This window comes from Tessaracoccus sp. MC1865 (assembly GCF_017815535.1).
In the GTDB taxonomy this organism is placed as follows: domain Bacteria; phylum Actinomycetota; class Actinomycetes; order Propionibacteriales; family Propionibacteriaceae; genus Arachnia.
In genome coordinates this window covers 1,427,409-1,655,075 of the sequence record NZ_CP072596.1, presented here as the reverse complement: position 1 = coordinate 1,655,075, position 227,667 = coordinate 1,427,409, and the positions used below count along the sequence as shown (strand labels likewise).

Sequence of the window (227,667 nt, the reverse complement as noted above, 5' to 3'; positions counted from 1 at the left end):
GTGCAACAGGTAGAGCGAGGAACTGGCCGCCCAGTTCGCCGCCAGGTTCCCCAGCTTGTGGGGGTGGCCCTCGGCGTCGAGCGGGATCCGACGGTCGATCACCATGCCCAGCTTGCTGAAGAGCGGTTCGAGATCCGTCAGCGACGTGTGGTGCACGTTGGGTGTGTCGTACCACTTGAAGGGCAGGTCCTTCGACATCGGCATCCGGCCCCGCATGAGCCGGAGCCTGTTGCGCCAGTGCGCGAAGTTGGGCATGGTGACGATCGAATGCAGCGCGATGCGGCCCATCTCGGTGAGGACGGCGCGGGGCCTGTGCACCGTCTGGAGGGTGCGCGACAGCACCACGAAGTCGTAGGAGTCTGAGGCGAACTCCCCCAGTTGGGTGTCCAGGTCCAGTTCGATCACGTCGACGCCGCGGCGCAGGCAGTTGAGCACCCGGTCCGGGGCGACATCGACGCCGGTGCCGGTGCAACCCTTGGCGTGCAGCATGGCCAGCAGATCGCCGTTGCCGCAGCCGAGGTCCAACACCCGGCTCCCCTCCGGGATCAGGGACGTGATGATGGCCAGGTCAGGCCTGAAGAGGCTGGAGGTCACGAGGTCTCCTCTGCTGCCCTGTCCAGGAACGCCCGCACCGTCGCGTGGTAGTCGGGCAGTTCGAGCAGGAACGAGTCGTGGCCCCAGGTGGATTCGATCTCCCGGAACGAGGTGGGGATCCGCGCACCCTCGAGATGCCTCACGATGCGACGGGTGTGGGCGGTCGAGAACCGCCAGTCGCTGGTGAAGCTGATCAACAGGAACTTCACGGGATCCGCAACCAGCCGGTCGAGGGCCGAAGGGTCCGCGAAGGCGTCGAAGTAGTCCATCACCCGCGTGAGATACAGGTAGCTCAGCGCATCGAAGCGGCTGAGGAACCGCTCGCCCTGGTACTCCAGGTAGCTCTCGACGGCGAAGTCGATGCCGAAGTTCGGCGACAGTTCACCGCGTTGGGCGTTGCGCCCGAACTTCTCCTGGAACGCCTCCTCCGAGAGGTAGGTGATGTGTGCCAGCATGCGCGCCACGGACAGGCCGATGTCCGGCGCGCTGCCCCGCGAGAGGAACGCGCCGTCGTGGAAGTGCGGATCGCGCATGATCGCCTGCCGTCCCACTGCGGAGAAGGCGATGTTCTGCGCGGTGAGCCGCGAGGATGCGGCGAAGATCATGGCCCGTGAGAGGTCCTCGGGGTGGTCGAGGGCCCACTGCAACACCTGCATGCCGCCGAGGGAGCCGCCGACGACGGCCGCGAACTTCGCGATGCCCAGATGACGGGCGAGCCCCCGGTGCACCTCCACGAAGTCACCCATGTCGAGCAGCGGGAAGTCCAACCCGTACGGTTCGCCGGTGGCCGGGTTGATCGACGCGGGTCCGGTGGTGCCCTGGCAGCCGCCGAGCATGTTGGAGCACACCACGAACCACTGGTCCGTGTCGATCGCCCTGCCTGAGCCGATGAGGTTGTCCCACCAGCCCGGCCTGCTGTCGCCCTCGTGGAAGCCGGCGGCATGGGCATCGCCCGTCAACGCGTGGCAGATGTAGATGGCGTTGCTGCGCTGGGCGTTCAGCCTGCCGTAGGTCTCGTAGGCGACATCCACGAAGGGCAACGTGGTGCCGCTGCGGGTGGCGAAGCCGTCGTCGAAGAGGCGGGCCGAGTGGGTCTCGACCAGTCCGACGCTGCCAGGGGAAGTCACCGGCCCATTCTTACAGGAACCGGCGACCCACTGCGAGGTGTGGTCACTGCCTGGTGGTCGACCCTTCCCGGCGACACGGGGAGCCGCTAGCCTGACGAAGACCACCCAGTTGAGGAGGACCGATGTCTGAAGATCGCCGCCCTGACCCCGCTTCGGAGTCTGTGCCCCTGGTCGACCCCCAGGCCGACGAGGTCGAGGAGATGGACGAGGAACACGCCCATTCCGCCGACGGTGCGATCCCGGAGGACAGCGTCGAGGAGACGCGTGTCCACCAGGAGAACGCACCGCGCGAACAGGTGGGCAACGAAGGCGTCTAGATCTGGTCCAGCGCCTGCGTGAGGTCGGCGATGATGTCGTCGATGTGCTCGATCCCCACCGAGAGCCGCACCATCTCAGCCGGCACCCCGGCCGCGGCCAGTTCCTCGTCGCTCAACTGCGAGTGGGTGGTGGAGGCGTTGTGGATCACGAGCGACTTGGCGTCGCCGATGTTGGCCAGGTGACTGAACAACTCAAGTGATTCGACGAACTGCTGCCCTGCCGCCCGCCCGCCGGAGATGCCGAAGGAGACCAGGCCGCCGAAACCGCCCTTGAGGATGCGCAGCGCCACCTCGTGGGTGGGGCTCGACTCCAGACCCGGGTAGTTCACCCAATCCACCTGGGGGTGCTGCTCCAGGAAGCGCGCCACCTTGAGCGCGTTCTCGCTGTGGCGTTCCATCCGCAGGTGGAGCGTCTCGACTCCCTGCAGGACGAGGAACGAGTTGAACGGCGAGATGGTGGCGCCGGTGTTGCGCATGAGAACGGTGCGCGCCCGGATGATGTAGGCGAGGTTGCCCACGGCCTCCGTCCAGACCACCCCGTGGTAGGCGGCGTCCGGGCCGGTGAGCCCCGGAAAACGCTCCGCGTGCGCGTTCCAGTCGAAGTTCCCGGAGTCGATGAGGACCCCGCCCAGCGAGGTGCCGTGGCCTCCGAGGTACTTGGTGAGGGAATGCACGGCCACGTCGACGCCATGGTCGAACACGCGGGTCAGGTGCGGCGTCGGGACGGTGTTGTCGACGATGAACGGCAGGCCGAGCTCGTGGGCGGCGGCCGACCAGGCGTCGAGGTCGATGACGTTGAGGGCGGGGTTGCCCACGGTTTCGCCGAAGACCAGCTTGGTCTTCTCGTCGACGTGCTGGGCCAGTTCCTCCGGCTTGCTCGGGTCCACGAAGCGCGCCTCGATGCCGAACTGGGCCAGCGTGTGCGCGAAGAGGGCGAAGGTGCCGCCGTAGAGCGTGGAGAGGGCGACGATGTTGTCGCCCGAGTAGGTCAGGTTGAGCACCGCGTACGTCACTGCCGAGGCACCGGATGCTGTGACGAGTGAGCCGACGCCACCCTCGAGGGCCGTGAGTCGCTGCTCGAGTACGTCGCTGGTGGGGTTCATGAGCCGCGAGTAGATGTTGCCCGGCTTGCGGAGGGCGAACAGGTCTGCGGCATGCTCGGCGTCGTCGAAGACGAAGCTGGTGGTCTGGTAGATCGGGACGGCGCGGGAGTTGGTGGTGGGATCAGGCGTTTCCTGGCCGGCATGAACGGCCAAGGTTTCCGGGCGGTAGCTCATGGGTGTTCCTTCAGTCGAGGGTGTGAGCGCGAACTTACTGCCCCACTCCTTCGGCGGCGAGGGCATCCCAGTTCGCGGTCAGCGGACAGCAGGTTGTCCGGAGCGCATCGCTCGTCGGCGGCGCGCGGATCGGCCGTCACGCTGGGCCGCCACGGGCCCCGGCGCCAAATGAGCACTCTCTGTTGTCATATCCGCTCAGATTGGCCGGCTCCTTGCAGATGGACAGCCGGTGCCGTGACGATGGGTGAGCAGAACAGGTTTATCCGGCCGAAAGCATCGCCATCACGGACGCCACCCGAGGCTGTCTGTTCTACTCGGTCACACCACCGAGTGGACCGCCGCGTCCGACGGCCGCAAGTGGATGACCGAGTGCGACACCGCCGCCACCGGCCGCAACGGGTGCCGTTCGTACACCTGCGTGACGGTCTATAAGGCCACCCCGAGGAGCACTGGCGGGTACGCCTTCAGCCAGAGCAACGAATGGGTGTTCAATAACATCGTCATGCTGGGTTCGCCGTCGCTGCGGTGACCCCCTGAACGACCAGAGCCCCCGGCCGCGATCCTCTCGCGGCCGGGGGTTCTGCGTCGTTCTAACGTCCCCCGGAGGCCTCGGTGAGGATCACGTCGGCGAGCTTCTCCGGCTGGCTCGCCTGCGGCCAGTGGCCGGAATCCAGCTCCACGTACGAAAGGTGCCGGACCTTGGGCAACTCCGACACGGGCGCGAAACCCTGCGAGATCCAGTTGCGCACATCGGCCTCCGAGAACTCGGGGCACACCATGACGACCGGCACGTCGTAGCGCTTCGGGTTGCCCAGCGACTGCGTGCCGAGGGCGTAATCGGCAGGGGCTGGAGACATGTGGCCCTCGAGCCAGGCCCGGTCCCCCTCGCTGAGGTCTGCGATGTCCGGGCCGTCGAATGGTTGCCAGCCGGGGAAGGGCAGGACGCCGTCGTCGTTGGTCTCGAAGCCGTCCAACAGCATCATGCCGTCCGGGATGGGGAAACCTCCCAGCAACAGCACACTGGCCGTGCGGTCAGGCCGGCGATCAGCTGCGGCCCAAGCGGCGGCGCACGCGGCTGAGTGACCTACGAGCATGGCGGGACCGCTGGCGCTGTCGATCTCCGTGACGATGGCCGCGACGAGGTCGGCGTAGGTGACGTGGCGGGGGTCCGCGCCATCGTGGCCTGGCGGTGTGATGGCGGTCACGCGGTGACCGGCCTTCAGCAGGGCGGGGGTGACGCGCTCCCAAGAGGAGCCGTCCAGCCAGAGTCCGGGAATGAGAATGATGTCCATGGAGAGCTCCGTCGGGTTCGGTGACCTGCTAGCTCCAGCCTAAGGTGCTGGCACCATGGTCGACATGGTCAAGGTGAAGGTCATCCGGGGAGATATCACGCAACAGGACGTCGACGCGGTGGTCAATGCCGCCAACAACCGTATGCGGGGCGGTGGCGGGGTCGACGGTGCGATTCACCGCGCGGGGGGCCCGGCGGTCCTCGAGGAATGCATCACACGGTTTCCGCACGGCCTGGCCACGGGCGACGCCGGCTGGACCACCGCCGGCGACATGCCGGCCCACTGGGTGATCCACACCGTCGGTCCCAACTACGCCGCGGGCGAGCGCGACCGGGGGTTGTTGGTCTCCTGTTACCGGCGCTCGCTGGAGGTGGCCGATGAACTGGGCGCCCGGAGTGTCGCCTTTCCGTTGATCAGCGCGGGCATCTACGGCTGGCCCAAGGGTGATGCGATCGCGGCCGCCGTCGAGTCCGTCAACGGGGCTGACACCGCCGTCGGAGAGGTTCGGTTGGTGGCCTTCGACGAGGCCACCTTCGCGCAGCTCGAGCGGGCAGTCGCGGAGGCTCAGTAGCTCTCGGACTCGAGGATCCGCCAGACCTCGGCCTGGACGCCTGAGTACTCCAGGGTGGAGGAACTCGGGTCCCACAGCAGCTTCATCTGCGCCTCGTCCGGAGTCCGGTTGCCCTTCCGACCGTTGCAGAGCGAGCACGCCGCCACCAGGTTGCCCCACGTCCATCCGCCGCCGCGGGACGCAGGGTGCACGTGATCGACGGTGAGCGCATGCCCGCCGCAGTATGCGCACGTCCACCCGTCGCGGCGCAGGATCTCCAGCCGGGTGGCGCGCTGGTGCAGTTCAGGCCTCTTGCGCCACGGAATGTCGATCCAGTAATTGAGCCGCACGATGATGGGCCAGGACATGTCGACGGTCCCGCCTGCGGAACGGACGCGTTTGGTGGGATGCACCTTGAAGGGAGAGTAGGTGCCCTCCAGGATGCCGATCACGGCCGAGGTCCATTCCACCTCCCCCTTGACGTCGTAGTCGAGCCCCACGACGAAGGCCGTGCGGAAGTGTTCATCGAGCTGGCAGGCGGCGATGTAGCGGTGCGGCTGATGCCTCAGACGAAGTCCCATGCGACACGGTTCCTTTCATGTGGATTGCAGGTGGAATGAAAAGAGGCCCCAGGGACGGGAATCCCTCGGGGCCTCGGATGCACGGCGCGCACGCCTCGCACATCGCTCACGGTCGTATCGCCTCTCGGCCGGCCGCTATCCCCGGGTGCGCGCTGTGGCGCCGGTGACGGGCTTGCACGGTGTGGATCATTCGGGGCGACCTCTCCTGTGAGTGTGCAGCACAAAAATATCAGCCTCCACCCAATTCCCGGTCGTCCTCGGCGCAGGAATCATGCACCCGTAGCCACAAATTCACCTGACCCACACCTTCGAGGGTGGACGTCGAAAAGCCTTCCGGTTCTGGTCCGTCGGGGTGAGGTGCTCCCGAGTGGCAGCCGTTAGCGTCGGTCGGGAGGGGGAAGTCCCCCCTGAGTGAAAGGTGACCATCATGGCCGACAAGACCCTGGACAACCTGTTCTTCGACACGCTCCGCGACATGTACTACGCCGAGCGCCACATCGCCAAGACGCTGCCGAAGCTGGCCGACAGCGCCGTTTCGGACAAGTTGACCGAGGCCTTCCTGACCCACCAGAAGGAGACCGAGCAGCAGATCGCCCGGCTGGAAGAGGTCTTCAAGATGATCGACCGGCAGCCCACGTCCAAGCGCTGCGAGGCGATTGACGGTCTCATCGCCGAGGGCGACGGAATCATGGAGGATTTCAAGGAGAGCCCGGCCCTCGATGCTGGCCTCATCTCGTCGGCCCAGGCCGTCGAGCACTATGAGATCGCCCGCTACGGCACCCTCCGTCGCTGGGCCTCGATGCTCGGGCTGAGCGACGGCGCGTCGCTCCTCAGCGAGTCGCTCGACGAGGAGTCGCGCACCGACGAGCTCCTCACCAAGTTGGCTGAGGCTGAAGCAAACGCCCGCGCGAAGAGCGGGAAGAGCTGACCCACCGCTGATCGGCGGCCATGGGGCGCCCGCGAGCCGGGCGCTCCATGGCCGTTGTCTTTCAGCCCATCCGGTCAACGGATCATCACGTCCATGACCCGTCGTTGGAGGTCGAGTTCGAGTACGCCTCCGGCCACTAGATCACGGCGGATCGCCTGCCCTGACCGATCTGCGCTGTTAGCGTGGGGGCCAGAGCAACTCGGCGCGTCCACAGCCGGAGACTCCCGGCGCGCGCCGGAAGGAGGACGACATGTTGACCATCGAAGCCATGCTCGACACCTACCCCCAGGAACTCGCGAGCGTCGACGGGGAGAAGTTGGTTGAGTGCATCCGGGCCTGTCTTGAGTGCAGTCAAACGTGCGCGGCCTGCGCTGACGCCTGCCTGGCCGAGGACATGGTGGCCGAACTCAGGCAGTGCATCCGGACGAACCTGGACTGTGCCGACATCTGCGCGACGACAGCGGCGGTCCTGTCCCGCCAGACGGCCCGCAACACCGAAGTGATCCGAGCCCTGCTCGAAGCCTGTGAAGCGGTCTGCCGGGCCTGCGCTGACGAGTGCGAGAAGCACGCCTCGATGCACGAGCACTGCCGCGTCTGCGCGGAGTCGTGCCGTCGCTGCGAACAGGCCTGCGCGGACCTCCTCGCCACCCTCTGATCCCTCTCTGCAGCGCCCCCGGACAGCGTCTGCTGTTCGAGGGCGTGCGTGCGCTCTGGCTCTGGCGCGTTCATCCCGACGTCGACGGGCTGCCGCTGCGGCGGGCGATCCGGAAGAGCTTCACGCCCACCCAGGCGAACCAGATCGGCAACAGGAGGCCGTAGACGAGGTAGGCGGAGCCGATCATGGGGCGCAGGGCCTCGCTGAGGACACCGATCGCCCCGGCCGCCATGCCGACGACGGACAAGGCCCGGCCCCACTGCCCATGCCACATCACGACGGACAACACCAGGATCGCGCCGGCGGTCAGGATGCCCGCCCAGGACACGGCGTTCGTCGCGGCGATCAAGGCCTCTGCCGCCGCCACCAGCGCGGCCTGGTCGCCTTGACCCGCACCGGCGTAGGCGTCGCTCAGCACGACCATGCCCCCATGCAGGGACTGCGGGCTGCTGCCCAAGGCCAACGCGATGGTCTCCGACACGATCCCGAGGAGGCCGCCGATCAGAGCCAGGGTCTTGTTGACCGACGACAGCGCGACGCCCAATGCGGCGAACACCAGGAGCGCAGGCACCGCCAACCCGACGAAAGAGACCAGCTCAACCAGATAGACGGCCTTGTGCTCGGCGATGTACTCCAGAAGAGGCCGCCCCTGGCTGGGCGGCAGGGGCGCCACGAAGACGAGGACGACGGGGACCAGCACCAACACCACGAACAGCAGTGCGGCGTAACCGCCGATGCTGTACAGGGGGCGCCAGGACAGGTCGACGCGGGCTGTCCCGGAGGGTGGGGTCCGCTTCTCAATCGCCCCTGTCAGGAGGGCTTTTCCAAGCGCAGGTTCCGCTGGCGCGGACGACGGTCTGGGTCTTTCCATGGTGGACTCCCGTATGAGGGCGACATTGCCCTGCACTCCACATTCTAGAACTCGGGTGGGCCTCCGAAGCAAGGGGCGGCAGGTGCCAACTCCGCATCGACGCAGGGCCGTTGGCCCCCTCCGTCGCTAGCCTCTGGGGATGTCGAACGTCACGCACACGGCGCTCAACCGCTCCGTCACCACCCCCGCACTGTTCGCGTTCATCCTCGGGGACGTCCTCGGAGCAGGGGTCTACGTTCTCGTCGGCGTCATCGCGGCCGCTTCCGGCGGTGCGGTCTGGGTGCCGCTCCTGGTTGCGCTGGTCATGGCGTTGCTGACCGCCGGATCCTACGCCGAGCTGGCCACCAAGTACCCAAGGGCGGGCGGATCGTCCCACTACGCCAACCGTGCTTTCGGACCGTTCGCGGGCTTCCTCATCGGCTACTGCATGCTCGCGGCGGGGATCGTCTCGGTCGGTGCGCTGGCGCTGGGCTTCGCCGGAGACTATCTCGGGGAGTTCCTGACCCTGCCTGTGCCCTTGACCGTCATCGTGTTCCTCGCGCTGCTCGCCGCCCTGAACGCATTCGGCATCAAGCAGTCCCTCTTCGCGAATATCCTCGCCACCATCATCGAGGTGGGCGGCCTGGTGCTGGTGGTTGTCCTGGGATTCATGGTCATCGCCCGCGGTGATGCGGACCCGTCGAGACTCACTCAGCTCGGCACCACCGAGAACGGCCCGCTCGCTGCTGTTCTCGCAGGAACGGTGCTGGCGTACTACTCGTACGTGGGTTTCGAGACGTCCGTCAACGTCGCCGAGGAGACCAAGGATCCCGCCCGCTCCTACCCGCGCGCACTGTTCGGTGCGTTGCTGGTGGCGGGCCTCGTGTACGTGGGCGTCGGCGTCGCCGCCAGTGCGATCGTGCCCACCGACGAGCTCGCCGCGTCGACCGGCCCTCTGCTGGAGGTGGTGCGCGCTGCGGGCGGGGTTCCGCCGGTGCTGTTCTCGGTGATCGCCCTGATCGCCGTCGCGAACGGCGCGTTGTTGACCGGCATCATGGGCTCGCGGCTGGCATACGGCATGAGCCGCGACAGGTTGTTGCCGTCGTTCCTGTCGAAGGTGCTTCCCGGGCGGAAGACCCCGTGGCTGGCCATCGTCGTCACCACCGGCTTGTCGGTGGTGTTGGCGCTGCTCGGCTCCATCGAGGTGCTGGCCTCGACGCTGGTGTTGTTGTTGCTGGTGGTGTTCACCGCCGTCAACGCCGCCGTCCTGGTGTTGCGCAAGGACGCGGTGGCGCACAAGCACTACCGCGTGCCGCGCGTGCTGCCCGTCCTGGGCATCGCGAGCTGCGTGCTGCTCGCCACGCAGGTGGAGGGAGAGACGTGGCTATTCGGCCTCCCCATGCTGGCTGTGGGCGGTCTGCTGGCCCTCTTCGCGCGGAGGAACGTGCGTGCGACGGCTCGTGCCGAGGCCTGACTGCCCCTCACACATGGCTCCCCCACGGAGCTAAGCCTGCTGCCGCAACTTCCAGAAGCTGTCCTTACGGACGATGAGCCCCTCGTCGTCGAACGTCCACAGGTCACAACCCCGCACCTCAATGCGTTCACCCGACACGGTTGTGCCCGTGATCGTCCATTCGGAGGCGCCCCTCTGCTCGGCGACGAAATGGCTGCCGCCGGTGTACCGCACGTCAGGAATGCCTTGGAAGCGGGCTGCTAGGCCGCGCCGGACCTCGTCGCGTCCGACGAACCGACTCCCCCAGGGATCCTCTCCCCGGGGCGACTCGAAGACGCAGTCCTCAGCGAAGTAGCCCATGATGGCGTCGAGATCGTGCCGGTTGAACGCGTCGAGAACATCGTCCAACGCCGCCACCTGTGACTCGTGGGACACGGCGCCTCCTCTTTTCCACGTGATCGCTGACTCGCGGTCTGCTTCTTCAATGGTCCGCCGCCACCAGCCATTGCGCGAGACCCCGTGATTCGCGGCTCGCGCGAGCAATCCGACGGCGATGACGTCGCAGTAGCGTTGGACGGGCCCGCACGCAGCACGTTCTCCGCCGCCTCCAGCGAGACTGCATCCATTCACGCGGCGGCCGCTACCCGCTCGACAACGTGGTCCCGGCGTGCGGTTCGTGCAACACGAGCCAACACCACACTGAGGTGACGAGCTGGCTGAGGCGAAGGAAGTGCGACGAGCGCGCTTTCCTGTGTGGCGTCATTTTCACTCAGGCCCCAATGAGCTCGGACTCTCCGCGGTCTGTGTCAAAAAACCGTCCTGATTTGTCGAGTGTTCACTTTGCCGCCGCGCTCACCGAAGCCGAGTCGGGAGCGAGCCCCGCCCCGTCGATTCCCTACAACCGGTCGTAAACCGTCCATTCGTCATGCAGGGACTGGACACCCGAATCGGATCGCCCGTGTTCCTACCAATCGTCAACGGCCCCACCGAACAACCGGGCTGATCCCCTTCCTCGGCGGTCATCCTGTGAGTAGTGGTACGAGGTCACGACGGGTATCCACGCCGGCCTTGGTGAAGATGGACTTCAGGTGGTCCTGGACGGTGTAGGGCGCAAGGTGCAACTCATGGGCGATCGATGCCGTGTCGAAACCCCGGGCCACCCTTCGGACGACGTCGGCCTCTCGGGGGGTGAACCCAAACGCACGAACGCAGAGGTCGAGCCTCTCGGGGGTGGTCACAGGTTCGACTGAGACGCTGATCACGCCGGAGGGCATTAGCCGTCCGGCACGGACGGCGACCCACTGTCCCTCACCGATGTGGGTTCGGGCCTGCGGCTCATGCCGGTCGACGCCGTCCTCGATCGCGAGGAGTTGGGCCGCCGTGTTCATGGCCGCGGCCGGGACAGGCGGCAGACCGTCGGGGCGGGGCAGCAGGCGTCGCAACCGGTCGTCCATCCCCGAGGTGCTGGCCTGGATCCTCAGGTCCGCGTCCATGAGCAGGGTCGCGGGACCCGGCGGAACATCCGCACCCGACGGCGTACGGCGCAAGGTGTCCGCTTGGGCGGCGCGCAACGCCGTGGTGACCGCTGCGACGACCGATTTCAGCAACGCATCCTGGCCAGGCCGGAGACGCTCAGGGAGCCACAGGTCAAGGAACGCCCAGCAACCGTGGGCGTCCCTGAATACGGCCGAGGCAACGTCCACCACCCCCGCGGGCTGCTGCACCTCCCGCCAGAGCTGGCTGGTTGAGGCCAGGTCTCCCAGACTGGCGACTTGGGCGAGGGCGGTCCAGCGGTTGATCGGTGTGGCGTACTTGAGGCGAATCGTCCTGGCCAGGTCCGTGACCCCGGGAACGTCCGCGAGCGGGTCGACACCCACGCAGGTGTCGGGATCAGTCAGCACCCACACGTAGCCACCGAACTCGATGGCACGCCGCAGCTCCTCGATCACGGCGACGCGCAAGGACCGCGCATCAAGACCGGAGCGGCCGCAGTGATGAAGGATCGCACGGCGCACCCGCTCTACCGACACTCCCCTGGCCATGGCACGAGCCTAATAGCCCGCCGTCGAAGAACCCAGGAATCTGGGATGGGAAACCCACCATGCAGGGCGCATTGTGGTGGCATGTTCACACTCCACATCGAGCACCCGATCTCAGACTTCGGCACCTGGCGAAACGCCTTCGACGGCTTCGCCGACATGCGCCACCGATCCGGCGTCCGTTCCCACACCATCCGGCAACCGGTCGACGACCCCGGCTACGTCCTGATTGACCTCGACTTCGATACCACAACTCAGGCCGAGCAGTTCCTAGACCTACTCCGAACCCGCGTGTGGGCCAACCGGGACAACAGCCCCGCCCTCGTCGGCGCACCGATCACTCGCATCCTTGAAGTCCGCGACGCTAGCCAGCCGTGACGCTGCCACGGCTCTCACAAGGTGAGGAAGCCCCGGAGCCGACGCCGACGGTCGAGGCTATCGAAGAGGCTGGCCACCTCGGGATGGTGTGGCAATCCACCGATCCGGCACGCGTGAACCAGCCAGCCGCCGAACAGCCCACCTTCGAGGGTCGCGACGGCATCGAAGTGCGGATCAACAGGTTCTCTACATTGACGCGTCCAATGCCCACCCTCGACCCCACACGGACTATCAAACCCAGCGACCCGAAAAAGAAGAAGCCTGAACCCTCACACTGAGGGTTCAGGCTATTCCGATGTCCTGAGACATCACACGGTCGGGCTGACAGGATTTGAACCTGCGACCCCTTGACCCCCAGTCAAGTGCGCTACCAAGCTGCGCTACAGCCCGCCGCTGCCGTGAGGCAACTCGGATAGCTTAGCGCCTCTCGCTGAAGTGCGCACATCGAGGCCCTTGCAGGCTGGAGATGCATCGACCGGCTTGACGAGATTCCCCACAGGCATACGGGGCGGGGTATAGAATCGTGAGCATTCCTACTCATGGAGGTCTCAATGAAGAGACTGCTCATCCTCGGTGGGGGCACCGCAGGCACGATGGTGGCCAACAAGCTGCGCGCTGTCCATCCGCCAGAGGAGCTCGCCATCACGGTGATCGACCGCGACAACGACCACCACTACCAGCCCGGCTACCTGTTCCTGCCGTTCGGCATCTACACCCCGGACAAGATCGTGGAGCCGCGCCGCCGGTACCTGCCGCGCGATGTGGATCTCGTCCTCGGCGAAATCGACCGCATCGCTGTCGACAGCAAGAGTGTGCTGCTCGCCGACGGTCGCGAACTGCCGTGGGACACTCTCGTCATCGCCACGGGGGTTCAGCCGAGACCGGACCTGACGCCCGGGGCGGACAGCCCTGACGTCCACCACTTCTACGATCTGCCCGCCTCCATCGCCCTGCGCGACGCCATGCGGGACTTCAGGGGCGGCCGCCTCGTCATCCACCTCACCGACATGCCCATCAAGTGCCCGGTCGCGCCACTGGAGTTCACCTTCCTGGCCGACGGCTTCTTCCGGGACCGGAAGTCGCGACACAAGGTGGAGATCGTCTACGTGACCCCGCTCGACGGGGCTTTCACCAAGCCGGTCGCCTCCAGGGAGCTCGGGTCGATGTTCGCCGAGCGCGACATCGCGTTGGAGACGGACTTCGCCGTCGAACGCGTCGACACCGACGCGAAGGAACTGGTCTCCTACGACGACCGGCGGATCCCCTACGACCTGTTGGTGTCCATCCCCCTGAATCTCGGCCCGGAGTACATCTCGCGTTCAGGACTGGGGGACGAGCTCAACCTCGTGCCCTGCGACCAGCAGACCATGCGGGCGGATGCCCATCCGGACATCTTCGTGCTGGGCGACGGCGGCACCCTGCCGACATCGAAGGCCGGGTCGGTCGCGCATTTCTCGGTCGACGTGTTCTTGGACAACTGGCCGCACTACCTGAAGGGCGAGCCCCTCCCCCACTCGTTCGACGGACACGCGAACTGCTTCATCGAGACCGGCCACGGCAAGGGCATGTTGCTGGACTTCAACTACGAGACGCAGCCCTACACGGGCACCTTCCCCCTCCCGGTGGTCGGGCCGATGCGGCTGCTCGGCGAGTCGCGCTCGAACCACCTGGCGAAGCTCGCGTTCAGATGGGTCTACTGGCAGCTGCTCCTGAAGGGCCGCCCGCTGCCGTTCACCACGGACATGCTGCTGCTCGGCAAGCGCCTCGAAGGCGACTCCTCCGGGCTCACCCTCACCCAATGGGCACGCAAAAAGCTGCCCCTCGGCACCCGGAACTGAAGGAGACTCCCGTGCCACGCACACGCATCGACGGCGGCCGCGTCATTGACGTCAACGACGAGGGCTTTCTCACCGACTACGAACAGTGGGACGACGACCTCGCCCGCACCCTGGCCGGGTACGCCGGCCTCGACGAACTCACCGACGAGCACTGGAAGGTGCTGCGCTTCCTCCGCAGCGACTACCCGGAGCGCAAGGAGACGGCGACGCTGCGCCGCACGTCCGTGGTGGGCGGCTTCGACATGAAGGAGTTGTTCCGTCTCTTCCCCGGCAAGCCGGCCAAGAAGATGTCCTATATCGCCGGGCTCCCCAAGCCCAAGGGCTGCGTCTAGAAAGGCCGTGGCATGACCGAGATCCTCGACCACCCCATCATCCCCGACTTCGGCCCGGCGACCGCCCGGCCCCCGTCGTCCAACGATTCGACGGAGGGTAAGGCACGTCTGAAGCCGTCGGACTTTGCAGCCGCCGCCGTCGTGTCCGAGCCCGCGGGGCAGCCGCGGAAGATGTGCTTCATCGCCTCCAAGGGCAACCTGGACATGGCCTACCCGGCACTCATCATGGCCAATGCAGCGTTGGGCGAAGGCATCGAGACCCACATCTTCTTCACGTTCTGGGGCTTCGACCTGGTGACCGAACGCACGATGGACAACCTGAAGTTCACCATGCTCGGCAACACCGCCATGCACCTGCCGATGGCGCCGTCCATGCCGGTGTGGTCCGGCATGGGCGCCATCCCCGGCATGACGCGGATGGCGACCAAGATGATGACCAAACAACTCGATGACCTGGAGATTCCAGGGGTGCGCGAGTTCCTCGACATCATCGTGGCGGCCGGAGGTCACCTGTGGGGCTGCAAACTCAGCTTCGACATGAACGGCCTGGTCATGTCCGACCTCTATGAAGGGGTGGAGGACGTGATCTCCGCCTCCGACTTCGTCGAACTCAGCGCTGGAGGTCAGATCATCTTCGTCTGAACCACGCCGGTGCGCAGTTCGTCGTCAATCCAGGTCAGCGCCTCGGACAGTTCCTTGACGTGATGGCGCTGCTGGGTGGCGCCCATCAGCACCGAGGTGCGTCGCTGGCTGTTGTTCATGCCCTGGATGACGTAGATGACGTGACGTCGGCGCAATCGCCGCAGCGCGGTGTCGAGCGCCACGGCGCCGGACGCGTCGAGGATGCGCATCTGGTGACAGCGGATGATCACCGCCGCGGTGTGGTCCCCCAGGTCGTTGACCTCGTCGATGAACCGCTGCGCGTTGCCGTAGAACAGCGCGCCATCGACCCGGAAGATGGCGACGGCATCGCGCAGGTGCTCCTGCTCCACGTTCCAGTCCACGACGCCCTCCATCGTGGTGGTGGGCAGGTTCTGCCGGGCCACCACGGAGTAGGTGGCCATGTGCCGCAGGCTCATCACGGCAGCCATCAGGAGCCCCAGCAGCACGGCGGCCACCAGGTCCAGCAGGACGGTGGCGGCGAAGGTGAGCAGGAACGTGTTGCGATCCGCCCTGGTGACGGTGAGCATCGTGCGGCCCAGGCGCAGGTTGATCATGCGCCCGGCGGTCACCAGGAGCACGCCGCCCAGCGCGGCCATCGGCACGGTCGCCACGATGGGCGCCAACAGCAACATGACGGCCAGCAGCATCACGGCGTGCGTCACCGACGACAGCCGGGTACGGGCCCCGGATCGGACGTTGACGGCGGTCCGGGCGATGGCGCCCGTGGCGGGCAGGCCACCGAAGAGCCCCGACGCGATGTTGGCCAGGCCCTGGCCCATCAGCTCGCGGTCCGGGTTCGTCGGAGAGAGGTCCGGGCGCATCCCGTCGGCGACCCTGGCGGACAGCAGCGACTCGAGCGCGGCCAGCGCCGCGATGGCGAGCGCCGGCCCGGCCAGGTCCTGCAGCATCCCCAAGGTGAAGTCCGGCACGCGCGGTGAGGGCAGGCCGGTGGGCAGCGCCCCGATGGAGTCCACCGTGATGGGCAGCAGCACGACGGCGACCGTGGCGATGATGATCGAGATGAGCGCGAGTGGCCATTTCGGCACGTAACGCAGGCCCACCAGGTGCAGGGCGATGACCGCCACCGCCACCGCCAGAGGCTGCCAGGCGTGGCTCCAATCGGCCTGCTGGATGGTCTGCCAACCGGCGACCAGGGTGGATTCCGACGTGCCGCGTGGGGCGTCGAGGATGAGCGGCAGCTGCTGAAGGGCGATGATCACGCCGATGCCCATCGTGAACCCCTCCACCACAGGGAAGGGGATGAACTCCACGGATCTGCCGACCGCAGTGATGGCCATGGCCACCACGATGATGCCACCCATGATGGCGAGCAGGGGGATCACGCCGAGGCCGTACTTGGCGATGACCGGAAGCAGTACTACGGTCATGGCGCCGGTGGGGCCGGAGACCTGCAGGTGGGAACCGCCGAACACGGCAGCGACGATGCCCGCGACGATGGCGGTGACGAGGCCGGCCGCGGCACCCGCCCCCGAGGCGACACCGAAGCCCAGAGCGAGCGGAAGAGCCACGACACCGACGGTTATGCCGGCCACCAGGTCCTTCAGCCAGGAGTGCTTCAACCCCCCATAGTCCGCTGGCCCCGGCCAGAGGTTCCTCAGGTTGATGAAGTGTTCGCCCGCCAGCACTCGGTAGCGGCGTATCTGTTCCCTCGGCGTCAGGCGCTGAGTTTCAATCCGGAAATCCCGGTTTCCCATGTGGTAATCGCCTCCAGAGCGAAGCGTACTCCCCCCACCCCCCGGATCCGATCTCGCCTCCGCTTGGCGTCAGACGCGGTCCTTGCGCTTCTCACGAGCGCGGATCTGCACCTGGACGGGCGATCCCTCGAAGCCGAAGTCCTCGCGGAGGCGACGCTCGATGTAGCGCACGTAAGTCTCGTCCATCTTGCCGCTGGTAAACAGGGCGAAGGTGGGCGGGCAGTTCTGCGCCTGCGTGCCGAACAGGATCCGCGGCTGCTTGCCGCTGCGCACGGGGTGCGGGTGGGCGGCGGAGAGCCGGCCGAGGAAGGCGTTGAGCTTGCCGGTGGAGATGCGCGACTCCCAGCCCGCGGCGGCCGTTTCGATGGCCTTGCCGAGCTTGTCGACGTTGCGGCCGGTCAGCGCTGAGATGTTCACAGTGGGTGCCCACTTCCACGCCTGCAGGTCGCGGTCCACCTCGCGCTCCAGGTAGTAGCGACGCTCCTCGTCGGTGAGGTCCCACTTGTTGAAGGCGATCACCAGGGCGCGGCCGGACTCCTCGATGTTGCTGAGGATGCGCAGGTCCTGGTCCGACACCGGCTCCGAGGCGTCGACCACCATGATGCACACCTCGGCGCGTTCGATGGCGGCCTGGGTGCGGAGCGAGGCGTAATACTCGTGGCCGGAGGCCTCCTTGACCCGCTTGCGGATGCCGGCGGTGTCGATGAGGCGGTACACCTGGCCGCTGATCTCGACGAGTTCGTCGACAGGGTCCACGGTGGTGCCGGACACGTCCGACACGACGACCCTCTTCTCCCCCGCCATCTTGTTCAGCAGCGAGGACTTGCCCACGTTCGGCTTGCCCACGATGGCGATGCGACGCGGGCCACCGATCTCGTCGTAGGTCTCGCGCGGGGCCTCAGGGATGGCGTCCAGCAGCGCATCGAGCATGTCGCCCGAGCCGCGGCCGTGCAGCGCCGACACCGGGAACGGCTCGCCCAGGCCAAGGTTCCACATGCTGGCGGCCATGACCTCATGACGCTGGTCGTCGACCTTGTTCGCTGCGAGCACCACGGGCTTCTGGGAACGGCGCAGCACGCGGACCACGGCCTCGTCCTCATCCGTGGTGCCGACGGTGGCGTCGACGACGAACAGCACCGCGTCGGCCAGCGAGATGGCCATCTCCGCCTGCTCCGCGATGGCGGCGGCCATCCCCGTCGCGTCGGAGATCCAGCCGCCGGTGTCGACGAGCACGAATTCTCGGCCGTTCCAGTTCGCGTCGTACGAGACGCGGTCGCGCGTGACGCCCGGCTGGTCCTGCACCACGGCTTCCCGGCGACCGAGGATACGGTTGACCAGCGTCGACTTACCGACGTTGGGTCGGCCGACAACGGCCACGATGGGCTTGACGGTCTCGGTCACGGGAGCCTCCTGAAGAGAGTGGGCAGCGCCCCAGCCTAGTCGAATCAGCTGGGCGGTGTGAGCGCGACGATTGCGTCGACCACTTCCGAGGGTGTCAGGAAGGTCGAATCGATGACCGTCACGCCCGCTGCGGCCTCCGTGAAGTTCGACACCGTGGAGTCGTCGCGGTCACGGCGGAGCACCTGGTCGGTCACCTCGGCTGCGGTGGCCCTGCCCTCCACCTCGGCGGCGCGCCTGGCGACCCGGGCGGAGGGATCCGCCACCAGCAGCACCCGAACGTCCGCGTCAGGCGCCACGACCGTGGTGATGTCGCGGCCCTCGACGACGATGCGCCGGTCGTGCTGGGCGATGACGGTGCGCATCAGTTTCGTGAGCAACCGACGTACCTCGAGGTTGGTGGCGACTGTCGAGACGGCCGCGGAGATCCGCGGCTCGCGGATCTCGTCGGTGACGTCGTGCCCGTTGATGTGGAACGTCGGCGACTCCGGGGTGGTTCCGCACACCAGCGCGGCCTCGGCGACGAGCCGGGCCACCGCGTCGCCGTCGGCTCCCCCGGGATAGCGACGCAGGTACTCGGTGGTCGCCGCCCGGTACATGGCGCCTGTGTCGAGGTACCCCAGGCCCAGCCGTCGGGCCAGCAGTTTTGCGGTGGTGGACTTGCCGGAGCCGCTGGGCCCGTCGATGGCGATCAGCAGAGACATCAGACATTTCCTCCGTTGGATGACCACGCACCCCAGCCGCGCTCCAGCAGGGTGGCGCGGAGCTTCTCGGCGACCTCGCTCTCGACGGAGATCTGCAGGTAGCCGACCTCGCGGACCGGGTCGTGGGTGATTTCAAAGTCCTCGACGTTGAAGCCCAGCTCGCCGATGTCGGTGAACAGGCGGCCCAGGGCGCGCGGTTCATCGGGGATCTCGACGGTGACCTTGAGCAGATCGAGAGGGTTCTGGCCGTGCTTGCCGAGCAGTGAATGGGCGCCGGTGCGCCCGATGGACAGGAAGTGCTCGAGGTCCTCGGGGTGGTCCAGCACGCTGATGAGGTGCGCCAGGTCCGTGGCGACCTCCTCGAGTTCGTGGCGGACGGCGTCGGCGTTGGAGACGATGATCTGGCGCCACAGGGCCGGGTCCGAACCGGCGATGCGGGTGACGTCGCGGATCCCCTGGCCGGCGAGCCGCAGGTTGTCCGTGGGCACCTCACGGAGGTGGCTCGCGGTCAGGATGCTCATCAGATGCGGCACGTGACTGACCTGCGCCACCGCCTCGTCGTGCAGGTCCACCGGCATGGTGACGACGCGTGCCCCCACCTCCTGGGCGAGCTTCTCGATGCGGGCCACGTCCTCCGGCAGGTTCCCGTCCTGCGGGGTGACCACCCAGGTGCGGTCCTTGAAGAGGTCGCCTGATGCGGTGAGGGGGCCGGTGAACTGGGATCCGGCCATAGGGTGCGAGCCCACGTAGCGGCGATGCTCCGGAGCGAGCTTCACCACCGCCTCCAGGATGGGGGCCTTGACGGAGCCGACGTCGGTGATCACGGCGTGCGGGAACTTCTCGAGGGTCTCCGCCACGAGGCTGGGGATCACCTCTGGCGGGGTGGCGACCACCACAATGTCGGGGTTGTCGGTGGCCTCATCCGAGATGCGGCCGGCGCCGAGCCCCGCGGCCACCAGGGAATGGGCGGCCACGATGTCCCAGAGGATCACGTCGTAGCCGGCGCGCGTGAGGGCCAGCCCGAGCGAGGAGCCCACCAGGCCGGCGCCCAGGATCAGTACCGATTCAGCCACGGGCCACCTCGTCCCGGCTGAGGCGGCGGAAGGTGCGGCGCCGGGCCTCGCCGCGCTCCAGCACGGCGACCTCGAGCTGGTCCGAGTGCAGGGCGTTGCCGGCCAGCGCGACGGCGTCGCGCAGCGGTGCGTCGGGGGCGAAACCGGCCCGCACCACGTCGGCGACCCGTTCGGCGTCCCCGCCGATGACCGCGAGTTCCTGTTCGTCGGTGATCACGCCGTCGTAGCTGATCCGGTACAGCACGTCGCCGATGGGCTGCTCCCCCAGTTCAGCGACGATCAGCTCCACCTCATAGGGCTTCTCACCGCCGGAGGCGAACGCGCCGCCCAGCAGCTGCGAGTAGGCGCCGGCCAGGCTGCGGCCCGTCACGTCACGGCGGTCATAGGAGTAGCCCCGCAGATCCGCGTGCCGGATCCCGGCGATCCGCAGCGTCTCGAACTCGTTGTACCGGCCGACCGCTGCGAAACCGATGCGGTCGTAGATCTCGGCGACCTTGTTCAGCGTCGTGGAGTGGTTCTCCGCCACCATCGCGATCCCACCGGCATAGCGCAGGACGACGACGGCGCGCCCCCGTGCGATGCCCTTGCGGGCGAACTCCGCCCTGTCCAACATCTGCTGCTCGGGACTGACATAGAACGGCAGGCTCACAGCGCGTACCCCCTCGGGCCGTCGGGACGCGCGGTGCGTGCCGCGACGATGGTGTGGGCGAGCTCCCGCACGCCCTCTTCGGACCAGCGGGCGACACCGGCGGCAGAGGCCCGCAACACGAGCGGAAAGATGCCCCGGGTGAGGTCGAGGCCGGAGGTCGCGGAGTCGTCGTCGGCCGCGTCGTACAGCGACTGCAGCAGTGCCGCGACGGCCGAACGCTCATCGGCGTCCGGGTCGTGCAGCTTCTTCAACGCCCCGCGGGCGAAGGCTGCGCCTGATCCGACGGAGCAGTACTGGTGCTCCTCGTAGCGGCCCCCGGTGGCGTCGTAGGAGAACATCCGGCCGCGCAGCGCGCGCTCGTCCCAGCCGACGAACAGGGGCAGCACCACCATGCCCTGCATCGCCTGGGGCAGGTTGGCCCGCAGCATGGAGCTGAGCCGGTTAGCCTTGCCGTCGAAACTCAGTTGCGTGCCTTCGACCTTCTCGAAGTGCTCCAATTCCACCTGGAACAACCGCACCAGTTCGACGGCCAGCCCCGCCACGCCCGCCACCCCGATGATCGACAGGTCATCGGCACCGAAGACCTTCTCGATGTCGCGCATGGCGATGGCGGTGCCCATGGTGGCGCGCCTGTCGCCCGCCATCACCACGCCGTCGCGGTAGCGGGCCGCCACAATCGTGGTGCCATGCACGGCAGGCATGGCGGCACCACCGGCGGCGGGGAGGGTCTCCGGCGCCACCTGCCTCAGGTACTCCATGAAGGAGGGGCTGTCCATCATCACCCTTCTATAGTGGCTGGCATGAAGCGAGTAGTGCCAATCATTGTCGATCTGGTCTGCGTACTGGTCTTCGCCGTGATCGGGCGGGCATCCCACGGCTTGGACCTGCTCGGCGTCCTCGCCACGGCGTGGCCGTTCCTGCTGGCCTGCCTCATCGCCTGGGCTGCGGTGGCGATGACCAAGTTGCCCTTCGCCGGCTGGCGGGAGGGGCTCATCGTGTGGAGCGTGACGCTCGTCGTGGGCATGGTACTGCGCATCGTTGCCGGCGACACAGCGGCCTGGGCGTTCGTCGTGGTTGCCGCGCTATTCCTGGCCGTCACCCTCATGGGTTGGCGCTTCGTCTGGAGACTGAGCCGCCACCGGAGCGCCCGCACCGCCTAGGTCCGCCGGGATGTTCGCCGGGCGAGGACCGGTGTAGTCGGGGCCGTAGGCGCCGGGGGCAGGCCGACGGCTGCGCATCGGCGCCTGCTGGCCCGGGGCCAGTCGTCGGGAGATTGCGAGGAACCCGGTGTGGCTCGACGTGCCGTGCCCTGGCCGGATGGCCAGACCCTCGGCGTGCCAGTCACGCACGGTCGTCTCGGTGAGCTGCGGCTCGGTGAAACCTCCGTGGGCGCGCAGGGTGTCGGCCACGCGACCCAGTTGGGTGGCGGTGGCCACATAACACACCAGCACGCCGCCGGGGACGAGACGCTCCCCCACGGCCCCGATGCACTCCCAGGGGGCGAGCATGTCGAGGATGGCCCGGTCGATCTCGTCGTCCGTGATGGCCTCGACGAGGTCGCCGACGGTCACTCGCCAGCCGGGGTGGTCACCGCCGATGAAGTTGCGCACGTTGTTCTGGGCGACCTCGGCGAACTGCTCACGCCGCTCGTAGGAGTGCAGCGTGCCCTCGGGACCGATGGCCCGCAGCAGCGCCAGCGACAGCGCGCCGGAACCGACGCCGGCCTCCAGCACACGCGCGCCGGGGAAGATGTCGCCCCACATCACGATCTGCGCGGCTTCCTTGGGGTAGATGACCGCGGCGTCGCGCGGCATGGCCACCATGTAGTCGTGGAGCAGCGGCCGCAGCGCCAGGTACTGCATGCCGCCGGCCGACTTCACCACCACGCCCTCGGGCCCGCCGATCAGCTCGTCGTGGTGCACCGCCCCCTTGGTGGTGTGCCACGTCGCCCCCTCCTTGAGGAGGATCGACTTGCGGCGGCCCTTGCTGTCGGTGAGCGTCACGCGCTCGCCGGGCTGCAGGGGCCCTCTGTGCACTCCCGACAGGTTCATGCCAGTTCCTTCCGTGCCCGCCATACGTCGACGAGCGTCTCCCAGGTGATGCCGTCGAGCCCTTCGCCGATGTGCATGCGACGGTGCTGCTCGAGCGGCACAGAAGGCACAGCGTAGACGACGGCGCCCGAGGCGAGCCCGGACAGGGTGCCCGGCACGGAATCCTCGAGGATCACGACGTCCTTCGGGGAGACGCCCAGGCGCTCCATGGCAAGGAGGTATCCCTCCGGGTGCGGCTTGGTCTTCTTCACGTCGTCGGAGGTGACGATGAACGAGACATGCTGGGGCAACCGGTCTCGGGCAGCGTCCAGAACGGACCCGCTGCTGGCGGTGACGATCGCGCAGGGCACGCCCAACGCCGCCAACTCCACGAGGAGTTCGCGCGAGCCGGGCAGGTACGGGAGGTCGCGCTGACGGAGGTGGTCGGCCACCCGCTGCAGGAGCGTCTCCAGTAGGCCGTCGATGTCGTCTGAGCCGATGGCTTCGGCGATCATCGCGGCGGAGAGCCGCGCGTCCTGGCCGGTCATCGACTCCCACTGCTCGGTGGTGAACGTCACCCCGTGCTCGGCGAGCATCTGGCGCTCGATCTCCTGCCACACGGGCTCGGTGTTGACCAGCGTCCCGTCGAAGTCCCAGAGGACGGCCTTCGGCTCAGCCTGCATTGAAGTACTTCGCTTCCGGGTGGTGCACGACGATGGCATCGGTCGACTGCTCAGGGTGCAACTGCAGTTCCTCGCTCAGCTCGACGCCGATCCGCTCCGGCTCCAGGAGCTCCACGAGCTTGGCGCGGTCCTCCAGGTCCGGGCAGGCGGGGTAGCCGAAGGAGTAGCGCGAGCCGCGGTAGCCCTGCTTGCGGATGGCCTCCTCGATGTTGGAGGTGGCGCCGAAGCCCAGGTCCTGGCGGATCCGGTCGTGCCAGTGCTCGGCGAGGGCCTCTGTCAGTTGGACGGACAGGCCGTGGAGCTCCATGTACTCGCGGTAGGAGTTGGCCTCGAACAGCTTGGCGGTGCCCTTGGCGACCTCGGCACCCATGGTGACCAGTTGCATGGCCAGCACGTCTGGGCCGCGCTCGGCGGCCTCGTCTGCGTCGCGGAAGTAGTCCGCCAGGCACAGGCGGCGGTCACGGCGCTGCCTCGGGAACGTGAACCGGGTCAGCTCCTTCTGCGGGTCCTCAGGGCTGCCGACGACGAGCGACTCTCCCTCGGAGTACACGGGGAAGTAGCCGTAGACGACGCCGAAGTTGGCGAGGTTCTCCGTCTTGATGCGATCCATCCACATCCGCAGCCGGGGCATCGCCTCGGTCTCGACGATCTCCTCGAACGTCGGGCCTCCCCTGCTCCCCTTCAGGCCCCACTGGCCCATGAATGTGGCACGGTGGTCGAGCCACGCCGCGACGTCCGCCAGGGCGATGCCCTTGACCACGCGCGTGCCCCAGAACGGCGGGGTGGGGACGTCGATGTCGCGGGCGACGTCGGAGCGGGTGCCCGGTTCGATCGGCACCTCCTCCACCTCGACCTTGGCGTAGCGGCGCTTCTTGGGCTCCGGCAGCTTCGCGCCCGGAACGCCCTGCTTCACGGCCATGACGGCGTCCATGAGCGCGAGGCCCTCGAACGCGTCCTTGGCGTAGCGCACCTGGCCCTCGAAGATGTCGCCCAGGTCGTGCTCGACGAAGGTACGGGTGAGTGCGGCACCTCCGAGCAGCACCGGGTACTTCTCGGCGAGGCCAAGCCGGTTGAGCTCTCCCAGGTTGTCCTTCATCACGAGCGTCGACTTCACGAGGAGCCCGGACATGCCGATGGCGTCGGCGCTGTGCTGCTCGGCGGCGTCGATGATGGCCTGGATGGGCTGCTTGATGCCGATGTTGATGACGGTGTAGCCGTTGTTGCTGACGATGATGTCGACGAGGTTCTTACCGATGTCGTGTACGTCGCCACGGACGGTGGCCAGCACGAGGGTGCCCTTGCCGGTGTCGCTCTCCGACTTCTCCATGTGCGGCTCGAGGTGGGCCACGGCCAGCTTCATGGTCTCGGCGGACTGGAGAACGAACGGCAGCTGCATCTGGCCGGAGCCGAACAGTTCGCCCACGGTCTTCATGCCGGCGAGCAGGTCCTGGTTGATGATGTCGAGGGCCGGCTTGTCCCTGAGGGCCTCGTCGAGGTCTGCGGTGAGCCCCTTCGCCTCGCCGTCGATGATCCGGCGCTGGAGGCGCTCCTCGAGCGGCAGCGCAGCCAGTTCCGCGGCACGGGAGGCGCGTGCGGAGGCCGCGGTGACACCCTCGAACAGGTCCAGGTACTTCGAGAGCGGATCGTAGCCCTCGGAGCGGCGGTCGTAGACCATGTCGAGCGCAACCTGGCGCTGTTCCTCCGGGATGCGGTCCATCGGGAGGATCTTCGCGCTGTGCACGATGGCTGAGTCGAGGCCTGCCTGCACGCACTCGTGCAGGAACACGGAGTTCAGCACGATGCGGGCAGCCGGGTTCAGGCCGAACGAGACGTTCGACACGCCCAGCGTGGTGCGCACGCCCGGGTACAGGCGCTTGAGCTCACGGATGGCCTCGATGGTCTCGATCGCGTCGCGGCGCGTCTCCTCCTGGCCGGTGGCGATGGGGAACGTCAGGCAGTCGACGAGGATGTCGCCCACGTCCATGCCCCAGTTCTTCGTGAGGTCCTCGATGAGGCGTGACGCGACGCGCACCTTCCATTCGGCGGTGCGGGCCTGGCCCTCCTCGTCGATGGTCAGCGCGACGACGGCGGTGCCATGCTCCTTCACCAGCGGCATGATCCGCCCGAAGCGCGACGTGGGGCCGTCGCCGTCTTCGTAGTTGACCGAGTTGATGATCACTCGGCCGGCCAGGTGCTCGAGGCCTGCGAGCAGGACCTCCGGCTCCGTGGAGTCGAGCACGATCGGCAGCGTGACGGCCGTCGAGAGGCGGGAGGCCAACTGCTTCATGTCCGCGACCCCGTCGCGGCCGACGTAGTCGATGCAGAGGTCGAGCACGTGCGCACCGTCGCGGGCCTGGGCCTTGGCGATCTCCACGCACTCGTCCCAGTTCTCCGCCAACATGGCGTCGCGGAAGGCCTTGGAACCGTTGGCGTTGGTGCGCTCGCCGATGTTCAGGTAGCTGGCGTCCTGCTCGAACGGCACCTGGATGTAGAGCGAGCTAGCCGAGTTCTCCGGCTGGGGGTCGCGCGGGGCGACCTCACGGCCGCTGTAGCGCTCGGCGAGGAGGCGGATGTGCTCTGGCGTGGTGCCGCAGCAACCGCCGATGACCGCAAGCCCGAACTCGTCCAGGTAGGTGCCCAGGGCGTCGGCGAGGCCGTCGGGGCCCAGCGGGTAGCGGGCACCGTCGGCCGTCAGTTCCGGGAGACCGGCGTTGGGCATGGTGCCGACGGCGATCTTGGCGTTGCGGGCGAGGTGGCGCAGGTGCTCGCTCATCTCGGCGGGGCCGGTGGCGCAGTTGAGACCGATGCAGTCGACCCCCAGCGCCTCCAAGGCCGTGAGTGCGGCGCCGATCTCGGAGCCCAGCAGCATGGTGCCGGTGGTCTCGACGGTGACGTTGACGAGGATGGGCAGGTCGACGCCCGCCTCCGCCGCGGCCCGCTGTGAGCCGATGATGGCGGCCTTCGCTTGGAGGAGGTCCTGGCAGGTCTCGATCTGGACCGCGTCGATGCCGCCGCGGATCATGGCGGCCACCTGACGCTGGTAGGCGTCGCGGATGGCGGCGAACTGGACGTGCCCGAGCGTCGGCAGCTTGGTGCCGGGGCCCATGGAGCCCAGGACGAAGCGGGGCTTGTCCGTGAACTCGTCTGCCACGCTGCGGGCGATCCGTGCGGCGGCCTCAGCCAGTTCGTCGAGGCGATCGACGATGTCATACTCGGCCAGCGCGGCCAGGTTGGTGCCGAAGGAGTTGGTCTCGACGGCATCCGCACCGGCCTCGAAGTACGCGCGGTGGACGGAGGCCACGATCTCGGGCCTGGTCACGTTGAGGATCTCGTTGCAGCCCTCGAGCCCCTGGAAGTCGTCGTCGACACTGAGGTCGCCGAACGACTGCAGCATGGTGCCCATCGCCCCATCGGCAACAAGCACACGACGATTCAACAGGTCTCTCAGATTAATAGCCACCTGGCAAGGCTAGCCGTACCCGGTAGGCTGGACGAATGCAGTTCGCGCCTTTGGACGGTCTCCGAGACCCCGCAGTGGTGATCGGGTTCTCCGGTTGGAACGACGCCGGCAATGCGGCCAGTGATCTGCTGCGCCATCTGATGGACTCCTATCCCGGCACTGACGCGGGCATCATCGACGACGAGCGTTACTGGGATTACCAGCAGACGCGGCCCATGCTCCACCGCACCGCGGACGGCGCCTGGGTGGAGTGGCCGGCGCTGCGGTTGCGCGCCGTGCATCACCCGGATCGCGACATCATCGTCGTCCTGGGACCCGAACCGAACCTCCTGTGGCGGCAGTTCTCCATGGACCTGGTGGACCGGATCAAGAAGATCGACCCGGAGATCGTCGTGTTCGTCGGCGCCATGCTGAGCGACACGCCCCACACGCGTCCGCTACCTGTGGGCGTCTACACCAGTGATCCCGCCGTCGAGCGGAAGTACAACATGGACGCCAACGACTACACCGGGCCCACGGGCATGATCGGGGTGGCCGGGCAGCTGATGCTGCACGAGCGCATCCCTGCAGCTTCGCTGTGGGTGTCGGTCCCGCATTACGTGTCGTCGCCGCCCAACCCGAAGGCGCAGGACGCGCTGCTCACTGAGCTGGAGGGGATCCTGCACGTGAAGATCCAGCACGCGGAACTCCCCGCCGAGGCGGACAAGTGGACGCTCGCGGTGGACCAGTTGAGCGCACAGGACCCCGATATCGCCGAGTACATCGGCCAGCTCGAGGAGGCCCGCGACACCGAAGAGGTGGAGGGGGCCACGGGCGACACGATCGCGGCCGAGTTGGAGAAGTTCCTGCGCCGCCGTCAGGGCGACGACCAGCCGAACGGCAACTGACGGGATTTGCTGCCACATCGGGCCATATCCGGGCGATGTGGCAGGAATCTCCCGGCTAGTGCTGGCAGGCCGCGACGGCCAGGTCGCGCAACTGGTTGACCATCGCGTCGGGGTCGGCCGCGTTGTAGACCGCGGAGCCCGCCACGAAGGTGTCCGCGCCGGCCTCCGCGCAGCGCTCGATCGTCTCCGCGCTCACGCCACCGTCGACCTGGATCCAGATCGGGCGGTCCCCCAGCAGCTCGCGGGTGCGACGCACCTTCGGCAACACCAGGTCCAGGAACTTCTGGCCGCCGAAGCCCGGCTCGACGGTCATCAGGAGCACCATGTCGACCTCGTCGAGCATGTCGGCGTACGAGTCGATGGGGGTGGCCGGCTTCAGGCCGATCGAGGCGCGGGAGCCCAGCCGGCGCAGCTCGCGGGCCAGCCGGATGGGTGCGTGGGCGGCCTCCACGTGGAAGGTCACGGACTCCGCACCGGCCTCGGCGTAGGCCGGAGCCCAACGGTCCGGGTCCTGGATCATCAGGTGGATGTCGAGCATCTTGTCCGTGGTCCTGCGGATGGACTCCACCACGGGCAACCCGATGCTCAGGTTCGGCACGAAATGGTTGTCCATGACGTCGACATGGATGGCGTCGGCGCTGCCGATCCGCCCGATCTCCGTGGCGAGGTTGGCAAAATCGGCGTTGAGAATGCTCGGGGTGATACGCATGACAGCACCCTATCGAGTGGCGGAAGAGCGATCTCGGCGGGAGGTCGGCAGCGGACCGGTCAGGAACCCACGCGCAGCAGCGCGAGGTACATCGCGTCTGTGCCATGGCGCTGAGGCCACAACTGCACATCGTCTCCCAGCGCGCTCTCAGGCACGTCGGGCAGCGCGTCCGCAGCGTGCAGCCGGGCGACCTCGGGGTGCTCAGCAAGCACGTCGTCGACGACCTCGACCGTCTCCGCGCGGTGGGGCGAGCACGTCACGTAGGCCACCACTCCCCCGGGCACCGTCGACGCGATGGCCTGACGGAGCAGGTCGCGCTGCAGGCCGCCCAGCGACGTGACGTCCTCCGGACGCCGGCGCCACCGCGACTCCGGGCGACGACGCAACGCGCCCAATCCGCTGCACGGCACGTCCACCATGACCTTCGAGAACTGGCGACCCCAGGCCGGGAGGGTGCCGTCAGCCGTGATCGCCACTGCGCCGTCCGGGTAGGCGGACAGGGCCTGCTGCACCAGCCGAGCGCGGTGCTCCTGCGACTCCGATGCGACCAACCAGGTGCCCTCCTCGCGCGCCAGGCCGGTGAGCAGGGCCGCCTTGCCGCCCGGGCCGGCGCACATGTCCAGCCACGGGCCGGCCGGCGCCTCCGTGCGGGCCAGCGCCCATGCGACGAGCTGGGAACCCTCGTCCTGCACGCCGACGCGGCCCTCGCGCACCGCCGCCTGCTCGGCCGGGGCGCCGTCGGTGGTGGCGCCGAAGGGCGAGAACCGGGTGGGGGTGGCACCGGACAGGTCGCCGATGGTGGCCAGGCCCGGGCGCACGACGAGGGTGGGATGCGGCGGCTCGTTGTTCGCTGCGAGCGCACGCGGCAGCTCATCCGGAGTGAGCAGGTCCGCGTAGGCGTCGACGATCCAGCGCGGATGGTGGCCACGGATGGCGAGTTCGTCCAGTGGACCGGCTTTCTTGGACAGCTGGTCGAGCCACCCGTCCAGGTCCTTGGCCGAGATCTTGCGCATGATGGCATTCACGAGCCCCGTGACCCGCTGGCCGACGGTGGCGCGGGCCAGGTCGACCGTCGAGGTGACCGCCGCGTACTTCTTCATCTTCATGCCCAGCAACTGGTGAGCGCCGAGCCGCAGCACGTCGACGACGGCGGGCTGGAGCGTGTTCAGCGCCCGTCCTGCGGCGGCCTCGATGACACGGTCGTAGGTGCCCATCAACCGGCACGTGCCCGAGACGAGTTCCGTGACGAGACCGGCATCGCGGGTCTCCAGCCCGGCCGTGGCCAACCGCTTGGCCAGCGCCAGGTTGGCGTAGGCGTCTTCGCCGGTGATCTGCCGCAGCACGTCGAACGCCACCTTGCGGGGATTCATGTCAGAGCCTTCCCTGCCACGCCGGAGCGGGCCCAGTCGATGGCCGGCATCCGTCGCTTCCCGGGGGCCTGCACCTCGAGGAGTTCGAGCGTGCCCTCCCCTGTGCCGACGAAGACCTGCCGCTTGGTTGCGTCGAGTTCGCCCGGCGCCAGGGCATGGTCATCTGCGACCGACGCCCGGTAGATCTTGAACCGCTGCCCGTCGAGTTCGCACCAGGCCCCCGGGTCCGGCGAGCACCCCATGATGAGGTTCCTCAGTTCCTGCGCCGGCCGTGCCCAGTCGAGGCGGGACTCTTCGACGGTGATCTTGGCTGCGACGGTGAGACCCTCGGCCGGCTGCGGCGTGGGCCGCTCCCCCGCCGCCACCATGTCCATGGCCCGGACGAGCTGGTCCGCGCCGCTCTCCGCGAGCGCCGCCAGCAGCTCACCTGCGGTGGCGTCGGGCATGGGACGCGATTCCATCAGGTACACGTCGCCCGCATCCAGTTCCCGCACGATCTGGAAGCAGGCGGTGCCGATCTCCTCGTCGCCAGCCATGATCGCGCGCTGGACCGGCGCCGCCCCGCGCCACCTGGGCAACAGGGAGAAGTGCAGGTTGACCCAGCCGTGGGCCGGGATGTCGAGCGCCGACTGCGGCAGGAGCGCGCCGTAGGCGACCACCGGGCACACGTCGACGGCGAGTTCCCGCAGGCGGGCCTGGAAATCCGCATCGCGGGGATGCGCGGGCTTCAGCACCTCGATCCCCAGTTCCTCCGCCCGCACGGCCACCGGCGACGGCGTCAGTCTGCGGCCACGGCCGGCGGGCGCATCCGGCCGGGTGACCACCGCCACCACCTCATGCTGCGACGCCACCAGGGCGTCGAGCGAGGGAACGGCGACCTCGGGGGTGCCGGCGAACACGAGCCTCATCTGTCCTCCAGGGATTCGGGATCGACGTGAATACTGAGCTGGCCCTTTTCCTTGCGGGCGGAGCGGATGGCGGCGGCGCTCTTGACCCGCCGCGTCAGTTCGCGGGCGTCCTGGACGGGGGTACGCAGCAGCGCAGCCCAGCGGTCAGGGCCCACCTCTGTGGGGCCGAGGATATCCACACCGGCCCAATCGTCGTTGTCGAGGAACTCGCGCACCGCGTCGGCGTCGCCGACGATGCGCGCCATCTTGACCGCCGGGGTCAGCCCGGCCTCGGCCCGGTCTGCGAGTTCCCTGGTGGCGAAACCGGCGAGATCCGCCCGCAGCATGGCCTGCACCGTGGGATGGGTCGCTGAGCCGACCAGCAGGACGGAGCCCCCGTCGAGGGGACGGCGCGCCAGCGCCGCGGCGTTGGACCACCGGCGCATCGCCTCCTCCGCGGCCCGCAGGCTGACCCGGGAGAGTGTGACCTCGGTGTCGAGGATCAGCACGCCTGCGTAGCCTGACGGGGCGCTGGGCTCGGCGCCGGGCGTGGCCACCACGATGGCGGGTTCGTCGGGGATCTCGTCGCGGATGTTCTTGGCTGAGCTGTTGACGGCGAGGGCCCCTGGGAAGGCGCGCGCCAACTCCTCCGCGGTGCGGGCGGCACCGGCCAGCGGCGTGCGGAGGCGCGACGTGTGGCAGTGCGGGCAGGTCCAACGCGTGGGCTTGAACCCACAGAGCGAACATTCGGGCTCGTCCCGGCGACGGGCCCGCATGGGGCCGCTGCACTTGGCGCACACGGCACGGTTGCCGCACCGCTGGCACGCGAGGGAGGCCGAGTGGCCGGTCATCGGCACCTGCACGAGCACGGGGCCCTGCGGCAGGTGGTCGCGGAGGAAGCGGAAGGCCAGCGAAGGGATGCGCAGGCGGGCCGCGGTGGGATCGTGTTCGCGCTCGACCTCCCCGACGGCCCGCACCGGCGCTACGATCCGCCGTGCCTCGGTGGGGGTGAGGCTGAGTTCGGCCAGCCAGCCGCGCTCGACGAGCGCCTGGGCGTCCACGCTGCGCGAGTACCCCGCCAGCATGAGGGCCGCGTTCTGGCGCGCCGAGCGCAGGATCGCTACCGCGCGGGCATGGGGGTACGGGGCGCGGAGTTCCTCGTGGGCGTCATGGCCGTCGTCGACGACCACCACCAGGCCCAGATCCTGCAGCGGCGCGAAGACGGCGCTGCGAGTACCCAGCATGATGCGAGCCTGCCCACGCGCGGCGGCGAGATAGGCGCGGTACCGGGCCGAGCGGCCGGCCTCCGAGGCCAGCGCGCCCACGGCACCGTGCCCGAACACGGCCCGGAACCGGGCCACGGCAGGGGTGAGCTCGCGCACCGTGGGGAAGACGACGACGGCGGAGCGGCCGGAACGCAGCGTGGCGTCCACGGCCTCGATCACCCCGCCGAGCAGGTCGCCCGCTCCCCCATGCACAGCGGCCGCCTGCCACACCAGGCGGGGCGAGCGGCCCTCCCCCAGCGCGTCGAGCAACGACTGACCGGCAGGGTACGACGGCAGCACCGAGGCCTGCTCCAGGGGTTTGGGGTCCGGCCATTCGCGTTGTGGGGCCTTCTCGGTGGCAGCGTGCCGGGGCGCAATGGCCAGCCGGGCGACATCAGACCAGACCCCCGCGTAGTGGTCTGCCACTCCCCGGATCAGTTCGTACACCTCAGGGGTGGCGATGGGTTCCGAGGAGACGACCTTGCTGAGGCGCGCGAGCGAGGCGACCTCAGAGGTGTCGGCGATCTCGATGAGCCACCCGTCGCGCTGGGTTCCGGCGAACGGCACCTTCACCCGGGCGCCGATGGTGGCCACCTCGACCAGTTGGTCTGGAATCTCGTAATCGAACAGCCGGTCCAGGTGGGCCAGCGCCATGTCGACGGCGACCCGCGCCACCCGGCCCGTCACGTCATCCCTTGACAGCAGCCGCCAGTGCGTCGACCCGGTCTGTGCGCTCCCAGGTGGCCGACGGGATGTTGCGGCCGAAGTGGCCGTAGACCGTCACGTCGGAGTAGATGGGCCGCAGCAGGTCGAGGTCGCGGATGATGGCCCCGGGTCGTAGGTCGAACGTGGCCAGCACCGCAGTGCGGATCTGCTCCTCGGGCACCGCGTTGGTGCCGAAGGTGTCCAGGTAGAAGCCCACGGGGTGCGCCTTGCCGATGGCGTAGGCCACCTGCACCTCACAGCGCTCAGCCAGGCCGGCCGCAACCACGTTCTTGGCGACCCACCGTGTGGCGTACGCCGCGGAGCGGTCCACCTTCGAGGGGTCCTTGCCGGAGAACGCGCCGCCGCCGTGGCGGGCCATGCCGCCGTAGGTGTCGACGATGATCTTGCGGCCGGTGACACCCGCGTCGCCCATGGGGCCACCGATGACGAACTTGCCGGTGGGGTTGATGAACACCCGCTCAGGCATGCCGAAGCCGTATCGCTCCAGGACAGGGCCGATCACTTCGCGGCGCAGGTCCTTGTGGATGTGCGGCTGCGTGACCTCTGTGCTGTGCTGCGTGCTCACCACGACGGTGTCGATGCCCTCGGGACGCCCGTCGTCGCCGTAGCGGACGGTGACCTGCGTCTTGCCGTCCGGGCGGAGGTACTCGAGCGTGCCGTCCTTGCGGACCGCCGTCAGTTGCTCGGCCAACCGGTGCGCCAGGTCCACTGGCAGCGGCATGAGCGCCTCGGTCTCGTTGCAGGCGAATCCGAACATGAGCCCCTGGTCGCCGGCGCCCTGGGCGCTGGCGATGTCGCCGTCCGCGTCGACCCGACGCTCATAGGCGTCGTCGACGCCCTGGGCGATGTCCGGGGATTGGGCGCCGATGGCGACGGTCACGCCACAGGAGGCGCCGTCGAAGCCCTTGTTGGACGAGTCGTAGCCGATCTCGAGGATGCGCTTGCGGGCAAGGTTGGCGACATCGACGTAGCCGGAGGTGGAGACCTCACCGGCAACCACGACCAGACCGGTGGTCACAAGGGTCTCAACAGCGACCCGCGACTCCTTGTCCTGAGCGAGGAGGCCGTCGAGCACGGCGTCGGAGATGGAATCAGCGATCTTGTCCGGATGGCCTTCAGTGACCGATTCCGAGGTGAACAGACGGCTCACGGCAGAGCACTCCTAGCGCGGCAACAAGCCGCATAGTGGAAGAAGGGGTTGTTGTGGCGGCGATAAGCCGCCCCCTTGGGTGCGTCAGGAAGACGCGACTTCGGTGTCCGCGAAGGGATCAACGAAGGAGAACGCGGGATCCGCAGTGGCGGCGGCGGCAGCAGCTGCCTCTTCTGCCTCGGGATCGATCTGGGTGTACTGCAGGAGGCCTTCGCTCATCTCGCGCAGCGCGATGGACAGCGGCTTCTCCTCAGGAGCAGCGGAGACCAGCGGGCCGACGTTCTCGAGCAGGCCCTCGCCCAGCTGCGAGAAGTAGGCGTTGATCTGCCGAGCGCGCTTCGACGCGAACAGCACAAGCCGGTACTTCGAGTCGACGTTCTTCAGCAGGTCGTCGATCGGCGGGTTGGTGATGCCTTCGGGCACGGTGTTCAAGGTGATCCTTTCACGTTGTGATCACAGAGACAGGTCACAAGCTCATTAAGCTTACCAAAGCGGCGACCGTTTCATCGAGCGTGACATTGACGATCACGTGATCGGCCTCGTCGACCTGCGCCAGTTCGATCTTCGCCGTGTCCAGGCGGCGGGCCATCGTCTCCTCGTTCTCCGTGCCGCGGCCCCGGAGCCGGCTCACCAGCTCCTCCCACGACGGAGGGCTGAGGAAGATCAGCCGGGCTTCCGGCAGGTTCTGCTTCACCTGACGCGCACCCTGCAGGTCGATCTCCAGGATCACGGGGCGCCCGGCCGCGACGGAGGCGAGCACGGGCTGACGGGGGGTCCCGTAGTAGTTGCCGTGGACCTCGGCCCATTCCAGCAGCTCCCCCTGCGCGATCAGGTCCCTGAACTCGTCGATGCTGACGAAGTGATAGCTCTTGCCCTCCACCTCACCGGGACGCGCTGCGCGGGTGGTCATGGACACGGAATAGAAAGGTTCTGGGTGGAGCGACCGCAGCTTTGCACAGACGGTGCCCTTGCCAACGGCGCTCGGGCCGGAGATCACCCACACGGGAGAAGAAGTCACCCGCCCGAGCTTACCGCCGCCTCACTTGAAGAGTTCAGTGAGGCGGACCACCTGGTGGCGGCCCAGCCCACGGATGCGACGGTTGGGGGCGATCTGGAGGTTCTCCATGATCTCGCCGGCCCGGGTCACGCCCACGCGTGGCATGGAGCGCAACAGATCCACCACCTTGATCCGCGACAGCGTCTCGTCGTCGACCGCCTTGTTCAGTGCATCGGTGAAGGAGAGGTCGCCGTTCTTGACCTGCTCCTTGAGGTTCGCGCGGGCTCGGCGTGCCTCTGTGGCAGCCGCCCTGGCCGCTTCAAGCTGCGCGCTGCTCAACTGAGGAATTGCCATCGGAGTTCCCTTCAATCCTTCATAGACAGCACCGGCAACGGTGAACAGGTGCTCCCCAAAAGATACCGCCTCTGGGCCCAAAAGTTCAGCCTTAAGGGTGGTTTTTGCCAGCATTAGGTGAGCAGGGACGCAATCTCCGACTGCAGCGTGGTGGTCTTCTCCCGTAGCTTGTCGTGCCCCGAACCGATCACTGCCCGGCTCGTGGTGGGCAACACGTGCTTCAGGCTTTGCCCGAACAATTCCGCTATTCCCGCGACGGTACCGCCTTGGGCGCCGAGACCCGGCACGAGGATGGACGCGTTGAAGTCGCTCAGATCACACCCGGAGTCGCCGTGCGTGCCGCCCACCACGAGCCCCACAGCGTGATCCGCGGAGGGGTTGAGCGCCGCGATGGTATCCACGACGTGTTGGGCGACGGTGACGCCCCCGGTGGTGGCCAGCTGCACCGACGCACCCTCAGGGTTGGACGTGCGGGCCAGCACGTAGAGGCCCTGTCCACCGGCCACCGCCGCGTCGATCGCCGGCTGCAGCGAGCCGACCCCGAGGTACGGCGACAGCGTGATGGCGTCTGCGCGGGTGGGTGCGTCGTCGCCCAGGAACGCGGTGGCGTAACCGTCCATCGAGGACCCGATGTCACCGCGTTTCACGTCGAGGATGCTGAGCGCACCGGCCTGCCGGATGTCCTCAAGGACCCGCTCCAGGACGGCGACGCCCCTGGAACCGAAGGCCTCGAAGAAGGCGGACTGCGGCTTGAAGACGGCCACGATGTCGCCGATCCCCTCGACGATGCCCCGGGCGCAGCGCTCGAGCCCGTCGACGCTGTGGGGCAGGCCCCAGGCCGCTAGCACGGACGGCATCGGGTCGATGCCGACGCACAGGCGACCACGCGAAGCTGTGGCGGCGGTCAGTTTCTCGGCGTAGGTCATGACGCCTTCCTGTATTCCTGGATCCCGCGCACCAGCGCAGGGCCCTCGTAGATGAATCCGGTATAGAGCTGTAGCAGCGCCGCGCCCGCGTCGAACATCCGACTGCCGTCAGCGGGGCTCATGATGCCGCCCACCCCCATCAGGGGCAGGTGCGTGGACGCCGCCAGGTGCTCGACGAATGCCAGTGCCCTCACGGTCAACGGCCGGCCGCTCAGCCCACCCGTCTCGCGGGCCAGATGCTGGTCCGGAGGGGTGAGCCCGTGGCGCGACAGCGTGGTGTTGGTGGCGATGACGCCGGACACCGCCGAATGGTTGAGCACCGCGAGGGTCTCCGCCAGATCTGCGCCCTCGAGATCTGGGGCCAGCTTCACGAACACCGGCACGGGCCGGTGGCGGTTGAGACTCGCAGCCTCGGCTGTGAGCGCACCCAGCAGTTCTGCCAGCTGGTGCGCGGCCTGCAGGCTGCGCAGGCCGGGCGTGTTGGGGCTGGAGACGTTGACGGCGACATAGTCGGCGAAGGGCGCGAGCAGTCGCAGCGACGTGAGGTAGTCCGCCGTCGCGTCCTCCAGGGGTGTCACCTTGGACTTGCCGATGGAGATGCCCAGCGGGATGCCGACTGCGCAGTTGCCCCGTGCGATGCCCTTCGCGCGCAGGGTGGTGGCGAGGGCGGCCGCTCCCCTGTTGTTGAAGCCCATGCGGTTGACGATGCCCTCGGACCGGACGGCGCGGAACACCCGGGGCTTGGGATTGCCCGGCTGCGCCAGCGCGGTGACCGTGCCGAGTTCGGCGAAGCCGAAACCGAAACGTGCCCAGGCCTGGGCCGCGACCCCGTCCTTGTCGAGGCCGGCGGCCAGACCCACCCGGTTGGGGAAGCGGATGCCCGCCACCGTCACCGGGTCCGACACGCGGCCCCGGGCACCGCCCGGGACCTTGGCCAACACGTCGATCATGGCCTCGTGCACCCGCTCGGGATCTCCCCCGGCGGAGCGGAACAGGCCGGCCCGGAGGCCGTGGTATCCCGCCCGGAGCCCGCGGGTGACGAGGCCGACCATCAGGCCTGCGCCCATTCCTGCAGCGACCTCACGCCCACCTCGCCGCGCTGGAGCGCCTCGATCCCCTGCGTGGCCGCGGCCAGGCCGGGCACCGTCGTGATCGACGGCACGTCGGCCAGCACTGCGGCGGTGCGGATGAGGTAGCCGTCCTCGCGGGTGCTGGCGCCCGACGCGGAGCCCTCCGGCGTGTTGAAGATCAGGTCGATCTCGCCGGACTTGATCATCTCGACGATGGACTTGGACTCCTCGCCCTCCTTCAACTCGGAGAGCTTGAGCACCACTTCGGCGGCCACGCCGTTGCGGCGCAGCACCGAGGCGGTGCCGGCCGTGGCGAGGACGCGGAAGCCCAGGTCGACGAGGCGCTTGATGGGCCAGATGGCGTGGCGCTTGTCACGATCCGCGATGGAGACGAACAGCGTGCCCCCGGTGGGCAGCGGGCCGCCGCCGGCGTCCTGCGACTTGGCGAAGGCGGTGCCGAAGTTGTCCGACAGGCCCATCACCTCGCCGGTGGAGCGCATCTCCGGCCCGAGCAGCGTGTCGACGAAGGCACCGGCGGTGGTGCGGAACCGGTTGAACGGCATCACGGCCTCCTTGACCGCGACCGGCGCGTTCGGACGCGGCGTCGAGCCGTCGCCCTCGGCGCGCAGCATGCCGCTGGCGCGCAGGTCTGCGATGCTGCGGCCCATCATGATCAGCGCCGCGGCCTTGGCCAGTGAGGTGTTCGTGGCCTTGGACACGAACGGCACCGTGCGGGAGGCGCGCGGGTTGGCCTCGAGCACGTAGAGCGTGTCGCTGTGCACGGCGTACTGGATGTTGAGCAGGCCGAGCACGCCCACGCCCTGCGCGATGGCCAGCGTGGAGGTGCGGATCTCCTCGATGACGGCGTCGCCCAGGGTGATGGGTGGCAGTGCGCACGCGGAGTCGCCGGAGTGGATGCCGGCCTCCTCGATGTGCTCCATGACGCCGCCGATGTACAGCTCGTTGCCGTCGTACAGTGCGTCGACGTCGATCTCCACGGCGTCGTCCAGGAAGCGGTCGACGAGCACCGGCTGGTCCTCGCTCACCTCCGTGGCCTTGGCGATGTAGGTCTCGAGGGCCTCGTCGTTGTAGACGATCTGCATGCCGCGCCCACCCAGCACGTAGCTGGGGCGCACGAGCACCGGGTAGCCGATCTCCGCGGCGATGGCCTTGGCCTCATCCGCGGTGACGGCCATGCCGTGCTTCGGCGCGGGGAGGCCGGCGCGGGCGAGCACCCGCCCGAAGGCGCCGCGCTCCTCGGCCAGGTTGATGGCCTCCGGCGAGGTACCGACGATGGGCACGCCCGCGTCCTTGAGGATCTGGGCGAGCTTCAGCGGCGTCTGGCCGCCCAGCTGGCAGATGACGCCGGCGACGGGGCCGGCCTGCAGCTCGGCGTGGTAGATCTCGAGCACGTCCTCCGCGGTGAGCGGCTCGAAGTAGAGCCGGTCCGAGGTGTCGTAGTCGGTGGAGACGGTCTCGGGATTGCAGTTGACCATCACGGTCTCGTACCCGGCCTCGCGCAGCGCCATGGTGGCGTGCACGCAGGAGTAGTCGAACTCGATGCCCTGGCCGATGCGGTTGGGGCCGGAGCCCAGGATGAGCACGGCCTCCTTGGTGCGGGTGGGCACCTCCGTCTCCTGGTCATAGGTCGAGTAGAGGTACGGCGTGCTGGCCTCGAACTCCGCGGCGCAGGTGTCCACCGCCTTGTACACCGGGCGGATGCCCAGCGCGTGCCGGACGCCCCGCACCACGTCGGTGGTGAGGTTGCGCAGCTTGGCGATCTGGGCGTCGCTCAGCCCGTGGCGCTTGGCCTTCCGGAGCAGTTCCGGAGTGAGCTGGTCCCTGTCGCGCACCTGGCGGGCCACGTCGAGGAGGATCTCGAGCTGGTCGAGGAACCAGGGGTCGATCTTGGTGGCTTCGAAGACCTGTTCGACGCTCGCCCCCGCGCGCAGGGCCTTCATGACCACCTGGAGCCTGCCGTCGAACGGCCGCGACGCGGTCTCGAGAAGTTCCTCGACGCTCTCGTCGATGGGCATGTTGAACTCGAAGGGGGCCTTCGGGTCCTCCATGGAACGCAGGGCCTTGCCCAGCGCCTCGGTGAAGTTGCGGCCGATGCCCATCGCCTCGCCCACAGACTTCATGTGGGTGGTCAGGAACGGGTCCGCCGCGGGGAACTTCTCGAAGGCGAACCGCGGGATCTTGACGATCACGTAGTCCAGCGTGGGTTCGAAGCTCGCCGGGGTCACCTTCGTGATGTCGTTGGGGATCTCGTCGAGCGTGTAGCCCACGGCGACCTTGGCGGCGATCTTCGCGATCGGGAAGCCGGTGGCCTTGGAGGCCAGCGCCGACGAGCGCGACACCCGCGGGTTCATCTCGATGACGATCATGCGACCGTCGTCCGGGTTGACGGCGAACTGGATGTTGCAGCCTCCGGTGTCGACACCGACGGCGCGGATGACGCCGATGGCGACGTCGCGCATGCGCTGGAACTCGCGGTCCGTCAGCGTCATGGCGGGCGCCACCGTGATGGAGTCGCCGGTGTGCACGCCCATGGGGTCGAAGTTCTCGATGGAGCAGATGATGACGACGTTGTCCGCCTTGTCACGCATCACCTCCAGCTCGTACTCCTTCCAGCCGAGGATGGATTCCTCGATGAGGACCTCCGTGGAGGGCGAGGCTGCCAGGCCGGCGCCGGCGATGTTGCGCAGTTCTGCCTCATCGTGCGCGAAGCCGGAGCCTACGCCACCCATGGTGAACGACGGGCGCACGACGACCGGGTACCCCAGGTTCTCGGCGGCCGCGACGACCTCCGCCATGGTGTGGCAGATGTGCGACTTGGCCACCTCCGGCGGCCCGCCGGGGATGTCCAGGTCGAGGCAGATCTTCTTGAACTGCTCGCGGTCCTCACCGCGCTGGATGGCGTCGATGGACGCGCCGATCAGCTCCACGCCGTACTTCTCGAGCACACCGTTGTCGTGCAGGGCGACGGCGGCGTTGAGCGCCGTCTGGCCGCCGAGGGTGGCGAGCACCGCGTCGGGGCGTTCCTTCGCGATGACCCGCTCGACGAACTCAGGCGTGATGGGCTCGACGTAGGTGGCGTCGGCGAAGTCCGGGTCCGTCATGATCGTGGCCGGGTTCGAGTTGACCAGGACCACGCGGTAGCCCTCTTCGCGGAGGACACGGCAGGCCTGGGTGCCGGAGTAGTCGAATTCGCAGGCCTGACCGATCACGATGGGGCCCGAGCCGATCACCAGGATCGACGAGATGTCTGTGCGACGCGGCATCAGGCGTCCTTTCCGGCCGAGATGACCGACACGAACCGGTCGAAGAGGTAGTTGGCGTCGTGGGGGCCGGCAGCGGCCTCCGGGTGGAACTGCACGGAGAAGGCCACGAGGTCCCCGTCGCGGCGGAGTTCGAGACCCTCGACGACGTCGTCGTTGAGGCACTTGTGGCTGACGCTCACCTGGCCGAACTCGGTGTCGACGGTTCCCTCCAGGGGCGCGTCCACGGCGAAGCCGTGGTTGTGCGACGTGACCTCGATGCGGCCGGTCGTGCGGTCGACCACCGGTTGGTTGATGCCGCGGTGACCGAACTTGAGCTTGTAGGTGTCGAAGCCGAGCGCGCGGCCGAAGAGCTGGTTGCCGAAGCAGATGCCGAAGAACGGCACCTTGGCCTCCAGCACCTCGCGCAGCAGCGCCGTCGGGGCCTCAGCCGTGGACGGGTCGCCGGGTCCGTTGCTGAAGAACACGCCGTCCGGTGCGTAGCTCATCACCTCGTCGAAGGTGGCGTGGGCGGGCACCACGTGCACGTCCAGGCCGCGGGCGGCCAGCTGCGCGGGAGTCATCGACTTGATGCCGAGGTCCACCGCGACGATCGAGTACAACCTGTCGCCCTTGGCCTCCACCGTGTACGGCATCTGGGTGGTCACGTCCCCGACGAGGTCCTGACCCGCCATCATCGGCTGGTCCAGCACGCGCGCGAGCAGTTCGTCCACGTTGTCGGTCTCCGTGGAGATGCCCACGCGCATGGCGCCGCGGTCACGGATGTGGCGGGTGAGGGCACGGGTGTCGATATCGCAGATCCCGACGATCCCCTGCTCGCGCAGTTCGTCGTCGAGGCTCCTGGCGGAGCGCCAGTTGGAGGGACGGGGCGCGGGGTCGCGCACGATGTAACCGGCCACCCAGATGCGGCCGGATTCGCCATCCTCGTCGTTCCACCCGGTGTTGCCGATGTGGGGGGCGGTGGCCAGCACCACCTGCCCGCGGTAGCTGGGGTCTGTCAGGGTCTCCTGATATCCGGACATGCCGGTGGAGAACACCAGCTCGCCGAACGTCTCGCCATTGGCGCCGAAAGATCGGCCACGAAACACGCGCCCATCCTCCAAGACCAACAATGCGGGAACGGGACTCATGCGTTACCTCTTTCGGAGATCAGTTCGTGTTTGGCTTCGCGCCGGCGGCCTTGGCCAATAGGCCATTGAGGAACGCCGGTGATTCATCGGTGGACAGATCTCCCGCGAGGCGGACCGCCTCGGAGATGACTGCGCCTGGAGGGGTGTCGGTGTAGTCGAGCTCGAAGATCGCCATGCGGGCGAGGTTGCGGTCGACTGACGGCATGCGGTCCAGCGGCCACGCGGCGGAGGCGGCAGCGGAGATCCGGTCGTCGATCTCGTCGAGGTGCTCAGCCACACCGAAGACGATTTCGCGCGTCAGTTCGCGGACGACGCCGCCAGACAGCGTTCGCTGCTCGGTGAAGGTCTCGCTCAGAGAATCGCCGCGCTGCTCCGCCATGAACAGGATGTCGAGAGCAGCTTTGCGGGCCTTGGTCTGCGCGCTGTAGTGGGAGGGGCGCTCAGACATTTAGCTTGAAACGCGTCCGAGGTAGGAGCCGTCGCGGGTGTCGACCTTGACCTTCTCACCGTTGGTGATGAAGAGGGGCACCTGGATCTGCTTGCCGGTCTCCAGCGTGGCGGGCTTGGTGCCACCGGTGGAGCGGTCGCCCTGCAGGCCCGGCTCGGTGTAGGTGACGATGAGTTCCACGGAGGTGGGCAGTTCGATGAACAGTGGAGCGCCCTCGTGGGTGGCGACGAACGCGTTGGTGTTCTCGAGCAGGTAGTCCTTGGCGTCGCCGACGGTCTCCGCGGGGACGTGGAGCTGGTCGAAGGTGGCGATGTCCATGAACACGTAGTCGTCGCCGTCCATGTAGAGGTACTGCATCTCCGAGCGGTCCACCGTCGCGGTCTCGACCTTGGTGTCGGCGTTGAAGGTGCGATCGACGATCTTGCCGCTCAGCACGTGCTTCAGCTTGGACCGCACGACCGTGTTCCCCTTGCCGGGCTTGTGGTGCTGGAACCACTGCACCTGCCACAGCTGGCCATCGAGATCGAGGACCATTCCGTTCTTCAAATCGTTGGTCGAGACCATGTCTGTTCTCCTCAGTGGATCGGGGGCTGCGGCCAACGGAGCATTCTACGCCGATCGAGCCCCAACTCAGAAAAATCCGTCCACACTCCGTGTCGCGCGGGGCCCTCAGGCACCCGCCTCCTCGCGGAGAATGGCGACGACGGCGTCGCGCGTCAGGTCGAAATGGCTGCGGCCCTGCGCGTCGAGGGAACGCCGGCCGTAGTAGCCCGCGGGACCGTCGTGGCCCATGGGGCCGATCGTGTGGAAGCTGACGCGCCCCTCCCGCTTGGCCCGGTTCCACGTCGACAGGGGCGAGGTGGGCCAGCGTCCGGGGAAGGCGATGGTGCCCAGATGATGGGTGTGGTCGCGGGTGCCGGTGAGGTGCCAGAGGTGCCGCATCCTGTCCAGGCCAGGGTCGTCGCCGAAGATGCCTCCGATGCTGATCAGCGAGACGGGCACCTTGAGCGCGTGCAGGAACCACCCGGCGCCCAGTGCCATCTGCACACCGCCCGAGAGACCCATCAGGGTGACGGGCGTGCCGCTGCCGGGCCGGTATCCGTGACGCTGCAGGGCGCGCCACAGCTCCTGCGCCAGTCCGATGTTGAACGTGGGTCCGTACCGCGGGTCTGCGGAGACCAGCACCTGGGCGATGTTGCGGATGTTGATGAGGTTGTGGATGGGGTTCCAGTGCCAGTGCTCACGGGTCCAGCCGAGCACCTTCCACAGGCCCATCGTGGTCCGGTGCAGCAGCCCCCGGTTGTCGACGGCGTACGGGAACACCTCGGAGATGATGCAGGCGCCCGGCACCTCTTCGGCGACCGCGGCCAGCCAGGCGTCCTCGCGGTCCGAGAGGGTGTCGCCGCTCAGCACGGCCACCCCGGACAGGTAGACGACGAACGCCGTTGGCCCGGCGCCGGCGGCTTGGGGCGGTGGGCGCATGGGGTCGAAGGTGGCGGCGATCTCCGCCTGACCCTTGTCGGCCCACCAGCGCAGCGACTCCAGCGGCGACAGGAGAACGAACGCCGCCACCATGAGCGCCGCCCCGCCCAGGACCCAGCTGATCACGCCTGCGCCTCCCGCCGCGTCCGGTCCAGCACCGGCATGGCAGGCATCCCGGCGAGGATGTCACGGGAGGTCACGACGGTGGGCCGGCCGGTTGCGAGCGTCCAGACCCTGGAGCCCACCCAGGTGACCGGGCGCTGCAGGAGCCGCGACAGCAGTTGCATCACGAACCAGCCCGAGAGGGAGAACCCCAGCGCCCACCAGCGCCCGATGTCGAAGACCTCGGCCAGGCCGAACCAGAGGATGAGGAAACTCCAGCCCTGCAGGACGCGGCCGAAGAACATGCCGAAGTGCGGCATGGCCTGGATGAAGGCGAAAGCGAGCGGTGCCACCGATAGCAGGCCCACGAGGACCAGCGGCATCAGCGGCGCGGCGCGGCGCAGCCCCAGCGAGGTGACGCCCCAGGTAACGGCCGCCTGGACGATGTGGAGGGCGGCCAACGACACGATGTTCAGCAACAGCGTGCTGACCAGGCGCAGCCCGTGGATGCGGTTGAGCAGCAGGATGGCGGTGTGGCCGAGCATCGTGGAGGCGCCCGCGATCAGGGCCACTCCGAGGGCCGCCCAGAGGCCCACCTGTGCGAGGTGGCTGCTGTCCAGCCGCAGGGCCGCTCCCAGCGCTTCCCACACCTCCGACATGTGAAAGAGCCTACGGCAGCGGATCGGCGGCCTCCCAGGGCCGCCCGATAGGAGGGAGACGAACTTCCGGCCACCAACGGATGAACTTCGTCTAAACGATCCGCAGGGGTGAGCAAATCCTTGACAAGATCCCTTTATGGTGAGGGTCACTGTCGCCTCAATTCCGCGGCGACGTCATTTCTTCCAGTAGGAGTCCGATCCATGCGCAAGCACCTCACCGTGCTGGCTGCGACAGCGGCATTGCTCGCCGCATCATTCGTCGCTGCGCCGGCACAGGCGGTACCAGCAGATCACCTCGTCATCAACGAGGTCTACGCCCGCGGCGGTAGCGCCAACCAGCCGTTCAACAAGAAGTTCGTCGAGCTGTACAACCCGACCGCCCAGGCCATCGACCTGACGGGCTGGAAGCTCGGCTACAGCTCGGCCACCACTGCCGGCGTCGGCAGTACCTGTGGTCTCTCGGGCACAGTCGCCCCCGGCGGGTTCTTCGTCGTGGGCACGGGCACCAACAACGCCACCGTCGGCGCAGACGTCTCCGTGCAGCTCGACTGCGGCATCACCCCCAGCGGCACCAACGGTGCGATCACCCTCCTGAACGGCGACGTCGAGATCGACATCGTCGGTTACGGCACGGCGGTCCGCAACGAGACCGCCGCGGCCGTCTACACCGGTGGAAACTCCACCCCAGGCTCCATCACCCGCACCGGCGCATCCGACACGGACAACAACGCCGAGGACTTCGATTTCACCGAGACACCCACCCCGGGTTCGGACTCCTCCATCACAGGCGGCGGGACCCCCACCCCCACGCCGACGGAGACCACAACGGTCCCGACCGAGCCCACCGTGACCCCGATCGCTGAGATCCAGGGCCCGGGCGCGGCCACTCCCCTGTCCGGCCAGACCGTGACCACCACTGGCGTCGTCACGGCGGCGTATCCCACCGGCAACTTCCGCGGTGCCTACATCCAGACCCCGGGCTCCGGTGGCGTGCCCAAGGCACCCGGTGATGCTTCTGATGGCATCTTCGTCTTCGGCGACGCCGCAGCCAACGCGACGATCGGCGAGTGCTACACCGTGACCGGTACCGCCGGTGAGCACTTCACCCTGACCCAGCTCGCGAACCCCACGCTCACGCCCGCTGCCGACTGCGCCGCGGTCACCCCCACGGCGCTGACCACCTTCCCCGGCACCGACGCCGCGAAGGAAGCCTACGAAGGCATGCTCGTGCTGCCCACCGGCGGCTACACGATCACCAACAACTACGACCTGAACCGCTACGGCCAGATCGGCCTCGCCTACGGTGACGAGCCGCTGTTCACCGCCACCGACGTGGTCCGTCCCGGGCCTGAGGCCCTCGCCTACGAAGCCGAGAACCTCACCAGGCTGATCACGCTCGACGACGGCTCCAGCTGGGACTACACCAACAACGCCGCAGCCAAGAACTCGCCGTTGCCGTACCTGAGCGCGGCCACGCCGATGCGCACCGGTTCCCCGGTGACGTTCACGGAGCCGGTCATCCTCGACTACCGCTTCCAGTGGAACTTCCAGCCCACCAGCCAGGTCACGGGCGCAGAGGTCTCCTTCATCACCAGCGTGAACGACCGCCCGGCCGACGCGCCCGTGGTGGGAGGCGACATCCAGCTCGCCTCGTTCAACGTGCTGAACTACTTCGATGACCTGGGCGTCAACGAGGCCAACTGCACGTACTACAGCGACCGCGAGGGCAACCCCGTGGGCGCCAACAACTGCCAGGTGCGCGGTGCCTACTCCGAATCGGCGTTCGCCGACCAGGAGGCCAAGATCGTCACGGCCATCAACAAGCTGGACGCCGATGTCGTGGGCCTTCAGGAGATCGAGAACAGCGCCGCCATCACCTACCTGGCCGGCCAGCCCCGCGACAAGGCGCTCTCCACCCTGGTGGCCGCGCTCAACGCAGCCGGCGGCAACTGGGCGTTCGCACCCAGCCCCACAGTGGCAACCCCGAACGAGGATGTCATCCGCACGGCCTTCATCTACAACCCCGACACCGTCCAGCTCGTCGGCCCGTCCTACATCCTGCTCGACCCGGCGTTCGCTGACGCGCGCAACCCGCTGGCCCAGGAGTTCCAGGCCAAGGGCAGCACCACCACGTTCGTCGCGATCGTGAACCACTTCAAGTCGAAGGGTTCCGGTGAAGACGACGGCACCGGCCAGGGCAACGCCAACCCCTCCCGCGAGGCTCAGGCCAAGGCCCTCAGCACCTGGGCGAACACGTTCGAGGCTTTCGCCGACAAGCCCGTGTTCCTGATGGGCGACTTCAACGCGTACACGATGGAGACCCCGGTCCAGTTCATCGAGGACGCCGGCTTCACCAACCTGACCCAGGGTGGCGTGACCGAGGACGCGACCTACCAGTTCAGCGGCCGCCTCGGTTCGCTGGACCACGTGTTCGCCAATGACGCGGCCCTGGCCCTCGTCACCGATGCGGCGGTCTGGAACATCAACGGCGACGAGTCGATCGCGTTCCAGTACTCGCGCCGCAACTACAACATCACCGATTTCCACGCCGTCGACGAGTTCGCGTCGTCGGACCACGACCCTGTCCTGGTGGGCATCAAGGCACCACAGCCGGACGTCACCTCTCCGATGATCTCCGAGATTGCACACCAGAAGCTGACGGTGGGAAGGCACTTCTCACTGCAGGTACAGGCCACCGACGATTCGGCCGACCTGACCTACAGCGTGCTCGGCAACCCCGCCTGGCTGACGATCGACGCGGACGGAACCCTCAGCGGAACACCGACCGGCCCCCGGTCGTACAAGGTGACGATCCGCGTCTCGGATCCGGCCGGCAACACGAGCAGCGACACTGTCCTGCTACAGGTCAAGCCCAAGACAGCGGCCCAGCCGCCTGTCCGCAAGCGGTAACCACACATAAACATCGGGCCCCGGCAACGCTGTGCGTTGCCGGGGTCCTTGTGCATGTCGGCCTCGTCAGCAGAGTTCGCGGTAGGCGGCTTCCATGGCCCGCTCATCCGGCGCGTCGATGATGACGGGCTTGCCGAACTCCGTGATGCCGACGATCCGCAGGATGTTGCCGCGGGCCTTCTTGTCGAGGTTCATGATGGCGCGCAGGTCCTCCCACGCCGACTGCTCGTAGCGCAGCGGCAGGCCCAATCCGCCGAGGAGGTCGTCGTGCATGGCGACCGACTCGTGGTCGAGCCCCAGCAACTGCCGCGACACCCGCGAACACCAGGCCAGGCCGACGGCGATCGCATCGCCGTGGCGCCACGTGTAGCGCGCGTGCGCCTCGATTGCGTGCCCGAGCGTGTGGCCGTAGTTGAGCGACTCACGCCCAACGCTGGCGCCCTTCGACGTCGCCTCGCGGAAATCTGCGGCCACCACCGTCGCCTTCACCTGGACGGCGCGGGTGACGAGTTCGGCGAAACGGTCGCTGCGCACATCCGCGGCATCTGCCAGGTCCTCACGCGCCAGGTCGAGGATGCGGGTGTCCGCGATGAAGCCGCACTTCAGCACCTCGGCCATGCCGGAGCGCACGTCGCGGTCCGGGAGGCTGTCGAGCAGGGCCAGGTCGCAGATCACGCCCACCGGCTCGTAGAACGCGCCCACCAGGTTCTTGCCGGCATCGAGGTTGATGCCCGTCTTGCCGCCCACCGCCGCGTCGACCATCGCGAGCACCGAGGTGGGGATGCTGATGTAGGGCACTCCCCGCAACCAGGACGCGGCCACGAAGCCGGCCAGGTCTGTGGCGGTACCGCCGCCGATCCCGATCACCAGGTCACTGCGCGTGAAACCGGCCTCAGCGAGGGCGTTCCAGCAGCGGCTCAGCATCTCCACGGTCTTGGCCGCCTCGGCATCCGGCACCGGCAGCAACAGGACGCGTTGCTCTAGCATCCCGGCCACCTGCGCGGCGATCGCCGAGAGCGGTTCGGGATGGATGATGGCCACCCTCGTCGCGTCGCCCACCAAGCCGGGCAACTGGGCGAGCGCGCCCCTGTCGATGTGGACCTCGTAGGGGCCGAGGGCGGATTCCACGCGAACGCTCATTCTTCCGCTCCTCCCTGAGCACCACGTTCAGCGGCAAGGTCGTCGGCGACCTCGGAACTGCCGTGACCATCAGTCTCCACGATCTGGGTGGCCAGCGCTTCATAAACCGGATTCCGCTCCCGCAGCAGTTCGATGAGGCGGCCGCGCACATTGCCCAGCAGCATGGGGCGTGCCTTGTTCATGCCGACTCTGCGCGTGGCCTGCCCGATGGACACCTTCAGCCAGATCACCTCGTGGCCGCCGTCGCGCAGCGCCTGCTGGATGGCCTCGTTCATCACGGAGCCACCGCCGAGCGACACCACCTCATATGCCTCGAGCAACTCCAGGGTGGCCTCCTGCTCGAGGGCACGGAAGTACGCCTCGCCCTCGTCGGCGAAGATCTCCGCGACGGGCTTGCCCTCAACCTCTTCGATGCGCTGGTCCACGTCGACGAAGGTCTTGCCCAGCTTCCGGGCGAGCCTCTTGCCGACGGTGGACTTGCCTGCGCCGGGGGCGCCGACCAGAACGATGCTCATCGGCCGATCTCCAGGCCGCGGGCGGCCACGTCTGCCAGGTAGGACTCGTAGTTGCGGCGGGTCTCCCCCACGGAGTCGCCGCCGAACTTCTCCAGCGCGACCTCCGCCAGCACGAGCGCCACCATGGCCTCACCCACGACGCCGGCGGCGGGCACGGCACACACGTCTGAGCGCTGGTGGTGGGCCGCGGCGGCCTCACCGGTGGTGGTGTCGATGGTGCGCAGCGCGCGCGGGACGGTGGCGATGGGCTTCATCGCGGCGCGGACGCGCAGCACCTCCCCGGTGGACATGCCGCCCTCGGTGCCGCCCGAGCGGTGCGAGGCGCGGCGGATGCCGCCGTCGGCGGGCAGGATCTCGTCGTGGGCCAGCGAACCGCGGGTGCGGGCGAGGGTGAAGCCGTCACCCACCTCGACGCCCTTGATGGCCTGGATGCCCATCAGCGCGCCGGCCAGCTTCGCGTCGAGGCGCCGGTCTCCCTGCGAGTGTGAACCGAGGCCCGGGGGCAGTCCCCAGGCCAGCACCTCGACGACGCCGCCCATGGTGTCGCCCTCCTTCTGGCAGGCCTCCACCTCTGCCTGCATCGCGACGGAGGCCTCAGCGTCGAAGCACCGCACCGGGTCCTCGTCGATGGCGGCCAGGTCCGCGATGGTGGGGAGGTCTTCGCGGCCGGCCCGCACGGGGCCCAGTTCCACCACGTGGCTCAGCACGGTGATGCCGAAGGCCTGATCGAGGAACGCCTGCGCGATGGTGCCCAGCGCGACGCGGGCGGCGGTCTCCCGGGCGGAGGCGCGTTCGAGCAGCGGGCGGGCCTCGTCGAAGTCGTACTTCTGCATGCCGGCCAGGTCTGCGTGACCGGGGCGGGGACGCGTGAGCTTGGCGTTGCGGGCCAACTCAGCCAGCTCTGCCTCGTCCACGTGACCAGGCGCCATCACCCTCTGCCACTTGGGCCACTCGGTGTTGCCGATCATGACGGCGATGGGCGAACCGATCGTCTCCCCGTGGCGGAAACCGCCCAGCAGGGTGAGTTCATCGGCCTCGAACTTCATCCGTGCCCCGCGGCCGACGCCCAGCCGGCGACGGGCGAGGTTCCGGGCGATCTCCTCGACACCCACTCGTACATGGGCCGGGATGCCTTCCATGGTGGCGATGAGCGCTTGGCCATGGGATTCACCGGCAGTCAGGTATCGAAGCATGAGGGTTATTGTGTCAGAGAAGGGAGCGCCTCTTGAGTTCCCGACCGGCTGCCGAACGGCAGTCCTCGAACGTCACGCGGTGCCCGGTGAGCAGGAAGAACTGGTCCACCGCCTGACCGGCCAGGAGGTCAAGGCCGTTGAGCGAGAAACGGCCGGCTTCCCGGGCCGCGAGCCCGAGCGGCGTCGGCCAGGGGTCGTAGACCGCATCGAAGACGACCGTGGCCTCCGCGGCCAGTTTCGTCGCGTGCTCGGCCGTGGCCGGGGCGGGGATGGTGCTGGCCACGAGGTCGACGGGCCCGACGCCCTCCCCCAGCAGGCTGACCTCGGCGTGCAGCCCGAGGGTACGGGCCAGCTCCAGGATCGACGCCGCCCGCTCCGGGCGCCGGGCCAGCACGATGACCTCCCTGGTCTCGAGCCCCGCGAGGGCGAGCACCAGCGAACGCGCCGTGGCGCCGTTGCCGAGGATGGCCGCTGCGCGGGGCGTGCCGAGGCTGTGCGCCCGCCACGCCCGGACGAAGCCGGGCACGTCGGTGTTGTAGACCCTGGGCTGAGCCCCGAAGACGAGGGTGTTGCCGCTGCCCACCAGCCGGGTGGGTTCGTCGGCCTCCCCGTAGGCCAGCACGGCCTCCTTGTGCGGGGCGGTGACGCTGAGACCGGCCCAGGCCGGGTCGTTCAGGCGGGCCCGCACGAAGCCGTCGAGTTCCTCGGGCGTGACGGTGACGGCGTCATAGCGCCATACGAGGCCGTTGGCGTGGTAGCCGGCGCGGTGGATGGCCGGCGACAACGAATGTTCGGCCGGGTCGCCGATCACGGCGGCCCGGTAGCGACCTCCGGCGCTCATCCGCTGCAGCGGCCGGTGTTCGCCTGGCACCAGGCCTGGAACTCGGCCTGGTTGGCCTGGTGCTCCTCCAGGGTGGCGGCGAACTTCGTCTCGCCGGTGTCCAGGTTGACCGTCACGAAGAAGAGCGCGTCTGTGTCTGCCGGGTTGAGCGCGGCGAGGAGGGCCGATTCGCCGGGGTTGCTGATGGGGCCCGGCGGGTAGCCCTTGTGCACATAGGTGTTGTACGGCGACGGGTTCTGGCGTTCCTCGGCCGTGGTGGTGACCGTGTCCCACCTCTGCACTGCGTAGTGGACGGTGGAGTCCATCTGCAGCGGCATGCCGGCGTTGATGCGGTTGTAGATCACGCGCGCCACCATCGGCTGGTCCTTGGCGCTGCTGACCTCTGCGGCGATGATCGACGCGGTGGTGACGATGTTGCGAGGCGTGACGCCCAGCGCCTGCGCCCCCTCCTCCAGCTTGATCTTGTCCGCCACGCGGTTGAACTGCGACACCTGGGTGGCGATCAGGTGCGAGGCGACCGCCGGCTCCCCCACCTGGTAGGTGGACGGGAACAGGAAGCCCTCCAACTGGCCGTTGGCATAGCCGGGCAGCGGGTAGATGGTGGGATCTGCTGCCGCGGCCTCCATGTCGGCGTAGGTCAACCCGATCACGGAGTTGGCCGGCCGTTCCATGATCTGCCACTGCCTGACGGACACGGTGCCTTCGGGGAAGGTCACCATCAGGCGCTCCACGTTTTCCGGATCCAGCAGCATCGTGAACGCCGTCTCAGCCGGCAGTTCCTTCTTCAGGTTGAAGCGCCCTGCCTGGAGCTGGTCCGACTCGCCGCTGCGCGTGGCCACCTGGCGGAAGGTGCGGGTGGACTTGATGACACCCGCCTCGCGCAGGATCTCGCCGATCTGCGTGATGCTTGCACCCCGGGGGATGACGATCTGGACGTCGTCCGTGCCCTCCCCCATGTAGTCCTCGGCGGTGCGCCAGGACACGTAGGCGTCGTTGGCCTTCGAGTAGACGAACCAACCGCCGCCGATGAGCACCGCCAGCGACAGCAGCACCGCAAAGGCGCTGCGCGCCGTGTAACCCAGGCGGCGCCAGTTGAGACGACCATCGTTATCGGTGAACTTCGCGTTCACTCTGCCTCCAGCTCTACAGATTCTCCGACCGGGTGTCCCGTTCGCCCTTCGGCGTCGAGGGTCCGCTGCAGGATCTCCACGGCCGCAGCCTGGTCGATGACCCTGCGCTGCTGCTTGGCGCGACGACCTGCGTCGCCCAGACTACGGGATGCCGACGCGGTGCTCATTCTTTCGTCGACGAGCCGCACCGGTGTCGCCGTGATCACCCGGGCGAGCTGGGCCGCCTTCTCGACGACGAATTGCGCGGCGAAGCTGCGTTCACCGGCGAGGGTGAGCGGGAGCCCCACGTAGACAACCTCAGGCTCGTACTCCGCCACGATGGCCGCCAGTCGCTGCATCTCGCCGGGGCCCGCCGGCACGGTCTCGACCGGGTAGGCGAAGGAGACCCCGGCGTTGCACGCCGCGACCCCGATCCTCGCCTTGCCCCAGTCGATCCCGAGGCGCGCACCCTCAGGCACGCTCCTCCAGCGCGGTGCGGACAGCGGCGATGGCCTGCGGGCCGGCGGACGCATCGGTGCCGCCGCCCTGGGCCAGGTCGTCCTTGCCGCCGCCCTTGCCGCCCATTGCTGCGCACGCGACGGAGATCAGGCGTCCGGCTCCGAGCCCCAGACCGCGAGCGGCCTCGTTGGTGGCCACGATCGCCGTCGGCTTGTCTGCGCCACCGATCAGCGCGACGACGCCGGGCCCGCTCCCGAGCCGCTCGCGCAGGTCGAGCGCCAGGGTGCGCAGCTCGTTGCCACCCACCCCGGGCGTCTCCACGCCGAGGAAACGGACGCCGTTGACGTCCACCGCCTGCTCGACGAGCGAGGCGGCGCCGGCGAGCAACTTCTCGGACTGGAGCTTGGCGATCGCCTTCTCCGCATCCTTGAGCTGGGCCACCATCTTCTCGACCCGCTCCACGAGGTTGTCCGGGCGCACCCGCAGGGCGTCGGTCAGCTGGTTGACGAGCGCGCGCTCAGCCGCGAACTTGGCGAACGCATCCGTGCTGACCAGCGCCTCGACGCGGCGCACACCGGAGCCGATCGACGACTCGCTGAGCAGGTTGAGCACACCGATCTCCGCGGTGTTGGCGACGTGGGTGCCCCCACACAGTTCACGCGACCACGGCCCCGCGAGCTCGACCATGCGCACGACCGGCGGATACTTCTCGCCGAACATCGCCATGGCGCCGAGTGCCTTGGCGTCCTCCAGCTTCATCTCCTGGGCGCTCACGGCGTAGTTGGCGATGATCGCCTCGTTGGCCCGGGCCTCGACCTCCGCCTTGAGCTGGTCCGACAGGCCCTTCGGCGAGGAGAAGTCGAAGCGCATGTAGCCGGGCTTGTTGTACGAGCCCGCCTGCGTCGCGTTGGAGCCCACCAGTTCGCGCAGCGCGGCGTGCACGATGTGCGTGGCGGTGTGCGCCTGGCAGGCACCGTGGCGCGCTGCGGCGTCGACGCGGGCGTCAACCTGCGCACCGAGCGGCAGTTCGCCGAACACCTCCACCCGGTGCACGACAAGGCCGGGCACGGGGCGCTGCACATCGATCACGTCGAGCGAGAACCCGTCGCCGACGATGGTGCCGCGGTCTGCGTCCTGGCCGCCGGCCTCCGCGTAGAACGGGGTCTCCGTCAGCACGATCTCGACGGTGGTGCCGTCCGTTGCACGGTCGACGTTCACGCCGTCGGCGATGATCCCGCGCACGCTGGTGGCCACGGAGAGGTCCGTGTAGCCGAGGAAGGGTACCTCACCCTTCTCGCGCAGCTGACGGTAGGCCTCCACCGAGGCGGCCCCGCCCTTCTTCGCCTTGGAGTCCGCGCGGGCGCGCTCCTTCTGCTCCTTCATGAGCTCGTCGAACTTGGCGCGGTCCACTGAGAGGCCGGCCTCGCTGGCCATCTCCATGGTGAGGTCGATCGGGAACCCGTACGTGTCGTGCAGCTGGAAGGCCTTGTCACCGGGCAGCGTGGTGGTGGCCGACTTCTTCACCTCGCCGACGGCGGTGTCGAACATGACGGTGCCGGACTGCAGGGTGCGACGGAAGGACTCTTCCTCAGCGTAGGCGGACTGGGACACCCGGCCCCAGGCCTCTTCGATCTCCGGGAACGACCCCAGCATGGCGGCCTTGGACACGGGCAACAGTTCCTGCAGCACTGGGTCACCCACGCCGAGGAGGCGCATGGCGCGCACGACGCGGCGCAGGAGGCGACGCAGCACGTAGCCGCGCGCCTCGTTGCCGGGGGTCACGCCGTCGGTCATCAGCATGAGGCCGGAGCGCACGTGGTCTGCCACGACGCGGAACCGGACGTCGTCCACGTCCGAGGCGCCGTAGGCCTTGCCCGAGAGCTCGGCCGCCTTGGCGATGACGGGGTACACCTCGTCGATCTCGTACATGTTCGCCACCCCCTGCTTCAGGTAGGCGACGCGTTCGAGGCCGGAGCCGGTGTCGATGTTGCGGTGGGGCAAGGGGCGCAGGACGTCGAAGTCGTCCTTGCGGCGCACCGCGGAGAGCTCCTCCTGCTGGAACACGAGGTTCCAGATCTCGAGGAAGCGGTCCTCGTCTGCCTCCGGGCCGCCGTCGGGGCCGAACTCCGGCCCGCGGTCGATGTAGATCTCCGAGCAAGGCCCACCGGGGCCGGGAACGCCCATGTGCCAGTAGTTGTCCTTGAGCCCGCGCTCCTGGATGTGTTCGCGCGGGATGCCCATCGTGCGCCAGAGGTCCATGGTCTCCTGGTCACCGTGGAGCGCGGTGACCCACACCTTGTCGGCGTCGAAACCCCATCCACCGTCGGCCTCGGAACCCGTCACCAGGTCAAAGGCGTACTGGATGGCGCCTTCCTTGAAGTAGTCGCCGAACGCGAAGTTGCCCAGCATCTGGAAGAAGGTGCCGTGCCGGGTGGTCTTGCCCACCTCGTCGATGTCGAGGGTGCGGACGCACTTCTGCGAGCTCACGGCGCGCTTGTACGGTGCGGGCTCGTCGCCCAGGAAGTAGGGCTTGAACGGCACCATGCCCGCGTTCACGAACAGCAGCGTGGGGTCGTTGTACAACAGCGATGCGCTGGGGACCTTGGTGTGGTCCCGTGCCGCGAAGAAGTCGACGAACCTGCTCCGGATATCGGAGGTCTTCATAAGTGTGGTTCCTTGAAAGTGGAGATCAGTTGGAGGTTGGTTCGGGGAGGTCGAGCTCGCGACGGAGCTCGGCCTCGCGCTCGGCCATGGCGCGGCGGAAGGTGGCCATGAAGTCGCCGAAGCCGGCGGCTGTCTCGTGGCCCTTCTTCTCGACCTGCTCGGCCATCCCGCGCGGCGTGAGTTTGTGCAGCAGTTCCCGGCCCCGCAGCATCACGAAGATGGTCAGCCCGATGCCGACGAGCATCCAGAAGAAGCGGCTCACTTCCTGCGCCCCTTGAGTGCCTTCCGCACGCCATAGCTGAACGCGGCGGTCTTCACCAGCGGGCCACCCAGGGTGGCGGCGAACAGCGTGGACAACTGGGCGGCGTTCTCGCTCACGACGGTGGCGTGCCCGGTGACCTTGGCGGCGTCTTCCGTCACGACCCCGAGCTTCCCCAGCTCGGTGTTCGTGGTGGCCACGGTGCTCTTGAGTTCCTGCAGCACCGGCACTGAGTTGTGCCCGATGTCGCGGACGGCGAGACGCACCTCGTCGAGGGCGCGCCCGGCTTTGAGCAGCGGTACTGCGGCCAGGGCCACGAATACGCAGGCCGCGATCGCCGCGATCAGGCCTGCGACCTCTCCAACAGTCATGAGCGTCATGGGCGTAACTCTAGCCGACCATCATCCTTCGCCCAGCAGCGCGCGCAGCGCAGCGACGCGCTCGGCGATGGCGGCCTCCTGACCGTGGTCCGTGGGGCGGTAGTACTCAGTTCCGGCGAGGTCGTCCGGCAGGTAGACCTGCGGCGCCACGCCGTGCGGGTAGTCGTGGGCGTACTTGTAACCCTTGCCGTGGCCGAGCTTCTCGGCACCGGCGTAGTGGGCGTCGCGCAGATGGGGTGGCACCAGACCGCCCTTGCCCTGCCGGATGTCGGCGATCGCCGCGTTGATCGCCGCGTAGGCCGCGTTCGACTTCGGCGCCGTGGCGGCCGCGACGGTGGCGTGGGCCAGCGTGATGCGCGCCTCGGGCATACCGAGCAGCTGCACGGCCTGGGCCGCGGCCACGCACGTCTGCAGCACTCCGCTGGCGGCCATGCCGATGTCCTCGCTGGCCGAGATCATCAGGCGCCGCGCGATGAACCTGGGGTCCTCCCCCGCCTCGAGCATCCGCGCCAGATAGTGCAGGGCCGCGTCCACGTCGGAGCCGCGGACCGACTTGATGAACGCCGAGATGATGTCGTAGTGCTGGTCGCCGTCCTTGTCGTAGCGCACCGCGGCGCGGTCTGCCGACGACTCCACAGAGGCCACGTCGATCAGCGCCCCAGCCTTGGCGTCGGCTGCCGCTGCGGACTCCTCGAGGTAGGTGAGCGCGCGGCGGGCGTCGCCGCCGGCGAGACGCAGAATGAGGTCGCGGGCGTCGTCCGCCAGTTCGAACAGGTCGCCGTTGGCGCGCGCCAGGCCGCGCTCGTCCGTGAGTGCGCGGTCCACGAGGGCGGAGAGGTCCGCGTTGTCGAGCGGCTGCAGGCGCAGCAGGAGCGAGCGCGACAGCAGCGGCGAGATCACGGAGAAGCTGGGGTTCTCCGTGGTGGCCGCGATCAGCGTGACCAGCCGGTTCTCCACGGCCGGCAGCAGCACATCCTGCTGGGCCTTGGAGAACCGGTGCACCTCGTCGACGAACAGGACGGTGGCGTTGCCGCGTGCCAGTTCCCGCTTGGCCTCGGCCAGCTCCGCCCGCACCTCCTTGACCCCGGCCGTGACGGCCGAGAGCTCGACGAAGCGCCGGCGGGTGGCCTGCGAGACGACCGAGGCGATGGTGGTCTTGCCGACGCCGGGAGGCCCCCACAAGAACACCGACATGGGTTGGCCCTCAGCGAGCCGGCGGAGCGGTGAGCCGGGGGCGAGGAGGTGCTGCTGCCCGACGATCTCGTCGAGCGAACGCGGCCGCAGGCGCACCGCGAGGGGCGCCTGCGGGTTCATCGCGTCGCTCAGCGACCCGCCCCGGGCCGTGGGCTCGGGTTCAGGGTTGCCGAAAAGGTCGTAGCTCATGGCCGTGGCTCAGGAAGCGCCTTCTGCCGGCTTGGCGTCCTTGGCGTCCTTGGGTTCCGGCTTGTGGTCCACGCCGGCCTCCCTGCGCTGCTTCGGGTCGATCGCGGCCGGGGCCTCGGTCAACGGGTCGAATCCGCCGCCGCTCTTCGGGAAGGCGATGACGTCGCGGATGGTGTCGAAGCCGCCGAGCAGCATGACGAGGCGGTCCAGCCCGAACGCGATGCCGCCGTGCGGCGGGGCGCCGAAGCTGAAGGCGTCGAGCAGGAAGCCGAACTTCTCCTGGGCCTCCTCGTCGCCGATGCCCATGACCTTGAACACCCGCTCCTGCACGTCGCGGCGGTGGATACGGATGGATCCGCCGCCCACCTCGTTGCCGTTGCAGACGAAGTCGTAGCCGTAGCTGAGCGCCGAGCCGGGATCGGTGTCGAACGTGTCCAGGCACTCCGGCGTCGGCGAGGTGAAGGCGTGGTGGACCGCGGTCCACTTGCCCGCGCCCACCGCGACGTCACCGGCGGCCTGAGCGTCCTCCGTCGACTTGAACATGGGCGCGTCGACCACCCAGACGAAGCTCCACTCGTCCTCGTTGATCAGGCCGGTGCGGCGACCGATCTCGAGGCGGGCGGCGCCCAGGAGTTCCTGGGACTGCTCCCGGCGGCCGGCGGCGAAGAAGATGGCGTCGCCCGGCTGGGCGTCCATGATCCCGGCGATACCGTCGCGCTCCACGTCGGACAGGTTCTTGGCCACCGGGCCACCGAGCGTGCCGTCCTCACCGATGGTGATGTAGGCGAGCCCACGGGCACCGCGCTGCTTGGCCCATTCCTGCCAGGCGTCGAACTGACGACGCGGCAGCGAGGCGCCGCCGGGCATCACGACGCCGCCGACGTACTCGTTCTGGAAGACGCGGAAGGCGGTGTCCTTGAAGAACTCGGTGAGCTCGCGGATCTTGAGGTCGAAGCGGAGGTCCGGCTTGTCGGAGCCGTAGTTGTTCATGGCGTCGTGCCAGGTGATCCGCGGCAGCGGCAGCGGCATCTCGACACCGATCAGACGCCAGCAGGCGGCCATCACCTCTTCGGAGAGGGCGATGACGTCGTCCTGGTCCACGAAGCTCATCTCGATGTCGAGCTGGGTGAACTCCGGCTGACGGTCCGCGCGGAAGTCCTCGTCGCGGTAGCAGCGGGCGATCTGGTAGTACCGCTCCATGCCGCCCACCATGAGCAACTGCTTGAACAGCTGAGGGCTCTGGGGCAGGGCGTACCACTTGCCCGGGTGGAGGCGCGCAGGAACGATGAAGTCGCGGGCGCCTTCCGGCGTGGAGCGCGTCAGCGTGGGGGTCTCCACGTCGTAGAAGCGGTGCCTGGCCAGCACCTCACGGATGGTGTGGGTGACGTTGGAGCGCAGCACCATGGCCTCGTGCTGCCGCGGGCGGCGCAGGTCGAGGTAACGGTACTTGAGGCGCACGTCCTCACCGACGGTGGTGCGCTCGTCGATCTGGAACGGCAGCGGTGCGGCGGGGTTCAGCACCTCGAGCTCGCGGATGACCACCTCGACCTCGCCGGTGGGGATGTTGGGGTTGACGTTGCCGTCCTCCCGCTTGTCCACCAGCCCGGTGACCCGGATGCAGAATTCGTTGCGCAGGTCGTGGATCCCGGCGGATTCGAGGTATTCGTCGCGCACGACGATCTGGCAGATGCCCGACGCATCCCGCAGGTCGATGAAGGCGACGCCGCCGTGGTCGCGGCGCTTGGCCACCCATCCGGCGAGAACGACTTCCTGGCCCACGTGCTCGGCACGCAACGTGCCGGCCTCAAAGGTGCGAATCACTTCACTTGTCCTATCTTCGGCTGCATAGACGGTGCAGCTCGTCCGGCCATCGTAACGAGACTCTGGCGTGGGGCGACAATCAGAGGCCGAGGGCCTCACGGAGCTCCGGCGCGGATACGGGCTTCCCGAAGACCGGGGAATCCGGTTCCAGGCAGCGGGACGCGGCCGTGGGTGCCTCCACCGGATCGAAGCCCAGGGAGTCGACGACGGAGGCCACGACGGCGCGGGCCTCCTGGTCGTCGGAGATCACGGCGATCGCCCGGCGCAGCGGATGGCCGGCCTCCCGGGCATCTCCCGTCAGGTCCAGATAACCGAGGTGGTTGAGCGACTTCACGAGCCGCATCTCCGGGTTGCGCATCTTGATCAGCGACGACGTGGTGCCGCCGTGCTCCTCGTCGAGGTGACCGCCTGCTGCCTCCCAGGCGTTCATTGCGTCGACGACGATCTTGCCGCCCAGCGCGTCGAAATCCACGGAGTGCGCCTTGCCGAACGGGATGGCCAGGACGACCAGATCAGACTGCGCGATCACGTCAGCCTCGGGCAGCAGCTGGGCTCCGGGGAGCACCGTGCCGATGACCAGCTCGAGCATTGCCTGGCGCGGCGAACCGGAGATCCTCACCTCGTAGCCGGCGTCGAGGGCCAGCCGGGCGAGCGCCGTGCCGAGCTTGCCCGCGCCGATGACGCCGATGCGCTGCACGTCCATGGTGGGCGTCAGAGCGCCGACCCGACGGAGACCCGGAGGTCTTCAGCCGGGGGCAGCCATTCCAGCGGCGAGGCCGGGACCTGCTCGCCGGTGCGGATGTCCTTGACCGAGTCGTCGTGACCGGCGCCGAACCAGACGAACGGGATGCCACGACGCTCGGCGTAGCGGATCTGCTTGCCGAACTTGTCCGCCTTGGGGGCGACCTCGACCGGGATGTTTCGGCTGCGCAGGGCGGCCGCGACGGCGATGGCCTGCTCGCGGGTCTCCTCGTTGTCCACGGCCACGAGGACCGCGCTGGGGACCGAGCGCGACGCCGTGAGCTTCTTCTGCCCGATCAGGGGGGCGAGGATGCGGGTGATGCCGAACGAGTAGCCGACGCCGGGGAAGGTGGTCTTCCCGTCGCTGGCGAGGGAGTCGTAGCGCCCGCCGGAGGCGACCGAGCCGAGCTTCTCCGAGCCCACCAGCGAGGTTTCGTAGACAGTGCCGGTGTAGTAGTCCAGCCCGCGGGCGATCTTGAGGTCCGCCACCACGCGGTCCGGCAGCGAGCGACCCGCCACCCGGATCAGCGCGGAGAGTTCCTCCAGGCCGGTGTCCAGCAGTTCATGGGTGACGCCCAGGGCCCGCACGTCGTCGACGAACGACTCGTCCGTGGCGGCGATGCCGGCCAGCGACACACAGGCCTGCGCCTGGGCGCTGCTCAGGCCGAGCTCGCTGGTCAGCAGTTCGGCCACCGCGTCCGGGCCGATCTTGTCGTACTTGTCGACGCGCTGCAGCACCGCCGCGGTGTCGTCGATGCCGAGACCCCGGTAGAAGCCCTCGGAAAGCTTGCGGTTGTTCGCGTGCAGGCTCACGGGGGGCAGCCCCAGGTCCGTGTGGAGCTTCTCGAACAGATCCAGGGCCACGAGCGGGATCTCGACGTCGTGGTGCGCGGCGAGGTTCCCCTGCCCGACGATGTCGATGTCGGCCTGCGTGAACTCACGGTAGCGGCCCTCCTGGGGGCGCTCACCGCGCCAGACCTTCTGGATCTGGTAGCGGCGGAAGGGGAAGGCCAGGTGCCCGGCGTTCTCCAGCACGTAGCGGGCGAACGGCACCGTGAGGTCGAAGTGGAGTCCCAGTTCGTCAGCATCCGCCGCTTCCGCGTGGAGGCGGCGGACCACGTAGATCTCCTTGTCGATCTCGCCCTTGCGCGCGAGTTGGTCGAGCGGCTCGACGGCCCGGGTCTCGATGGGGGCGAAACCGTGCAGCTCGAACGTGGTGCGCACCACGTCGAGGACGCGGTTCTCCACGAAACGACCGGCGGGCAGGAACTCGGGGAAGCCGCTGAGCGGCCTGGGGCGGGACAAGGTGGCGGTACCTCTACACGTTTCCGGGCTGCAGGTATGGGTTGGAAGCGAGTTCCTGGGCCAGGCTGGTGGGCTGGCCGTGGCCCGGCAGCAGAGGGGTCTGCGCCGGGAAGTGCTCGACGATGCGCCGCAGCGAGTCACGCATCTCGGCCATGTTACCGCCGGGCAGATCGGTGCGCCCGATCGTGCCCGCGAAGAGCACGTCGCCGCTGAACACCACTGTGGTTCGCGACGAGCTGACGCGAAGCAGCGTGGAGCCCTTGGTATGCCCGGGCGCCGCGAAGGCCTCGACGGTGAGGCCAGCGACCGTGAACGGCTCGCCGTAGTCGCGCACGTCGTCGATGGCGGGCAACGTCTCCGAGCCGGTGAGTTGCCGCAGCATCGCGGCGCCGCTGGGCCCCAGCCCATCAGCTGGGCGGGTGAGGAGGTGCTGGTCAGCGGTCGACAGATAGACGGGCACGCGCCACCTCGCGGCGAGCAGATGGGCGTCGCCCACGTGGTCCAGGTGGCCGTGCGTCGCGAGGATGGCCATGGGGCTCAGCCCGCGCTCACGGATGAGCGCCCCGACAGGCTCATCGGCGGTGATCCCGGGGTCCACGATGACGCACTCCGACACGTCCTCGGAAGCGCTCACCACATAACAATTTGCTTGCCAAGGGGATACAGGTATGGGCTGGACGAGCACACACCCACCCTATCCCGCTAGATTGGGCCCATGAGCGAACAGCAAGCGCCCGCAGATTTCGGCCGCGTCGATCCAGACGGCACGGTGTACGTCATCACGGGTGACACAGAACGAAGTGTCGGGCAGATTCCCGATTCCACCCCCGAGGAAGCCATGGCTTTCTACGTCCGCCGTTACGAGAACCTGGCTGCGGAGGTGACCCTGCTGGAATCCCGCGTGAAGGCTCAGGCGATGTCGCCCGAAGAGGCGCGCACCGCGATCGAAACTGCGAAGAAGAACGTCGCCGAGGCCAACGCCGTGGGAGACCTGCCGGCGTTGACCGCACGCCTCGAGGCCGTCAGTGAGCTGCTGCCGGCGCAGATCGAGGCGCGGAAGGCCCAGCGTGCGGAGCAGAACGCGGTCACCGTGGCCGCGAAGGAAGCCATGGTCGTGGAGGCCGAGCAACTCGCCGCCGGAAACGACTGGCGCGGCGGCGTGGACCGCTTCCGCACCCTGCTGGACGAGTGGAAGGCACTCCCCCGCATCGACCGCGCCACGGACAACGAACTGTGGCACCGCTTCTCGTCGGCGCGCACGCAGTACACCCGTCGCCGCAAGGCGCACTTCTCGGAGCTGAATTCGCATCGTGACGACGCGAAGGCCGCCAAGGAAGCGATCATCGCGGAGGCCGAGCCGCTCGCCACGTCCACGGACTGGGGCGCCACCTCTGCGGCCTTCCGTGACCTGATGACCCGCTGGAAGGCCGCGGGCAGCGCCCGTCGCGCAGACGACGACAAGCTCTGGGCACGCTTCCGGGGCATCCAGGACGAGTTCTTCAACGCCCGCTCCGAAGCGCAGAACGCCGCCGACGGCGAGCAGTCGGAGAACCTGGCCGCGAAGCAGGCGCTGGTGGAGAAGGTCGAGAAGGACCTCGAGGGTGTGACCGACATCGAGGCCGCCAAGAGCATCCACCGCGACTTCCTCGCCCAGTTCAACGAGATCGGCCATGTGCCCCGCAACGCCATGCGCGACATGGACAACCGGGTCCGCACCCTCGGCGAGAAGGTCTCCGAACTCGAGGCCGAAGAGTGGCGTCGCACGGATCCCGAGGCGCGCGAGCGCGCCGAGAGCACCGTGAAGATGTTCGAGGACCAGATCGCCAAGCTCGAGCAGGACCTCGCCCGGGCGAAGGAACGCGGCGACGACAAGAAGGCCAAGGACGCGCAGAAGTCGATCGAGACCTACACCAGCTGGCTGGAGCAGGCCCGGGAGACACTCGCAGATTTCACCAAGTAACCGGTCCGGGAACTTCGAGGGAGATTCCTGCCACATCGGCGCCCGAGGGCGTCATGTGGCGGGAATCTCCTTTTTTTGTGGCCGGATGCGCTCAGCCGGCGACGCGGAAGACGTCATAGACGCCCGGCACGCGCCGGATCAGGTTCATCACGTGCTGCAGATGGGTGGGATCTGCGGATTCGAACGTCATCTTGCCCGTGAACTGGCGCTGCTTGTTCGTGGTGATGTTCACCGCGAGGATGTCGAGGTGCTGCTCTGAGAGCACCGACGACACATCGGAGAGCAGGCGCGCGCGGTCGATGCCCTCGATCTGGATGGTCACGCTGAACGACGCGCCCTCCTGACTGTCGGACCAGGACACCGGCACGATGCGCTCGGGTTCCTTCATCAGCGACGGCACGTTGCTGCAGTCGCGGCGGTGCACCGAGACGCCGTCGCCCTTGGTGACGAAGCCCACGATGTCGTCGCCGGGCAGCGGGTAGCAGCACTTGGCGTACTTGGCGATGACCGAGTCATCGCCGTCGACGAGGATCCGCGCACCGTCGGTGAGCGGCCGACGGTGCTGTTTGACCACCAGGTCTTCCGTGACGGTGTCGACGGTCTCGTCCTCGCCGCCGTGCAACTGGACGAGCTTCTCGACCACGCCCTGCGGGCCGATGTGGCCCTCGCCGATGGCCACGTAGAGGCTGGGCACGTCGTTGTAGCCGAGGGCGTTGGCGACGGCCGTGAGGTTCTCCAGGGTCAGCAGTCGCTGCAGCGGGACGCCGGCCCGACGCAGGTCCTTCGCGAGCATGTCCTTGCCCTGCTCCATCGCCACGTCGCGACGTTCGCGGGAGAAGTGCTGGCGGATCTTCTGCCGCGCCCGCGAACTGACGACGAAGCCCAGCCAGTCACGGCTGGGGCCCGCGCCTTCGGCCTTGGAGGTGAGGATCTCGACCTTGTCGCCCTGCTGCAGCGGGGTGCTGAGCGCCACGAGGCGGCCGTTGACCCGAGCCCCGATCGTGCGGTGGCCCACCTCCGTGTGGACCGCGAAGGCGAAGTCGACGGGCGTGGCGCCGACGGGCAGCGCCATGACCTCGCCCTTCGGCGTGAACACGTAGATCTCGTCCGCGTTGATCTCGAACAGGACCGAGTCGAGGAACTCGCTGGGGTCCTCGGTCTCCTTGCTCATGACGCCAAGCTGGTGCATGGCCCGCAGGCCCGCCTCTTCGGGCGACACCCCGTCGCGCAGGTCCGCCTTGTACTTCCAGTGCGCCGCGACACCGTACTCAGCGCGGCGGTGCATCTCGTGCGTCCGGATCTGGAACTCGACGGGTTCGTTGTTGGCGCCCAGCACAGTGGTGTGCAGCGACTGGTACATGTTGAACTTGGGGCCGGCGATGTAGTCCTTGAACCGGCCGGGGATGGGCTTCCAGCCCGCGTGCGCCACGCCCAGCACCGCGTAGCAGTCCTTGATGTCGTGGACGAGGACCCGTAGACCGATGAGGTCGTAGATGTCCTTGAAGTCGCGGCCGCGCACCATCATCTTCTGGTAGATGGAGTAGTAGTGCTTCGGCCGGCCGTAGACCGTGGCGTCGATCTTGGCCTCGACGAGGAGTTTCTGGAACTGGGCGATCAGTTCGCGCAGGTAGCGTTCGCGGCCGGGTGCCTGCTGGGCCACCATGTCAACGATCTCGGCGTAGAACTTGGGCTCGATCGTGGCGAACGAGAGGTCTTCCAGTTCCCACTTGATCGTGTTCATGCCCAGGCGGTGGGCCAGCGGGGCGAAGATGTTCAGGGTCTCCGTGGCGATCCGCACCCGCTTGTCGGGGCGCAGGTAACCCAGGGTGCGCATGTTGTGCAACCGGTCCGCCAGCTTGATGACGAGGACGCGGACCTCTTCACTGGTGGCCATGATCATCTTGCGGATGGTCTCGGCCTTGGCCGTCTCGCCGTAGGTGAGCTTGTCCAGCTTGGTGACGCCGTCGACCATGTGGGCGACTTCCTCGCCGAACTCCAGCTGCAACTGCTCCAGCGAGTAGTCGGTGTCCTCCACCGTGTCGTGCAGCAGCGCGGCCACGAGCACCGGCTCCGTCATGCCCAGTTCCGCCAGGATGGTCGCAACGGCCAACGGATGCGTGATGTACGGGTCCCCGGATTTGCGGGTCTGGCCCTCGTGGTGGTGCTCCGCGACGCGGTAGGCGCGCTCGATGACCGCCAGATCGGCACGCGGATGGTTGGACCGGACGATGCGGTTCAGGGGATCGAGGATGGCCGATTTGGGCCGCACAGCACCCAGCCGGGCCAGCCGGTGCCGCATCCGGAGACGCGGCTGTTCCGGCCCGGTCACCAACCGGGAGGTACCGCCGAGGGGCTCATCCGTCATGCTGGCCAAGTGTAGTGCGTGTGCGCGCAGTGACGCGGACGGCGTGGATCAGAGGTCGTCGTCATCGACCGCGCGCAGCACGTCCTTCGACGCGGGCGGCGCGGCCCGGCGCACGACGATGAGCTCGTCGCCCGTCTCGATGCGGGTGGCGGTCTGGTCGTAGAAACGGCGCAGGGTGCCGTTGCGGATCAGACCGATGACCCGCTCCCCCAACACGGACGACGGTGGCTTGCCCACTTCCTCGATCTCCGCGAGACGCTGGTGGACCTCGAGACCCTCCGCGCCGGTCAGCATGTCCTGCATGATGGTGCCGAGTTCGGGGCCGATCGCCGACAGGCCCAGGAGCCTACCGACCGTCTCGGAGCTGGTCACCACCGACGACGCACCGGATTGGCGTACCAGCATCACGTTGTCCTGCTCCCGCACGGAAACGATGACGCCGGCCGTGGGGTTGATCTGCCGGACGTTGAGGGTGGTCAGGATGGCCGCGTCGTCACGGTCCAGCGAGATGATCACCTGCCGAGCCTTGGCCACCTCCGCCCGTCGCAACAGTGAACGACGCGTGGCGTCGCCCTGGAACGCGGCCAGCCCGTCCAGGTTGGCCTCGTTGACGGCCGCGGCCGAGTTGTCGATGACGACGATGCGGTCCGGCTTCTGGCCCTGCCTGCGAAGTGTGTTGACGGCGCTTCGCCCCTTGGTGCCGTAGCCGATGACGACGACGTGGTTACGCATGGTTCTTCTCCACAGGTTGTCCTTGATGCTGCGGCTGCCCTCGTTGGCGAGCACCTCGATGGTGGTGCCGACCAACAGCACCAGGAAGCCGATACGCAGCGGCGTGATCACCAGCGCGTTGACCAGGCGGGCATGCGTCGCGACCGGGGTGATGTCGCCGTAGCCGGTGGTGGTGACGGTCACCGTCGAGTAGTAGATGGCGTCGATGAAACTGACGCCGTCCTGGGCGGTGTTGTCGCGGTATGCATCGTTGTCGAGCCACACCAGCATGGTGGAGATCAACAGCAGGATCAGCGCGAGGGCGCCGCGGCGCGCCAGTTCCTTGAAGGGGGAGCTGGTGATGCGGGGCAGACTGACCAGGGACAGGACCCCGCCGCGCCCCCCGGGCTGGAGTTTGGCCATGGCCTCAGACTGTCACCACGGCGGTGCAGTTGTCGATGCTACGCTCCACGAGCCGCTCACGACCGCCGAGGAAGCTGAGTTCCATCACGACGGAGACGTGGACCAGGTCCGCGCCCATCTGCTTGAGGAGCTCAGCCGTGGCCCCGACCGTGCCGCCGGTGGCGAGCACGTCGTCGACCACGAGGACACGGGCGCCGGGACGGATGGCGTCGCGGTGCATCGTGAGGGTCTCGAAGCCGTACTCCAGCTCATAGGAGTGGCTGATGATCTCGCCGGGCAGCTTGCCGGGCTTGCGCACCGGCACGAAGCCGGCTCCGAGCGCGAGGGCGACGGGGGCCGCGAAGATGAATCCCCGGGCCTCCATCCCCACCACGATGTCGATGTGCTTCGGGGCGGTGGTCACCAACTCGGTGATCGCGGCCTGGAATCCCTTCGCCGATGCCAGCAGCGGCGTGATGTCCTTGAACACCACGCCCGGCTTCGGGAAGTCGGGGACGTCGGCGATCAGTTCGCCGACGAGGGCCCGCCGAGCGGCCGACTCGTCCTGGGTCACTTCCCCTTCTTCCGGTCGGCCCTGGTACCGCCCGTGCGACGCACGCGGCGCTCCCCGGGGGTGACGGGCGAGATGGGCGCGTGGTCGTCCGCGGCAACGGCCCCGGAGTGCACGAGGTTCTCCTCGGCGACATGGTGACGGTGCGCGGACTTGGCCTCCGCACGCTGCTTGCGACGCTCGATCCGCTCGCGATGCTCGACCATGGCCGGCTCGCGCTCCCGCAGCATCGCCAGGATGGGCGAGGCGATGAACAGCGAGGAGTACGCACCGGCCACCATGCCGACCAGCAGGGCAAGGCCGAGGTCTGCCAGCGGACCACTGTCCAGGAGCGTGCCCGCGGAGAACAGCGCCAGCACCGGCAGGATGCCGATGATGGTGGTGTTGAGCGAGCGGACGATGACCTGGTTCGTCGCGAGGTTGGCCCGCTCCGAGTAGGTCCAGTTGGTCTCTTCGATGTTCCTGGTGTTCTCGCGGATCTTGTCGAACACCACCACCGTGTCGTAGAGCGAATAGCCCAGGATGGTCAGCACACCGATGACTGTCGACGGGGTCACCGTGAAGCCGACGGCGGCGTACACGCCGACGGTCAGCAGCAGGTCGTGGAACACGGCCACGATGGCCGCGATCGACATCTTCCAGTCACGGAAGTACACCGCGATCAACAGCATGACGAGCACGGTGAAGACCACGAGCGCGATGACGCCCTGCCGGGAGATCTCCTTGCCCCACGAGGCGCCGATGGCGTTGTAGGTGACGTCATCGGAGGTCACGCCCGCCAAGTCGGCGATCTCGGCGCGGGTGGTGGTCGTCTCCTCCGGCGACAGCGTGCGCGTCTGGATCCGGATCTGCTTGTCGCCGAGCGAGAACACCTGGGGCTCGAGCTCTTCGACGCTGAACTCGTTCACCTGGCTGCGCACGTCGTCGACCGTGGTCGAGGTGACCTGCATCGGCACCTGGAAATCGGTGCCGCCGCGGAACTCGATGCCGAGCGTCAGGCCCCTGATCAGCAGCACCAGGATGGTGAGCACCAGCAGGACGCCGGAGATCATGAACCACAGCTTGCGGTGCCTGATGAAGTCGTAGGAGATCTGGCCCGTGTAGAGACGGTGGGCGAATCCCAGCTTCTTGTCAGTCGTCTCGGACATCACGCCTCCTGCAGGGTGGTCGAGGGAGCAGCGGTGCTGCGGCGGAACCGGCGGCCGAGCAGTGAGTCACGGGACACGCCCATGTGCGCGGCGTCGAGACCCGACCACTTGTGGCCCTGCCCGAAGAACGCGGTGCGGCCGAGGAGTTCCACCAGCGGCTTCGTGAAGAAGAACACGACCACGAGGTCGAGGACAGTCGTCAGGCCCAGCATGAACGCGAAGCCCTTCACGCTACCCACAGCCAGGATGAACAGCACCACGGCCGAGAGCAGCTGCACGGCGTCGGAGATCACGATGGTGCCGCGCGCCTTCGCCCACCCGGACAGCAGCGACGACTTCAGCGACTTGCCGTCGCGGATCTCGTCGCGGATGCGTTCGAAGTAGATGACGAACGAGTCAGCCGTCATGGCGATACCGACGATCGCACCGGCGATACCGGGCAGGTTCACCGCCACGCCCATCGTCGAGCCCAGCAGGACGACCATGGCATAGGTGGCGGCGGCGGCCGCGATGAGGGAGGCCACGACGACGATGCCCATCGCGCGGTAGTAGATGAACGAGTACAGCGCGACGATGATGAGGCCGATCAGGCCGGCGATGATGCCGACCCGCAACTGCTCACCACCGAGGGTGGCCGACACGGTCTCGACCTGCGACGGCTCGAAGCTGAGCGGCAGGGCACCGAACTTGAGCACGTTGGCCAGTGCCGCGGACGACTCAGCGGTGAAGCCGCCACGGATGATGGCCTCGCCGTTGACGATGCGGTCCTGCGCGGTAGCCGCGGACTCCACGACACCGTCGAGGACGATGGCGAACATGTTGTTGGGTTCGGGCTGGCCCACCAGGGCACCGGTGAGTTCCGACATCTGGCGCGTGCCGGTGTCGTTGAAGGCGAGCGTCACGGCGTACTGCAGTTCGCCCTGCGGGATCCCGAAGGATGCCGTGGACAGCTCCTGGCCGCGGATGACCGTGGGGCCGAGCAGGTACTTCTGCGAACCGGTGGAATCACAGGCGGCCAGCGCGCGGGTGGGGTCCTCGTGGGTGTCGTCGCCGCAGGCGAAGGACTCGAAGTAGGAGAGATCCTCCGGGGTGGGCTGGTAGTTGATCGCCTCGGGCGTGCCCAGCTGCTGCGGGTCCTCGCCGTCGGCGGTCTCCGGAGTGGGCGCAACCGGCAGCCCCGGGAGGGCGGTGCCGTCCTCCGTGCCCGAGTCCGGCGACTCACCGGTGCCCACGCCGACGTTCAGGATGCGGCGGAACGCGAGCTGCGCGGTGGCGCCGACCAGGTCGACGAGGTCGTCGCGGGACACGTTCGGGGCGGACACGACGACGTGCCGCTCACCCTGAACGGCGACGCTGGCCTCGCCCACACCCAGGCCGTCGACGCGCTGGCGGATGATGTCGCGGGCCAGTTCGAGCGACTCGAGGGTCACGGTCTTGTTGGTGGCCGTTAGCGTGATGGTCTGGCCACCCTGCAGGTCGAGGCCGAGCTTCGGCCCCCACGTCTTGGTGGCGGCCATGATGGTGAACAGTCCTGCCAGGATCAGCAGGAAGACGATGAGGACGACTCCTGGTCGTGACCTCTTAGCTTGCGTTGCCACGGTTACTTGGGATCCTCGTTGCGGTTCGGGTCCGTCACGTCATGGGACGGTTCGGTGTCGGCCTGCTCGTCAGAGCCGTACATGGCCTGGAACTCCTCGTCGGTGATGACCGGCTCGGTGCTCAGGACGTCTGCCGGTGCGTCGTCGAACTCGAACTCCTCCTCATCAGGGTTGGCCGTACGGGCCACGTTCCCCTTGAGAACGGTGACTTCGGCGCCGGGGGCGAGCTCGACGATGAGCTGACGCTCGCCGACATGCACGACGGTGCCGAACATGCCGGAGGTCAGCAGCACCCGGGCGCCGGGCACCAACTGCTGCTGCATCTCCTGATGCTGCTGCATGCGCTTGCGCTGCGGGCGGATGATCATGAAGTAGAACAGGGCGATCATCGCCACGATCATGATGATCAGGTCAAATCCGGGTGGCATGGAGCTTCTCCCTACGTTGGTGGCCGTCGCTCAGAATAGCGGAGGCCGGTCAGAAGTCAGTACCAGAGGCGCCGGTACCGTGAAATGGTCAATCGAAGAGTACGGGGTTCTGCGCGGGCGGCCTCATGCCGAGGTGCGCATAACCGGCCCGGGTGGCCACCCGGCCACGGGGTGTGCGCACCAGGAGCCCCTCGCGGATGAGGAACGGCTCGGCCACCTCGGAGACGGTTTCGATCTCCTCCCCCACGCTCAGCGCGAGGGTGGAGAGCCCGACGGGACCGCCGTCGAAGAGGTTGCAGAGTGCCGCCAGCACGCCACGGTCCAGCCTGTCGAGACCCCGTTCATCCACCTCGTACAGTTCCAGCGCAGCGCGGGCGACGCCACGGTCTGCCACGGGATGTCCCTTGACCTGCGCGAAGTCGCGCACGCGCCGCAGCAGGCGGTTGGCGATGCGGGGTGTGCCCCGGGACCGACGGGCGATCTCGTCCGTGGCGTCGGGATGGATCGAGACGCCGAGCTTGCCCGCGGAGTTGACCACGATGCCCGCCAGGTCCGCCGGATCGTAGAAGTCGAGCTGCGCCGTGAAGCCGAAGCGGTCACGCAGCGGCCCGGGCAGCATGCCGGCGCGCGTGGTGGCCCCCACCAGGGTGAACGGGGGCAGTTCGATGGGGATGGCCGTGGCTCCTGGGCCCTTGCCGACGATGACGTCGACGCGGAAGTCTTCCATCGCGAGGTAGAGCATCTCCTCAGCGGGACGCGACAGGCGGTGAATCTCGTCGAGGAAGAGCACCTCGCCCTCGTCGAGGCCCGAGAGGATGGCCGCGAGGTCGCCGGCGTGCTGGATGGCCGGGCCCGATGAGATCCGCAGGGTGACGCCCATCTCCTCGGCGATGATCATCGCAAGTGTGGTCTTGCCGAGCCCGGGCGGGCCGGACAGCAGCACGTGGTCCGGCGTCGTGCCCCGGTGGCGGGCCGCGTCGAGCACCAGGCCCAACTGCTCGCGGACGCGGGGCTGGCCCTCGAACTCCGTGAGCGTCTTGGGCCGCAACGCCGCCTCGTAGTCGCGTTCCTCGACCTGGGCGTAGGGGTCTGTCTCTGCGTGGTCCACTATCGCCTCGCGAGCGAATTGAGCGCGGCGCGCAGGAGCTTGCCGATGGGCATGGCGGGGTCCACCTCGACGAGGGGGGCCACGTTGTCGCAGGCGGACTCGGCGTCGCGCGCGGACCAGCCGAGGGACTGCAACCCCTCGCTGACCTGGTGGCGCCACTGCTCGTCGCCACCTTCGGCGGCCGGCTCACTCCCCCGCCCGTCCCCGTCATCCAGCCCGAGGGCCACGACCTTGTCCTTGAGTTCGATGATGAGCTTCTGGGCGCCCTTGGTGCCGATGCCGGGCACGGAGGTCAACCGACGGATGTCCTCCGTCTGGACGGCGCGGCGCAACTCCGCCGGGCCCAGCACCGAGACGATGGCCAGGGCCAGTTTGGGCCCCACCCCCGAGGCGACCTGGGACACGATGAACGCCTCCCGCTCCCCGGGTCCGCTGAAACCGAAGAGCGTCATCGAGTCCTCGCGCACCACCAGCGATGTGTGGAGCGTGGTGACCTCCCCCGGGCGCAGGGCCGCCGCCGTCGACGGCGTGATGAAGACCAGGTAGCCGACGCCCCCCACGTCGAGCACGCATTCGGTGGCCCCGGCGCTGAGCACGGTGCCGGTGAGTTGGGCGATCATCGCTTCCCCTTGGCTGCCGCGACTGCCGCGGCGTAACGGTTCGTGCCGGTGCCACGCCACACGTGGGTCACGGCGATGGCCAGCGCGTCTGCCGCGTCGGCGGGTTTGGGAGCCTCTGACAGCTTCAGGATGCGGGTGACCATGAGCGTCACCTGCGCCTTGTCGGCAGTGCCGGACCCTGTCACCGCCGCCTTGACCTCCGACGGCGTGTGAAAGGTGACCGGCAGGCCCCGCCTGGCGGCGCTCAGCGCCGCGACTCCGGAGGCCTGGGCCGTGTCCATCACCGAGGCGAGGTTGTGCTGCGCGAAGACGCGCTCGATGGCGGCGGCCTCCGGCTGGTACTCCTCGAACCAGACGGAGAGGCCCTCCTCCAGCGCCACGAGGCGCCGGGCGACATCGAGGGCCGCGGGCGTGCGGACGACACCGACGGCGACCAGGCGGGGCGGCCGACCGACGGTGCCGTCGACGATGCCGATACCGCACCGGGTCAGGCCGGGGTCGATGCCGATGACTCGCATGCCCGTGCGGTCACTCCTCGTCTTCGAGTGCCGCGGCCACCTCAGGCGTCAGGTCGAGGTTCGAGTAGACGTTCTGCACGTCGTCGCAGTCCTCCAGAGCGTCGATGATGCGGAACACGCGGTTGGCGACGTCCACGTCGTCGACGGGCGTCTCGAAGGACGCGACGAACTGCACTTCGGCGACGTCCCAGTCGAACCCGGCGGCCTCCACGGCCTTGCGCACCTCATCGAGGTCATTGGGGTCGCAGCGTGCTTCCCAGTTGTCGCCGTCGTCGACGACCTCCTCGAGCCCGGCGTCGAGGGCTGCCTCGAGGACCTCGTCCTCCGAGACCTCCTTGCCACCCTGCAGCTTGGGGACGTCGATGACACCCATACGGGAGAAGCCCCGCTGGACCGAGCCGATGTCCGCCATGGTGCCGCCGTTGCGGGTGACCGCGACGCGGACCTCGGAGGCGGAGCGGTTGCGGTTGTCCGTGAGGCACTCGATCAGGAGGCCGACGCCCGCGGAGCCGTAGGCCTCGTACATGATCGTCTCGTAGTCGGCCGCACCCGATTCGGCGCCGGAGCCGCGCTTGACGGCGCGGTCGATGTTGTCGTTGGGGACCGAAGACTTCTTCGCCTTCTGGATGGCCAGCTCGAGTGCTGGGTTACCTGAAGGGTCGGCGCCGCCCAGCCGTGCAGCCACTTCGATGCCCTTGACGAGCTTGGCGAAGAGCTTGCCGCGCTTGGCGTCGATGACTGCCTTCTTGTGCTTCGTCGTCGCCCATTTGGAATGCCCCGACATCGGACCCCACTCTCTCTATGCTCTGGAAATCTGTGCTCAGCGAAGCTTACCGTGGCCTGCTCACTCCACCACGGTGGACAGCAGCGCGACGGCGTCGCGTGTCGCGTAGCCCAGATCTGCCGCGAAGCGCTTGATGCCTTCACCGTCGACGGTGTCGACGCCGATGCCTGCCTCTGTGCAGCCCGAATCGCGCATGGCGTTGAGGCAGTGCTCCATCAAGGCCAGCGAGATGCCGCGGCCCCGGTAGTCCGGATGGACCCCGAACCGCTCCGTCCACCCGCCGAGCGCCTCGTCGGTGTCGCCCTCCTGGTCGACACCGCTCATGGCATAACCGACGACGCGCTCACCGTCGAGGGCGACGAAGGACCAGTCGTAGCGGAAGGTGGCATCGCAGAGGCGGTGCCGCCAGTCCACCTTGGTGACCTCGGAACCGCCGAGTGGGGCGAAGCATGTGTTGTGCAGCACCCGCACGTCCTCCTCCAACGCATCCGTCAATCGCGTGAAGGTGATGCCCGGCACGTCGTGGTGGCGGACCGGGCGGCGCAGCGAGCGTTGCAGGTCGTAGTAGAAGCGCTCAGGGGTGAAACCCAGCTTGCGGGCGACCTTCTCCGTCCCGGGGCGGTCCAGTTCCGCGTAACAGCCCAGCCACAGCGGTTGCCCGGGATGGTGTTCATCGCGCCAGGCGATGGCCCGGTTCATCTGCCACCGGAACAGCGCGGTGCCGATGGACTGGTGCCTGTGGACGGGGTGCACCCCGCCCATGAGGTAGATCCGCGGCGGGTCCGCCTCGGCAACGTAGCTGATGCCGAAGGCGGACAGGGACGAGTAGGCGTCCCAACCGCCGACCGCCATCCCCTCCGCCATCTGCATGCCGGAGTCCGTGATCGACGTGGCCACGCCGGACAGCACGGAGTTGTCCAGGGCCTCGAGCTGCTGGCGGAACTCGTCGACCTCCATGGCGTCGTCCGCAGTCAGGAGCCGCCAGGTGAGGTGAGGTTCGACGTAGACTTCCATCGCGCTCACCTCATCGCCAGATTCGATTCCGGTCTTCCGGCTTGGGGGCGGTCTGGTCCCAGAGTCGGCGCCACCGGGGGGTGGGCGTGGGCGCGGCGGGCTCGCCGTGCCCCTGGCGGCGTCGCTCCACCGTCCACCAGGTGAGTTCGCCCTCGTGGACGAGTTGTTCGACGCGGAGCTGCAGCTCAGCGGTGGCCTCCGCCAGTGAGCGCCCCCGCACATAGATGGGGGCGCCGAAGCGGATGGACACCTTGGGCTTGGTGGTGAGCGGCAACTTCAGGATGTCCTTCAACTTGAAGGTGCCGGCGAGCCCGACCGGGATGATTGCGACGTTGTGCTGGTTGGCCAGTTCCGCGGCGACCGTGGTGAAGTCGCCCACGAGCCGCCCGTGCGGGGGGTCGTCCGTGAAGCTCACCACGTTGCAGCCCCGCACCAGGGCGCGGGACAGGCCGACGTTGGTGGGGCGCATCCGGGACGGCAACGCCATCCGCAGGATCTGGTAGTCCAGCACGCCCTGCTCGTTGACGGCGAACACCAGCGGCTGACGCAACCCGTTGAGCGTGTCGATGCCCACCAACTCGATGTCGAAACGCAGCGACAGCAGGCTGAGCGTCAGGTGACCCTGCGGCAGCTGCATCCGGCCGGCCAGCTCCAGGCCGGTCCGCTCCTGCTTCGGGGCACCCGCCGGGCGACGGCCCGGCACGGCCTGGAACAGCCTGATCAGGTCCGAGACGAGGGTCAGTCTCGGTTTCGGCTTCGAGCGCCGGGGCTGGGCCCAGGACGGGAGATGACGGTTCATCGCACGTCGCCCAGCGCCAGACCGGGGCCTCGCAGGAACGTGATGGCCGGCTGCCTCCCCACCGCATCTGCGGCGATCTCGAGGGCGTCGGCGTAGGCGCTGGCGGCCCGGTGGCCGAGCAGCGCGGCGCTGCGCCGGTCCGCGCCCACCCAGATCACGTCGGACAGGTCCTGGGTGGCGGCCGCTGTGCGGTACCACTGGTGGAAGGCACGCAGCGGATGGTGGGCGAACTGCTTGCGGTACAGGTTGATGTACCAGTCGTCACTGATCGCCCGGGGTTCGAACTCCGCCGCGATCTCAGCCGGATCGGTGCTGGCAGGCAACACCTTCGCGAAGAAGTCGGCGCCGGCCGACTGTCGGCGGTTGGAGAACTTGTTCGGCAGGGGGTGGAACGCGATGACCACTCCCCCGGGGCGCACGTACGGAGTGCTGAGGTGCGACCCGGCAGCCGTCACGAGGGCGTGGTGGGCGGCGTCGAGCGGCGACCCGATGGGGCCCTCCTCGATGGCGGCGCCCCACACGGGGACGACAAGGACGTCGGCCGCGCCCTGGACCTCGACGGAGTTGCCCGCCTGCCAGACCAGCGCCGCGTCGTGGCGCACCGCGGCGGGTTCGCCGGCCACGACATCGATGATGGCGTAGTCGGCCGACATACGGCTGTGCACCAGCGAGGCGCCGTTGCGGGGCATGGCGCCGATGACCTGGCGGGCCCCGGCGTAGGCGAGCTTGTCGCCGAGGTTCCATTCCCATTCACGCTTCGAGACGAAACGCATGGTGCTGCTGAGCAGGGGCTGGCCCAGGACGGCCACCAACGCGAACGCGTCGACCTTCTGCTGCACGAGCTCTTCGACGGCGGTGCGGGCCTCGTCGGTGGCGTTGGCGCCGGCCGTCCGGTTGACCGTGCCGAGGTCTGTGAGGCCCTCCGACAGGGGGCAACCGGAGGAGAACCCGGTGGCCAGCGCGATGACCACGACCAGATCCGACTCGGCGACGCGGCGGTTGAGCCGCACGGGCCCGCCGGCGGCCTCGCCGATGGTGACCAGGTCGTCACTGGTCACGTCGTGGCTGGTGACCAGCCCGTCGGGGAGGAAGCTGCTGGCCACGCGATCGCCGAGCACCGCCGTGATCTGCGTGGGTGACCAGCGCTGACGCAGCCCGTTGGCGACGACGAGTTCGACGTCGTCGACGCCGGCGCGCGCCGCGGTTTCCAGCACCCGCTCCACGAGGGTTCGTCGTGGGTCGAACTGGGGTCGCGGCAGCGGCAGTCCGCCGTCGGCGATCACGATGGTGAGCTTGGTGTCCTCACGCAGCCGCGAGGCCAGCGCCTCTGCGTTCAGGGGTGCCGTCAGCGCAGAGTCGATCAGCGCCGCCGGATCGCTCGAGGGCACCGCGTCCGCCGGGTAGACGACCCTGGTGCCGATGCCGAGCCGCTCGAGGCGGAGCTCAGCGCCGGCCGGGGCCATGATGGGCGGGGTCTTGTCGTCGACCTCGAGTACAAAACCGGGACGAGCCATCATTGATCCTTTCCGTTCACGACATCTTCCAGCGCGGCAGCGGAGACATCTCCGGCCATTCCACGATCGACCAGCCCTTGGACCGGGCCGCCCGCATGAGGCCGATGTCGGGGCTGACGGCCACGGGGTTACCCACGGTGCTGAGCATCGGCAGGTCGACATGGCTGTCGGCGTAGCCGCAACTGGCGCTCAGATCGAAAGCGTGCAGTTTGGCATAGTGGTTGAGCCAGGCGGAGCGGGACTCGCCGACCATCGGTGGGCCACTCAGGAAGCCCGTGCAGCGCCCATGCTCATCGGTGGCGAGTTCCGCCGCGACGATCCTGTCGAACAGCCCTTCGAACGGCCTGGTCAGCGGACGTACCGCACCCGTCATGAGGATGGTGGTGTGCCCTGCGTCGCGGTGCTCGCGGATGCGGCGGATGGCGTCCGGCGACATCCGGTCCAGGATCAGTGGCGCCAGTTTCTCGTCGACATAGGCCTCGAGCGCCTCCAGGTCCGCCCCGGCGTACCGACGGTAGATCGACCGCAGGAAGACACCGCGGTCTCTGCGCTCAGCGCCCAGGTAGAGCGGCAGCTGCATGGCGATGCTCGCCATCTCGCCGAGCCTGCGCACGGGGCTGAGCTCCGGCAGCCGCGCCCAGAGGTAGGTCTCCACCACGTTGGTGGCCATGACGGTGCCGTCGAGGTCGAAAGCGGCGAGCACGGTGCCCGGCTCCGCGGGCTTCAGTTCCTTGAACGTGGCGGCGCGTGCCTGACGACGCTTGCGCACGGCTTCGAGGCGGCGCACCGGATCTGTGATTGCCGGGATGTGCACCTCCTCCATGTAGTGCGTCCAGTCGAAGGAGGCGGAATCGAAGCCGAAGCGCTCCTTGTCGTCCTCATGCAGCGAGTGGTGCAGCGCCAGGGTGTTGTCGTCGACGAAGTGCAGCTCCGACTGGAGGTACTCGCCGTAGAGGCTGAGGTACTTGCCGAGGAAGTCCAGCGTCTTCGACGTCTTGTCGAGGCTGGCGGCCATGGCCCGGGTCCGCTTGCCACGCGGCGCGTAGCTCAGCAGCTTGTTGCCCACTTTGAGGCCCGTGTCCGCCACCCGCATGAGCTTCTCGATGGGTTCAGCCCCCGGGAAGTTCCAGGTGGACAGCGGCGTGGAGCCCTGCCCGGAGGTGTACGGGTGCTTGCTGAAGTAGCTGCGCACGTGCTCGTAGATCCCGCGGAACGTCAGCGGGTTACGGGCGCCCGACGCGCCGTGGTAATACTCGGGTTCACCGACGGCGGGCTGGGTGGCGCACACCGCCACCAGGCCATTGACGATGAAGTCGCAGGGGATGACGTCGATCACGGCATCCGGTGAGGCGGGGAACTCCGGCACCTGGCCACGGCCGTAGGCCAGGATGAGGGGATCTGCCATCTTGAAGCCCTCGATCCAGCCCGGGTAGGGGTACCGGAGCGAGGATTCGACGATGGCGGGACGGAAGATGGACACCTGCATGTCGTGGGTGAGGTCTGCCACGACGCGCTCCCCCATCGCCTTGGCGAAGGTGTAGACGTCGGTCCAGCCCAATGACCGGGCCCGCTCGGTGCCCGCGGATACCAGTTCCTTCTTGACCCATTCCAGGCGGCGGCGCTCGGTGTCCTGCGAGGTGGTGAGGTAGCCGGCCTGGCGGTGGAGGGCCTCCGCCTCCTTGCGCAGGACCGTCAGCTGCTCGGCGCTGCGGGACCGGGCCTCGATGTGCTCGGCCATGGCCAGCGCGGCGGCCGTCTCGGTCTCGTAGTCGATGGTGTGGACGTGCGCGGCTTCGGGGATGGCTCCCCGGCGACGACCGGCGGTGTACGCCGTCGAGACGTGCACGTAGTGCGGTACGCGGACCAGGTTGCCGTCCGCATCCGAGCAGGCTTCACGCAGCTTGCCCAGGAGCGCCTTGGTGCCCACGACGTTGGTCATGAAGGCCTGGTCGATGGGCGGGTCGAAGGACACGTCGCCGGCGCAGTGCACGAGCACGTCGATGTCGCTCGGCAGGTCCGGCACGCGGGGCAGGTCACCCTCGATCACCTGGACGCGGGCGGCCATGAGTGCGGCGACTCCACCGGCCTGCTCCACGACATCCTTGAAGATCTTCTTCTTCAGCAGGGACTCGACGCGGCTCTCCGCCGTGATCGACCCCTTCCGGCGCACCAGGACCGCCGTGGCGGTCTCCGGGCACTCGGTGAGGACCTTCCAGAGGAGCTGCTCGCCGATGAATCCGGTGACACCGGTCATGGCGATCTTCTTGCCCGCCAGGAGGTCCTTGATACGGCCCGTCAGCAGCGGGGGCACATGCCCGTGCGCGGGATCCACAGCACCGAACGTGCTGGCCGGAGGCCTAACCATCGATGGCGCCCTCTGCGACGGCGAGCGCCTCGCCGATCGTGAACCGGCCGACGTAGAGCGCGGTGCCGACGATGGCACCTTCCACGCCGCGGTCCACGTGGCGGCGCAGGGCACGCAGGTCGTCGAGCGTGGCGATACCGCCGGAGGCGATCACCTTCCTGCCGCTGCGTTCGGCGACCTCGAGGAGGAGATCCGTGTTGGGGCCGGTCAGCATGCCGTCTGCGTTCACGTCTGTGACGACGAAGCGTTCGCAGCCTGCCGCCGTCAGGCGGTCCACCACCTCGTGCCATGGGCCACCCTCGGTGGTCCAGCCGCGGGCCGCGAGGTTCTCGCCGCGCACGTCGATGCCGATGGCGATCCTGTCGCCGTAGCGGGCGAGGATCCGCTCACACCACTCGGGGTTCTCGAGGGCTGCGGTGCCGATGTTGACGCGACGGCAGCCGGTGGCCAGTGCGCGCTCCAGTGACTCGTCGTCACGGATACCGCCGGACATCTCGACCGACATGTCGAGCTTGCCGACGATGTCCTTCAGCAGGTCACCGTTGTTGCCACGGCCGAACGCCGCATCGAGGTCCACCAGATGAAGCCATTCGGCACCGCCTTCCTGCCAGCGCAGCGCGGCCTCGAGGGGATCGCCGAATTCCTTCTGGGTGCCGGCTATGCCCTGCACCAGTTGAACGGCCTGGCCGTTCTGGACGTCGACGGCGGGCAACAGTTGAAGCTTCTCCACGACGCACAACCCTACCCGGTCAGGCCCTGGCCGGGACACCACGCGCCGGGGCTTGGTCACCATGCCTTGACTCCGGTGCGCAGAGCGCGACGAGGCCATCTGCGCCGTCCTGGGCAGCGGGGCCCGCTCAGCCGGAGAAGGCGGCGAGCCAGTTCCCGATGAGTCGGGCGCCCGCGGCGCCCGACTTTTCGGGGTGGAACTGGGTGGACGACACGACGCCGCGTTCGACGGCCGCGACGAAGCTGACGTCCTCATGCTGAGCCGTGGTGACGAGGCCGTCCCCCGGTGCCGTGCGTGCGGCGTAGCTGTGCACGAAGTAGAAGCGCTCCTCCGCGAGGCCCTCGAAGAGGCGCGAACCCTGCGCGGCGCTGACCGTGTTCCAGCCCATGTGCGGCAGGCGGTGGGTCTCCAGGGCGGTGACCTCTCCGTCGTAGAGGCCGACGCCCTCGGCGCGGATGCCGTGTTCGTGGCCGGCGGAGAAGAGGATCTGGTGGCCGACGCAGATCCCCAGGAGGGGACGCTCGGCCGCGGCCCAGCGCCGGATGAGGTCGTCGCCGCCCACCGCCCCGAGCCCGCTCATGCAGGTCGCGAAGGCACCGACTCCCGGCACGACGAGACCGTCCTGCCGGAGGAGTTCGGAGTGGTCCGCGGACACGACGACCTCAGCCCCCGCGTTGCGGAACGCGCGGGCTGCTGAGTGCAGGTTGCCTGAGCCGTAGTCGAGGAGGCCCACCCGGCGAATCAGAGTGCACCCTTCGTGCTCGGGATGCCCTGCTGGCGGGGGTCGATCTCGACCGCGTCGCGCAGCGCCCGCGCGAGGGCCTTGAACTCGGCCTCCACGATGTGGTGCGGATCCCGGCCGGCGCGCAGCGTGAGGTGCAGGCAGAGGCCGGCGTTGAGCGCCAGCGACTCGAAGAAGTGGTACGTCATCGAACCGGCGTAGGGCACGCCGGAACCACCGATGCGGGCGTACACCTGGCCGTCGGGCTCCCCCTGGCACGTGACGTACGGGCGGCCGGCCACGTCCACGACGACCTCGGCGACGGCCTCGTCGAGCGGCACGACGGCGGAGGCGTAGCGGCGGATGCCGGACTTGTCGCCCAGCGCCTCCTTCAGCGCCTGCCCGATGCAGATGGCGGTGTCCTCGATGGTGTGGTGCCCGTCGATGTGCAGGTCGCCCTCCGCCTCGACGGTGAGGTCGATCAGCGAGTGCTTGGACAGCGCAGTGAGCATGTGGTCGTAGAAGCCGATGCCCGTGGAGATCTGCGAGGTGCCGCTGCCGTCCAGGTCGAGGGTGACCTTGATGGACGACTCGCTGGTGATGCGTTCGACGGTGGCGGTGCGGGTCATGGCTGCCTTTCGGGCTGGAGATCTGTCAGGGCCTCTTTGAGGGCGGCCATTTCGGCCGGGGTGCCGGCGGAGACCCGCAGGAAGCCGGCCGGGCCGGTCTCCCTGATCAGGATGCCCCTGTCCAGCAGCGACTGCCAGACCTGGTGCCGGTCCGGGAAGCGTCCGATCAGCGAGAAGTTCGCCTCCGAATCGACGACGGCGTAGCCGTGCTCGCGCGCCCAGCCCTCGAAGCCGCGGGCCTCGGCGGTCAGTTCGCGCACCCGGGCGAGGAGTTCGTCGGCGTGGGCGAGCGCCACGCGCGCCACGGCCTGGGTCTGGGCACTGAGGTGGTACGGCAGGCGCACGATCCGGCAGGCGTCCACGATGGCGGAGGCCGCAGCCAGGTAGCCCACGCGGCCACCGGCCAGGGCGAATGCCTTGCTCATGGTGCGCGACACCACCAGACGGGGGTGCTTGTCGAGCAGCTCGAGCGCGCTGGGGCGGCTGGAGAACTCCTGGTAGGCCTCATCGGCGACCACGATGGCATTCGTGGTGGCGCACACCTCGTCGATGACCTCCAACGCGACGGTGGTACCCGTCGGGTTGTTCGGCGAGGTGATGAGGACGACGGTGGGCCGGTGCTCGGCGATGGCGCCGAGGATGAGTTCGGCGTCGAGCGTGTAGTCGTCGCGACGCGGCACCGTCACGTACTCGGTGCAGGTGTTGCGCGCGTACTCCGGGTACATGGAGTACGTGGGAGTGAAGGTGAGCACCTTGCGCCCCGGCCCGCCGAACGCGGTGAGCAGGTGGCTCATGATCTCGTTGGATCCGTTGGCCGCCCAGATCCGCTCTGCCGTCAGGCCGTGGCCCAGGTAGGCGGCGAGATCAGCCCGCAGGGCGCGCGCCTCGCGGTCCGGGTAGCGGTTGAGCGTGCCGGCGGCGTTGACGATGGCCGCCGCCATCTCCTGCCGGACAGCCGGCGACGGCGGGTAGGGGTTCTCGTTGACGTTGAGCACCACCGGCACGTCCAGCTGGGGAGCACCGTAGGGCTCCTCCCCCACCAGATCCGCACGCAGCGGGAGGTCGTCGAGGGTGATCATTGGGCCCTCCGCACCGTGATGGCCGCGGCGTGGCCCGGAAGGTCTTCGGCCAGCGCGAACTTCTCCACCCCGTCTGCGATCTCCATCAGGGCCTGCTCGGTGTAGCCGATGACGTGCACGGTGCGCATGAACGAGCGCACGTTGAGACCCGACGAGTGGCAGGCGCAGCCCGCGGTGGGCAACACGTGCGTCGAACCCGCGGAGTAGTCGCCCAGCGAGACGGGGGCGAAGTCGCCGACGAAGATGGCGCCGGCGTTGCGGATCCGCGCGGCCACCGCCTCCGCGTCGGCCGTCTGGATCTCCAGGTGTTCGGCGGCGTAGGCGTCTGCCACTGCGACGGCCTGGTCGAGGTCGCGCACCAGCACGACGGCGGACTGCGGGCCAGTGAGCGCGGTGCGGATCCGCTCGTGGTGCTTCTGCACCTCCACCTGCCGGGTCACCTCCGCCCGGACGGCCACGCCCAGCGCGGCCGAGGGTGTGATGAGCACAGACGCTGCCAACGGGTCGTGTTCGGCCTGCGAGATGAGGTCTGCGGCCACGTAGGCCGGGTTCGCGGTGTCGTCGGCCACGATGGCGATCTCCGTGGGGCCGGCCTCCGAGTCGATGCCGACGAGCCCGCGGAGCAGGCGCTTGGCGGCCACCACGAAGATGTTGCCGGGGCCGGTGATCAGCGAGACGGGCTCGCACAGGCCCTCGACGCCGTGGGCGAACATGGCCACGGCCTGCGCGCCGCCGACGGCGTAGACCTCTTCCACGCCGAGGATGTGGCACAGCGCCAGGATGTTGGGGTGCGGCAGCCCGCCGAACTCCTTCTGGGGCGGCGACGCGACGGCGATCGACGGCACTCCGGCCACCTGCGCCGGCACCACGTTCATGATGACCGAGGAGGCCAGCGGAGCGAGGCCGCCCGGCACGTAGAGGCCGACGCGGCCGACGGGGATGTTGCGCAGGCCGACTCGGGCGCCGTCGGCGAGGACGGCGGGGGCCGGGTTCGAGTCGAGTTCCAGGTCCTGGGCCACCTGACGGCGCCGTTGGATGGACACGGCGAAGGCCTCGGCCAGGTCCGGGTCGAGTTCTGCGGCGGCGCGCTCCAGCTCAGCAGCCGGCACGCGGAGCGACTCCGGAGTCACGCCGTCGAACCTCTGGGAGTACTCGCGCAGCGCCTCTTCACCGCGGGCAGCCACGTCGTCGACGATGGGCCGCACCACCTCTACCGCGGCGTCCACGTCGAACGACCCGCGGGGCAACATGGCCCGGTAGGGCCCCTGAGCCCCGGTGAAATCAAGAATGCGCAGCACGGTAAGCCATCCTACTGCGTGGGCTCAGGCTCCTCGGACTCCTGCTCATCCCCTGGCTCCGGCCAGAACGCCGCGAGCAGCATGACCGGGGTGATCGCGGTGAAGGGGGCCACCATCAGGGCGGCCAGGGACCGTAGTTGGAGGTCCACCGCGACGACGTCGCCGGCCGAGGCCGAAGCCAGCCGCTGCGCGAACCCGGTGGTGCCTACGGCCAGCCCCAGGCGCCACGTCATGAGCGCGGCCGCGACTGCGCCCAGGACGGATCCGACGATCACGAGCCACCCGCGGCGGTACAGGGCGAACCAGCCCGCCAGGCCCACGGCGGCCCCGATGATCCCGGTGATCAGCACGAAGCTGGCGTCTGCGCCGATCATGGCCGCCTGGCCGCGCTCGGAGATCAGGGCGGTGAGGTCTTCCTGGATCTGGTACGTGGGCCGGGGCGCGGTGGCGGCCCAGAGAAGGCCTCCGAGGGCGCCGACCAGCACCGACGCGGCGACGAAGACGATGAGGCGCCACCAGCTGTTGTCCCACAGTTCGGCGAGTTGGCTGCGCCGGGTGACGACGAGGAGGCCGTCAGACATCAACGCCCCGTCCCATGCCGACGCACGCCGGGCCCAGGACGGCCTTCAGGTCTGCGAACAGCGCAGACGTGAGGTTCACCCGGTAACCGTCGCCGAGGCGGAAGGTCTTGATGGTGTCGCCGGTGCGGAGGCTGAGGTGCACCTCGGCCGCGCCGGGGTACAGGGCGAGGATCTCCTTCAGGCGGTTCACCAGGCCGGGGGTGCAGCGCACCGCCGGCAGCGACAGGGCGAGCGGGCCGACGTTACCTTCGGCGCTGACGTGCGGCGTGATGATCTGCTGGGCCCGCATCCGGCCGCGGTCCTCGCCGTCCTCCGCCACGCCGCTGACGGCGATGATGGTGTCCGGCTCCAGGTACTGCGCCACCTGGTCATAGACCCGCGGGAAGACTGTGACCTCCAGCGAACTGGTGAGATCCTCCACGCTGATGATGGCCCAGATGTTGCCGGCCTTGTTGACGCGGCGGGCCACCGAAGTGATCAGGCCGCACACCTTGGTGGGGCCGCGGTAGCCGTCCGGGGAGGCGACCGAGGAGATCGACCGCTCGGAGTTGGCCTGCAGGACGTGCTCGAGCCCGTTGAGCGGGTGGTCCGACACGTAGAGGCCCAGCATCTCGCGCTCGAAGCCGAGCTTGGTGCGGCGGTCCCACTCGTCCATCTCCGGCACCGTGTCGCGCAGCGCGGAGCTGGTGTCGTCGACCTCGGCACCGAAACCGAAGTCGAACCCGTCCTGGCCGTGCTCCGCGTTGCGCTTGAGGTCGATGACCGCGTCGACGGCGTTCTCATAGATGCTCATGAGCGCTCGGCGGGCGTGGCCCATCTCGTCGAAGGCACCGGCCTTGATCAGCGATTCGACCACGCGCTTGTTGCAGATCAGCAGCGGCGCCTTGTCCAGGAAGTCGTGGAAGTCCGACGCGGGGCCGAGGCGCTTGCGCTCCTCCACCCAGGCGGTGACCACCTTGTCGCCCACGTTGCGGACGGCGCCCAGGCCGAAGCGGATGTGCTCGCCCACAGGCGTGAACATCACCTCGGAGGAGTTCACGTCCGGCGGCAGCACCTCGATGCCCATGCGGCGGCATTCGGCGAGGTACTGGGCGGACTTGTCCTTGTCGTCGCGCACCGACTGGAGCAGCGCCGCCATGTATTCGACGGGGTACTTCGCCTTGAGGTAGGCCGTCCAGTAGGAGATGACGCCGTAGGCCGCGGTGTGCGCCTTGTTGAAGGCGTAGTCGGAGAACGGGATCAGGATCTCCCACAGCGCCTTGATGGCACCGTCGGAGAAGCCGTTGGCCCGCATGCCCTCGGAGAACGGCACGAACTCCGCGTCGAGGACCTCCTTCTTCTTCTTGCCCATGGCGCGGCGCAGCAGGTCTGCCTTACCCAGCGAGTAACCGGCGACGCGCTGGGCGATCTGCTGGACCTGCTCCTGGTAGACGATCAGGCCGTAGGTGGTGGAGAGGATGTCCGCGAGTGGTTCCTCGAGCTCCGGGTGGATCGGGACGATCTCCTGCTGGCCGGTCTTGCGCAGGGCGTAGTTGGTGTGGGACTGGGCGCCCATGGGCCCGGGCCGGTACAGGGCCAGGGCCGCGGAGATGTCCTCGAAATGGTCCGGCTGCATGAGGCGCAGCAGGGTGCGCATGCCGCCGCCGTCGAGTTGGAAGATGCCCAGGGTGTCGCCGCTGGCCAGCAGGTCGTAGGCGGCCTTGTCGGTCATGTCCTCGACGAGCGCGTCGAGGTCGAGGTCGAGGTCGCGGTTCAGCTTGATGTTGCGCACCGCGTCGTCGAGGACGGTGAGGTTGCGCAACCCCAGGAAGTCCATCTTGATCAGGCCGAGGGACTCGCAGCCCGGGTAGTCGAACTGGGTGATGATCGCACCGTCGGCCTCGCGCTTCATGAGCGGGATGATGTCGATCAGCGAATGCGAACTCATGATCACGCCGGCGGCGTGGACGCCCCACTGGCGCTTCAGCCCCTCCAGGCCCTTGGCCGTGTCGACGACTGTGCGCACGTCCGGCGACGACTGGTACAGCTCGCGGAACTCGTTGCCCTCGGCGTAGCGCTTGTGCTGCTCGTTGAACAGGTCCGCCAGCGAGACGCCCTTGCCCATGACGTCTGCCGGCATGGCCTTGGTGATCTGCTCGCCGATGGCGAACGGCATGTCGAGCACGCGTGCGGAGTCCTTCACCGCGGCCTTCGCCTTGATGGAGCCGTACGTGATGATCTGGGCGACCTTGTCGTTGCCGTACTTCTCCGACACGTACTGGATGACCTCGCCGCGGCGGCGATCATCGAAGTCGATGTCGAAGTCCGGCATGGAGACGCGTTCCGGGTTCAGGAACCGTTCGAACAGGAGGCCGTGCTGCAGCGGGCAGAGATCTGTGATGCGCAGGGCGTAGGCGCAGATGGAACCTGCACCCGAGCCGCGGCCGGGGCCGACCCGGATGCCGTTCTTCTTGGCCCAGTTGATGAAGTCCGCCACCACGAGGAAGTAGCCGGTGAAGCCCATGGAGGCGATGATGCTGGTCTCGAACTCGGCGCGTTCACGCACCTCCTGGGAGATGTTGCCGTGGTAGCGCGCCTGGAGGCCGCGTTCGACCTCCTTGTGGAACCAAGAGTCCTCGGTTTCGCCCTCCGGGACGGGGTACCGGGGCATGTAGGTGCCCATGCCCTCGTCGAACTTCGTCTCGATCCGCTCCGCGATGGCGAGCGTGTTGTCGCACGCCTCCGGGAGTTCCCGGAACAGCGAGCGCATCTCCTCGGCGGACTTGAGGTAGTACCCGTTGCCGTCGAACTTGAAGCGGCTGGTCTCCGCCTTCCGCGAACCGGCCGAGACGCAGAGCAGGGTGTCGTGGGCGTCGGCATCGTGGGCGTGCACGTAGTGGAGGTCGTTGGTGGCCACGAGCGGCAGGGAGAGGTCCTTCGCCAGGCGCAGCAGGTCCTTGCGGACCCTGGTCTCGATGTCGAGGCCGTGGTCCATCAGTTCGACGTAGAAGTTGCCCTCCCCGAAGATGTCGCGAAACTCGGCGGCGGCTGCGCGGGCGTTGTCGTACTGCCCCAACCGCAGGAACGTCTGCACCTCGCCCGACGGGCACCCCGTGGTGGCCAGCAGGCCCGTGCCGTACTGGTGGAGCAGTTCCCGGTCTGCGCGCGGCTTATAGAAGAAGCCCTCGAGGGAGCTCCTGGTGGAGAGCCTGAAGAGGTTGTGCATGCCCTCGTTGTTGGAGGCCCACATCGTCATGTGGGTGTAGGCGCCCTTCGACGCGACGTCGTCACCGGTACCGTCGCCGAACTGCACACGCTTGCGCTCAGAGCGGTGGGTGCGGGGCGTCAGGTAGGCCTCGAGGCCGATGATCGGCTTGACATCGTAGTTCTTGGAGGCCTTGTAGAACTCGTAGGCACCGTAGAGGTTGCCGTGGTCCGTCATGGCGAGGGCCGGCATGCCCATCTCCTCCGCGCCCCTGAACAGGTCGTGGATGCGGGCCGCGCCGTCGAGCATCGAGAACTCCGTGTGGCAGTGCAGGTGAACGAAATTCTCAGCCACAGACAACCAACCTCCACTACGGACCAACGGCTCCACAGCTTACCCTGCCACCGCCGGTCCCCATTCTGGTGACGGCCCGCCGGGTCAGCCCACCAGTGCCGCGAGCACCTGGACCGCCACGATCTTGGCGATAATGCCCAGCGCGAACAGCGCCGCGTAGCCCGCCTCGACCCTGTCGTCGTTCACGCGCTCGTTCGCGAAGGCCAGGATCGCCGGCTGGCCGATGTAGCCGGCGAAACCACCTGCTGCCCGCGGTGCCGAGAGCCCCATGGTGCGGGCGCCGGCCAGGAATGCGACAGCTGAGGCGATGACCACCGCGGCCGCCAGGGCTCCGGCGCGGAGTCCCGTGCCACTGAGGGCCTGCGAGGCGAACATGGGGCCGGACGCGAGCCCCACCGTCGCGAGGAACAGCAGCAGCCCGAGTTGGCGGATGGTCAGGTTCACCGACAACGGGATGGACCAGAGCAGCGGGCCGGTGCGGTGCATGGCACCCAGGATCATGCCCACGACGAGCGGGCCGGCCGCGGGGCCGAGCGAGAAGTCGATCCCGCCGGGCAGCGGGACGGTGACCGCCCCCAGCAGCAGGCCCAGCACGAGACCCAGGCCGAGCGCCAGCGCGTCGACCTCTGAGACCTTGCGCTCGGAGTCGCCGAAGAATGAGCCCATGGCGTCGAGGTCGCGTTGGGGGCCCACCGCGAGGACCCGATCGCCCAGTTGCAGGATGAGGTCGTCGCGCGCCAGCAGGTCCGCGTCGCCGCGGCGCACTCTGGTGATCACCCCGCCGAACCGGCTGGGGAGGTTCAGTTGCGCCACCGCGTGGCCGGCCACGTGGTTCGAGGAGACGACGAAGCGGCGGAAGTCCACGGAGCCGCGGTCCGTGGTGAGTTCCTGCTCCAGCCGCGTGCCGAGGAACTCCACCGCCCGGCCCACCGCGTTGGGCGCCCCCACCACGAGGACGCGGTCCCCGGGCAGCAGTTCCTCGCCGGGCGACACGACGCGGGTGCGGCCGTCGCGCACCAGGTAGCTCATCTTGATGGCCTCATCGGCCCAGCCCGGCACCAGGCGCAGCGACGCGGTGCGGTCCACCTCCACGGATTCAGCGACGATGCCTTCCGCGTTGGCAGACGGCTCGTCCTTGCGTCCGGGCCACCGCCGGTTCACGACGAGCGCAACCACGATGATGGCCAGCACCACGCCCACCGGGTACCCCAGCGAATAACCCACGGCGGCTTCCGCGCTGCCCGTTGCGTCCGTCGCCGCGGCGAGGGCGGGGGTCGACGTCAGCGCGCCGGCCAACACGCCGGCGATCATGCCGGGACCCAGCCCGAGCGCGCCGCCCATCAGGATCGCCACCACCGTCACGACGGCGATGACGCCCACCGCCAGACCCATGAACGGAAGTTGCTTGCGCAGGTCGGCGAAGAACGTCTCGCCGGCGGCGACGCCCACCGTGTAGACGAACAGCGCCAGGCCGAGCGTCGACACCAGGCCCAGGCCCTCCCCCAGCGCCGGTTCGAGCGCGCCGAAGAACAGGCCGACGAACAGCGCCCCCGCCGCCCCGAACCGCAACGGCCCGAACGGGATCATGCCGACGGCGGCGCCGAGCGCCACCACGAGCATGATCGTCAGGAGCGGTGAGGAGGTGAGGAGGTCGAGCACACGGGTCAGGCTACTCGCCGGTCACACGAGGAGTTGCCGCACCTCCGGTCCGATGGGCCTGGGAAGCTTGGACGAGCCACTCAGGTACTGGTCGACGCCCATGGCGCAGGAGCGGCCCTCGGCGATCGCCCAGACGATCAGCGACTGGCCACGGCCGGCGTCGCCACAGGCGAAAACGCCGGGCACGTTCGTAGCGAAGTCCTCGTCGCGCAGGATGTTGCCGCGCGGGTCGAGCTCCAGGCCGAGTTCCTGCACCAGGCCCGTCTGCTCCGGGCCGGTGAAGCCCATGGCCAGCAGCACGAGCTGAGCGGGGATGTGCCGTTCAGTCCCCTCGACGGGTTCGAAGCGGCCGGCGTCGAAGCGCACCTCGACGATGTCCAGCCCTGCGACCCGGCCGTCGTCGTCGCCGACGAACTGCAGGGTGGAGACGGCGTACATGCGGTCGCCGCCCTCCTCGTGCGCCGACGAGACCTTGAAGGTCATGGGATACGTCGGCCAGGGCTGGCCGGCGGGCCGGACCTCCGGCGGCATCGGCATGATCTCCAGCTGGGTGATGGAGCGCGCCCCCTGGCGGATGGAGGTGCCGAGGCAGTCCGCTCCGGTGTCGCCGCCGCCGATGATGACGACGTCGCGGCCCTCCGCCGTGATCTGGCCATCGACGCTCTCGCCCAGCGCGGCCCGGTTGGCCTGCGGCAGGAACTCCATCGCCTGGTGGATGCCGGCCAGTTCGCGGCCGGGCACGGGCAGGTCGCGGGCCGCGGTGGCCCCGATGGCCAGGACCACGGCCTCGTACTGCTCCCGGAGCTCCGCGCCGGTGATGTCGACGCCGATCTCAACGCCGGTCTTGAACTGCGTACCCTCGAGCACCATCTGCTTCAGGCGGCGGGTGACCACCGACTTCTCCAGCTTGAACTCCGGAATCCCGTAGCGCAGCAGCCCGCCGATGGCGTCGGCCCGCTCGTACACGACGACGGTGTGCCCGGCCCTGGTCAGCTGCTGAGCGGCCGCCAGACCCGCGGGCCCCGAGCCGACGACGGCGACCGTCTTGGCGGTGTGCCACTCGGGCTGCTGCGGCACGACGCGCGAGTCGTCCCACGCCTTGTCGATGATCGCGACCTCGACGTTCTTGATCGTCACGGCGTCGCGGTTGATGCCCACCACACAGGCCGTTTCGCAGGGCGCGGGACACAGCCGCCCGGTGAACTCCGGGAAGTTGTTCGTGGCGTGCAGACGCTCCAGCGCCGGCTGCCACTCGTCGCGCCACACCAGGTCGTTCCACTCGGGGATGAGGTTGCCCAACGGGCACCCGTTGTGGCAGAACGGGATGCCGCAGTCCATGCACCGGCCGGCCTGCTTGGTGATGATGGGCAGCAGCGCGCGCCCGGGCGTACCGGGGTAGACCTCTTTCCAATCGTGCACGCGCTCCTCGACGGGGCGGCGGGCGGCGACCTCGCGCGGAGTGGTCATGAAACCCTTGGGATCAGCCATGTGCGGCCTCCATCATCAGCTCGGTGGTCTGGTTCTCGTCGAGGCCGTCGGCCAGGGATTGCGCCTGGACGGCCATGATGCGTGCGTAGTCGCGCGGTTCCAGCTTGGTGAAGCGGCGGCTCAACCCGTCGTCGCTCAGCGCGAGCAGCGCGTCGGCGACGGTGGAGCCGGTCTCCTGGCGGTGTTCCTCCATGAGCGCGCGGATCCGGGCGAGGTCGGCGTGGCTGAGCGGGGCGGGGTCGACCAGCTCGGTGTTGAGCCGGAGCGGGTTGAGGTCGAGCACCCAGGCGACACCGCCGGACATGCCTGCGGCGAAGTTGCGCCCGGTGGGGCCGAGCACCAGCACCTCACCGCCGGTCATGTATTCGCAGCCGTGGTCGCCCACGCCCTCGACGACGGCGCTGGCCCCGGAGTTGCGCACGCAGAAGCGCTCGCCCACCCGGCCCCGCAGGAACAGCTGCCCGGACGTGGCGCCGTAGCCGATCACGTTGCCGGCGACGATCTGGTCAGCCGGGTCGAACGACACCTCCGACGGCGGGGTGACGATCAGACGACCGCCGGACAGGCCCTTGCCGAAGTAGTCGTTGGAGTCGCCGATGAGACGCAGGGTGACCCCCCGGGGCAGGAACGCCCCGAAGCTCTGGCCACCGGTGCCGGTGAGGGTGAAGTCGATGGTGCCCGGCTCCAGACCGACGCCGTCCGTGACCCGCGTGACGTGGTGGCCCAGCATGGTGCCCACCGTCCGGTCCACGTTGCGCACCGGCAGCGTGTGGCGCACCAGTTCCCCGTGGGTGAGGGCCGGTTCCGCCAGGCGGATCAGTTCCACATCCAGCTTGGCATCGAGGCCGTGGTCCTGCTCGACGGTGCGGTAGCGGCGGGTGCCCTCGGGCACGTCGATCTGCGCGAGGATGGGCGACAGGTCAAGGCCCTGTGTCTTCCAGTGCCCGACGGCACGGCTGACGTCGAGCAGGTCGACGCGGCCAACCGCCTCCTCGATCGAGCGCAGGCCCAGCGACGCGAGCAGTTCGCGCACCTCCTGAGCGATGAACTCGAAGAAGTTGACGACATGGTCAGGGTCGCCGTGGAACTTCCCGCGCAGTTCGGGGTTCTGCGTCGCCACGCCCACGGGGCAGGTGTCCTTGTGGCAGACGCGCATCATGACGCAGCCGGACACCACCAGGGGCGCGGTGGCGAAGCCGAACTCCTCGGCGCCCAGCAGCGCGGCCACGAGCACGTCCCGGCCGGTCTTGAGCTGGCCGTCGCACTGCACGACGATGCGGTCCCGCAGGCCGTTGAGGAGCAGCGTCTGCTGTGTCTCGGCGAGGCCGAGCTCCCACGGTGCGCCGGCATGCTTGACCGACGTGAGCGGGGCCGCTCCCGTGCCGCCGTCGTGGCCCGAGATGAGCACGACGTCGGCCTTGGCCTTGCTGACACCGGCGGCCACCGTGCCCACGCCGATCTCGGAGACGAGCTTCACGTGGATACGGGCCGACGGGTTGGCGCACTTCAGGTCGTGGATGAGCTGCTTGAGGTCCTCGATCGAGTAGATGTCGTGGTGCGGCGGCGGCGAGATGAGGCCGACGCCCGGCGTCGAGTGCCGCGTGCGGGCCACCCAGGGATAGACCTTGTTGCCGGGCAGCTGGCCACCTTCGCCGGGCTTGGCGCCCTGCGCCATCTTGATCTGGATGTCGTCGGCGTAGGTGAGGTACTCGGAGGTGACGCCGAAGCGGCCGGAGGCGACCTGCTTGATCGCGGAGCGGCGCAGCGGGTCGTGCAGCCGCTCCGGGTCCTCGCCGCCCTCGCCGGTGTTGGACTTCGCGCCCAGCCGGTTCATCGCGACGGCGAGGGTCTGGTGGGCCTCCATCGAGATCGAGCCGTAGCTCATCGCGCCGGTGGAGAACCGCTTCACGATCGAGCTGACCGGCTCCACCTCGTCGATGCTGATCGGCTCGGTACCGGTGAACTCCATGAGCGAGCGCAGCGTCATGATGCGTGCGGAGTTGTCGTTGACGAGCGCCGAGTACTTCTTGAACGCGTTGTAGTCGCCGGACTGCGTCGAGTGCTGGAGGCGGAAGACCGTCTCCGGGTCGAACAGGTGGGGTTCGCCCTCGCGGCGCCACTGGTATTCGCCGCCCACGAGCAGGTCGCGGTGGGCCAGGGGGATGCCGTCGGCCGGGTAGCCCAGCTGGTGGCGGGCCATGATCTCATCGGCGACCTCGTCCAGCCCCAACCCGCCGAGGCGGCTGGTGGTGCCGGTGAAGTACCGCTCGACGACCTGCTCGCTGAGGCCGACGCATTCGAAGATCTGCGCGCCGGTGTAGGAGGCGATGGTGCTCACGCCCATCTTGCTCATCACCTTGAGCACGCCCTTGGAGAGGGCCTTGGCCACGTTGGCGATGGCCTTCTCGGGGCTGACGTCGACGTAGATCTCGCGGCGCGCGAGGTCTTCGGCCGTTTCGAAGACGAGGTACGGGTTGACCGCCGCGGCGCCGTAGCCGAGCAGCAGCGCAACGTGGTGCACCTCGCGCACGTCGCCGGCCTCGACCACGAGCCCCACCTGGGTGCGGGTCTTCTCGCGGACGAGGTGGTGGTGGACGGCCGCGGTCAGCAGCAGCGACGGGATGGGCGCCAGTTCCGCCGTCGAATGGCGGTCCGACAGGACGATGGCGCGGGCGCCGCCGCGGATGGCTGCGGACACCTCGTCGCAGATCTCCTCCAGCTTGCGGGCCAGCGCGCGGCCACCGCCGGTCACCTTGTAGAGCCCGTGCACGACGTGGGTGGCGTAGCCGGGGAGGTCGCCGTCTCGGCCCAGGCGCACGATCTTGGCCAGCTGCTCCGAGTCGAGGATGGGCCGGTTCATGATGATCATGCGGGCGGCCGCCGGCACGGGCTCGAGCAGGTTGCGCTCGGGTCCGATCTTCGCCGTGAGGGAGGTGACCAGCTCCTCGCGGATCGCGTCGAGCGGCGGGTTGGTGACCTGGGCGAAGAGTTGCTTGAAGTAGTCGAAGATCAGCCGGGGCCGTCGGCTGAGCACCGCGATGGGCGCGTCGGTGCCCATCGAGCCGATCGCCTCGACGCCGGTGTTCGCCATGGGAGCGATGATCGAGCGCAGTTCCTCGTGGGAGTAGCCGAACACCTGCTGTCGGCGCGTGACGGAGGCGTGCGAGTGCACGATGTGCGCGCGGCTCGGCAGCTTGTCGAGCTCGATCTTGTTATCGGCCACCCACTGGCGGTAGGGGTGCTCGGCGGCGAGCGCGCCCTTCACGTCGTCGTCGGAGACGATGGCGTGCCGGTCCAGGTCCACGAGCAGCATGCGGCCCGGCTGCAGCCGGCCCTTGCGCACCACGTCGGCGTGCGCGATGGGCAACACGCCGGCCTCCGAGGCGAAGACGACCAGCCCGTCGCGGGTCTCCCAGTACCGGCCGGGGCGCAGCCCGTTGCGGTCGAGGCACGCGCCGATGACGGAGCCGTCGGTGAAGGTCATACAGGCGGGGCCGTCCCAGGGCTCCATGATCATGGAGTGGAACTCGTAGAACGCGCGGCGGTCCGGGTCCATCTCCGCGTGCGACTCCCAGGCCTCGGGAATCATCATGAGGACGGCGTGCGGCAGTGACCGGCCGCCCAGGTGCAGGAGTTCCAGCACCTCGTCGAAGGAGGCGGAGTCGGAGCCTTCGGGGGTGCAGATCGGAAACAGCCTGGACAGCGAGCCGGGGATCTTGTCGCTGGTGAGGAGGGCTTCGCGGGCCCGCATCCAGTTGCGGTTGCCGCGGACGGTGTTGATCTCGCCGTTGTGGGCGATCATCCGGTAGGGATGGGCCAGTTCCCAGGCGGGGAAGGTGTTGGTGGAGAAGCGTGAGTGCACCAGCGCCAGCGCCGAAGCGACCCGGTCGTCGTGCAACTCGGGGAAGACCTCTTCGAGTTGGTCCGTGGTCAGCATGCCCTTGTAAACGAGCGTGCGCGACGACAGCGACGCGAAGTAGACGCCCACCTCGTGCTGCACGCGACGGCGCAGGACGAACGTGAACCTGTCGAGGTCGATGCCCGACTGGTCTTCCCGGCCCGCGACCACCAACTGCTCGAAGTGCGGCATCGCGCCCACAGAGATGGGCGACAACGTGTGGGTGTCGACGGGCACCTCGCGCCAGGCGAGCACGTCGAGGTCCACCTCCTCGGCGATGGCCCCGATGGCCTCCTTGGCGGCGGCACGCTCCGCCTCGTCGGTGGGCAGGAACGCCAGGCCGACGGCGTACTCCCCCGCGTCGGGCAGCTTGACGTCGAGCACGCCGCGCAGGAACGCGTCCGGCACCTGGATGAGGATGCCGGCGCCGTCGCCCGCCGCCGTGTCGGCACCGGTCGCGCCGCGGTGGTCCAGGTTCCGGAGTGCTTCCAGGCCCTTCGCGACGATGTCGTGGCACGCCACCCCGTCGAGATGGGCCACGAAGGCCACGCCGCACGCGTCGTGCTCGTTGACCGGATCGTAGAGGCCGACCTTCTCGCGCTGTGGGAACACACGTCTCGTCATGGCGGATCCTCCTGGATTCAGGGCGTGACACCACCAGGTGCCCGGTGGCCGGAAAGAACAGTAAGTCCGCCGCTGATCCGGCGCAACGCAATCCAGCACCATACGAAAGAGCTTAAAAAGCTTGTAACGCGACCGAAACGAAAAGAGCCCGCCGCCGCCCCTCAGCGGCTAGAAGTACTCGGTGCGCAGCCTGTCCGTCTCTGCCACCACGGCCTCGCGGGTGACCGGGTCGTTCAGGTCCGCACCGCCCGAGGGCACCGCGTACCAGTGCGTCTGCGGGTCAGCGGAAAGGCTGCGCCGGCCGACGACCTGTACCTGCCCGCGCGGCCTGGCGTCCACCACGGACTGGACCAGCGTCGACGCCAGCACCCGCTCCCGGAAGGCCTCCGGCACGCGGTTCTCCTCGGTCAGCGCCGCCTCGAAGCGTTCGCCGTCCATCGTGCGCCATGTGAACGTGCCCGACTCGCCGTTCCAGGAGCCGCCCGCCACCAGTTCCCACCGCCACACCTGCCACTGCCCCTCGCGGCGCAGCGCCAGTTCCTCCCGCGTGATCGCGAGGACGACGTCGCCGTCGCCGATGCCGTGGGCCAGGACGTGGGGCTGCCTGCCCAGGACGGCCGCAAGGCCTGAGAAGTCGACGCGGGTGGGCCGCTTGAAGAACGCCATGGGCCCATTGTGCCCTGTGGAAAAGAAGTGTTGTCCGTTGCGCGTTGTCCACATCCCCCTCCCCGATCGCCACCGCGGCCCGCCTGCTCGGCAGGGTGGGCGACATGAAGATCCCAGAGCTCGATCTCCCCCATGTCATGCTCGCCACGGGCGAGGACGCCCAGCTGGCCAGGGCCGTCGAGGCCGGCCTGTATGCGCACCACCTGATCGCGGAGGGCAGGCGTGATCCCCGGCTGCCGGCGGTGGTGGCGCTGGGGCGGCGGGCCGCCGAACGGTTCGCGTGGGTGGGGATCCGGATGGCCCTCAAATACGCCCGTCGTACCGCCTATCTGTCCGGCCTGCCCGAGGACGAACTGTTCCAGGACGGTTGCGTGGCGGTGGGCGAGGCGATCCGCCGCTACGACCACGCCCGCGGGATCAGGTTCTCCACCTTCGTCCACGAGTACCTCATGCGGGAGCTGGCCGACGGCGGCCGCCATTGGATCGGCCGGCCCACCGTCAGCCGGGCGGACAGACGGGCCGCGCGCATGGCGATCCGTGCCATGGACGCCCGTGGGCTTGACGACTCCGAATCCGCTGTGGACACCGTCGTGACCGCGATGGGCCTGTCCCCCACCGCCGCCCGCAGGGGTCGCATCCGGCACGTCAGTCTCGACGTCGCGCTGGAAAGCACCGGGCTTGCGCACCTGAGCTACGAGCCGGGCCACGGGCAGGGCCTGGATTTCCTGGCCCTCCTGGTGCCCCGGCATCGCCGGCTCCTGCAGTTGCGCTTCGGGCTCACGGGGCAGGCCCGCACGCTGGCGGAGATTGCGCAGATCATGCAGGCCTCCCCCTCCACGGTCAGCCGGTGGGAGCGGGAGGCGCTGGAGGCCGCCCGCCTCCTCTTGGCCGGGGAACGCACGACGGCGGCGGCCGCCTACAGTGAGGCGGCCGCCGCCGTCGGGTGAGGGCGTGGCCTCAGTGCGAGATGGCCTCGCCGGCACCGGCGCCGGTCATGGAGCGGACCTCCATCTCGATGGCGAACTCGTCGTCACCGCGTGTGGGCGACGAGATCGTGCCCAGATAGCCCGCCAGGAAGGCCAGCGGCACGCTGACCAGAGCAGGGTTCGTCAGCGGGAACCAGGCGAAGTCGATCGCCTCCCCCAGCATCGCCGTCTTGGAGCCGGAGATGGCCGGGGAGAAGACGATCAGCACGGTCGCGGAGATGAGTCCCGTGTAGATCGACCAGACGGACCCGCGAGTGTTGAACCGCTTCCAGTACAGGGTGTACAGGATCGACGGCAGGTTCGCGGAGGCCGCCACGGCGAACGCCAGCGAGATGAGGAAGGCGATGTTCTGGCCGTTGGCGACGATGCCACCGAGGATGGCGAGGAAGCCCACCACCACGGAGGTGTAGCGCGCGACCTTCACCTCCTGGGCGGGATCAGCCTTGCCGTCCTTGATGATGTTGTTGTACACATCGTGGGCGAACGACGCGGACGCCGTGATGGTGAGCCCCGCGACCACCGCGAGGATGGTGGCGAAGGCCACGCCGGAGATGATGCCCATGAAGACCTCACCACCGAGGTTGAGCGCCAGCAACGGGGCCGCGGAGTTCTGGGCGCCGGGGGCGGCCATGATCGCGTCCTGCCCCACGAGCTTGGCCGCGCCGAGTCCGAGGACGAGGGTGAACAGGAAGAAGATGCCCACCAGGATGATGGCCCAGACCGCCGAGCGGCGGGCCTCCTTCGCCGTCGGCACGGTGTAGAAGCGCATCAGCACGTGCGGCAGGCCCGAGGGGCCGGCGATCAGCGCGATGGACAGCGACAGGAACGACAGCTTGGTCCAGATGGACGTGCCGTACTGCTGCATGGGCGCGAGCAGGTCGTTGTTGGCCGCCGCGTCTGCCGCCATGGCCAGCTTGTCGAAGTTGAACCCGTCGCCCATGAGCACCAGGAAGGTCATGACGGCCGCGCCCGTGACCAGCAGCACCGCCTTGATCATCTGCACCCAGGTGGTGCCCTTCATCCCGCCGATCAGCACGTATCCGACCATGAGCACGCCCACCAGACCGATGACGACGCCCTGCATCGACTTGTCGGTGACCCCCAGCAGCAGCGCCACGAGGCCACCCGCGCCGGCCATCTGCGCCAGCAGGTAGACCAGCGAGATGATCAGGGTGGACGTGGCGGCGGCGGTCCGGATGGGCTTCTGTTCCATGCGGAAGCTGAGCACGTCGGCCATGGTGTACTTGCCCGTGTTGCGCATCGGCTCTGCCACGAGGTACAGCGCCAGGAGCAGCGCGACGAAGAAGCCCACCGAATACAGGAAGCCGTCGTAACCGTAGAGCGCGATGGCTCCGGTCACGCCGAGGAAGGCCGCGGCCGAGAGGTAGTCGCCTGTGATGGCGAGTCCGTTCTGCCGGCCGGAGAACTTGGCGCCGCCGGTGTAGAAGTCGGTCGCCTTGGTCTTCTGGCGGCTGACGACGATGACGACGGTGAGCGTCGCCAGGACGAAAACGGCGAACACGGCGATGTTGATCCAGGGGTTGCCGTACTGGGTCTCGAGCAGCATCACACCGCCCCCTTCTCGATGAGTTCCTGCTTGAGCTCAGCCGAGACCGGGTCCAGCTTCGTGTTGGCGTAGTTGACGTAGATGGCCGTCCAGACCCACACGAGGGCGAACTGGAAGAAGCCGATCACCAACCCGACGTTGACGCCCTCGAGGCCGAGGAACGGCGAGGACATGAAGTCGACGGCGAAGATGGACAGCACCACGAAGGTGAAGTACGAGGCCAACCCGGCGATGGTCATCGGGAAGGCGAAGTTCCGGAAGCGCGAGCGCAGCTGCTGGAACCGCTGAGAGCGGGCCACCTCGAGGAAGACCTCGCGGCTGTTGTTCTGGAGCGGGGGGAATTCGGTTGTTCGGCCTTGGGACATCATTCTCCTGAAGGTCGGCGGGACCACGTTGTCTCGACGTCAAGATAATACGCACATGCGTTGAGCGATTGCAAGAATTTCCCTGCAGCCACTTCCCGTCAGGCTAGTCCTACATGCTGTAGTTGTTTGCGTTTCATCTCCAACTGGGTCAGATGGGCGAACTGCGACCGGTGCCCCGTCGGGTCCTTGACCGGGTCTGTCCGCTGCAACTTGGACTTCACGTCGGCAATCTCGCGAGTCACCCGGGTGAGCTGCAACTGCGCTGTGTGCGCGAGTGAATAACTTTCGTCGGGTTCCCGGAACAGGGGCTCCACGAGCAGCGCGACCACCAGTTGGGCCACCAGTTCGTTGGGGGCCGCGGCGCGGACGCGGTCTGACCAGTTCTCCCCGTACTCCACCCCGGACAACAGCCGGAAGACGGCGCGGTAACCAGGGTGCGTGAAGTCCTCCTCCACCACGGAGTTCCAGGCGGTGTCGAAAGTGACGGGGTGTTGCAGCATCAGCTTCAGCGAATCGCGTTCGAGACGCAGATGCGGGTCGTTCGGGTTGGGCCACCCAGGCTCGGCCGCCCGCTCCTCCGGCGCCGGGGGCGGCGGCGGTTCAACCGGCGCACCTGCGTTCCGGCGGCCGAAGCGGCCCGCTTCGCGGCGCACGTCGTCGACGTCCATGCCCAGCACGCCGGCCAGCTCCCGCAGGTACTGGTTGACCAGCGACTGGTCTCGGATCGCGCTGACGAGTTCGGCGCCTTCCCGTGCCGCCGCTAGCCTGCCGTCGGCCCTGTCGAGGTCGTAGCTCTTCGCGATGTTGTTCATCACGAACTGGTACAGCGGGATGCGTCGCGCCACGAGCTCGCGGACGGCCGCCTCGCCCTGCTGCAGCCGCAGGTCGCAGGGGTCGAGGCCGGTGGGTTCGACGGCGACGTAGGTCTGGGAGATGAAGTTCTGGTCGCCCTTGAAGACCTTGAGCGCAGCCGCCTGGCCCGCCTTGTCGCCGTCGAAGGTGAAGATGACCTCGCCGTGCAGGCCGCCCTGCGTACCCATCAGCCGCTGCAGCAGGCGCGCGTGGTCGTCGCCGAAGGCCGTACCGCACGAGGCGATGGCGGTCTCCACGCCGGCCAGGTGGGCGGCCATCACGTCGGTGTAGCCCTCGACGATCACAGCCTGCTGTTTGCGGCCGATCTCGCGGCGCGCCAGGTCGAGGCCGTACAGGACGTGCGACTTCTTGTAGACCGGCGACTCCGGGGTGTTGATGTACTTGGCCGGCAGCCGGTCGTCGTCGTAGATGCGCCGGGCACCGAAGCCGAGCACGGCCTGGGCGGAATCGCGGATGGGCCAGAGGACGCGACCGGTGAAGAAGTCCCGGCCCCCGTCGCGGATCAGACCCGCGGTCTTCAGCACGTCGTCGGTGAAGCCCTTGGCCTTGAGGGTCTGGTGCAACGCCCAGCCGTGCCGAGGGGCGTAGCCGACGGTGAAGCGCTGGGCGACGGCGCGGTCGAAGTCGCGGCCGTGCAGGAAGCGGCGGGCCTCCACCGCTTCTGCCGACTCCAACTGGTCCGCGAAGAACTCCTGCGCGGCCTCGTTGGCCTCGAGCACCCGCTTGCGGAGACCGGGCGGCTGGCCCGGGACGCCGTCGTCCTCGATGCGGAGGTCGACGCCGAAGCGGTCTGCGAGCATCTGGACGGATTCCTGGAACCCGAGGTTCTGCTGGCGCATCAGGAAGTTGATGACGTCGCCGCCCTCGCCGCAGCCGAAGCAGTAGTAGAAGCCACGTGCCGGTGTGACGGTGAAGCTGGGGGTCTTCTCGTCGTGGAAGGGGCACAGGCCCTTGAAGGAACCGGAGCCGGCGTTGCGAAGCATGACGTAGTCGCGAATCACATCGTCGATCCGAGCCCGTTCCCGGACGGTCGCGATGTCCTCCTCGTTGATCCGGCCAGCCACTCCGCAACTCTAGCCGCAACCCGGCAGCGATAGAGTTCGGGTGGATCGGAGGCTGGATGGAGATCGCAATCGGCTGGCCCTTGGCCATCGGCCTGGTGCTGCTCGTGGCGCTGGGAGCCGGGGTGGCGCTGTGGGGCCGAGTGTCCGTGTGGCGGACCATTCCGTGGGTCGCCATGCGCGCCGCGGTGCAGCTGCTGCTGGTCTCGTTCCTCGTCGGCTTCGCACTCTCGCACTGGGCGCTGGCCTTCGCCTTCGTGTTCATCATGTTCATCGTCGGCGTCCTCACCACGGCGCAACGCACCGACATCAAGGGGCTCCGGGGGTACCTGGCCGTGGCCTTCGCAATGGCTGCGGGCGCGGTGCCCGTCCTGACGATCATCTTCGCCACCGGCACGGCACCCCTGACCGGCCCGTCGATCGTGCCGATCGCGGGGATCATGGTCGGCAACATGATGACCGCGCACACGCTGGCGGGCCGCCGCAACTTCGCCGAGCTGCGCAACCGCTACGACGAGTACGAGGCCTGGCTGGCGCTCGGCGTGGAACGGGGAAGGGCCATCCGCAACGTGGTCTCCCCCACGCTCCATGAGGCGCTCATCCCCTCGCTGGACCAGACCCGCACGGTGGGACTGGTCACCCTGCCCGGCGCCTACATCGGCGTGCTGCTCGGCGGCGGGTCCGCCTGGGACGCGGCCTCGGCCCAGTTGCTGGTGCTCGTGGGCATCAACGCCGGCCAGGTGTGCACGGCGGTGGCGGCACGCTGGCTGTCGACCAAGACGTGGCTCCTGCCGCCCGACCTCGCCGCCAAGCTGCACGCGTGACCGGACGGCGAGCGGGTCAGGCTCCGCGGCCGATGCCCCGGGGCAACCTGGACGGGTCCCAGCCGAGGCGACGCTGCGCCTGCTCGAAGGCGAACCGGTCCGTCATCCCGCCCACGTAGGCGACGGCGCCGCGCACGAGGTCGTCGCCGTGGTACTCCTGAGGCAACGCCCGCGGGTTCTCCAGGTAGAAATTCACGAGGTCGCGCAACGCGGCCACGACCGTGCTGGACTGCGCCACGGATTCGGGGCGCGTGTAGATCCGTTCGTAGTTGAACCGCCGCAGTTCGGCGAGGGCCTCGGCCGTCGTCGCATCCATGCCGACGGTGCCGGTCTCGCCCGTGGTGTCGATCACCGCGTTGATGAACGTGGCCAGTTGCTCGCGGCGGGTGGTGCCCACCACGTCACGGATCACGGGAGGCAGGTCCGCCAGGTCGACGATGCCCGCGTATACGGCGTCCTCGAGATCGTGGGCGCAGTAGGCGATCCGGTCGGCCCAACTGACGATCTCCCCCTCGATGGTGGAGGGCGCAGGGCGGGACCAGGAATGGTTACGGATGCCGTCGAGGGTCTCCAACGTCAGGTTGAGGGGTTCGAGCACCACGTCGGCGCCCCAGGGCCCGTGGTCGTAGCCGGTGGCGATGAACTCGTCGAAGGCGTCCTCTGAGGCGTGTCCCCCCGGCCCGTGCCCACAGTCGTGGCCGAGCGCGATCGCGTCCGTCAACGTCACGTTGACGCCGATCCCGCGGGCCATGGCGATGGCGCACTGAGCCACCTCGATGGCGTGCGTGAGGCGCGTGCGCTGGTGATCCGTCGGGTAGACCACCACCTGCGTCTTTCCCGCCAGCCTGCGGAAGGCGGCTGAATGCACGATGCGGTCGCGGTCGCGCTCGAAACAGGTGCGCATCCGGTCCGGCGCCTCCTCGCGGGCGCGGTGACCGGCGCCGGACGCGAAGGTCGCCTCCGGCACATACAGCGCGCGTTCCAGCTCTTCCCGCTGGGCACGCTCACGCGCCGGCCGGGGGCTGATGCGGGCCGACGACGAGCGGTGCGCGGTGATCACGTCATCGCCGTGGCCGCGCATCGTGTGCGCCCAGAGCTTCGTACGGGGCAGGATCTCGTTCATCGGCCCCCAGCCTAACGGGCCTCGCAGGCCGCCGACCGTTCAGCGCTCGTTGCGCGGCACCCACTGCGACAACTGGCGGCCGACGTAGACCTGCCGAGGGCGGTAGATCCGCTGCTTGGCATCGTCGGTGACTTCCTTCCAATGGGCGATCCACCCCGGCGTGCGCCCGATCGCGAACAGCACGGTGAACATGTCCAGGGGGATGCCGATGGCCCGCAGGATGATTCCCGAGTAGAAGTCGACGTTGGGGTACAGCCTGCGGGAGGCGAAGTACTCGTCGGCCAGCGCCGCCTGTTCCACCTCGCGGGCGATGTCCAACAGCGGGTCGTCGATGTGCATGGCGTCGAGGAGGTTGTCCGCGGCCTCCTTGAGGATCTTGGCCCGGGGGTCGAAGTTCCGGTAGACGCGGTGCCCGAAGCCCATGAGCTTGATGCCGGACTTCTTGTCCTTGGCGCGGTCGACGTACTGCTTGGCCGTCCAGGACCCCTCGTTGATCTGCTCCAGCATGTCGATCACGCCCATGTTGGCGCCGCCGTGCAGCGGGCCCCAGAGCGCGTTCACGCCGGCGGAGACGGCGGCGTACAGGTTCGCGCCGGACGACGCCACCATGCGCACAGTCGAGGTCGAGCAGTTCTGCTCGTGGTCCGCGTGCAGGACGAGGAACATGTTGAGGGCGTGGGCCACTTCGGGGGTGGGCTCATAGTCGCGGTACGGCACGGAGAACATCATGTGGAGGAAGTTCTCCGCGTACGGGAGGTCGTAGCGGGGGTAGGCGATGGGCTGCCCGACGTGGGACTTGTAGGAGGCTGCGGCGATCGTGCGGGTCTTCGCGAGCAGGCTCGCGGCCGCCTCACGGAATCCGTTGCCGGAGGTGAAGCCGTGCTCCGGCATGTCGTGGGCCTGCAGGGCGTTGATCATCGAGGACAGGATGCTCATCGGGTGCGCGTTGACCGGGAAACCGTCGAAGTGCTTGCGCATGTCGCGGTGCAGCGCGGAATTCTCCGTGAGCAGCGAGCGGAAGTTGGCCCGTTCGTCCTCGTCGGGGAGCTCGCCGAAGATCAGTAGTTCGGCGGTCTCGATGAAGCTGGAGCGTTCGGCCAGGTCCTCGATCGGCACACCGCGGTAGCGCAGGATGCCCTTCTCCCCGTCGATGAAGGTGATGGCCGACTGCGCCGAGCCGGTGTTCGCATAACCCGGGTCCAGGGTGATGAGACCGGTGTCCTGCCTGAGGCGCGCGATGTCGATGGCGCGCTCCCCCTCTGATCCGGTGACGATCGGCAGCCGGTGCTCGGCGCCGTCGATGGTGATGGTGGCGTATTCCTGCATGGGCACCTCCATGTCCAGAGCCCCCTGGAGGAGGGCCGGGTGCGTCAAACCTACAGATGACGGCTCTGGGGGCTCGCGGGGGGTTGGACTAACCGCCTGAAACGTCGAGCTCCGCCTCGGACAGATCCAGGTCGCACCCCGAGGTGTCGTCGTACCATCCGTGCGGCAGCACGACTTTGCCCCGCGGCGATCCCTGGCGCCCACGCGGGGTGCCCAGTTCGGCCACCGGGAACTCCGCACCGGCGTCCAGCAACCCGACCAGCTCTTCGAGTTCGGCCATCGAGGCCACCATGGCGAACCGGCGGCGCAGCTCGCCCACCGGATAGCCCTTGAAGTACCACGCCATGTGCTTGCGCAGGTCCACGATGCCCCGGGGACCCATCACCCTCGCGAGCAGTTCGGCGTGGCGCAGGAGCATCTGGCCCACCTCGCCCAGCGAGGGACGCAGGCGTCGGCCCTCGCCGCGGAACGCGGCGGCCAGGTCGCCGAAGAGCCAGGGCCGCCCCAGGCAGCCGCGGCCGATGACCACGCCGTCGCAACCCGTCTCGGCCATCATGCGCAGGGCGTCCTCGGCCTCCCAGATGTCGCCGTTGCCCAGCACGGGGATGTCGACCTCATCGACGAGTTCCTTGATGCGCGCCCAGTCGGCCTCACCCGAGTACGCCTGCTGCACCGTGCGCCCGTGCAGGGCGATGGCGGCCGCGCCCTCTTCCTGCGCGATGCGGCCGGCGTCGAGGAAGGTCTCGTGGTCCTGGTCGATGCCGATGCGCGTCTTGATGGTCACCGGCACGCCGAATTCGTCCGCGGCCCTAACTGTTTCGCGGACGATGGCGCGGAGGCGGTCGCGCTTGTACGGCAGCACGCCTCCGCCGCCCTTCCGGGTCACCTTGGGCACGGGGCAACCGAAGTTGAGGTCGATGTGGTCCACGCTGTGCTCGCGGATCAGGACGCGCGCAGCGCCCGCCATGGCGTCGGCGTCCACCCCGTAGAGCTGAACTGAGCGCGTGGTCTCCCCGGGGTCGAACTGCAGCATGTCGCGGGTCTTCTGGTCGCCGACGACCAGGCCGCGGGAGGTGATCATCTCGCAGACGTACAGGCCCGCACCCTGCTCACGGCACAGTTGACGGTAGGCCGCGTTCGTCACACCGGCCATCGGCGCCAGCACCACCGGCAACTCGACGACGACGGCGTCGGGGTTGCTGGGCGCATGCAGGCGGAGGGGTGCGGCGTTGACGGTCATGTGGTGGGGTCCTCGGGATCGGCGACGGACCAGTCTAACCGCGCCCCGCCGGTCCGCCGAAAAGTCAGAGGCCCCTGGGGACGTTCTCGCCCAGTTCATCGGGCGGCAGGTACGCGCTGGGCTCGTCCAGCGCCCGCGACAGCAGCGGCGTGAGCAGCATCTTGGCGTCGAAACCGTTGAAGGAGCGGCGGTAGGCACCCACCGACTCCCACCGCGAGACCAGTGCCCACAACTCAGGTTCGTCGAGGTTCTGCACCAGGTCCATGCTGAGGCAGCCAGGCCGCTGGGACCACCACTCGACGGCGCCGGCGGCGTCCGCGGCAAAGGACGGGCCGGGTGAGGAGAAGCGACTGATGGCGAGCATGGTGCCACCGTACCGTTTGACTCACCGCCCAGCGCTGTTGATAATGGTTCTCATGAACGTGAAGCTCCGCGCCTCCCTGGCTGTCGCCGCAGCCACCACCCTCGTCCTCACCGCCTGCGGTTCCCCTTCCTCCGGAGGCACCGGGGGTGAGGGCCCCACGGTGATCGCCGCGTTCTACCCGTTGCAGTGGGCGACGGAGCAGGTGCTGGGCGAGGCCGAAGGCACCGTCGAGGTGCTCACCAAGCCGGGCGGCGAGGCCCACGGCCTCGAACTCACGCCGCGCCAGATCGCCTCCCTGACCGAATCCGACGTCGTGGTGTACCTCGAGGGATTCCAGCCCGAGGTCGACACCGCCGTCGCGCAGACAGGGAGCGAACGGGCCCTCAACGTGGCCGACGTGATCGAACTGGCCCCCATCGCCGAAGCCCATGGCCACGATGAGGCCCAGGAGGAGCACACCGACCTCGACCCCCACTTCTGGCTCGATCCCGAGCGGATGGGCACCGTCGTCGAGGCCATCGCCGAGCGCCTCGCCGAAGCATCCCCCGAACAGGCCGACACCTATCGGGCCAACGCAACGTCCACCGTCGAAGAACTGAACGCCCTCGACGAGGAGTACACGACAGGCCTGAGTGAGTGCGTGCGCCGTGAATTCATCACCACCCACGCGGCGTTCAACTACCTGGCCGAACGCTACGACCTCGAGGAGATCGGCATCTCCGGCATCAACCCCGACGGCGAGCCCTCCCCCGCACGGATCGCGGAGGTCCACGAGGAGGCGAAGCGGCACGGCGTGACCACCATCTTCTTCGAGACCCTCACCTCGGATGCCATGGCGAAGTCGATCTCCGGCGACCTCGGGTTGAAGACCGCCGTGCTGGATCCCCTCGAAGGCGTCACTGAAGAATCACCGGGCGACGACTACCCTTCCATCATGCGCGCCAATCTGGAGGCGCTGAGGAGTGCCAATGACTGCAACTGACCCTCTCGACGCACGGGGGCTCTTCGTCTCGATGGGCGGCATGCCCATCCTGAGGGACGTGAACATCCACGTGGACAGCGGCGAGGCTGTCGCGCTCCTCGGCGGCAACGGCTCCGGCAAATCCACCCTGGTCAAGACCCTGCTGGGCCTGGTCCCCTACCAGGAAGGCTCCGTCGAACTCTTCGGCGAGCACCTCCCCGGTTTCCGCGACTGGTGGCGCGTCGGCTACGTGCCGCAGCACTCCGCCATCACAGTGGCCAATGCCACGGTCCGAGAGATCGCGTCCTCCGGCCGCTTGGCGCACCGCAGGCCGTTCCAGTGGTTGACGCGCAAGGACAAGGTGGCGCTCGACGAGGCCCTCGAACTCGTGGGTCTGCAGGAGCGGATGCACTGGCCGTTCGGGTCTCTGTCCGGCGGCCAGAAGCAGCGGGTGCTGATCGCGCGCGCCCTTTCCTCCCACCCCGATCTGCTGGTCATGGACGAACCCCTCGCCGGCGTGGATCTGCACAGCCAGTCCGGCATGGCAGCGCTGCTGGGCCGGCTGCGCGAGGACGGCCTCGCACTCCTGGTGGTCCTGCACGAGCGTGGCTACATGGAGCCCATCCTCAGCCGCTCCGTGACGCTCTGCGACGGCCGCGTCGTGGACGACGAACACCCGTCGGCGGCTGAATGCGCGCCAGACCTGGCGCTTGCCTCCGTGTTCGGCGTCGAGGACCCCATGTCAGGAGTGCTCGCATGATCGACATCCTCTCACTGCCATTCATGCAGCGCGCGCTCGTCGCCGCCATGCTGAGCGGACTCATCGCGCCCGCGATCGGCACCTTCATCGTGCAGCGCAAGATGAGCCTGCTGGGCGACGGGCTCGGCCACGTCGCGATCATGGGCGTGGGCCTCGCGCTCATGACCGGGAGCGCTCCCCTGCCCATCGCCGTGGTCACCTGCGTCATCGGTGCGATCGTCGTCGAACTGCTACGCCAGCACGGCAAGGCGTCGGGTGACCTGGCGCTGGCCATCCTGTTCTACGGCGGCCTCGCCTCCGGTGTGCTGATGGCCGGCATCGCCGGTCAGGGCGCCGCCGGCCTCTCGGGGTTCCTCTTCGGCTCGCTCACGTCCGTCAGCCAGACGGAGATCTACGTCATCATCGCGCTCGCGGTGCTGATCCTCGGCATCACCATCACGCTGGCCCCCCGGCTGTTCGCCGTGTCGGTTGACGAGAACTACGCCCAGGTGCTCGGCATCAGGGTGAAGTGGCTCAACCTGCTCGTCGTGGTCCTCGCCGCCGTCACGGTGACGGTGTCGATGCGCACCGTCGGGCTCCTCCTCATCAGCGCCCTGATGGTCATCCCGGTGGCCACGGCCCAGCAGTCGTTCGTGGGATTCACGGCCTCCTTCTTCGGGGCGATGGGCATCGGAGCGCTGGCAGCGGTGGGTGGCACCATCGGTTCGTTCTACCTGGACACCGCCACCGGCGCCACCATCGTCGTGACCTCGATCGCGCTGCTGGGGGTGTCCTGGCTCGTGGGTGGGAAGCTCAAGAGGTCCAACCGCTTCATCCCCTACGTCGAGGACCACGGCCAGCACCCGCACGAGAGGGCCGAGAACCACGACGACCGCCATGCCCGCCAGCCGGGCGTCCAGGTGATCCAGCATGGCGACCACCTTGACTTCGTCCACGACGGCCACCGCCACGCCCGCCACGGAGACCACTATGACGAGCACTGACACCCCCCGCGCCGGCACCCGCCAGACCTGGCAGCGCGCCGCGGTGCGCGACCTCATGGAGCGTGTCGAGGAGTTCCGGACCGCTCAACAGGTGCACGACCTCCTCCGCGACGACGGCGCCAAGGTGGGTCTGGCCACCGTGTACCGGGCGCTGCAGTCGATGGCGGACTCCGACGAGGTGGACGTGCTGCGCACCCCGGAGGGCGAACTGGCCTACCGAGCCTGTTCCTCCGGGCACCACCACCACCTGGTGTGCCGCTCCTGCGGCCACTCGGTGGAGATCCAGGCAGATGAGGTGGAGGAGTGGGCGGCGCTGATGGCGCGCAAGCACGGCTTCACCGACGCCGGGCATGAACTGGAGATCTTCGGCCTCTGCCGAGACTGTTCCTAGCCCCCGGCGGAGGCGAGGATCTCCTCGATCACGACGGCGACCCCGTCGTCGTCGTTGCTCAGTGTCACGTGGTCTGCCGCGGCGCGGGCCTCGGGCTCGCCGTTGGCCATGGCCACCCCCAACCCGGCCCAGCGCAACATTTCCAGGTCGTTGATGTTGTCGCCGAAGACGACGACGTCGCTGCGGTCGATCCCGCGCGCCGCGCAGTAGCGTTCCAGCGCGCTGGCCTTCGTCACGCCGGCTGGTCCCACCTCCAGGAAGGGCGCGCCGGAGGTGGTCGGGTGGCAGCCGGGGACCCCGAGGGCACGCGCGGCCGCGAGCAGGTCGTCGGGCATGATCGCGTCGTCGCGCACCACCAGCTTGAGTGAAGCCTCGGCGAGCACCTCCTCGCGCGGGCCGTACCAGTGGCGAACCGGCCACCGCGTCTCCCAGGCGCCGTGATCCTGAAGCCCCGTGTAGCCATCTTCGGCCATGTACGAGTCACCGGCCGAACGGACTGATACCAGCTTGATGCCGGGGAACAGCTCCAGCAGCCGGTCGGCGATCTCCCGCTGGGCCGTGAGCTCCATCGTCTGCGCGAAGTGCACCTCGCGTGAGTTGAGGTTCATCGCCACCGCGCCGTTGGAGCCGATTGCGTCACCGTCGAGAGCGGTGCCGTGGACGATGGCAGCGATGGAGTAGGGCTGTCGTCCCGAGATCGCGATCACCTCGATGCCGGCGTCCTTGGCCGCGCGGAAAGCGTCGCGGGTCCGCTCGGAGATCTGGTGCGCCGTCGTGATCAGCGTGCCGTCGACGTCTGTCGCCAAGAGTCGTGCCATGGCCCAGACCCTACCGTTCGAAATACGGCAACGATCTGAGCGCCCGGTCGAGGTGCCACGTGGCGTACGCGACCACCATGCCGTCCACACTCTTGGCGGTGCCCACGTCCGTGGCGGTGGCCGTGGCCCAGTCGCCCGCGAGCAGCGCACCCAGGTGGACGGCCGCCTGCGCCTCCAAGGGGGCTGAGCCGGATGTCCGGCACGCGGTGCACACGGCCCCGCCGCTCTGGGGCGAGAACCAGCGCACCTCGGCGTTGTCGCAGCCGGCGCACCGCACCGTCGAGACGGCGTAACCGGCCACCGCGAGGGACCGGAGCAGATAGGAGTCCACCACCAGGGGATACGGCCGCTGGGGGTCCTCCAGCGCCCTCAGGGCACCGGCCAGCAGCCGGTACTGCTGGACGGCTGGGCTACCCTCTTCGGACACGAGCCGGTCAGCGGTCTCGACAAGGACCTCGGCCGCCGTGAAGCGCGAGTAGTCAGCGGCGAGCCTGCTGACGTGCATCGCCTCGACCTGGGTCACCACCTCCAGCGAGCCGCGGCCCTCCGCGAACTGGATGTCCACCTGGCAGTAGGGCTCCAACCGGCCTCCGAATCGGCTCGACGTCTTCCGGATGCCCTTGGCCACCGCCCGGATCTTGCCGTTGCGGCGCGTGAGGAACGTGATGATGCGGTCGGCCTCACCAAGCTGGTGGGTCCGCAGCACCACTGCTTCGTCACGGTAGGTGGGCACACCACGATGATAGGCCGGTAGTCTCGTGCCGTGCCCGAGCCCCGCCGTCGCCCCACCCCGCATCCCAGCGGGGCCACCCCACCACAGCTGCCGAAGCAGGCCCTCCCCCGCCACGTCGCGATCGTGATGGACGGCAACGGCCGCTGGGCGAAGCAGCGCGGGCTGAAACGCACCGAGGGCCACGCGATGGGCGAGGCGTCGCTGCTGGACGTGATCCACGGCGCCATCGAGATCGGCATCCCGTACCTGTCGGCCTACGCGTTCTCCACAGAGAACTGGAAGCGCTCCCCCGACGAGGTGCGCTACCTGATGGGGTTCAACCGCGACGTCATCCACCGTCGTCGAGACGAGTTGAACGAGTTGGGGGTGCGCATCCGCTGGGCAGGGCGGCGCCCCCGGCTGTGGGGATCAGTCATCAAGGAACTTGAGGTGGCCGAGGAGATGAGCCGGCACAATACGACGCTGACGCTCCAGTTCTGCGTCAACTACGGTGGCCGGGCCGAGATCGTCGACGCCGCCCGCGAGATTGCGCGGCTGGCCCGTGACGGGAAGCTCGACCCCGACAGGCTCACCGAAGACCGGTTCCAGAAGTTCCTGGACGAGCCGGAGATCCCGGACGTCGACCTGTTCCTGCGCTCCTCCGGAGAGCAGCGGATCTCGAACTTCCTGTTGTGGCAGTCGGCCTACGCCGAGTTCATCTTCCTGGATCGCCTCTGGCCGGATTTCAGCCGCCGCGACCTCTGGGCCGCCGTCGAGCAGTACGTCTCACGCGACCGGCGGTTCGGCAGCGCCTGAGCCTCACTCGAAGTCCGGGGGGAACTCTCTCGGGAGCGGGCGGAGCAGCTGTCGGCGCAGCTCGATGACCTTCTTGGCATGCTCGTCCAGCGCGATGTCGCCGAGCAGCTTCGGATCCCAGGACGGGACGGGCCGTTTGCGGCCCTCCGCGTCGACGCCGCAGTAGACGAACGTGCAGTGTGTGGTCTCGCGCAGCTCGCGGGTGCGGGGGTCGCCGGACCGCACGGAGATCGACACGTGCATGCTGGTGTTGCCGGTGTGGATGAGCCTGGCATCTACCTCCACGAGGTCGCCGATGAACATCGGCCGGTAGAACCGGACGCCGCCGGCGTACACCGACGCCACCGGGCCGGCGTGCCAGCGCTCCGCCACGACGCGGGCCGCGGTGTCGATCCAGGCCATCACGTAGCCGCCGTGCACCTTGCCGCCCCAGTTCACGTCCGTGGGTGCGGCCAGGAAGCGCAGCGTCTCGCGGCAGACCTCGGTCTCGTCGCTGTAGATCTGGGCACGCATGTCGGCCTCGATGGCCCGGCGTGCCGCATTGAGTTCGACGGCGCGGGCGTGCTGCTCGAGTTCCCAGTCGTCCTGCGGGAAGAACTTCGGCACGGGCACCGGCTTGTCATCCTCCATGGCCACGAACTGCAGGATGCACTGGGTGTTGAGCACCCGTTCCGCCGAGCGGGGGTCGCCGCTGGTGACGGTGCACACGATCTGCATCGACGTGGTGCCGGTGTAGACCACGCGCGCCTGCACGACGACGAGGTCGCCCACGCGGATGGGCTTCACGAAGTGGGTGTTGCCGACGTAGCCGGTGACGGCGAAGGTGCCCGCCCACCCGACGGCCGCGGCATAGCCAGCCTTGTCGATCCATTCGAGTACCTTGCCGGCGTCCATCGCGCCGCGCACGTTGGCGTCGAACGGCTCCGCCAGGAAGCGCAGCGTCACACCGCGTCGTTGGTCATTCATCGGCACTCCTTGTCCCGACGCTGAGCCTAGCCCTCTTCGCTCAGCCGAACCGCGCGAATTCCGTGGTGCGGACAACCGCGACCCCGACGGCGTCGCTGGCGGCCAGATCCACCTCGGCAGCGATACGCCAGTCGTGGTTGCCGTCGGGGTCATGGATGACCTGGGTCACCTTCCAGACGTCCTTGCCCTTCTCCAGCCGGAAGAGGTCCGGCCCGCGGGCGTCGCCGTCGAGCAGCACGTCGTCGTAGTCGTCCCAGTAGAGGGCGAGGGCCTCGTCCCAGTCGTCGCGGCTCATCAGGACCGGCATGGGGGGCTCCGTCAGTGCGGCGGCGGACTCGTCGAGGCTGCCCAGCCCCTCCCAGTTGTCTGCGGCGACCAACTCGACCCGCCGGAACATCGCCGTGCGGATCATCGCGGTGAACGCGCGCTCGTTGCCCGTCACCGGACGGGGCGGGGGCGGCGGCGCACCCTGGGCGGCCAGGGCGGCCGCGGCGGCCACCTTGTCGGGGTCCGTGAGGGATTCCCATTCGTCGAGCAGGGACGAGTCCGTCTGGCGCACCGTCTCCCCCAGCCACTCGACGAGGTCGTCGAACTGCTCGGTGCGGTACTCGTCAGGCACGGTGTGGCGGAGGATCCGGTAGGCATCCGTGAGGTAGCGCAGTACCGTGCCCTCGCTGCGCTGCAGCTTGTACACGGAGATGAGCTGGGTGAAGTTCATCGCCCGCTCCCACATGTCACGCACCACGGACTTGGGCGAAAGCCCCGTCGGGTCGACCCAGGGGTGGGCGCCGGCGTACAGCTCGAAGGCGGCCTCCAGGAGTTCGGCCAGCGGCTTGGGCCAGGTCACCTCCTCCAGGAGTTCCATGCGCTGGTCGTACTCGATGCCGTCGGCCTTCATCTGCGCGATGGCCTCGCCGCGGGCGACGTGCTGCTGCCCGAGCAGTACGTGGAACGGGTCCTCCAAGACCGCCTCCATCACGGAGACGACATCCAGGTGGTAGGTGGGGGAATCCGGGTCGAGGAGTTCCAGCGAGGCGACGGCGAACGGTGCCAGCGGCTGGTTCAGCGCGAAGTTCTCGCTGACTCCCTCCCCCAGCTCGCACCAACTACCCGTCGCGTCTGGCTCGGCGCGCTTGACGAGCACCCCGGAGTTCAGCAGGCCCTTCGTCAGCACCAGGGCACGACGGCGGAGGGCCTTCTTGCGCTCGCGCCCCTCATGGCTGGACTCGATGAGGTGCACCATCGCCTCGTACCCGTTGCCCGGTCGCTGTGCGATGTTGAGGATGGTCGAATGGGTGACCTGCATGCGGGAGACGAGGTTCTCCGGCTCCGCCACGATGATCTTCTCGTAGACCTCGTCGTTCCAGCCGACGAAACCCTCGGGCGGCTTGCGGCGCACGACCTTGCGCCGCTTCTTCTCGTCGTCGCCCGCCTTGGCGAGCGCGCGCTCGTTCTCGATGACGTGCTCGGGCGCCTGGACGACGACGAACCCAACGGTGTCGAAACCGGCCCGGCCCGCGCGCCCCGCGATCTGGTGGAATTCGCGTGAGCGCAGCCTGCGGACGCGGTTGCCGTCGTATTTGCTCAACCCGGTGAACAGGACGGTGCGGATGGGCACGTTGATGCCCACGCCGAGGGTGTCGGTGCCGCAGATGACCTTGAGCAGGCCGGTCTGGGCCAGTTGCTCCACGAGGCGGCGGTACTTGGGCAGCATGCCGGCGTGGTGCACTCCGATCCCGCGCCTGACCAGCCCGGACAGGATCTTCCCGAAGCCGGGCCCGAACCGGAAGGCGCCGATCTCCTCCTGGATGCGTTCCGCGTCGTGCTTGGTGATGAAGTTGAGGCTGAGCAGGCCCTGGGCCCGTTCCAGCGCATCCGCCTGTGTGAAGTGGACGATGTACACGGGCGCCTTCTGCTCGTGCACCAGGTCTGTGACCTTCTCCTGCATGGGCGTCAGCGACCATTCGAAGATGAGGGGGACGGGGCGCTCTGCATCATCGATGATGCTGGTGCTGCGACCGGACCGCTCGGAGAGTTGCTCCATGAGCCGGTCCACGTCGCCCAGCGTGGCGCTCATCAGCAGGAACTGCGCCTGCGGCAGCTCCAGCAGCGGCACCTGCCAGGCCCATCCGCGGTCCGGCTCCGAGTAGAAGTGGAACTCGTCTGCGATGACCAGGCCGACGTCGGCGTTCCTGCCCTCACGCAGCGCGATGTTGGCCAACACCTCGGCCGTGCAGCAGATGATGGGGGCGTCGGCGTTGACGGACGCGTCGCCGGTGACCATGCCCACGTTGTCTGCTCCGAACACCTGGCACAGGGCGAAGAACTTCTCGCTCACCAGCGCCTTGATGGGCGCGGTGTAGAAGCTCACCCTGTCGGTGTTCAGCGCAGCGAAGTGCGCCGCGATCGCCACCAGTGATTTCCCCGAACCGGTGGGGGTGGCGAGGATGAGGTTGTTGCCGGAGAACAACTCGATCGCCGATTCCTCCTGATGCGGATACAGCGAGATGGACTGGCTCTCGGCCCAGGCCGTGAAGTGCTCGTAGAGGGAGTCGGCGTCACCGGCTACAGGGTCGGTGAGTTTCGGCATGCGTGCCAACCTACCCGATGCCCACCCTGTCCAGCTGCGCGAGACCCGCGAACCTCTAGGGTTCGCGGGCCTCACAAGCGTCAGCGGGCGGAGCGGTTGAGGGCGCTCAGGATCGCCTTCATCGAGGCGCTCGTGATCGAGGGGTCGATCCCGACACCCCACAGCACCTCGGCGTCGTCACCCTCGCCGATCTCGCACTCGACGTACGCGGCGGCCTGGGCGTCGCCGCCCGAATCCAGGGCGTGCTCGGTGTAGTCCAGCACCCGCACGTGGGCGCCGGCCTCGACCAGACCGTCGACGAACGCCGACACCGGGCCGTTGCCCTCGCCGGTGATCTCGACGGCGGTCCGGCTGGGGCCGTCCACCGTTGCGTGCACGACGAAGCTGCCGTTGCTCGACGTGGTGCCGGCGCTGGTCAGCCGCCACGGGCCCTCTCCGAGGTACTCCGACATGAAGATGTCGAAGATCTCCTGCGGGGTGACCTCGCTGCCGGTGGCCTCGGTGTGCTGCTGAACGGCGCGGCTGAACTCGATCTGCAGGCGACGAGGGAGGTCCATCTTGAACTCGGACTTCATCAGGTAGGCCATGCCGCCCTTGCCTGACTGCGAGTTCACGCGGATGACCGCCTCGTAGGTGCGGCCCACATCATGCGGGTCGATCGGCAGGTACGGCGCCTCCCAGGGCATCTCCGTGACCTCTTTGCCGGCTTCGTCGGCCAGGTTCTCGAGGTGCTCCAGGCCCTTCTTGATGGCGTCCTGGTGGGAGCCGGAGAACGCGGTGTAGACCAAGTCACCCGCGTAGGGGTGCCGCGGGTGCACCGGCAGGCCGGTGCAGTACTCGACGGTGCGCCGAACATGGTCGATGTCGTGCAGGTCCAGTTCCGGGTCCACGCCCTGCGTGTACAGGTTCAGGGCCAGCGTGACCAGGTCGACGTTGCCCGTGCGCTCGCCGTGGCCGAACAGGCAGCCCTCGACGCGGTCGGCGCCCGCCATCTGGCCGAGCTCCGCGGCGGCGACGGCCGTGCCGCGGTCGTTGTGCGGGTGCAGCGAGACGGCCACGTGCTCACGGTTCTTCACGTTGCGGATGAAGTACTCGATCTGGTCCGCGTACGTGTTGGGCGTGGACCGCTCGACGGTGGCCGGCAGGTTGAAGATGATCTCGCGACCCTCTCCGGGCTGCCAGACGTCCGCCACGTTGTTGCAGACCTCGACGGCGAAGTCCGTGGGCGTCTGGGTGAAGATCTCCGGCGAGTACTGGTAGCCGAACTGCACGTCGCGCAGGTACTTGTCGGCGTACTTCATCACCATCCCGGTGCCGCGCCGCGCCATCTCCACGCATTCCTCTTCGGACATGCGGAAGACCACGTTGCGGAACAGCTCCGCGGTGGCGTTGTACATGTGGATGGTGGCGCGGTTGGCGCCGACCAGCGATTCCGCGGTGCGGCTGATGAGGTCCTCGCGGGCCTGGGTCAGCACGGAGATGGTCACGTCCTCGGGCACGCGGTCCTCTTCGATGAGTTGCCGCACGAAGTCAAAATCCGTCTGGGAGGCCGACGGGAAACCGATCTCGATCTCCTTGTAGCCGATCTCGACCAGCAGTTCGAACATGCGCATCTTGCGCGAGGGGGTCATCGGGTCGATGAGGGCCTGGTTGCCGTCACGCAGGTCCGTGGACAGCCAGCGGGGCGCCTTGTCGATCCTCTTGGACGGCCAGGTGCGGTCCGGTACGTCGACCGGCACGAAGGGGGTGTAGCGGTGCACCGGCATGCCCGTGGGCTGCTGAACAGGCTTGGGCTGCTTGCGGTGGTTGATCTCAATCATTGAAACTCTCCTGGGCTGGGGTTCAGGTGCCAGACACGACGAAGCACCGCAGCGAGGAGATCCGGCTCAGAAATTCTGGGCCTCGCTGCGGCAGCCAAGGAGGAGGGTCTGCCATGCCACGAGCGTCACAATAGCACTCCCCTGCCACAGATCAGAGAGCTTCCATTCCGCGAGTGGGACCGTGCGTCACTGCACGTCGCGACGCCGGAACCCGGCGAAGCCGATTGCCAGCAACACCATCAGCACAGCGCCCAGACCCACCAGCGAGCCCCAGCCCGGATCGTCTGCCACCACGTTGGGCACGTGGTAGAGCGGGCTCACCGCCATGGCCCAGTCCGGGAAGTCGAAGGTGGGTCCCAGCAGCGTGATCCCGAACGTCGCCACAATGACTCCCCAGCCGGCCATCCTGGCGGCGGGACGGGCACCCACTGCGGCGACGGAGACAGCGACCATGAGCCACACCGCCGGCACGCTGACCAGAGCCTGCAGGAGCACGTCTGTGATCGCGATGCCGCCGTCCCCGGCCGACGCCACCAGCCCGAGGCCCGTCCCTGCCACCATGGTCGCGAGAGCGCTGACGCCCAGCGCGACTGCGACCGGCCCCGTCAGGAAACGCCAGCGGGACACCGCCCCCGCCAGCAACGGTTCGACGCGATCCTCCATCTCCTCCACATGGACCCGCATGATCACCTGGGCACCCACGATGGCGGCGAGGATGCCGATGAGGTTGAGGATCGTCACCACGAAGGCGAAGCTGAGCTGCTCCACGTCGAGGGCCCCCGCCGCGATGAACTTCGCCATGGCCGGGTTCTCACCGATCACCTCGTCCACGGAGGACACGAGGCTCCCCCACACCGAACCCAGGAAGCCGAGCGCCAGGAGCCAGACGATCAGTGGCGTCCGGTGGAGGCGCAGTGTCAGGGTGTCGACGGTGAGCCTCGGGGCGGAGGCCCTTCCCGGCCGCTGCGCCACGATGCCGAGTCCCAGGTCCCGGCGGTCCTGCAGGACCATCGCCACCGCCAGCAGCACCGCCGTCAACGCGAGGGCCGCCAGGAGCGGTAACGGGTCGTTGTCGGTGGACGGGCGGGTCAGCGCGAGCCAGCCGAACGGCGTCAACCACTCGGTCCAGTCGCCCGCCCCGCTCATGCCGAGGTAGCCCCGCAGCACGTAGGCGCCGCCCAGCACGGCAATGGCGATGGTGCTGGCGGTGCGGGCGTCGCCGCCCAGTTGCGCCGCGACCGCCCCCACCCCGGCGAACATCAGCGCCGAGGCCGAGAACGTCGCCGACAGCAGGAGCGTGGGCACCACGCCACCGCCTGAGGCCCAGGTGAGGAGGAAGCAGACCACGAAGAGCAGCGCCGACGCCACGCCGGCGATGCCCACCGCCACCGCGAGTCTCGCCCGGCGCGTGATGACACCCGATGCGATCAGCTCTGCCCGTCCGGAGTCCTCGTCTGCGCGGCTGTTGCGCACCACGATCAGGATCGCCATCAGGCCGGCGAAGAACGCCCCCAGTCCTCCCGCGCGCCACGCGTTGAAGCCATCGTTGGTCAAGAGGTCCCGAGCCTGTCCGAAGATGAGTTCCAGCGCGGGATTGGCCCCCACCGCGGTGGCCAGCGCCAGGCGGTCCGGCTCGTCCGGGAAGACCCAGCGGTAACCCAGGATCGAGGTGGCCGAGAGCACCGAGATCAGCATCACCCAGGGTGCGAAGTTGTGGGCGTCCTGTCTCAGCGACACCTTCAGCAGCGGACGCGCCCCGGTCAGGGCCCCGTTCATGCCAGGGACTCCCCGTAGTGGCTGAGGAAGAGGTCCTCCAACGAGGCCGGCGACACCTTGAGGGCCGTGATCCCCAGACCCAGGAGCGTGGCCATCGCCTCGTTGAGGTCGCCCGGCTCGACGGTGGCCGACATCCGGCCGTGGTCGTCCAGGCGCAGTTCATGCAGGATCGGCAGCGCTGCGAGGTCGGCGTGCCTGCTGGCCAGGGTGGCGGTGATCGTCACCCGGTTCAGGCCCTGCAACTGGTCCAGCGTGCCGGTCTGCACCACGCGGCCCTGCCGGATGATGCTCACCCGGTCTGCCAGCGCCTCGACCTCGCTGAGGATGTGGCTGGACAGCAACACGGTGCGGCCCTGGTCCTTGAGTGTCTGGATCTCGTCCTGGAAGACCGCCTCCATCAGTGGGTCCAGGCCGGAGGTCGGCTCGTCGAGGATGAGGAGTTCGACGTCGGCCGCGAGCGCCGCGACGATGGCCACCTTCTGGCGGTTGCCCTTCGAGTACTGGCGGCCCCGCTTCGTGGGGTCGAGCTCGAACCGCTCCAGCAGCGTCTGCCTCCGCGTCGGGTCGATGCCGCCACGCAGGTTGCCCAGCAGGTCGATCGCTTCCCCTCCGGTCAGCCCGGGCCAGAGCGAGACGTCACCGGGGACGTAGGCGAGTCGCCGGTGGAGCGCGATCACGTCGCGCCAGGGGTCTCCCCCGAGCATTTCGACACGCCCCCCGTCGGAGGTGAGCAGGCCCAGCAGCACGCGGATGGTGGTGGACTTGCCCGAACCGTTCGGCCCGAGGAAACCGTGGACCTCACCGCGACGGACCTCGAGATCGAGGCCGTCCAGCGCCGTGAAGGCACCGAAGCGTTTGATGAGGCCTTCAATGCGGATGGCAGCATCCCCGTGACTCATGCGGTGTCCTCCCAAGTGGCCGTCGCCGGCTCAATGTCGAGCTTAGGGTCAGGCGATCCGGCCCGTGCCGCCCATGAGAAACCGCCCCCGTCGGACGATCGATCCGGCGGGGGCGGTGCCCTTGTGTCGATGGCTACTTCACGGAACCGGCGGTGAGGCCGCCGATGAGCCTCTTCTCGATGAAGGAGAACAGAATGATCACGGGGACGATGGCGACCAGGGCCACGGTGAAGAGGTACTGCCAGTCCTGGACGTAGAGGCCCAGGAAACGGGGCATGGACACGGTCAACGGCTGGAGGTCGTTCTGGCGGACCAGGATGAGGGCCGCGGCGAACTCGTTCCACGAGTTGACGAAGACGAACACGATGGCCGTCACGATGCCTGGCCAGACCAGCGGCAGCGAGATGCGGAACATGGTCTGGAGCCTGCCGAGCCCGTCGATGAGCGCGGCCTCGTCGACCTCCTTGGGCACCGAGGCGAAGAAGGCCTGCATGATCCAGATGGCGAACGACAGGTTGAACGCGCCGTTGATCAGGATCAGCGCCCCCCAGACCGCGTAGCCGGACCAGCCCTTGAACTCCTGGAAGAGGCCGACGGCCAGCACTGTGGGCTGCAGCATCTGCGTGCACAACACGAGGAGGAGGAACACCATGCGACCCGGGAACCGGAAACGTGCGATGTAGTAGGCGGCCGGGGTGGCCACCAGGAGCACCAGGAGGGTGGCGCCGAGGGCGATCACCGTGGTGGACAGCAGCGACGAGGCGGGGTTGACCGACGAGGACCACACGTCGATGTAGTTCTGCCACCGCGGCTCCTCCGGGAAATACACCGGCGGGATGTCGGTGACCTCGAGTCGCGTCTTCAGCGACGTGATGAACATCAGCGCATAGGGGAACCCGAAGAAGAGCACCACGAGGATGGAGCCGATGACGATTCCGACGAGGTTGGGCTTCTTGTTGATGCCGCCGCGGATGTGTTCAGACTTGACCTTCGCCATGGCTCAGGCCACCTCCTTCGTGGGCTGCACGATGATCAGGTAGACCGCGATGATGACGAGGCAGAACAGGAAGTTCAGAACCGAGAGGGCCGAGGAGACGCCGGGGCCGAGGGCGGACTGGTACTCGTACATGAGCGTGGTGGTGATGTGGCCGTTGTGGTAGCCGGGGGTCTCCTGCAGGATCCGGAGGATCGGCAACGAGTTGAAGACGTTGATGATGTTGATGAGGGCGGCCACCGCGATGGCGGGACGCAACAGCGGCAGGACGATGTGCCAGTAGCGCTGGGCCGAATGGGCACCGTCGACGTGCGCGGCCTCGAGGACATCCGTGGGGACCGCCTGCAGGCCCGCGAGGATGGTGTACGTCGTGAACGGCAGCGAGACGTAGATGGCCACGAAGACAGCCACCCAGAACGCAGAGGCGGGATCCTTCGTGAAGGCCCGTGCAGTCTCCAGGATGCCGGTGTCGACCAGGAGGCGGTTGAACAGGCCGACGTTCTGCTGCAGCCCGTAGCGGAAGACGGTGGCCGTCATGACGACCGAGCAGGCCCACGGGAGGATGATGAAAAGGCGCAGCAGCTTGCGGCCGCGGAAGGGCTTGTTCAGGAACTGCGCGAGGACGAGGCTCAACAGCACGGTGACGACCACCACGACCAGGACCCACACGACTGTGTTGGCCATGATCCGGCCGATCGGCACACCCGGGAACGTCAGGGCTCCGGCCTTACCGATGTAGTTGTCGAGGCCGACCGGGTCTGGGCTGCGCTGGATGCCCTTGTTGTTGTACTTGAAGAACGAGGTGTAGATCATCAGCGCGGCCGGGTACAGCACGACCCCGACGATCAGGATCAGGGTGGGCAGCAGCCAGGGAAGCGCACGCAGCGTCTCCCAGCCTCCGGAGATTTTCCGTTTCTTTACCTGCTCCACCATGTGGGGGGTGGCTGTCAACGACACCGCTGTCGTCCCTTCTCGTGATTGTGGGTGGTGTTCGCGTGAGGCGGGGTGGCACGGGGAAACCCGTGCCACCCCGCCTTCACACGGACAGATCAGCTCTGGGCTGCGACCTGAGCTTCGATCTGCTCGAGCAGAGCGGCGGGCTCTTCGGTGCCGATCTTGTAGGCGTTGGCCTGCAGGGCGGTCTGGAGCGCATCCCACTGGGGGTTCGAGACGGGCTGGAACTTCACCACGGACAGGGCGTCGAGGAAGGCAGCTTCGTTGCCCTCGGCCTCGGCCTTGCCCTTTTCGATGGTGGAAGTGGTCACCGGGAGGAGGCCGGTGCCCTTGTACCAGGGCTCGTAGACCTCATCGGAGTAGAACACGTCGAGGTACGCGGCAGTGGCCTGCTTGCGCGCGGCATCGTCGTTGTTGAACGCGACGATGAAGTCCGTCACGCCGATGGCCACGCCTTCGCCGTCCTTCGAGGGGATCGGGGCCAGAGCCACGTTGATGCCCTTGGCGGTGGCGTCACCGACGACCTGGCCGTGGCCGATGGCCATGGCGAGCTTGCCCGCGGCGAGGAGGTCAGTGGTGTCCTGACGATCGTCTTCGAGGTTGGGCTGCGTGTAGCCGGCGTCGTACATCTTCTTCATCTGGGTGAAGCCTTCGACGGCCACGTCGGAGTCGGCCTTCAGGTTCTCACCGTCGGTCCAGTTGCCACCGGCGCCCCACACCCAGAGGGAAGACTCGACCTGGGCCTCTTCGGCGCCCAAGGGCATGCCGTAGGCGTAGATGTCGTCACCGAGCGCGGTGATCTTCTCGGCGGCAGCCTCGAGGTCTTCCCACGTCTTCGGAGCCTCGGCCACGCCGGCCTGCTCGAAGAGGTCGGTGTTGTAGACGAGCATGCGGGCCGACGCGATGTCGGGAGCCGCCCACTGCGTGCCGTCGGGGCCTTCGCCGTTGGCCAGGAGGCCGGCGTCGATGTTGCTGATGGTCTCCTCGCTCAGGAGCTCATCGATGGGGTAGAGCAGGTCGGCCTCAGCCGACGACGAGAACGCGTTGTCGTTCAGGATGTCCGGGTAGTCGTTGGCCTGGATGCGCGACTGGACGGTCTGCGAGAAGTTCTCCCAGCCATCGATCTGCAGTTCAACCGTGACCTTCGGGTACTCCTCATTGAACTTCTTGGTGATGGCATCCCAATCCGCCTTCGAGCTGTCCGAGTAGGACGGCGCGAGGATCTTGATGGTCGTCTCGAGATCCGCGGGTGCAACTTCACTGCCGGCGTCATCGGCGGGGGCGTCATTGCCGTTGTCGTTGCCGTTGCCACCGCAGGCAGATAGAGCGAAGACGCCGACGATGGCGGCCACGCCCAGCTTGTAAACACGCTTCTTCACGTGTGTGTCCTTTCCTTAAGGTCAAGGTCAACCGGTGCGGTTGTTTGTGTTGATACTAGGAACATGAACCCCGGCCGGCCAGCCAAGAACACCACGCCGTAACCAAATAGTTACCGTTAACAGGGTAATGAACAGGCCGCCTGCGCACTTGCGATCGCTTGACCGCTTTAGCGTGGCTCTTGAACAATCTGCTCAGTGCAAGCTGAGCGATTTCGGTTCAGAAACCCAGACGGTTGAGGTGTTTCGCGTCGCGTTGCCATTCCTTGAGCACTTTGACGTGCAGGTTGAGGTGCACGCGCGTGCCCAGGAGCCGGTTGATCTGTTCGCGGGCCGTGGTGCCGATCTCCTTCAACCGTGCGCCCCGATGGCCGATGATGATGCCCTTCTGGGAATCGCGTTCCACCACGATGGTGGCGAAGACATCGGTCAAGGGCTTGTCCTCGGGCCGGTCCGCCCGGGGGAGGATCTCGTCGATCGTCACGGCGATCGAGTGGGGCAGTTCCTCCCGCACCCCCTCGAGGGCCGCTTCGCGGATCAGCTCCGCCATGAGTGTCTCCGTGGGCTCGTCGGTGATCTCACCGTCGGGGTAGAACTGCGGGCCCTCGGGCAGCAGGCCGATGAGCGAGTCCCGCACGACGTCGAGCTGGTCGCCCTCCGTGGCGGAGCAGGGCACCACCTCTGACCATTCGATGCCGAGTTCCTCCGCGACCGCGGCGATGTCGACCAGGTGCGACAGGATGCGCTGGGGGTTCACCAGGTCGGTCTTGGTTGCCAGGGCCACCAGCTTCGGCTTGCGCTGGAGTTGGGCGATCTCGCCGATGATGAACTTGTCGCCGGGACCGATGCGCTGGTCACACGGGAGGCAGACACCCACGATGTCGACCGAACCCCACGTCTCGTAGACGAGGTCGTTCAGTCGCTGGCCGAGCAGCGTGCGCGGCTTGTGCAGCCCCGGGGTGTCGATCAGGATCAGCTGGCCGTCGTCACGGGTGACGATGCCGCGCACGACGTGCCGGGTGGTCTGGGGCTTGCTGGAGGCGATGGCGATCTTCTGGCCGACGAGCGCGTTGGTCAGCGTCGACTTGCCCGCGTTGGGCCGGCCCACGAAGCAGGCAAAGCCGGAGCGGAAGGTTGAGTCAGTCATCTGTGTTCTCCTGGGGAATGTGGTGGTCCAGTTCGTCGCGGCTCAGACGGCGCACGAGCACGGTGCCGATCTGGTGGCGGCGGCCGACGGCGCGGTCGGCGACGAGTTCAAGGTCGCCGACGACGGCGCGTGAGCCGGGGATCGGGACGAGGTTGAGAAGCTTTGCCATGAGGCCCCCGGCGGTCTCGACCTCGTCGTCCTCGAGGTCGACGCCGAACAGGGCTCCGAGTTCGTCGAGCGGCAACCGCGAGGAGATCCGGTAGCGACCCTCCCCCAGCTCAGTGACGGCAGGGGTGTCGTGGTCGTATTCGTCGACGATCTCGCCGACGATCTCCTCGAGGATGTCCTCGATGGTGGCCAGTCCTGCGGTGCCGCCGAACTCGTCGATCACCATCACGAGGTGGGAATGGCTGAGCTGCATCTCCCGCAGGAGCTCGCTCACGGGCTTCGAATCCGGGCAGAAGGCTGCGGGGCGCATGATGTCGCCCACCGTCTCCAGCCGTTCGGCGTCCGGGAAGTCGTGGATGCGCTTGGCCACATCCTTCAGGTAGGCCACCCCCAGCACGTCGTCGAGGCTCTCCCCGATGACCGGGATCCGAGAGAAGCCCGAGCGCAGGGCCAGTGACAGGAGTTGGCGCAGCGTTTTGTCGCGGGTGACGAAGACGACGTCGGTGCGGGGCACCATGACTTCCTTGACGATGGTGTCGCCCAGTTCGAAGACCGAGTGGATCATCTTCGATTCGCCGGCCTCGATGAGGTCGTGCGCCTGGGCCATGTCGACGAGATCGCGTAGCTCGGCCTCCGTGGCGAACGGGCCGTCAGCGTACCCCCGTCCGGGGGTCAGCGCGTTGCCGAGGTACACCATGAGTTGGGCGACGGGGCCCAGCACAGTGGTCAGGGCGCTGATCACCGGGCCGAAGGCACGAAGCGTCGCCTCCGGCTTCTGGCGACCGATGGTGCGGGGTGCCACGCCCCAGAGGATGAACGACACCACCAGCATGATCGCGATCGTGGCCAGTGCCCGCTGCCAGTCCACCTCGAACTGGGTGAACATGACGATGGTGGCCACCACGATGGAGCTGATCTCCAGCGCCATCCGCGCGAACATGACGGCGTTGATGGTGGGGGCCGGGTCCTGGGTGATGAGGAGGATGCGGTCGCCGCCGCGCACGTCTTCTTCCACGAGCCGCTCGGCCCGCGACTTGGTGATGACGCTCAGCGCGGTCTCAACCGCAGCCAGCAGCGACGCGCCGATAGCGCAGAGGAGGGCAATGCCCAGTTCAATCCATTCGGACTGCGTCACGGGATTCGATCAACTCGCTCACTCGGAAGACAATTCATGGTGCGTTGGAGTCTAACGCAGCGCTCGTGGCCGCAGCAGGCGCCACATCACTCCGACAGCCAGGACGACCAACCCGCCCAGCACCGACGGCCAGGGCAACGTGGCCACCAGCACCAGGCACAGCAGCGCCCCCACGACCTGCCAGGCCCTGCGGTACCGGCGGTGCTCAGAGTCCTGCGTGTAGGCAGAGACGTTCGCGACGAAGTAGTAGAGCAGCACGCCGAACGACGAGAAGCCGATGGCGCCGCGCAGATCCGCCACCAGGACCACCACGCTGACGACGACTCCGAGCAGCAGTTCGATGCGGTGCGGCACCTTCGTGCGGGGATGTGTGTGGTCGAAGAACCGTGGTAGGTCACCCTCACGAGACATGGCCAGGAACGTACGGCCGATGCCGGACAGCAGCCCCAGGAGCGCCCCGGCGATGGCGGCTGCGGCTCCCCCCGTGAGGATGCCCGAGGCGACGGGATACGCGGTGGCCAGCAACGAGAGCGGCGCGCTGGAGGCCGCCACCGCCTCCGGCCCGACCCAGGTCAGCAGCGATACGGCGACGACGGCGTAGAGCAGCAGCACGATGATGAGCGCCGTGATGATCGCCCTGCCGATGGTGCGCCCCGGGTCGCGCACCTCCTCGCCCATGGTGGCGATGCGTGCATAGCCGGCGAAGGCGAAGAAGAGCAGGCCCGCCGCCTGCAGCACGCCGTAGGGGCTGCCGTCGATGTCCGCCCACCCGAACGTGGCCGTGCCCCGGCCTCCGAACCACGCCACCCCGAGCGCGGTGAAGATCCCGATCAGTGCCAGCGAGGCGAGCACCTTGGCCACCTGGGCCGTGCGGCTCACGCCGAGGAGGTTGACGACGACGAGGGCCCAGACGGCACCCACAGCAACCGGCTTCTCCCAGCCCTGGGGCGCCAGGTAGGCGGCGAAGGCGAGCGCCATGGCGGCCACCGAGGCGGTCTTGCCGATGACGAAGCTCCACCCGGCCAGGTAGCCGGGCCACTCCCCCAGCCGCTCACGCCCGTAGACGTACGTGCCGCCGGCGGCCGGGTACTGCGCAGCCAGTTGCGCCGACGACGTGGCGTTGGCCCAGGCGACCACCGAGGCGATCACCAGGGAGACGAGCAGCAGGTCGCCCGCCGCAGCGGCTGCGGGTGACCAGACGACGAAGACGCCGGCGCCCACCATTGAGGCCACCCCGATGGCGATCGCATCCCACAGCCCCAGGCTGCGCTTCAACTCGGACCGGGCGTGAGGCCGGGTGGACATCGCTACTCCTGAGGGTCGCCAACGGGACGTCGGCCCCAGCCTCTCAGGAGCGTCCGGGCCGTGCCAATTCCCAGGCGGCGATGATCCGGTCGTTGAGCCCGAACATGACGGCCTTCTCCTCCGGCTCCGCGTGGTCGTGGCCCAGCAGGTGCAGCAGGCCGTGGATGAGCAGGTACTCCGCCTCCGCGTCAGGCTCGCGTCCGTTGTCCGCAGCTTGGCGCGCCGTCACCTGCGGGCACAGCACGATGTCGCCGAGGAGGCCCAGCGGCGGCTCCTCGTCTTCATCCGGCGCCCGGAGCTCGTCCATGGGGAAGCTCATCACGTCCGTGGGGCCGGGGAGGTCCATGAACCGCTCGTGGTACTGCGCCATCGTCTCCTCATCGACGAGGACGATCGACAGGTCCGCCTGCGGATGGATCCGCAGTTTGTCGAGCGCGAAGCGAGCCAGTTCGATCAGGCCCAGTTCGTCGGCCTCGGCGCCGGATTCGTTGTTCAGGTCGATCACTGCGCGCGCCTCCGCTCCGTGGCCAGGCTCTCGAACTGGTCGTAGGCGGCCACGATCCGGCCGACGAGCTTGTGGCGGACGACGTCGCGGTTGGTCAGGGTGCAGAACTCGATGTCCTCCACCCCGTCCAGGACGTGCTGGACCCCGCGGAGGCCGCTCTTGATGCCGCCGGGCAGGTCCACCTGGGTGATGTCGCCGGTGACGACGATCTTCGAGTTGAAGCCGAGCCTGGTGAGGAACATCTTCATCTGTTCCATCGACGTGTTCTGGGCCTCGTCGAGGATGATGAACGCGTCGTTGAGCGTGCGGCCGCGCATGTAGGCAAGCGGGGCGACCTCGACGGTGCCGGAGGTGAACAGCTTGGGCACCGATTCTGCGTCCACCATGTCGTGGAGCGCGTCATAGAGCGGCCGCAGGTACGGGTCGATCTTGTCGTTCAGGGTTCCGGGGAGGAAGCCGAGCCGCTCGCCGGCCTCGATGGCCGGGCGGGTCAGGATGATGCGGCTGACCTCTTTGGCCTGCAGCGCCTGCACGGCCTTCGCCATGGCGAGGTAGGTCTTGCCGGTGCCGGCGGGCCCGATGCCGAACACGACGGTGTGCTGGTCGATGGCGTCCACATACCGCTTCTGGTTGAGCGTCTTGGGACGGACGGTGCGGCCACGCGAGGAGATGATGTTCTGGGTGAGCACCTCCGAGGCCGTGGCGTTGGGTTCGTCCGCCATCTGGAGGACCCGTTCGACGGTCTCCGACGTGAGGCCCTGCCCGGTGCGGAGGATGGTGACGAGTTCGGTGATGACGTCAGCGGCCTGCGCCACGTCGACTGCCTTGCCCGACAGGGTCACCTGCCCACCCCGCACATGCAGGTCTGCGGCCAGGTTCTCCTCAAGGATCCGCAGGTACTCGTCGCGGGGGCCGAGGAGGTTGACCATGTCGATCGACGGGGGCACCCCGACGTTACGCACGGCATGCTGCTGGTCGAGAGAGTTGTTGTTCAGGGCAGTTCCTTGATCGGTGGGTACATGGGCTGGTCAGCGCCGATGCATCAGTCTACGTCCAAGGATGCGTCATCCTCGTCGTCGTCGGAGATGATGTGCATCGCAGCCTCTTCGGCGCTGGCGGCACCTCCGCTGAAGCCGACGTCGACACCGAGCGTCTCGCTGCCACCCGGCCCCTGGACCCGCATCAGCCGGCCGGCGCGTTCGCCGCCCACTTCGCGCGGCTCGTCGCCGGGGTTCCAGTGCTCGTCCTGCTCCGGCGTACTGTCCGGCAACTCCTGCTTCACCCGCATGTCGATGGTCTCGCCCTGCCGCATCTCTTCGGCGGTGTTGCCGAAGCCCATGGCGGGCGACCAGTCGTCAGGCGTGATGTAACCCTCATCCAGAACGTCGTCGACCCCGCGGTAGATCAAGGAGTCGTCCGGCTGGAGTTGGTCCAGCTGCACTGATTCTTCAGGAACCGTCTCGGTGATGTCGTCCATGTACTGAGTTTGCCACCAGCGGGCGGGGAGCGGGCACAAACGCGCGGGCGATATATAGTTCCGGGGTGCCGACCAGCCTTGAGGAACAGACCATGAGCGCACAGTTTGCGACCCGCCAGCGCGGCGTCTACGACATCGTCGTGGCCCTGTTCTGTGCGCTTCTGCTGATCTCCAACGTGTCCGCGGTCAAGCTCATCCAGTTCGGCCCGGATGTGGAGGTCTTCGGCTTCCCCATCCTGCCGATCATCACCGACGGGGGCGCGTTCCTGTTCCCCCTCACGTACGTGATCGGCGACGTGCTGGCCGAGGTCTACGGCATGCGGGGCGCCAAGCGGGCGATCTTCATCGGCTTCTCCGTCTCCATCCTGGCGTCGCTGACCTTCCTGGTCGTCGGCGCCGCTCCCCCGGCCGCGGACTGGGGCAACCAGGCGGCGTTCGAGGCGGTGCTGGGCTTCGTGCCGCGGATCGTGCTGGCCTCGGCCCTGGGCTACCTCGCCGGGCAGTTGCTCAACGCCTGGGTGCTGGTCAAGCTCAAGCAGCGCACCCGCGAGGGCGGCCTGTGGGCCAGGCTCCTGGGCTCCACAGTGGTGGGCGAGGCGGCAGACACCATCATCTTCTGCACCGTGGCCTTCGCCGGCATCATCACCGGCGGCACCCTGCTGAACTACATCCTGGTGGGCTACGTCTACAAGGTGGTGGTCGAGGTGGTGTTCCTGCCGGTGACCTACCAGGTGATCAAGCTCGTGAAGCGCCACGAACCCTCCTACGACGACGTCGCCTGAGGGTTCCGGCGGCGGTCAACGACCGCTGTAGAAGCTGCCCAAGAACTCGTCACGGAAGGCGTGGAACGAGCCGTCCTTCAACGTCTGGCGCAGCGTGTCGACCAACCGCACCGTGAACCGTTCGTTGTGGATGGTGGCCAGCGTCGACGCCAGCATCTCCTTGGCCTTGAACAGGTGGTGCAGGTAGGCCCGGGTGTAGTGCGTGCAGGTGTAGCAGTCGCAGCCGTCCTCCAGGGGGATGAACGAGCGACGGTGGGCCGCGGTGTTGACGTTGTAGCGCCCGTCGGCGGTGTAGATGGCCGCATTGCGGGCCACGCGTGACGGGTTGACGCAGTCGAACGTGTCGGCCCCCATCTCGACGGCGGCGAAGAGGTCGTCCGGCTCGGAGATGCCCAGCAGGTGGCGGGGCTTGCGTTCGGGGAGTTCCTCGACCATCCAGCCGATGATCTGCCCCAGGTTCTCCTTCTCGAGCGCCCCACCCAGGCCGAAGCCGTCGAAGCCGTGGCCGTCCACCTCCAGGGCCGCAAGGCCCTGGGCGGCCCGACGTCGGAGGTCCTCGTACTGGGCGCCCTGGATGACGCCGAACAGCGCCTGATAGGGCTTGTCGGCGCGTTCCCTGGTCAGCCGCGCGTGTTCCGCCAGGCAGCGCACCGCCCAGGCGTGCGTGCGCGCCACGGAATCCTCCTGGTAGCCGCGGGTGTTCATCAACGTGGTCAGCTCGTCGAAGGCGAACATGATGTCGGCACCCAACTCGTGCTGGATACGCATCGAGATCTCCGGGGTGAACCGGTGCATGGTGCCGTTGAGGTGCGACTTGAACGTCACGCCGTCGTCGTCGACGTGGGCGCGGCGCTCCTTGCCCTCGGCGATGACGTCGTCGTCGACCATCCCCCTGGTGTCCATGGCCAGCACCTTCTTGAAGCCGGCGCCCAGGCTCATCACCTGGAACCCGCCGGAATCCGTGAAGGTCGGCCCGGGCCAGTTCATGAACCTGCCGAGGCCACCGGCCTCGTCGACGATGTCGGAGCCCGGCTGGAGGTACAGGTGGTAGGCGTTGGCCAACACGGCCTGCGCGCCGGTGGCGGCGACGGATTCGGGAAGGACCGCCTTCACCGTGGCCTTGGTACCGACGGCGATGAACGCCGGGGTCTCGATGGGGCCGTGCGGAGTGTGAATGACGCCAGCCCGCCCCGGGGCACCGTCAAGGCGGTGGGTGACGTCGAACGAGAAGCTCATCGGCGCGCCAGCACGTCGAGCTGGCCCAGCGCCACCGCAGCGGCGGTGGAGGTGCGCAGCACCCCGTCGCTGATCAGCACCGCCTGCGCACCGGCCGCGACGAAGGCCTCCAGCTCCTCCGGCGAGATGCCACCCTCCGGACCGACGATGACGAGGCCGATGCCCTCGTCGGGAAGTTCGACCTGGGCGATGTGCAACGCGGCGTCCTCGTGCAACACGAGGGCCAGGTCCGCCTGACGGATCGCCTCGACGACCTGCGCCGTGGCGGCCGCCTCGACCACCGGGACGGCGAAGCGGCGCGACTGCTTGGCCGCCTCGCGCGCCGTCGCCTGCCAGCGTTCGAGCGCCTTGGATCCCCGGTCACCCTGCCAGCGCACGATCGAGCGCGACGCCTGCCACGCCAGGATGCGCCGGGTGCCCAGCTCCGTGGCCATCTGCACCGCAAGGTCGCTGCGGTCCCCCTTGGCCAGCGCCTGGACGACGCACCACCGCAGGGCGAGAGGCTCGTCGTCGAACACCTCGGTCACCTCGACCGTGAGCTCACGCTTCGCGGCGTCCACGACCGTGCCCCGCACCCCGAGTCCTTCGCCGTTGGCGAGGATCACGCTCTCCCCTGTCAGGATCCGCTTCACGCTGACGGCGTGGTGGGCCTCATCGCCGATGACGACGACGCGCTGGCCAGGCCGGACGGTGTCGTCGAACGTGGCGAGGAAGAGGGGATCTGTCACGAGAACCACTCGCTCAGCTTGCCGAAGACACCCGCTTTGCCCGGCTTGGCGGTGACCGCCTCCGCCCGGATCTCGTCGCGGGCCTCGGCGAGCTGGAGCATCAGGTCGCGCTGGTGGTCGTCGAGCCTGGTGGGGGTCTGCACCAGCAGGGTGACGCCCAGGTCTCCCCGGCCACCGCCGCGCAGGCGCGGCACGCCGCGGCCCTTCAGCGCGATCCGGGTGCCGGACTGGGTGCCGGACGGCACCTCGAGGGAGACGGTGCGGTCCTCGACGTCGGACTTCTCCCACTCCGCCTCGAGGGTGGTGACGGCGACGGTGGTGCCGAGCGCAGCGGCGGTCATGGGGAGCTTGACGACCATCTCGAGGTTGTCGCCGTCTCGGCGGAAGCTCTCGTGGCTGTTGACGGCCAGCTCGACGTAGAGATCGCCGGCGGGGCCACCGCCCGGGCCCACCTCGCCCTGGCCCTCGAGATGGATCCGGATGCCCGTGGAGACACCGGCGGGGATCTTCACCTGGAGGGTGCGGGTGGTGCGCACGCGGCCCTCACCGGAACACTCGCCGCAGGGCCGCGGGATGATCGTGCCGTAGCCACGGCACGTCGGGCACGCCTGCGAGGTGCGGATGTCGCCGAGGAAGCTGCGCTGGATCTGGGTGATGTCGCCGTTACCGTTACAGGTCGAGCACGTCACCGGCTCAGAGCCGGGTTCGCCGCCGGAGCCGGTGCACTTCGGGCAGACGACGGCGGTGGCGACCTTCACCGGCTTGGTCACGCCGAACACTGCCTCGTGCAGCTCCAGGGAGACGCGCACCAGCGCGTCCTGGCCCTGGCGCACGCGGGAACGCGGCCCGCGGCTGCCGGCCTGGCCGAACATGGCGTCGACGAGGTTGGTGAAGTCGAAGCCACCGGCGAACCCGCCGCCGAAGCCCGAGAAGCCCGCACCGGCCGCACCCGCCATGGGGTCACCGCCACGGTCGAAGACCGCACGCTTGTTCGGGTCGCTCAGCACCTCGTAGGCCTCGCTGAGTTCCTTGAACTTCTCTGCGGCCTCGGCGTCCTCGTGGGCGACGTCGGGGTGGACCTTCATGGCACGTCGGCGGTAGGCCTTCTTGATGCCTTCAGGGGTTGCGTCGCGTTCGACACCGAGGATGGCGTAGTAATCCTTGCTCATATTTCTTGCGTTCAGCCTTCGTTGAGGAATCTGCTCACGTAACGAGCCACGGCGCGCACCGCGGCGATGGTGGACGGGTAGTCCATCCGGGTGGGTCCGACGACGCCGAGGCCCGCCCGGAAATCGGCACCGTATCCGGAGGCCACCAGTGATGTCGACTGGAACCCCTGGGCGGTGTTCTCCTGCCCGATGCGGACGGTGACATCGTCGCCGCCCGCCTCGCCGAGGAGACGCATGAGGACGACCTGCTCCTCGAGAGCCTCCAACAGGGGGCGCATGTTGGTCTCGAAGGCGGCGCCGGCCAGGTTCGGGACGCCGGCCACCACCACCTGCGAAGCGGGTTCGGCAGCGATGGTTTCCAGGACCGTCGCGACGACCGGGGCGGAGAACGCCCGGTCCTCCGGTGCGATGGTGTCGAGCACCCTCACCAGGGCGTCGGCGGCATCCGCAGCGGCCCGGCCCACCGTCGCGGAGGCCAACTTCTGCCGCAGACCGTGCAGACGGGCCTCATCCAGCGCCGGAGCATCGAGGACGCTCTGGTCCACCCGCCCCGAGGACTGCACGACGATCACCATCAGACGTTCGGCGGTCAGAGAGACCAGTTCGATGTGCCGGATGACGTCGTGCTGCGCCACGGGGTACTGCACGATGGCGACCTGCCGGGTCAGTTGGGCAAGGAGGCGGACGGTGCGCATCACGAGGTCGTCGATGTCAGCGGTGCCGTTCATGAACGTGGTGATGGCGGTGCGTTCCGCCCCCGACAACGGCTTGATGCGCGCGAGTTTGTCGACGAAGAGCCGGTAACCCTTGTCTGTGGGGATCCGGCCGGCGCTGGTGTGGGGCTGCGTGATGTAGCCCTCCTCCTCCAACGCCGCCATGTCGTTGCGGACGGTGGCTGCCGAGACGTCAAGCTTGTGCCGCTCCACGAGGGCCTTCGAGCCGACCGGCTCACGACTGGCCACGTAGTCGGTCACGATTGCCTTCAGGACTTCGAGCTTTCGGTCGTCGAACTTGCGGTCGTCTATCACGTCACCTCCACACTTGGTGCAGCAGCCCAATCATTGGCACTCTCGTTTACCGAGTGCCAGTGTACCGCCCCTACGATGGGCATCATGACACTCGACTGGACCCCCGTGACCGACCGCGTCTTCGTGACCACCGTGGAACCCCACCGGGTCAACATCGGGCTGATCGTGGGCGAGACCGGGGCGATGCTGATCGACACCGGCAACTCGCCCGAGCAGGGTGCGGAGATCCTCGCCTCGGCCACCGCGCTGGCCGGCGTCCCAGTGACGCACGTCCTGCTGACCCACGATCACCACGACCACGTCAAAGGCCTGGCCGGCATGGGGGGCGAGGTCATCTCCATCGCGCACGAGAAGCTCACGGCTGTTCCGGTCTCCCGCACGTTCTCGATGGCGCTGGCGGTGGATCTCGGCAACCTGCGGGTGGAGGCGCTGCACTTCGGCGAGGGCCACACCGACAACGATGTGCTGGTCTTCCTGCCCGGCGAGAACGTCGTCTTCGCCGGCGACCTCCTGGAGGAGGGCTCGGACCCGCAGATCGACGACCGCGGTTCGCTGAGCAACTGGCCCACCGTGCTCGACGGTGTCCTGGGCGCCGCCAACGCCACGACGCGGTTCGTGCCCGGCCACGGCGCTGTTGTCGACCGCGACTACGCGTTCATCCAGCGCGCCGAGATCGGCATGCTCTACGGCCAGACCGAGATGCTGATCCACCAGGGCACGAAACTGGAGGACGCGGCGGCGGCCACGGAGTGGCCCTTCACCGCCGAGACGCTCGCCGTGGCCCTCCCGAAGGCCTATGCCGAGCTGAGGGCCAAGGGCGTCGTGCCGAAGCGACACCTGCCCCTGATCTGAGCGCGAACCTCAGATGATGGGCCAGTTCTGCTGGGCCACCATCCAGCTGAGCGTGTCGCCGGCGACCAGCAGGCCACCGCGCGAGCGTGAGGTGAGGCTGTAATCCATGCCGTCGATCGTGCGGCTGATGCCGCCGTTCTCCACCACCATCAAGGACCCCGCGAGGTGGTCCCACGGGTGCAGGCTCGAGTAGAACATGAAGTCGAAGGTGCCGTCGAGGACGGCCGGGTAGTCGAAGCAGCACGCGAAGTGGCTGCGCACCACGGGGCTCAGCTTGCCGTCGGCGTCGAAGCCCCGGAGCTTGCGCTTGGAAGAGGCGCCCAGCGGCGGGCGGTCATGGCGCCGTCGTTCGATGGGGCCGCCGTTGAGCTGTACCCCGGCCCCCCGCTCGGCGACATAGGCTCGGCCTGTCTGCGGCTGCCAGATCCAGCCCCGGGTGGTGACGCCGCCGCGGACCTCGGCGAGGATGACGCCGTGTTCGTCGCGGCCGTGGACGAAGTTCCGGGTGCCGTCGATGGGGTCGATGATGAAGGCATGGTCCGCGTTGCCCAGGCCCTTGAGGAGCGACGGGTCCGCGAAGACGGCCTCCTCCCCCACGACGACGGCGTTCGGGAAGGCTTCCTTCAGCCGGCGGGTGAGGTACACCTCGGATTCGTGGTCTGCGACGGTGACGAGGTCTCCGGGCTTCTTCTCGTCGACGTCGGTGTCGGCCAACAGCCTGAACCGCGGGGTGATGATCTCCGCAGCGGTCTCCTTGAGCAGGCCCAGAATGCCTTCGGTGTCCATGTCGCCTACCTTAGTGGTCTGTCCGGGGTCAGGCGCCGAGGTGGTCCTGCGTGACGAAATCGATGAGGGTCTCCACCTTGGTGTTCAGTTGTGGCTCGAGGTCGCGCCAGCTGCTGACCCGCGCGAGGATCGCCTGCCAGCCGCGCGCGATGTCCGCCTGGTCCGCGTGCGGCAGGTTGAGGGCCTTGAGGGTGCCGAGTTTGAAGTCGACGTCGCGGGGCACCACCGGCCAGGCCTTGCGGCCGATGCGGGCCGGGCGGACGGCCTGCCAGATGTCGATGAACTCGTGCCCCTCGATGAGGACGACGTCGCGGTGGCCGGCGCGGTAGACCTCGGCCGCGATCCGCGACTCCTTCGAGCCGGGCACCAGGTGGTCGACCAGCACGCCCAGCCGACGACCGGGCTCGGGCCCGAAGTCCTGCACGATGCGCGGCAGGTCGTCGATGCCGCCCAGGTATTCGACGACGACGCCCACGTGCCGGAGGTCCTCCCCCCACACCTTCTCGATGAGTTCCGCGTCGTGGCGGCCTTCGACGTAGATGCGGCTGGGCAGCGCGACCTTGGCCTTGACGCGCTCCTGGCTCGCCCTGGAGCCGGAGGCGGTGTACTTGGGCCTGACCGGCCCGCCCCGCAGCGGGGCCCGGAGCGCGACGGGCTCGCCCTCCAGCAGGAAGCCGGGCCCGAACGGGGCGGAGCGGCGTTTGCCGTGCCGGTCCTCCAACACCACGAGGCCGTTCTCCCAGCCGACCACCGCGCCGCAGAAGTCGTCGAACTCGACCACCTGGTCAAGCTCGACTGCCACGTCACGGGTCTGCTTCAGATGGGCCTTCTGCCAGCCCGGTGCCAAGACGTCTCGCGCGTATCTGTCCACGGCGGACGACGCTATCAGCGCAACTCCACCTTCTTGTCGAACGACACCGACGCCCAGACAATCGCCACTGCCGAGAGCACCAGCATCGTCAGGAACATTCCGACGGGGACGACGCTCTGCTCCTCGATCGTGAAGATGTTGACCAGGCGGGCCTGGAAGCCCACCGTCCCCGCTTCGTCGAAGACCAACTGCAACGGGAGGAACGCGCCGAGGATGGCGGTGACCTGACCGACCACGTAGAAGAGGAACCACACCAGGACGGGACCCCCGATCCCCATCTTGCTGCTCCACGCTTCGCTGCCGACGGCCGCCGCGAAGTAGTACGACGCGAGCCAGACGAAGGGCCAGACGAGGATGAACGCGACCAACAGGGCGATCACCCAGCCAGGGAGCATCCGCCCCATCGCGTCGAGCGCGCCGGCGATGGCGTCGTTGACACCCCCCACCGATCCGCCGCCCACCACGGCGAAGGACACTGCGGCCAGATAACCCAGCCCTGCGGCGACCACCAGGGCGATGACGCTCAGCACGTAGGCGTAGAGCAACTTCACCCAGTAGATCGTCGAGCCCTTCACGGGGATGGCCCGCGTGAGGTACCCCGTCTTCGAGTAGGACGAGCGGTAGAAGTCGAACCCGAGCCACACGGGCACCGCGGTGGGCACGGCGGCCGCGCCTACGACGGTGAGCACGGCGAACAGGGTGTTGATCGGGGCAGGTAGGAGGACGGCGGCCAGCGTCGCCAGACCGACGACGAGTACCGCTCCCGCGACGATGATGAGGTACCAGCGCAGGGTGCGCCGGATTTCGTGCTTGATCAGTTTGCCGACCATCGGTAGACCTCCCGGAATAGCTGGTCAATGGACATGTTGCGCTCGGCCCGCAGGTCGTCGACCGAACCGCTGAGCAGGATCTGCCCGTAACGCATGAACGCGAAGGAATCGAGGACGGGCTCGAGATCGTGGATGAGGTGGGTGGAGATGAGGACCAGCGCGTCCTCCGGGAGATCCCGGACGATGGCGGCGAGCAGGACTTCCCGTGCCGCAGGGTCGACGCCGGAGATGGGTTCGTCCAGGAGGAAGACCTTCGCGTCGCGCGACATGGCCAGGGCCACCTGGACCTTCTCCCGCATGCCCTTGGAGAGCGTGTTGAGTTTGCGGTGGGTGTCCAACTGGAAGAACTTGAGCAGGTCGCGGCACTTGGCCTCGCTGAAATCAGCGAAGAAGTCCTTGAACATGCCCACGCAGCCGTCGATGGTGTCGTTGTCTGCCAGGAAGCTCGCGTCGGGCAGGAAGCTGACCATCGCCTTGGTGTCCGGCCCGATGGGGGTGCCGTGCACACGGACCTCGCCGTCGTACTGCGTCAGTGCCCCGGCCAACACCTTCAACAGGGTGGTCTTGCCAGAGCCGTTCTCCCCGAGCAGCCCGACGATCTGGCCGCCCTCGAGCGAGAGGTTCAGGTCGTTGAGGGCAGGGAACGCGCCGTACTTCTTGGTCACGTGGGCGATCTGGATCGCCGGTGCTGTCATTCTGGGGCTCCTTCTGCAGGGGCCGACCAGCGTCGGCCCAGTAGGTCGCGGGCGGCGGTGAGGCTCATGCCGAGCCCCTGGGCCCGCCGCGCGAAGTCATCTGCCGCGCCCGCCGCGAGACCGAGGCGGGCCTGCTCGATGACGGCCGGGTCGTCGGTGACGAAACGGCCGGTGGTCCTCTCGGACCTGGTCATGCCCTGCCGCTCGAGTTCGGCGAGGGCGCGTTGGACGGTGTTGGGGTTCACCTTCAGCTCGCCAGCCAGGTCGCGGACCCCGGAGATCCGCGCCCCCGCTTCCCACTGACCGGTGACGATGCGACGGATGAACTCGTCGACCAACTGAAGCCAGATAGGGCTGCTTGCGTCGAACTCCATCTCACCTCCCGGTGTCTCACTGTATTAGGTGATTAATACAGTAGCACACGCGAGCGATCGCGCAGGGGCTCCTGCGAATCGGTTGCGTCCGGGGTGCGGCCGGTGGCTCAGGACGCGCGGCGCCGTTCCTGGAAACGGATGTCGCGGGCGAAGGAGTAGGCCACGAGCGCGACGGTGACGCCGGTGCTCCACTGCACCACCGTGACGGGAACAACCGGCGCCAGGGCCGTGACGGTCACGAGGGCCTGCAGGCCGCCGATGAGCCGACGCGACTGCCGGAACGGCAACGGGAGGAGCCACTGCGTCCGCAACCTGCCGCCCAGCAGGAACAGATAGCGCGCGGCGCCCATCAGCAGGATCCAGGGAGCCAGCGGCACCAGCGCAAGGCTGAGCACGAGGAGCACCGCCGAATCGACCGCGACGTCCCAGCGGGCGCCCCGCTCGGTCACGGTGTTCGTGCGGCGCGCCACGGCGCCGTCCACGGCATCCAGCACCGCCGTCGGCAGGGCGACGAGGAACAGCGCCCAACTGCGCCCCGGCGGGTATCCGAGGTAGCCGAGAACCACCAGCACGGCGCAGACGCCGCCGAGCGCCGCCCTGGCCAGCGTGATCCGGTCCGCCGGGGTCAGCCTCAGCTCCGTCACCCAGCGGCCCAGTCTCGCGGAGGTGGGGGTGCTCATCGCTTGAGCCTAGCGGCGGCGCTCCGGCGGGTGGCTGCTTATGATGCAGAAGACGTCCAACGAGGAGGCACCGTGGCCCCGATCGGTTTCGCGCACTGGCGCAGCCCCCAGGCCAGCGGCGGCAACCGCTACGACGACGAGCTCATCGCGGGCCTGCCGGCCGCCGGGGTCGACCTCCGGGTGAGACCGGTGAAGGGCGCTTGGCCACTACCCACCGACAGCGAGCGGCGGGCCCTCCCCCACCTGCTCGCCACCTGCGACGAGTGGTTGGTCGACAACATCGTCGGTTCCGCAGCGCCCGAGGCGATCATCGACGCTGTGGGACAGGGCCGTCGGGTGACGCTCCTGATGCACTACTTCCCCGCCGATGACCCGTCCCTGTCGCGGGAGGAGCGCGCCCAGCTGGGCGCGTCCGAGGCGCTGGCGGTCCGGGCGGCCAGCCGGTTGGTGGTCCCCAGCGCGTGGGCCGCAGCCGAGGTCGCCGGGCGCTATGGTCGCCACGACGCCGTGGTGGCGCGGCCCGGGGTGGCGACGGGGCCGGGGCCGGGGTCGTCGGCGGGAACGCCGTCGTTGCTGTGGCTGTCGAGGCTCACTCCCGGCAAGGACCCGATGACTTTCATCGAGGCGCTGGCCCACCTGCCGGACCTGGAGTGGACGGCGCGCCTCGTCGGCCCCGCCGATGTGGACCCCACCCTCACGCGGTTGGTCGTTGCGCGGATCGCCGAGCTCGGCATGGCTGGGCGCGTCTCCGTCACCGGAGCACGCACCGGCCCCGCGCTCGAGGATGTGTGGACCGGCACCGATCTGCTGATCCACACCTCGCGCGCCGAGATGTACGGCATGGTCGTCGCGGAGGCGGCCGCCCGCGGGATCCCCTCGATCGTCAGCGGCGGCACCGGGGCTGTCGAGGCCCAGACGAGCGGTGCGCAGTTCTCCCCCGCCGACAGCGTCGGCCTGTCCGCGGAACTGCGCGCCTGGCTCACCGACGCCGACCTGCGGCGGCGTTGGAGGGCGGAGGCGCTGGCCGGCCGCGCTGGGATCCAGACGTGGTCCGACACGGTGGCGACGGTGGCCGCCGCTCTGAGGGCGTGAGCTACCAGCGCAGCTGCTCGGGCGCGACGCGCGCGAGCACCCGGGCTTCCACGAACTCCACCACGGTGTAGGCGAGCAGGGCGAGCACGGTCACGACCACGACGGTGGCCCACAGCGACGTGTACTGACTGGTGGCCGCGTCCACCGCCATCCTGTTGCCCAGCCCCGAGCCAGTGGCGAGCCATTCCGCCACCGTCGCCGCCAGCAGCGCGGTGGGGGCGGCGATCCGGGCCGAGGCGAAGAAGGCCGGCGCCATGGCGGGGAGGCGGCCGAGCCACAGGGTGCGGCCAGGGGAACTGTCGAACGTCGCGAAGACATCGGCCACCTGTCCCGGCAGCTGGCTGAGGCCGTAGAGGCACGCCACCATCGTCGGGAAGAACGTCATGATGGCCACCACCACGGCGGTGCCGAAGGCGCCGCGGCCGAGCGCTGCCACCAGCAGGGGCGCGATGGCGATGATGGGCACGCACCGCAATGCCACGGCGACGGGGGTCAGCGCCTCGCGGGTACGGTCCGACAACGAGAAGACCGCGGCCAGCACCACCCCGGCGGCGAGGCCGGCGAAGTAGCCAGGCACCGCGACGGTCGCCGTCTCCGCCGCTGCGCCCAGCAGCCCGCCTCGGTTGGCTGGGGCCTCGGGGCCGGCGACGAGCCACTCCCACACGTGCCAGGGTCGCTTCGCGAAGTACGGATTGAGCCCCACGGCGGCGAACCCGGCGGCCCACCCGCCGATGACGAGCACCGCCGCCACCAGGGCTCCCCCGGTCGAGGCCAGCGCCCGGCGCCAGCCGGGACGGGGGCTCACGTTCGACGGCGCGAGCAGGACGGGCGGCGTCTCCGGGGCGATCCGCCGGGCCAGGGCCGCCACGGCCTGGTACCCCAGCAGGGACACGGCGGTGGCGAGCAGCATCAGGGCCCAGAGGCCGTCGGTGTCGAGGCTGCGCAGGGCCAGGATGGACAGGACGCCGACACCGCGCTCGGCGCCTGTGAACTCGCCCACCAGGGCACCCAGGAACGCCGCCGGCACCGATGTCTGCAGCCCAGCCATGAGGTACGGCAGCGCGGCACGGGCGCGCACGGTGACCAGCGTCACCCAGCGGCCGCGCCCGTAGGTGGCGGTCAGGTCGAGCCAGGCGCTCGGCAGGGCGCGGAGGCCCACCAGCAACGGCACCAGCGTCAGGTAGTAGACGGCCAGGGCCGCCAACGTGATCTGGGGGCCGTCGTTCAACCCGAACACCAGTCGCAGCAGCGGCCCGAGCGCCACCAACGGAAGGCAGTAGACCACCAGCGCCAGCCGGAGCACGAGCCGCTCAGACCATGGGAGCAGCACCACGAGCAGCGCCAGCAGCACAGCGGCGCCGTTGCCGAGGAGGTAGCCCCACAGCGCCTCTCCCGAGGTGTAGAGCAGCCCGCGGCCGTAGACGCCGGCGTGGGCCACCAGCTTCCCGACGATGCCCGACGGGGCGCCCAGGAGGTGCCTGCCGGCCAGCAGCGTGCGCGCGAGCACCTCCCACACGGCCACCACGGCCACCCAGATCAGCACCCTCCGGGCGATGGCCGCCATCCGGCCACGGTTCGCCACGGCCTCAGGCCTCGCCGTCTACCGACAGCAGGGCGCCGATCTCCTCCACGAGCTCGCGGAAGCGGTCAGAGCGCAGCTGTTCCGCAGTCCGGGGCCGGGCCAGGTCGACGCTGAGGTCGGCGACGATGGTGCCCGGCCGCGGCGACATGACGAGGACCCGGTCCGCCAGCAGCACCGCCTCCGTGACGGAGTGCGTCACGAGGAGCGTGGTGGTGCCGGTGTCTGACCACAGCGGCGGCAGTTCGATGTTGAGCCGGCGGCGCGTGAGCTCGTCGACGGCGCCGAACGGCTCGTCCAGGAGCAGGAGCCGCGGCTCGGTGATGAGGCACCTGGCGATGGCGGCGCGCTGACGCATGCCGCCGGACAGTTGTGCAGGCCTGGAGTGCTCGAATCCCTCGAGCCCCACCATCCGCAGCAGCGCCAGCACGCGCTCGGGGTCTGCGGGTTGACGGGCGAGCTTCCGGGCGAGGGCGACGTTGCCCGCCGCGGTGCGCCAGGGCAGGAGGGACGCATCCTGGAAGGCGATGGCGAGCTCACCCCGCCGGCGGATCTGCTGGGGGGCTTCCTCCCCCACCAGCACCGCACCGCCCGGGTCCGGCTGCTCCAGGCCGCCGAGGATGCGCAGCAGGGTGGACTTCCCGCAGCCGGAGGGGCCGACCAGAGCGGTGACGGTGCCAGCGGCGAGCGTGAGGTCGGTGGCGCCGAGGGCAACCAGCTGGCCGCGCGCGGTGTGGAACGTCTTGCGCACCGCCCGGCAGGTCACCTGCGGCGCCGCCGGCGCGGGCTCTGCGCTCACGCCGTGGGCCCGTCCTCGTAGATCTCCTCGAGCAGCGAGCGGTCCCAGAGCTCTGCGGTGGCCCCCTTGATGCCGAGCTTCTCGAAGAGGGCGAGGTTGTCGGTGATCTGCTCGTCGGAGAACCACCCGAAGCCGGATTCGTCGGTGAGATCGGAGTACATGAGGTCGAGCTGCACGTCGGCCTGCTTCTGCTGGGTCTCGAGGTCGAGGCCCGCGTCGGGGTATTCCTCGACGGTGAGCCGAGCCGCGGCCTGCGGGTCTTCGCGGTACAGCTGCCAGCCCTGGAAGTCGGCCCGGAGGAGGCGGAGGATCTGGCTCCGTTTCTTTGGATCCTCCAGGTTGGAGCGCAGCACGGTGTAGGTCTGGCTCATGGGGTTGTAGCCGAAGTCGGCCAGCAACATCGAGTAGCCCTCCACCCCCTGTACCGCGAGGGCGACGGGGAGGTCGTTGTAGAAGCAGAAGAGCCCGTCGACCTGGTGGGCCGTCAGCACAGCGGGATCGTACTGGCTGGGCACGAACTCCAGTTGATCGGCGGTGAGCCCGTTGGCGTCGAGGAAGGCGTTGAGACCGGGCGTGTCGGCGCCCGCAACCCCGATCCGGGCACCCACGAGGTCCTCGGGACGCTTCAGGGGGGCCTCGCCCAGCGACAGGATGGTGCCGGGGAACTTCTGGCACTGGGCTGCGACGATCACGAGGTCGGCGCCCTCCTGGTTGGAGCGCGCCACTCCGTCGGCCACCGAGATGTTCACCAGGCTGCCGCCGCTGACGGTGTTGGCATCGCCCGCGACGTTGGGCCCTCCTGCGGCGAGCTGCACGTTGAGCCCCTCGGCCTCGAACAGGCCGCGTTCGCGGGCGAGGTACGTCCCGCCGAACTGCACGGAGTGGGTCCAGGAGAGCTGGTAGACCACCTCCTCCAGGCTGCCCGCGGCCGGCTCGTCCCCGCCACAGCCGACGACGCCGGCCACCGTGACGGCACCGAAGGCGCCCAGCAGCGTGCGGCGCCTGATGATGGGAAAGGTCATGGCGTCCTCCTTGACGGCCTCAGTCCAGTAGGTCGCGGATCACGCCATCGGCCAGGAGGCGGCCCGCCTGGGTCAACCGTAGCCTGGCGCCGTCGTCAGTCGCCAGGTTCGCGGCGACAACGGCCGGGACGCGCGCCAGTTCGGTGGGGCGCAGCACCTCCAGGGGCAGGCCCCCTGCCAGCCGCAGTTCGAGGAGGACCCGCTCGACACGGCGGTCCTCGTCGGTGAGCACCTCGCGGGCCAGCGCAGGCGACTCCCCCGCCGTCAACGACGCGGCGTAGCTGCGCGGGTGCTTGCGGTTCCAGAACCTGACTCCCCCGACGTGGGAATGGGCACCGGGGCCGATGCCCCACCAGTCGGCGCCCCGCCAGTAGGCGAGGTTGTGGCGACACTCGCCGCCCGGGCGCCCCCAGTTGCTGACCTCATAGTTGGCCAGGCCCAGCGCGGTGAGGGTCTCGTCGGCCACCAGGTACTTGTCCGCCAGGTCGTCGTCATCGGGCATCGGGATGTCGCCGCGGCGCACCTGCATCGCCAGCCGGGTGCCCTCCTCGACGATCAGCGAGTAGGCGCTGACGTGGTCCACGGGGGTGGCGGTCACCGCGTCGAGGCTGGCGCGCCAGTCGTCCATGGACTCGCCCGGGGTGCCGTAGATGAGGTCCAGCGAGATGTGGTCGAAGCCGGCGTCTCGGGCCCACTGGGCGGCGTCCAGGCCCCGACGGGGGGTGTGGGTGCGCTCCAGCACCTGCAGCACGTGGGGCACCACGGACTGGAAGCCGAGCGAGAGGCGGGTGAAGCCGCCCGCGCGGAGGGTCTCCAGATAGGCGGGGCTGAGCGTGTCGGGGTTGGCCTCGGTGGTCACCTCGGCGTCCGGCGCGAGGCCGAACCTGTCGTCGATGGCGCGGAGCAGGCCGGTCAGCGCCTCAGCGGGCAGCATGGTGGGGGTACCGCCGCCGAAGAAGACCGTCTGGACGGGCCGGGAATCGCCCAGGATGCGCTCGGCCAAGGCGAGTTCGGCGTGCGCGGCGCCCAGGTAGGTGTCCGGTGACAGGTCGCCCAGCTCGCTGGCGGTGTAGGTGTTGAAGTCGCAGTAGCCGCAGCGGGTGCGGCAGAACGGCACGTGGACGTACAGCGAAAGGGGCGCGGTGGATGCCAGTGCGGATTCGGGGAGCGAGCCGTCGGCCGGAGCCTGGTCGCCGTCAGGAAGCTGTGCCACCGGTACAGCTTAGGCTGCCCCGCTAGGTTGGGCCTGTGCCCACTCTCGCCCAACTCGTCGCCGACGGTTGCGGGCTGCCCTTCGCCGCCGCGGCCGGCGACCTGCGCGAGGCGGTCACGACGCGGGGGGTCGCCGTCGTGGAGGCACCGCCCGGCACCGGCAAGACGACGCTGGCGCCCGCCGTCGTGGCCGGCTGTGTGCGGGGGCGCGTGGTGGTCACGCAGCCCCGTCGGGTGGCGGCCCGGGCGGCCGCGCGTCGCTTGGCCTCGCTGACGGGCACCGCGGTGGGCGAGGTGGCGGGCTTCACGGTGCGCGGCGAGCGGAAGGTGTCGCCTGCCACGCGCGTGGAGATGGTCACGCCGGGCGTGCTGCTGCGGCGCCTGCTGCGGGATCCGTCGCTCGAGGGCGTGGGCGCGGTGATCCTCGACGAGGTGCACGAGCGCGGCCTCGACACGGACCTCCTGACGGGACTCCTTGCGGAGGTGCGTGAGTTGCGGGATGACCTCGCCGTCGTGGCGATGTCGGCGACCCTCGACGCCGCCGGGCTGGCCTCGCTGTTGGGCGGCGGGTCGCCCGCTCCGGTGGTCGGCGTGCCCGCGGTGCTGCATCCGCTGGAGGTGCGGTGGGCCCCCGGGCCGATGCCGCTCGACTCGAGGGGGACGTCGCGGGACTTCCTGGGGCACGTGGCGGGCACCGCCGAGCGGGCCTTCGCCGAGTTGCCCGCCGACGGCGACCTCCTGGTCTTCCTCCCCGGGGTGTGGGAGGTGCGCACCGTCGCGGAAGCGTTGCGCGGCCGGGTGGCCGCGGAGGTGCTGGAACTGCACGGGCAGGCAGGGGCCCGGGAACAGGACCGCGCGGTGGCGGGCCGCGGACCCGGGGATCGGCCCCGGGTGGTGGTGTCGACGAACCTGGCCGAGTCGTCGTTGACGGTCAACGGCGTGCGCGCGGTGGTCGATGCGGGCCTCTCCCGGGAGCCCCGACGCGATTCCGGCCGTGGCATGTCGGGACTGGTCACGGTGCGCTGCGCGAGGTCGTCGGCGGACCAGCGTGCCGGGCGGGCCGCGCGCCAGGGGCCGGGCGTGGTGTGGCGCTGCTACGACGAGCGGACCTACGCGGGGCTCCGGGCCCAGGTCACGCCGGAGTCGCAGACCGCGGACCTCACCGGGGCCCTCCTGACGCTCGCTGCCTGGGGCGCGCCCCGTGGCGAGGCGTTGGCGCTGCCCAGCGCCTTCCCCGCCCTCGCAGTGGCCGAGGACGAGCGCGTGTTGCGCTCGCTGGGCGCCGTGGACGGCGACGGGCGGGTCACCGCCCATGGACGCAGGCTCGCCGACATTCCCGCCTCGCCGCGATGGGCGCGGGCGCTGGTGGACGGCGCGCCCCTCGTCGGCAGCCGGGTGGCCGCCGAGATGGTGGCCGCCGTCGAGCTCGATCTCGGCGGTGACCTCACCGTCGCGCTCCGGGGGCTGCGGCGCGGTGCGGCGCCGGAGTCGCGGCGTTGGAGGGCCGAGGCCGACCGCCTGGAGCGGCTGGTCGACGCCACGCCCGGCTCCGGCGGTCTCCCGGGGGCGGTGGTCGTGTTGGCCTACCCCGAGCGTGTCGCCCGCAAGGTGGGCGCCTCGCATCTGCTGGCCTCCGGCACGCGCGCGGCCGCGCCACGGGAACTGGCGGAGCAGGAGTGGCTGGCTGTGGCCGAGGTCACGCGCGCCGCCGGCGCCAGCGCGGCGGGCACTGGTGCTGTCGTCCGGTCCGGGGCGCCGATCGACGAGCGCACCGCGCGGGGCGCGGCCGCCCACCTGCTGCTGGACGAAGTGCGCGGCACGCTGGTCGACGGCCGGCTGAGGGCCCGCAGCGTGACAGCTCTCGGCGCGATCGAACTCACGTCCACGCCGGTGTCCGCCGCAGAGTTGGGGCCCGAGGCCGTGCGGCAGGTGATCGAGGAGAAGGGGCTGGCTGTCATCGGCTGGTCGGAGACCGCAGACCGGCTCCGGCGGCGCCTCGCCTTCCTCCACCGGCGGATGGGCGCACCGTGGCCCGACGTGTCGGACGCGGCGCTGCTGACCCGCCTCGAGGAATGGCTCGGGCCGGAACTGGCCGACGCCGCCCGCACCGGCCGCCTCTCGGGGATCAGCCTCACCGCCCCGCTGCGCCGGCTGGTGCCGTGGCGGGAGGCCACCCGCCTCGACGAACTCGCTCCCGAGCGGCTCGCCGTGCCGAGCGGCTCCACCATCCGGCTGGACTACCCGGCCCACGACGACGACGCGGCGGTGGTCTGCGCGGTGAAGCTCCAGGAGTGCTTCGGGTTGGCGGAGTCGCCCACGATCGCGGCAGGCCGGGCCCGCATCCTGTTCCATCTGCTGTCCCCCGCCGGCAGACCGCTGGCGGTCACCGACGACCTGGCGTCGTTCTGGTCCGGCCCGTACGCCCAGGTGCGCGGTGAGATGCGGGGCCGGTACCCGAAGCACCCGTGGCCGGAGGATCCGTGGACCGCCCGGGCCACGTCGCGTACGAAGCGGCGCAGCTGAAGCCACGCCGTCAGGCTACTTGGCGCTGGATTCCCCGGTGGAGAGGGCGGCGACGAAGGCCTCCTGGGGCACCTCGACGCGGCCCACCATCTTCATCCGCTTCTTGCCTTCCTTCTGCTTCTCGAGCAGCTTGCGCTTGCGCGAGATGTCGCCGCCGTAGCACTTGGCCAGGACGTCCTTGCGGATGGCGCGGATGGTTTCACGGGCGATGACGCGCGAGCCGATGGCGGCCTGGATGGGCACCTCGAACTGCTGCCTCGGGATGAGTTCCTTGAGCTTGGCCACCATGGCCAGGCCGTAGGTGTACGCCTTGTCCTTGTGCACGATCGCCGAGAAGGCGTCCACCGGGTCGCCGTGCAGCAGGATGTCGACCTTCACCAGTTCGGAGGTCTCCTCGCCGGCTGGGTCGTAGTCGAGGGACGCGTAGCCCTTGGTGCGTGACTTCAAGGCGTCGAAGAAGTCGAAGACGATCTCGGCCAGGGGCAGCTTGTAGCGCAGCTCGACGCGGTCCTCGCTGAGGTAGTCGAGGCCCAGTTGGACCCCACGTCGGTTCTGGCACAGCTCGATGATGGTGCCCAGGTACTCCGCCGGAGTGAGGATGGTGCCGCGCACCACCGGCTCGTACACGTCGGCGATCTTGCCCGTGGGGTACTCGGAGGGGTTGGTCACGGTGTGCTCGGATCCGTCCTCCATCACCACGCGGTAGACCACGTTGGGGGCGGTCGAGATGAGCGACAGGTTGAACTCGCGCTCCAGTCGTTCGCGGACGATCTCCATGTGCAGCAGGCCGAGGAAGCCGATGCGGAAACCGAAGCCGAGCGCACCGGAGGTCTCAGGCTCGTAGGTGAGGGCCGCGTCGTTGAGCTGGAGCTTCTCCAGGGCCTCGCGCAGTTCGTTGAACTCGTCGCCGTCCACCGGGTAGAGACCAGCGTAGACCATGGGGTTGGGGTGCCGGTAGCCGCCCAGGTCCTGCGTGGCGGGCCGCGCCTCCAGCGTCACGGTGTCGCCGACGCGGGATTGGCGCACGTCCTTCACGCCCGTGATGAGGTAGCCCACCTCGCCGACGCCGATGGCGTCCGACTTCACGGGATCCGGCGAGATGACGCCCACCTCGAGCAGTTCGTGGGTGCCCAGGGTGGACATCATGCGGATGCGTTGACGGAAGCCGAGCTCGCCGTCGACCACCCGGACGTAGGTCACCACACCGCGGTAGGTGTCGTAGACCGAGTCGAAGATGAGGGCCCGCGCAGGAGCGTCGGGGTCGCCGACGGGGGCGGGGATCAGCTCGACGACCGCGTCGAGGAGCTCGGGGACGCCCACACCGGTCTTGCCGGAAACCATGAGCACGTCAGAGGGGTCACAGCCGATGATGCCGGCGATCTCCGCGGCGTACTTCTCCGGGTTGGCGTTGGGCAGGTCGATCTTGTTCAGCACCGGGATGACCTGCAGGTCCGCCTCGATGGCGAGGTACAGGTTGGCCAGCGTCTGCGCCTCGATGCCCTGGGCGGCGTCGACCAACAGGATGGCGCCCTCGCAGGCAGCCAGCGACCGCGAGACTTCGTAGGTGAAGTCCACGTGGCCAGGGGTGTCGATCATGTTGAGGATGTACTCCTCACCATTCTTCGTCCACGGCATGCGCACGGCCTGCGACTTGATGGTGATGCCGCGCTCGCGCTCGATGTCCATGCGGTCGAGGTACTGGGCCCGCATCTGCCGGCCGTCGACGACCTTGGTCAGCTGCAGCATGCGGTCTGCCAAGGTGGACTTGCCGTGGTCGATGTGCGCGATGATGCAGAAGTTCCGGATGATTGCCGGATCGGTCTTGCCTGGTCGGGGTGCGGGCATCAACATTCCTCGTTGGTGGACAGAGACAGGCCATCATCTCACGGAGTGCGGGACGTTGAACAATGCGACCGATTTGGCCCGCGTCGCAGAACTCAGGTAAGGTTGAGCGTCGCGTGCAAACGCATGACCGAGTACACCCCCCTTTAATCCGTAAAGAGGCCTGCCCCGTGGCGAATATCAAGTCCCAGATCAAGCGCAACAAGACCAACGAGATCTCCCGTCTCCGCAACAAGGCGGTCAAGTCCGAACTGCGCACCCACCTCCGCAACGTCCGCTCCGCCGTCACCGAGGGCGAGTCTAAGAAGGCTGCCGAACTCCTCGTCGTGGCCAACCGCGCGCTCGACCGCGCCGTGAGCAAGGGCGTCATCCACAAGAACCAGGCTGCCAACCGCAAGTCGCGCATCGCGACTGCCGTCAACGCCATCTGATTCAGCACTTCTAGCTGCTGTTCGATTCCTCAACAGCGCCTTGGCCCTCGGTCGTCAAGGCGCTGTTTTGCGTACCCTGAGGCGGTGCCGCGTCAGCGACGACGCTGCTGCAGCACGCCCAACACCATTCGCTCGAGCGCGAACGCAGCGTCCGTGGCGGCGCCCTTGACCTCCGCGTCACCGCGGGCGATGAGCCTGATAGCCTCCGCGACCCCACCCACCTGCCAGGTGTTCGACGCCCGGGCGTAATCCTTGAGCTTGAACGGGGGCACCCCGATCTCGCGGGCCAGATCTGCGCCCCGCAGCCGGCTGTTCTGGGCGTCGAGATACTTCGCCAACCCGCGGAACGAACTGGCCACCGCACTGGTGATCAGCACGGGCGCCACGCCGGTCTCCAGCGCCCAGCGCAACCGCTCCATGGCGAGGGTGGCGTTGCCGGCGACCACCGCATCTGCCACCGCGAAACCGGAGACCTCTGCCCGTCCCGCGAAGTAGCGGCGCACCAGGGCCGCGTCGATCTCGTTGGCACCGGAATCAGCGACGAGCTGATCGATGGCCGAGGCCAGGGCCCGCAGGTCATGGCCGACGGCGGCCACCAGTTCCTCGGCCCCATCAGCCTGCATCCGGATGCGCTGCCGTTTGGCTTCCGCCGCGACGAAACCGGGCACCTCCCAGGGCTTGAGGGCCGCTACCGTCTCCACGGGCACCTTGGCCTTCTTCAACTTGTCGATGAGGCCCTTGCCCTTCACGCCGCCGGGGTGCAGCAGGATGAGGCAGAGTTCCTCTGGCGGGTTGGACGCGGCGGCAACCAACTGGTCCACCACCGACGCCGGGGTGGAGCCCACGTCGTCGATCACCGCCAGCGTGTGGCTGGAGAAGAGCGAGCCGCCGATCACCTCCGAGAGCATCGAATCCTCGAGCTCCGTGGCGTGGATCTCATTGATCCCCGCCTCAGGATGCGCGGCCAACGCCCTGGACCTGATCTCGGCCACGACGCGCTGCGCCAGCAGCTGTTCCGGACCGGAGATGAGGATGGCCGTGCCGAACGGGGACGAAGTCATGACTCTGATCCTGCCAGGCTCGTGCGACATTGTCGCGGCGCGGAGATCGTCGCCATCACTAGACTCAGGTCTGTTCCGCCCAGTGAGGAGTCCTTCCATGAATCAGCCCATCCGCTTCGGCATCTTCGGTGCCGCCGGCATCACGCCCCAGGCCCTGATCGCACCGGCCCAGGCGAATCGCGACGTCGAGTTGTACGCCGTCGCAGCCCGCGACCGGGGCCGGGCTGAGAGCTTCGCCGCCGAGCACCACATCGGGCACGTGCATGACTCGTACGAGGCGCTGCTGGCAGATCCCAACGTCGATGCGGTCTACATCCCGCTGCCCAACTCCGAGCACGGCAAGTGGACCGTGGCTGCGTTGGACGCCGGCAAGCACGTGCTGGTGGAGAAGCCGTTCGCGTCGAACGCGGACGAGGCGGAGGAGGTCGCACGCCGGGCCGCAGGCTCCGACCGCGTCGTCATGGAGGGCTTCCACTACCGCTACCACCGGCTCATGGCGGAGACGCTGAAGCTCATCGCCGACGGCGCCATCGGCGACCTCGCGGAGGTCGAGGCGCACTTCGACATCAATCTGCCGGACCGCAGCAACATCCGCTACAACCAGTCCCTCGCGGGCGGCGCCACGATGGATCTAGGCTGCTACAGCCTCCACTTCGTGCGCAGCGTGGTGGGCGAAGAGCCGGAGGTCGTCTCCGCGGAAGCCAGGCCGTCGGACGATCCGCGGCTCGACGAGGCGCTCAGCGCGGAACTGACGTTCCCGGGCGGCGTCACGGGCCGCATCTCCAGCTCGCTGCTGGAGGACGAGGAGCGCCAGACCTGCATCATCACCGGCACGAAGGGCATCATCCAGGTGGAGGGCTTCGTGAAACCCCAGAACGGCAACACCCTCACGCTGACCAACGACGCGGGAGTGACGACCGTGGAGGTGCCCACCCAGCCCACGAGCTACGCGGCCCAGCTGGCCGTGTTCGTCGACGCGGTCCGCAACGGCACCCCGGTGCTGACCGGCCCGGACGATTCGGTGGCCATGATGCGGGCCATCGACGCCCTGTACCGCGCCGCCGGCCTGGAGCCGCGGGAGACCACCGTCTAGGGCACCCCCTTCATCCCGCTCCCCCCGCGGTCCGGATCGTCAACTTCTCCCCCCCCAACGCCACGGCGATGGAGCCCTGGGTGTCAGTTCGGACGATCTCCATCCCGTGGGAGCGGGCCAGGTCCATGGCGCCGACGCTCGGGTGGCCGTAGGAGTTGCCCTCTCCGGCGCTCGCCACCGCCAGCGCCGCACCGGAAGCGGCGAAGAAGCGCGGCTCCTGGCGGGAGGAGCCGTGATGCGGCAGCTTCAGCACGTGCGCCTCGAGGTCCACGCCGAGTTGTGCCGCTGCCCGCAGCGCCACACCCTGACCGGCCGGCTCCGCATCCCCCGCGAGTAGCACCCGCAGGGAGCCGCTGGAGCCGACCCCGACGACGGAGGCGTCGTTCTCCGCGGAACCTTCCCCTTCGGCCTCCGCAACGGCAGCCCCAGCGGGTTCCCACACGGACGCGGTGCGCCACGTCACGTCACCCACCTCCAGCACCTCGCCCGGCGTCGCTGAGCGCACCTCGGTGCCGGTTTCGCGCGCGATGTCCTCCAGCCACGGGGGGTGGGGACCAGAGCGGACCAGAACCAGCGACGGCCGGTAGCGGGCGATCAGCGCCTCCGCGCCCCCGACATGGTCCGCGTGGTAGTGGGTCAGGATCAGGAGGGGTACGGCCTCGACCCGCAGCGACTCCAGGCAGCTCACCGTGGCCGACGGTTCCGGCCCGGCATCGATCACGACGGCCGCGCCGCCGCTGGCGTTGAGGACCGTGGCGTCGCCCTGGCCCACGTCGCAGAAGACCGCCTGCCATTCGCCCGGCCAACCCAGCGGCACCGGCCGCACGAGGGCCAGCGCCACGAAGAGGCTGATGAAGCCGACGCCGCCCCATCGGTGGCGGAGGGCCCGCAGCAGCACCACGGCGAGTGCGGCGGAGCCGAGCGTGACCAGAGCGACACCCAGGGCCGAGCCCTTCCACGTCCAGGATGCGGTGGGCAGAGCCGAGCCGAATTCCGCGAGCCACAGGATGGGCTGCGCGCACCAGCCGGCCAGCCAGCCGGGGCCGGCCGCCAGCCATGGGAGTGGGCACAGCAGTGCGCCGGCGAAGCCGAGCACGGTGGTGGGGCCGACGAAGGGTCCGGCCAGCACGTTGGTGAGGACCCCGACGACCGAGACCTGGTCGCTCAGCGCCGTGATGATCGGCTGCGTCGCGAGTTGGGCTGCGAGGGGCACCGCCAGCGCTTCCGCCGCCCATCGGGGAGCCCACCGCGAGATGGCCGCGACGAAGAGGGGCCCCAGCAGGACGATGCCTGCGCAGGCGGAGGCGGACAGGGCGAAGCCGATGGAACGCGCCATCCATGGGTCGAGCCACACCAGGATGAGCACCGCCACGCAGAGCGAGCGGATGGTGCGCCGGCCCGCACCCACACCGATCGCTGCCAACGCCACCAACCCCATGACCGCGGCGCGGTAGACCGAGGGCTCCTGGCCGCAGATCAACACGAAGGCCACCACTCCGCCGAGCGCAGCCACCCGCACGCTCCACCCCCGCAGACCCAGCCCGCGCACCGCGGCGAGAACCACGCTGAGCATCAAGGTGAGGTTGGCGCCCGAGACGGCCATGAGGTGCGTCAGAGCGGTGACCTGGAACTCGTCACGCATCGCCGCGTCCACTGCCGAAGTGTCACCCACCACCAGGGACGGGACCAGCGCGGCCTGGCGGGGCGGCGAGTGCGCCACGGCGTCGCGCAACCCCTGCCGCATGGCGTTGACGGCTCTGTCGACGATGCCGGGCCCGGTCACTTCGGAGCCGATCTCACGCAAGCTGAGGACCGCACCGGCGGCGTCGTCCGGCTCCGGGGCACGCAGTCGGGCACGCACCTCGTACGTGGCGCCAGCGGTCAGCCCCAACAACTCCTGGGACACCGCACCGCTCGCGAGGATGACGACGGGCACCCTCGACTCCACCCGCTTCCGCCTCGCCTCCGCCCAGATCAGTTCGGCGTGGCCGATCACGACGCCCTCAGCCGGCTGCGCCTCGGCGAGCAGCTTCAACCGCACCGTACCGATCGCCCCTTCGGCAGCGAGCTCAGCAACCGGCGACGCGTGCCGCTGCCAGCTCTGCACCCCGGACATCAGCAGGGTCACGGTGAAGGCCGCGATGATCATCGCTGTCCAGGCCCGACGGCCGCGCGCGGCCACCACCGCCAGCAGAAGCAGACCGACGAAGGCCGCGATGACTGCTTCCCGCTCGGGCCGCCAGCCGGACGAGCCGAGCCACGCCGCCCCCCACGTGGCCAGGGCCAGTGGAGCCAGCCGCCAGTCATGAGTCACCCTCTCCGGCCCTTCCACACCGTCAGGAGCCGACGGTGACCAGCGGCTGGAGCTTCTGGAAGGTCTTCGGGCCGATGCCACTGATCTCCTGTAGCTCCTCCACGGCGGTGAAGGGCCCGTGCTCGTCACGCCAGCCGATGATTGCGCCGGCGGTCACGGGGCCAACTCCGGGAAGCGACTCGAGCTCACCAGCAGTGGCCGCGTTCAGGTCCACCACTCCCCCTGCCGCCGCACCGCCAGCGGCCCCCGCGTGCGGAGGCTCGGCGCCCACCAGGTCGCCCTTGGGTTTCCCGACGGTACCGATGACGATCTGCATTCCGTCGGACACCTGGGCTGCGAGGTTGAGTTCGGCCGGGTCTGCGTCGGCGGCCAGGCCGCCTGCCGCGAGGATGGCGTCCTGGACGATGGTGCCCTCCGGCAGTTCGACGACGCCTGGCTCAGCGACCGCGCCCGCAACGTGGACCCGCAGCATCTTCACCGGGGCGGGCGACGACGGTTCCACCGGGGCCGCGCTGACCGTGACGGGCGCAATGGGCACTTCCGTCGCCGCACTGCGGCCGAGTGCAGCGACGGCCACCCCCACGCCGCAGAGGAGGAGCACGGCGACGACCACCAGGTGCTTGACGGTCAACGTTGGCACCCGGCTGGTGGTGGCCGCCGGTGGCGGCCCGGCTGACGCGGGTGAGGTGGGCTCAGCCGGCAGCGGCCGCGACAGGAGGGGAGGCTCAGGCACCGGGGGTTCGTGGAGGGCACGCCGGGGCGCGCCCAGAGAGGGCCTGCCGGCGCTCACGTAGGCGAGCCGGGCGCGGGCCATCTCCTCCGCATCGGTGTGCTGCATACCTCCATGGTGGTCAGAGACAGGTTCGAATCACCACGGAATGGCCTCCCTGTGGACAAGTACTGCCAGAGGCCTCGAACCCCCTGACCCGGGCGCAGGTTCCGGGCCAGGGGTGGGAACTACTCGCCCGGGACGAGGCTCAGCATCTTGGGCAGACGGGCGATGACCTTGACGATCTCGCGGCCGGCCAGCGAGCGCTGGACAGCATCGTCGGCGAGGGCCACCGCGAGGGCGTCCTCCTCCGTGATGTCGGCCGGAACCTCGAGCTTGCCGCGCACCTTGCCCTGGATCTGGACCACCATCGTGACGGTGTCGTCGAGGGTGAGGGCAGGATCAGCCGTGGGCCAGGCGCTGTTGGCCACCGACGGTGGCTGGCCGAGCAGCTCCCACATCTCCTCCGCCACATACGGCGACACGACGCTCAGCGCCTGGGCGACGAATTCGACGGCCTCCCGCACTGCGGGATCACCGCCGCCGGCGCCGGAATCGATCGTCTTGCGGGTGGCGTTGACCAGCTCCATGGTGCGCGCGACAGCCACGTTGAAGCGCCCGCCGTCGAGCAGCTGGGTGATCTCCGTGATGGCCTTGTGGGTGGCCTTGCGCAGCTGCGGGTCACCCTGCGCGAAGTCGACGCCCGGCTGGGAGTCGACGTCTGCGGCCAGGCGGTAGGCGCGCTGGAGGAACTTCAGGCTGGATCCCGGGGAGACCTCGGCCCAGTCGATGTCGTCCTCCGGCGGGCCGGCGAAGATCATCGTGAGACGCACGGCGTCCACGCCGAACTCGTCGATCTGCTTACCCAGGTCGACGCCGTTGCCGAGCGACTTGCTCATCGCCCTGCCCTCGTTGATGACCTGGCCCTGGTTCAGCAGTCGCAGCATGGGCTCGTCGAACGAGACCAGCCCCATGTCGCGCAGCACCTTCGAAAAGAACCGCATGTACAGCAGGTGCAGGATGGCGTGCTCGACGCCGCCCACGTACTGCGCCACCGGCATCCACTTCGCCACGTCTTCAGGGTTGAAGGGGCCCTCGGTGTACCCGGGCGAGCAGTAGCGGAAGTAGTACCAGGACGAGTCGACGAACGTGTCCATCGTGTCGGTGTCGCGCTTGGCCGGGCCACCACACGTGGGGCACTCAGTGTTGACCCAGTCGGTGGCCGAGGCCAGCGGGGAAGTGCCCTTCGGTGCCAACGCGGAGCCGCGCAGATCCGGCAGCCGTACCGGCAACTGGTCGTCGGGCACGGGGACCTCGCCGCACTTCTCGCAGTGGACCACAGGGATGGGGCAGCCCCAGAAGCGCTGGCGCGACAGCAGCCAGTCGCGAAGCCGGAACTGCACGGTGCCGGTGCCCCTGCCCTCGGCCTCAAGCTGCTCCGTGATGCGGGCGACGCCGGAGGCCTTGTCCGTGAGACCGTTCAGGACCCCCGAGTTGAGGTAGGCACCGTCGCCGACGGTGGCGATGCCGGTCTCTTCAGGGTTGGTGCCGTCGACATCGAGCACGGTGCGCACCGGCAGACCGAACTTGCGCGCGAAATCGAGGTCGCGCTGGTCGTGGGCCGGCACGGCCATGATCGCGCCGGTGCCGTAATCGGCCAGCACGTAATCTGCGGCCCAGATCGGCACCTGCTCGCCGTTGACGGGGTTGGTGGCGTGGACGCCGAGCCACACGCCGGTCTTCTCGTTCTCCGTGGACTGGCGCTGGATCTCCGTGGTCCGCTTCACCTGCTCGACGTACGCCTCGAACGCGGGGCGCTGCTCGTCGGTCACCAGCTCTGCGGCGAGCTCGCCGTCGGGGGCCACCACCATGAACGTCGCGCCGAACAGCGTGTCCGGACGCGTCGTGAACACGGTGATGGGCTTCTCACGACCCTCGACGGTGAAGTCGACGTGCGCGCCCTCGGAGCGGCCGATCCAGTTGCGCTGCATGGCCAGCACGTGGTCCGGCCAGCCGTCCTCGAGCAGCGACATGTCGTCGAGGAGTTCCTGGGCGTATTCCGTGGTCTTGAAGTACCACTGGTTGAGCTTGCGCTTGGTGACCTCGGACTTGCAGCGCTCGCAGCGGCCGTCGATGACCTGCTCGTTGGCCAGCACCGTCTGGTCCTGCGGGCACCAGTTGACGAAGGAGTCCTTGCGGTAGGCGAGTCCCCGCTCGTAGAAGCGGTTGAACAGCCACTGCGTCCAGCGGTAATACTCCTCGTCCGAGGTGTGGAGGCGCCGTGACCAGTCGAGGCTCAGGCCGTAGCGCTTGAAGGAGCGCACCTGGGTCTCGATGTTGTTGTACGTCCAGGTGGCGGGGTGCGCATCTGCCTTGATGGCCGCGTTCTCCGCGGGCAGCCCGAACGAGTCCCAGCCGATGGGATGCATGACGTCGTAGCCGCGCAACCGCCAGTAGCGGGAGACGACATCGCCCATCGCATAAGCCTCGGCGTGGCCCATGTGGAGGTCTCCGGAGGGGTACGGGAACATGTCGAGGACGTAGCGACGTTCGCGGCTGCCGTCATCCAGCGGCCGGAAGGTCTCGTCCTCCTCCCAGAATGCCTGCCACTTCTCCTGGGCCTGCACCTTGTCGTACTGCACAGCCTCTTGGCTCACGACTCTCTCCTGATTGCACAACGAATTCCCGCGCCGAGACGGCGCGGAGACTCACTATATCGCCAGGAACGCGTCCACCTCGGCGGAGGTCGGGGGCTGCGCGCCCTTGCGGGTGCAGACGATCGCGGCGGCGGCGGTGCCCCTATCCAGCGCACCGGCCACGTCGTCGGGGTGGTGGGCGTAGGCGGAGAGGAACCCAGCCATGAAGGTGTCGCCCGCGCCCACGGTGTCGATGACGCCGACGGAGTGGCCCGGCACGCGTACCACTCTGCCGTCCGGCTTGACCGCGGCGGCCCCATCCGGGCCGAGCGTGACGATGAACATGGCCAGGTCGTGTTCCTCTGCCCAGGCTCCCGCGTAGGCCAGCGGATCCGAGTCGTCGTCGACCAACCAGGCGATGTCCTCGTCGCTGGCCTTGACGATGCCCCCGTTGCGCCCCACGGCCGTCATCAGGTCTGAAACCAGCCCGAAGTACTCGGCGCGGTCAGGCAGCGTGGAGGGGCGCACATTGATGTCGAAGCTGACGGCCGCCTCAGTGCCGCGCACGAAGTCGAGGACGTGCTTGGCCCCTGGGCCGATGACCGAGCCGATGGAGCCGAAGTGCAGCCAGTCCTGCGGAGCGACGGTGGGGAACTCGTCCCTGCGCCAGTTGAAGTTCGACGTCTGATCGAAGTGGAAGAAGTAGCTGGCCCTCCCCTCCACGTCGAGGGAAACCACGGCAACCGACGTCGCTTCATCGGTGGGGACCGCCAGGTCCAGTTGCACCCCTGCCGTCTCCAGGTGGCTGCGCAGTTGGCGGCCGAAGGAATCCGAACTCAGGCGACCCAGGAAGTGGACGTCCTCCCCCAGCTTGGCCAGTGCGGTGGCCGTGTTGAACGGGCCGCCCCCGGACCGGGCGATCCACCGGCTCTCGGCTGGGGAAAGCTGTTCTTCCGGCATCAGATCAATGAGGGCTTCGCCACACACCACAAAACGCATGACCGCAATCTACGCCACCGGCCACCGGGCCGTCGCGCCGACCTCAGCATTCGGTTATCCACAAGGAAGCGGGTCCGTGGTGATCCCGGACGCCCGCTGACAACAGTGATGGCATGCACACGCTTCCTGTCCTCCGCGGCACCACCCGTGCCGACCTGCTGGCCCTCCCATCGTTCATGTTCGGATTCCACCCCTCTGACTCCGTCGTCCTGCTCGGGATGCAGGGGAAGGTGGTGAGCTTCTCCTCACGCCTCGAGGCGAAATGGTTCCGCACCCACTTCGACCGGGTGGCGGACCAGATGCTGAACGTCACCTCCCACATCGACGGCGTCAGGTTCATCCTGCTCGGCTATTCGAAGGATCTGGACCTGGCCTGGGCCTCGGTCATGGAACTGGCGGACGTCCTCGGCGCCGAGCGGGTGGCAGAGGCGCTGGTGACCGACGGCTCGCACTACTGGTCCCTCACAGACGACGAGGGGCCGGTGGCCTACGACTTCGACGCCAGCCCTGTGGCCGCTCACGCCGTCTACAACGGCGTGAGCATCTACGCCTCGCGGGAGGAGGCTGTGGCGCCGGTCCAGGCGTGGGAGCCGCCCGCTCAGAGCGAGGTCGACCGGGCCCTTGCCGAGATCGCCGGACTCTCCGAAGCCGAGGGCCTGGCCCGTCTCGAGGCGCTGGCCGAAGCCGAGACCCCGTTGGAGGACGGGGACGGCCTGATGCTGGCCTGCCTGCTGGATGACGAGGACCGCTCCGCCGCCCTGACCACCCGGCTGAACACGTCCACGGCGGAGGTCATCTGGCACAACCTCCTCGCTGCCCGCCGCGTGACACCACGCTTCGCCCAGCCCACGGTGGTCGCTCTGCTGGGCATCGCCTCATGGTTGTCCGGGCACGGCGCGCAGGCCACAGCGTGCATCGAGCAGATGGCCACCCTCAACCCCACCCATCCCATCGGAATGCTCCTGGCGAGCGTCCACCAGCACGGCATCCCGCCCCAGAGATGGGACGAATAGGTTTCACCCGGGCAAGTACGCTGCCCTCATGAGCAACGCGCAGTGGCCCCCGCCGCCGGGCAACGGGAACAACTCACCGTGGGCGAGCCAGGACCCGTCCTGGCGCCCGACGCAGTTCCATGATGCACAGGGCAGGGACCCCCGGCAGCCGTTCGGGCAGCAGCCGCCGGCGCCGCCGTCGTACGAAGATCTCCAGCCTCCCAAGCGCCCCAGGTCGAGCCTCTTCATCGTGCTGGGCGTGGTGGTCGTGACCGCGGTCATCGTCGTGGGCATGCAGTTCCTGGGAGCGGCCTCCCCGGAGAGCGGGGCCAGCCCCTCTGCGGCCGCCACGGCTGAACCCAGCCCTGAGCGCACCGGCAACTTCATCCCATTCGAGGGCAACGGGGACGGCATCTTCGAGATCGTCGGCTACTCCTGGAACGGCGACCAACTGGACCTGCGCATCCGTGTCGAGGTGGAGCAGGGCGACTACGCCTTCGCCATCTTCGCGTTCACGAACGAGACCAGGCTGAGCTACGACCCCGTCGACATGCGGGCCTTCAGCGCACGGGAGGGCCAGCCCTATGAGGGCACGGTCACCTTCATCATGCCCAGAGCGGATTCCACCATCGTCCTCACCACGCCCTCCGGGCGGGTCGCCCTCAACGCTCTGCCGGTGAAGGGCTGAAATCAGACTGGGCGCGCAGGCGCTCCTCCACGGCATCGGGATGGTCCTTCGACAACAGCGCGACGCCGGAGACGGCGATGGCGCCGGTCACGATCATGCCCACCACAGGGCCGGCACCCATCCCGATGCCCTCGCCGAGCACCACCAGGCCGAACACGACGGCGACGAACGGGTCCACCGTCGTCATGGTGCCCACGGTGATCTCCGCCGGGCCGGAGGCGTAGCCCTGCTGGATCATCCAGGCGCCCAGGATGTAGCACAGCAGCATCATCGCGGCGGTGGCGAGGAACTGCCAGCTCCCGAAGCTCTGGTCGTGCTTCTGGATGAGGTTCATCGCGGCTTTCATGAAGCCCGAGGCCAGACCGTAGAAGATCGCGCCTACAGAAGACCACAGGATGGCCTTCGCCCAGGCAACTGCCCGGGTGGCGAAGAAGGACAGCGCCGCGCACAGCACGCAGACCACCACGAAGGACCACAGCATCGCCGGGAAGCTGAACTGCTTCTCCCCCGTCGCGTACTGCGACGAGAAGACGGTGAAGCCCACCACGCCCAGCACCGTCACCCCGACGGCGCCCCACAGCTTGGCGTTGATCTTGTGTTGGTGGATCTTCGAGGCGAGCAGTACCGACCAGGGGACGGCCAGGATGCCCACCGGCTGCACCACCGACACCGGGGCGAACGTCAGGGCCGTCAGGTGGATCGCGGCACCGGCGAAGACCAGGCCCAGGCCGATGACCCATTTCGGGACGGTGAAGAGTTTCAGCAGGCCTTTGAGGGACAACCGGTTGGAGGAGGTGACGGCATCTGCAGCGAACTGGCTCTTGACACCCAGGCTCTGCAGGATGGCACCGCTGGCGAACAGGAACGAGCCGCACACCTGCATGGCGATGGCCAGGTAAATCACGAGGGTCCCTTCGGTCGGGTCAGACCCTCAGATTATCCGACGTAGACGACCACCTTGTCGCCCTCCTTGGCCGCGTCGAACAGTGCCTCCACCGCGGCCCTGTCGCGCACGTTGACGCAGCCGTGGGAGGAGCCGTTGTAGCCGCGGGCGGCGAAGTCGCTGGAGTAGTGGACGGCCTGTCCCCCGCTGAAGAACAGCGCGAACGGCATCTTCGAGCCGTAGAGCTTGCTGACGTGGTTGCGCGACTTCCAGCCCACGGAGAACGTGCCCTCGCGCGTGGGCGTCAGTTCGGAGCCGAACCGCACGTCCATCGACAGCTTGACCTCACCGTCGACGACCCAGGCGAGCTTGCGCTGCGTCTTGGAGATGCAGATCACCCGGCCCTGCAGGCAGCGGTCGTCCAGGGTCAGCTTTGCCTCGACGGGGGCGGCCACCACATTGTTGAGCTGATCGACGGTGGGCTTGTGCGTCATCGAGGCCAGGCGGTCCAGCGTGCGCTGGTCGACCTCGCCGGTCACCGGGATCTCGCGCTTGGCCTGGAAGCCCGTGACGGCCTCGGCCGTCTTGGGCCCGTACTGGCCGTCGACGAGGCCGGAGTACCACTCGAGCTGCTTCAGGCGGGCCTGGAGGTCTTTCACCTGATCCCCGGTGCTGCCTGTCTTCAGGAGGGCCGGCCCCGGCTTCAGCACGTTGTGCATCTCATCTGCGGTGGGCATGCGCGTCATATCGACAAGTCGATCCCATGTCGCCTGGTCGACCTCTCCCGTGCCGGGGAGGCCGCGCTTGACCTGGAAGCCCTCCACGGCGAGCCGCGTCGCGTCGCCGTAGTCGCTGGTGATCTTCCCCGACATCCAGTTCAGCTGGAGGAGCCGGTGCTGCAGTTCCCGCACCTGTTCCGAGTCGTCTCCAGGCGCCAGCAGGGGCGGCACCGTCGGCACCACCTCCGGCGTCTCTGAGGTCTCAGGCTCGGCGGTGGGCTGAGGGACCTCGACGGACGGCTGGGGCTCGGCGCTCGGCGCGGTGGTCGGCTCAGCGGCCGGCTCATCGGCCGGCACGGACGGGACGACGCTCGGCCTCGCCGGGACGACGACCGGTTCGGCCGTCTGGGTCACGTCGGGCAGGACCACGGGCTCGTCGGCGACCGCGCCGGCTCCGGGATTGGCGACGGTGGGCGCCGGCCCGGCCTGGGGCGCGAGCGCTTCCGGCGCGCACGCGGCGGCGAGAAGGCTGAGGGCGGCGACGACGCCGACGGCGAAGCGCCGGGCACTGGGCACGGTGAACATGGTGAACCTCACAGGGGGAAGAGCGGTTCGTACGCGTGCATCGTATGACGCGGAGGGGCGGGACTCGGTGTGACACGCGAAGCGGCGGTGCATGGTGTGCTCCTGTCGGACGGGGGTTACTCATCCGTACTACGCCTCGGCGCGGCAGTCGGTTGCCCGGCACTTCAGGATTCGAGTGACCTGATCACCCGCAGGATCTCGTGTCGGAGGGGAACCGCCCGCTCCGCGAAGCCACGCTGCAGTGCTGCGTAGCGGGCCCGCCCCTCTGCCGTCTCGACAGGGATGGGCTCGTAGCCCCAGTCTGCGAGGTCGTAGGCGGAGGCCTGCATGTCCACCTCGCGGATGTCGCGCGCCAGGAGATAGGCCTCGAACAGCAGCTCGGAACCCACTGCGGGAGAGAGTTTGCCGGCCCAGCGGTAGAGGTCCATGTTCACGTGGAGGCAACCCGGTTGGTCCAGGTCAGGCTGCGTCTCACGCGTCGGTTGCAGCACGTTGAGCGGCCGGGCGGGCTCGGTGAAGAAGCGGAACGCGTCGAAATGCGTGCACCGGCAGCCCACCTCCTCCACGATCCGGGCCACCTCCGCCGGCTCGAAGCGCAGCTTCAGATAGGGGTGCCGCGTCTGGCCCTCCTGCAGCCTGTAGACCATCGCCCACTCGTGCATCCCGAAGCACCCGAACCGGGGGGCCTTGTCCGCCGCGGCAGCCAGGAGGCGGTGGGCCGTTTCGACCGTGCCGCCCCGCTTGGCCAGGAAGGACGCTGCGTCGAACACGGTCACCCGTCCCGTCGTCGCATAGAACTGACGCTCCGCGAAAGCCTCTCCCCCGGCCAGGCCGACGCCGGCACCCGGATGCCACTGCGCCAGGTGGCTGGGCCTCAGGTTGTAGTACTGGAACAGGAAGTCGTCGACGGGGTGCTTGAGGCCGCGTTCCCGCCGCCGCACCACCTCCGCCAGTTCCGCGGTGACGCGCCCGCGGTGGATTTCGGCGCGCTCCCGCCATTCAGCGGCCTCCAGCACCCTCACGGATGACCTTTCAAGGCCTTGCGTCGCTGACGCCATTCAGGCAGCAACCGGTCCATCCCGGCGACGAAGCGTGGGCCGTGGCCGCGTTCGATGAGGTGCATCAACTCGTGCACGACGACGTACTCCAGCGCGGTGGGGGGGTGCTCCGCGAGCGCGGTGTTGAAGGTGATGGCGGCCGTGCGGACGTTGCACGTGCCCCAGCGCGAGGTCATGCGCCGCAGCTTCACCGTGGCGTGCCGGCGTCCGACCTGCGGTTCCCAGAGTGCGAACAGGCCAGGCAGGGCGGCCCGGAGTTCGCGCCGGTAGAGGTTCTCCAGCCCTCGTCTGCGGGCGTCCTCATCCGGACCGGACAGCACGAGGACGCCGTCCTCCAACCGGGCGCCCGCCTTGGCCGACTCGCCAGTGCGCACCTCATGCCACCGGCCCCAGAGCCTGGCGCGCCCGCCATCGGTCAACGGTTCCTCCGGCGGGTGGGCGAGCCGGACCTGTTGCCTGGCCTTGAGCAGCCAACGCTCGTGGCTGCGCACGAACTCCGTGACCGTCTCCTCCGCCAACCCCAGTGGGACTGAAATCTTCACCACGCCGTCGGGAGGGACCACCCGCATCCGCAGGCTCTTGATGGGCTTGTACGTCACCTCAGCTGACACGCTGCCCACTTGGAGCAGCGAGGCGTGGGGACGTCGAGGAGTCATGCCCACATCGTAGGAGGGCGTCGGGACATTTCCTCGCACAGCACCCCGACACCCCTGTTGTCCACCGACATTTCCGCGAGACGCCACCGCGCTGGAGAGTGTGAGGATTATCCTGCCCCGATTGCGTGTTCAGGGCCATGAGGTTGCAGACTAGGGGTGTGTCCCCCGAACTCATCGTGCTAGCGCTTGTCGTTATCACCGCACTTGCCTTCGACTTCACGAACGGCTTCCACGACACCGGCAACGCGATGGCTACGTCGATCGCAACGAAGGCCCTCTCCCCCAAGGTTGCGGTTGCGTTGTCGGCAGTCCTCAACCTGGTCGGCGCCTTCCTGTCCGTGGAAGTCGCCCTGACCGTCACCAACGCCGTGGTCAACATCCAGGACTCCAGCGGCGCCCCACGCCCGGAGTTGATCGGTGACGGCGGCATGGCGCTGCTGACGATCATCCTGGCCGGCCTCGTGGGTGCCATCGTCTGGAACCTGCTCACCTGGCTGTTGGGCCTGCCGTCGAGCTCATCGCACGCGCTGTTCGGTGGGCTCATCGGTGCCACCATGGCCGGGCTCGGCGTGAGCGGCGTCAAGTGGGCCGGCGACGGCACGAAGCTCGACGGGGTGATCGGCAAGGTGGTGTTGCCCGCCCTGTTGTCGCCGGCCATCGCCATCGCCGTCGCCTCCGTGGGCACGTGGCTCGTGTACCGCATCACCCAGGGGGTCGCGGAGAAGTACCGCGAGAGTGGGTTCCGCTGGGGACAGATCGGTTCCGCGTCGCTCGTCTCCCTGGCGCACGGCACCAACGACGCGCAGAAGACCATGGGCGTCATCACGCTGGCACTGATCGCCACCGGCACCTGGACGGACCTCACGTCGGTGCCGCTGTGGGTCAAGGTGGCGTGTGCGCTGGCCATCGCGCTGGGCACCTACATCGGCGGATGGCGCATCATCCGGACGCTCGGCAAGGGCCTGGTCGAGATCAGCGCACCGCAGGGGATGGCCGCGGAGTCGTCATCCGCGGCGGTCATCCTGGCCTCCAGCCACCTGGGCTTCGCCCTGTCCACCACCCACGTCGCCACCGGCTCCATCCTCGGCTCCGGCCTCGGCAAGCGCGCGAAGGTCAACTGGTCGGTGGCCGGCCGGATGTTGATGGCCTGGGCGATCACCCTGCCCGCCGCCGGCATCGTCGGCGCCGCCATGTGGTTCGTCGGACACAGCCTGGGCGGCCTGTTCGGCGCCATCGTGATGTTCCTCGTTCTGGCGATCGCCTCAGGGTGGATGTACCTCCACTCGCAGAAGACCAGGGTCGACCACAGGAACGTCAACGACGAATGGGTCGAGGACGTCACCCAACGGCAACTGCCTGAGCAGCCCGCCAAGCCCCACCGCCGGGTCAGGAGCAAGGCATGAACAATCTCTGGCTTGCCCTTGAGGGCGCATCGCAGGTCCTGCTCGCGGGTCTCCTGCTCGGCGCCGGTCTCCCGGCCATCTTCTCCCTCGGCATCAGGGCCCTGTCCTACGGCGCCCACCAGAACGTCGACGACCACACTCCCCACCCGCTCGCCAAGGTGGCGGCGGGCCTCGCGTTCGGCATCGTCATCGTCGCCATCGTCCTGGGGATCAGCGTGATCGTGTCGCACGGCATGGGCTACCGCCTGAGCTTCGACAACATCTACCCGATGTTCGTCCCCAAGTAGATCCACCCCTGAGGGGGTTTGGCCCGGCAGCCGTGCGAACAAGACTGGAACGCATGACTGATCTGCACGCAATCACCAAGGCAGCTGAGGCAAAGACCATGGACGAGGGTGCATTCCCCGCCCAGAGCCAGACGCCCCCCGGGCTCACCACCGAGATGACGCCCCTCCCGGACCACGGCGAGGAAGGCTGGATCGGCCGTGACCGGTTGCATGGCCTGAAGGCCCTCATCACCGGCGGCGATTCGGGCATCGGGCGGGCCGTGGCCATCGCGTACGCCCGCGAAGGCGCCGACGTGGCGTTGAGCTATCTGCCCGAGGAGCAGTCCGATGCCGAGGACGTGAAGAAGCTGGTGGAGGACGCCGGCCGCACGTGCGTTCTGCTTCCGGGAGACATCACCGAAGAGGCGATCGCCCGCAAGGTGGTCGACGACGCCGCCCGCCAGCTGGGAGGGCTCAACATCCTGGTCAACAACGCAGGATTCCAGTGGGCCCGGCGCGACGGCGGTCTGGCAGACCTCAAGACGGAGGAAATGGACCGGACCTTCAAGACCAACCTCTACGCCCTGTTCTGGCTGTCCCAGCAGGCGCTGGGCTACCTCGACAAGGGCGACTGCATCATCAACGTGAGCTCCATCCAGGCCTACGACCCGTCAGTGGATCTCATCGACTACGCGGCCACCAAGGCCGCCATCAACAACTACACGGTCAACCTGGCGGCCGAACTCGGGCCCAAGGGGATCCGCGTGAACTCCGTGGCCCCGGGCCCGATCTGGACGCCGCTGCAGCCGGCCACCAAGAAGGCCGAGGAGATGCCGAAGTTCGGGCTCAACACTCCCCTGGGGCGTCCTGGTCAGCCCTCCGAGATGGCCGGCGCCTTCGTCTTCCTCGCCAGCCCGCTCGAGGCGTCCTACGTATCCGGGACCGTGCTGGGGGTCACGGGCGGCCGCCCCGTCTTCTAGGCCGGCAGCGGGCAGGTCCGCTCGCGGCGCACCCGGAGCACCAGTGCGACGGCGAGCATCAGCACCGAGGCCCCCGCCAGGAAGGGCTGCACCGGGGCGAAGTACTGCAGGGCCCCGGTGTAGCCCAGTGCGATGAGCACCAGCTTGTTGCAGACCGGACAGCCGACGGCGAAGAAGCTGACGAACGCCCCGGCTGCACCCAGCTTCCCGCCCCGTTCCGCGTCGGCCGCGTCCTTGCGCGCAACGTAGGTGGCCGCGACGAGTCCCGCGAGGACCGAGGTCACGATGAGCACGGGCCAGGCCCACGCCGTCGGCGGGATCTCGCGTCCGAAGACCGGGTTCGGGATGAGAGCGGTGGGGATTGCCACGACGAGCACGGTGGCCGCAGCGGTTGCCACCGCGAAGAACCACCGCCGAGCCGGCCAGGTGGCCAACTCGGCGGTGAAGGTTCGCGGCTCGCTCTGGAGCTGGACCGGGAGGGTCACTGGACCTCCGCGCCGCCCTTCTGCTTGGCGATCTCCGCCTGGACCTCGTCCATGTCGAGCGCCTCGACGGCCTCGATCAGTTCCTCGAGCGCGGCACCGGGCAGCGCACCGGCCTGGGAGAACACGATGACGTTGTCGCGGAAGGCCATGAGCGTGGGGATCGACATGATCTCGAAGCCCGCGGCGAGCTCGCGCTGCGCCTCGGTGTCCACCTTGCCGAAGACGATGTCGGGGTGCTTCTCCGAAGCCTCTTCGAAGATGGGGCCGAACTGACGGCAGGGGCCGCACCAGGCCGCCCAGAAGTCGAGGAGGACGATGCCGTTGCCGGCAATGGTCTGCTCGAGGTTTTCCTTGGTGATTTCAACGGTTGCCATGCCCTGATCGTATACCCCCACCGGTATGTGGAGCCAATCTGTCCGCTGACGACGAAAACCTGCCGGAGAACAGGGCCGGGCCGTCATCCCGCGCACCCCGCATCAGCCCGTCAGTTGCTACTCGAGCACCCAGACGTACCGCGCGAAACGGAAAACGGGCGTCTGGCCTAGCCAGACGCCCGTTCATTTGTGGAGCTAAGGAGATTCGAACTCCTGACCTCTTCCATGCCATGGAAGCGCGCTACCAACTGCGCCATAGCCCCAGTGTCACTCTCGCGACTGCCGCCCTGCGGCGACTCGGAAAACTTTAGCGCATGCTCCGAGAGAACTACAAATCGGGAGTTCGTTGTTCGGACGCCCCGGAATAATCGACGGGGAGGCCCGGTGTGCGGAACCATCTCGCGCACTCCGAGCCTCCCCCGTCGGCACGCAGGAACTAGCGGCGAGCCTTGTGGAGCTGACGGGCGAGATCAGCGATACCGAAGGTGTCCTTCGACTTGGCGACGGCGAAGACGTCGACGCCCTCCTCACGGACAGCCGCCGCAGTGGCCTCGTCCCAGGCCAGCACCCGCACGTCATCGCGGTGACCGAGCTTCTTGGCGTACACATGGGCCAGCGACGGCTGGCTCAGGAAGACCGCGTCCCACGCCCCGTCGTCCCAGCGGGTGCGCAGGGCCGGGTCGATCTCCTCGACGTCGGCCATGGTGTAGATCTCGCTGCGTTCGACGGTGTAGCCCTTCGCACGGAGCCCGGTCTCCAGCTTGGTGGAGAGCTGGTCCGCGCACAGGATGACGACGCGCTGCTCACCGTCGGCCGGCGGGAAGAGCTCGACGAGCTTCTGGGAGCTGGCGGTGCCTTCGGGGCTCAGATCAACCTGGCGCCCCGAATCCTCGACGGTGCGCTGGGTGGTGGAGCCCATCGTCGCGATCTTCGTGTGCGCCGGGATGTCCCAGCCGCGTTCGCGCAACGCCCACACCGTCTGCCCTGACGGGATGACGACCCAGTCGGCGTCGCCGATGATGTTGTCTGCCGAGAGCAGGCGTGCCTCCTGGAGCTGCACGCAGTCCACGCGCAACTCGTTCTCGCGCATGGCCTGGCTGATCCGCCCCTCCTGGCGGGGCAACAGCACCCTGACGCGATCGTCGTCCTCCGGGCTCTCGATGAAGGTGGAGTCGTCGGCGTGGTCAGCCGTCATCTTGACGGCCTCCAGCGCCTCGGCGGTGATGAACCGGTCTGCCCGGCGCGCCTTCAGGGCCTCAGCGACGTTGTGACCGGTGCGCTGCGCGTGGTACTCGGAGGTGGGCAACCCGATCTCCAGGACGGTGCGCTTGGTGCCGTCGATCGAGAAGATGCCCGCCTTCAGGCCGAGGATGCCGCGGCGGGTGGCCAGGGCTCCCACAGGGGCCAGGTAGGTGGTGTTGAGACCCGTCAGCACTGCGCGCTCGGCCTCGATGCAGATGCGGGTCTCGAGGTCGTCGAGTTCGCGTACCGCCTCCAGCGTCTCCTGGTCACTCCGGCGACACTCGAGCGACAGTGCCCCCTGACCGGGTGCGGTGAGGATGGGCAGGTATTCGGCCACCCGGTCCTCCACCTTGAGGGCATGAACCCCGGCGGCCGACACGACCACGGCGTCGAGGTCGCCGGGCTCGAGCCGGCGCAGGCGGTCCTGGAGGGTGCCGCCGACGTCGACGAACGTCAGGTCCGGGCGGAGGGCGCGCAACTGGGCGAGGCGCCGCAGCGACGTGATGCCGATGCGGGAGCGGCGCGGCAACGCAGCCAGCGGCATGCCCCTGAGCGAACACAGCGCATCGCGATGGTCGCCACGCTTCAGCACTGCGGCGAACGTGAGGTCCTCAGGGCGGTCGGACAGTGGGACGTCCTTGACGGAATGCACGACGACGTCGACCGCGCCGCTGCGCAGCGACGTGCGCAGTTCCTGGGCGAACACGCCGAGGGAGTAGCCCTCGGCCATGTGGATGGTGTCCACGTGTTCCGTGGCCACCCGTACGATGTCGACTTCATGGCCCTGCGCCCTGAGGAGCTCAGCAACCATCGCGGAGCGTGCCAGCGCCAATGCTGAACCACGCGTACCCAACCGAAGCTTCACGAAAGATCCTTCCGATGTGATTGCTGCTTAGCCTCTCATGAATCAGCGGCAGCCCGCGCCGCCAGCGGCAAGGCGTCCGTGATGCGGGCCATGGCCGCGTCGTCGTGGGCCGCCGAGAGGAACCAGGCCTCGAAAGCCGACGGCGGGAGCGCCACCCCGGCGTCCAACATGGCGTGGAAGAAGCGGGCGAAGGCCTGGGTGTCCTGGTCCTTGGCGTCCTCGTAGTTGGCAACGGCACCGTCTCGGAAGAAGACGGAGAACAGGCTGCCGGCCGCCTGGATGGTGTGCGGCACCGAGGCTGCGGTGAGCGCTTCCGTCACGGCCGCCTGCAGCTCCAGGGAGCGGCGGTCGACGTGGGCGTAGACGGCGTCGTCGGCCAGGCGCAGCGTGGCGAGGCCCGCCGCGGTGGCCAGCGGGTTCCCGGACAGGGTGCCCGCCTGGTAGACCGGCCCGACGGGGGCCAGGAACTGCATGACCTCAGAGCGACCGGCGAGCGCGGCCAGCGGCATGCCGCCACCAACGACCTTGCCGAACGTCACGATGTCCGGGGCGTAGCCGCCCTCGAGACCGAGCCAGCCGCCCGGCCCCACCCGGAAACCGGTCAGCACCTCGTCGACGATCAGCAGCGCACCGTGGCGGGCGGTGAGCTCGCGGAGGGCCGCGTTGAAGCCCGGAGCGGGCGGAACCACGCCCATGTTGGCGGGCGCGGCCTCCGTGATGACGGCCGCGATGCGCTCCCCCGCCTCGTCTAACACCCTGGCGAGCGCCTCGAGGTCGTTGTACTCGACCACGAGGGTGTCGCCTGCCGCCGCAGCCGTCACGCCGGCGGAACCAGGCAGGCCCTGGGTGGCGACGCCGGAGCCGGCAGCGGCGAGGAGGGCGTCGGAGTGCCCGTGGTAGCAGCCGGCGAACTTCACGATGACGTCGCGCCCGGTGGCGCCGCGCGCCAGCCGGATGGCCGTCATGGTGGCCTCGGTGCCGGTGGAGACGAAGCGCACCTGTTCCGCCACCGGGACGCGCGCGTGGATCGCCTCAGCCAGTTCCACCTCCGCCAACGTGGGCGCCCCGAAGGAGAGGCCACGGCCGGCCGCCTCCCTGACGGCCTCGATCACCTGCGGGTGGGCATGGCCGAGCAGCGCGGGCCCCCAGGAGCAGACGAGGTCCACGCATTCACGCCCGGCGACATCGACGACATGCGGGCCGCGAGCCTCGCGGATGAAGACCGGGTCACCGCCGACTGAGCCGAACGCCCGCACGGGCGACGACACGCCGCCCGGGATGATCTCCTTCGCCCGCGCAAACAGGTTCACTTCAGCCACGTCGCCAACTCCTCCGCCCAGTAGGTGAGCACGATATCTGCACCGGCCCGCGTGATCGCGGTCACTGATTCTGCCACTGCGGCGCGGCGGTCGATCCAGCCCTGCGCCGCGGCCGCCTCGATCATGGCGTACTCGCCGGACACCTGGTAGGCGGCCACAGGCACGTCCGACGCTGCGGCCACGTCGCTGAGCACGTCGAGGTAGTAGCCGGCGGGCTTCACCATCACGATGTCGGCGCCCTCGGCCAGGTCCAGCTCGGCCTCACGCAGCCCCTCGCGCCTGTTGGCCGGGTCCTGCTGGTAGGTGCGCCGGTCACCCTGCAGGGACGAGCCGACCGCCTCGCGGAAGGGACCGTAGAACGCCGAGGCGTACTTCGCGGCGTACGCAAGGATGGCGGTGTCCTGGAACCCCTGCCCGTCGAGGCCGGCCCGGATGTGTTCCACCTGGGCGTCCATCATCCCCGACGGCGACACCACGTGGGCCCCCGCCTCGGCCTGGGCGATGGCCATCGAGACGTAGGCCGCGAGCGTCGCGTCGTTGTCGACGGCGCCGTCCGCGGTCAGGAAACCGCAGTGCCCGTGGGAGGTGAACTCGTCGAGGCAGGTGTCGGCCACGATGACCGTGTCAGACCCGACGGCGTTGCGTACGGCCCGCAGCCCTCGCTGCAGGATGCCGTCCTCGGCCCAACCCTGCGAGCCCTGCTCATCCTTGGCCGCGTCCTCAGGCACGCCGAACAGCATCAGCCCGCCCACTCCGGCGGCGACGGCACTCTCCGCTGCACGCGCGATCTCGTCGATGCCGTGGCGACGCACGCCGGGCATCGAGGAGATCTGCCCGGGCACGTCCGAGACGAACATGGGCAGCACGAGCTGCGAGGGACGCACCTCGATCTCGCGCACGAGCCGGCGCATGGCCGCCGTGGTGCGGAGGCGGCGTGGTCGGAACTGGATCATCGATGTCCCTTCGGGAGGTTGGCTATGGCGTGGATGAGCCCTTCGGCGTCCTGGGTGCGGGCTTCAGCGGCCACTTCGACGCCCAGCTGGCGCAGCGCGGCGGCCGACGGCGGGCCGAAGGCCACCACCTGCAGACCCTGCGGCCAACCAAGGAGTTGATCGACGGCGCGGCCCATCGAGCCGGCGAGGATCACCACGACATCGAACAGGCAGCGTTCATACTCGCCCCGCAGGCTGCCAGGCACGTCATCGACGGGCTCCATGGTGTAGACCGCGAACTGGTCCACCGCGTAGCCCTTGCGTCTCAGTTCCTCCGCCAGCACCGTCGACGACAGCGCGGACCCGGGGATGACGACCAGTCCGCTGCCCGCGGGCCAGGCCTCACCGAGGGCCGCGGCGCTGGAAGCACCCTGCGGAACCAGATCCACGTCGATGCCGCGTTCGCGCGCCGCCCGCGCCGTCGCCGCACCCACGGCCGCCACGCGGGCCTGCTCGGGGATGGTCATCCCCAACTCGTCGAGCACCTCCAGCGTGGCGGGCGACGTCAGCGCCACCCAGTCGGCGTCGGTGAAGCTGCCCTCTGGGCGCAGTGTCACGCGGCGTTGGACGGGCTCGGCCACCACTTCGGCGCCCGCGGCGCGGAGGGCGCCCACCAGGTCTCCGGTGTCCGCGCGCGGCACAAAGATGCGCAGGCCGGCCAGCACGTCCTCGCCGCCCCAGAGCGACGAGTCGTCGTGGAGTTCAGCCAGCCGCGACGGACGCGAGGCGGTCAGCTCCGCCACCGTCTCAGCGCCCAGCTGCATCAGTTCCTCGGCGGCGATGGCCCCGGCGTGGTCGCTCAGGGTCACCCTGGCGGTCACCGATCTGCGGCCGTCGAGCGCGAAGACGGCGGCCTCGAGTTCGCCGTCGTGCCCGTGGGCCGCGATGGGCGCGGCGCAGCCGCCACCGAGGTTCTCCAGCACCACGCGCTCGGCCTCGACGGCAAGCCTGGTGTCAGGGTCTTCGAGGGCGGCGAGCTCTGCGGCCAGCACCTCGTCGTCGGTGCGGCATTCCAGGGCCAACGCGCCCTGGCCCGGGGCGGGGAGGATGGTCAGGTAGTCAGTGATGTGTTGCGTCATGCCCAGTCGTTCGAGGCCGGCGGCGGCGAGCACCACGGCGTCGAGGTCGTCTGTCTTGACGCGAGCCAACCGCGTACCCACGTTCCCGCGGATGTCGACGTAGAGCAGGTCCGGCCGCTGGGCGCGCAGCTGGGCGACGCGGCGGGGCGACCCGGTTCCCACGGTGGCCCCGGTGGGCAGCTGAGCGAACGTTAGCCCGTCCCGGGCGCACAGTGCGTCGCGGGCGTCGGCGCGCAACGGGATGGCGGCGATCCTCAGGCCCGGCACCGGCGCGGTGGGCAGGTCCTTCAGTGAGTGGACGGCGAAGTCGCAGACCCCGTCCAGCAGGGCGGTACGCAGTTCCGCAGCGAAGACCCCCAGCCCACCGAGTTGGGTGAGGGAGCCGCGCTCCACGTCGCCGCCGGTGCGGATCCGCACCAGTTCAACCTCGTGCCCCCGGTCGCGCAGCGCGTCGGCGATCAATTCCGACTGCGCCACGGCGAGGGCTGATCCCCTGGTGCCCAGCTTCAGCTTCATCTCACCACTCTTGTCGTTCCCGCCACCACGGCGGCGATCCCATTGCCGTCCAGCCAGGCGCCGACCAGATCGACGCCGGCCTCGAGCGCCGTCTCCACGATGAAGTCGCGGTTCGAGGCGTCGATGCGGGTGGGCATTGAATCCCAGCCTACCGACGCGAACCCGAGCACTTCGTGCTCCTGGATCTCCACGCCCACGAACCGAGAAGCGTCCCGGAGGGCGTCCGCGCGGGTGGCCAGGATGTGTTCGGGATAGCTGAGGCGCAGCACGTGCTGCCCGGTCTCAGCCCACGGCCACTTGGCCGAATAGTGCGTCAGCGCGCGGGCGTGCAACGTGTCGTCGCGCTCCGCCAACAGGACGCCCGAACCGACGGGATGGGCATCGAGCGCAGGTGTGGTCACGGCGAGCAACGCCGAGCGGGCGGTCCGGACGGGTGGCACCTGGATCTCGACCCCGAGATTGCCCAGCAGCACTCCGGCGGGCGCGGCGGGGGTGGCGATGACGACACGCTCGACGTCCAGCACCTCACCGTCATGCAGCGTCAGCAGGAAGCCCGATCCCCCGCGGCGCAGCGACGACACCGACGCCGAGGTGCGCACGCTGCCGCCGGCCGTGACGAAACGCTCCGCGATGGCGGTGATGAGGCGGAACATCCCGCCGATCGGTTGTTCGACGGCGGCGCTGCCCGGGCCGCGCACCAGCGCGACCGCCGCGAGCAGCGAACCCTCGGTGGCCAGCGCCTCCAGCAGCGTCGGCGCGAACGCCGAGAGCGGCATCTTGTCCGGCGACAGGGAGTACACGCCCTGGGCGACGGGGGCCACCAACTTGGCGAGGGCCGCCTCGCCCAGGCGGGCCCGCACCAGGTCGCCCACCGTCGTGGCCGTGGCCCCGACGTGGCGCCCGAGTTGCGCTTCGGCCGCGACGGCGGCGAATTCATCCGGCTCGAGGACAGCCAGAGCGGGGTCGTCGAGCGAACTGGGGATGCCCAGCACGCCCTCAGCCATGGGGAAGGTGCCATGCCGCCACCAGATGTGGGGCGTGCCCTGGGGCGCCGCCACCTCGAGTCCGAGGTCCTCACAGAGGGCCCGCACGACCCCGCCACGCGTGGCGTAGGCCTCCGCGCCCGAGTCGACCTCGACGGAGCCGAGCCGCAGGGGCGCAATCATGCCGCCCAGCCGAGGCGCCGCCTCCCGCAGTTCGACGGTGTGACCCGCCTCCTGCAGCCGCAGGGCGGACAACACTCCGGCGAGGCCGCCACCGATGACGGCGACGCGCGAGCCGCTCACAGCTCGTGGATGAGGGCCACCAGGTCGGTGAGCACCTCGGGATCAGTGGTGGGCGGGACCCCGTGGCCCAGGTTCACGACGTGCGCGGGTGCCTGGCGACCGCGCTCGACGACATCACGGGTGTGGGCCTCCAGGGCGTCCCAGCCGGCGGCGAGCATCGCGGGATCGATGTTGCCCTGCAGCGGAACCCCCGGCACGAGCCAGGCGGCCTCGTCGAGGGGCGTTCGGTAGTCGACACCCAGGGTCTCGACGCCGATCTCGGCCATGTCGGTGAGGAGGTGGCGGGTGCCGACGCCGAAGTGGATGCGGGGCACGCGGCCCTCGACCGCGGCCATCACCCGCGCCGAGTGCTGCTGCACCTTCCCGGTGTAATCCGCGCGGCTGAGGGAGCCGGCCCAGGAGTCGAACAGCTGCACGGCGCGGGCGCCGGCGTCGATCTGCACGTTCAGGAACTCGCCCGAGAGCTCCGCGGCCCAGTCGAGCAGCCTGTGCCACGCCGCCGGATCCGCATGCATCATGGCGCGGGCCTGCAGGTGGTCACGCGAACCGCGGCCCTCCACCAGATACGCCGCCAGCGTGAACGGGGCGCCGGCGAAGCCGATGAGCGGAGTGCTCTCTCCCAGCTCTGCGACGACCAGCCGCACGGCCTCCGAGATCGCCGAGGGGTCCTCGATCCGGTGGCCGACGACCCTGTCGACGTCGGCGGCGGTGCGGATGGGGTTCTCGATCACGGGCCCGATGCCCGGCTCGATGTCCACATCGACGCCTGCCAGCACGAGGGGCGTCATGATGTCGGAGAAGAAGATGGCCGCGTCCACCTTGTGACGGCGCACCGGCTGCAGCGTGATCTCCGCCGCCAACTCGGGTTTCAGGCAGGCCTCGAGGATGGTGGTGCCCACGCGGGCGGCCTTGTATTCGGGGAGGGAGCGGCCGGCCTGGCGCATGAACCAGACGGGGAGCTTCTCGGGACGCTGCCCGATGAGGGCTGAAAGCAGTGAACTCATGGTGAGTTCGATTCTGCCCTATCGGGCAAAGGTGGTTGAATGAGGCTCACTGTGACAATGCGTGTCTTCTCCATTCAGCACAACCGGCAGGGCCTGTCCGAGGTCGAGCGGATTGCCGCCGACATCGAGGGGATGGTCGACCGGCTCCGCGACGTGCCGGAAGTGACCGGCGCCGTGGTGCTCAGCACCTGCAACCGCGTCGAGATCATCCTCGACACCAACGGCGAGGCCACGCCGGGGCAGCTGCGAGCCGCCCTGAACGACCACTTCGCCACCCCGCCGGCCTGGGACCTGTACCTGGGTGAGGCGGCCCTCAGCCACGTCTTCCGCGTCGCCGCGGGGCTCGACTCCATGGTGGTGGGCGAGCGCGAGATCGCAGGCCAGCTGCGCCGCGCCCTCATGGATGCCCAGGACCTCGGCTACACGTCGCTGCCGCTCAACATCGCCGTCGAGGAGGCGCTGAAGACATCCCGCCGCGTCGCACGCGAAACCAGCCTCGAGGGCGCCGGGCGCTCCGTCGTGAGCGCGGGCCTGGACCTCATCGACGTCGCGGACTGGCCCTCAGCCCGGGTGCTGGTGGTGGGCACCGGTTCCTACGCGGGGGCCGTGGTCGCTGCTGCCCGAACCCGCGGCGTCACCAACCTGACGGTCCACTCCGCCAGCGGCCGCGGGGCCCACTTCGCCGAGAGCCACGGCATCGGCCACATCGAATCGCTGCCCGACGCGCTGCCCTCCGCAGACGTCGTGGTGACGTGCCGGGGCCGCGGCGGTCATGTGGTCACCCCCGCGGACGTCACCGGCCCCGCCCGCTTCCTGGACCTGTCGCTCAACCGCGACGTCCACCCCGCCGTCGCCACGCTGCCCGGCGTGCACGTCGTGGACCTGGCCACCATCCAGCAGTCCGTCGGCTCCGGCATCGCGGAGGACACCCGTCGCGCCCAGTCGATCGTCAACGAGGGCCTCGCCGAGGCGCGCACCAAGCTCCGCGCCCGCGTCGTCGACCCCGCCGTGGTGGGCCTGCGCGAGGCCGTCATGGGCCTCGTGGACGACGAGGTCACCCGCCTGCCCAACCGCCTGTTGTCGCACGACGACGCGGCGCTCGCGCTGCGCCGGCTGGCCACCCGCCTGCTGCACATCCCCTCCACCCGTGCCAAGCTGGCCGCCCAACGCGGCCGCACGGATGAATACCTCAACGCCATGGCGGAGCTCTATGGCATCGGGGAAACCCCCGGCATCGACGCCGACGCCCTGGAGACAGATTCCTGCCCGGCGACCAGCCTGAGCGTGACTGATCTCGATTCAACCCTCGACAGGGAGGCCATGTGACCCTCGAGCCCTACAGCGCAGTGCTGTTCGCTTCCTACGGAGGACCGAACAAACCTGACGACGTGCTGCCGTTCATGCGCAACGCCACCGCCGGCAAGAACATCCCGGATGAACGCCTCCTGGAGGTCTCCGAGCACTACATGCTGTTCGGCGGGAAGTCCCCGATCAACGAGCTCAACGCCGCCCTCATGGAGGCGGTGCGCGCCGAACTGGCACGCCGCGGCATCGAGGTGCCCGTCGTCATCGGCAACCGCAACTGGACGCCCTACATCGGCGACACCGTCGACGAGCTGATCGGCGACGGCCACACCCGCGTCCTCGCGCTGGCCACCTCCGCGTACCGCTCCTACTCCAGCTGCCGCCAGTACTGCGAGGACCTCCTGGGCGCCCGCGACGGCAAGGACATCGAGATCGACAAGATCGACCCGTTCGCGGAGACCCCTGAGTTCGTCTCCGCCAACGCCCGCGCGGTCGTCGACGGGGTGCGCACCATGTGGGGCCGCATCGGCGACGGCGAACTCAGGGTGCTGTTCGTGACCCACTCCATCCCGCTCACGATGAACCAGGCCTCCGCCACCGGCGAGCCCGAGAGCCGCTACGACGCCCAGCACCTGAGGGTCGCCGAGGCGGTGGCCCGCGAGGCGTCCGAGACGCTCGGCGAGACCCTCACCTGGGAGCTCACCTACTGCTCGCGCTCCGGCGCCCCGCACATCCCGTGGCTGGAGCCCGACATCAACGACCGGCTCGAAGAGGTCGCCGAAGAGGGCGTGGCCGGCGTCGTCGCGGTGCCGTTCGGCTTCATCAAGGACCACATGGAGGTGGCCTACGACCTCGACACCGAGGCCAAGCAGACCGCCGAGCGCCTCAGCCTCCCCTACGAGAGGGCCGCCACCGTCGGCACCGATGAGGGTTTCGTCGCGATGCTCGTGGACAAGCTGCTGCACCGCGCGGCTGTGGCCAGGGGCGAGGCGGAAGACACCACCATCTGTCAGTTCTCGACGGGACGGTGCTGCCTGCCCCGTCCAGCAACCACCTGAGGAAGGCACCTGAGATGAGCAAGCACCCCGGTCGCGACGAACGCGACCAGACCGATGTCGACCTCGAGGCCATCAACCAGCAGTCGCTCTACGCCATGTATTCGGTGTTCGAGCTGGCCGCTCCACTGCCTCTCGACGTGGACCTCACGTCGGTTGAGCAGAAGATGGCAGACCTGGGCGTCACCGTGCGCGGGTTCTACGACGTCGCCGGCTTCCGCGCCGACGCCGACCTGATGGTCTGGACCCTCTCCGACGACCCCCAGAAGCTGCAGGCCGCCTACCACGCGCTGCGCCGCAGCGCGCTGGGCGACTACCTCTCCCCCGTGTGGTCCGTGGTGGCGGTGCACCGCCCGTCCGAGTTCAACCGCGCCCACGTGCCCAGCTGCTTCGCCGGCTTCGCCCCGCGCCCCTGGCTGACCGTCTACCCCTTCGTGCGCAGCTTCGACTGGTACTACCTCGACGAAGAACACCGCTCCAAGATGCTCATGGAGCACGGCATCGCCGGCCGTGAATACCCCGACGTCGTCGCCTCGACGTTGTCTGCTTTCGCCTTGGGCGACTACGAGTGGATCCTCGCCTTCGAGGCGGACGAACTGCACCGGCTCACCGACGCGATGCGCCACCAGCGCGGCGTCGAGGCCCGCCTCCACGTGCGGGAGGAGACCCCGTTCTTCACCGGGCCGCGCGTCGAGTTGGCCCAGTGGATTGAGCGCCAACCGCGCGTCTGACCCGCAACTGCAGAGCACCCACGCCCACCCGGGCGTGGGTGCTCTGCTGTTCGATCAGCCGACGTTGTGGGCCAGCAGGCGCCAGGCGCCGTGCGCGTGACCCACTTCGGAGTGGTGCGCGTTGGCGAGGCTGCCGAGCACCCGGCCCTCGAGGCCCAGCAGCGAGTGCAGCACTCGGTTGAGGAACAGCCCGTGGGAGACGATCAGCGCGGTGCCGCCGTCGTGTCTCTCCGCGATCTCCAGCAGCGCCGGCCTGCCGCGCTCCACCACCTCTGCGAGCGTCTCGCCCTCGGGCGAGCGCCGGAAGTCGACGCCGTCGGCGTACTTGGCCTCATAGTCCGGCATCAGCGCGTGCACCTCACCCCAGGTGAGGCCTGCCCACGAGCCCACGTTGATCTCCATCAACCGTGGGTCGACGACAAGCTCAGCCTCGGGCCGAACGATGCGGGCCGTCTCCGCGGCACGCACGAGCGGCGAGGTGTACACGGCATCGAAGTGGAAAGGCACCAGACGGTCGCGCGCGGCCTCGGCCTGCCGTCGACCCGTGTCGTTGACGGGGATGTCCGCATGGCCCTGGAACCTGCCCTGGGCGTTGTGGTCCGTCTCACCGTGCCGCAGCAGCACCAGGCGGGTGGCGTGAGCGATCCTCACAGCTCCTCGTCTGCCTCCTCAGGCAGGTGGATGTCGAGCGGGATCTGGGGGCAGTCCTTCCAGAGCCTCTCCAGGTTGTACAGCAGCCGCTCTTCGGTGTGCTGGGCGTGCACGACGAAGTCGATGTAGTCGAGCAGCACCCAGCGGTTCTCGCGGTCACCCTCGCGGCGCACGGGCTTGCGGCCGGCCTTGAGCAGTGCCTCCTCCACACCGTCGACGATGGCGCCCACCTGGCGCTCGTTGCCTGCCGAGGCGATGAGGAACACGTCCGTGATGGACAGCTGTTCCGACACGTCGAAGGCGACGATGCTGTGGCCCTTCTTGTCGGCCGCGGCCTGGGCGGCGATCCGGACGGGCTCGAGCACGTCGTCAGGAATGGTCATCTGGAACTCCTGTCATGGGGGCCGGGTACAGCCCCCGCTTTGCGATGTACTGCACGATACCGTCCGGGACGAGGTACCAGATGGGCTGATGGCCCCGGACGCGGTCGCGGCAGTCTGTGGATGAGATGGCCAGCGCGGGCACCTCGAGGAGCGTGACCGCACTCTCGGGGAGGTGGCGCAGGTCGTCCTTCGTCATGGGGACGCCGGGCCGGGTCACGCCGACGAAGTGGGCCAGGTCGAAGAGTTGTTCGGCGCCGCGCCACGTCAGGATCTGGCGCAACGCGTCTGCTCCGGTGATGAAGAACAGGTCCGTGTTGTCGCCACGCTCAGCGCGGAGGTCGCGGAGCGTGTCGACGGTGTAGGTGTCGCCTTCGCGGTCGATGTCGACGCGCGAGACGGAGAAGCGGGGGTTCGAGGCCGTCGCGATGACCGTCATCAGGTAGCGGTCCTCGGCCAGCGAGACCCGACGGTGCCGCTTCTGCCAGGGCACACCCGTCGGCACGAAGACGACCTCGTCAAGGCCGAACTGGGCGGCCACTTCCGACGCGGCCACGAGGTGGCCGTGGTGGATGGGGTCGAAGGTGCCACCCATGACGCCCAGGCGCCAGCGGCCAGGGCGCTCTAGCCGCGCCTCCCCCAGTTCCGTCGACGTCACCGGCTGTTGGGCCGACCGGATCCGAAGCCGATGAGCCAGACGACCACGCCCAGGAGGATCACGAGGACGATGGCACCCATGACCCAACTCGGCACGAGTGGGGCTTCAGCGGCAGTCTCCAGAAGAAGGTTCATGGCAGGGGATCCTAGCAATCAGTGGTGGTGGTCAGGGTGGTTTGCTCAGCCGCGGACCTGGCCGGCGCCTTCGATGACGTACTTGGAGCTGGTCATCTCGGGAAGGCCCATGGGGCCGCGGGCGTGCAATTTCTGGGTGGAGATGCCGATCTCGGCGCCGAAGCCGAACTCGCCACCGTCGACGAACCGGCTGGACGCGTTGACCAGGACGGCGGCCGCGTCGACCTCCGCCGCGAAGCGGTCCGCGGAGGTGCGGGAACGGGTCACGATGGTCTCGGAGTGGCCGGTGGTGTGGGCCCGGATGTGGGCCAGGGCCTCGTCGAGGGAGTCCACTACCTTCGTCGCCAGGTCCAGCGTGAGGTACTCGGCGTCGTACTCGTCAGCGGCGGCAGGCACCACGGCGTCGGAGTAGGCGCGGGTGGCGTCGTCCCCGTGCACGGTGACGCCGGCGCCGGAGAGGGCCTCCAACGCGCGGGGCAGGAACGCGTCGGCGATGTCGCGGTGCACCAACAGTGTCTCGGCGGCGTTGCACACGCTGGGCCGTTGGGTCTTGGCGTTCAGCAGGATGGTGATCGCCTGGTCGATGTCGGCGTCCGCGTCGACGAAGACGTGGCAGTTGCCGGTGCCGGTCTCGATCACGGGCACCGTGGAGCCGTCCACCACTGCCTGGATGAGGCCGGCGCCGCCGCGCGGGATGAGCACGTCCACCAGGCCGCGGGCCCGCATCAGCTCACCGGTGACCTCGCGGCCCCCCTCGATCAGGTGCACCGCGTCAGCGGTGACCCCGGCGTCGGTGAGCCCCTTGCGCAGCGCTGCGATGGTGACGCGGTTGGTGTTCAGGGCCGACGACGAGCCACGCAGCAGGGCGGCGTTGCCGGACTTCAGGCAGATGCCGGCGGCGTCGGCCGTGACGTTGGGGCGCGCCTCGTAGATGATGCCGACCACGCCGAAGGGGACCCGCACCTGGCGGACGGAGACGCCGTTGGGGAGCTTCCAGCCGCGGACCACGTCGCCGACGGGGTCCGGCAGCGCGGCGAGGTCTCGGAGGCCCTGCACCATGGCGTCAATGCGGGCGGGCGTCAGTTTCAGCCGGTCGACGATGGATTCCTCGGTGCCGGCGCTGCGGGCGTTGGCGACGTCGACCTCGTTGGCCTCGAGCAGCTCGTGCTCGGCGGCCGCCAGCGCGTCAGCCATGGCCTGGAGGGCCGTGTCCTTCTGGGCGCGGTTCAGCGCTGCGAGCTCGACGGACGCCTGGCGGGCAGCGATGGCCTGATCACGAAAGTCCATGCCCGAGAGTCTAGGCCAGCCCTCCCTGGTCAGGAGACGGCGACCACGTCCGGGGTGCTGCCTGCGCGCGCCCGCCGCACCAGGTAGACGGCGAGGTTCGCGACGCAGGAGAGCGTCATCGCCCCGGCGCAGATGATCAGCGCCCAGTCCGGCTTGAACATCCCGAAGCCGAACCACATGGCCTGCACGATCAGCATCAGGGTGAGGTAGCTGCCGGAAACGCCCTCGACATGGGGTGCAGTGACCAGTTCGCGCAGTTGCGCGAACTGACCCACCAGTTGCGGCACGAGGACGGCGAAGCCGAAGAAGACGGGCCCCAGCCACAGGTTGAGGCCGGAGAGGGACAGGGCTACGACGACGGGGAGCACGAGGTGGTGGGCGACGGACTCGCCGCGGTCGCGGAGCACGAAGACGACGATGGCCAGCGAAGCCACCGTGAGGAGCACGTTGGGCACCTGCATCTGCGGCGACTGCGCCAGGAAACCGTGGACGGCCCAGGCGGCGGTGCTGCCGGTGACCAGCTGCCACAGCGTCAATGACACGCCGGCGCTGGTGCCCGACCTGAGGATGCGGACCAGTTGCGGGATGCTGGACGACACGCCCAGCGCAGCTGCGAACCAGCCGAAGACCTCAATCACGCCTGCCAGCTTAAGTCGCGGCGCCGAACTAGACCAATCGGCCTGACAAACCCGGGGGTTCAGTCGTTCAGCATCATCACGTCACGGTGGACGGCGGGGCGCTGCCGGGTGTGCCCGGCCTCGCTGCTGGAGTGCCCGGCCTCGGCCTGCAGCTGCGCGCTCGAATAGCCGGCGAAACCCCGGCCGAGCGGTTCGTTGTCCGGGCCGATGATCTCCACCGGCTCGCCCTCGGCGAACGTGCCCTTCACCTCACGAATGCCCGCGGGCAACAGCGACGCCTTTGTGGCGAGAAGTGCCCGCCTGGCCCCGGCGTCGATGTGCAGCCAGCCCCTGGGCTCCGCGGCGAACGCCAGCCACAGCAGGCGGCGCGGACGGCGCTTCCGGCGGGCCGGGAAGTAGGTACCCACCTCGGCGCCGGCGAGCGCCTCCTCCAGGTCGTCGGCGTGGCCCAGCACGACGCTGACCCCGGCCTGCGTCGCGATGTCCGCCGCCTGGAGTTTCGTCTGCATGCCGCCGGTGCCCACCCGCGAACCGAGCCGGGAGGTGTCGACATTCAGGTCCGCGATGTCCTCGACGACTGTGATCTTCTCCGCCCCGGGGGTGTCCGGGTGCGCGGTGTACAGGCCGTCGACGTCGCTCAGCAGGACCAGCGCGTCGGCGCGCACGAGGTGGGCGACGAGGGCGGCGAGCCTGTCGTTGTCGCCGAAGCGGATCTCGTGGGTGGCGACGGTGTCGTTCTCGTTGATGATCGGCACCACGTCGAGGCGGAACAGCCGCGAAATGGTGTTCAGCGCGTTGCGGTAGGTCTTGGGGCGCAGGACGTCCTCGACTGTCAGCAGCAGCTGCGCCACGTTGACGCCGTGCTCGGCGAACGCGTCGGAGTAGTGCCGGATGAGCAGGCCCATCCCGACGGCGGCGGCAGCCTGCTGGGTTTCAAGATCCCGCGGCCGGCGGCGCAGCCCCAAGGGCGCAAGGGCGGCCGCGATTGCACCAGAGGTGACCAGCACCACCCGGACGCCCCGGTGGTGCAGTGCGGAGAGCGAGTCCGCGAGCCGCGCGATGCGGTCGTGGTCGAGATGGCCGTCGGGGAGGGTCAGCGATGACGACCCGACCTTGACGACGACACGCTTCGCCTGGGAGACCGCTGTCCTACTCGTCATCCTCGCCCTCGGAGTCCATGCCGGTGACGGCGTAATCCACGCTCGCCTTCGCGGCATGGTACTCCGCATCGAGACGCCGGCGCTTCATGACCGAGGGCCGTTCCGAATCCAGGCGGATGTCCTCGCCACGACGGCCGAGGTTCTCCGCGCCGATGTCGATCTGCGGCGCAAAGTCGAACACGACGGGGTTGTCGCCGCCACCGATCGCCACGGCGTCGCCGGCCTCGGCGCCCATCTCCAGCAGCTTGTTCTCCACGCCGATGCGGTTGAGCCTGTCTGCGAGGTAGCCCACCGCTTCCGCATTGTTGAAGTCCGTCTGCCGGATCCAGCGCTCGGGCTTCTCGCCGCGCACGCGCCAGACGAAGCCGCCCTCGCCGTCGCCCTTCTTGGCGATGGTGAACTCCTCGATGGGGCCACGCCTGCGCGCCACGGGCTCGGGACGCAGCACGGTCTTCGGCGCGGCGGCCTCCGGCAACGAGGCCCGGCGTGCGGCGACGATCTCCGCCATCCGGTACTTCAGCTCATTGAGCCCTTCGCCCGTCTTGGTGGAGATCTCGAAGATGGGCATCCCGAGCTTCTCGAGCTCGGGACGCGAGATCTCCGCCAGATCAGGGGCGTCCGGGAGGTCCATCTTGTTCAGCGCGATGAGCCGCACGCGGTCCTCGAGCCCGCCATGGGCGGCGAGCTCGGCCTCGATGACCTCCAGGTCGGAGATCGGGTCGCGGCCGGGCTCATAGGTGCCCAGGTCGATGACGTGGACCATGGCCTGGCAGCGCTCGATGTGGCGCAGGAAGTCGAAGCCGAGGCCCCGCCCCTCCGAGGCGCCCTCGATGAGGCCCGGCACGTCGGCGACGGTGTAGGTCACGTCGCCGGCCACGACCACGCCGAGGTTGGGCACCAGCGTCGTGAACGGGTAGTCGGCGATCTTGGGCCGCGCCCGCGAAATGGCGGCGATCAGCGACGACTTGCCGGCCGAGGGGAACCCGACCAGGCCGACGTCGGCCACCACCTTGAGCTCGAGCTGGACCTGGCGGCCCTCGCCCTCCTCACCGAGCAGCGCGAAGCCGGGGGCCTTGCGCGTAGCGGTGGCCAGCGCAGCGTTGCCGAGGCCACCCCGGCCGCCTTGGGCCACGACGAACTCGGCGCCGGGCTCCGTCAGGTCTGCCAGCACCTCGCCGGTGTCCGCGTCGGTGACGATGGTCCCGCTGGGCACGTCGAGGATGATGTCGCCGGCCTTCGCGCCGTGCTGGTTGTCTCCCCTGCCCGGCTCACCGTTGTTCGCCTTGCGCAGGGACTGCCGGTGGTAGTCCACCAGCGTCGACATGGAGTCGTCCACCCGGAAGATGACAGAGCCGCCGTCGCCACCGTTGCCGCCGTCCGGGCCACCGAGGGGCTTGAACTTCTCACGGTGCACAGAGGCGCAACCGTGCCCGCCGTTGCCGGCCTGCACGGTGAACTTGACGCGGTCGACGAATGAGGGAATAGCCACGATGGGCTCCAATCTGCCGGAACTGAATACCGGTTCTTCCGAAAATAGCAAGAACGGCCCCGGAGGGCCGTTCTCGAAGTGTTTTACCTGATCAGACGGTGACGATGTTGACGACGCGGCGACCGCGCTTCACACCGAACTCCACCTGGCCCTCGACAAGGGCGAACAGGGTGTCGTCGCCACCGCGGCCGACGCCGTCGCCCGGGTGGAAGTGGGTGCCGCGCTGGCGGACGATGATCTCGCCGGCTCCGACGAGCTGGCCGCCGTAGCGCTTCACGCCGAGACGCTGAGCGTTCGAGTCGCGGCCGTTGTGCGTCGAGGACGCGCCTTTCTTATGTGCCATCTCTAGTCTCCTCAGGCCTTGATGTCGGTGACTTTGACCTGGGTGTACCGCTGACGGTGACCCTGGCGCTTCTTGTAACCGGTCTTGTTCTTGTACTTCATGATCCGGATCTTCGGACCCTTGGTCATACCGAGAACCTCGGCGGTGACGGACACCTTGCCGAGCTTCTTGGCGTCAGAGGTGATCTTGTCGCCGTCAACCAGCAGCAGCGGCTGCAGGGTGACGGTACCGCCGACCTCTTCGGACACCAGGTCGATGTCCAGGACGTCGCCAACAGCAACCTTGTGCTGACGTCCACCGTTGCGCACGATCGCGTACACGACTGACCTACCTTCTTGGATTTCAAATGAGTTTCTCGGGTGCCCAACCCGGAATGACCCAGGGGGCAAAGCACCGATGGACCACTCTACGCGGTCCATCCGATCCGGGTCAAACCGGGTTCGTGTGCTGCTACGTGGTGACGACCACGGGCACGATCATGGGGCGGCGACGCAGGCGTCGCGAGACCCACTGGCCCAGCGCCCGACGGGTCACCTGCTGGAGGCGCTGCGTGTCGTTGACTCCGTCGCGCATGGCGTCCCGAAGTGCCTCCTCGACCCGCGTCCTGGCCTCGTCGAACGCGCTGGCGTCCTCTGCGAGGCCCCGGAACTGGATCTCCGGGCCGGAGACGACGGTGCCGTTGTGCAGGTCCACCACGGCGATGACGGACACGAAGCCCTCCTCGCCGAGGATGCGACGGTCCATGATCGATTCCGAGATGTCGCCCACGGTGGCTCCGTCGACGAAGATGTAGCTGGCGTCGACCGAGCCGACCTTCTTCGCCACGCCGTTCTTCAGGTCGACGACGTCGCCGTCGCCGATGACGAGCACGTTGCTGCTCGGCACGCCCGTGGATTCGGCCAACTTGCCGTTGGCGATGAGGTGGCGCACCTCGCCGTGGACGGGCATCACGTTGCGCGGGCGGATGATGTTGTAGCAGTAGAGCAGTTCGCCAGCCGACGCATGGCCGGAGACGTGCACCATCGCGTTACCCTTGTGCACCACGTTGGCGCCGAGCTTGGCCAGGCCGTTGATCACGCGGTAGACGGAGTTCTCGTTGCCCGGGATCAGGGAGCTGGCCAACAGCACCGTGTCTCCGGGGCCCACCTCGACGACGGGGTGGTCGCGGTTAGCGATCCGGCTGAGCGCCGCGAGCGGTTCGCCCTGTGAGCCGGTGGAGACGATGACCACCTTGTCTGCGGGGTACTTGTCGATGTCCTTCATCTCGATCAGCGTGCCGGCCGGGACCGTGAGGTAGCCCAGGTCCCGCGCCGTCGACATGTTGCGCACCATCGAGCGTCCGACGTAGACGACCTTGCGGCCGTGCTTGACGGCCATGTTCATCACCTGCTGGATGCGGTGGACGTGCGAGGCGAAGCTCGCCACGATCAGCTTGCCCTTCGCACCCTCGAACACGCGCTGCATGGCGGGCTCGATGTCCTTCTCGTGGGTGGTGAAACCGGGGGTCTCGGCGTTGGTGGAGTCCACCAGGAAGAGGTCCACGCCCTCCTCCCCCAGACGCGCGAAGCCGCGCAGATCCGTGATCCGCCCGTCGAGCGGCAGCTGGTCCATCTTGAAGTCGCCCGTGTGCAGGACGGTGCCGCCCTTGGTGCGGATGGCCACGGCGAGGGCGTCGGGGATGGAATGGTTGACGGCGAGGAACTCGAATTCGTAGTTGCCGATCTCGATGATCTCCCCCTCCTCCACGGCGTCGAGTTCGAACTCGCGGATGCGGTGCTCGCGGAGCTTGGCGGCCAGGAAGGCCAGCGTCAGCTTGGAGCCGTACACGGGGATGTCGTTGCGGCGCTTGAGGAGGTAGGGCACGGCGCCGATGTGGTCCTCGTGTCCGTGCGTCAGCACGAGCGCCACGATGTCGTCGAGCCTGTCGGTGAGGTAGTCGAGGCCCGGGAGGATCAGGTCGACGCCCGGGTGGTCGTCCTCGGGGAACAGCACCCCGCAGTCGACGATCGCGATCTGGCCATCGATTTCGAAGGCCGTCATGTTGCGGCCGACGTCACCCAACCCGCCGAGAGGGATCACCCGCAAGGTGCCAGGGGCAAGTTTCGGTGGCGTCTTCACTTCAGTCATGGTCCCCAACACTACTTCACCCACCGTGGGCCCGACCACACCTGTGGATGCGCCGACGCCGGCAGCCCATAAGATGGCACGCATGTCTGCCATCGACACCGTGCGCCTCGCACTCCCCCAGGAAGCCGTCGACATCGCCCGCATCCAGCGGCGCGCCTGGACCGACGGCGGGGTCCTGTCGGCCGCGGCGGGCGAGGTGAGCGCGGATGAAGCCACCCGGGCCTGGCACGAGGCGATCGTCAAGCCGCCGCTGGCACACCTGCGGGTACTGGTGGCCATCGCGGAGGCAGGGGTCGTCGGATTCGCCGTCACGGGCCCCTCGGGTGATCCGGACCGCGACGTGTCGGACGGCTACATCGCTGAGTTCGTGGTGGACCCGAAGCACCGGGGCCAGGGCCACGGGTCGCGGCTGATCAACGCCGCCGTCGACACGCTGCGCAAGGACGGCTACCAGGTGGCCACCATGTGGGTGCCGTCTGCCGACGACTCCCTGCGCCAATTCCTGAACAGCTGCGGCTGGGCACCCGATGGGGCCCACCAGCGCGTCGGTGTCGGTGAGGACGAGGCAACGGCGATCAAGCTGCTGCGGTTCCACACCGACATCTCCGACGCCGGCTGATCAGAGGCCGAGGACCGTGTCCATCTCCAGGGTGAGGCCCGGGTTGTCCATCACGTAGCGGATGCCCTCGAGCACGCCCGGCATGAACGAGACCCGCTCGAACGAGTCGTGACGGATCGTGAGCGTCTCTCCTGTCTCACCCAGCAACACCTCCTGGTGGGCCACCAGGCCCTGCAGGCGCACGCCGTGGATGTGGATGCCGTCGACCACGGCGCCCCGTGCCCCGGAGTCGTGCACGGTGGCGTCTGGAACCGGCCCGAGGCCCGCCTCTGCGCGGGCGCGGGCGATGCGGTGCGCCGTCGTGGTGGCGGTGCCCGACGGGGCGTCGGCCTTGTTCGGATGGTGCAGCTCGACGATCTCCACCGAGGGGTAGAACGGCGCGGCGATCGCGGCGAACTTCATCATCAGCACGGCGCCGATGGAGAAGTTGGAGGCGATGAGGACGCCCACGCCGGGGTGCGCCTCGGCCAGTGCCCGCACCTCGGCCACCCGCTCCTCCGTGAACCCGGTGGTGCCGATGACCATGTTGATGTCGCGCTCCAGACACCAACGGATGTTGTCCATGACCGCGTCCGGGTGGGTGAAGTCGACGACGACCTCCGCCCGTCCGACCTGGCTGCGGTCCTCATTGATGTCGACGCCGCCGGACGTCGCCATGTCGTCCGCCCGGTTGACCGCACGCACGACCTCGCTACCCATTTTTCCGCTGACGCCGAAGATTCCGACTCGGATCTCTCGCATGATGACCTCTCACTCAGGGGCTGTCAGGACCATCCAAGCAGAGGATTTGTCCGCGCCACCAACCGGCCGACCGATGGACGACGAAGGGGCGGGCCCGTTACCGGACCCGCCCCCGTCAATCAGGGTGGTTACTGATCAGTTCTCTTCGCCGGCTGCTTCCTCGGCCTCGTTGTCTTCGACAACCGGAACCAGGGACAGCTTGCCGCGGTCGTCGATCTCGGAGATCTCGACCTGCAGCTTCTGGCCGACCGACAGCACGTCTTCGACGTCCTCGACGCGCTTGCCACCGGCAAGGGCGCGCAGCTTCGAGATGTGCAGCAGGCCGTCCTTGCCCGGCATCAGGGACACGAACGCGCCGAACGAGGTGAGCTTCACGACGGTGCCAAGGTAGCGCTCACCCTTCTCCGGCAGGTGCGGGTTGGCGATCTGGTTGATGTGGGCAACAGCGGCCTCAGCCGCTTCGCCCGTGGTCGCGCCCACGTACACGGTGCCGTCATCTTCGATTGCGATGTTGGCGCCGGTCTCCTCCTGGATCTGGTTGATGATCTTGCCCTTGGGGCCGATGACCTCACCGATCTTGTCCACGGGGATCCGCAGCGAGATGATCCGCGGTGCGTAGGGGCTCATCTCGTCCGGCACGTCGATGGCCTCGCTCATGACGTCGAGGAGCGTGTGGCGGGCGTCGCGGGCCTGCAGGAGGGCCTTCTGCAGCTCGATGGCGGGGATGCCGTTGAGCTTGGTGTCGAGCTGGAGCGCGGTGACGAAGTCACGCGTGCCGGCCACCTTGAAGTCCATGTCGCCGAGTGCGTCCTCCGCCCCCAGGATGTCGGTCAGCGCGACGTACTTGGTCTCGCCGTCGACCTCTTCGCTCATCAGGCCCATCGCGATACCGGCGACGGGGGCCTTGAGGGGCACGCCGGCGTTCAGCAGCGACAGGGTGGAGGCGCAGACGGAACCCATCGACGTGGAGCCGTTGGAGCCGAGGGCTTCCGACACCTGACGGATGGCGTAGGGGAACTCGGAGCGGGTGGGCAGCACCGGGATGAGCGCACGCTCAGCCAGGGCGCCGTGGCCGATCTCGCGACGCTTGGGCGAACCCACGCGGCCGGTCTCACCGGTGGAGTACGGCGGGAAGTTGTAGTTGTGCATGTAGCGCTTGGTCGACTCCGGCGAGAGCGTGTCGATCTTCTGCACCATGTCCAGCATGTTCAGCGTGGAGACACCAAGGATCTGGGTCTCGCCGCGCTGGAACAGCGCCGAGCCGTGCACGCGCGGGATGACCTCGACCTCGGCCGACAGCGTACGGATGTCGCTGGGGCCACGGCCGTCGATGCGGACGTGCTCCGTGAGGGTGCGGTGGCGCACGACGCTCTTGGTGAGCGCCTTGAGGGCCGCGGAGACCTCGTTCATACGGTCGGCGAAGCGCTCGGCGAGCTGCTCCTGCACATCCTGACGGATGGCGTGGGTGGCGTCGTCGCGCTCCTGCTTGCCGGCGATCTGCATGGCCTCGGCCACGCGGTCCTTGGCGAGCTCCTCGACGGCGGCGTACACGTCTTCCTCGTGGTCACGGAAGACCGGGAAGTCGTAGGTTTCCTTGGGCATCTTCGCGGCGAGCTCCGACTGGGCGTCGCACAGTGCCTTGATGAACGGCTTGGCCGCTTCGAGGCCCTGCCCGACGATCTCCTCGTTCGGGGCGGTCTTGCCCGCACGCACGAGCTCCCAGGTCGCCTCGGTGCCGCCGGCCTCGACCATCATGATGGCCACGTCGCCGTCGGCCAGCACGCGGCCGGCCACGACCATCTGGAAGGCGGACTTGTTGACCTGCTCGACGGTGGGGAATGCCACCCACTGGTCGTCGATGAGTGCGACGCGGACGCCACCGATGGGGCCGGAGAACGGCAGGCCCGCGATCTGGGTGGACATCGACGCGGCGTTGATGGCCACGACGTCGTACATGACGTCGGGGTTGAGGGACAGCACGGTCACGACGACCTGGACCTCGTTGCGCAGCCCCTTGACGAAGGCGGGGCGCAGCGGCCGGTCGATCAGGCGACAGGCCAGGATGGCGCCCTCACCGGGGCGTCCTTCGCGGCGGAAGAACGAACCGGGGATGCGGCCGGCTGCGTACATGCGCTCCTCGACGTCCACCGTGAGGGGGAAGAAGTCGATGGCGTCGCGGGGGGTCTTCTGTGCGGTGGTCGCCGACAGCAACATGGTGTCGCCGTCGAGGTAGACGGCGGCCGAGCCATCGGCCTGCTGGGCCAGATAACCGGCCTCGAAACGAACTGTGTGCTTGCCGAAAGAACCGTTGTCAATCACGGCCTCAGCAAATTCAATGCCTGGTCCTTCCACGGACAGGCTCCTTTCATGTGAGCTGCCGCCCCGCCCTCGTGGCGGGATCTGCCCACCGCGCCTGCCGGTCTTCGATCGAGGCCCGCGGGGGTAGAACACCCGAGAGCCACTACCGAGGACCAGACGGACACCTGGCTGGGCGGCAACTTGTTTTTCATTGTTATGAAGTTGTCACCGCACAGCTTAGCCGTCAGGCACGAGATAGGCGGATTCGGCGCGGCTGCGACGGGCCCTTGAAACAATGAGGCATGTCACCTGAGTTGCCGGCCACCGTTGTCGAGGCGGCCGTTTCCACCGCGCGCCGGTGGGCGGATGAGGCCCGCCACCACCCCGAACCACGAGCCGCCACCCTGCTGGGGGACGCGCTGAAGGATCCGGGCGGTCTGCGTTTCACCCTGGACTTCGTCGACGGCGTGCTGCGGCCGGAGGACACCGCCGTCGCTGCCGGCAATCTGGCGGCACTGGCCCGCCGCCCCGCCCGTTTCCTCCCCCCGCCGCTGCGGCTGGGCCTGCGGTCGGTGGCCCCCGTGGCCCGCCCCGCGCTGGGGGTGGTGCGACGCGCGTTCACCGCCGTGGTGGGCGACCTCGTCGTGGACTTCGGCAGATCCCTCGGGCCTGCACTGGCGCGCCTCCGCAGAGGCGGCGCGGATCTCAACGTCAACCTGCTGGGCGAGGCGGTGCTGGGTGAGCGCCACGCGGCCAGCAGGCTCCGCCGCACGATGGAACTGGTCGAGCGCGACGACGTCGACTACGTCTCCATCAAAGTGTCTTCCGTGCTCGGCCCGCACGCGCCCTTCGCCCACCGCGCCACCGTCGACGAGGCCGTCCACCGGCTGCGGCCGCTCTTCTCCCTGGCGAAGGAGCACGACACGTTCGTGAACCTCGACATGGAGGAGTACCGGGACCTCCATCTGACGCTCGACGTGTTCCGCGCCCTCCTGTCCGAACCCGGGCTGCGGGGTGTCCGAGCGGGTGTCGCGGTGCAGACCTACCTCAGGGAGTCGCTGCTGCTGCTCGGCGAGCTCGACCAGTTCGCCCGCGGACACGTCGCGGCGGGCGGTCATCCGGTGAAGGTCCGCCTCGTGAAGGGCGCCAACCTCGCCATGGAGCGGGTCAACGCCGAGGTGCGGGGCTGGGACAACCCCATCTGGGGTTCGAAGGAGGAGACCGACGCGAGCTATCTGCGCGCGCTGGACTTCTGCCTGACGCCGGAGCGCGCAGCGCACCTCCACACCGGGGCGGCCAGCCACAACGTCTACACCCTCGCCGCGGCCTGGGAGATCGCCAAGGCACGCCGCGTCACCGACGCGCTGGACATCGAGATGCTCTCCGGCATGGCCACCCCACTCCAGCGGGTGCTGTTGAGCGACGTCGGCAGGCTGCGGCTCTACGTCCCTGTGGTACCTCGCGCCGAGTACGACTCCGCCATCGCCTATCTGGTGCGCAGGCTCGAAGAGAACGCGGCGCCTGAGAACTTCATGTCGGGCGCCGTCGGCCTCGGCCACGACGCGGCCTTCCTCGACCTGGAGGAACGGCGGTTCCGCACCGCCCTCGGTCACCTCGACGACCCCGTTCCGCAGCGCTGGGCGGGCCAGGACCGCCACGCTCCGGGTCGCGGCTTCACCAACGCGCAGGACACCAACCCCGCGCTGCTGGAGAATCAGCGCTGGGCCGCCGAGCTCCACGACCGGCTACCCGCCCCTTCGCTGGGTCTCAGCACCCTCCAGCACCACACGATCACCGAGGTCGCCGAGGTCGACGCGCTGTTGGAACGTGGCAGGAAGGCCGGGATGGCCTGGTTCCGGACGCCGCCGTCCGACCGGGTGGCCGCACTCCACCGACTGGCCGTCGAACTGGAATCCCTGCGCGGCGACCTCATCACCGTGGCCGGCGACGAGGTGGGCAAGCTCATCGACCAGGCCGACGTGGAGGTCTCCGAGGCGGTGGACTTCGCCAACTACTACGCGTCGCTGGCCCAGGAATCCGTCCCGGGCACCGAGCACGTCCCACCCCGGCTCACGACGGTCGCCCCGCCCTGGAACTTCCCCATCGCGATCCCGCTGGGTGGTGTCGCGACCGCGCTGGCCGTCGGCTCGGCCGTCGTCCTCAAGCCCGCTCCCCCGGCGCGGCGCACCGCAGCGCTGCTCGCCGAGGCCTGCTGGCGCGCCGGCCTCCCGGAGGACCTGGTGCAGCTGGCCATCGTCGGCGACGGGCTGGTCAGCAAGCTCCTCATCACGGATCCCCGGGTCGACCTCGTGGTGCTCACCGGCGCCGCCGAGACGGCAGAGTTGTTCCGTTCCTGGCGCCCCGCCCTCCCCCTGCTGGCCGAGACGTCCGGCAAGAACGCCATCATCGTCACGCCGTCGGCGGACCTGGATCTGGCCGTGGCAGACCTCGCGAACTCCGCCTTCGGACATGCGGGGCAGAAGTGCTCAGCGGCGTCCCTGGGCATCCTCGTGGGCTCCGTGGCGCGCTCGAGGCGTTTCCGGAGCCAGTTGCTCGACGCGGTGCGGTCCCTGAAGGTGGCCTGGCCGACCGCCCCCCCAGCGCAGATGGGGCCGCTCACCGAACCCCCTGGCGAGAAACTCCTGAGGGGCCTGACGCGCCTGGAGCCCGGCCAGCGGTGGCTGCTCGAACCCAAGCGGCTGGACACCCGCCTGTGGCGCCCGGGCATCCGCGCCGGCGTGCTGCCCGGCAGCGAGTACCACCAGGTGGAGTACTTCGGCCCCATCCTGGGGCTGATGGCCGCCCAGGACCTCGACGAGGCCATCGCGTGGCAGAACGGCACCGATTTCGGCCTGACGGCCGGCCTGCACAGCCTGGACCCGGATGAGGTCGCGCGGTGGGTGGAGCGGGTGCAGGCCGGCAACGCCTACGTGAACCGCTCGATCACCGGCGCGGTCGTCCGCCGCCAGCCGTTCGGCGGCTGGAAGCGCTCGGCCGTGGGTGCGGGCGGCAAGGCGGGTGGCCCTAACTACCTCACGGGCTTCGGCACCCACCGGGCGGTCGCCGTCGACCACCGCCCCACCGACACCACGGTGTCCACCCCTCCCCTGGCACGGCTGCTCCGCGGGGCGGAGACTGTCCACGGGGTCGACATAGCCCGGCTGACAGCGGCTGTCGCCTCCGACGAGGAGGCGGCCCGCACGGTCTTCGGGGTGCCGCACGACCCGTCGGCGCTCGCCGTCGAGATCAACGTGCTGCGCTACCTCCCCACGCCTGTCACGGTGCGCGTGGAGACAGCCGATGCGACGTCGGTGCTCCGGGAGGCCTCGGCCGCCCTGGCCGCCGGGGCACCGGCCCGCTTCTCCTTCGCCACGGCGCCGGAGGAGACCCTGGTGAGGGTGTTGTCGGAGGCTGGCTTCGCGTACGGGACCCAGGCTGCGGACGACTTCGACCGGGCGGTCCGCGGGCGGGTCCGCTTCCTCGGTGCCCGCAGCCTGCTCACGGCAGTGCGCGGATCCATCGACGTCACCGCCTTCGACGGCGACCCGATGCTCCCTGGCCGGCTCGCCCTCCTGCCCTACGTGCGGGAGCAGGCCGTGTCGATCACGCACCACCGCTTCGGGCATCCCACCCACGTGGTCGACAAGGTGCGCTTCTAGCCCGGAGAAAGCAGAAGGGCCGCCAAGCCGATAGCTTGGCGGCCCTTCTGGTGAAATCAGCGACGCAGGCCGAGGCGTGCGATCAGCGCACGGTAGTGCTCGACGTCCTGCTTGGCCACGTAGTTCAGCAGACGGCGGCGCTGGCCAACCATCAGCAACAGGCCACGACGGCTGTGGTGGTCACCCTTGTGGAGCTTGAGGTGCTCGGTGAGGTGAGCGATCCGCTTCGTCAGCAGGGCGATCTGCACGTCGGGCGAACCGGTGTCGCCAGGCGTGGTCGCGTACTCTTCGATGATGTTCTTCTTCGTTTCGGCGTCCATATGGGACTCCTTCCGGTTCGCTGCACGGCGCCCCAGCTGCGGGTGCGTTCGGGGCTCTTACTAGGCCGTGGCCGATCTACGGCAACCGAGCTACCTTAGCACCGCTCCACCGTGGGACACTAATTGTGCGTCCCCCCGCTAACGCAGTCAGGCCCGGTGCGCCGCCCGTTGTCGCGCTAGGGTGGGGGCAGACCACGTTCGCAAAGGAGCCCTCATGGCCATCACCGTACGCCGCGTTGAAGCCGCTGACCTGGAGTACCTGCGTGAGCACCAGGCCCGGCCTGACCTCGGTCTTGTGGATGAACTCTTCCAGGCGCAGGAAGCCGGCAACCTGCTCTTCGCCGTCGCTGTGGAGGAAGACAAGCTGCTCGGTACCGCCGTCCTGGACCTCAAGTCCGAAGAGATCGCCCCTGAGCTGCGCAACATGTGGGTCTACCCGCACGCCCGTCGGCGCGGCGCCGGCCGGGCCCTGAGCGAGTGGCTCGAGGACCAGGCCCGGAAAGCCGGCTACGAGGCCGTGTACCTCGCGGTGGACCCGAACAACGAGAAGGCCGTGCCCCTCTACGTGTCCCTCGAGTACCACCCCACAGGCGAACACCTGTTCGTGGAGGAACACACCGAGCAGCAGGTTGAGGACGGCACCGAGGCCAGCACGCACTACGCCGTCTACAAGAAGTCCTTGACGATGCGCTGAGGCCGACCCCCCTGTGGGGCCACTTCTCCCCTCAACTAGTCTGGCAGCCACCGGCGCACCCCGACGAAGGGCGCCCGGCGCCAGGTTGGTGCTACGACGGATTGGTTGGCAAGGGGATATGGCTCGCCCGAAGGTGCACGACGAGGCACTCGCTGAAGTCCTTCTGGAGAAGGCGACCCGGATCGTCGGGCTCGAGGGTCCAGCCGCGCTGAGCCTGCGTCGCATCACCCAGTCCGCCGGCACCTCGACGTCGGCCATCTACTCGCTCTACGGCTCCCGCGACGCGCTGCTGGACGCTGTGTACGAGCGTGCGATCGAGAGCTTCGTGGCCTCCACCGTCGTCCGGGCCACCGATGACCCACTGGCAGACCTGATGAGCATGGGATGCGCCTACCGGAAATGGGCGCTCGCCCACCCCCAGATGTATCCAGTGATGTTCGGCCGACGACACGGCGACTCCCCGGACGGTATCCGGGAGCGCACCCGCCACGCAGTCGAGCCCCTGCGCTGCTGCGTGCAGCGGTGCCTTGACGCCGGACTGTTCACCGGTGGCGGCGAGGAGATCATCGTCCAGCTGTGGTCCTCGGTGCACGGGTTCGTCACGCTGGAGCTCGACGGGCTCCTGGCCCACTCCCTGATGGGGGACGACGTGGACCTCGATGCGGCCTACGAGACGCTGATGCGGGCCTCGATCTGCTACTGGGGCAACTGAGCCAGCGCTCGACGGGTGGCCTCCACGTCTGCGCCCATCTGCTGCACGAGCGCGTCGATGCCCTCGAAACGCACCTGCCCCCGCAACCGTGCCACGAAATCGACGGCGATCTCAGAGCCGTACAGCTCGAGGTCCGTGCGGTCGAGCACATAGCTCTCCACCCGGTGGTCCGACCCGTCGAAGGTGGGATTGGTGCCCACCGAGATGGCCGCCGGCATGGGCTCCGCACCCGGTTCGTCCAGGACCGTCACCCAACCCGCATACACACCGTCGGCAGGCACCGCCATGTCGTGCGGGACCGTGAGGTTCGCGGTGGGGAAACCCAACTCGCGCCCCCGCTGGTCACCGACGACCACCACGCCTCGGAACCGGAACGGCCGGCCGAGGTGCTGCGCCGCAGCGGCCACATCGCCCTCCGCAAGATGCGAGCGGATGCTGGTGGAGCACGACACCTCGTCGTCGATGGAGGACAGCGGCAGCGGCCGAACCTCGAAGCGGCCCGCCCCCAACTTGGCCAGCGTCTCCACATCGCCCGCGGCCCTGTGCCCGAACCGGAAGTTGGCGCCCACGACGATCCGTACCGGGTGGAGCGGTGCGAGGAAGCGGTCGACGAACTCCGCGGGCGACAGGTTGGCCACCTCCTCGTTGAACTGGATGACCCGCACCTCGTGGGCGCCGGCGTGCTTCAACAGCTCGATGCGGGAGCGCAGGTCGCTCAACAGCTTGGGGGCCTTGTCGGGACGCAGGACCGTGACGGGGTGGGGCCAGAACGTCACGACGATGAGCGGGTGGTCGGCGTCCCGGACGGCTTCGGCGAGCACCTGTTGGTGCCCTGTATGCACGCCGTCGAAGTTACCGATCACCACCACGGATTCAGTCACGGAAGTCTCCACACTGGGTAAATCTGGCACGCTCAGACCAACACCGCAACAGGCCTGGAGCCATCTTCGTCGGGCTGGTACAGCGCCAGGAGTTCCCCGGACGGGGAGATGACGCCGGTGGGGCTGGCAGGCACGGGACGCCGCAGGGGGCGCCCGTAACCCACGTCGGTGGCCTCCTCCTCCGTCAGGTCGATGACGGGGAAGCTGAGCCGGGCGGCGTCCGCCATGCTCATCAGGGCGGGAGGCTCGTCACCGAGCGTCACCGCGTCGTCGAGCGAGTAGCCGCCGATGCGGGTGCGGCGCAGCGCCGTGAGGTGGCCGCCCACCCCCAGCGCCTCCCCCAGGTCCCGGGCGATGGCGCGGATGTAGGTGCCCGATGAGCACTCCACGTCGATGTCGACGTCGAGGAGGGCGCCCACCTGCCGCACCGCCAACAGGTCGAGGCGGGAGACGGTGACCGGCCTGGCGGGCAGGTCCACGGCCTCTCCTGCACGGACGCGGGCATAGGAACGTTTGCCGTCCACCTTGATGGCGGAGACGGCGCTGGGGCGCTGGAGGATGGCACCACGGAGCGGGGCCAGGGCCTCCTGGAGTTGCGCGATGGTGACGGCGGACGCGTCCGCGACCTCCGTGAGGTCGCCGTCGGCGTCATCGGTGTGCGACGACTGCCCCAGCCTCACAGTGGCCAGGTAGCGCTTGTCGTGCAGGGCCAGATGGCCCAGCAGGCGGGTGGCGCGGTTGACCCCGAGGATGAGCACGCCGGTGGCCATGGGATCCAGGGTGCCGGCATGGCCGATCTTGCGGGTACCCAGAAGACGGCGCAACCGGCCGACCACCTGGTGCGAGGTGAGCCCCGACTCTTTGTCGATGATCACCAGGCCCGAGGGGACGGCCGGTTGCGCGTTACTCACTCTTCTTCGTTGTCTTCGTCGTCCCGCGGCTTCCGGTAGGGGTCCGCCTCACCGGCGAACTCCTTCCCGGCCGCCGCAGCAGCTGCTGCGGCGTCGTGGGCCTGGACCTGGGCGAGCAGGTCCTCGATGTGCCGCGCCGTTTCCGGCGTGGCGTCAAGGACGAACTCCAGCGTGGGCGTGAACTTCATGCCCAGCTGCTGACCCATCGTGGAGCGGAGCATGCCCTTGGCAGACTCCAGCGCCGCGGCGCTCCCCGCACGGTCCGCCTCGTCGCCGAGGACGGTGTAGAAGGCGGTGGCCTCCCGGTTGTCGCCGGTCAGCCGCACCTCCGTGATCGTCACGAACCCCAGACGGGGGTCCTTGACGCGGCGGTCGATGGTCGAGGCCAGGATGACCTTGATCTGATCCGCGAGCTTCGCGTTACGGGGTCCGACCATCAGTCACGCTCCACTTCGACCATTTCGAAGGTCTCGATGACGTCACCGATCTTGATGTCGCTGTACGTCAACGTGATACCGCACTCGAAGCCTTCGCGGACCTCGGTGGCATCGTCCTTCTCACGCCGCAGCGAGGCCACGGTCGTCTCGGAGACGACCACGCCGTCACGCAACAGGCGCGCCTTGGCGTTGCGCTTGATGGTGCCGTCGAGGACCATGCAGCCCGCGATGTTGCCGAACTTGGACGAACGGAAGACCTCGCGGATCTCCGCCTGGCCACGCACTTCTTCCTTGTAGATCGGCTTGAGCATGCCCTTGAGCGCTGCTTCGATCTCGTCGATGGCCGAGTAGATCACCGAGTAGAAGCGGATGTCGACGTTCTCGCGATCCGCCATCTGGGCCGCGTGCGGCGTGGGCCGCACGTTGAAGCCGATGATGACGGCCTTGGACGCGGCGGCCAGCGACACGTTGGTCTCGGTGATGGCACCGACACCGCGGTCGATGACGCGCAGCGACACCTCCTCGCCGACCTCGATCCCGCTGAGCGCATCTTCCAGCGCTTCGACGGAACCTGCGCCGTCGCCCTTGAGGATGAGCAGCAGTTCCTGCGTCTCGCCCCTCTCGAGCTGCTCGAACAGCTGGTCCAGCGTCTTGCGACGGCCGGACTTGGCCTGCTGGGCGGCGCGCATGCGGGCCTCACGCTTGTCAGCGATCTGGCGGGCCATGCGGTCGTCGTCGACAACCAGGAAGTTGTCGCCGGCGCCGGGCACCGACGTCAGGCCGAGCACCTGGACGGGCATCGACGGCGGGGCTTCGGTCATCGTCTCGCCCTGGTCGTTGATCAGGGCGCGGACGCGGCCGTGGGCCGAGCCGGCCACGATCGAGTCGCCGATGCGGAGCGTGCCGCGGTGCACCAGGACGGTGGCCACGGGACCGCGACCCTTGTCGAGGTGCGCTTCGATGGCCACACCCTGTGCCGGCATGTCCGGGTTGGCCCGGAGGTCCAGCGCGGCGTCTGCCGTCAGCACGATGGCCTCCAGCAGTTCCGGCAGGCCCTGCATGGTGGCCGCGGACACGTCGACGAACTGGGTGTCGCCGCCGTACTCCTCAGGCACCAGGCCGAACTCGGAGAGCTGGCCACGCACACGTACGGGGTCCGCCGACTCCTTGTCGATCTTGTTGACCGCGACCACGATCGGGACGTCCGCAGCCTGGGCGTGGTTCAACGCCTCGATGGTCTGCGGCATCACGCCGTCGTCAGCTGCCACGACGAGCACCGCGATGTCCGTGGACTTCGCGCCGCGGGCACGCATGGCGGTGAACGCCTCGTGGCCCGGGGTGTCGATGAACGTGATCTTGCGATCAGCGCCGTCGACACCGGTCTCGACCTGGTAGGCGCCGATGGCCTGGGTGATGCCACCCGCTTCGCCGGCGACGACATTGGAGTGCCGCAGCGCGTCCAGCAGGCGCGTCTTACCGTGGTCCACGTGGCCCATGACGGTCACGACCGGCGGGCGGGCCGCCAGGTCGTCCTCGTCGCCGAGATCCTCACCGAACTCGAGATCGAAGCTCTCGAGCAGTTCGCGGTCCTCGTCCTCGGGCGAGACGACCTCGATGTTGTAATCGAGCTCAGCGCCCAACACCTCGAGGGTGTCATCTGAGACCGACTGCGTTGCGGTGACCATCTCGCCCAGGTGGAACAGCACCTGTACGAGCGACGCCGCGTCCACGCCAATCTTCTCGGCGAGGTCCGTCAGGGACGCGCCACGGCGCAGGCGAACGGTCTGGCCGTCGCCCTTCCGGACGCGCACGCCGCCAATTGCCGGCGCCTCCATCTGATCGAACTCTTGCCTACGCTGCTTCCTGGACTTGCGACGGCGACCTGCGCCACCGCCGCCACGACCGAAGGCACCCTGTGTGCCGCCACGGCCACGGCCTGCGCCGCCGCCACGGCCACCACCGGGGCCACCGCCCATGGGGCCCGAACCGAAGGCGGGCGCACCGCCGGCGCCACCGGGACGACCCGGTGCACCAGCGCCGGGACGCCCACGACCACCGCCGGGGCCACCGGCCGGGCGACCGCGGCCGCCTGTGCGGCCGAGCGCCGGGTTGGCCTGCTTGGGCATCATCGCGGGATTCGGCCGCGGTACGCCGGGCAGACCGCCCGTGCCACCGGGACGTGGGACACCCGACGGGAGACCGCCGGTGCCGCCCGGACGGGGCGCGCCACCCTCACGACGCGGAGCGCCGTCAGGACGGGGGCCGCGACGCTGCTGGGTGCCCATGCCCTGGGACGGGGCGAAGGGGTTGTTCCCCGGACGGGGTGCGCCGGGCTTGCGCGGGCCGGGCGAAGGCGCCTGGGGACGCGGGCCGGGAGCGCCGGGCTTGGGAGCCGGGCCCGAAGGACGGGCGGACGGCGCAGCCGGAGCGGCCGGGCGCTTGGGAGCAGCGGGAGCGGGAGCAGCGGAAGCCGCGGGTGCGGCCGGTGCTGAAGGTGCTGCCGGAGCGGAAGGCGCTGCGGGTGCAGCAGGCCTGGGGGCCGCTGCGGGCGGCTTGGGGGCAGCCGCGGGCGGCTTGGGGCCCGGGCGCGGGCCGGCCTGGGGCCGTGCGGACGCCTGGGGCGCCTCGTCGACGGCGGGGGCCGACGTGTCCGGTGCGCCAGGGGTGGCCACCGGAGTGTCAGGGTGTGTCTCGACGACGGGGGCCGGAGCCGCTGCCTTCGGTGCGGGACGGGACTGCTTGGGTTGCGCAGGCGCATCGGTCTTGGCGGTGAATGCTTCCCGGACGCGGCGCACGACTGGTGCTTCCAACGTCGAGGACGGGCCACGGACGTATTCTCCGTTTTCACCCAGCCAGGACAACAGTTCCTTACTGGTCTTACCTATTTCCTTGGCGATCTCGTGGACGCGAGGCTTTGCCACTACTCTCCTTCAAGCGGCCCGACCTCCAAGGCGCGGACCTAGTTGTGTTTGGTCATCGTTGGGTTCTCATCGAGTGGTCATGAGCTTCCAGCCCACCTTCTGGTTGTAGCCCTTCCGGGCGTTTGAACGATGTGGCCGCGCACAGCGCAGGCCGCCCACCATCATAACCTGCCTGACCGTCAGCTTCCACTCCGGAGGATTGCGGAGCGTGCGGCGGGGTCAAGTTGGGCCCCCGGCCCGAACGCGCGACGGATGGCGTGGCGTCGCTCGGCGAGCTCCAGGCAGTGGGAATGGACGTAGGCACCCCGACCGGGAAGGCGGGGCGAGGTGCCGTCGACGACGGTGACGCCCTGCCTGACGAGCCGGACCAACGTCGTCTGATCGTCGACTGCGCGGCACCCGATGCAGGTGCGTTGAGGATTCACCCCGCCAGACTAGCCAAGTTCGCAGCGGCCACCCAGCCGCGGCACAGGCACCCCACAGGAGCGCTCACGAAGCTGGGGGTGTCGGGCAGCACCGCCCGACCCACCGGAAGGAAGCCTCCCATGAACAAGATCATTGCCGGAGTGTCCGCAGCAGCGATGGCTGCGGGACTCGGCCTCGGCGCAGCAACGCTGGCCAATGCTGAGACGACTGAGCCCAGCGCCTCTCCCAGCACCTCTGCCACCGAGAGCACCCAGCCATCGCCGCAGGCGCAGGGGTGGGGCATGGAGGGGCGCGGCAGGCTCGGCGGAGAGCACCGCAGCGGCATGCCGGGCATGGATGTGTCGGCGCTCGCAGAGAAGCTCGGGGTTGACGAGTCCGATCTCGCCGAAGCGATGGCCACAGCCAGGGACGCAGCCCGGCCGTCCGAACCCGCCACCATGCCGGACACGCAGGAAGAGCGCGATGCGCTGCGCGCCGAACACCAGGCCGCGTTCGCGAAGGCGCTGGCCGAAGAACTGGGCTTGGAGGAGGCGAGCGTCACCGAAGCCCTCACCGAGCTGCGCGAGGAACGCCAGGCCGTGCGGGCCGCCGAGGACAAGGAGGTGGTGGACAAGGCCGTCACCGACGGCGAGCTGACGCAGTCTGAGGCCGACGCCGTCCAGAAGGCCATCGACGCCGGGATCGTCGGGGTCCATGGTCACGGCGGCCCCCGTCGCTGACCCGCTGCCCGGGTGCGCCGGAGGTCACTCCTCCGGCGCGTACCAGCGTTCGACGTCGAGGTACCAGCCCACGGCCAACTCACGGCCGCGCTCCATCCAGTCGGCATCGGTCTGGGTCACCAGATCGGTGAGTTCCCCCGGGTCCTCGGCGACGTTGAACACCTCGTCGCGGCGATCCCCGAAGTGGTGGATCAGCTTGCGGTCGCCGTCGAGCACCGCGGTGCAGCGCCCCCGGACCCAGCAGCTCACGATGACCGGCCCCTGCGACTCCCCGCTGTACAACGAGGGCCGGTACTCGACGTCACTGACCAGGTCGAAGCCAAGCGCGTCGACGGCGGTGGGCATCAGGGCGAGCTGGTTGGCCGGCCCTTCGATCAGTTCCGGCGCCCGACGGGGGTCGTGCACCAGCATGGGCACCCGGATGCCCTCTTCGTAGATGGTGTTGTCGTGCTGGTAGAGCTGGTGCTCGCCGAAGCCTTCGCCGTGGTCACCGGAGATCACGAACACCGTGTCCTCGTAGAGTCCAAGTTCCTTGAAGAGGTCGATCACGTGGCCGACGAAGCGGTCCTGCAGGTGCACGGCGTTGAGGTACTTGTTCATCAGCGGGCGGTCCACGAAGTCGATCAGTTCGTAGCCCGGCACGTTGTAGTCGTGGTGCGCGGTCACCGTCAGCATGCCCAGCATGAACGGCCCGTCCTGCCTCGTGAGCCAGCGGCGCACCGGCTCCAGCATGATGTCGTCCTCGTAGCCGAAGTAGTTGGCCTTGCTGAAGCCGGTCTTGTCCATCCCGTCCACCGGGGTGAACTTCTGGAAGCCCAGGTTCGCAGCGGTGCCGCGGCGCCGCTCGAAGTGTTCCGTGGCCGACTGGAAGAAGGCGGTGTTGTAGCCCTCATCGGCCAGCAGTTCAGGCAGGCAGCGCTGCGGCAGCCCGCCCTCGTCGGCCTCGGTGTTGCGGTTGTCCGGCGGTGGCGCCATTCCACAGTGGATGGAGACCAACGACTTCGACGTGTGGGGCAGGACGGTGTAGCCCCGCTCCGGACGCACACTCTGCTCAGCGAGGGCGTCGAGCACCGGGGTCACCGGCTGGCGTGTCTCCGGCAGGGCGGAGGTGGCCCGCTGGGATTCGAGGGTGATGACCACCACGTTGCGGTGCCGCTCCCCCGGCCGTGGCACCAACCGGGTGCTCGCGGGATCACCCAGGGGCGCCCCTGAGGCTAAGGCCTCCGGGTAGGCGGCCGCCTGCTTGATGGGTGAGACGGCCAACTGCACAGCCGGGGACAGCGCGAACGAGGCCGACGCGGTTGGCGCCGTCCACGTCGCGGCGATGAGCAGCAGCACCGCGCCGGCCAGGCCCACCCGTCGGGTGACGGGGGTGGCCTCGCCCTTGAAGAGGCGCGCGAACACCTTCCCCAGGAGCAGCGGGGCGACCAGAGACCACAGCACGACGCCGACCAGGAGTCCGATGAACGTGGCGTCGACCTGCGATCCGAGGAGCCCAGAGAGGGCCTCGGCCTCACGGACCGCCAGCGCGATCTGGGCCGGCGTCAGGGGGTTTCCGGTGCGCAGGGCATAGGAGTGGTTGACGACCATGAAGACGCCGATGGCCGCGGTGAGCACCTGGGCCAGCACGACGGCGGCGGAGCGCAGCCGGGGCCGGCGGAGGTACAGGAGTGCGACGGCCCACAGCACACACCAGAAGAGGCCGAACGCGACATCGGAGGACAATTTCGTCGCCCTCTCCGCGAGCCCGGCGCTGGGGTAGAACCGGTCGATCCGAACCACCTTCAGCCAGACCCCGAGCACCGCGAACGGAGCCATGAGGACGGCCAACCGTCCCCATGGCCAACGTTCAGCAGGTGAACGCGGAGTGGACTCAGAGTCGACAGTCATGGAAGGAGCAATGCTACTTGCCTGCCGGTATCACTCCAAAGCGCCGTTCACGGGGCCCTCTCAGTATCTGAAAATGGCCCGCACCGGGGGTGCCGCCGGATCCTCGCTGACCGCCAGGGACCCCGAATTGCGCAAGGTGTGCGCGATCACGACATCCACTTCATCGACGACCAGGCGGGGCTGCCCGTCCGGCGCCGCACTCGGGCGGCGGAGCAGCAGAGTGTCCACCCTGCCCTCCTGCGCGGCGGTGGCGATGCTGGCCAGGTCCTCGGAGGCTCTGCCCGTACCCACCAGTTCGTTGTAGCGGTCAGCCAACTGGGCGTCGTCCTCGCGCAACGCGCGCTCCGCGATGGGCCAGGCCCGTTCGTGCAGTTCCTGGGCGCTCAACCTGTCCGGGTTGCCGGTCACCATCTCGTCGACGATGTTCCTGCGCCCGCTGATGGAGCGGAAGGTGGCGCCGTGTTCCGCGACGCCGGCCAGGACCAGCGGGCGGGTGGCGCCCCGGCCCAGCACCTCGTCGACGGCGGTGGAGATGTCGCGGAAGAGCCGCTCGAGGTCCACAGCGGCCACGTCCCTGTCTCCACCGTGCCCGTGGAAGTTGGCCATGTCGCCGCCGCGGCTCTGCGCGGAGCTCTGGAGCTGGACCTGGTGGTCGCGGCCGATGAAGACCTCGTCGACCGCCGTCGGCGTGTCTTCGCCGAGCGACAGTTCCCCGATGGAATTGCGCGTTCCCTCGAACAGTCGCACACGGTTGGCGGACAGCGCCAGCACGTCGAAGGAACCGCCCACCGCCGACAGCACACCCACGAGGGGTGCGAGCCTGGGATGGTCGCCCACACAGACCTCCTCGCGCAACGCCAGCGGCAGGCGGAAGGTGCGCATCAGCCCTGGTGCGGCGTACACCGCCAGCCCGTCCGACTGGTGGAGCCAGAATTCACGGTCTGCGACGAGGTCACGCAGGGCGGGCAACACCTCGCCCACCCTGTCCCTCGCGGCGAGCTCGCCCTCCGCCAGTTTCAGCATGTTCTCGTACTGGGACCTGGCGGCGAGTGTCTCGCGGCCGGTGCGCTGCGTGGGAAGCAGGAGGCTGACCCACGGCCCTGCGGTGATGGTCGCCTGGGCGAGGAACTCCTCGTCGACGATGTCGAGGTTGGGTAGTGTCCGTTCGGTCATGGGCCTTACCTTTCGTTGGGGTCCGGTTCCGTAGACACTCAACCCTACCGAGCAGGCAGGACGCTGTGAACAGATCGTGAGTGAATCACGATCAGGGCTTGCAGCCCCAGGGCTGGAGGCCGCGCTGGTCGTACAGACGGTTGGCCACGGTGATCTGCTCCTCGCGGGTGGCCTGGTGGGGGTAGGCCGCGAAGTCCGTGCCGCCGACGCTGCGCCAGGTCTGCAGGTTGAACTGCAGACCGCCGTAGTAGCCGTTGCCGGTGTTGATGTTCCAACGGTTGGTGGACTCGCAGCGCGCGATCGTGTCCCACATGGAGGAGCGGCGCAGGTCGAGGCCGGAGCCTCCCGAGGACGCCGACTCGGACCTCTCAGCGGGGGCCGCCTCGGGTTCCGGCGCCGGAGGGGGCGGCACCTTGGTGCCGACGGTGGTCACCTGGTTCACCGGCGCCTTGACCACCTCGGTTGAGACGAGCGCCGACGACTTCAGCACGCCGTCCTCGTAGACATTGGTGTAGGTCTCGAGGTTCTCGCCGACGACCCCCTTGGTGGTGACTTCCTTCTCACCCTTGAGCATCTTGCTGGATTCGGTGGTGGTTTTCTCGAACGCCACCGCGACCTTCTTGGTGGACGGCTTGACGTCGACCCTGACGAACACGACGCTCATGCCGTCTTCGAGGGCGGTCTCGGGGCTGGGGGTCACCTTGTCGTCGGCGTCCGGGGTGACGCCGACCTCGGCCAACGCGTCGGCGACAGTGCCGGCCAGGCGCACGGGCTGGGCAACCCCGGCGACGGTGACCGTCAGGTCACGGGCGGTGAGGATGTCGACAGAGAGGCCCTCGCGGCCGATGGCCGCGGAACGGGAGGCGGAGAGCTTGGAATCTGCGGCGTCGAGGCGCAGCATCTTCAGCGCATCCCCCACGTTTTTCGCGGTGGTCCAGACCTCGCGTTGTTCGCCGTCAATGGTGACGTCGAGCGGACGCGCGTAGGCGATGCTGATCTCGAGGCCGTCGACGACGGTGGTCTCCAGCGCCGGCAGGACGACGTCGTGGGGCCCGGGCTCGATGCCCTCGAGCTCGAGGACCTTCGCGACCGTGTTCTCGCGGACCGCGATGGTCTTGGCCACGCCGTCGACCACCATGGTGACGTCGTCCTTGTCCAGCGCGCTGGCAACGCCCACGCCACCGACGAGTGCCAAGGCGCTGACGCCTGCGATGACCGGGGTCCAGATCTTCTTCGCCATCTGTTCGAACAGTCCTCTGATCGGGGATCGCTGGATTCCCAGCGAGAACAGACTAACCCCTGCCTGAGAGGATTCCAAAAGAACTCTGAGAATCTCTCAGCCAGGGGCCGGGGCTGTTCCCCCACGAGGGAGGAGCGATGGGTCAGGCGGTGACGTCCGGCTGGATGTCGATGCGCCAGCCGGTGAGACGCGCCGCGAGGCGGGCGTTCTGACCCTCACGGCCGATGGCCAGCGACAACTGGTAGTCGGGCACGATCGCCCGGCAGGCCCTGGCCTGCTCGTCGACCACCGTCACCGACAGCACCTTCGCGGGCGAGAGCGCGGCGGCCACGAACTCGGTGGGGTCGTCGGAGTAGTCGACGATGTCGATCTTCTCCTCCCCCAACTCGTTCGTCACGGCGCGGACCCGCTGGCCCATGGGGCCGATGAACGCGCCCTTGGCGGACACGTTGGGGTCCAGCGACCGCACGGCGATCTTGGTGCGGTGACCGGCTTCGCGGGCGACCTCGCAGATCTCGACGACGCCCTGCCCCAGTTCCGGCACCTCGAGCGCGAACAACTTGCGGACCAGGTGCGGGTGGGTGCGCGAGACGATCACCTGCGGGCCGCGGAGTTCGCGTCGGACGCTCACCACGTAGACGCGCAGCCTGCGGCCGTGGCTGTAGTCCTCACCCGGAACCTGCTCGGCCAGCGGCATGAGCGCCTCGAACTTGTCCTGGTCACCCTTGCTGATCAGCACGCGGACAGCCTTGGAGTCGCGGTCCTGCTGCACGACGCCGACGATGACATCGCCCTCGGTGGCCGAGAAGTGACCGAACTTCTGCTCGTCCTCCGCCTCGCGGATCCGCTGGAAGATCACCTGTCGGGCGGTCGCGGCGGCGATGCGGCCGAAGTCCTCCGGCGTGTCGTCGAAGTAGCCGATGATCTCGTCGTCGTCATTGAATTCGGGGGCCAGCACGGCGGCCTTGCCCGTCTTCCGGTTGATCTCGACCTTCACGCCGCGCAGTGCGTTGGGGGTTTTGCTGTACGCGTTGAGGAGCGCGTCCTCGAGCGTCTTGAGCAGATACTCGCGATCGATCCCACGCTCGCGCTCAATGAGTGTCAGTGAAGCCAGATCGACATCCATGTCAGTTCTCCTCATCCTCTTCGCCGTCCACCGGGCGGTTCATTTCCACCTGGACGACTGCCTTGTTGATGTCAGTGAGAGCCACCGTGCGCTCGGAGCCGTCGACGTCGAGCGTGACGCCCTGCTCATCGGCGCCGACGATACGGCCGACGATCTCGCCGTCGGCCAGCCACAACTGCACCAGGCGCCCGGTGTTGCGGCGGAAGTGTTTCGCCTCCGTCAGCGGCTTGCTCACGCCGCGCGAAGACACCTCGAGGGTGAACGGGTGGTCCCCCACCACCGGGCTCTCGTCCAGCGCGTCTGAGATGGCGCGCGACGCGGAGGCGATGTCGTCGAGAAGCGGGCCGCGACCCTGGGGGCCTTCGCCATCGACCGTGAGCCGGAGCACGGAGCGCTTGCCCATACGGGTGACATCGAGGCTGTCGAGCTCCAACCCGTGCTGCACGAGGATTGGCTCGATGACAGCCACCAACTTGGCTTCTTGCATGTGGGTGCTCCGTATCCGGTTGTACGCCTGATTGTGAGGCCCCAGCATACCCACGCACTACGCTGGGCCGCATGTCCGTCTCCCGTCGCTCCGCGCTCGCGCTGCTCACCCTCGGAATGACGGGATGCACCACGAACCCGGTGATCCTCGGTGGGCCGGACACCCGGACCGCCCCGCCGCCCGAGCCGTCGCCTGAGCCGACTCGCTCCCCGGAGGCCACCCTGGCCCACCAGTCGGTGGCGGATCTGCGCGCACTCGTCGCGGCACTGGTCGACTCCCCGCACTGGGAGGCCCAGCCCTGGGCCGTCGCCGCGTTGGCGCAGTGCGACGCCCACGTGGCCCGCCTCGCTGTGCCGGACCCGCTGTCCGAGACAGACCAGGCGCCCTTCGAAGTGGTGGCTGCGCCCGTCACTGCCCCGAGCGACCCCGGGGTCGCGACCAACCGGCTCGAGGCCGCCGTCTCCCGTGCCGGGGACGCGCTCGAGGACATGGCAGCCCGGGCCGGGGACGGGGACCTCAGGTTGTGTTACGCCTCGATGGCCACCGCGGTGCTCGGCCTGCGCAACCAGGCGGTCGCGCCGGTGGAGGGCGAGGCAGCTGCGCGGCGTCTGCAGACGACCACCGTCGAGGCGTCACTGCCCATCCTGTTGGGCCATGTGTGGGCGCTGATCTACGGGCTGGGTGTGGGCCTGGGCAGGATCAGCCAGGACAATGCCCTCCACCCCACGGGGCTGGTCCGCCTCAACCGGGCGCGCGAACTGCGCAACACCCTGCGCGACAGACTCGGCACCGAAGCCCCGGAACAACCGGCGGCGTTCGACCTGCCCACGACGATGGACAGCCGCGAGACCATCCGCGCCGGCTGGGGGTTGCTGGAGACGCAGGTCCTGAACGGATTCGCGCGCCTGGTCGCGGCGGATCCCGATCCGCAGTGGCGCGACGGCATGCGCGGTCAGGTGGCGCCGGTGCAGGAAACCGGCACGGCGCTCACCTGGTGGCCGGGATGGTTGGCCTAGAGGAGGGCCACCACCTCGTCGACGATGTCAGCGACGGGAATCTCGCGCTTGTCGCCGGTGGCGCGGATGCGCAGCTCGACGACCCCGTTGGCCAGGCCGCGGCCGACGACCACGATGATGGGCATGCCCAGGATCTCCGCATCTGCGAACTTCACGCCGGGGCTGGCCTTGCGGTCGTCGAAGAGCACCTCGACCCGCTTGCCGTCGAGCACCTCTGCGATGCGCTCAGCCTCCGCGAAGACCTCCGCGTCCTTGCCTGTGGCGATCACGTGCACCTGGAACGGCGCCAGGCTCAACGGCCAGCTGAGGCCCTTGTCGTCGCTGGTGGCTTCCGCGACGGCGGCCACCGCGCGGGACACGCCCACGCCGTAGGAGCCCATGGTGACGGTGACGAGCTTGCCGTTCTGGTCCAGCACCTTGAGGCCGAGGGCCTCCGCGTACTTGCGGCCGAGCTGGAAGATGTGGCCCATCTCGATGCCACGGGCCAGCGTCAGCGGGCCGGAGCCGTCAGGCGCCGGGTCACCCTCGCGGACGTCACCGACGTCGAGGATGCCGTCCGCGGTGAAGTCACGCCCGGCCGTGACACCGGTGAGGTGCTGGTCCTTGACGTTGGCGCCCGTGACCCAGTGCGTGCCGGTGACGACCCGCGGGTCCACGAGGTACTCGATCTTGGTGGAGGACTCCTTGCCCAGGAACCGTCCCCCGTCGATGGACACCGGCGACATGAACCCGACGACGAGCTCCGGGTAGTTCTTGAAGTCGTCCTCGGTGAAGGGTTCCGCAGCCGCGGGCTCCAGCGCAGCCTCGAGACGCTTGGTGTCCACCTCGCGGTCGCCCGGGAGGCCCACCGCCAGGGGCCGCTTCTTCCCGTCGGGGTCCGTGACCATGAACAGCACGTTCTTCAGCGTGTCGGCGCCCGTCCAGGTGCGCTCCGGAAGGTCACGGTTGAGCAGTTCGACGACAGCGTTGATGCTGCCGGCGCCAGGCGTATCGAAGACTGCCATGGCGGGCGCGTCGGAGACGGGCAGCTCCGCGGGGGGCGCGACGCGCACGGCCTCGACGTTGGCGGCGTAACCTCCGGGCGAGCGCACGAAGGTGTCCTCACCGTTGGCAGCCACGGCCAGGAACTCCTCCGAGCGGGAGCCGCCCATGGCGCCGGCCATGGCCGACACGATCACGAACTCGAGGCCGAGCCGCTCGAAGATGCGCTGGTACGCCTGGCGGTGCAGTTGGTAGCTGGCCTCCAGCCCCTCGTCGTCCACGTCGAAGGAATAGGAGTCCTTCATGATGAACTCGCGACCGCGCAGCAGGCCGGCACGGGGCCGTGCCTCGTCGCGGTACTTGGTCTGGATCTGGTAGAGCGAGAGCGGCAGGTCCTTGTACGAGTTGTACAGGTCCTTGACCAGCAGCGTGAACATCTCCTCGTGCGTGGGGCCGAGCAGCATGTCGGTGCCCTTGCGGTCCTGGAGGCGGAACAGGTTGTCGCCGTAGTCCGTCCAGCGGCCCGTCGACTCGTACGGTTCACGCGGCAGCAGCGCCGGGAAGTGCACCTCCTGCGCGCCGATGGCGTTCATCTCCTCGCGGATGATGGCCTCCACCTTGCCCAACACCTTCAAGCCCAGCGGCAGCCAGGAGTAGATGCCGGGTGCCGCTCGACGGATGTACCCGGCGCGGACCAGCCACCGGTGGCTGGGCACCTCCGCGTCAGCCGGGTCCTCACGGAGGGTGCGAACGAACAGGGAGGAGAGCTTTGAAATCACGGGCCGAGTCTACCCATCAGGACAGACATCGAATTTCAGCCCCCCAATGACTCCCGGAACGGGCACGATGGGCGCGTGAGCACCCCCTCGGCCGGGCAGCCCCGGAGCACCGTCACCCGCCTCGTCGTGGGCAGCGCCCTGATGCTCTTCATGGAACTGGCGCTGATCCGCTGGCTCGGCTCCAACGTCGTGCACCTCTCGTACTTCTCCAACTTCGTGCTGCTGGGCTCCTTCCTGGGCATCGGCGCCGGCTTCCTGATCGCCCGCAAGCGCTGGTCAATCGTGCCGTGGACGCCTGTGTTGCTGGCGCTGCTCGTGTTCTTCGTGTGGGCCTTCCCTGTGACCATCGACCGCACCGGCGACGCCATCATCTACTTCACCTCGCTGTCTGCCCAGGGTCCTCCGGCGTGGCTGGCGCTGCCGGTGATCTTCCTCTTCGTCGCCGCAATCCTCGCCGGACCGGGCGAGGTGGTGGGCCGGTGCTTCGCCGAGTTGGAGAACCTCAACGCCTACCGGTGGGACCTCATCGGGTCCCTCATCGGCATCTCGCTGTTCACCCTGCTGTCGTTCCTGAGGGCGCCGTCGGTCGTGTGGGGTGTGCTTGTCGTGGCGGCCCTGATCTGGTTGGCCTGGGGCCGCCACCGCCTGGTGTCGATCGCGGCGGGCGTGGTCATCGTCGGTTCCCTGCTCGCCGAGACCGTCACGCCAGGGGTGACCTGGTCCCCCTACTACAAGGTGACCCAGCGCGACATCGGTCGATCCTCCGACGGCAACGCGCTCCACCTCATCACGGTCAACGGCATCCCCCACCAAGTCATGGGTTCGGCCGAGTACAAGCTCAACGAGGCCGAGCGGTTGTACCGCACCCCGTACGAGCGCATGGTGGCGGACAAGCCCGGCCGGGTCCTGATCGTGGGCGCCGGCTCCGGCTCCGACGTGGCGATCGCGCTGAAGCAGGGGGCCGAGCACGTCGACGCCGTCGACATCGACCCACGGATCATGGAGATCGGGGCCGAACTCAACCCGGACCGCCCGTACTCCGACGAACGGGTCCGCCGCATCGTCAACGACGGCCGGGCCTTCCTGGAGACCACCTCCGAGAAGTACGACCTGATCCTCTTCGCCCTGCCGGACAGCCTCGCGCTCGTCAGCGGCGCCTCACAGATCCGCCTGGAATCCTTTCTCTTCACCGAGGAGGCGCTCGCCTCAGCCAGGGAGCGGCTCACCGACGACGGTGTCTTCTCGATGTACAACTACTACCGCGAGGACTGGCTGATCGACCGCCTCGGCGGCATCGCCCAGGAGGCGTTCGGGCATGCCCCGTGCGTCGACCTCCTAGGTGGCGGGCAGGCCGTGGTGACCATCGCGAAGAACCCCGATGCGCAGGTCTGCGGCACCGACAACCACGTGCTGCCCGCAGACCGGATCGCGCCGCCCACGGACAACGCACCGTTCCTCTATTACCGGGGCGACGGTATCCCTGCGACGTACCTGTGGGTGCTGGCCGGCATTCTGCTGGCCTCCGCGGTCACCGTCCGCGCCCTGGGTGGGCCGTTGCGGCACATGCGTCCCTATGCGGACCTCTTCTTCATGGGCGTGGCGTTCATGCTGTTGGAGACCAAGTACATCGCCTCGTTCGCGCTGTTGTTCGGCACCACCTGGCTGGTCAACGCGCTGGTGTTCGGCGGTGTGCTGCTCGTCGTGCTGCTGGCCGTCGAGACCACCCGACGGTGGCGCACCCCTCCCCTCACCTGGCTCTTCGCGGGGATCGGGGTCGCCATCGCGCTCGCCTACGTGGTCAAGCCGGAATGGTTGCTGGGCCTGCCCTACGTGCCACGGTTGATCGTGGCCGTCGCACTGGCCTTCGTGCCGATCTTCCTGGCCAACGTCGCCTTCGCCAAACGGTTCGCAGCGGCGGACAACGGCCGCGCGGCGTTCGGGCTGAACCTGCTGGGTGCCCTCGTGGGCGGCTGCCTGGAGTACGCCGCGCTGCTGACCGGGTACAGCAACCTGCTGATCCTGGTCCTCCTCATCTACCTGGTGGCGTTCGCGCTGGCCCCGAGACAGGACGGGCGGATCGTGGCTCAGTAGTGCACCGTCGCCAGCGCCCCCACCTCGACGAAGCCGAGGTGCTCGTAGCTTCGGATGGCGGCGGTGTTGAAGTCGTTGACGTACAGGCTGATCAGCGGGTACTGGTCCATGATCAGGTGGCACATCCCGGCCAGCGCCGGCACGCTGATCCCCCGGCCGCGCAGGTGCGGAGCCACCCACACCCCCTGGAGCTGCGCCTGACCGGCGAGCTTTGGGCCGAGATCGGCCTTGAAGATCACCGTGCCCTTGTCGTCGACGATGCCGTAGGCGTCACCCTGCCGGAGGCGGTCGCGCACGAAGCCCTCGTAGCCGCCGCCGTACTTGAACGGCGAGCTGCCGATCTCGTCGGTGTACATGTGCACCGAGGCCTCGAGATAGCTCGGGTAGTCATCGAGGGTCAGTTTGCGGACCCGCCTGTCCGGCGGGACCTCGGGCAGGTGGTCCAGCACCATCAGGGGCTGCCGCTTCCGTACGTTGGAGACGCCGCCCCACGCACCGCGGTACCGCTCCGCCAGGCCGACGAACAGGCCCAGCACCGAGATGGCCGGGCCGAGGATCGAGGTGCAGCGGCGGATGGGCCCCAACTTCTCGACGTAGACGGGCAGCGCCTCCGGGTCGAAGCCCGCGATGAAGAGAGTGCCGCCGTCGAGGAGGACGGAGGTGAGAACGCCCTCGCGTTCGTAGCCGTAGACGGCGCCGAGCCGGCGCCGGTCCAGGCCGTAGGTGGCCACCCGGGAACTCAGGAAGAGGTTCTCCACCGGGCTCGTCGCCAGGAATTGGGCGACCCGTTCGCGGTCGCCCGCCCCCATCGTCGTCAGCCCTGAAGTCATGGGCGAAACTCTAGGGCCAACATGGCACGAAAGGACCCCCGGTCAGGAAACAGAGATCTCAGGGGAACCGACTTCACCCATCTCTGCGGCGAGGCGGCGGGCTTCGAACAGGAGGGTCTCCACGATCTCATCCTCGGGGACGGTCTTGATGATCTCGCCCTTGACGAAGATCTGACCCTTGCCGTTACCGGAGGCGACGCCGAGGTCCGCTTCGCGGGCCTCGCCCGGGCCGTTGACGATGCAGCCCATGACGGCCACGCGCAGCGGTGCCTGCATGCCCTCAAGACCCTTGGTCACCTGCTCGGCCAACGTGTAGACGTCGACCTGCGCGCGCCCACAGGACGGGCACGAGACGATGTCCAGCTTGCGGGGGCGGAGGTTCAGCGACTCCAGGATCTTGAGGCCCACCTTGACCTCTTCTGCCGGCGGGGCGGAGAGGGACACCCGGATGGTGTCGCCGATGCCCTGGCTCAGCAGCGCGCCGAAGGCCACGGAACTCTTGATCGTGCCCTGGAACGCGGGACCGGCTTCGGTGACGCCCAGGTGCAGCGGGTACTGGCACTTCTCGGAGAGCATCTCGTAGGCGCGCACCATCACGACGGGGTCGTTGTGCTTGACGGAGATCTTGAAGTCGTAGAACCCCACCTCCTCGAACAGCGAAGCCTCCCACAGGGCGGATTCCACGAGGGCCTCAGCGGTGGGGGCGCCGTACTTCTGCAGCAGGCGCTTGTCGAGCGAGCCGGCGTTGACGCCGATGCGCAGGCTCACACCCGCGTCGGCGGCCGCTTTGGCGATTTCGGCGACCTTGTCGTCGAACTGCTTGATGTTTCCGGGGTTCACGCGCACGGCCGCACAGCCGGCGTCGATGGCGGCGAACACGTAGCGCGGCTGGAAGTGGATGTCGGCGATCACGGGGATCTGCGACTTCATGGCGATGATCGGCAGCGCCTCGGCGTCGTCCTGGCTGGGGACGGCGACGCGCACGATGTCGCACCCGGTGGCGGTCAATTCCGCGATCTGCTGCAGGGTGGCGTTGATGTCCGTGGTCTTGGTGGTGGTCATCGACTGGACGCTGATCGGCGCGTCGCCACCGACCTCAACCTTCCCGACCCGGATCTTCCGGGTGGGGCGGCGGGGGGCGAGCACCGGCGCAGGCGCTGGGGGCATACCAAGGTTCACGGACATGTGCGACAGCCTACTCTGCTGGTCAGAAAAGTCGGATCGGGGAAATGAGGTCGGCGGCGATCAGCACGAGGCCCCCGAGCAGGAGAAATGCTCCCACAGCGTAGGTGACGGGCAGCCCCTTGGCGGTGTCGACTGGCCCCGGGTCTGGCCGTCCGCCGAGCCGTGCGAACTGGCGACGTAGCCACTCCCAGAGGGCGCCGGCGACGTGCCCGCCGTCGAGCGGCAGCAGCGGCACCAGGTTGAGGAGTGCCACGAACAGGTTCACCGCGCCCAGCAACGAGAGATACGACGCCACCTTGTCAGCGGTGCCGAGCTGGTCTGTGGTGGTGATCTCCCCCGCCACCCGGGAAGCCCCCAGGATGGAGATCGGGGAGTTGACGTCGCGCGGTTGGCCGGTCACCAGGTCCGCGGCGACGTTCCAGATCCGGGCCGGGAAACTCATCAGGGCGACGGTGGACTGCTTCGTCATGTCCCACATCTGGGCGGCCGTGGTCAGGGGCCCGGCTTTGGTGAGCTCCTGGGTGGGCGACACCCCGAAGAACCCTGCCTCCACGAACTTGGTCGGGTCCAGCCGGTCCGGCACATGATTGAGCACGGTGTTCACCGTGGGCAGGGTCACCTCGGCGCCGTCGCGCTCGACGACGACCGTGGCCGGCCCGTCACGGTTGGTGCGCACCAGGTCGCCCATCTGATCCCAGCCGGTGAGGGCGACGCCGTTGAAGGAGACAAGGGTGTCGCCCACCTGCACGCCCGCTTCGACCGCCGGCGTGGGCGGGTCGTCGGCCGTGCAGGTGCGATCCTCGCGCTCCGCGGACACCACGCACTGCCACATCTGACCGACGGTCAGCGTGGGCTGGTAGGTGCCGTGGAACACGTTGATGCCGAGGAAGATGAGGAACGCCAGCAGCACGTTCATCGCGGGCCCGCTCAGCATCACGATGACCTTCTGCCAGGTCTTCTTCTGGTAGAACAACGAGCCGTCGTCCTCAGGCCGGATCGAGTCCCATTCGAAGGACCGCGCCTGGTCCGCGACCCGCGTCAGCCACGTCTGTTTCGCGCCCGGCCTCTTCGGCGGGTACATGCCGACGAGCCGTACGTAACCGCCCAGCGGGAAGGCCTTGACGCCGTACTCCGTTTCGCCCCGGCGCACCGACCAGAGCGTCTTGCCGAAACCGACGAAGTACTGCGTGACCTTGACGCCAAACAGCTTGGCGGGTACCAGGTGGCCCACCTCGTGCAGCGCGATCGACACCATGATCAACACGAAGAACAGCACCGCGAACAGCACGGTGAGCAGCACCGTCATGCTGCCGGCCCTGCGAGGACCGAGGCGCGCGTCCTGCCCCACTGGTCTGCGGCGATGACGCCGTCCAGGGTGAGGTCGCCGTCTGCGACGTGACCGTCCGCCAAGTGTTCGTCCAGGCACTCCCCCACGATCCGGGTGATGTCCAGGAAGCCGATCCGTCCGTCCCAGAACGCTTCGACGCAGGCCTCGTTGGCGGCGTTGTAGACGGCGGGCGCGGTGCCGGCCGCCCTGCCCGCACGGCGGGCGAGTTGCACCGCAGGGAAGGTGTCGTCGTCGAGGGGTTCGAACGTCCAGGTGGCCGCCGTCGTCCAGTCGCAGGAGCGGGCCGCGCCTTCGAGACGCTCGGGCCAGGTCAGGGCGATGCCGATGGGCAGCCGCATGTCCGGCGGTGAGGCCTGGGCGATGGTGGACCCGTCGTGGAACTCCACCATCGAATGCACGATGGACTGGGGGTGCACGGTCACGGTGATGTCGTCGTAGCCGACGCCGTAGAGCAGGGCGGCCTCGATGAGTTCCAGCCCCTTGTTGACCAGGGTGGCCGAGTTGATGGTGATGACACGGCCCATGTCCCAGGTGGGGTGCGCCATGGCCTCCTGCGGAGTGACCGCGGCGAGTTCGTCGCGTGAACGGCCGCGGAACGGGCCGCCCGAAGCGGTGAGGATGAGCCTGCGCACCTCGTCGGCGCGGCCCGAACGCAGGGCTTGCGCGAAGGCGGAATGCTCAGAGTCGACGGGGACGATCTGGCCGGGCTGCGCGGCCTCGGTGACCAACCGGCCGCCGATGACCAGCGACTCCTTGTTGGCGAGCGCCAGGGTGCTGCCCGCGGCCAGGGCCGCCAGGGTGGGCTCGAGCCCCGCAGCACCGGTGATGGCGTTGAGCACCACGTCCGCGCCTACCGCGGCGAGTTGGGCGGAAGCCTTGGGGCCCAGGAGAAGTGTAGGGAGCCGGTACTCACCCTGGGCCCAACCGCGCTCATTGGCGGCGTCGTACAACGCCCGCTGGAGGTCCCGCCCGGCGCTCGCCTTCGCGAGGGCGACGGTTTCCGGCTCGAACTCGATGATCTGGCGGGCCAGCAGTTCGATGTTGCCACCGGAGGCCGACAGGCCCACCACCCTGAACTGCTCCCGCCTGGAGGCGATCACGTCAAGGGTCTGGGTACCGATCGAGCCGGTGCTGCCGAGGAGAACGATGCTGCGCACCCCCTGAGTATCCCACTGTCCACAACTGGGGCAGCCACATAGGATCGGCACCATGTCTCAGGCCTCTGTTCCCCCGCCCGGCACCCCGGTCCCGTTCGCCATCACGAAGTGGGCCGCCGTGAACAAGCGCCGCGTCGAAGAACTGGTGTGGCGCAACGAGGTGGGCGGCATCACGGCCCGCCTCGTCGCCGACGACGTCAAGCCGTTGTACGCCAAGTGGAGCCCACACGACCTCGAGCCCGAGGCGGAGCGCCTCAGTTGGCTGTCGAGCCGCTTCCCCAGCCCACGCATGGCCGACTACGAGGAGCTCGACGACGGCTGGCTGATCGTCACCGTCGGTCTCCCGGGTCGTCCCGCCATCGAGTGGCAGGACCGGCCGGACGTCGCGGCCCGGGGTCTGGCTCTGGCCCTGGCCCAACTGCATTCGCTCGACGCGACGGACACCCTCTTCGACGCGCCGGAGTGGGTGGGCGACCAACCCGACGTCCACGACCTGTCGATCGTGCACGGAGACGCGTGCGTGCCCAACCTCCTGCTTGGGGACGACGGTAACCTCGTCGGGATGGTCGACGTGGGCCACCTCGGGGTCGCCGACCGCTGGGCGGACCTGGCGGTCGCTTCCTGGTCACTCGAACACAACTTCGGCCCGAGTGCCGACGGCGAGTTCTGGGCCGCCTACGGCGAAGCGCCGGACCCTGACCGGATCCGGCGCTATCGCGACCTGTACTTCGCCTCCTCGGCGTAGCCCGGCCGTCGGCCGGCCACGCCGCGTGGCTGCTGCTCAGACCAGGCCGAAGGCCTGCATCGCCGAGGCGACCTTCTCGAAGCCGGCGATGTTGGCGCCGACCACGTAGTCGCCCGGGGCGTCGTAGGAGTCTGCCGTCTCAGCGCAGATCTCGTGGATCTGGCGCATGATGTTGGTGAGGCGCTCCTCGGTGTACTCGAAGGTCCACGAATCCCGCGACGCGTTCTGCTGCATCTCCAGTGCGGAGGTGGCCACACCGCCGGCGTTGGCCGCCTTGCCTGGGGCGTAGAGCACGCCGGCTCCCTGCAGAGCATGGATGGCATCAGGGGTGGTGGGCATGTTGGCGCCCTCGGCCACAACCTTGACACCATTCTTGATCAGGGTTGCGGCCTGCTCGAGGTTGAGTTCGTTCTGCGTGGCGCAGGGCAGCGCGACGTCCACCGGGACGTCCCAGATGCAGCCGCCGGCGTTTCCGAGCTTCGCGGAGGCACGGCGGTCGACGTAGTCGCTGACGCGGCCGCGTTCGATCTCCTTGATCTGCTTGAGCAGGTCAAGGTCCACGCCTGCCTCGTCGACGACGAAGCCGGTGGAATCCGAGAAACCGATGACGGTCGCACCCAGCTGGGCGGCCTTCTCCGCGGCGTAGATGGCCACGTTGCCGGAGCCGGAGACGACGACGCGCTTGCCGTCGAAGCTCTCGCCCCTGGTCTTGAGCATCTCTTCGGCGAACACGACGGTGCCGTAGCCGGTGGCCTCGGTGCGGACGAGCGAACCGCCCCAACCGATGCCCTTGCCGGTCAGCACGCCGGACTCATAGCGGTTGGTGATGCGCTTGTACTGGCCGAACATGAAGCCGATCTCCCGGCCGCCCACGCCGATGTCGCCCGCGGGCACATCGGTGTACTCACCGAGGTGGCGGTAGAGCTCGGTCATGAAGGACTGGCAGAAGCGCATGACCTCGCTCTCAGACTTGCCGCGGGGGTCGAAGTCGGACCCGCCCTTGCCGCCGCCGATGGGCAGACCGGTCAGGGAGTTCTTGAAGATCTGTTCGAAGCCCAGGAACTTGATGACGCCGAGGTAGACGCTGGGGTGGAACCGCAGGCCGCCCTTGTAGGGGCCGAGCGCGGAGTTGAACTCGACGCGGAAGCCGCGGTTGACCTGCACGTCGCCCTTGTCGTCCTGCCACGGCACGCGGAAGATGATCTGGCGTTCGGGCTCACAGATGCGCTCCAGCATCTTGGACTCGAGGTACTCAGGGTGCCGCTTGGTCACGGGCTCCAAGGACTCGAAGACCTCACGCACAGCCTGGTGGAACTCGGCCTCACCAGGGTTGCGTGCTACGACGCTCTGGAAGACAGCCTCCAGCTTGGGTTCCATCGATTCTCCTTTTGCCTGTTGGGACACTGGCGCGTCGATCTTACGACCAAGCGGCGCACGATTATTCATAGGATCACCTGACGATCATCAGGGGCGCGCGCACCTACGCCTGCTCGACGCTCGCGGCGAGCTGGCCGCAGGCGCCGTCGATCTCCTGGCCGCGGGTGTCGCGCAGCGTGACGGGCACGCCACGGCGTTCCAGGGTTTCGATGAACGCCTTCTCGTCGGCTTTGCGCGACGCGGTCCACTTCGAACCCGGGGTGGGGTTCAGCGGGATGAGGTTGACGTGCACCCAGCCCCAGTCGCCGCGCTTCTTGAGCACCTTGGCCAGCAGTTCGGCGCGTGCCACCTGGTCGTTGATGTCGCGCATCATGGCGTACTCGATGGAGACCCGGCGCTTCGTGACATGGGCGTACTCCCATGCCGCGTCGACGACCTCGTCCACCTTCCAGCGCGTGTTGATCGGGACGATCTCGTCGCGCAGTTCGTCGTCGGGGGCGTGGAGGGAGACGGCCAAGGTGAGCGGCAGCCCCTCCCCGGTGAGCTTCTGAATGGCCGGCACCAGCCCGACGGTGGACACGGTGATGCCACGCGCGCTCATGCCGAACCCGTTGGGCCCGGGCTCGAGGAACGTACGGATGGAGCCCATCACCGCCTTGTAGTTGGCCATGGGCTCGCCCATCCCCATGAACACGATGTTGTTGAGGCGGCCGGTGGCACCAGGCACCAGACCGGCGGCCAACTGCTGATCCGCAGCCATCACCTGCGCGGTGATCTCGGCCTGGGAAAGGTTGCGCTTGAGGCCCCCCTGCCCCGTCGCACAGAACGGGCAGGCCATGCCGCAACCCGCCTGCGACGAGATGCAGAGCGTGGTGCGGTGCGGGTAGCGCATCAGCACGGATTCCAGCAGGGAGCCGTCATGCAGCCGCCAGAGCGTCTTGACGGTGGTGCCGTCGTCGGTGCTTCGCCGCGTCATCTCCGTCAGGAGCTTCGGGAACAACTGCTCCCCCAGTTCCTGGCGGATGTCCACCGGGATGTCGGAGAACTGGTTGACGTCGTCCTCGAGGCGGTCGAACACGTGCCGGGAGATCTGGTCCGCGCGGAACTTGGGTAGGCCGAGCTTCCTGGTGGCCTCGACGCGCTCCTCGATGGAGAGGTCGAACCAGTGTGTGGGCGGCTTGCCCCGCCGTGGGGCTTCGAACACGAGCGGCAGGGTCTTGACAGTCATGACGCCTTCAGGGGTAGGTGGGAGGGCGTTCAGGCGCCCAGGGCGAGGTGCAGCACGAGCCAGCCGACGGGCACGGCAACGAGCATGGAATCGAGACGATCCATGATGCCACCGTGACCGGGGAGGAAGTTGGACATGTCCTTGATGCCGGCGTCGCGCTTGATCAGCGACTCGACGAGGTCGCCCACGGTCCCCGCCATGCTGATCAGGGCCCCGAGGATGACGCCGACCCACCAGGGGGAACCCAGCAGGAAGACGCTGCAGACGGCGCCGATCCCCGCGGCGAAGAGCACTCCCCCGCCGGTACCCTCCCAGGTCTTGCTCGGGCTGATCGACGGCGCCATCTTGTGCCGGCCGAAGAGGACCCCCGTGGCGTAGGCACCGGTATCCGACGCGACCACAGCAGCGATCACACTCAACATCCGGAGGTTGCCGCTGGAGGCACCCATCACCAGCGGGACGAACACGCCGAGCAGCGGGATGTAGGCGATCAACAGGGCGCTGGCCGCGATGTCGCGGATGAAGCCCTCAGGACCCCGCACCATCCGCCCGACCAACGAGGCGATCATCATGGCGCCCAGACAGATCACCACGAAGGTGGTGGGCTCGATGTTCAGGTCCTCGACGGAGACGAGGTAGCCGCCCGCGACGCTCAGCACGGTGCCGATGGCCACGGGGAGCCAGACGGCCCTCATCCCCTTGCGCAGCAGAGCCCGGTGCACCTCCACGACCCCCAACCCGAGCGCCGCAGTGGCGATGGCGATGAAGAGCCAGGGAACCCAGATGAGCCCGACCGCGACGCCTGCAAACAGGGCCACGCCAACGGCGATGGCGGCCGGGAGATCCCGGCCCGCCCTCGACTGTTTCTTCGGCTGGGCCTCGGTTGCCATCAGACCTCGAGAAGCTCGGCTTCCTTGTTCTTGAGGATTTCGTCGATGCTCTCCACGAACTTCTTCGTGGTGTTGTCGAGGGCCTTCTCTGCGCGCGACAGGTCGTCCTCGCCGATCTCGCCGTCCTTCTCGAGCTTCTTCAGGGAGTCGATGGCGTGACGACGGAGGTTGCGCACCGCGACGCGGGCCTCCTCCGCCTTGTGCTTGGCCATCTTGATGTACTCCTTGCGGCGCTCCTCGGTGAGGTGCGGCATGACCACGCGGACGGCATTCCCGTCGTTGCTCGGGTTGACGCCCAGGTCTGCGTCGCGGATTGCCTTCTCGATGGCGCCGAGGGCGCTGCGGTCGAACGGCGCGATCAGCATCGAGCGGGGATCAGGCGAGGTGAAGGTGGCAAGCTGCTGGAGCGGCGTGGGGGCGCCGTAGTAATCGGCCAGGAGCTTGTTGAACATGGCGGGGTGCGCGCGACCGGTGCGGATGGTCGAGAGGTCTTCGCGTGCGAAGTCCACCGCCTGCTGCATCTTGGTTGAGGCCTCTTGCTGAATCTCGGCGATCATGGTCTTGCTCCTTTGCTGGGGGTGGTGGTTAGCGCGAAACCAGGGTGCCGATGTGCTCACCGGCAACGGCGCGGGCGATGTTGCCCTTGTTGGACAGGTTGAAGAACACCATGTCGAGCCCGTTGTCGCGGGCCAGCGAGATGGCGGTGGCGTCCGCCACCTTGAGGTTCTTGGTCAGGAAGTCGTTGTAGCTGAGGCTTTCGAACTTCGTCGCGTTCGGGTTCGTCTTGGGGTCGGAGTCGTAGACGCCGTCGACGCCCTGCTTGCCCATGAGCAGCACCTCGGCGCCGATCTCCAGGGCCCGCTGGGCAGCGACCGTGTCGGTGGAGAAGTACGGCATGCCGGAGCCGGCACCAAAAATGACCAGCCTGCCCTTCTCGAGGTGACGCTCCGCGCGACGGGGGATGTAGGGCTCCGCCACCTGGGCCATGCTGATGGCGGACTGGACGCGGGTCTCGATACCGGCCTTTTCGCAGAAGTCCTGCAGGGCGATCGAGTTCATCACCGTGCCGAGCATGCCCATGTAATCCGCCCGGTCGCGCGCCATGCCGTGTTGCGACAATTCGGCACCGCGGAAGTAGTTGCCGCCCCCGACGACCACAGCCACCTGCGTGCCTGAGCGGACCACGTCGGCGATCTCGCGGGCGATGTCCGCCACCACAGTCACGTCGACGCCGAGTTTGCCTCCGCCGAAAACCTCACCGGACAGCTTCAGCAGTACTCGCGAATATCCCACTTGTTTCTCCTGGTGTGTTGGGGCGTCCACATGCGAAGTGCGCCGCGACCACTGGGGTCGCGGCGCACGTCACTCTACTTCACTGAGCAGAGGCTCGCGTGATCAGGCACCCACAGCGAAACGCGCGAAGCGCACGACCTGGGTGTTGCCTTCCTGCAGGGCGGCGCCCACAGACTTCTTGTCCTCCCAGACCGCAGCCTGGTCCACGAGCACGACGTCCTTGAAGAAGCCGGTGACGCGGCCTTCGACGATCTTGGTCATGGCGCCCTCGGGCTTGCCCTCTTCGCGGGCGGTGGCCTCGGCGATGCGACGCTCGTTCTCGACCAGGTCTGCCGGGACCTCGTCGCGGGTGGCCCAACGGGGCGACATCGCGGCGATCTGCAGCGCAGCCTGGTGGGCCAGCGTCTTGTCACCGGTGAACTCGACGAGCACGCCGACCTGCGGGGGCAGGTCAGCAGCGCGACGGTGCAGGTACACGTGGCTGTCGCCGGAGAACTGCGCGACGTCGGCCACGGAGATGTTCTCGCCGATCTTGGCGCCGAGCTCCTGGACCGCGTCCGCGACCTTGGCCCCGGAAGCGAGTTCAGCCGCGTTGGCGGCCTCCACGTCCGTGGCACCCGACTTGATGACGGCGTCGAGGATCTGGTCCGCCAGGTCGACGAATTCGGCGTTCTTGGCGACGAAGTCGGTCTCGGCGGCGAACTGGATCAGGGCGCCGTCGCGGCCGGCGACGATACCGTTGGTGGCCTCGCGGTCCGCGCGCTTGGCCTGCTTGGCCAGGCCGTGGATGCGCAGGCCCTCAACGGCCTTGTCGAAGTCGCCTTCAGCTTCGGTGAGGGCCCTCTTCGCGTCCATCATGCCCGCGCCGGTGGCGTCGCGGAGCTTCTTCACATCAGCGGCAGTGATTGCCATGTGTGGGGTATCCCGTCTACTTGATCGATTGGGTCAGTTGGCGTCGGTGGTGTCGGCCTCAGCGGCCTCTTCAGCGGCAGGAGCCTCGGCGGCAGCCTCTTCAGCGGCAGGAGCCTCGACGGCAGCCTCTTCAGCGGCAGGAGCCTCGACGGCAGCCTCCTCAGCGACAGGAGCCTCGACGGCAGCCTCCTCAGCGACAGGAGCCTCGACGGCAGCCTCCTCAGCGACAGGAGCCTCGACGGCAGCCTCTTCAGCAGCGGGGGCCTCAGCCTTCTCGGCGCCCAGGAGTTCGCGCTCCCAGTCGGGCATCGGCTCGGCGGGGGTCTCCTCGCCGGAGCGGCTGGAGGAGCGCTCAATGAGGCCGTCGGCGACGGCGTCGGCGATGATGCGGGTCAGGAGGGCGACGGAACGGATGGCGTCGTCGTTGCCCGGCACCGCGAAGTCGACCATGTCGGGATCGCAGTTGGTGTCCAGGATGCCGACGATCGGGATGTTCAGCTTGCGGGCCTCGTCAACGGCGAGGTGTTCCTTGTTGGTGTCGACGATCCAGACGGCCTGCGGGGTGCGCACCATGTCACGGATGCCGCCGAGGGTCTTGTCGAGCTTGGTGCGCTCGCGGTCCAGCTGCAGCAGTTCCTTCTTGGTGAGGCCCGAGCCGACGGTGTCGGTCAGGTCCATGCCCTCGAGCTCCTTGAGGCGCTGGATGCGCTTCGAGACGGTGCCGAAGTTGGTGAGCATGCCGCCGAGCCAGCGCTGGTTCACGAAGGGCATCCCGACGCGGGTGGCCTGGTCCGCGATGGCCTCCTGGGCCTGCTTCTTGGTGCCGACGAAGAGCACCTGGCCGCCGCGCGCGACGGTGGACTTGATGAAGGCGTATGCCTTGTCGATGTAGCTCAGCGAGAGCTGCAGGTCGATGATGTAGATGCCGTTGCGCTCGGTGAAGATGAAGCGCTTCATCTTGGGGTTCCAACGACGGGTCTGGTGACCGAAGTGAACGCCGGACTCGAGCAACTGGCGGGTGGTGACGACTGCCATGGTCGTGCCTTCCTGTGGTGCGGCTCTGCCGCACCTGAATCTGGTGGACTGGGTCCACGGGTGGTTGATGGGGCCCCGGAGGGGCCTTCTCCTGATGCGCCCGGTGCCGCACCTTCATCCAGTTGGTTGAAGGACCACGCGGCCACCGGCGGTTCCCCGCGCAGCGCATGCGATGTCAACCCAGACGGGTTGCAGGGTCCATGCTATCTGGACGGAGGGCGCGGGCTCAAATCTGGTGACGCCGTCAACCAGTGCGGAGAACGCGGGTCGCGACTTGTCCACAGCCCACCGGCGCCGTGGTGATTCCGCAGTGGCGTTGACCACAGTGCTGACGTGCGAACCGTGCCTGCCCTCATTCTCTCCGTCCTCATCATCGCCGGCGCCTCGGTCCCTTCCTGGGCGGACCTCTCACTCACCGCCCCGCTACCGGGCCGGGTGGTGCGCGCCTTCGACGACGTCGGCCGGTTCGCGGCCGGCCACCGCGGCGTGGATCTTGCCGGGTATCCGGGCGACGAAGTCGTCGCGGCCGCGGCCGGCACCGTGCACTTCGCCGGGTCGGTCGCAGGCACCGGCACCCTCTCGATCGACCACGGCAACGGTTGGCGCACCACCTACCAACCGATCCGGGCCACCGTCCACACGGGCGACACCGTGGCAGCCGGGCAGCGGATCGGCACCCTGCTGGCCGGTCACTGCGACGAAGCGGCCTGTCTCCACTGGGGACTGACCGACGGGGAGCGGTATGCGGACCCCGGCGCCTATCTGGTGACGCCGGTGGTGCGGCTGCTTCCCAGGGGATCGGTGCCCGTCCGCCCTCCGTCGATCAGTTCGGCCCGCACCGCGGCCCTGGGTGGAGCCCCCATCGACGGACCCGTCACCTCCAGCTACGGCATGCGCCGCCACCCGGTGACCGGTGTCACCAAACTGCATGACGGGGCAGACTTCGGCGCTCCGTGCGGCACCGCCATCAGCCTGCCCCTGGCAGGCACAGTGCGGTCGGCCGGCTACCACGGCGGCTACGGCTACCGGGTCATCGTCAACCACGGAGGCGGCCTGAGCACCGCCTATGCGCACCTCCCCCGCGTGACGGTGACGGCCGGGCAGCGGCTCAGTGCCGGGCAGACGGTGGGCGTCGTGGGCAACACGGGGCTGTCCACCGGGTGCCATCTCCACTGGATGGCCTGGCAGGACGGGGGCCTCATCGATCCCCTCACGCTCCTCGGGTGATTGAGCACTACCGTTGCACCATGACCACGACGCCGTTACCCGCCCCTGACTGGACCCGCTTCTACCAGCCGGGAGTACCCGCCCAGATCGAGCTGCCCACCGAGTCCCTCACGGACATGTGCGAGCGGTCCTGCCGAGAAGGGGCCTCCAAGGTGGCCACCGAGTTCTTCGGCGGCATCATGACCTACACGCAACTGGGCGAGCGGATCGACCGCGCGGCGGAGGGCCTCCGGCGTCTGGGGGTGGTGGCTGGCGACCGGGTGGCGATCCTGCTGCCGAACTGCCCGCAGCACCTCGTCGCGTTCTACGCCATCCTGCGCCTCGGCGCCGTCGTGTGCGAGCACAATCCGCTGTCCACCGAGCGGGAGCTCGAGGAGGTCTTCGTCGACCACGGTGCGAAGGTCGCCATCGCCCTGGATCGGGTGCTGCCGAAGCTGCGCAGCCTCTCCACCAAGCCGCTCGTGGTCAGCGTGAACCTGTTGGACGAGTTCCCCACCGTCAAGCGCCTCCTGCTGGGGCTCCCCGTTCCCTCGCTCCGTCAGAAGCGGGCGCAGCTCACTGACGGCAGCACTGGCGACCTCACGTGGAAGCAACTGCTGGGAGGTCCTGCACTGGACCCCACCCACCCCCGCCCCACGATCGACGACCTGGGCGCCATCCAGTACACCTCCGGCACCACGGGCGTGCCGAAGGGCGTGATGCTGACGCACCTCAACATGTACGCCAACGCCCTCATGGGAGCGGCCTGGATGCACGGCGCCCAGACCGGGCGCGAGGTCAGCTACGCAATGCTGCCGATGTTCCACGCCTTCGGCATGGTGCTCTACGTGACGTTCGGCGTCTACAAGCAGGCGCACCAGGTCCTGTTCCCCCGCCCCGACGTGGAGATGGCGCTGGCGGAGATGAAGAAGAACCCGCCGTCGATCTACTGCGCGGTGCCGCCCATCTACGAGAAGACGGCCAACGGCGCCAAGGCGAAGGGCATCGATCTCTCCGGTGTGAAGTGGTGCATCTCCGGTGCCATGACGCTGCCGGACGAGACGGTGGCGCTGTGGGAGTCCGTCTCGGGCGGTCTCCTGGTGGAGGGCTACGGCCTCACCGAGTGCGCCCCCATCGCGATGGGCAACCCGTTCAATGGGACACGCAAGACCGGCACGATCGGCATCCCGTTCCCCTCGACGCTGCGGCGCGTGGTGGATGAGGACGGCCGTGACGTCGGCCCCGGCGAGGCCGGCGAACTGTGGGTCAAGGGCCCGCAGGTGTTCCAGGGCTACTGGAACCGGCCGGAGGCCACCGCGGAAACGAAGACGCCGGACGGATGGCTGCGCACCGGCGACGTCGTGACGCTCGACGAGGAGGGTTTCGCCACCATCGTCGACCGGCTGAAGGAGATCATCATCACCGGCGGCTTCAACGTGTCGCCCAGTGAGGTGGAGCGCGTGCTGCGCCAGCACCCCTCGATCGAGGATGTCGCCGTCGTGGGCATCAAACAGGAGCGCGGCGACGAGCAGGTCACGGCCGCCGTCGTGGCCAAGGCCCCCATCGATGAGGCGGAGATCCGATCGTGGGCCAAAGAGCGGTTGTCCGCCTACAAGGTGCCCCGCCGCGTGGTGACGGTGGAGGAACTGCCCACCTCCATGATCGGGAAGGTGCTGCGGGGCCAGGTCCGCGACCAGATCGGGCCCCTGCTCTGATTCACGCCCTCGGGTGCGCCTGCCG

General features: G+C 68.6%; 210 protein-coding genes, 2 tRNA genes and 1 pseudogene (2 of these 213 running past the window's edge). 46 read left to right on the top strand and 167 right to left on the bottom strand.

Annotation, left to right across the window (positions count from 1 at the left end; genetic code table 11):
• Together metW and J7D54_RS07600 are read right to left on the bottom strand one after the other, a co-directional pair.
• Window positions 1-594 carry the 5' portion of a methionine biosynthesis protein MetW gene (gene metW / locus J7D54_RS07605; RefSeq protein ID WP_076058869.1) on the bottom strand. The gene continues 12 nt to the left of window position 1, outside the view, so 594 of the gene's 606 nt are visible here — the first part of the coding sequence; it begins with the start codon at window positions 592-594; its stop codon lies beyond the left edge, outside the window.
• Window positions 591-1,721 carry a homoserine O-acetyltransferase gene (locus J7D54_RS07600; protein WP_182764651.1) on the bottom strand — a complete coding sequence of 377 codons (1,131 nt, stop codon included), beginning with the start codon at window positions 1,719-1,721 and terminating at the stop codon, window positions 591-593. Before J7D54_RS07600 ends, metW begins: the two co-directional genes overlap by 4 nt.
• Before the next feature lie 122 nt (window positions 1,722-1,843).
• Between J7D54_RS07600 and J7D54_RS07595 the strand changes: the two genes are divergently transcribed.
• A complete protein-coding gene (locus tag J7D54_RS07595; RefSeq protein ID WP_182764652.1) occupies window positions 1,844-2,038 on the top strand; it encodes a hypothetical protein in 195 nt (64 codons plus the stop codon).
• On the opposite strand, the gene J7D54_RS07590 is transcribed toward J7D54_RS07595, so the two are convergent.
• Window positions 2,035-3,315 carry an O-acetylhomoserine aminocarboxypropyltransferase/cysteine synthase family protein gene (locus J7D54_RS07590; RefSeq protein ID WP_182764653.1) on the bottom strand — a complete coding sequence of 427 codons (1,281 nt, stop codon included), beginning with the start codon at window positions 3,313-3,315 and terminating at the stop codon, window positions 2,035-2,037. The genes J7D54_RS07595 and J7D54_RS07590 overlap by 4 nt on opposite strands.
• Before the next feature lie 361 nt (window positions 3,316-3,676).
• On the opposite strand from J7D54_RS07590, the gene J7D54_RS07585 reads away from it, so the two are divergent.
• Window positions 3,677-3,844, top strand: a complete 168-nt coding sequence (locus tag J7D54_RS07585) for a hypothetical protein (protein WP_182764654.1) — start codon at window positions 3,677-3,679, stop codon at window positions 3,842-3,844.
• 61 nt (window positions 3,845-3,905) lie between these two features.
• Here the strand turns inward: J7D54_RS07585 and J7D54_RS07580 are convergent, their stop codons facing one another.
• Window positions 3,906-4,607: an alpha/beta fold hydrolase gene (locus J7D54_RS07580; protein ID WP_182764655.1), complete on the bottom strand. Its 702-nt coding sequence runs from the start codon at window positions 4,605-4,607 to the stop codon at window positions 3,906-3,908.
• Between the two features lie 64 nt (window positions 4,608-4,671).
• Here J7D54_RS07580 and J7D54_RS07575 point away from each other — a divergent pair, with 64 nt between their 5' ends.
• Complete coding sequence (locus tag J7D54_RS07575; protein WP_182764860.1) at window positions 4,672-5,178, top strand: O-acetyl-ADP-ribose deacetylase; 507 nt, start codon at window positions 4,672-4,674, stop codon at window positions 5,176-5,178.
• Here the strand turns inward: J7D54_RS07575 and J7D54_RS14260 are convergent.
• On the bottom strand, window positions 5,172-5,738 hold the full coding sequence (locus tag J7D54_RS14260; protein ID WP_076058886.1) for an HNH endonuclease: 567 nt from the start codon (window positions 5,736-5,738) through the stop codon (window positions 5,172-5,174). The two genes, J7D54_RS07575 and J7D54_RS14260, sit on opposite strands and share 7 nt — an antisense overlap.
• A gap of 427 nt (window positions 5,739-6,165) precedes the next feature.
• On the opposite strand from J7D54_RS14260, the gene J7D54_RS07565 reads away from it, so the two are divergent.
• A complete protein-coding gene (locus J7D54_RS07565; RefSeq protein ID WP_182764656.1) occupies window positions 6,166-6,666 on the top strand; it encodes a ferritin-like domain-containing protein in 501 nt (166 codons plus the stop codon).
• Window positions 6,667-6,916: 250 nt separating this feature from the next.
• Window positions 6,917-7,321, top strand: coding sequence for a four-helix bundle copper-binding protein (locus tag J7D54_RS07560; protein ID WP_220486406.1), 405 nt, complete (start codon window positions 6,917-6,919; stop codon window positions 7,319-7,321).
• A gap of 70 nt (window positions 7,322-7,391) precedes the next feature.
• Here J7D54_RS07560 and J7D54_RS07555 read toward each other — a convergent pair whose 3' ends face one another.
• Window positions 7,392-8,192 carry a hypothetical protein gene (locus tag J7D54_RS07555; RefSeq protein WP_182764657.1) on the bottom strand — a complete coding sequence of 267 codons (801 nt, stop codon included), beginning with the start codon at window positions 8,190-8,192 and terminating at the stop codon, window positions 7,392-7,394.
• 139 nt (window positions 8,193-8,331) lie between these two features.
• On the opposite strand from J7D54_RS07555, the gene J7D54_RS07550 reads away from it, so the two are divergent.
• Complete coding sequence (locus tag J7D54_RS07550; RefSeq protein WP_182764658.1) at window positions 8,332-9,645, top strand: APC family permease; 1,314 nt, start codon at window positions 8,332-8,334, stop codon at window positions 9,643-9,645.
• A gap of 30 nt (window positions 9,646-9,675) precedes the next feature.
• Here the strand turns inward: J7D54_RS07550 and J7D54_RS07545 are convergent, their stop codons facing one another.
• Together J7D54_RS07545 and J7D54_RS07540 are read right to left on the bottom strand one after the other, a co-directional pair.
• On the bottom strand, window positions 9,676-10,059 hold the full coding sequence (locus J7D54_RS07545; RefSeq protein WP_182764659.1) for a nuclear transport factor 2 family protein: 384 nt from the start codon (window positions 10,057-10,059) through the stop codon (window positions 9,676-9,678).
• 584 nt (window positions 10,060-10,643) lie between these two features.
• Window positions 10,644-11,666, bottom strand: coding sequence for a helix-turn-helix transcriptional regulator (locus J7D54_RS07540; RefSeq protein ID WP_182764660.1), 1,023 nt, complete (start codon window positions 11,664-11,666; stop codon window positions 10,644-10,646).
• Between the two features lie 81 nt (window positions 11,667-11,747).
• Here J7D54_RS07540 and J7D54_RS07535 point away from each other — a divergent pair, with 81 nt between their 5' ends.
• Both J7D54_RS07535 and J7D54_RS07530 read left to right on the top strand, forming a co-directional pair.
• A complete protein-coding gene (locus J7D54_RS07535) occupies window positions 11,748-12,041 on the top strand; it encodes a hypothetical protein (RefSeq protein ID WP_182764661.1) in 294 nt (97 codons plus the stop codon).
• Entirely contained in the window at window positions 12,038-12,319 is a 282-nt protein-coding gene (locus J7D54_RS07530) for a hypothetical protein (protein WP_182764662.1), read from the top strand. The genes J7D54_RS07535 and J7D54_RS07530 overlap by 4 nt, the downstream gene beginning before the upstream one ends.
• Window positions 12,320-12,357: 38 nt before the next feature.
• Here J7D54_RS07530 and J7D54_RS07525 read toward each other — a convergent pair.
• A tRNA-Pro gene (locus J7D54_RS07525) sits at window positions 12,358-12,431 on the bottom strand.
• A 161-nt stretch (window positions 12,432-12,592) separates the two neighbouring features.
• On the opposite strand from J7D54_RS07525, the gene J7D54_RS07520 reads away from it, so the two are divergent.
• From J7D54_RS07520 to J7D54_RS07510, 3 genes are read left to right on the top strand one after another with little or no spacing between them, the layout of a single operon-like run.
• Window positions 12,593-13,879 (top strand): NAD(P)/FAD-dependent oxidoreductase, encoded by a 1,287-nt coding sequence (locus J7D54_RS07520; protein WP_182764663.1) that lies wholly within the window; start codon window positions 12,593-12,595, stop codon window positions 13,877-13,879.
• Window positions 13,880-13,890: 11 nt separating this feature from the next.
• On the top strand, window positions 13,891-14,211 hold the full coding sequence (locus J7D54_RS07515) for a TusE/DsrC/DsvC family sulfur relay protein (protein WP_182764664.1): 321 nt from the start codon (window positions 13,891-13,893) through the stop codon (window positions 14,209-14,211).
• A 12-nt stretch (window positions 14,212-14,223) separates the two neighbouring features.
• Window positions 14,224-14,853: a DsrE/DsrF/DrsH-like family protein gene (locus J7D54_RS07510; RefSeq protein ID WP_182764665.1), complete on the top strand. Its 630-nt coding sequence runs from the start codon at window positions 14,224-14,226 to the stop codon at window positions 14,851-14,853.
• Here J7D54_RS07510 and J7D54_RS07505 read toward each other — a convergent pair.
• The 6 genes from J7D54_RS07505 to prcB all read right to left on the bottom strand — a co-directional run bounded on the left by J7D54_RS07505 (window position 14,835) and on the right by prcB (window position 21,189).
• Window positions 14,835-16,454, bottom strand: a complete 1,620-nt coding sequence (locus tag J7D54_RS07505; RefSeq protein ID WP_182764666.1) for a SulP family inorganic anion transporter — start codon at window positions 16,452-16,454, stop codon at window positions 14,835-14,837. The genes J7D54_RS07510 and J7D54_RS07505 overlap by 19 nt on opposite strands.
• 204 nt (window positions 16,455-16,658) lie before the next feature.
• A complete protein-coding gene (gene der / locus J7D54_RS07500) occupies window positions 16,659-17,990 on the bottom strand; it encodes a ribosome biogenesis GTPase Der (RefSeq protein WP_245243904.1) in 1,332 nt (443 codons plus the stop codon).
• Window positions 17,991-18,034: 44 nt separating this feature from the next.
• A complete protein-coding gene (cmk, locus tag J7D54_RS07495; RefSeq protein WP_182764667.1) occupies window positions 18,035-18,691 on the bottom strand; it encodes a (d)CMP kinase in 657 nt (218 codons plus the stop codon).
• Window positions 18,691-19,764 carry a prephenate dehydrogenase gene (locus tag J7D54_RS07490; RefSeq protein ID WP_182764668.1) on the bottom strand — a complete coding sequence of 358 codons (1,074 nt, stop codon included), beginning with the start codon at window positions 19,762-19,764 and terminating at the stop codon, window positions 18,691-18,693. Before J7D54_RS07490 ends, cmk begins: the two co-directional genes overlap by 1 nt.
• Window positions 19,757-20,413: a proteasome subunit alpha gene (prcA, locus tag J7D54_RS07485; RefSeq protein WP_182764669.1), complete on the bottom strand. Its 657-nt coding sequence runs from the start codon at window positions 20,411-20,413 to the stop codon at window positions 19,757-19,759. Before prcA ends, J7D54_RS07490 begins: the two co-directional genes overlap by 8 nt.
• Complete coding sequence (gene prcB / locus J7D54_RS07480) at window positions 20,410-21,189, bottom strand: proteasome subunit beta (protein ID WP_245243902.1); 780 nt, start codon at window positions 21,187-21,189, stop codon at window positions 20,410-20,412. Before prcB ends, prcA begins: the two co-directional genes overlap by 4 nt.
• Window positions 21,190-21,225: 36 nt before the next feature.
• Here prcB and J7D54_RS07475 point away from each other — a divergent pair, with 36 nt between their 5' ends.
• A complete protein-coding gene (locus J7D54_RS07475) occupies window positions 21,226-21,573 on the top strand; it encodes a DUF3054 domain-containing protein (RefSeq protein WP_245243900.1) in 348 nt (115 codons plus the stop codon).
• On the opposite strand, the gene J7D54_RS07470 is transcribed toward J7D54_RS07475, so the two are convergent.
• Genes J7D54_RS07470 through metH form a run of 3 tightly spaced genes read right to left on the bottom strand, consistent with a single transcriptional unit; the run spans window position 21,496 to window position 26,580 of the window.
• Window positions 21,496-22,464: a tRNA (adenine-N1)-methyltransferase gene (locus J7D54_RS07470; protein WP_182764672.1), complete on the bottom strand. Its 969-nt coding sequence runs from the start codon at window positions 22,462-22,464 to the stop codon at window positions 21,496-21,498. The two genes, J7D54_RS07475 and J7D54_RS07470, sit on opposite strands and share 78 nt — an antisense overlap.
• Window positions 22,461-23,126, bottom strand: a complete 666-nt coding sequence (locus tag J7D54_RS07465; RefSeq protein ID WP_182764673.1) for an HAD family phosphatase — start codon at window positions 23,124-23,126, stop codon at window positions 22,461-22,463. The genes J7D54_RS07470 and J7D54_RS07465 overlap by 4 nt, the downstream gene beginning before the upstream one ends.
• The gene (metH, locus tag J7D54_RS07460) at window positions 23,116-26,580 is read right to left on the bottom strand and encodes a methionine synthase (RefSeq protein WP_182764863.1); all 3,465 of its coding nucleotides are present in this window, start codon (window positions 26,578-26,580) and stop codon (window positions 23,116-23,118) included. The genes J7D54_RS07465 and metH overlap by 11 nt, the downstream gene beginning before the upstream one ends.
• 41 nt (window positions 26,581-26,621) lie before the next feature.
• Here metH and J7D54_RS07455 point away from each other — a divergent pair, with 41 nt between their 5' ends.
• Window positions 26,622-27,473, top strand: coding sequence for a proteasome assembly chaperone family protein (locus J7D54_RS07455; RefSeq protein ID WP_182764674.1), 852 nt, complete (start codon window positions 26,622-26,624; stop codon window positions 27,471-27,473).
• Window positions 27,474-27,528: 55 nt separating this feature from the next.
• On the opposite strand, the gene rpe is transcribed toward J7D54_RS07455, so the two are convergent.
• From rpe to J7D54_RS07375, 16 genes are all read right to left on the bottom strand, one after another.
• On the bottom strand, window positions 27,529-28,182 hold the full coding sequence (gene rpe, locus J7D54_RS07450) for a ribulose-phosphate 3-epimerase (RefSeq protein ID WP_182764675.1): 654 nt from the start codon (window positions 28,180-28,182) through the stop codon (window positions 27,529-27,531).
• A gap of 59 nt (window positions 28,183-28,241) precedes the next feature.
• Window positions 28,242-29,552: an RsmB/NOP family class I SAM-dependent RNA methyltransferase gene (locus J7D54_RS07445; RefSeq protein WP_182764676.1), complete on the bottom strand. Its 1,311-nt coding sequence runs from the start codon at window positions 29,550-29,552 to the stop codon at window positions 28,242-28,244.
• Window positions 29,549-30,460, bottom strand: a complete 912-nt coding sequence (fmt, locus tag J7D54_RS07440; RefSeq protein ID WP_182764677.1) for a methionyl-tRNA formyltransferase — start codon at window positions 30,458-30,460, stop codon at window positions 29,549-29,551. Before fmt ends, J7D54_RS07445 begins: the two co-directional genes overlap by 4 nt.
• Window positions 30,457-32,391: a hypothetical protein gene (locus tag J7D54_RS07435; protein ID WP_182764678.1), complete on the bottom strand. Its 1,935-nt coding sequence runs from the start codon at window positions 32,389-32,391 to the stop codon at window positions 30,457-30,459. The genes fmt and J7D54_RS07435 overlap by 4 nt, the downstream gene beginning before the upstream one ends.
• Before the next feature lies 1 nt (window position 32,392).
• A complete protein-coding gene (gene metK / locus J7D54_RS07430) occupies window positions 32,393-33,580 on the bottom strand; it encodes a methionine adenosyltransferase (RefSeq protein ID WP_182764679.1) in 1,188 nt (395 codons plus the stop codon).
• Window positions 33,581-33,664: 84 nt separating this feature from the next.
• Complete coding sequence (rpoZ, locus tag J7D54_RS07425) at window positions 33,665-34,012, bottom strand: DNA-directed RNA polymerase subunit omega (protein WP_182764680.1); 348 nt, start codon at window positions 34,010-34,012, stop codon at window positions 33,665-33,667.
• 34 nt (window positions 34,013-34,046) lie between these two features.
• Complete coding sequence (gmk, locus tag J7D54_RS07420) at window positions 34,047-34,577, bottom strand: guanylate kinase (protein ID WP_182764864.1); 531 nt, start codon at window positions 34,575-34,577, stop codon at window positions 34,047-34,049.
• A 42-nt stretch (window positions 34,578-34,619) separates the two neighbouring features.
• Window positions 34,620-34,931 carry an integration host factor, actinobacterial type gene (gene mihF, locus J7D54_RS07415; protein ID WP_076058934.1) on the bottom strand — a complete coding sequence of 104 codons (312 nt, stop codon included), beginning with the start codon at window positions 34,929-34,931 and terminating at the stop codon, window positions 34,620-34,622.
• 113 nt (window positions 34,932-35,044) lie between these two features.
• Window positions 35,045-35,857, bottom strand: coding sequence for an orotidine-5'-phosphate decarboxylase (pyrF, locus tag J7D54_RS07410; protein WP_182764681.1), 813 nt, complete (start codon window positions 35,855-35,857; stop codon window positions 35,045-35,047).
• Window positions 35,854-36,924, bottom strand: coding sequence for a quinone-dependent dihydroorotate dehydrogenase (locus J7D54_RS07405; protein ID WP_245243899.1), 1,071 nt, complete (start codon window positions 36,922-36,924; stop codon window positions 35,854-35,856). Before J7D54_RS07405 ends, pyrF begins: the two co-directional genes overlap by 4 nt.
• Entirely contained in the window at window positions 36,909-40,211 is a 3,303-nt protein-coding gene (gene carB, locus J7D54_RS07400) for a carbamoyl-phosphate synthase large subunit (protein ID WP_182764682.1), read from the bottom strand. The genes J7D54_RS07405 and carB overlap by 16 nt, the downstream gene beginning before the upstream one ends.
• Entirely contained in the window at window positions 40,211-41,338 is a 1,128-nt protein-coding gene (carA, locus tag J7D54_RS07395) for a glutamine-hydrolyzing carbamoyl-phosphate synthase small subunit (RefSeq protein WP_182764683.1), read from the bottom strand. Before carA ends, carB begins: the two co-directional genes overlap by 1 nt.
• A 19-nt stretch (window positions 41,339-41,357) precedes the next feature.
• Window positions 41,358-41,786, bottom strand: a complete 429-nt coding sequence (gene nusB, locus J7D54_RS07390; protein WP_076058947.1) for a transcription antitermination factor NusB — start codon at window positions 41,784-41,786, stop codon at window positions 41,358-41,360.
• Window positions 41,787-42,350 carry an elongation factor P gene (efp, locus tag J7D54_RS07385; RefSeq protein WP_076058949.1) on the bottom strand — a complete coding sequence of 188 codons (564 nt, stop codon included), beginning with the start codon at window positions 42,348-42,350 and terminating at the stop codon, window positions 41,787-41,789.
• 105 nt (window positions 42,351-42,455) lie between these two features.
• Window positions 42,456-43,394, bottom strand: coding sequence for a hypothetical protein (locus J7D54_RS07380; RefSeq protein WP_182764684.1), 939 nt, complete (start codon window positions 43,392-43,394; stop codon window positions 42,456-42,458).
• Window positions 43,391-44,029 carry a hypothetical protein gene (locus J7D54_RS07375; protein WP_182764685.1) on the bottom strand — a complete coding sequence of 213 codons (639 nt, stop codon included), beginning with the start codon at window positions 44,027-44,029 and terminating at the stop codon, window positions 43,391-43,393. The genes J7D54_RS07380 and J7D54_RS07375 overlap by 4 nt, the downstream gene beginning before the upstream one ends.
• A gap of 201 nt (window positions 44,030-44,230) precedes the next feature.
• On the opposite strand from J7D54_RS07375, the gene J7D54_RS07370 reads away from it, so the two are divergent.
• On the top strand, window positions 44,231-46,939 hold the full coding sequence (locus J7D54_RS07370) for an ExeM/NucH family extracellular endonuclease (RefSeq protein ID WP_182764686.1): 2,709 nt from the start codon (window positions 44,231-44,233) through the stop codon (window positions 46,937-46,939).
• A 66-nt stretch (window positions 46,940-47,005) separates the two neighbouring features.
• Here the strand turns inward: J7D54_RS07370 and aroB are convergent, their stop codons facing one another.
• The 14 genes from aroB to J7D54_RS07300 form a co-directional block, all read right to left on the bottom strand.
• Window positions 47,006-48,079, bottom strand: a complete 1,074-nt coding sequence (gene aroB / locus J7D54_RS07365) for a 3-dehydroquinate synthase (RefSeq protein ID WP_182764687.1) — start codon at window positions 48,077-48,079, stop codon at window positions 47,006-47,008.
• Window positions 48,076-48,594 carry a shikimate kinase gene (locus J7D54_RS07360; RefSeq protein WP_182764688.1) on the bottom strand — a complete coding sequence of 173 codons (519 nt, stop codon included), beginning with the start codon at window positions 48,592-48,594 and terminating at the stop codon, window positions 48,076-48,078. Before J7D54_RS07360 ends, aroB begins: the two co-directional genes overlap by 4 nt.
• Entirely contained in the window at window positions 48,591-49,787 is a 1,197-nt protein-coding gene (aroC, locus tag J7D54_RS07355; RefSeq protein WP_182764689.1) for a chorismate synthase, read from the bottom strand. Before aroC ends, J7D54_RS07360 begins: the two co-directional genes overlap by 4 nt.
• Window positions 49,788-49,800: 13 nt before the next feature.
• On the bottom strand, window positions 49,801-50,628 hold the full coding sequence (locus J7D54_RS07350) for a shikimate dehydrogenase (RefSeq protein WP_182764690.1): 828 nt from the start codon (window positions 50,626-50,628) through the stop codon (window positions 49,801-49,803).
• Window positions 50,625-51,758, bottom strand: a complete 1,134-nt coding sequence (mltG, locus tag J7D54_RS07345) for an endolytic transglycosylase MltG (protein ID WP_182764691.1) — start codon at window positions 51,756-51,758, stop codon at window positions 50,625-50,627. Before mltG ends, J7D54_RS07350 begins: the two co-directional genes overlap by 4 nt.
• Window positions 51,755-52,216 (bottom strand): Holliday junction resolvase RuvX, encoded by a 462-nt coding sequence (ruvX, locus tag J7D54_RS07340; RefSeq protein ID WP_245243898.1) that lies wholly within the window; start codon window positions 52,214-52,216, stop codon window positions 51,755-51,757. Before ruvX ends, mltG begins: the two co-directional genes overlap by 4 nt.
• Complete coding sequence (gene alaS / locus J7D54_RS07335) at window positions 52,209-54,860, bottom strand: alanine--tRNA ligase (protein ID WP_182764693.1); 2,652 nt, start codon at window positions 54,858-54,860, stop codon at window positions 52,209-52,211. The genes ruvX and alaS overlap by 8 nt, the downstream gene beginning before the upstream one ends.
• A gap of 25 nt (window positions 54,861-54,885) precedes the next feature.
• On the bottom strand, window positions 54,886-55,122 hold the full coding sequence (locus J7D54_RS07330) for a DUF6167 family protein (RefSeq protein ID WP_182764694.1): 237 nt from the start codon (window positions 55,120-55,122) through the stop codon (window positions 54,886-54,888).
• Window positions 55,119-55,499 (bottom strand): DUF948 domain-containing protein, encoded by a 381-nt coding sequence (locus J7D54_RS07325; protein ID WP_245243896.1) that lies wholly within the window; start codon window positions 55,497-55,499, stop codon window positions 55,119-55,121. The genes J7D54_RS07330 and J7D54_RS07325 overlap by 4 nt, the downstream gene beginning before the upstream one ends.
• A 21-nt stretch (window positions 55,500-55,520) precedes the next feature.
• Complete coding sequence (locus J7D54_RS07320; RefSeq protein ID WP_182764695.1) at window positions 55,521-56,882, bottom strand: replication-associated recombination protein A; 1,362 nt, start codon at window positions 56,880-56,882, stop codon at window positions 55,521-55,523.
• A gap of 9 nt (window positions 56,883-56,891) precedes the next feature.
• Entirely contained in the window at window positions 56,892-58,703 is a 1,812-nt protein-coding gene (gene aspS / locus J7D54_RS07315; RefSeq protein ID WP_182764696.1) for an aspartate--tRNA ligase, read from the bottom strand.
• 79 nt (window positions 58,704-58,782) lie between these two features.
• Window positions 58,783-59,406 carry an NADPH-dependent F420 reductase gene (locus J7D54_RS07310; protein ID WP_182764697.1) on the bottom strand — a complete coding sequence of 208 codons (624 nt, stop codon included), beginning with the start codon at window positions 59,404-59,406 and terminating at the stop codon, window positions 58,783-58,785.
• Between the two features lie 8 nt (window positions 59,407-59,414).
• A complete protein-coding gene (gene hisS / locus J7D54_RS07305; protein ID WP_182764698.1) occupies window positions 59,415-60,749 on the bottom strand; it encodes a histidine--tRNA ligase in 1,335 nt (444 codons plus the stop codon).
• Window positions 60,750-60,762: 13 nt separating this feature from the next.
• Window positions 60,763-61,434: an MBL fold metallo-hydrolase gene (locus tag J7D54_RS07300; protein ID WP_220486408.1), complete on the bottom strand. Its 672-nt coding sequence runs from the start codon at window positions 61,432-61,434 to the stop codon at window positions 60,763-60,765.
• A gap of 30 nt (window positions 61,435-61,464) precedes the next feature.
• On the opposite strand from J7D54_RS07300, the gene J7D54_RS07295 reads away from it, so the two are divergent.
• Entirely contained in the window at window positions 61,465-62,709 is a 1,245-nt protein-coding gene (locus J7D54_RS07295) for a DUF349 domain-containing protein (protein ID WP_182764700.1), read from the top strand.
• Between the two features lie 91 nt (window positions 62,710-62,800).
• Here J7D54_RS07295 and J7D54_RS07290 read toward each other — a convergent pair whose 3' ends face one another.
• The 25 genes from J7D54_RS07290 to J7D54_RS07170 all read right to left on the bottom strand — a co-directional run bounded on the left by J7D54_RS07290 (window position 62,801) and on the right by J7D54_RS07170 (window position 95,565).
• Window positions 62,801-65,074, bottom strand: coding sequence for a bifunctional (p)ppGpp synthetase/guanosine-3',5'-bis(diphosphate) 3'-pyrophosphohydrolase (locus J7D54_RS07290; protein WP_182764701.1), 2,274 nt, complete (start codon window positions 65,072-65,074; stop codon window positions 62,801-62,803).
• A 48-nt stretch (window positions 65,075-65,122) separates the two neighbouring features.
• The gene (locus J7D54_RS07285; RefSeq protein WP_182764702.1) at window positions 65,123-66,208 is read right to left on the bottom strand and encodes a TrkA family potassium uptake protein; all 1,086 of its coding nucleotides are present in this window, start codon (window positions 66,206-66,208) and stop codon (window positions 65,123-65,125) included.
• Between the two features lie 4 nt (window positions 66,209-66,212).
• Window positions 66,213-66,761: an adenine phosphoribosyltransferase gene (locus tag J7D54_RS07280; RefSeq protein WP_182764703.1), complete on the bottom strand. Its 549-nt coding sequence runs from the start codon at window positions 66,759-66,761 to the stop codon at window positions 66,213-66,215.
• Window positions 66,758-67,906, bottom strand: coding sequence for a protein translocase subunit SecF (secF, locus tag J7D54_RS07275; protein WP_182764704.1), 1,149 nt, complete (start codon window positions 67,904-67,906; stop codon window positions 66,758-66,760). Before secF ends, J7D54_RS07280 begins: the two co-directional genes overlap by 4 nt.
• Entirely contained in the window at window positions 67,906-69,504 is a 1,599-nt protein-coding gene (secD, locus tag J7D54_RS07270; protein WP_245243895.1) for a protein translocase subunit SecD, read from the bottom strand. Before secD ends, secF begins: the two co-directional genes overlap by 1 nt.
• 2 nt (window positions 69,505-69,506) lie before the next feature.
• Entirely contained in the window at window positions 69,507-69,932 is a 426-nt protein-coding gene (gene yajC, locus J7D54_RS07265; RefSeq protein WP_076058996.1) for a preprotein translocase subunit YajC, read from the bottom strand.
• Window positions 69,933-70,020: 88 nt separating this feature from the next.
• Complete coding sequence (ruvB, locus tag J7D54_RS07260; RefSeq protein ID WP_182764705.1) at window positions 70,021-71,040, bottom strand: Holliday junction branch migration DNA helicase RuvB; 1,020 nt, start codon at window positions 71,038-71,040, stop codon at window positions 70,021-70,023.
• Window positions 71,040-71,660, bottom strand: a complete 621-nt coding sequence (gene ruvA / locus J7D54_RS07255) for a Holliday junction branch migration protein RuvA (RefSeq protein ID WP_182764706.1) — start codon at window positions 71,658-71,660, stop codon at window positions 71,040-71,042. Before ruvA ends, ruvB begins: the two co-directional genes overlap by 1 nt.
• Complete coding sequence (gene ruvC / locus J7D54_RS07250; protein ID WP_209455264.1) at window positions 71,657-72,169, bottom strand: crossover junction endodeoxyribonuclease RuvC; 513 nt, start codon at window positions 72,167-72,169, stop codon at window positions 71,657-71,659. The genes ruvA and ruvC overlap by 4 nt, the downstream gene beginning before the upstream one ends.
• A gap of 19 nt (window positions 72,170-72,188) precedes the next feature.
• Window positions 72,189-72,962, bottom strand: coding sequence for a YebC/PmpR family DNA-binding transcriptional regulator (locus tag J7D54_RS07245; protein ID WP_182764708.1), 774 nt, complete (start codon window positions 72,960-72,962; stop codon window positions 72,189-72,191).
• A 60-nt stretch (window positions 72,963-73,022) separates the two neighbouring features.
• Window positions 73,023-73,976, bottom strand: a complete 954-nt coding sequence (locus tag J7D54_RS07240; protein WP_182764709.1) for a GNAT family N-acetyltransferase — start codon at window positions 73,974-73,976, stop codon at window positions 73,023-73,025.
• Between the two features lie 10 nt (window positions 73,977-73,986).
• On the bottom strand, window positions 73,987-74,775 hold the full coding sequence (locus tag J7D54_RS07235) for a hypothetical protein (RefSeq protein ID WP_182764710.1): 789 nt from the start codon (window positions 74,773-74,775) through the stop codon (window positions 73,987-73,989).
• Window positions 74,772-76,292: a lactate racemase domain-containing protein gene (locus tag J7D54_RS07230; RefSeq protein ID WP_209455088.1), complete on the bottom strand. Its 1,521-nt coding sequence runs from the start codon at window positions 76,290-76,292 to the stop codon at window positions 74,772-74,774. The genes J7D54_RS07235 and J7D54_RS07230 overlap by 4 nt, the downstream gene beginning before the upstream one ends.
• A gap of 13 nt (window positions 76,293-76,305) precedes the next feature.
• Complete coding sequence (locus J7D54_RS07225) at window positions 76,306-78,654, bottom strand: SDR family oxidoreductase (RefSeq protein ID WP_182764712.1); 2,349 nt, start codon at window positions 78,652-78,654, stop codon at window positions 76,306-76,308.
• Complete coding sequence (gene priA, locus J7D54_RS07220; protein ID WP_245243893.1) at window positions 78,647-79,384, bottom strand: bifunctional 1-(5-phosphoribosyl)-5-((5-phosphoribosylamino)methylideneamino)imidazole-4-carboxamide isomerase/phosphoribosylanthranilate isomerase PriA; 738 nt, start codon at window positions 79,382-79,384, stop codon at window positions 78,647-78,649. The genes J7D54_RS07225 and priA overlap by 8 nt, the downstream gene beginning before the upstream one ends.
• Before the next feature lie 127 nt (window positions 79,385-79,511).
• The gene (hisH, locus tag J7D54_RS07215; RefSeq protein ID WP_182764868.1) at window positions 79,512-80,126 is read right to left on the bottom strand and encodes an imidazole glycerol phosphate synthase subunit HisH; all 615 of its coding nucleotides are present in this window, start codon (window positions 80,124-80,126) and stop codon (window positions 79,512-79,514) included.
• Entirely contained in the window at window positions 80,126-80,734 is a 609-nt protein-coding gene (gene hisB, locus J7D54_RS07210; protein WP_182764714.1) for an imidazoleglycerol-phosphate dehydratase HisB, read from the bottom strand. Before hisB ends, hisH begins: the two co-directional genes overlap by 1 nt.
• Window positions 80,731-81,813 (bottom strand): histidinol-phosphate transaminase, encoded by a 1,083-nt coding sequence (locus J7D54_RS07205; RefSeq protein ID WP_182764715.1) that lies wholly within the window; start codon window positions 81,811-81,813, stop codon window positions 80,731-80,733. Before J7D54_RS07205 ends, hisB begins: the two co-directional genes overlap by 4 nt.
• The gene (gene hisD, locus J7D54_RS07200) at window positions 81,810-83,111 is read right to left on the bottom strand and encodes a histidinol dehydrogenase (protein WP_370585875.1); all 1,302 of its coding nucleotides are present in this window, start codon (window positions 83,109-83,111) and stop codon (window positions 81,810-81,812) included. Before hisD ends, J7D54_RS07205 begins: the two co-directional genes overlap by 4 nt.
• Window positions 83,112-83,122: 11 nt before the next feature.
• The gene (locus tag J7D54_RS07195; RefSeq protein ID WP_182764716.1) at window positions 83,123-83,692 is read right to left on the bottom strand and encodes a hypothetical protein; all 570 of its coding nucleotides are present in this window, start codon (window positions 83,690-83,692) and stop codon (window positions 83,123-83,125) included.
• A complete protein-coding gene (dnaE, locus tag J7D54_RS07190; RefSeq protein ID WP_245244222.1) occupies window positions 83,685-87,185 on the bottom strand; it encodes a DNA polymerase III subunit alpha in 3,501 nt (1,166 codons plus the stop codon). Before dnaE ends, J7D54_RS07195 begins: the two co-directional genes overlap by 8 nt.
• 129 nt (window positions 87,186-87,314) lie before the next feature.
• Complete coding sequence (locus J7D54_RS07185) at window positions 87,315-88,898, bottom strand: aspartate:alanine exchanger family transporter (RefSeq protein WP_209455263.1); 1,584 nt, start codon at window positions 88,896-88,898, stop codon at window positions 87,315-87,317.
• A 12-nt stretch (window positions 88,899-88,910) separates the two neighbouring features.
• Window positions 88,911-90,377 (bottom strand): glutamate synthase subunit beta, encoded by a 1,467-nt coding sequence (locus J7D54_RS07180; RefSeq protein ID WP_182764718.1) that lies wholly within the window; start codon window positions 90,375-90,377, stop codon window positions 88,911-88,913.
• Window positions 90,370-94,899, bottom strand: coding sequence for a glutamate synthase large subunit (gene gltB / locus J7D54_RS07175; protein ID WP_182764719.1), 4,530 nt, complete (start codon window positions 94,897-94,899; stop codon window positions 90,370-90,372). The genes J7D54_RS07180 and gltB overlap by 8 nt, the downstream gene beginning before the upstream one ends.
• Before the next feature lie 168 nt (window positions 94,900-95,067).
• Window positions 95,068-95,565 (bottom strand): hypothetical protein, encoded by a 498-nt coding sequence (locus J7D54_RS07170; RefSeq protein ID WP_182764720.1) that lies wholly within the window; start codon window positions 95,563-95,565, stop codon window positions 95,068-95,070.
• Window positions 95,566-95,669: 104 nt separating this feature from the next.
• Here J7D54_RS07170 and J7D54_RS07165 point away from each other — a divergent pair, with 104 nt between their 5' ends.
• On the top strand, window positions 95,670-96,512 hold the full coding sequence (locus J7D54_RS07165; protein ID WP_182764721.1) for a sigma-70 family RNA polymerase sigma factor: 843 nt from the start codon (window positions 95,670-95,672) through the stop codon (window positions 96,510-96,512).
• Between the two features lie 10 nt (window positions 96,513-96,522).
• Here the strand turns inward: J7D54_RS07165 and J7D54_RS07160 are convergent, their stop codons facing one another.
• From J7D54_RS07160 to dnaG, 3 genes are all read right to left on the bottom strand, one after another.
• A complete protein-coding gene (locus tag J7D54_RS07160; RefSeq protein WP_182764722.1) occupies window positions 96,523-98,118 on the bottom strand; it encodes a cation acetate symporter in 1,596 nt (531 codons plus the stop codon).
• Window positions 98,118-98,483, bottom strand: a complete 366-nt coding sequence (locus J7D54_RS07155; protein WP_182766461.1) for a DUF485 domain-containing protein — start codon at window positions 98,481-98,483, stop codon at window positions 98,118-98,120. The genes J7D54_RS07160 and J7D54_RS07155 overlap by 1 nt, the downstream gene beginning before the upstream one ends.
• Before the next feature lie 98 nt (window positions 98,484-98,581).
• A complete protein-coding gene (gene dnaG / locus J7D54_RS07150; protein ID WP_182764724.1) occupies window positions 98,582-100,420 on the bottom strand; it encodes a DNA primase in 1,839 nt (612 codons plus the stop codon).
• A 56-nt stretch (window positions 100,421-100,476) separates the two neighbouring features.
• Between dnaG and J7D54_RS07145 the strand changes: the two genes are divergently transcribed.
• Window positions 100,477-101,241 carry an ABC transporter permease gene (locus tag J7D54_RS07145; protein WP_182764725.1) on the top strand — a complete coding sequence of 255 codons (765 nt, stop codon included), beginning with the start codon at window positions 100,477-100,479 and terminating at the stop codon, window positions 101,239-101,241.
• Window positions 101,242-101,257: 16 nt separating this feature from the next.
• Here J7D54_RS07145 and J7D54_RS07140 read toward each other — a convergent pair whose 3' ends face one another.
• From J7D54_RS07140 to J7D54_RS07125, 4 genes are all read right to left on the bottom strand, one after another.
• Entirely contained in the window at window positions 101,258-102,364 is a 1,107-nt protein-coding gene (locus J7D54_RS07140; RefSeq protein ID WP_182764726.1) for an HD domain-containing protein, read from the bottom strand.
• 39 nt (window positions 102,365-102,403) lie between these two features.
• Window positions 102,404-103,702: a citrate synthase gene (locus J7D54_RS07135; RefSeq protein ID WP_370585876.1), complete on the bottom strand. Its 1,299-nt coding sequence runs from the start codon at window positions 103,700-103,702 to the stop codon at window positions 102,404-102,406.
• Between the two features lie 76 nt (window positions 103,703-103,778).
• Window positions 103,779-104,930 (bottom strand): tRNA dihydrouridine synthase DusB, encoded by a 1,152-nt coding sequence (gene dusB, locus J7D54_RS07130; protein WP_245243891.1) that lies wholly within the window; start codon window positions 104,928-104,930, stop codon window positions 103,779-103,781.
• 64 nt (window positions 104,931-104,994) lie between these two features.
• Window positions 104,995-105,294 carry an antibiotic biosynthesis monooxygenase family protein gene (locus J7D54_RS07125; protein WP_182764729.1) on the bottom strand — a complete coding sequence of 100 codons (300 nt, stop codon included), beginning with the start codon at window positions 105,292-105,294 and terminating at the stop codon, window positions 104,995-104,997.
• A gap of 52 nt (window positions 105,295-105,346) precedes the next feature.
• Here J7D54_RS07125 and J7D54_RS07120 point away from each other — a divergent pair, with 52 nt between their 5' ends.
• Genes J7D54_RS07120 through J7D54_RS07105 form a run of 4 tightly spaced genes read left to right on the top strand, consistent with a single transcriptional unit; the run spans window position 105,347 to window position 108,389 of the window.
• Window positions 105,347-106,276, top strand: a complete 930-nt coding sequence (locus J7D54_RS07120) for a metal ABC transporter substrate-binding protein (RefSeq protein ID WP_245243889.1) — start codon at window positions 105,347-105,349, stop codon at window positions 106,274-106,276.
• Window positions 106,263-107,015, top strand: coding sequence for a metal ABC transporter ATP-binding protein (locus tag J7D54_RS07115; protein WP_182764731.1), 753 nt, complete (start codon window positions 106,263-106,265; stop codon window positions 107,013-107,015). Before J7D54_RS07120 ends, J7D54_RS07115 begins: the two co-directional genes overlap by 14 nt.
• Window positions 107,012-107,998 carry a metal ABC transporter permease gene (locus tag J7D54_RS07110; RefSeq protein ID WP_220486410.1) on the top strand — a complete coding sequence of 329 codons (987 nt, stop codon included), beginning with the start codon at window positions 107,012-107,014 and terminating at the stop codon, window positions 107,996-107,998. The genes J7D54_RS07115 and J7D54_RS07110 overlap by 4 nt, the downstream gene beginning before the upstream one ends.
• Window positions 107,985-108,389, top strand: coding sequence for a Fur family transcriptional regulator (locus J7D54_RS07105; protein ID WP_182764732.1), 405 nt, complete (start codon window positions 107,985-107,987; stop codon window positions 108,387-108,389). The genes J7D54_RS07110 and J7D54_RS07105 overlap by 14 nt, the downstream gene beginning before the upstream one ends.
• Here J7D54_RS07105 and J7D54_RS07100 read toward each other — a convergent pair.
• The gene (locus J7D54_RS07100) at window positions 108,386-109,207 is read right to left on the bottom strand and encodes a Cof-type HAD-IIB family hydrolase (RefSeq protein ID WP_182764733.1); all 822 of its coding nucleotides are present in this window, start codon (window positions 109,205-109,207) and stop codon (window positions 108,386-108,388) included. The genes J7D54_RS07105 and J7D54_RS07100 overlap by 4 nt on opposite strands.
• A gap of 10 nt (window positions 109,208-109,217) precedes the next feature.
• A complete protein-coding gene (gene recO / locus J7D54_RS07095) occupies window positions 109,218-109,940 on the bottom strand; it encodes a DNA repair protein RecO (RefSeq protein ID WP_182764734.1) in 723 nt (240 codons plus the stop codon).
• A 30-nt stretch (window positions 109,941-109,970) separates the two neighbouring features.
• Here recO and J7D54_RS07090 point away from each other — a divergent pair, with 30 nt between their 5' ends.
• Complete coding sequence (locus tag J7D54_RS07090; protein ID WP_182764735.1) at window positions 109,971-110,735, top strand: isoprenyl transferase; 765 nt, start codon at window positions 109,971-109,973, stop codon at window positions 110,733-110,735.
• A gap of 3 nt (window positions 110,736-110,738) precedes the next feature.
• Here J7D54_RS07090 and J7D54_RS07085 read toward each other — a convergent pair whose 3' ends face one another.
• The 14 genes from J7D54_RS07085 to J7D54_RS07020 form a co-directional block, all read right to left on the bottom strand.
• A complete protein-coding gene (locus tag J7D54_RS07085) occupies window positions 110,739-111,701 on the bottom strand; it encodes an acyl-CoA thioesterase (protein ID WP_182764736.1) in 963 nt (320 codons plus the stop codon).
• Window positions 111,702-111,741: 40 nt separating this feature from the next.
• A complete protein-coding gene (locus J7D54_RS07080; protein ID WP_182764737.1) occupies window positions 111,742-114,291 on the bottom strand; it encodes an RNA helicase in 2,550 nt (849 codons plus the stop codon).
• 80 nt (window positions 114,292-114,371) lie between these two features.
• On the bottom strand, window positions 114,372-116,111 hold the full coding sequence (gene leuA / locus J7D54_RS07075; RefSeq protein ID WP_182764738.1) for a 2-isopropylmalate synthase: 1,740 nt from the start codon (window positions 116,109-116,111) through the stop codon (window positions 114,372-114,374).
• Between the two features lie 186 nt (window positions 116,112-116,297).
• A complete protein-coding gene (locus J7D54_RS07070) occupies window positions 116,298-117,887 on the bottom strand; it encodes an ABC transporter permease (protein WP_182764739.1) in 1,590 nt (529 codons plus the stop codon).
• Window positions 117,884-118,786 carry an ABC transporter ATP-binding protein gene (locus tag J7D54_RS07065; protein ID WP_182764740.1) on the bottom strand — a complete coding sequence of 301 codons (903 nt, stop codon included), beginning with the start codon at window positions 118,784-118,786 and terminating at the stop codon, window positions 117,884-117,886. The genes J7D54_RS07070 and J7D54_RS07065 overlap by 4 nt, the downstream gene beginning before the upstream one ends.
• Window positions 118,787-118,919: 133 nt before the next feature.
• Window positions 118,920-119,783, bottom strand: coding sequence for a carbohydrate ABC transporter permease (locus J7D54_RS07060; protein WP_083665350.1), 864 nt, complete (start codon window positions 119,781-119,783; stop codon window positions 118,920-118,922).
• Between the two features lie 3 nt (window positions 119,784-119,786).
• Window positions 119,787-120,737, bottom strand: coding sequence for a carbohydrate ABC transporter permease (locus tag J7D54_RS07055; RefSeq protein WP_209455086.1), 951 nt, complete (start codon window positions 120,735-120,737; stop codon window positions 119,787-119,789).
• Between the two features lie 92 nt (window positions 120,738-120,829).
• The gene (locus J7D54_RS07050; protein WP_182764741.1) at window positions 120,830-122,113 is read right to left on the bottom strand and encodes an extracellular solute-binding protein; all 1,284 of its coding nucleotides are present in this window, start codon (window positions 122,111-122,113) and stop codon (window positions 120,830-120,832) included.
• Window positions 122,114-122,330: 217 nt separating this feature from the next.
• The gene (gene era / locus J7D54_RS07045; protein ID WP_182764742.1) at window positions 122,331-123,257 is read right to left on the bottom strand and encodes a GTPase Era; all 927 of its coding nucleotides are present in this window, start codon (window positions 123,255-123,257) and stop codon (window positions 122,331-122,333) included.
• Window positions 123,250-124,560, bottom strand: coding sequence for a hemolysin family protein (locus tag J7D54_RS07040; RefSeq protein WP_182764743.1), 1,311 nt, complete (start codon window positions 124,558-124,560; stop codon window positions 123,250-123,252). The genes era and J7D54_RS07040 overlap by 8 nt, the downstream gene beginning before the upstream one ends.
• 51 nt (window positions 124,561-124,611) lie before the next feature.
• Window positions 124,612-125,865 (bottom strand): APC family permease, encoded by a 1,254-nt coding sequence (locus tag J7D54_RS07035; protein WP_182764744.1) that lies wholly within the window; start codon window positions 125,863-125,865, stop codon window positions 124,612-124,614.
• A 43-nt stretch (window positions 125,866-125,908) separates the two neighbouring features.
• On the bottom strand, window positions 125,909-126,370 hold the full coding sequence (gene ybeY, locus J7D54_RS07030) for an rRNA maturation RNase YbeY (RefSeq protein ID WP_182764745.1): 462 nt from the start codon (window positions 126,368-126,370) through the stop codon (window positions 125,909-125,911).
• Window positions 126,367-127,299 (bottom strand): PhoH family protein, encoded by a 933-nt coding sequence (locus tag J7D54_RS07025; RefSeq protein ID WP_182764873.1) that lies wholly within the window; start codon window positions 127,297-127,299, stop codon window positions 126,367-126,369. The genes ybeY and J7D54_RS07025 overlap by 4 nt, the downstream gene beginning before the upstream one ends.
• A 113-nt stretch (window positions 127,300-127,412) precedes the next feature.
• Window positions 127,413-127,847, bottom strand: a complete 435-nt coding sequence (locus tag J7D54_RS07020; RefSeq protein WP_182764746.1) for a DUF5709 domain-containing protein — start codon at window positions 127,845-127,847, stop codon at window positions 127,413-127,415.
• A 92-nt stretch (window positions 127,848-127,939) separates the two neighbouring features.
• On the opposite strand from J7D54_RS07020, the gene J7D54_RS07015 reads away from it, so the two are divergent.
• Window positions 127,940-128,629: a queuosine precursor transporter gene (locus J7D54_RS07015; protein ID WP_182764747.1), complete on the top strand. Its 690-nt coding sequence runs from the start codon at window positions 127,940-127,942 to the stop codon at window positions 128,627-128,629.
• Between the two features lie 15 nt (window positions 128,630-128,644).
• Here J7D54_RS07015 and tgt read toward each other — a convergent pair whose 3' ends face one another.
• The 4 genes from tgt to hrcA are packed head-to-tail and all read right to left on the bottom strand — an operon-like array spanning window position 128,645 to window position 132,787.
• Window positions 128,645-129,865, bottom strand: a complete 1,221-nt coding sequence (tgt, locus tag J7D54_RS07010; RefSeq protein WP_182764748.1) for a tRNA guanosine(34) transglycosylase Tgt — start codon at window positions 129,863-129,865, stop codon at window positions 128,645-128,647.
• On the bottom strand, window positions 129,862-130,593 hold the full coding sequence (locus J7D54_RS07005) for a 16S rRNA (uracil(1498)-N(3))-methyltransferase (protein WP_182764749.1): 732 nt from the start codon (window positions 130,591-130,593) through the stop codon (window positions 129,862-129,864). Before J7D54_RS07005 ends, tgt begins: the two co-directional genes overlap by 4 nt.
• Window positions 130,590-131,762 carry a molecular chaperone DnaJ gene (gene dnaJ / locus J7D54_RS07000; RefSeq protein ID WP_182764750.1) on the bottom strand — a complete coding sequence of 391 codons (1,173 nt, stop codon included), beginning with the start codon at window positions 131,760-131,762 and terminating at the stop codon, window positions 130,590-130,592. The genes J7D54_RS07005 and dnaJ overlap by 4 nt, the downstream gene beginning before the upstream one ends.
• An 11-nt stretch (window positions 131,763-131,773) precedes the next feature.
• Complete coding sequence (gene hrcA / locus J7D54_RS06995) at window positions 131,774-132,787, bottom strand: heat-inducible transcriptional repressor HrcA (protein ID WP_182764874.1); 1,014 nt, start codon at window positions 132,785-132,787, stop codon at window positions 131,774-131,776.
• A gap of 87 nt (window positions 132,788-132,874) precedes the next feature.
• Between hrcA and J7D54_RS06990 the strand changes: the two genes are divergently transcribed.
• Entirely contained in the window at window positions 132,875-133,642 is a 768-nt protein-coding gene (locus J7D54_RS06990; protein ID WP_182764751.1) for an MBL fold metallo-hydrolase, read from the top strand.
• Between the two features lie 9 nt (window positions 133,643-133,651).
• Here the strand turns inward: J7D54_RS06990 and J7D54_RS06985 are convergent, their stop codons facing one another.
• The 6 genes from J7D54_RS06985 to J7D54_RS06960 all read right to left on the bottom strand — a co-directional run bounded on the left by J7D54_RS06985 (window position 133,652) and on the right by J7D54_RS06960 (window position 137,878).
• On the bottom strand, window positions 133,652-134,428 hold the full coding sequence (locus tag J7D54_RS06985) for an inositol monophosphatase (RefSeq protein WP_182764752.1): 777 nt from the start codon (window positions 134,426-134,428) through the stop codon (window positions 133,652-133,654).
• Window positions 134,429-134,456: 28 nt separating this feature from the next.
• Window positions 134,457-135,299, bottom strand: coding sequence for a DUF3097 family protein (locus tag J7D54_RS06980; protein WP_182764753.1), 843 nt, complete (start codon window positions 135,297-135,299; stop codon window positions 134,457-134,459).
• Between the two features lie 14 nt (window positions 135,300-135,313).
• The gene (locus J7D54_RS06975; RefSeq protein ID WP_182764754.1) at window positions 135,314-136,129 is read right to left on the bottom strand and encodes a hypothetical protein; all 816 of its coding nucleotides are present in this window, start codon (window positions 136,127-136,129) and stop codon (window positions 135,314-135,316) included.
• Window positions 136,114-136,824: an ABC transporter ATP-binding protein gene (locus J7D54_RS06970; protein ID WP_182764755.1), complete on the bottom strand. Its 711-nt coding sequence runs from the start codon at window positions 136,822-136,824 to the stop codon at window positions 136,114-136,116. Before J7D54_RS06970 ends, J7D54_RS06975 begins: the two co-directional genes overlap by 16 nt.
• A complete protein-coding gene (locus J7D54_RS06965) occupies window positions 136,821-137,198 on the bottom strand; it encodes a GntR family transcriptional regulator (protein ID WP_182764756.1) in 378 nt (125 codons plus the stop codon). The genes J7D54_RS06970 and J7D54_RS06965 overlap by 4 nt, the downstream gene beginning before the upstream one ends.
• Window positions 137,199-137,305: 107 nt before the next feature.
• Window positions 137,306-137,878 (bottom strand): CDP-alcohol phosphatidyltransferase family protein, encoded by a 573-nt coding sequence (locus J7D54_RS06960; RefSeq protein WP_182764757.1) that lies wholly within the window; start codon window positions 137,876-137,878, stop codon window positions 137,306-137,308.
• 72 nt (window positions 137,879-137,950) lie between these two features.
• Between J7D54_RS06960 and J7D54_RS06955 the strand changes: the two genes are divergently transcribed.
• A complete protein-coding gene (locus J7D54_RS06955; protein WP_209455236.1) occupies window positions 137,951-138,970 on the top strand; it encodes a glycosyltransferase family 4 protein in 1,020 nt (339 codons plus the stop codon).
• A 1-nt stretch (window position 138,971) separates the two neighbouring features.
• On the opposite strand, the gene J7D54_RS06950 is transcribed toward J7D54_RS06955, so the two are convergent.
• From J7D54_RS06950 to hemW, 4 genes are read right to left on the bottom strand one after another with little or no spacing between them, the layout of a single operon-like run.
• Window positions 138,972-140,552 (bottom strand): ABC transporter permease, encoded by a 1,581-nt coding sequence (locus tag J7D54_RS06950; protein WP_209455235.1) that lies wholly within the window; start codon window positions 140,550-140,552, stop codon window positions 138,972-138,974.
• A 4-nt stretch (window positions 140,553-140,556) separates the two neighbouring features.
• A complete protein-coding gene (locus J7D54_RS06945) occupies window positions 140,557-141,348 on the bottom strand; it encodes an ABC transporter ATP-binding protein (protein ID WP_182764758.1) in 792 nt (263 codons plus the stop codon).
• Window positions 141,345-142,370 (bottom strand): ABC transporter substrate-binding protein, encoded by a 1,026-nt coding sequence (locus tag J7D54_RS06940; protein ID WP_182764759.1) that lies wholly within the window; start codon window positions 142,368-142,370, stop codon window positions 141,345-141,347. The genes J7D54_RS06945 and J7D54_RS06940 overlap by 4 nt, the downstream gene beginning before the upstream one ends.
• 19 nt (window positions 142,371-142,389) lie before the next feature.
• Window positions 142,390-143,583, bottom strand: coding sequence for a radical SAM family heme chaperone HemW (gene hemW / locus J7D54_RS06935; RefSeq protein WP_182764760.1), 1,194 nt, complete (start codon window positions 143,581-143,583; stop codon window positions 142,390-142,392).
• Window positions 143,584-143,618: 35 nt separating this feature from the next.
• On the opposite strand from hemW, the gene hrpB reads away from it, so the two are divergent.
• Entirely contained in the window at window positions 143,619-146,105 is a 2,487-nt protein-coding gene (gene hrpB / locus J7D54_RS06930) for an ATP-dependent helicase HrpB (RefSeq protein WP_182764761.1), read from the top strand.
• A gap of 15 nt (window positions 146,106-146,120) precedes the next feature.
• Here the strand turns inward: hrpB and lepA are convergent, their stop codons facing one another.
• Window positions 146,121-147,950, bottom strand: a complete 1,830-nt coding sequence (gene lepA / locus J7D54_RS06925) for a translation elongation factor 4 (RefSeq protein WP_076059142.1) — start codon at window positions 147,948-147,950, stop codon at window positions 146,121-146,123.
• A gap of 167 nt (window positions 147,951-148,117) precedes the next feature.
• Here lepA and rpsT point away from each other — a divergent pair, with 167 nt between their 5' ends.
• Window positions 148,118-148,378 carry a 30S ribosomal protein S20 gene (gene rpsT, locus J7D54_RS06920; RefSeq protein WP_182764762.1) on the top strand — a complete coding sequence of 87 codons (261 nt, stop codon included), beginning with the start codon at window positions 148,118-148,120 and terminating at the stop codon, window positions 148,376-148,378.
• A 92-nt stretch (window positions 148,379-148,470) separates the two neighbouring features.
• On the opposite strand, the gene holA is transcribed toward rpsT, so the two are convergent.
• Window positions 148,471-149,439, bottom strand: a complete 969-nt coding sequence (gene holA / locus J7D54_RS06915) for a DNA polymerase III subunit delta (protein ID WP_182764763.1) — start codon at window positions 149,437-149,439, stop codon at window positions 148,471-148,473.
• 97 nt (window positions 149,440-149,536) lie between these two features.
• On the opposite strand from holA, the gene J7D54_RS06910 reads away from it, so the two are divergent.
• Complete coding sequence (locus tag J7D54_RS06910) at window positions 149,537-150,532, top strand: Gfo/Idh/MocA family protein (protein WP_182764764.1); 996 nt, start codon at window positions 149,537-149,539, stop codon at window positions 150,530-150,532.
• Between the two features lie 10 nt (window positions 150,533-150,542).
• Here the strand turns inward: J7D54_RS06910 and J7D54_RS06905 are convergent, their stop codons facing one another.
• The 4 genes from J7D54_RS06905 to J7D54_RS06890 form a co-directional block, all read right to left on the bottom strand.
• Window positions 150,543-152,846, bottom strand: a complete 2,304-nt coding sequence (locus J7D54_RS06905; protein ID WP_182764765.1) for a ComEC/Rec2 family competence protein — start codon at window positions 152,844-152,846, stop codon at window positions 150,543-150,545.
• A 22-nt stretch (window positions 152,847-152,868) separates the two neighbouring features.
• Window positions 152,869-153,684, bottom strand: a complete 816-nt coding sequence (locus J7D54_RS06900) for a helix-hairpin-helix domain-containing protein (RefSeq protein WP_182764766.1) — start codon at window positions 153,682-153,684, stop codon at window positions 152,869-152,871.
• A gap of 119 nt (window positions 153,685-153,803) precedes the next feature.
• Window positions 153,804-156,272 carry a leucine--tRNA ligase gene (gene leuS / locus J7D54_RS06895; RefSeq protein WP_182764767.1) on the bottom strand — a complete coding sequence of 823 codons (2,469 nt, stop codon included), beginning with the start codon at window positions 156,270-156,272 and terminating at the stop codon, window positions 153,804-153,806.
• Window positions 156,273-156,326: 54 nt separating this feature from the next.
• On the bottom strand, window positions 156,327-157,250 hold the full coding sequence (locus tag J7D54_RS06890) for a carbohydrate kinase (protein ID WP_182764768.1): 924 nt from the start codon (window positions 157,248-157,250) through the stop codon (window positions 156,327-156,329).
• 113 nt (window positions 157,251-157,363) lie between these two features.
• Here J7D54_RS06890 and J7D54_RS06885 point away from each other — a divergent pair, with 113 nt between their 5' ends.
• Both J7D54_RS06885 and J7D54_RS06880 read left to right on the top strand, forming a co-directional pair.
• Window positions 157,364-158,263: a DUF4192 domain-containing protein gene (locus tag J7D54_RS06885; RefSeq protein ID WP_182764769.1), complete on the top strand. Its 900-nt coding sequence runs from the start codon at window positions 157,364-157,366 to the stop codon at window positions 158,261-158,263.
• 28 nt (window positions 158,264-158,291) lie between these two features.
• Window positions 158,292-158,930, top strand: coding sequence for a hypothetical protein (locus tag J7D54_RS06880; RefSeq protein WP_182764770.1), 639 nt, complete (start codon window positions 158,292-158,294; stop codon window positions 158,928-158,930).
• On the opposite strand, the gene J7D54_RS06875 is transcribed toward J7D54_RS06880, so the two are convergent.
• The 4 genes from J7D54_RS06875 to J7D54_RS06860 form a co-directional block, all read right to left on the bottom strand.
• Window positions 158,905-159,834: a hypothetical protein gene (locus J7D54_RS06875; RefSeq protein ID WP_182764771.1), complete on the bottom strand. Its 930-nt coding sequence runs from the start codon at window positions 159,832-159,834 to the stop codon at window positions 158,905-158,907. The two genes, J7D54_RS06880 and J7D54_RS06875, sit on opposite strands and share 26 nt — an antisense overlap.
• 32 nt (window positions 159,835-159,866) lie before the next feature.
• Window positions 159,867-161,117, bottom strand: coding sequence for a peptidoglycan-binding protein (locus J7D54_RS06870; RefSeq protein ID WP_182764772.1), 1,251 nt, complete (start codon window positions 161,115-161,117; stop codon window positions 159,867-159,869).
• A 164-nt stretch (window positions 161,118-161,281) separates the two neighbouring features.
• Entirely contained in the window at window positions 161,282-162,139 is an 858-nt protein-coding gene (locus tag J7D54_RS06865) for a 3-methyladenine DNA glycosylase (RefSeq protein WP_209455234.1), read from the bottom strand.
• Complete coding sequence (locus J7D54_RS06860) at window positions 162,136-162,831, bottom strand: M48 family metallopeptidase (protein WP_182764774.1); 696 nt, start codon at window positions 162,829-162,831, stop codon at window positions 162,136-162,138. The genes J7D54_RS06865 and J7D54_RS06860 overlap by 4 nt, the downstream gene beginning before the upstream one ends.
• A gap of 158 nt (window positions 162,832-162,989) precedes the next feature.
• Between J7D54_RS06860 and J7D54_RS06855 the strand changes: the two genes are divergently transcribed.
• From J7D54_RS06855 to J7D54_RS06845, 3 genes are read left to right on the top strand one after another with little or no spacing between them, the layout of a single operon-like run.
• Window positions 162,990-164,234 (top strand): inorganic phosphate transporter, encoded by a 1,245-nt coding sequence (locus tag J7D54_RS06855; protein ID WP_209455233.1) that lies wholly within the window; start codon window positions 162,990-162,992, stop codon window positions 164,232-164,234.
• Complete coding sequence (locus J7D54_RS06850; protein ID WP_182764776.1) at window positions 164,231-164,521, top strand: hypothetical protein; 291 nt, start codon at window positions 164,231-164,233, stop codon at window positions 164,519-164,521. Before J7D54_RS06855 ends, J7D54_RS06850 begins: the two co-directional genes overlap by 4 nt.
• A 53-nt stretch (window positions 164,522-164,574) precedes the next feature.
• Window positions 164,575-165,480: an SDR family oxidoreductase gene (locus J7D54_RS06845; protein WP_245244186.1), complete on the top strand. Its 906-nt coding sequence runs from the start codon at window positions 164,575-164,577 to the stop codon at window positions 165,478-165,480.
• Here the strand turns inward: J7D54_RS06845 and J7D54_RS06840 are convergent.
• The 10 genes and pseudogenes from J7D54_RS06840 to hemE all read right to left on the bottom strand — a co-directional run bounded on the left by J7D54_RS06840 (window position 165,477) and on the right by hemE (window position 174,642).
• The gene (locus J7D54_RS06840; RefSeq protein ID WP_182764777.1) at window positions 165,477-165,965 is read right to left on the bottom strand and encodes a hypothetical protein; all 489 of its coding nucleotides are present in this window, start codon (window positions 165,963-165,965) and stop codon (window positions 165,477-165,479) included. The genes J7D54_RS06845 and J7D54_RS06840 overlap by 4 nt on opposite strands.
• Entirely contained in the window at window positions 165,962-166,339 is a 378-nt protein-coding gene (gene trxA / locus J7D54_RS06835; protein ID WP_182764778.1) for a thioredoxin, read from the bottom strand. Before trxA ends, J7D54_RS06840 begins: the two co-directional genes overlap by 4 nt.
• A gap of 190 nt (window positions 166,340-166,529) precedes the next feature.
• Window positions 166,530-166,602 (bottom strand) — tRNA-Ala (locus tag J7D54_RS06830).
• A gap of 173 nt (window positions 166,603-166,775) precedes the next feature.
• Window positions 166,776-168,446: a hydroxymethylbilane synthase gene (gene hemC, locus J7D54_RS06825; protein WP_182764779.1), complete on the bottom strand. Its 1,671-nt coding sequence runs from the start codon at window positions 168,444-168,446 to the stop codon at window positions 166,776-166,778.
• A 35-nt stretch (window positions 168,447-168,481) separates the two neighbouring features.
• On the bottom strand, window positions 168,482-169,765 hold the full coding sequence (gene hemL, locus J7D54_RS06820; protein WP_182764780.1) for a glutamate-1-semialdehyde 2,1-aminomutase: 1,284 nt from the start codon (window positions 169,763-169,765) through the stop codon (window positions 168,482-168,484).
• The gene (gene hemB, locus J7D54_RS06815) at window positions 169,753-170,676 is read right to left on the bottom strand and encodes a porphobilinogen synthase (RefSeq protein WP_370585879.1); all 924 of its coding nucleotides are present in this window, start codon (window positions 170,674-170,676) and stop codon (window positions 169,753-169,755) included. Before hemB ends, hemL begins: the two co-directional genes overlap by 13 nt.
• A 38-nt stretch (window positions 170,677-170,714) precedes the next feature.
• Window positions 170,715-171,314: a uroporphyrinogen-III synthase gene (locus J7D54_RS14445; protein WP_371811091.1), complete on the bottom strand. Its 600-nt coding sequence runs from the start codon at window positions 171,312-171,314 to the stop codon at window positions 170,715-170,717.
• A 153-nt stretch (window positions 171,315-171,467) separates the two neighbouring features.
• Window positions 171,468-172,352 (bottom strand): annotated as a pseudogene (gene hemC, locus J7D54_RS14440) (hydroxymethylbilane synthase); the annotation flags it as partial.
• Window positions 172,349-173,638 carry an NAD(P)/FAD-dependent oxidoreductase gene (locus tag J7D54_RS06805; RefSeq protein WP_182764783.1) on the bottom strand — a complete coding sequence of 430 codons (1,290 nt, stop codon included), beginning with the start codon at window positions 173,636-173,638 and terminating at the stop codon, window positions 172,349-172,351. The gene J7D54_RS06805 and the pseudogene hemC (J7D54_RS14440), both read right to left, overlap by 4 nt.
• Complete coding sequence (gene hemE, locus J7D54_RS06800; RefSeq protein WP_182764784.1) at window positions 173,635-174,642, bottom strand: uroporphyrinogen decarboxylase; 1,008 nt, start codon at window positions 174,640-174,642, stop codon at window positions 173,635-173,637. The genes J7D54_RS06805 and hemE overlap by 4 nt, the downstream gene beginning before the upstream one ends.
• 57 nt (window positions 174,643-174,699) lie before the next feature.
• Between hemE and J7D54_RS06795 the strand changes: the two genes are divergently transcribed.
• The 3 genes from J7D54_RS06795 to hemQ are packed head-to-tail and all read left to right on the top strand — an operon-like array spanning window position 174,700 to window position 177,733.
• On the top strand, window positions 174,700-175,968 hold the full coding sequence (locus J7D54_RS06795) for a glutamyl-tRNA reductase (RefSeq protein ID WP_245244220.1): 1,269 nt from the start codon (window positions 174,700-174,702) through the stop codon (window positions 175,966-175,968).
• Complete coding sequence (locus J7D54_RS06790) at window positions 175,965-177,005, top strand: ferrochelatase (protein ID WP_182764786.1); 1,041 nt, start codon at window positions 175,965-175,967, stop codon at window positions 177,003-177,005. The genes J7D54_RS06795 and J7D54_RS06790 overlap by 4 nt, the downstream gene beginning before the upstream one ends.
• A gap of 14 nt (window positions 177,006-177,019) precedes the next feature.
• Window positions 177,020-177,733, top strand: coding sequence for a hydrogen peroxide-dependent heme synthase (hemQ, locus tag J7D54_RS06785; RefSeq protein WP_182764787.1), 714 nt, complete (start codon window positions 177,020-177,022; stop codon window positions 177,731-177,733).
• A 54-nt stretch (window positions 177,734-177,787) separates the two neighbouring features.
• Here hemQ and J7D54_RS06780 read toward each other — a convergent pair whose 3' ends face one another.
• The 11 genes from J7D54_RS06780 to J7D54_RS06730 form a co-directional block, all read right to left on the bottom strand.
• Window positions 177,788-178,384 (bottom strand): histidine phosphatase family protein, encoded by a 597-nt coding sequence (locus J7D54_RS06780; protein ID WP_182764788.1) that lies wholly within the window; start codon window positions 178,382-178,384, stop codon window positions 177,788-177,790.
• Complete coding sequence (gene rsfS, locus J7D54_RS06775; RefSeq protein ID WP_182764789.1) at window positions 178,381-178,767, bottom strand: ribosome silencing factor; 387 nt, start codon at window positions 178,765-178,767, stop codon at window positions 178,381-178,383. The genes J7D54_RS06780 and rsfS overlap by 4 nt, the downstream gene beginning before the upstream one ends.
• Window positions 178,754-179,422, bottom strand: coding sequence for a nicotinate-nucleotide adenylyltransferase (gene nadD / locus J7D54_RS06770; RefSeq protein ID WP_182764790.1), 669 nt, complete (start codon window positions 179,420-179,422; stop codon window positions 178,754-178,756). The genes rsfS and nadD overlap by 14 nt, the downstream gene beginning before the upstream one ends.
• A complete protein-coding gene (locus J7D54_RS06765; protein WP_182764791.1) occupies window positions 179,419-179,556 on the bottom strand; it encodes a hypothetical protein in 138 nt (45 codons plus the stop codon). The genes nadD and J7D54_RS06765 overlap by 4 nt, the downstream gene beginning before the upstream one ends.
• Window positions 179,557-179,601: 45 nt before the next feature.
• Window positions 179,602-180,843, bottom strand: a complete 1,242-nt coding sequence (locus tag J7D54_RS06760) for a glutamate-5-semialdehyde dehydrogenase (protein WP_182764792.1) — start codon at window positions 180,841-180,843, stop codon at window positions 179,602-179,604.
• A 29-nt stretch (window positions 180,844-180,872) separates the two neighbouring features.
• On the bottom strand, window positions 180,873-181,481 hold the full coding sequence (locus J7D54_RS06755; protein ID WP_182764793.1) for a SemiSWEET family sugar transporter: 609 nt from the start codon (window positions 181,479-181,481) through the stop codon (window positions 180,873-180,875).
• Window positions 181,482-181,540: 59 nt separating this feature from the next.
• A complete protein-coding gene (proB, locus tag J7D54_RS06750; RefSeq protein ID WP_182764794.1) occupies window positions 181,541-182,641 on the bottom strand; it encodes a glutamate 5-kinase in 1,101 nt (366 codons plus the stop codon).
• Window positions 182,631-184,130 carry a GTPase ObgE gene (obgE, locus tag J7D54_RS06745; protein WP_182764795.1) on the bottom strand — a complete coding sequence of 500 codons (1,500 nt, stop codon included), beginning with the start codon at window positions 184,128-184,130 and terminating at the stop codon, window positions 182,631-182,633. The genes proB and obgE overlap by 11 nt, the downstream gene beginning before the upstream one ends.
• A gap of 91 nt (window positions 184,131-184,221) precedes the next feature.
• Window positions 184,222-184,473: a 50S ribosomal protein L27 gene (rpmA, locus tag J7D54_RS06740; protein WP_076059232.1), complete on the bottom strand. Its 252-nt coding sequence runs from the start codon at window positions 184,471-184,473 to the stop codon at window positions 184,222-184,224.
• An 11-nt stretch (window positions 184,474-184,484) separates the two neighbouring features.
• A complete protein-coding gene (rplU, locus tag J7D54_RS06735; protein WP_076059234.1) occupies window positions 184,485-184,793 on the bottom strand; it encodes a 50S ribosomal protein L21 in 309 nt (102 codons plus the stop codon).
• Between the two features lie 130 nt (window positions 184,794-184,923).
• Entirely contained in the window at window positions 184,924-186,600 is a 1,677-nt protein-coding gene (locus tag J7D54_RS06730; protein WP_245244181.1) for a ribonuclease J, read from the bottom strand.
• Between the two features lie 82 nt (window positions 186,601-186,682).
• Between J7D54_RS06730 and J7D54_RS06725 the strand changes: the two genes are divergently transcribed.
• Window positions 186,683-187,219, top strand: a complete 537-nt coding sequence (locus J7D54_RS06725) for a GNAT family N-acetyltransferase (RefSeq protein WP_182764797.1) — start codon at window positions 186,683-186,685, stop codon at window positions 187,217-187,219.
• Here the strand turns inward: J7D54_RS06725 and dapB are convergent, their stop codons facing one another.
• Complete coding sequence (gene dapB / locus J7D54_RS06720; RefSeq protein ID WP_182764798.1) at window positions 187,220-187,960, bottom strand: 4-hydroxy-tetrahydrodipicolinate reductase; 741 nt, start codon at window positions 187,958-187,960, stop codon at window positions 187,220-187,222.
• 135 nt (window positions 187,961-188,095) lie between these two features.
• A complete protein-coding gene (locus J7D54_RS06715) occupies window positions 188,096-190,312 on the bottom strand; it encodes a polyribonucleotide nucleotidyltransferase (RefSeq protein WP_182764799.1) in 2,217 nt (738 codons plus the stop codon).
• Window positions 190,313-190,560: 248 nt separating this feature from the next.
• Between J7D54_RS06715 and J7D54_RS06710 the strand changes: the two genes are divergently transcribed.
• Window positions 190,561-193,917, top strand: a complete 3,357-nt coding sequence (locus tag J7D54_RS06710; protein WP_182764800.1) for a bifunctional proline dehydrogenase/L-glutamate gamma-semialdehyde dehydrogenase — start codon at window positions 190,561-190,563, stop codon at window positions 193,915-193,917.
• Window positions 193,918-193,973: 56 nt separating this feature from the next.
• On the opposite strand, the gene rpsO is transcribed toward J7D54_RS06710, so the two are convergent.
• Window positions 193,974-194,237 (bottom strand): 30S ribosomal protein S15, encoded by a 264-nt coding sequence (rpsO, locus tag J7D54_RS06705; protein ID WP_182764801.1) that lies wholly within the window; start codon window positions 194,235-194,237, stop codon window positions 193,974-193,976.
• A gap of 214 nt (window positions 194,238-194,451) precedes the next feature.
• Here rpsO and J7D54_RS06700 point away from each other — a divergent pair, with 214 nt between their 5' ends.
• A complete protein-coding gene (locus tag J7D54_RS06700) occupies window positions 194,452-194,931 on the top strand; it encodes a GNAT family N-acetyltransferase (RefSeq protein ID WP_182764802.1) in 480 nt (159 codons plus the stop codon).
• A 118-nt stretch (window positions 194,932-195,049) separates the two neighbouring features.
• Window positions 195,050-195,643: a TetR/AcrR family transcriptional regulator gene (locus J7D54_RS06695; protein WP_182764803.1), complete on the top strand. Its 594-nt coding sequence runs from the start codon at window positions 195,050-195,052 to the stop codon at window positions 195,641-195,643.
• On the opposite strand, the gene J7D54_RS06690 is transcribed toward J7D54_RS06695, so the two are convergent.
• From J7D54_RS06690 to J7D54_RS06670, 5 genes are all read right to left on the bottom strand, one after another.
• A complete protein-coding gene (locus J7D54_RS06690; protein WP_182764804.1) occupies window positions 195,628-196,524 on the bottom strand; it encodes a bifunctional riboflavin kinase/FAD synthetase in 897 nt (298 codons plus the stop codon). The two genes, J7D54_RS06695 and J7D54_RS06690, sit on opposite strands and share 16 nt — an antisense overlap.
• Before the next feature lie 32 nt (window positions 196,525-196,556).
• Window positions 196,557-197,435 (bottom strand): tRNA pseudouridine(55) synthase TruB, encoded by an 879-nt coding sequence (truB, locus tag J7D54_RS06685; RefSeq protein ID WP_182764805.1) that lies wholly within the window; start codon window positions 197,433-197,435, stop codon window positions 196,557-196,559.
• Entirely contained in the window at window positions 197,432-197,872 is a 441-nt protein-coding gene (gene rbfA / locus J7D54_RS06680; protein WP_076059256.1) for a 30S ribosome-binding factor RbfA, read from the bottom strand. The genes truB and rbfA overlap by 4 nt, the downstream gene beginning before the upstream one ends.
• The gene (gene infB / locus J7D54_RS06675) at window positions 197,872-200,793 is read right to left on the bottom strand and encodes a translation initiation factor IF-2 (protein WP_182764806.1); all 2,922 of its coding nucleotides are present in this window, start codon (window positions 200,791-200,793) and stop codon (window positions 197,872-197,874) included. The genes rbfA and infB overlap by 1 nt, the downstream gene beginning before the upstream one ends.
• A gap of 179 nt (window positions 200,794-200,972) precedes the next feature.
• Complete coding sequence (locus tag J7D54_RS06670) at window positions 200,973-201,218, bottom strand: YlxR family protein (RefSeq protein WP_182764807.1); 246 nt, start codon at window positions 201,216-201,218, stop codon at window positions 200,973-200,975.
• A gap of 120 nt (window positions 201,219-201,338) precedes the next feature.
• On the opposite strand from J7D54_RS06670, the gene J7D54_RS06665 reads away from it, so the two are divergent.
• Complete coding sequence (locus J7D54_RS06665; RefSeq protein ID WP_182764808.1) at window positions 201,339-201,938, top strand: hypothetical protein; 600 nt, start codon at window positions 201,339-201,341, stop codon at window positions 201,936-201,938.
• A 24-nt stretch (window positions 201,939-201,962) separates the two neighbouring features.
• Here the strand turns inward: J7D54_RS06665 and J7D54_RS06660 are convergent, their stop codons facing one another.
• The 5 genes from J7D54_RS06660 to rimP all read right to left on the bottom strand — a co-directional run bounded on the left by J7D54_RS06660 (window position 201,963) and on the right by rimP (window position 207,854).
• The gene (locus J7D54_RS06660) at window positions 201,963-203,828 is read right to left on the bottom strand and encodes an LTA synthase family protein (protein WP_182764809.1); all 1,866 of its coding nucleotides are present in this window, start codon (window positions 203,826-203,828) and stop codon (window positions 201,963-201,965) included.
• Between the two features lie 60 nt (window positions 203,829-203,888).
• Complete coding sequence (locus J7D54_RS06655) at window positions 203,889-205,001, bottom strand: hypothetical protein (RefSeq protein WP_182764810.1); 1,113 nt, start codon at window positions 204,999-205,001, stop codon at window positions 203,889-203,891.
• Window positions 205,002-205,092: 91 nt separating this feature from the next.
• Entirely contained in the window at window positions 205,093-206,241 is a 1,149-nt protein-coding gene (locus J7D54_RS06650; RefSeq protein WP_182764811.1) for a resuscitation-promoting factor, read from the bottom strand.
• A gap of 142 nt (window positions 206,242-206,383) precedes the next feature.
• Entirely contained in the window at window positions 206,384-207,367 is a 984-nt protein-coding gene (nusA, locus tag J7D54_RS06645) for a transcription termination factor NusA (RefSeq protein ID WP_182764812.1), read from the bottom strand.
• A 1-nt stretch (window position 207,368) separates the two neighbouring features.
• Complete coding sequence (gene rimP, locus J7D54_RS06640; protein ID WP_182764813.1) at window positions 207,369-207,854, bottom strand: ribosome maturation factor RimP; 486 nt, start codon at window positions 207,852-207,854, stop codon at window positions 207,369-207,371.
• Between the two features lie 71 nt (window positions 207,855-207,925).
• On the opposite strand from rimP, the gene J7D54_RS06635 reads away from it, so the two are divergent.
• Entirely contained in the window at window positions 207,926-208,870 is a 945-nt protein-coding gene (locus J7D54_RS06635; protein WP_182764814.1) for a hypothetical protein, read from the top strand.
• Here the strand turns inward: J7D54_RS06635 and J7D54_RS06630 are convergent.
• Entirely contained in the window at window positions 208,867-210,630 is a 1,764-nt protein-coding gene (locus J7D54_RS06630; RefSeq protein WP_182764815.1) for a proline--tRNA ligase, read from the bottom strand. The genes J7D54_RS06635 and J7D54_RS06630 overlap by 4 nt on opposite strands.
• A 75-nt stretch (window positions 210,631-210,705) precedes the next feature.
• On the opposite strand from J7D54_RS06630, the gene J7D54_RS06625 reads away from it, so the two are divergent.
• The gene (locus J7D54_RS06625; RefSeq protein ID WP_209455231.1) at window positions 210,706-212,721 is read left to right on the top strand and encodes a spermidine synthase; all 2,016 of its coding nucleotides are present in this window, start codon (window positions 210,706-210,708) and stop codon (window positions 212,719-212,721) included.
• Here the strand turns inward: J7D54_RS06625 and J7D54_RS06620 are convergent.
• Genes J7D54_RS06620 through dxr form a run of 4 tightly spaced genes read right to left on the bottom strand, consistent with a single transcriptional unit; the run spans window position 212,715 to window position 217,241 of the window.
• Window positions 212,715-213,551: a DUF4081 domain-containing GNAT family N-acetyltransferase gene (locus J7D54_RS06620; protein ID WP_182764816.1), complete on the bottom strand. Its 837-nt coding sequence runs from the start codon at window positions 213,549-213,551 to the stop codon at window positions 212,715-212,717. The genes J7D54_RS06625 and J7D54_RS06620 overlap by 7 nt on opposite strands.
• A 42-nt stretch (window positions 213,552-213,593) precedes the next feature.
• Window positions 213,594-214,736, bottom strand: a complete 1,143-nt coding sequence (ispG, locus tag J7D54_RS06615; protein WP_076059284.1) for a flavodoxin-dependent (E)-4-hydroxy-3-methylbut-2-enyl-diphosphate synthase — start codon at window positions 214,734-214,736, stop codon at window positions 213,594-213,596.
• A gap of 22 nt (window positions 214,737-214,758) precedes the next feature.
• Window positions 214,759-216,042 (bottom strand): RIP metalloprotease, encoded by a 1,284-nt coding sequence (locus J7D54_RS06610; protein WP_182764817.1) that lies wholly within the window; start codon window positions 216,040-216,042, stop codon window positions 214,759-214,761.
• Window positions 216,039-217,241, bottom strand: a complete 1,203-nt coding sequence (gene dxr / locus J7D54_RS06605) for a 1-deoxy-D-xylulose-5-phosphate reductoisomerase (protein ID WP_182764818.1) — start codon at window positions 217,239-217,241, stop codon at window positions 216,039-216,041. The genes J7D54_RS06610 and dxr overlap by 4 nt, the downstream gene beginning before the upstream one ends.
• A gap of 52 nt (window positions 217,242-217,293) precedes the next feature.
• On the opposite strand from dxr, the gene J7D54_RS06600 reads away from it, so the two are divergent.
• Window positions 217,294-217,986: a phosphotransferase gene (locus J7D54_RS06600; protein WP_182764819.1), complete on the top strand. Its 693-nt coding sequence runs from the start codon at window positions 217,294-217,296 to the stop codon at window positions 217,984-217,986.
• Window positions 217,987-218,022: 36 nt separating this feature from the next.
• Here the strand turns inward: J7D54_RS06600 and gdhA are convergent, their stop codons facing one another.
• The 7 genes from gdhA to rpsB form a co-directional block, all read right to left on the bottom strand.
• On the bottom strand, window positions 218,023-219,363 hold the full coding sequence (gene gdhA / locus J7D54_RS06595) for an NADP-specific glutamate dehydrogenase (protein WP_182764820.1): 1,341 nt from the start codon (window positions 219,361-219,363) through the stop codon (window positions 218,023-218,025).
• A 103-nt stretch (window positions 219,364-219,466) separates the two neighbouring features.
• Window positions 219,467-220,591, bottom strand: a complete 1,125-nt coding sequence (gene rlmN / locus J7D54_RS06590) for a 23S rRNA (adenine(2503)-C(2))-methyltransferase RlmN (protein WP_182764821.1) — start codon at window positions 220,589-220,591, stop codon at window positions 219,467-219,469.
• Window positions 220,592-220,620: 29 nt separating this feature from the next.
• A complete protein-coding gene (locus J7D54_RS06585; protein WP_182764822.1) occupies window positions 220,621-221,481 on the bottom strand; it encodes a phosphatidate cytidylyltransferase in 861 nt (286 codons plus the stop codon).
• Window positions 221,481-222,038 carry a ribosome recycling factor gene (frr, locus tag J7D54_RS06580; protein ID WP_220486417.1) on the bottom strand — a complete coding sequence of 186 codons (558 nt, stop codon included), beginning with the start codon at window positions 222,036-222,038 and terminating at the stop codon, window positions 221,481-221,483. The genes J7D54_RS06585 and frr overlap by 1 nt, the downstream gene beginning before the upstream one ends.
• Before the next feature lie 28 nt (window positions 222,039-222,066).
• Window positions 222,067-222,774: a UMP kinase gene (pyrH, locus tag J7D54_RS06575; RefSeq protein WP_245244179.1), complete on the bottom strand. Its 708-nt coding sequence runs from the start codon at window positions 222,772-222,774 to the stop codon at window positions 222,067-222,069.
• 102 nt (window positions 222,775-222,876) lie between these two features.
• Window positions 222,877-223,686 carry a translation elongation factor Ts gene (gene tsf / locus J7D54_RS06570; protein ID WP_209455230.1) on the bottom strand — a complete coding sequence of 270 codons (810 nt, stop codon included), beginning with the start codon at window positions 223,684-223,686 and terminating at the stop codon, window positions 222,877-222,879.
• Window positions 223,687-223,719: 33 nt separating this feature from the next.
• Window positions 223,720-224,721, bottom strand: a complete 1,002-nt coding sequence (rpsB, locus tag J7D54_RS06565; protein ID WP_182764825.1) for a 30S ribosomal protein S2 — start codon at window positions 224,719-224,721, stop codon at window positions 223,720-223,722.
• A 333-nt stretch (window positions 224,722-225,054) separates the two neighbouring features.
• Here rpsB and J7D54_RS06560 point away from each other — a divergent pair, with 333 nt between their 5' ends.
• Window positions 225,055-225,948 carry a peptidoglycan DD-metalloendopeptidase family protein gene (locus tag J7D54_RS06560; RefSeq protein ID WP_182764826.1) on the top strand — a complete coding sequence of 298 codons (894 nt, stop codon included), beginning with the start codon at window positions 225,055-225,057 and terminating at the stop codon, window positions 225,946-225,948.
• A 20-nt stretch (window positions 225,949-225,968) separates the two neighbouring features.
• Window positions 225,969-227,642: an AMP-binding protein gene (locus J7D54_RS06555; protein WP_182764827.1), complete on the top strand. Its 1,674-nt coding sequence runs from the start codon at window positions 225,969-225,971 to the stop codon at window positions 227,640-227,642.
• Between the two features lies 1 nt (window position 227,643).
• Here J7D54_RS06555 and J7D54_RS06550 read toward each other — a convergent pair whose 3' ends face one another.
• Window positions 227,644-227,667, bottom strand: the end of a protein-coding gene (locus J7D54_RS06550; protein ID WP_182764828.1) for a tyrosine recombinase XerC. The gene runs 882 nt beyond the window's last position; 24 of the gene's 906 nt are visible here — the last part of the coding sequence; the start codon falls outside the window, past its right edge — the gene reads right to left on this strand; its stop codon occupies window positions 227,644-227,646.

What these genes read in the sequence shown, in the direction of transcription:
- J7D54_RS07165 (WP_182764721.1), top strand. Translation starts at nt 95,670, where the DNA reads ATGAAGATCCCAGAGCTCGATCTCCCCCATGTCATGCTCGCCACGGGC.
- J7D54_RS06600 (WP_182764819.1), top strand. Translation starts at nt 217,294, where the DNA reads ATGTCTCAGGCCTCTGTTCCCCCGCCCGGCACCCCGGTCCCGTTCGCC.
- J7D54_RS06845 (WP_245244186.1), top strand. Translation starts at nt 164,575, where the DNA reads ATGACTGATCTGCACGCAATCACCAAGGCAGCTGAGGCAAAGACCATG.
- rpsO (WP_182764801.1), bottom strand. Translation starts at nt 194,237, where the DNA reads ATGGACGCCGAAACGAAGAAGAACATCATCGAAGAGTACGCGACCACG.
- J7D54_RS07370 (WP_182764686.1), top strand. Translation starts at nt 44,231, where the DNA reads ATGCGCAAGCACCTCACCGTGCTGGCTGCGACAGCGGCATTGCTCGCC.
- J7D54_RS07180 (WP_182764718.1), bottom strand. Translation starts at nt 90,377, where the DNA reads ATGGCTGATCCCAAGGGTTTCATGACCACTCCGCGCGAGGTCGCCGCC.
- J7D54_RS06585 (WP_182764822.1), bottom strand. Translation starts at nt 221,481, where the DNA reads ATGGCAACCGAGGCCCAGCCGAAGAAACAGTCGAGGGCGGGCCGGGAT.
- J7D54_RS07540 (WP_182764660.1), bottom strand. Translation starts at nt 11,666, where the DNA reads ATGGCCAGGGGAGTGTCGGTAGAGCGGGTGCGCCGTGCGATCCTTCAT.
- J7D54_RS07025 (WP_182764873.1), bottom strand. Translation starts at nt 127,299, where the DNA reads ATGGTCAACCTCCTCGGCCCCCGCGACGAGTACCTGCGGATCCTTGAG.
- J7D54_RS07100 (WP_182764733.1), bottom strand. Translation starts at nt 109,207, where the DNA reads ATGGCACGACTCTTGGCGACAGACGTCGACGGCACGCTGATCACGACG.
- secF (WP_182764704.1), bottom strand. Translation starts at nt 67,906, where the DNA reads ATGTCCGAGACGACTGACAAGAAGCTGGGATTCGCCCACCGTCTCTAC.
- J7D54_RS06885 (WP_182764769.1), top strand. Translation starts at nt 157,364, where the DNA reads ATGCACACGCTTCCTGTCCTCCGCGGCACCACCCGTGCCGACCTGCTG.
- J7D54_RS06725 (WP_182764797.1), top strand. Translation starts at nt 186,683, where the DNA reads ATGTCTGCCATCGACACCGTGCGCCTCGCACTCCCCCAGGAAGCCGTC.
- J7D54_RS06710 (WP_182764800.1), top strand. Translation starts at nt 190,561, where the DNA reads ATGTCACCTGAGTTGCCGGCCACCGTTGTCGAGGCGGCCGTTTCCACC.
- J7D54_RS06665 (WP_182764808.1), top strand. Translation starts at nt 201,339, where the DNA reads ATGAACAAGATCATTGCCGGAGTGTCCGCAGCAGCGATGGCTGCGGGA.
- nusA (WP_182764812.1), bottom strand. Translation starts at nt 207,367, where the DNA reads ATGGATGTCGATCTGGCTTCACTGACACTCATTGAGCGCGAGCGTGGG.
- lepA (WP_076059142.1), bottom strand. Translation starts at nt 147,950, where the DNA reads ATGCCCGCACCCCGACCAGGCAAGACCGATCCGGCAATCATCCGGAAC.
- fmt (WP_182764677.1), bottom strand. Translation starts at nt 30,460, where the DNA reads ATGAGGCTCGTGTTCGCCGGCACCCCCGAGGTCGCCGTTCCCTCGCTC.
- J7D54_RS07550 (WP_182764658.1), top strand. Translation starts at nt 8,332, where the DNA reads ATGTCGAACGTCACGCACACGGCGCTCAACCGCTCCGTCACCACCCCC.
- J7D54_RS07070 (WP_182764739.1), bottom strand. Translation starts at nt 117,887, where the DNA reads ATGAACGGGGCCCTGACCGGGGCGCGTCCGCTGCTGAAGGTGTCGCTG.
- J7D54_RS07080 (WP_182764737.1), bottom strand. Translation starts at nt 114,291, where the DNA reads ATGCCGAAACTCACCGACCCTGTAGCCGGTGACGCCGACTCCCTCTAC.
- J7D54_RS06655 (WP_182764810.1), bottom strand. Translation starts at nt 205,001, where the DNA reads ATGACCGAACGGACACTACCCAACCTCGACATCGTCGACGAGGAGTTC.
- J7D54_RS07105 (WP_182764732.1), top strand. Translation starts at nt 107,985, where the DNA reads ATGACGAGCACTGACACCCCCCGCGCCGGCACCCGCCAGACCTGGCAG.
- J7D54_RS07580 (WP_182764655.1), bottom strand. Translation starts at nt 4,607, where the DNA reads ATGGACATCATTCTCATTCCCGGACTCTGGCTGGACGGCTCCTCTTGG.
- rsfS (WP_182764789.1), bottom strand. Translation starts at nt 178,767, where the DNA reads ATGACCATTCCTGACGACGTGCTCGAGCCCGTCCGGATCGCCGCCCAG.
- J7D54_RS07160 (WP_182764722.1), bottom strand. Translation starts at nt 98,118, where the DNA reads ATGCTGCTCGAGACCCAGTACGGCAACCCCTGGATCAACATCGCCGTG.
- J7D54_RS06990 (WP_182764751.1), top strand. Translation starts at nt 132,875, where the DNA reads ATGACACTCGACTGGACCCCCGTGACCGACCGCGTCTTCGTGACCACC.
- efp (WP_076058949.1), bottom strand. Translation starts at nt 42,350, where the DNA reads ATGGTCTCGACCAACGATTTGAAGAACGGAATGGTCCTCGATCTCGAT.
- trxA (WP_182764778.1), bottom strand. Translation starts at nt 166,339, where the DNA reads ATGGCAACCGTTGAAATCACCAAGGAAAACCTCGAGCAGACCATTGCC.
- J7D54_RS07565 (WP_182764656.1), top strand. Translation starts at nt 6,166, where the DNA reads ATGGCCGACAAGACCCTGGACAACCTGTTCTTCGACACGCTCCGCGAC.
- holA (WP_182764763.1), bottom strand. Translation starts at nt 149,439, where the DNA reads ATGACTTCGTCCCCGTTCGGCACGGCCATCCTCATCTCCGGTCCGGAA.
- hisB (WP_182764714.1), bottom strand. Translation starts at nt 80,734, where the DNA reads ATGACCCGCACCGCCACCGTCGAACGCATCACCAGCGAGTCGTCCATC.
- J7D54_RS06760 (WP_182764792.1), bottom strand. Translation starts at nt 180,843, where the DNA reads ATGGACTTTCGTGATCAGGCCATCGCTGCCCGCCAGGCGTCCGTCGAG.
- J7D54_RS07455 (WP_182764674.1), top strand. Translation starts at nt 26,622, where the DNA reads ATGCAGTTCGCGCCTTTGGACGGTCTCCGAGACCCCGCAGTGGTGATC.
- hemE (WP_182764784.1), bottom strand. Translation starts at nt 174,642, where the DNA reads ATGAGTTCACTGCTTTCAGCCCTCATCGGGCAGCGTCCCGAGAAGCTC.
- alaS (WP_182764693.1), bottom strand. Translation starts at nt 54,860, where the DNA reads ATGAAGACCTCCGATATCCGGAGCAGGTTCGTCGACTTCTTCGCGGCA.
- J7D54_RS06660 (WP_182764809.1), bottom strand. Translation starts at nt 203,828, where the DNA reads ATGACTGTCGACTCTGAGTCCACTCCGCGTTCACCTGCTGAACGTTGG.
- J7D54_RS07575 (WP_182764860.1), top strand. Translation starts at nt 4,672, where the DNA reads ATGGTCAAGGTGAAGGTCATCCGGGGAGATATCACGCAACAGGACGTC.
- J7D54_RS06620 (WP_182764816.1), bottom strand. Translation starts at nt 213,551, where the DNA reads ATGACTTCAGGGCTGACGACGATGGGGGCGGGCGACCGCGAACGGGTC.
- rlmN (WP_182764821.1), bottom strand. Translation starts at nt 220,591, where the DNA reads ATGACTGTCAAGACCCTGCCGCTCGTGTTCGAAGCCCCACGGCGGGGC.
- J7D54_RS06730 (WP_245244181.1), bottom strand. Translation starts at nt 186,600, where the DNA reads ATGACTGAAGTGAAGACGCCACCGAAACTTGCCCCTGGCACCTTGCGG.
- rimP (WP_182764813.1), bottom strand. Translation starts at nt 207,854, where the DNA reads ATGCAAGAAGCCAAGTTGGTGGCTGTCATCGAGCCAATCCTCGTGCAG.
- proB (WP_182764794.1), bottom strand. Translation starts at nt 182,641, where the DNA reads ATGACGAGTAGGACAGCGGTCTCCCAGGCGAAGCGTGTCGTCGTCAAG.
- ispG (WP_076059284.1), bottom strand. Translation starts at nt 214,736, where the DNA reads ATGTCCGTGAACCTTGGTATGCCCCCAGCGCCTGCGCCGGTGCTCGCC.
- J7D54_RS07060 (WP_083665350.1), bottom strand. Translation starts at nt 119,783, where the DNA reads ATGGCGAAGGTCAAGTCTGAACACATCCGCGGCGGCATCAACAAGAAG.
- J7D54_RS07155 (WP_182766461.1), bottom strand. Translation starts at nt 98,483, where the DNA reads ATGTCCCAAGGCCGAACAACCGAATTCCCCCCGCTCCAGAACAACAGC.
- J7D54_RS06795 (WP_245244220.1), top strand. Translation starts at nt 174,700, where the DNA reads ATGCGTGTCTTCTCCATTCAGCACAACCGGCAGGGCCTGTCCGAGGTC.
- J7D54_RS06985 (WP_182764752.1), bottom strand. Translation starts at nt 134,428, where the DNA reads ATGGACACCGAAGGCATTCTGGGCCTGCTCAAGGAGACCGCTGCGGAG.
- cmk (WP_182764667.1), bottom strand. Translation starts at nt 18,691, where the DNA reads ATGTCTCTGCTGATCGCCATCGACGGGCCCAGCGGCTCCGGCAAGTCC.
- nusB (WP_076058947.1), bottom strand. Translation starts at nt 41,786, where the DNA reads ATGTCTGAGCGCCCCTCCCACTACAGCGCGCAGACCAAGGCCCGCAAA.
- rpe (WP_182764675.1), bottom strand. Translation starts at nt 28,182, where the DNA reads ATGCGTATCACCCCGAGCATTCTCAACGCCGATTTTGCCAACCTCGCC.
- J7D54_RS07240 (WP_182764709.1), bottom strand. Translation starts at nt 73,976, where the DNA reads ATGGAAGTCTACGTCGAACCTCACCTCACCTGGCGGCTCCTGACTGCG.
- J7D54_RS06970 (WP_182764755.1), bottom strand. Translation starts at nt 136,824, where the DNA reads ATGACAGCACCGGCGATCCAGATCGCCCACGTGACCAAGAAGTACGGC.
- dnaJ (WP_182764750.1), bottom strand. Translation starts at nt 131,762, where the DNA reads ATGAGCAAGGATTACTACGCCATCCTCGGTGTCGAACGCGACGCAACC.
- J7D54_RS07555 (WP_182764657.1), bottom strand. Translation starts at nt 8,192, where the DNA reads ATGGAAAGACCCAGACCGTCGTCCGCGCCAGCGGAACCTGCGCTTGGA.
- J7D54_RS06850 (WP_182764776.1), top strand. Translation starts at nt 164,231, where the DNA reads ATGAACAATCTCTGGCTTGCCCTTGAGGGCGCATCGCAGGTCCTGCTC.
- J7D54_RS06765 (WP_182764791.1), bottom strand. Translation starts at nt 179,556, where the DNA reads ATGAACCTTCTTCTGGAGACTGCCGCTGAAGCCCCACTCGTGCCGAGT.
- prcB (WP_245243902.1), bottom strand. Translation starts at nt 21,189, where the DNA reads ATGGACAGCCCCTCCTTCATGGAGTACCTGAGGCAGGTGGCGCCGGAG.
- J7D54_RS07595 (WP_182764652.1), top strand. Translation starts at nt 1,844, where the DNA reads ATGTCTGAAGATCGCCGCCCTGACCCCGCTTCGGAGTCTGTGCCCCTG.
- J7D54_RS07235 (WP_182764710.1), bottom strand. Translation starts at nt 74,775, where the DNA reads ATGAACCGTCATCTCCCGTCCTGGGCCCAGCCCCGGCGCTCGAAGCCG.
- J7D54_RS07225 (WP_182764712.1), bottom strand. Translation starts at nt 78,654, where the DNA reads ATGGTTAGGCCTCCGGCCAGCACGTTCGGTGCTGTGGATCCCGCGCAC.
- J7D54_RS07445 (WP_182764676.1), bottom strand. Translation starts at nt 29,552, where the DNA reads ATGAATCCCCGCAAGGTGGCGTTCGACGTGCTGCGGCAGATCACCGGC.
- J7D54_RS07230 (WP_209455088.1), bottom strand. Translation starts at nt 76,292, where the DNA reads ATGATGGCTCGTCCCGGTTTTGTACTCGAGGTCGACGACAAGACCCCG.
- J7D54_RS07065 (WP_182764740.1), bottom strand. Translation starts at nt 118,786, where the DNA reads ATGAGTCACGGGGATGCTGCCATCCGCATTGAAGGCCTCATCAAACGC.
- tsf (WP_209455230.1), bottom strand. Translation starts at nt 223,686, where the DNA reads ATGGCAATCACTGCCGCTGATGTGAAGAAGCTCCGCGACGCCACCGGC.
- J7D54_RS06610 (WP_182764817.1), bottom strand. Translation starts at nt 216,042, where the DNA reads ATGACGGTGCTGCTCACCGTGCTGTTCGCGGTGCTGTTCTTCGTGTTG.
- J7D54_RS07085 (WP_182764736.1), bottom strand. Translation starts at nt 111,701, where the DNA reads ATGAATGACCAACGACGCGGTGTGACGCTGCGCTTCCTGGCGGAGCCG.
- dapB (WP_182764798.1), bottom strand. Translation starts at nt 187,960, where the DNA reads ATGCGAGAGATCCGAGTCGGAATCTTCGGCGTCAGCGGAAAAATGGGT.
- hemQ (WP_182764787.1), top strand. Translation starts at nt 177,020, where the DNA reads ATGAGCAAGCACCCCGGTCGCGACGAACGCGACCAGACCGATGTCGAC.
- J7D54_RS06960 (WP_182764757.1), bottom strand. Translation starts at nt 137,878, where the DNA reads ATGAGCACCCCCACCTCCGCGAGACTGGGCCGCTGGGTGACGGAGCTG.
- yajC (WP_076058996.1), bottom strand. Translation starts at nt 69,932, where the DNA reads ATGCCACCCGGATTTGACCTGATCATCATGATCGTGGCGATGATCGCC.
- tgt (WP_182764748.1), bottom strand. Translation starts at nt 129,865, where the DNA reads ATGAGCTTCTCGTTCGACGTCACCCACCGCCTTGACGGTGCCCCGGGG.
- J7D54_RS07285 (WP_182764702.1), bottom strand. Translation starts at nt 66,208, where the DNA reads ATGGCCAAACTCCAGCCCGGGGGGCGCGGCGGGGTCCTGTCCCTGGTC.
- J7D54_RS14260 (WP_076058886.1), bottom strand. Translation starts at nt 5,738, where the DNA reads ATGGGACTTCGTCTGAGGCATCAGCCGCACCGCTACATCGCCGCCTGC.
- J7D54_RS07125 (WP_182764729.1), bottom strand. Translation starts at nt 105,294, where the DNA reads ATGCTCGCCATCAGTCGCTTCTCCTCACCCGGCCCGTCCTTTGCCGCG.
- aroB (WP_182764687.1), bottom strand. Translation starts at nt 48,079, where the DNA reads ATGAGCGTTCGCGTGGAATCCGCCCTCGGCCCCTACGAGGTCCACATC.
- J7D54_RS07135 (WP_370585876.1), bottom strand. Translation starts at nt 103,702, where the DNA reads ATGGAGGTGCCCATGCAGGAATACGCCACCATCACCATCGACGGCGCC.
- carA (WP_182764683.1), bottom strand. Translation starts at nt 41,338, where the DNA reads ATGAGTCCCGTTCCCGCATTGTTGGTCTTGGAGGATGGGCGCGTGTTT.
- J7D54_RS07120 (WP_245243889.1), top strand. Translation starts at nt 105,347, where the DNA reads ATGAACGTGAAGCTCCGCGCCTCCCTGGCTGTCGCCGCAGCCACCACC.
- J7D54_RS07350 (WP_182764690.1), bottom strand. Translation starts at nt 50,628, where the DNA reads ATGAGCGCCGGAGGTCGCTACCGGGCCGCCGTGATCGGCGACCCGGCC.
- gltB (WP_182764719.1), bottom strand. Translation starts at nt 94,899, where the DNA reads ATGACGAGACGTGTGTTCCCACAGCGCGAGAAGGTCGGCCTCTACGAT.
- J7D54_RS06870 (WP_182764772.1), bottom strand. Translation starts at nt 161,117, where the DNA reads ATGTTCACCGTGCCCAGTGCCCGGCGCTTCGCCGTCGGCGTCGTCGCC.
- rpmA (WP_076059232.1), bottom strand. Translation starts at nt 184,473, where the DNA reads ATGGCACATAAGAAAGGCGCGTCCTCGACGCACAACGGCCGCGACTCG.
- J7D54_RS06555 (WP_182764827.1), top strand. Translation starts at nt 225,969, where the DNA reads ATGACCACGACGCCGTTACCCGCCCCTGACTGGACCCGCTTCTACCAG.
- carB (WP_182764682.1), bottom strand. Translation starts at nt 40,211, where the DNA reads ATGCCGCGTCGCACAGACATCTCGTCGATCCTGGTGATCGGCTCGGGC.
- dnaE (WP_245244222.1), bottom strand. Translation starts at nt 87,185, where the DNA reads ATGCTCGACGGCGCGGCCCGCATCCACGACCTGTTCAGGGGCGCGGAG.
- J7D54_RS06910 (WP_182764764.1), top strand. Translation starts at nt 149,537, where the DNA reads ATGAATCAGCCCATCCGCTTCGGCATCTTCGGTGCCGCCGGCATCACG.
- J7D54_RS07020 (WP_182764746.1), bottom strand. Translation starts at nt 127,847, where the DNA reads ATGGACGACATCACCGAGACGGTTCCTGAAGAATCAGTGCAGCTGGAC.
- J7D54_RS07140 (WP_182764726.1), bottom strand. Translation starts at nt 102,364, where the DNA reads ATGAACGAGATCCTGCCCCGTACGAAGCTCTGGGCGCACACGATGCGC.
- aroC (WP_182764689.1), bottom strand. Translation starts at nt 49,787, where the DNA reads ATGCTTCGATACCTGACTGCCGGTGAATCCCATGGCCAAGCGCTCATC.
- J7D54_RS07585 (WP_182764654.1), top strand. Translation starts at nt 3,677, where the DNA reads ATGACCGAGTGCGACACCGCCGCCACCGGCCGCAACGGGTGCCGTTCG.
- frr (WP_220486417.1), bottom strand. Translation starts at nt 222,038, where the DNA reads ATGATCGCCGAGATTCAGCAAGAGGCCTCAACCAAGATGCAGCAGGCG.
- J7D54_RS07290 (WP_182764701.1), bottom strand. Translation starts at nt 65,074, where the DNA reads ATGACGGATGAGCCCCTCGGCGGTACCTCCCGGTTGGTGACCGGGCCG.
- J7D54_RS06635 (WP_182764814.1), top strand. Translation starts at nt 207,926, where the DNA reads ATGTCCGTCTCCCGTCGCTCCGCGCTCGCGCTGCTCACCCTCGGAATG.
- rbfA (WP_076059256.1), bottom strand. Translation starts at nt 197,872, where the DNA reads ATGGTCGGACCCCGTAACGCGAAGCTCGCGGATCAGATCAAGGTCATC.
- J7D54_RS06695 (WP_182764803.1), top strand. Translation starts at nt 195,050, where the DNA reads ATGGCTCGCCCGAAGGTGCACGACGAGGCACTCGCTGAAGTCCTTCTG.
- pyrF (WP_182764681.1), bottom strand. Translation starts at nt 35,857, where the DNA reads ATGACCTACGCCGAGAAACTGACCGCCGCCACAGCTTCGCGTGGTCGC.
- J7D54_RS06860 (WP_182764774.1), bottom strand. Translation starts at nt 162,831, where the DNA reads ATGACTCCTCGACGTCCCCACGCCTCGCTGCTCCAAGTGGGCAGCGTG.
- J7D54_RS07560 (WP_220486406.1), top strand. Translation starts at nt 6,917, where the DNA reads ATGTTGACCATCGAAGCCATGCTCGACACCTACCCCCAGGAACTCGCG.
- J7D54_RS07465 (WP_182764673.1), bottom strand. Translation starts at nt 23,126, where the DNA reads ATGCAGGCTGAGCCGAAGGCCGTCCTCTGGGACTTCGACGGGACGCTG.
- J7D54_RS07375 (WP_182764685.1), bottom strand. Translation starts at nt 44,029, where the DNA reads ATGTCGGAGGTGTGGGAAGCGCTGGGAGCGGCCCTGCGGCTGGACAGC.
- J7D54_RS07110 (WP_220486410.1), top strand. Translation starts at nt 107,012, where the DNA reads ATGATCGACATCCTCTCACTGCCATTCATGCAGCGCGCGCTCGTCGCC.
- leuA (WP_182764738.1), bottom strand. Translation starts at nt 116,111, where the DNA reads ATGATTGAGATCAACCACCGCAAGCAGCCCAAGCCTGTTCAGCAGCCC.
- J7D54_RS07325 (WP_245243896.1), bottom strand. Translation starts at nt 55,499, where the DNA reads ATGACGCTCATGACTGTTGGAGAGGTCGCAGGCCTGATCGCGGCGATC.
- ruvA (WP_182764706.1), bottom strand. Translation starts at nt 71,660, where the DNA reads ATGATCGCCCAACTCACCGGCACCGTGCTCAGCGCCGGGGCCACCGAA.
- J7D54_RS06965 (WP_182764756.1), bottom strand. Translation starts at nt 137,198, where the DNA reads ATGGAGTTCGACGCAAGCAGCCCTATCTGGCTTCAGTTGGTCGACGAG.
- J7D54_RS07035 (WP_182764744.1), bottom strand. Translation starts at nt 125,865, where the DNA reads ATGTCCACCCGGCCTCACGCCCGGTCCGAGTTGAAGCGCAGCCTGGGG.
- J7D54_RS07535 (WP_182764661.1), top strand. Translation starts at nt 11,748, where the DNA reads ATGTTCACACTCCACATCGAGCACCCGATCTCAGACTTCGGCACCTGG.
- J7D54_RS07320 (WP_182764695.1), bottom strand. Translation starts at nt 56,882, where the DNA reads ATGAGCTACGACCTTTTCGGCAACCCTGAACCCGAGCCCACGGCCCGG.
- J7D54_RS07470 (WP_182764672.1), bottom strand. Translation starts at nt 22,464, where the DNA reads ATGAACCTGTCGGGAGTGCACAGAGGGCCCCTGCAGCCCGGCGAGCGC.
- hemB (WP_370585879.1), bottom strand. Translation starts at nt 170,676, where the DNA reads ATGCGCCGGCTCGTGCGCGAGATCGAGGTGCGTCCCTCGCAGCTCGTG.
- mihF (WP_076058934.1), bottom strand. Translation starts at nt 34,931, where the DNA reads ATGGCAATTCCTCAGTTGAGCAGCGCGCAGCTTGAAGCGGCCAGGGCG.
- J7D54_RS07145 (WP_182764725.1), top strand. Translation starts at nt 100,477, where the DNA reads ATGGAGATCGCAATCGGCTGGCCCTTGGCCATCGGCCTGGTGCTGCTC.
- J7D54_RS07205 (WP_182764715.1), bottom strand. Translation starts at nt 81,813, where the DNA reads ATGATCACCCTCGACGACCTCCCGCTGCGTGCGGATCTGGTGGGGGAG.
- J7D54_RS06700 (WP_182764802.1), top strand. Translation starts at nt 194,452, where the DNA reads ATGGCCATCACCGTACGCCGCGTTGAAGCCGCTGACCTGGAGTACCTG.
- J7D54_RS07510 (WP_182764665.1), top strand. Translation starts at nt 14,224, where the DNA reads ATGACCGAGATCCTCGACCACCCCATCATCCCCGACTTCGGCCCGGCG.
- J7D54_RS07590 (WP_182764653.1), bottom strand. Translation starts at nt 3,315, where the DNA reads ATGAGCTACCGCCCGGAAACCTTGGCCGTTCATGCCGGCCAGGAAACG.
- J7D54_RS06900 (WP_182764766.1), bottom strand. Translation starts at nt 153,684, where the DNA reads ATGCAGCACACCGATGCGGAGGAGATGGCCCGCGCCCGGCTCGCCTAC.
- gdhA (WP_182764820.1), bottom strand. Translation starts at nt 219,363, where the DNA reads ATGGAACCCAAGCTGGAGGCTGTCTTCCAGAGCGTCGTAGCACGCAAC.
- J7D54_RS06880 (WP_182764770.1), top strand. Translation starts at nt 158,292, where the DNA reads ATGAGCAACGCGCAGTGGCCCCCGCCGCCGGGCAACGGGAACAACTCA.
- J7D54_RS06975 (WP_182764754.1), bottom strand. Translation starts at nt 136,129, where the DNA reads ATGGTCGGCAAACTGATCAAGCACGAAATCCGGCGCACCCTGCGCTGG.
- J7D54_RS07195 (WP_182764716.1), bottom strand. Translation starts at nt 83,692, where the DNA reads ATGTCTGACGGCCTCCTCGTCGTCACCCGGCGCAGCCAACTCGCCGAA.
- J7D54_RS07310 (WP_182764697.1), bottom strand. Translation starts at nt 59,406, where the DNA reads ATGGACGTGCAGCGCATCGGCGTCATCGGCGCGGGCAAGCTCGGCACG.
- J7D54_RS06940 (WP_182764759.1), bottom strand. Translation starts at nt 142,370, where the DNA reads ATGACCTTTCCCATCATCAGGCGCCGCACGCTGCTGGGCGCCTTCGGT.
- J7D54_RS07360 (WP_182764688.1), bottom strand. Translation starts at nt 48,594, where the DNA reads ATGAGCATCGTTCTGGTCGGCGCCCCCGGCGCAGGCAAGTCCACCGTC.
- J7D54_RS07520 (WP_182764663.1), top strand. Translation starts at nt 12,593, where the DNA reads ATGAAGAGACTGCTCATCCTCGGTGGGGGCACCGCAGGCACGATGGTG.
- dusB (WP_245243891.1), bottom strand. Translation starts at nt 104,930, where the DNA reads ATGACCGTCAACGCCGCACCCCTCCGCCTGCATGCGCCCAGCAACCCC.
- era (WP_182764742.1), bottom strand. Translation starts at nt 123,257, where the DNA reads ATGACTGACTCAACCTTCCGCTCCGGCTTTGCCTGCTTCGTGGGCCGG.
- J7D54_RS07170 (WP_182764720.1), bottom strand. Translation starts at nt 95,565, where the DNA reads ATGGCGTTCTTCAAGCGGCCCACCCGCGTCGACTTCTCAGGCCTTGCG.
- J7D54_RS07295 (WP_182764700.1), top strand. Translation starts at nt 61,465, where the DNA reads ATGAGCGAACAGCAAGCGCCCGCAGATTTCGGCCGCGTCGATCCAGAC.
- J7D54_RS06890 (WP_182764768.1), bottom strand. Translation starts at nt 157,250, where the DNA reads ATGCGTTTTGTGGTGTGTGGCGAAGCCCTCATTGATCTGATGCCGGAA.
- J7D54_RS07245 (WP_182764708.1), bottom strand. Translation starts at nt 72,962, where the DNA reads ATGTCGGGGCATTCCAAATGGGCGACGACGAAGCACAAGAAGGCAGTC.
- J7D54_RS07015 (WP_182764747.1), top strand. Translation starts at nt 127,940, where the DNA reads ATGAGCGCACAGTTTGCGACCCGCCAGCGCGGCGTCTACGACATCGTC.
- J7D54_RS07115 (WP_182764731.1), top strand. Translation starts at nt 106,263, where the DNA reads ATGACTGCAACTGACCCTCTCGACGCACGGGGGCTCTTCGTCTCGATG.
- J7D54_RS07405 (WP_245243899.1), bottom strand. Translation starts at nt 36,924, where the DNA reads ATGGGCGCAGGCCTGATGGTCGGCCTCGTCACCCGCGGGCTCCGGGCG.
- rpsB (WP_182764825.1), bottom strand. Translation starts at nt 224,721, where the DNA reads ATGGCAGTCGTCACCACCCGCCAGTTGCTCGAGTCCGGCGTTCACTTC.
- J7D54_RS06650 (WP_182764811.1), bottom strand. Translation starts at nt 206,241, where the DNA reads ATGGCGAAGAAGATCTGGACCCCGGTCATCGCAGGCGTCAGCGCCTTG.